Origin of the sequence: Thermomonas carbonis (genome assembly GCF_014396975.1) — a bacterium.
Lineage (GTDB): Bacteria > Pseudomonadota > Gammaproteobacteria > Xanthomonadales > Xanthomonadaceae > Thermomonas > Thermomonas carbonis.
In genome coordinates, this window is record NZ_CP060719.1 from 2,658,278 (window position 1) to 2,888,963 (window position 230,686).

Genomic DNA, 230,686 nt, shown 5'->3' on the forward strand with positions numbered 1-230,686 from the left:
CGGCCTTCCGGGTCTTCGCGGGTGGTGACTTCGCTTTCCGGCTTGTTGTAGATCAGCACCCGTGGCGCATCGACCAGCGCGCTGGCCACGAAGGTCTTGCCGTCCAGCTCGATCTTGTCGCCGCCGGTGATGCTCATGCCGGTGCGCGCGACTTCGCCGTTGACCTTGACCAGGCCATCGGCGATGCGCTGCTCCAGCGCGCGCCGCGAGCCCAGGCCGGCCTGCGCGAGCACCTTGTGCAGGCGTTCCTCGATGCGCGGGGCCTGGGCCTCAGTGGCTTCGGCTGCGCCTTTTGCTTTCAGGCTCAGCGGGCGGCGGGTGGATTCGTCTTTCTTGCTCATTGGTTCTGCTCCGACGATGCGGGATACGCGTCGTCTCCGTGGTGGTCAGTGTCGGTTTCGATGTCGTCGAGGGATTCGGCGGTATCGGTTTCGATATCGGGAATGGCGGAAATGGTGTCAGGGACAATTTCTGGTTGGTCTTCGCCAGCAACATCAATGTCATCAGGGGAAATTGTCCCTGACGCCATTTCCGAAGCCGCGCCGGCCGGGATCGCCGCCGCGAACGGCAGCTGCGGTTCCAGCTCGCCGATGTCGCGCAGTTCGGACAGCGGCGGCAGTTCGTCCAGCCGCTTCAGGCCGAAGTAGTCGAGGAAGGTCTTGGTCGTCGCCAGCAGTTCGGGTTTGCCGGGCACGTCGCGGTGGCCGACCACGCGGATCCATTCGCGTTCCTCCAGCGCCTTGATGATGCTGCTGTTGACCGCCACGCCGCGGACCTGTTCGATCTCGCCGCGGGTGATCGGCTGGCGATAGGCGATCAGCGCCAGCGTTTCCAGGGTCGCGCGGGTGTAGCGGGTCTGGCGCTCGGTCCACAGCCGCGCGACCCACGGATGCACGTCGGCCTTGACCTGGAAGCGCCAGCCGGACGCGACTTCGAGCAGTTCAACGCCGCGCTCGGCGCAGGCGTCCTGAAGCGACTGCAGGGCGGCGTCGATGCTGCCCTCCGGCGCGGGTTCGTCCAGCGGGAACAGGGCGTTCAGCTGGACTACGGTCAGTGGCTGGCTGGCCGCGAGCAGGGCGGCTTCGACGATGCGGGTGACGAGGGTTTGATCCATCGGTTCTTGAGGTCTTTGCCGTCATTCCTGCGAAGGCAGGAATCCAGCGGTTGAATGGGTCAGGAAAAACTGGATCCCGGCGTTCGCCGGGATGACGAGCAACGATGACGTCTCAATCGTCGTTTGCAGCATCCGGTTCGTCATCGAACTCGCTCGACAAGTCGGCGATCGCAGGGGCACCTTCGTCGGACGCCAGCGACTTCACGTAGATCGGTGCCAACGCGCCTTCCTGGACGATGTCGAGCAGTTGTTCCTTGGCCAGGGTCAGCAGGCCGAGGAAGGTCACCACCACGCCGAGCTTGCCTTCCTCGACGGTGAACAGCGATTCGAAGCGGTGGAACTGGCCGTCGGCGAGGCGTTCGAGCAATTCGCCCATGCGCTGGCGGACGCTGAGCGCATCGCGCTTGATCGCGTGCTGGGTGTACAGCTCGGCGCGCTTGAACACGTCGTGCAGGGCCAGCAGCATCTCGCGGATGTCCACCGGCGGCGGCAGGCGGATTTCCGCGCGGTCGGGCACGAAGGCGTGGACCGGTGTGGTGTCGCGTTCCTGGCGGGGCAGGGTGTCCAGGTCTTCGGCGGCCTTCTTGTAGCGCTCGTATTCCTGCAGGCGGCGGACCAGGTCGGCGCGTGGATCTTCCTCCACGCCTTCTTCGCTGGGCGGGCGCGGCAGCAACAGGCGCGACTTGATCTCGGCCAGGATCGCGGCCATCACCAGGTATTCGGCCGCCAATTCGAAGCGCAGTTCGTGCATGCCCTGGATGTAGTCGACGTACTGGCGGGTGATCGAGGCCACCGGGATGTCCAGGATGTCCAGGTTCTGGCGGCGGATCAGGTACAGCAACAGGTCCAGCGGGCCCTCAAAGGCGTCGAGGATGACTTCCAGCGCATCCGGCGGGATGTACAGGTCCTGCGGGATCTGCAACACCGGCTGGCCAAGCACCATCGCCAGCGGCATTTCCTGCTGCTGCGGACGGGCATTCGGAATGGCGGCAGGTACGTCGGCGCTGGCGCCGGCAGTCTGGTCGGATGTCATCGGTTGGCGGCCCCCTCCGGGCCACACCTTCGTCGCATGAGGCCGCAAGCGGCCGGGCAGTGCTGCGTGGAGCTGCGTCCCGCCATGCCCGTGCACGCCTGCGCCCTGCACAGGGCGGCATCGGGGACGGGTGGCGGGGTGGCCGGTTGGGCGGGCGCGGTGCGGCTGGGTGGAGCCGGATGTCGCGCGGGGCCGCAAGGTCGGACCGGAAACGTGGGCAGAGGGTAAGCGCTGGGCCGGGCCGTGTCCACTCGCCCCGCCTACAATGCCCCGACTGGTTCATGGAGTGTCTCGCCGATGTGGTACGCGATCGAAGGCTTTGATGGTGCCGATGTCCTGCCGAAGCGGCTCGCCGCCCGGCCCGAGCACCTGGCGCGGCTGACCGCGCTGCGCGACGAGGGACGCCTGTTGCTGGCGGGCCCATGCCCGGCGATCGACGCCGAGGATCCGGGCCCGGCCGGCTTCAGCGGCAGCATCGTCATCGCCGAATTCGCGTCGCTGGACGCGGCGCGTGCCTGGGCCGACGCCGATCCCTACGTCGCCGCAGGTGTGTACGCGCGGGTCGATGTCCGCCCGTTCCGCAAGGTATTGCCATGACCGAGGCCTTGACCGAGGCCGACATCCCCCGGCTGAATCCGCAGCGGGTCGAGCGGATCCGCGATTTGTTGGCGTCGGCGCTTGCGCCGCAGGCGTTGACCGTCACCGACGATAGCCACAAGCATGCCGGTCACGCCGGCGCCCGCGACGGGCAGGGGCATTTCGGCGTCGACATCGTCAGCAGTGCGTTCGCCGGCAAGTTGCCGCTGGCCCGCCATCGGCTGGTGTACGCGGCGCTGGGCGACATGATGCAGACCGACATCCATGCACTGTCGATCCGGGCGCGCACCCCGGACGAGGCGGCCTAGCCCCGCTATACTCCCTGATCGCGCTGCTTTTGCGGCCAAGCTCCGCCATGTAAATCAATTACTTGGCGGTAAAAGTTAATCTCTGATATCAGGCAGCGGCTGGCCGCTGTCCGTAGGTCGCCACTGCCGCATGCGCCTGTCCACCATCAAGCTGTCCGGCTTCAAGTCCTTCGTCGATCCGACCACGCTGCACCTGCCGACCAACATGACCGGCGTGGTCGGGCCGAATGGCTGCGGCAAGTCCAACATCATCGATGCGATCCGCTGGGTAATGGGCGAGTCCGCCGCCAGCCGCCTGCGCGGCGATTCGCTGACCGACGTGATCTTCTCCGGCAGCTCCGCGCGCAAGCCGGTCAGCCAGGCCACGGTCGAGATGATCTTCGACAACAGCGACCACACCATCACCGGCGAATACGCCGCCTTCAACGAAATCTCGGTCAAGCGCCAGGTCAGCCGCGACGGCCAGAGCAACTATTACCTCAACGGCACCAAGTGCCGGCGTCGCGACATCACCGAACTGTTCCTCGGCACCGGCCTGGGCCCGCGCAGCTACTCGATCATCGAGCAGGGGATGATTTCGCAGGTCATCGATGCCAAGCCCGAGGAACTGCGCGTCTACCTGGAAGAAGCCGCGGGCATCTCCAAGTACAAGGAGCGCCGCAAGGAGACCGAAACCCGGATCCGCCACACCCGCGAGAACCTGGACCGCCTCAACGACCTCCGCGAGGAAGTCGGCAAGCAGCTGCAGCATCTCGCGCGGCAGGCCAGGCAGGCCGAGCAGTACACCGCGATCCAGGCCGAGCGCCGGATCAAGGACGTCGAATGGAAGGCGCTGGAATTCCGCGCGCTGGACGCCAGGCTGCAGCGCCTGCGCGAGAAGCTGGCCAGCGAGGAAACCCGCCTCGAACAACTGATCGCCGAGCAGCGCGAGGCCGAGCGCGAACTGGAAACCGGCCGCGAGCGCCGCGAGGCCGCCAGCGATTCGTTGAACGCCGCGCAGGCCGCGGTCTATCGCGTCGGCGCCGACCTGGCCCGGGTCGAGCAGCAGATCGCCCACCAGCGCGAAATGGCCTCCCGCCTGCAGCGCGCCCGTGACGAGGCGCAGGCGACGCTCGCCGAACTCGGCAGCCACATCCATGACGACCAGCAGAAGCTGGATGCGCTGCGCGAAGCGGTGGCCGACGCCGAGCCGCGGCTGGAACTGCTGCAGGAAGGCGACCTCGCGCGGCAGGACGCCCTGCGCGACGCCGAGGCACAACTGGCCGACTGGCAGCAGCGCTGGGACACGCACGGTCGCGAACAGGCGGAGGCCGCGCGTGCCGGCGATGTCGAAAGCACCCGCATCGAACACCTCGACCGGCAGGTCCTCGACGCCGACCGTCGTCGCGAACACCTGATCAACGAACGCGCCGGGCTGGATCTCGACACCCTGGCCGACGCCTTCGCCGAGCTGCAGTTGCAGCACGAGACGCAGAAGGAATCGCTGGACACGCTGGGCGAGCAGGTAGAACTGCGCAAGCAGGCGACCGGCGAGGCCCAGGACCAGCAGCGCGCCCGCCAGGCCGAGCTTGCCGAACTGCGCAAGCAGGCGCAGGCCGCGCGCGGCCGCCTGTCCTCGCTGGAAACCCTGCAGGCTGCGGCACTGGGTCAGGAGCAGGGTGCCGCGACGCACTGGCTGAAGGCGCAGGGACTGGACGATGCCGCCCGCGTCGGCGAGCGCCTGCAGGTCGAGGCCGGCTGGGAAAACGCGGTCGAAGGCGCGCTGGGACAACTGATCGAAGCGGTGCTGGTCGACGCGCCGGAGGCGCTGGTCGACGCGCTGGGCGAACTCGGCGATGGCCGTTTGGCCCTGGTTGCGTCGGCTGAGGACAGCGGTAGTGAGTCGTATGCGCCGACCTCGCTGGCGGCGAAAGTGCAGGGCCCGCGCGCGATCCGTCGCCTGCTGGCGCGCCTGCACGGCGTCGACACGCTGGCCGAAGCGCGCGCTCTGCAGGCACGACTGGGCGATGGCGAATCGGTCATCACCCGCGCCGGCGAACGCCTGGGCGCCGGCTGGGTCCGCGTGGTGCGCTCCGGCGCGGCCAAGCAGGGCGCGCTGCTGCGCGAGAAGGAGATCCAGTCGCTGCGTGGCGAGATCGAAGGCCACGTCAACCGCGAGCGTGAACTGGAATCGTTGCTGACCCGCCTGCGCGACCAGTTGCTCGCCGCCGAGCAGCAGCGCGAGGACGCGCAGCGTGCCTTGTACCTTGCCCATCGCGGCGTCTCCGAACTCGCCGGCCAGCTGCAGAGCCAGCAGGGCAAGCTGGAGTCGGCGCGCAACCGCATCGAACGCATCGACGCCGAACTGGCGCAGCTGGCGAGCACTCTGGACACCGCGCAGGCGCAATCGCGCGAAGCGCGCCAGCGCGTCGAGCACGCAGTGTCGAAGATGGGCGACCTCGAAACCGCCCGCCAGGCGTTGGATGCCGAGCGCCGCCAGCTCGCCGAGGCCCGCGACAACGCGCGACTGGCCGCCCGCGAATCGCGCGACGCCGCGCATGCGCTGGCGCTGACCCTGGAATCGCAGCGCGTGCAGGTCGTCGCGTTGTCGCAGGCGCTGGAACGCATGGGCGGCCAGCGTGGGCAACTGGATTCGCGGCTGGGCGACCTGGCTGCGCAGCTGGCTGAAGGCGATGCGCCGGTGCTGACGCTGGAGAATGAACGGCAAGCTGCGCTTGGCGAGCGCGTACGCACCGAGCGCGAGCTCGCCGAAGCCCGCTCGACATTGGAAGGCATCGACAACGACCTGCGCGGTTTCGAGCAGGTTCGCCAGCAGCGCGATGCACAGTCGTTGACGCAGCGCGAGGCGATCGGCCAGCGCCGGCTCGACCAGCAGGCGCTGGTGATCAAGGCCGACCAGTTCGCTGCCGCCGTCGTCGAGGCCGGCTTCGTGATGGACGAAGTCATCAACACGCTCACCGAAGACGCCGATGCGTCATCGTGGGAAAAGGCCGTCACCGAATTCGACGCCAAGTTGCGCCGGCTGGAGCCGGTCAACCTGGCCGCCATCGCCGAACACGCCGAGGCCGCGCAGCGCAAGGAGTACCTGGACGCGCAGGACGCCGACCTGACCACCGCGCTGGACACTCTGGAAGAAGCGATCCGCAAGATCGACCGCGAGACCCGCGGCCGCTTCAAGGACACCTTCGACCGGGTCAATTCCGGCGTGCAGGAACTCTACCCGCGCCTGTTCGGTGGCGGCCATGCCTACCTGGAACTGACCGGGGACGACTTGCTGGATACGGGCGTGGCGATCATGGCGCGCCCACCCGGCAAGCGCGTGTCAAATATCTCGCTGCTGTCCGGCGGCGAGAAGGCGATGACCGCGGTCGCGCTGGTGTTCGCGATCTTCCGGCTCAACCCGGCACCGTTCTGCCTGCTCGACGAAGTGGACGCACCGCTGGACGAAGCCAACGTCGGCCGCTTCACTGCGATGGTCAGCGAAATGAGCGAGCAGGTACAGTTCCTGTTCGTCACCCACAACAAGGCGACCATGGAAGCCGCGCAGCAGTTGTCCGGCGTGACCATGCGCGAGCCGGGCGTGTCGCGCCTGGTCTCGGTGGATCTCGCCGAAGCCGCGCGCCTGGCCGGCGCTGCCTGAGGAGGTTGTCCCGATGTCCGACATGACCCTGCTGCGCATCGGCATCGCCGTGGCGATGTCGCTGCTGCTCGGCGCGATCATCTATTTCGGCCGTGGCCGCAAGAAGGGCCAGGGCCGGCGTGTGCCGCGCGAGGGAACGAGTGGTGAAGCGCGCAGCGAACCGTCGCTGGGCGACCAGTTCGCCGATGGCTGGAACTCCTCGCCCGCGCAGCAGGAAGAACTCGCCCTCGACGGCAGCCCGGCGCAAAGCGAGCTCGGCAAGCGCGTGTCGGAGCAATTCGACCGCATCGTATCGCTGTATGTGGCGGCCAAGGCCGGCAACAAATTGCGCGGGCAGGACATCGTGGTCGCCGCCGAGAAGGCCGGCCTGACCTTCGGCCACATGGACGTGTTCCACCGGCTGGTCGATGGCAAACCGGAGCTCGGCCCGATCTTCAGCGTCGCCAACATCATCAAGCCGGGCAGCTTCGAAATGGCGCGCATCGCCGAGATCGAAACCCCGGCGATTGCGTTCTTCCTGACCCTACCAGCGCCGGTCGGTGCGCTCGACGCGTGGGAAACCATGGAGCCGGCTGCCCAGCGCATGGCTGACCTGCTCGACGGCGTCGTGCTGGACGAAGAGCGCAATGCACTGGGCCGCCAGCGCGTGCAGCACATCCGCGACGAACTCCGCGCCTACGATCGCCAGCATTCCGCGCCGCCGCTGAGCAAGTCGAACCGCTGGTGATCTTTCGGCCCGTCATCCCGGCCTGCGCCGGGATGACGGCAAAATACGGTAATGGACACCGCCACCCGCATCGCCGAACTCCGCCTCCGCATCGAGGACGCCAACCGGCGCTACCACGGGCTGGACGCACCTCACATCACCGATGCGCACTACGACGCACTGGTGCGCGAACTCGAGGCGCTGGAACGCGCGCATCCGGAACTTGCCAGTACCGATTCGCCGACCCGCAAGGTCGGCGCTGCACCGTCCGGCCGTTTCGCCGAAGTCGTGCACGCGGTGCCGATGCTGTCGCTGGGCAATGCCTTCGAAGAGGGGGAAGTCGCCGACTTCGTGCGGCGCATCCGCGAACGGCTGGATCGCGACGAGCTGGCGTTTTCCGCAGAACCAAAACTCGACGGCCTGGCGATCAGCCTGCGCTACGAGAATGGTGTGTTCGTGCAGGGCGCGACCCGCGGCGACGGCGCCACCGGCGAGAACGTGACCGCGAACCTGCGCACGATTTCCGTCATCCCGGAGACGCTGGAGGGCGAAGGTTGGCCGAAGGTGCTGGAAGTGCGCGGCGAGGTCTACATGGCCCGCGCCGACTTCGAACGCTGGAACGAACACGCACGCCTGCATGGCGGCAAGGTGCTGGCCAACCCGCGCAACGGTGCCGCCGGCTCCCTGCGGCAGATCGACTCGACGCTCACCGCCAAGCGCCCGCTGAGTTTCTTCGCCTACGGCATCGGCCAGGTCGAGGGCGGTACGTTGCCGGCCACGCATTCCGCGACATTGGCCAAGCTGCGCGACTGGGGTTTTCCGGTCAGCGACCTTGCGACGGTGGTGGAGGGCGTCGATGGCTTGCTGGATTACTACCGCCGCATCGGCGACGCGCGAGATGGCTTGCCGTTCGACATCGACGGTGTGGTCTACAAGCTCGACGACATCGCCGGCCAGCGCGAGATGGGCTTCGTCTCGCGCGCGCCGCGCTGGGCGATCGCCCACAAGTTCCCGGCGCAGGAACAGGCCACGGTGCTGGAATCGATCGAGGTCAATGTCGGTCGCACCGGTGCGGTCACGCCGTGGGCGCTGATGCAGCCGGTGCAGGTGGGCGGCGTCACCGTCACCCGCGCCACCCTGCACAACGCCGACCACGTGGCCCGGCTCGACGTGCGCAACGGCGACACCGTGATCGTGCGCCGCGCCGGCGACGTGATCCCGGAAGTGGTCCAGGTCGTGCTGGGGCAACGCCCGCCCGGCACACAGCCGTGGTCGATGCCGACGGTCTGTCCGGTCTGCGGTTCCGAGGTGGTGCGCGAGGAAGGCGCGGCGGTCTGGCGTTGTTCGGGCGAGTTGAGTTGCCCGGCGCAACGGGTGCAGGCGGTGTTCCACTTCGCCTCGCGGCGGGCGATGGACATCGATGGCCTCGGCGAGCGCTACATCGAGTCGCTGGCCGAGTTCGGCCAACTGCAGGACGTGTCCGATCTCTATCGGCTCACGCTGGATGATCTGCTGGCGATGAAGCGCGATGCGGATCAGCGCGACGGTGTCACGCCCGATACGGTCAAGGCCGGCAAAATCGCAACGAAATGGGCCGACAACCTGATCGCCGCGATCGATCGCAGCCGCGACACCACGCTGGCGCGCTTCCTCTACGCGCTCGGCATCGAACATGTCGGCGAGAGCACGGCGAAGGCGCTGGCGCAGTGGTTCGGCGACCTCGTATTGATCCGCCGCCTGCCATGGCCGCTGTTCAAGCGGGTGCCGGATATCGGTGGCGAGGTGGCGCGGGCGATCGGCCACTTCCTCGATCAGCCGGGCAACCAGCAGGTGATCGATCGCCTGCTCGAGCGCGGCGTGCGCATCGGCGACGCGCACGCGCCGAATCCGAAGCTCGGTGAAGGACTCGACCTGGCGACGCTGCTGGTCGATCTCGAAATTCCGAAGGTCACCCCGGTGCGCGCCGCGCAACTCGCGACGGCATTTGCCGATGTCGAAGCGTTGATCGATGCACCCGCTTACTCCATGGTCGCTGCGGGTTTGCCCAACGATAGTGCGAACGCGTTGGTTGCTTGGCTCGAAGTCGAGGCGAACGCCGGGTTGCTGCTTCGCAGTGCGCAAGCAATGGCGACGCTGCGCGGTTTGTTGCCCGAGCGCAGCGAGCAGGTCGCCGGCCCGCTCGACGGCAAGACCGTGGTGCTGACCGGTACGCTGGTCGCGATGGGCCGTGACGAAGCCAAGGAAAAACTGGAAGCGCTGGGCGCGAAAACAGCCGGCAGCGTGTCGAAGAAAACCAGTTTCGTGGTTGCCGGCACGGAAGCGGGCTCGAAGCTTGCCAAGGCCGAGGAACTCGGCATCGAAGTCTGGGACGAAGCCGCGTTGCTCGCATTCCTGGCGCGGCACGCATGACCTTCACCGCGGGGGCGGGGTGGCGCGACGGCCTCGATCCCGATGCCGTGTGGATGCCATCGGCGACGCGCGACTCGCTTCGCCTGCGCGCCTGGTTGAACCGGCTGGTCCGCGAGTTCTTCCACGCGCGCAACGTGCTGGAAGTCGAAACGCCGGTGATGTCGCTGGCCGGCAACACCGATCCGAACATCGTCTCGTTCCAGGTGGAATTCTCGGGACGTACCGACGGCGCGCCGCGCACGCGGTGGTTGCGTACCTCCCCGGAGTTCGCGTTGAAGCGCTTGCTCGCGGCCGGTATCGGCGATTGCTACGAACTCGGTCGCGTCTTCCGCGATGGCGAAGCCGGCGGCCGCCACAATCCCGAATTCACCATGCTGGAGTGGTACCGCGTCGGCTGGGACCACCTGCGGCTGATCGAGGAAGCCGCCGAGTTGGTGCGCGCCGCACTGGCCCTGATCGGACGCGATGTCTCGCTGCGCGTCGTGCGTTATCGCGATATTTATCGCGAGGCACTCGGCATCGATCCGTTCACCGCCAGCGAGGGCGAGCTGCGCGCGGCCTTGGGCGATATCGTCATCGACGCTGCCGGCTTGAACCGTGACGACTGGCTCGACCTGCTGATGACCCATCGGCTGCAACCGTCTTTCGATCCGGATGGCCTGCTGGCGATCGTCGACTACCCGGCATCGCAATGCGCATTGGCGGGGTTGCGCGACGATGGCGATGGTTGTCCGGTGGCGGAGCGCTTCGAGCTGTATCTGGGATCCATCGAGCTGGCCAACGGCTACCACGAGTTGCGCGACCCGGCCGAACAGCGCGGTCGCTTCGTTCGCGATGGTGTGCTGCGGCAGGCGCGTGGCGATGTAGTGCCGCCGATGGACGAGCATCTTCTCTCTGCGCTGGAGGCGGGGTTGCCGGCCTGCGCGGGTGTGGCGCTGGGCGTGGATCGCCTGTTGATGGCGATGCTGGAGACAATGCGCATTGCCGACGTACTCGCCTTCGACTTCAACCGCGCCTGACTTGGCGGCTGAATGGAAGGCCGTTGTTCGGCTGGCGTTGCGATTCCCTTCTCTTTTTGTTAATCCGGAATCGCCAACAGTATTGGCCAGGACAACCACCGGAGGGGTCACCATGCGCCGCCTGATCTTCGCTACCGCCATGTTCGCCGCGGCGTCCGCCGCTCCCGCCATCGCCGCGCCGCAGTCCTGGCAGGAGTATGGCCCCGGCACCGGGGTGGTCCGTTGCGAATCCAACGACGGACGGATGAATCGCTGCACGCTGCCCGGTGGCGGCGGTCGCGTGGTGCTGGAGCGCCAGCACTCGCGCAACGCCTGCATCGAGGGTCGTACCTGGGGCCAGGATCGCGGTGGGGTGTGGGTGGATGACGGATGCCGCGCCGACTTCCGCGTGGCTGGCTATGGCGGTGGCTACAACGATGGCTATTACGGTGGCGGTTACAGCAACGGTGGCTATGGCCAGACCTTCCGTTGCGAGTCAGATGACGGCCGCACCCGCCAGTGCAACGGTAACGGCCGCGGGCGCGCGCAACTGGTGAAGCAGCTGTCGCGCGCGTCGTGCGTCGAGGGCCGCACCTGGGGATCCAATGGCAACGGCGTCTGGGTCTCGCAGGGATGCCGCGGTGAGTTCACGATGGGTGGCCGTGGCGGCGGCTACGGCGGGAATTACGGTGGCGGCTATGGCGGGCCGGGCTATGGCATGGGTCGCCTGTTCCGTTGCGAATCCGACGATGGTCGCACCCGCGAATGCGCGGCGAACACCCGCGCCGGCGTGCAACTGGTACGCCAGCTCTCGCGCGCAGCCTGCATCCAGGGACGCACCTGGGGTTATGGCCGCAACGGCATCTGGGTGTCGGACGGTTGCCGCGCCGAGTTCCGCACGCATTGACCGCATGCGCTGAGTCTTCCGGCACCGGCGCCCGCGTGGCGCCGGTTTCGCATGCGATGACGGATAATCCGCGCATGGACAAGCCCATCGATTTCGACCGTTACGACCGCATCCGCCCGATTCGCTGGACCGGCGAATCGCTGGAGTTGCTCGACCAGCGCAACCTGCCGTTCGCAGTGGCCTACGACACCAGCAGCAGCAGCGATGACGTCGCTGCCGCGATCCACGCGCTGACCGTGCGTGGCGCGCCGGCGATCGGGATCGCCGCAGCATGGGGCGTGGTGCTGGCGGCCCGCGACATCGTTGCCGCAAACGGCGTCGATGCCGCGCAAGCGCTGGAACCGGCGATGCAACGCCTCAATGCCGCGCGACCCACCGCGGTCAACCTGGCCTGGGCCATCGCGCGCATGCGCCGCGTGCTGCAGGCCGCCGGCAGCGACTGGCGCGAGGTGCTGGAGCGCGAAGCGCGCGCGATCGAGACCGAAGACCTCGCCGCGAATCGCCACATGGGCGCACTGGGTGCTGGCCTGATCGCGGCGGGCAGCGGCGTGCTCACCCATTGCAACACCGGATCGCTGGCGACCGCCGGCTTCGGCACCGCGCTCGGCGTGATCCGCGCGGGCGTGGCAGCCCACCGCATCGACAAGGTGTTCGCCGGCGAGACCCGCCCGTGGAACCAGGGCGCACGGCTGACCGTGTGGGAACTGCAGCAGGACGGCATCGACGCCACCCTGATCGCCGATGCGGCGGCCTCCCACCTGATGAAGAGCGGCCAGGTCCAGTGGGTGATCGTCGGCGCCGACCGCATCTGCGCCAACGGCGACACCGCCAACAAGATCGGCACTTACCAGCTGGCGATCGCGGCGCGCCACCACGGCGTCAAGTTCATGGTGGTGGCACCGTCCTCGACCGTGGACATGGAGACGGCGTCCGGCGAGCTGATCGAGATCGAGGAGCGCGACACCGCGGAGCTGCTGTCGTTCAAGGGTGCACGCACCGTGTCCGAAGGCGTGCGTGCATGGAACCCCGTGTTCGATGTCACCCCGCATGATCTGATCGATGCCATCGTGACCGAGCAGGGCGTGGTGGAACGGCCAGACGCGATGCGAATGCAGGCGCTGTTCAAGTCCTGATTTCGTGCGTTGGTTTTCCGGGGAAGAGTGGTCGCGGCATGGCGCCTACTCGACGCGTGCGAACGTCCTGTTCTACGCGTCGCCGCGGGCCCGCTCCGCGGCCCGGCCCGCCACTGCATGGCGGGCGTTCGCGTGTTCGCGCAGCATGCTGCGCGAGCAGGACACGCTCACCCATGGGCCCGCTCTGCGGCGCCACGCCACCCCCCACTCACTGGAGAATTTCGCTGTCGGAGTAAAAGGCAGTTGCGTGGTGGCGTTGGCCGCCAAAAAGCCCCGTAACCCCTTGATTCTTCGTCGGAATCGACGGCACGGAAGCGCCCCGGAAATGCTACAATTTCACGTTGCTGAAAACCCCCTTGGAATGCCTGCGCGGAATCGCTTCCGCAGGCGTCCCGCGGGCCGCGGAATTTGCTGACAACCGGACGCACGATGGCCGAGCTCGCCAAGGAAATCATCCCCGTCAACCTGGAAGACGAGATGCGTCGCAGCTACCTCGATTACGCGATGAGCGTGATCGTGGGGCGCGCACTCCCGGATGTCCGCGATGGCCTCAAGCCGGTCCACCGGCGCGTGCTGTTCGCGATGCACGAACTAGGCGCGCACAGCAACAAGCCGTACTACAAGTCCGCGCGCATCGTCGGTGACGTCATCGGTAAATATCACCCGCACGGCGACCAGTCGGTGTACGACACCCTGGTGCGCATGGCCCAGCCGTTCTCGCTGCGCTACCTGCTGGTGGACGGGCAGGGCAACTTCGGTTCCGTCGATGGCGACTCCGCCGCGGCGATGCGTTACACCGAAGCGCGCATGGCCAAGCTCACCCACGAGCTGATGGCCGACATCGACAAGGACACCGTCGATTTCCAGCCGAACTACGACGAGAAAGAACTGGAACCGAAGGTCATGCCGACCCGGTTCCCGAACCTGCTGGTGAACGGTTCCGCCGGCATCGCGGTGGGCATGGCCACCAACATCCCGCCGCACAACCTCAACGAGGTGGTGAACGCGCTGCTGGCGCTGATCGATGATCCGGAAATCGACATCGACGGCCTGATGGAACACATCCCGGGCCCGGACTTCCCCACCGCCGGCATCATCAACGGCGTCGGCGGCATCCACCTGGCCTACCGTACCGGCCGTGGCCGCGTGCGCATGCGTGCCAAGGCCGACATCGAAGTGGCCGACAACGGTCGCGAGGCGATCGCGGTCACCGAGATCCCGTACCAGGTCAACAAGGCGCGGCTGATCGAGAAGATCGCCGAGCTGGTCAAGGAAAAGAAGCTCGAGGGCATCAGCGAGCTGCGCGACGAGTCCGACAAGGACGGCATGCGCATCTACATCGAGGTCAAGCGCGGCGAGTCCGCCGAGGTCGTGCTCAACAACCTGTACTCGCAGACCCAGATGGAGTCGGTGTTCGGGATCAACATGGTGGCGCTGGTCGATGGCCGCCCGCAGTTGCTGAACCTCAAGCAGATCCTGCAGGCCTTCGTCCGCCATCGGCGAGAGGTGGTCACCCGTCGCACGATCTTCGAACTGCGGAAGGCTCGCGCCCGCGCGCACATCCTCGAAGGCCTGACCGTCGCGCTGGCCAACATCGACGAGATGATCGAATTGATCAAGACCTCGGCGAACCCGAATGAAGCGCGCGAGCGCATGCTGGCCAGGACCTGGGCCCCGGGCCTGGTCGGCGCGCTGCTGGCGGCCGCCGGCAGCGATGCCTCGCGCCCGGAAGACCTGCCGATGGGCGTGGGCCTGGTCGACGGTTCCTACCAGCTGACCGAGATCCAGGCGCAGCAGATCCTCGAGATGCGCCTGCATCGCCTCACCGGGCTGGAGCAGGAAAAGCTCACCGAGGAATACAAGCTGCTGCTGGAGACGATCCGCGGCCTGATCGAGATCCTCGAGAACCCGGACGTGCTGCTGCAGGTGATCCGCACCGAGCTGGAGAACGTCAAGGAAGAGTTCGGCGACGCCCGCCGCAGCGAGATTCGCGCCTCCGAGGAAGACCTCGACATCCTCGACCTGATCGCGCCGGAAGACGTGGTGGTCACCCTGTCGCACTCCGGCTACGCCAAGCGCCAACCGGTCAGCGCCTACCGTGCGCAGAAGCGCGGCGGGCGCGGGCGCAGCGCGGCGGCGACCAAGGACGAGGATTTCATCGACCAGTTGTGGCTGGTCAATACGCATGACACGTTGCTGACCTTCACCAGCAGCGGCAAGGTGTTCTGGCTGCCGGTGCACCAGTTGCCGGATGCGGGTCCGAACGCGCGCGGCCGCCCGATCATCAACTGGATTCCGCTGGAGGCCGGCGAGAAAGTCCAGGCGGTGCTGCCGGTACGCGAATACGCGGGCGGCCAGTTCGTGTTCTTCGCCACCCGCGACGGCACGGTCAAGAAAACCCCGCTGACCGAATTCGCGTATCGGCTGGCGCGCGGCAAGAAGGCGATCAATCTCGATGAGGGCGATGCCCTGATCGGCGTGGCCCTGACCGACGGCCAGCGCGACGTGCTGCTGTTCGCCAGCAACGGCAAGACCGTGCGCTTCGGCGAGGGCAAGGTGCGCTCCACCGGGCGCACGTCGACCGGCGTGCGCGGCATCCGCATGCCGAAGGGCGAGGAAGTGGTCAGCCTGATCGTCGCGGAGTCTGCCGGCGGCATCGAGCTGGACGATGAGATCGGCGACGACGTGGTCGATGATGCGATCGAAGCGAGTACTGATGCGGTGGAGGTCTTGGAGAGCGTGGTCGACGATGGCGCGTCCTCGTACATCCTGACCGCCACAGAGAACGGCTACGGCAAGCGCACACCGCTGGCCGAGTATCCGCGCAAGGGACGCGGCACCCAGGGCGTGATCGGCATCCAGACCACCGAGCGCAACGGCAAGCTGGTCGGCGCGGTGCTGCTGGGCGGCAACGATGAAGTGCTGCTGATTTCCGACGGCGGCACCCTGGTGCGCACGCGCAGCTCGGAAATCTCCCGCGTCGGCCGCAACACCCAGGGCGTGACCCTGATCCGCCTGTCGAAGGGCGAGAAGTTGCAGGCGGTGGAACGCCTCGACGGCTCGCTGGCCGAGGATGTGGACGTGATTGGAGAAGTGATTGCCGGGGATGCAGCGGACCAGCCCACGGCACCTTGATCCCAGCGTTTTGCGAGATGAAAGCCCGGCTGAACGCCGGGCTTTTTGTTTGCGCGAACGAGGGCCGCTTGGTGCGTCGCTCTGCGTCCTATACTCGAAACCGCCTGGCATGGATGGAACCGAGATGCGAACCGAACGGATGTCGATGGTGCGCGCCTTGCGCCCGGTGCTGATGGTGCTGCTGGGGGTCTCGCTGGCGGCGGGATTGCCAGCCTGCAAGCGCAACCCGTCCGGCGACCTGCCGGCGACCAGCGGCGAGGCGATCCAGGCCAAGCGCGAGGAAGTGAAGGGCTTTGCGGTGGTCCGCGCCTACCCGGACCAGGGCCGCGACACGCTTGCAGTGGCGGTGGAGTTCTCGCGGCCGCTGGTTGGTACCCAGGACTTCGACAAGCTGCTGACCTTCACCGAACGCGTCGGCGAGGACAGCAGTTGGGTCCTGTCCGACGACGGCAAAGTGCTGCGATATCCGCACGTACCGGCGAACAGCACCGTGACCCTGCGCATCTCCAGTGCGGTGACCGCCGCCGATGGCAGCAAGATCGGCCGCGATATCGAGATGAAGGTGTTCACCGGCGAACTGGAGCCCGCGGTCGGCTTTGCCTCGCAGGGCAGCGTGCTGCCGGCCAAGGATTCGCGAGGCCTGCCGGTGGTCTCGGTCAACGTGGCCGAGGTCGATGTCGAGTTCCTGCGCGTGCGCGAAGCGTCGCTGCCGCGTTTCTTCGCCGAATACCAGCGCGGCGGCCGTCGCGGCAGCTGGGAACTCGACCCGTCCTGGTACGACGAGGACGACAAGGACAGCCGCCCGCCGATCTCCAAGCTGGCCGAACCCGTGTACGTCAACCGCTTCGTGCTTGGCGGCGCACGCAACGAGCGCGTGCTGACCCACCTGCCGGTGCAGGACATCGCCGAGCTGCAGCAGCCCGGCCTGTACTTCGCGGTGATGAAGAAGGCCGGCGCGTTCAAGGACGACTACGACACTGCGTTCTTCACGGTCAGCGACATCGGCCTGCATGTGCGCGCGTACAAGGACAAGCTGTTCGTGCACACGGCCTCGCTGGCGGACGGCGCTGCGCTGGCCAATGCCGAGTTGCGGGTGCTGGACGCACGCGGCGAGCCGGTGTTCAAGGGCAAGACCGACGGCAACGGCAACGCACTGCTCGACTACACGCTGGACGCGGCGCATGTGCTCACTGCGGCGCGCGGCAAGGATGTATCGATGCTGCCGTTCAACCAACCAGCGCTGGATCTCTCCGAGTTCGCGGTCAGTGGCCGCGGGCAGGCGTGGTTCGACGTGTTCGCCTGGTCGGGCCGTGATCTCTATCGCCCCGGCGAGACCGTACGCGTGTCCGCGCTGCTGCGCGACAACGACGGCAAGCCGGTGGTGACCAAGAACGGCAAGGCGCAGTCGCTGTTCGTGAGACTCAAGCAGCCGGACGGCAAGACCTTCGTCGAGTCGCGGATCGAGCCGGGCGCACAGGGCTATTTCCGCTTCGAGAAAGCGATCCCGGTCGAAGCGCCGACCGGCAAGTGGCAGGTCGAATTCCGCACCGACCCGGCCAGCAAGGAAGCGGTGCAGGGCATGGCCCTGCGCATCGAGGAATTCCTGCCCGAACGCATGAAGCTGGACCTCGACAGCGCGGATCCGGTCCTGCATCCCGGCGAACCGTTGCGCCTGCGCGCCACCGGCGCCTATCTGTATGGCGCACCGGCATCTGGCAATCGCTTCACCGCGAAACTCGCGGTCATGGTCGACCAGCATCCGCTGGCGCAGGCCAAGGGCTACTTCTTCGGCGACGCCACGGTGGTGTTGCCGAAGGAAGCCAAGGATGTGGTCGAAGGCACCCTGGACGCCGAAGGCAAGCTGGCCCAGGACATCGCCTTGCCGGCTGAAGTGAAGGGCAACACCCCGGTGAAGGCGATCGTCTCCGGCAGCCTGTACGAATCCGGCGGGCGCAGCGTCAACCGCAGCGTGGAACGTGTGCTGTGGCCGGCCGATGCGCTGGTCGGGGTACGCCCGTTGTTCGACGACAAGGACGGCGCTGACGCCAACGCCAACGCCCGCTTTGAACTGATGCGCTTCGGCCCCGACGGCACGCCGCGGCCGCTCAAGGGATTGAAGGTCACCTTGGTGCGCGAGCATCGCGACTACCACTGGAGCCATGACGACGACACCGGCTGGGACTACGACTTCACCCGCCGCTTCGAGAACAAGCAGGTGCTCACGCTGGACGCGGGCGCGACTGCGGTGCGCTTCGATGTCCCGGTGGAGTGGGGTGAGTACCGCATCGACGTGCTCGATCCTGTCACCAAACTCACCATGCGTTATCCGTTCCATGCCGGCTGGGGTTGGGACGACGAGAACCGCGGCCTCGACGCGCGTCCCGACAAGGTCAAGCTGGCGCTGGACAAGACCGCGTACCGCGCCGGCGACACGCTGAAGGCGACCCTGACCCCGCCGCATCCGGGCAAGGGCCTGCTGCTGGTGGAAAGCGACCGCATGCTGTTCGTGCAGGCGATCGACGTGAAACCCGGCACGGTAGTCGAAATCCCGGTGACCAAGGATTGGGAACGCCACGACGTCTACGTCACCGCGCTGGTGTTCCGTGGCGGCAGCGCGACCAGCAAGATCACCCCGGCGCGCGCGGTCGGCGTGGCCCATGTGCCGATGGATCGTCGCGACCGCAAGATCGCGGTTGGCCTGGCGGTGAAGCCGCGGGTGCGCCCGGAGCAGCCGCTGCAGATGGTCGTCAGCGCGCCCGCACTGGCCGGAAAGCAGGCGTATGCAACGGTCTCCGCGGTCGATGTCGGCATCCTCAACATCACCCGCTTCCCGGTGCCCGATGCGAACGCGCATTTCTTCGCGCAACGCCGTCTCGGCGTGGATGCGTATGACATCTATGGCCGTGTCATCGAGAGCTTCGAGGGCGGTATCGCCAAGCTGCGTTTCGGTGGCGACATGCCGCTCGCTGCATTGCCGCAGGCGCGGCGACCGACCGCGCGGGTGCAGACCGTCGACCTGTTCGCAGGGCCGGTAAAACTCGATGCGAAGGGCAATGCGCGGGTCTCGCTGGCGGTGCCGGATTTCAACGGCACCTTGCGGGTCTCGGCGCTGGTGTACTCGGACACGCAGTACGGCAATCGCGATGCCGAAACCGTGGTGCGCGCGCCGATCGTCGCCGAGGCCAGCATGCCGCGGGTGATGGCGCCGGGCGACCGCGGCACGGTCACCCTCGACATCACCAACTTCACCGGAAAGCCGGGCGAGTTCAAGGTGCGGGTGGATGGCATCGGCCCGGCGTCGGTCGGTGAGGGCAGCCGCACGCTGCAACTCGCCGGCGAGGCCAAGTCCACGCTCAGCTTCCCGCTGGCCGCGCAGGAAGGTTTCAGCGTGGCGCAGGTGCGGGTGCGGGTGGATGGCAACGGCGCGAAAGTCGACCGCAAGTACGACCTGCCGGTGCGCCCGGCCTGGCCCTCGGTCGTGCGTTCGCGCACGCAGGTGCTGGGCGAGGGTGGCGCAGCGACGATGGATGCCGGCTTTGCCGAAGGGTTGATGCCGGGTTCGGTGAGCGCGCGGATGCTGGTGAGCGCGGTGCCGCCGATCCCGTTCGCGGCGGCGCTGAAGGGCGCGCTCGACTATCCCTACGGTTGCGCCGAGCAGACCACCAGCAAGGGCTACGCGGCGTTGCTGCTGGATGCCGCCAGCGCGAAGCAGTTCGGCATCGGCGGACTGGATGCGGCCAAGCGGCGCGCGCGCATGGAAGGCGCGTTCGGTCGGCTTGCCTCGATGCAGGTGTCGTCCGGGCATTTCTCGATGTGGGGCAGCGACGACTACGTCGATCCCGCGTTGACTCCGTACATCGTCGAGTTCCTGCTGGACGCGCGCGAGGGCGGCTTCGCGGTGCCGGAGGCGGTGCTGCAGAAGGCGCTGCAACGGCTGAGCGAGGACCTGCTGGCCGGTGGCCACGAGTTCTACGGTCGTGACCATCGCGAGTATCTGAAGTTCGCCTACCAGGCGCATGCGGGTTACGCGTTGGCGCGCGTCAATCGTGCGCCGTTGGGGACCTTGCGCGCGCTTTACGACAACGAGCGCAAGAAAGCCTTGAAGGGCCTGCCGCTGGTCCAGCTCGGACTGGCGCTGGCGATGCAGGGCGACAAGGTGCGCGGGCAGAAGGCGATCGCCGAGGGCTTCGCGTTCCAGGGCGATCGTGTGGGCTATCTGGGCGATTACGGCAGCCCGTTGCGCGACGGCGCGTTGATGATCGCGCTCACTCACGAGCGTGGTTATTCAAAGCCGGCCTTCGATGCCAAGGCGATCGACCTCGGCCGCGACCTGGATGCGCGCCGCAACGCGCCGTGGTTCTATCTCAGCACGCAGGAGCAGATCGCGCTGGCCCGGCTCGGCAAGGCGTTGCTGGCCGACCAGAAGAAGAACGTGGCCGGCACGCTGACCACTGCGACAGGCAACGAGACCATCGCCGCGACGAAAGCCTTCGGGCGCGATTTCGATTTCGCCGCGCTGGCCAAGGGCGTGCGTTTCGTGCCGCAAGGTGAGCCGCCGTTCTACGCCAGCCTGGACGTGGCCGGGGTGCCACGCAGCGCACCGGCGGCGGATGCCAGTGTGATCAACGTCGAGCGCAGCCTGTTCGGGACCGATGGCAAGCCGTGGACGCCGCGGCCACTGAAGGAAGGCGAGGCCCTGATCGTCCGCGTGAGCATCACTGCCGATCGCGACATGCCGGACGCGTTGCTTACCGATTTGCTGCCGGCCGGCCTTGAGATCGAGAACTTCAACCTCGGGGACGGCAAGCAATGGGCCGACGTGGTGGTCGACGGCATCGACATCACCTCACGCGGTGGCGAAGCCGAGATCCGCCATGAGGAGTTCCGCGACGACCGTTACATCGCCGCGCTGAAGCTTGGCGCGGGCAGCCGGGCGCGGTTGTTCTACCTGGTGCGCGCGGTCACCCCCGGCACCTACACCGCGCCGCCGTCGCTGGTCGAGGACATGTATCGCCCCGCTCTGCGCGGCGTGGGCAAGGCGGTGCCGGCGAGCATTACGGTGGTGCAGCCTTGATTGTGTCTCCCTCTCCCAAAGGCGGGAGAGGGGGCAAGGCGCGACGCGTGCTGCCCTGGTTGCGCTGGGGCACTGTCGCGTTGCTAGCAAGTCTGTTGCTGCTCGACTTGGTTTTCCCGCTGCCACTGCCAACCACGCGCGACACCAGCATCGTGGTTTCGGCACGCGACGGCAGCCCGTTGCGCGCGTTCGCCGATGCACAAGGCATCTGGCGCTATCCGACCACGCCGGAACGGGTCTCGCCGCTGTACGTGCAGGCGTTGCTGGCGTACGAGGATCGATGGTTCTGGAAGCACCCGGGCATCAATCCAGTCGCATTGCTGCGTGCTGGCGGTCAAGTGTTGGGCAACCGCAGGATCGTCTCGGGCGGATCGACGCTGACCATGCAGGTGGCGCGGATCCTGGATCCCGGCCTGCGCGGCGCGCGCACGCGCACGCCGCTGGGCAAGTTGCGGCAGGTGCTCCGCGCATTGCAGTTGGAAGCGCATCTCTCGAAGCGCGAAATCCTCACGCTATACCTGGAACGCGCGCCGTTTGGCGGCACCATCGAAGGCGTGGAAGCGGCGAGTTGGGCCTATCTCGGCAAACCCGCCGCGCGGTTGTCGCATGCGGAGGCCGCGCTGCTCGCGGTGCTGCCGCAGGCACCGAGCCGGCTGCGGCCCGACCGCTCGCCCGACGCTGCCCGCAACGCACGCGACAAGCTGCTGGCACGGATGGCGAGCAGCGGCACCTGGACGCAGGCGCAGGTCGAGGATGCGCGCATCGAGGGCGTCGTCTCGCGCCGGCTGCGTCCGCCGATGGATGCAGCCTTGCTCGCCCAGCGCCTGCGCACCGCGTATCCGAAGGCGGAGCGCATTGCTTCGACGCTGGATGCCTCGTTGCAGCGCACCTTGGAGGAACGCGTTTCCACGTACTTCTCCGACCTGCCGCCGCGCACGTCTGCCGCCTTGTTGGTGCTCGACAACGCCACGCTGGAAGCGCGCGCCTATGTCGGTTCGGTGGCGTTCGGCGACAAGCTGCGGCTGGGCCACGTCGACATGGTGCAGGCGTGGCGCTCGCCCGGTTCGACGCTCAAGCCGTTCCTCTACGGCATGGCGCTCGATGCCGGGATGATCCATTCCGAAAGCCTGCTGGTGGATGCGCCGCAGTCGTTCGGCGGCTATCGGCCCTCCAATTTCGATGCCGCGTTCAACGGTCCGGTGGGCGCTGCCACGGCGCTGCGGCTGTCGCTCAACGTACCGGCGGTGGACCTGCTGGAACGCGTCGGCCCGGCACGCTTTGCGGCGCGGCTGGAACATGCCGGCATCACCCTGAAATTCCCGCGTGGTGCGTCGCCGAACCTGTCGATGATCCTGGGCGGTACCGGTGCGCGGCTGGAGGATCTGGTCGGCGCGTTCGCGGCGTTGCATCGCGACGGCATCGCCGGCCGCGTGCGCTACTCGCCGGCCGATCCGCGCATCGAGCGTCGGCTGCTGTCGCCGGGGGCGGCATGGATCGTGCGCGAGGTAATGGCCGCCAACCCGCGTCCCGGCGAAGGTGAGGGCACCTTCGATACCGGCCGGCGTCCGCGCGTCGCATGGAAGACCGGCACCAGTTACGGCTATCGCGACGCGTGGGCGATCGGCGGCACGCCTCGTTACACGGTGGGCGTGTGGGTGGGTCGCCCGGATGGCACGCCGATGCCTGGTCAATACGGTGCAGTGACTGCGCTGCCGTTATTGTTTGAAGTCGTCGACAGCTTGCCGCGCCAACCGGGCGATGCCGGGCGCGTGCCCAGGCCGGCCAGCGTGGTCGAAACGGATATCTGCTGGCCGCTCGGCATCGCCGCCGATGCGCAGCCGGCCGCACTGTGCCAGAAGCGGATGCAGGCGTGGGTGCTGGATGGCGCGATTCCGCCGACTTTCGCCGAACGCGATGCGCGCTTGTGGAACGCCGGCATCGAACGCGTACAGGTAGATGCGCGCAGCGGCCGTCGGTTGTCTGCCGACTGCGCGTTTCCGCATGACGCACGCGCGATGGAGATCGCGCGCTGGCCGGCGCTGGCGTCACCGTGGTTGCCGGCCGCGTGGCGGGATGCATCGCGCTTGCCGCCACTCGCCGATGACTGCAGCGACGATGGCCGCGATGCCGGTACGGCACTGCGCATCGAAGGTCTCAACGATGGTGCGACGCTGGTGTCGCCACCCGGTGGCGACGGTGGTGTGCGCCTGTCATTGCGTGCGCTGGGCGGCGAGGGTCGCGTGCAGTGGTTGCTGGACGGCCGCTGGATCGGTGAAACCCATGGCGGCCGTTCGCTGGTGCATGTCTTCGACACGCCCGGCACGCATGAACTGACCGCGCTGGCGGATTCCGGCGCGTGGCACGGCATCCGCTTCAGCATGTTGGCGCCGGCGCGCTGACGCACCGGCGCGACCGATCACTCAAGCGGGCAGGTTGGCCAGCACGTGTTCCGCGGACGACACCCGGAACTCGCCCGGTGCCTCGACGTACAGCTCGCGCACCACGCCGTCTTCGGCATACAGCGCGAAGCGCTTGCTGCGGGTGCCCATCCCGAAACCGCTGGCATCCATTTCCAGGCCCAGCGCACGGGTGAAGTCGGCATTGCCGTCGGCGAGCATGCGCATCCCGGTGGGCACGTGCTGGCTCTCGCCCCAGGCCTGCATCACGAAGGGATCGTTGACCGCCATGCAGGCGACCTCGATGCCGCGTTCGCGGAACGCATCGAAGTGTTCGACGAAGCCGGGCAGGTGGCGTTCCGAGCAGGTCGGGGTGAACGCCCCGGGCACCGAGAACAGCACTAGCTTGCGGCCCTCGAACAGGGCCAGGGTGTCGATCTTGTGCACGCCGTCATCGACGTATTGCAGGATCGCCTCTGGAATGCGTTCGCCGGGCTGGATCGACATGCTGGAACCTCGTCACGTTGGGGTGCGCCAGTCTACCCGGGCGCCACGGCCGATCGGTTACCCTCGTCCGCCTGTCGCGGCATGGAGTCTCCATGGAGTTCAAGGATTACTACGGGGTGCTGGGCGTGGAGCCGAGCGCGGGCGACGCGGAGATCAAGACCGCGTACCGGCGGCTGGCGCGCAAGTTCCATCCCGACGTCAGCAAGGAGGCCGGCGCCGAGGACAAGTTCAAGGCGGTCAACGAGGCCTACGAGGCCCTGCGCGACCCCGAGAAGCGCAAGGCCTACGACCAGGTGCGCGCGGGTGGTTATCGGCCGGGCGACCAGGTGCGTCCGCCGCCAGGCGGCTTCCATCGGGGGCCGGGCGGACAACCGGATTTCGACGAGATCTTCGCGGGCGGTGGTGCGGGTGGCGGGTTTTCCGACTTCTTCGAAAGCGTGTTCGGTCGCGGGCGCGGCGGTCCCGGTGCCGGTCCGCGCGGCGCCCAGCCGGGTGGGGATACGCGGGCCAAGCTGGCCGTCCCGCTGGAGTCCGTGTACGGCGGAGGCAGCGTGCGCATCAGCGTCAACGGCCGCACCCTCGAGGTGCGCGTCCCCAAGGGCATCAAGCCGGGGCAGTCGATCCGGCTGGCGCGGCAGGGCAACGGCGGCGGCGACCTGCTGCTGGAGATCGAATACGCCGCGCATCCTCACTTCGAAGTCGATGGCCGCAACGTCATCCACGTGCTTGCGGTGGCGCCGTGGGAAGCGGCACTTGGCGCAACGATCAGCGTGCCGACGCTGGGCGGGCCGGTGGAATTGAAGATCCCCGCGGATTCCGAGGCCGGCCGCAAGCTGCGCCTGCGCGGACGTGGTCTTCCGGGTGGTGCACAAGGCGCGGATGGAGACCAGATCGTCGAGCTGGAGATCCTGGCACCGCGCGCGCATGACGACGCGCAGAGAGCGGCTTACGCGACGATGCGCGATGCCTTCGGCGACGACTGGCGTCGCGCCTGAGCGGGAGCAGGCTCATAGATCCGCGTACGCGAGAACGCCGGCATTGCGCCGGCGTTTTCGATGGTGCGAACGCTTCAGCCAGCCGCAGAAATACGGCTGTTTCCCGACTCAGGTCAGGTACTGGACAATCAGTTCCGACAATTCGGATTCGCTGAACGGCTTGGTGATGTAAGCCTTCGCACCCTGGCGCATGCCCCAGACCCGGTCGGTGTCCTGGTCCTTGGTGGTCACCAGGATCACCGGGATGTGCTTGGTGGTCGGCTCGCGGGTGATCGAGCGGGTCGCCTGGAAGCCGTTGAGGTTCGGCATCACCACGTCCATCAGGATCAGGTCGGGGATTTCGCGCTTGGCGGCTTCCACGCCGGCTGCGCCGTCCTCCGCGGTCAGTGCGTCGTGCCCCAGCTTTTCGACGATGCGGCGGATGCCCATCAATTGGGAGGGCGAGTCGTCGACGATCAGGATGCGTGCCATGAAGTTCCCCGTAGTTGCCGCCGATTGTAGCGGGCGTAACGATGCCCGCAAGCCATTCAGGTCGATTCCGCGAGGCGCACCACGGTCCGGCCCAGCGAACCGCCGGCAAGCATCGTGGCGAACACGCCGGGCAGGCCGTCCAGCGTGGTTTCGCGGGTGCAGATCGCGTCCAGACCAGCGGGCTTCCAGTCCGACGAAAGGCGCCGCCAGACCTCGTCGCGAATGTCGCGCGCGGTGCCGGCAGAGGCCACCCCGAGCAGGGACACGCCGCGGATGATGAAGGGCATCACAGTCGCATGCAGTTCATGGCTTGCCGCCAGGCCAGCGCTGGCCACGTTGCCGTAGGGTGCGGTCTGCGCCAGCAAAGCGGTCAGCATCGGCCCGCCGACGTTGTCCAGGCCGCCGCCAAAGCGTGCGTTGTCCATCGGGCGGGTGGTGGCGAGCGCATCGCGGCCGAGCACTTCGTTTGCGCCCAGAGATTTCAGGTAATCGACCTGGTCGGCCTTGCCGCTGATCGCGTGCACCTCGTAGCCGGCCTTGCGGAAGATCGCGATGGCCAGCGAGCCGACGCCGCCGGTGGCACCTGTAACCGCCAATGGACCGAGGCCGGGCACTTGCCGGTTGGCTTCCATGCGCAGCAGGGCGAGCGCAGCGGTGAAGCCGGCAGTGCCGAGGATCATCGATTCGCGCAGGTTCAATCCATCGGGCAGGGCGACAACCCACTTCGATTCCAGTCGCGCATATTCGGCGTAGCCGCCGTCGCGGGTTTCGGACAGGCCGCTGCCGGTGACCAGCACCGCATCGCCTTCCTTGAAGGCCGGGTCGGTCGATGCGATCACATGGCCGGCGACGTCGATGCCGCCGACCAGCGGGAACCTGCGCAGGATCTTGCCCTGGCCGGTGCCGGCCAGCGCGTCCTTGAAGTTGACCGAGGAGTACGCGGTCTTGATGACCACTTCGCCGGGATTGAGGTCATCAAGCGAAATCGTCTCGATGCCGCTGCGATAGCCGGCGGCATCGTCGCGGATGCGGAACGCGCGGAAATTCGCGGGAACGCTCATACATCCTCCGGCGTAAGCTTGAGCTGGCTGCGGCGCTTCTCGTCCAGCCATTTGTCCGCCTGCGCGGGCACGTAGTCGCGCATCCAGGCCAGCAATGCGTCGATGTCTTCTCCATGCCAGAGGTCGTCGCGTTGCTCGGCGTGCAGGAAGCGTTCGCGCACCATCGTGTCGAGCATCGCCATCAAGGGTTGCCAGAAGCCGTTGACGTCGAGGAAGGCACACGGTTTCTTGCCCAGCCCGAGCTGGCGCCAGGTCAGCATCTCGAACATCTCGTCCAGCGTGCCGAAACCGCCGGGCAGGGCAACGAACCCGTCCGACAGCTCGAACATCCGCGCCTTGCGCGTATGCATCGAGTCGACGACTTCCAGGCGGGTGACGCCGCGGTGCGCGACTTCCCAGTCGACCAGTTGCTGGGGGATCACGCCGATCACGTCGCCGCCATTGGCCAGCACGGCGTCGGCGACGATGCCCATCAGGCCGACGTTGCCGCCGCCGTAGACCAGCGCGATGTTGTCGGCCGCGAGGCGAGCGCCGAGGGCCTTGGCCTGTGACGCATACGCCGGGTCGTTGCCGGCGTTGGAACCGCAGTAGACGCAGATGGTTTTCATGCGTCGATTATCGCGCGCCACCAACGAAAACGGCGCACCGAAGTGCGCCGTCTGGGTCACATTGAAGCTGGACGAGGCGCCGGAGCGCTGCGGGGTTTTCGCAACTCTCGGCGGCACGGATGCCGCCGAGAAGCCTACATGGACGTACTTGCGGCGTGTTGCGAAAACTTCGCGCCTCGGCACGGCCTACCGGCGAAATCAGTTCGCCTTGTGGATCGCTCGCTTGTGCACCGCCATTGCCGCGTCGTGCACGGCTTCGGACAGCGACGGATGGGCGTGGCAGATGCGCGCCAGATCGTCGGCGCTGCCCTTGAACTCCATCGCCAGCACGCCTTCGTGGACCAGCTCGGAGACATTCACGCCGACCAGGTGCATGCCCAGGATGGTGTCGGTCTCGGCATGCGCCAACACCTTCACGAAGCCCGCCGGCTCGGCCATCGCCACCGCGCGACCGACCGCCGCGAACGGGAAGCTGCCGGCCTTGTACGGAATGCCCTCGGCCTTCAGCTGCTCCTCGGTCTTGCCGACCCACGCAATCTCCGGCTCGGTGTAGATCACCCACGGGATGGTGTCGAAGTTGACGTGGCCGGGCAGGCCGGCGATCAACTCCGCCACCGCGATGCCTTCCTCGAAACCCTTGTGCGCAAGCATCGGCCCGCGCACGCAGTCGCCGACCGCCCACACGCCATCGACGCCGGTGTGGCAGTGCTCATCGACCTCGACCAGACCGCGATCGGTGAGCTTCACGCCGGTGCCTTCGGCCAGCAGGCCCTTGGTCGCGGCGCGGCGACCCACGGCCACCAGCAACTTGTCGACCACGAGGGTTTGTTCGCCCTTGTCGTCGGTGTAGCTGATGTGCACGCCGTCAGCCTTCACTTCGGTGGCGGTGCACTTGCAGCCCAGCTTGATGTCCAGGCCCTGCTTCTTGAACTCGCGCGCGGCGACCTTGGCCACTTCGGCATCGGCGGCGGCGAGGAAATTCGGCAGGCCTTCGAGGATCGTCACCTGCGAGCCGAGGCGGTTCCATACGCTGCCCAGTTCCAGCCCGATCACGCCGGCGCCGATCACGCCCAGGCGCTTCGGCACCGCTTCGAGGTCGAGCGCACCGACGTTGTCGATGATGTGCTCGCCGAACTTCGCGAACGGCAGTTCGATCGAATCCGAACCGGCGGCGATGATGACGTTGGTGCCCTTGAGCTCGACTTCGGAACCGTCGTGTTGCTTCACCTTGACGATGTTGCCCGGCTGCAGCTGGCCGAAGCCGTAGAACGCGCTCACCTTGTTCGCCTTGAACAGCGCGGCGATGCCCCGGTGAACTGCTTCACGATGCCGTCCTTGCGGGCGACCATCTTGGCCACGTCGATCGCCGGCTTCTCGAAGCTGATGCCGTGCTGGTCGAAGAGGTGGCCCATGTTCCAGAACTGGCGGCTGGAATCCAGCAGCGCCTTGGACGGGATGCAGCCCACGCGCAGGCAGGTGCCGCCGAGCGCCGGCTTGCCGTCCTTGCCCAGCGCTGCGTCGATGCAGGCGGTCTTCAGGCCGAGCTGCGCGGCGCGGATCGCGGCGTGGTAGCCGGCCGGGCCGGCACCGATCACGACGACATCGAATTGCTGTTGTTCGCTCATTGCTTCGCTTCCGTTGGTTCAAACGAGAAGCCCCGCTTGCGCAGGGCTTCGTGCGATTACATGCCCAGCAGCATCCGGTGCGGATTCTCGAGCTGGTTCTTGATGTCGACCAGGAACAGCACCGCGTCCTTGCCGTCGATGATGCGGTGGTCGTAGCTCAGTGCGATGTACATCATCGGCGCTGCGATCACTTGGCCGTTCTCGACGATCGCGCGCTCCTTGATTGCGTGCATGCCCAGGATCGCGCTCTGCGGCGGGTTGACGATCGGCGTCGACATCAGCGAGCCGAAGGTGCCGCCGTTGGTGATGGTGAAGGTGCCGCCCTGCAGGTCGTCCAGGCCCAGCTTGCCGTCGCGGGCCTTCTTCGCGTAGTCGGCGATCGCGCTTTCGATGTCGGCGAAACCCATGCGCTCGACGTTGCGCAGCACCGGCGTGACCAGGCCCTTGTCGGTCGACACCGCGATGCTGATATCGGCGTAGCCGTGGTAGATCACGTCGCTGCCGTCGACCGAGGCGTTGACGATCGGATGGCGCTGCAGCGCATTCGCGGCGGCCTTGGCGAAGAAGCTCATGAAGCCGAGCTTGATGCCGTTGGCCTTCTCGAAGGACTCGCCGAGCTCCTTGCGCATCGCCATGACCTTGCCGAGATTGACCTCGTTGAACGAGGTCAGCATGGCGATCGAATTCTTCGACTGCATCAGGCGCTCGGCGATGCGGGTACGCATGCGGGTCATCGGCACGCGCTCTTCCGGGCGCGCGCCGCCACTCACGCCGGCGGTCTTGCCGCTGGCGTAGTTGACGATGTCTTCCTTGGTGACCATGCCGCGGCGGCCGGTGCCTTCCACTTGCGCGGGGTCCACGCCCGCCGTGGTCGCGGCGAAGCGCGCGCCCGGCGGCAGGTCGCCGGCAGCCGGTGCAGGCGTGGTGCTGGCCGGTGCAGCCGCGTGCGCGGCTGCGGCCTGGGCCTTCGGCTGGACCTCTTCGGCACCGGCGGCCGGGGCGGCCTTCGGCGCTTCGGCTGCGGCGGGAGCAGGTGCTGCGGCTGCGGCACCTTCCTCGATCACCGCGATCAGCTGCTGGCTGGTCACCGTGGCACCGGCTTCGAACTTGATTTCCTTGAGCACGCCATCCACCGGCGAGGGCACTTCCAGGACGACCTTGTCGGTTTCCAGGTCGAGCAGGTTCTCGTCGCGCTTGACCGCGTCGCCGGCCTTCTTGTGCCAGGCGGCGATGGTGGCGTCGGACACGGATTCGGGGAGAACCGGAACTTTGACTTCGGTGGCCATGCGGGCGTCCTGTCGGGTATGCGTTGGAATGTTGGTGCGAAGGGGTTTATTCGGCGGTGATCTCGGCGCCGACCGGGTTCACCAGCGCATCGGCGATGAGCTTGTTCTGCTCGGCGACGTGCTCGGCCAGGTGGCCGGCAGCGGGCGAGGGCGAGCGATGACGACCTGCATAGGTCAACGACTGCTTGCCCTGCAGGCAGGCCTGCAGGTGATGCTTGATCTGGTACCACGCGCCCTGGTTCTGCGGTTCCTCCTGGCACCAGACGACTTCGGTAGCCGAGCCGAAACGCTTGATCTCGGCGGCGAGTTCGGGACGCGGGAACGGATACAGCTGTTCGACGCGAACCAGCGCGACATCGGTGATTCCCTGCTTCTGCGCTTCATCGAGCAGGTCGTAATAGACCTTGCCGGAGCAGGCCACGATCCTGCGCACCTTTTTCGCGCTGGCGGTGGTGTCCGGGATCAGGCGCTGGAACTCGCCGTTGGCCAGTTCGTCCAGCGTGGACACCGCCAGCTTGTGGCGCAGCAGCGACTTCGGCGTCATCACCACCAGCGGTTTGCGCGTGCCCATGCGCATCTGTCGGCGGATCATGTGGAAATCCTGCGCCGGGGTGGTCGGCGCACAAACGATCATGTTCTCCATCGCGCACAGCTGCAGGAAGCGCTCCAGGCGCGCCGAGCTGTGTTCCGGTCCCTGGCCCTCGTAGCCATGCGGCAGGAACAGCGCCAGACCGCACAGGCGATCCCACTTCGCTTCGCCGGAAGACAGGAATTGGTCGATGACGACCTGGGCACCGTTGGCGAAATCGCCGAACTGGCCTTCCCAGATGTCGAGCGTCATCGGATCGGCGGTGGCGTAGCCGTATTCGAAGGCCATCACCGCTTCTTCGCTGAGCAGCGAGTCGATGATCGTCACGTGTTCCAGGCTGCGGTCCGGCGTGTCCTTCAACAGTTCGCGCAGCGGCAGGTAGTAATTGTCCGTGGCCTGGTCGTGCAGGATCGCATGGCGATGGAAGAAGGTACCGCGGCCGCAGTCCTGGCCGACCAAACGCAAGCGGTAGCCTTCCTGGATCAGGGTGGCGTAGGCCAGGTTCTCGGCGAAGCCCCAGTCGCCGGCCTGTTCGCCGGCGGCCATCTTGCGGCGGTCTTCGTAGATCTTGGCAACGCGCGGATGCAGCTTGACCGCGTCCGGGATCGCATTGATGCGAGTGGCGAGTTCGTCCAGCGTGGTCCTCTCGACGCGGGTGTCGACCGGGTCGGACAACTTCGCCGACAGGTACGGATGCCAGTCGATGGTGAATTCGTCGGCCTTGACCTGCACTACCTCGGTGGTGACATCGCCGGCGTCCAGCGTGTCGCGATAGCCATCGACCAGCGCCTGCGACGTGGCCGCGCTCACGCTGCCTTCGCCATCCAGCCGCGCGGCGTACAGCTCGCGGGTGGTCTTCATCGCGCGGATCTTCTGGTACATCAGCGGCTGGGTCGCGGCTGGCTCGTCGGCCTCGTTGTGGCCGTGGCGGCGATAGCAGACCAGGTCGATGACCACGTCCTTGCCGAAGCGCTGGCGAAAATCGAAAGCCATCTCCGAGACGAAGGCCACGGCTTCGGGATCGTCGCCGTTCACGTGCAGGATCGGCGCGCCGATCATCTTCGCAACATCGGTGCAGTACAGCGTGGAACGTGCGTCCTCGGCGGCACTGGTGGTGAAGCCGACCTGGTTATTGATGACGACATGGACGGTGCCGCCGACGCGGAAACCGCGCGCCTGCGACATCTGGAACAGTTCCATCACCACGCCCTGGCCGGCGAACGCGGCGTCGCCGTGCAGGACGATCGGCAGGACCTGCTTGCGTTCCCGGTCGTTGCGCCGGAGCTGGCGCGAACGCACGCTGCCGACGACCACCGGATCCACGATTTCCAGGTGCGAGGGATTGAACGCCAGCGCCAAGTGGACCGGACCGCCGGGAGTGGCGACATCGGCGGAGAAGCCCATGTGGTACTTCACGTCGCCGGTGTGCGCATGGTCGCCGGCGCGGCTGTGCTCGAACTTGCCTTCGAACTCGTCGAACAGCTTGCGCGGCGGCTTGCCCATCGTGTTGACCAGCACGTTGAGGCGGCCGCGATGGGCCATGCCGATCACGATGTCCTTGACCCCGTCGCCGCCGGCGCGCTGGATCATGACGTCCAGCAGCGGGATCAGGCTGTCGCCGCCTTCCAGCGAGAAACGCTTCTGGCCGACGTACTTGGTGTGCAGGTAGCGCTCCAGGCCTTCCGCTGCGGTCAGGCGCTCGAGGATGCGCTGCTTGTCGTCGGCAGTGCGACCGTAGTTGCCGGCGGCCTTCTCCAGGCGTTCGTACATCCAGCGGCGCTGTTCGGCGTCGGTGATGTGCATGAACTCGGCACCGACGCTGCCGGCGTAGGTCGCCTTGAGCAGGCCGAGCAACTCGCCCAGCTTCATGCGCTCGCGACCAGCCACGCCGCCGGTGCTGAACTCGCTGCCGGTGTCGCTTTCGGAGAGGCGATGGAAGCCCAGCGCCAGGTCCGGCGCTTCCGGGTTGATGGTCAGGCCCAGCGGATCGAGCTTGGCGGCCAAATGCCCGCGCGACCGATACGCGGTGATCAGCTTGCCGACCCCGCGTTCGCGCTCGTCGCCGGTCCCAGTCGCCGCGCTGACTACGCCGCGTGCGGCCATTCGGCCGGCCTGGGCGATCTGGTCGATCACCGCGGAGTGCGGGACGTCGCCGGCTTCGCGGCCCTTCAGGCCATCGAAATACTGCCGCCACTTGGCGTCGACGCGGTCCGGGGCGACCAGGTATTGCTCGTAGAGATCCTCCACATAGGCGCCATTGGCACCGAGTTGCGAGGTCTGGGCAAACTGCTTCAGGAGACTGTCCACCATGGCGTGGCTAGCGGCCTTGCGATAAGTGATTGATCCGGATGGATTTGCCATCCGGTGCGAGCCCGCTGAATGGGCGGGCGAAAGGAACGGAATTATAGCCGGAGCGGCTTGCGCACCGCATCACATCCCTTCGTCGAAGGGGCCGGGGTTCACAGTCCCAGCGCCCGGTATTCGCTGACCGGGCGCGAACGCTGCCAGCCATCATCGAAGCGCGCGGCCAGTTGCCGTACCCGTGCCGGGGCGTCCTGTTCGGCCTCGCCCTGCACGCGTTCGCCCAGGCTGCGCAGGTAGTAGCCGCCGCCATCGCCGGCGATCCACGCGGCCGGATCGTTTCGATCCACCGGATCCTGCAGCTCGCGGAACAGGAAGATGCTGGGCAGTCGCTGGGCCAGCGCGAGCATGGGCGAATGCGCCTGCTGCGGGCCGGCGGCATCGTGCAGCAGCCCCAAGACCTGTTGACCGCCGCCACGGGTGGCGAAGCTGCGCAGCGCCTGCAGCACGCCTGCGTCGTCGTACAGCCACGGATCCAGCGCAACGCTGCGGATCCACACGCTGCGGCGTGCACGTTCGATGATGCCGATGGCCGCTTCGATAGCGGCCTCGCGGCTGTCGATCCTTGTCGGGCCGGTAAACGCCAGCACCATCGACAGGTGCTCGATGCCAGCTTCCATGAAGCGCTTGCCTTCGGGCCGGAAGGCGTGGCGTGCGTAGAAGCCGATGGCGCTGGCTTGCGAATTCAACCGCACCTCCGGCCAGCCGCGCCTGCGCGCTTCGTCGAGGAGTGCGCGCAACAGCGCGTCGCCGATGCCGCGTCCGCGCCATGCTGCGCGCACGGCCATCCGCCCGATCTTGCGGTCCGGCGTGAGCCGCGCAGTGCCGACCGGGCTGCCGTCGAGCAGGCGGGCGAGCACATGCGTGCAGAGCGGATCCAGCGCGTCGTGCTCCAGGGTAATCGGCACGCCCTGTTCGCCGACGAAGACCTCGTCGCGCACGCTGCGCAGTTCGGCCAGCGCGGCCTCGAACCCGACCACGTCGACGCGGTACGGCTGCAGGCGCGGGTCGTCGGTCATTCGGCCTCGTCCGAGACGTCGAGGCGATAGTGGCCGCCGTCGAGCAGGGCGAACACCGCATCGCGGCCGGCCGTCGACAAGGCGTCGTAAAGGACGCCATCGATCTCGTTGGCGGCGGCCAGTCGCTGCGCGTCGCGCACCGGCATCGCATGCGCCTGCCCGCCCGCGTACAGGCGCGCGCCCTTCGAGGCCCGCCGCCAGGCCATCCGCGACCAAGGATGACGCTGCAGGCTCGCGCCTTGGCCCAGGTCCCATTCGACTTCGATCCGCGGTCGCGGGCTGTCGTCGGCGGCCGGCTGCACCGCGCTGCGATACGTCGTGATGAAGCCGCCGAACCAATCGCCGAAGCGATCCGGATCGTCCATCCGCAACTGGCGCAGTGCATCGGCCACGCGCTGCATCGCCGCGTCGTCGATTTCGTGCGCATCCTTCGGTGCTTGCAGGTCGGGATCGGTGTAACGCAGCGACTCCGGTGCCTCCGCGGACAGGGCATCGACGTAGTCGCCGAGCAGTTCCGTGGTCGCCGGCGCGCGCATGCCGATCGAGAACGTCAGGCACGGATCCTGGGCGATGCCGTGGTGGGGCACGCCCGGCGGCAGGTAGAGCATGTCGCCGGGGGCGAGCACCCAATCGTGGTCCGGCTGGAAGACGCGCAGCAGTTTCAATTCGACGTCATCGCGGAACGCGAGCGGCGGCTTGTCCGACGCATCGATCTGCCAGCGCCGATGCCCCTGCGCCTGCAGCAGGAACACGTCGTACTGATCGACATGCGCGCCAACCGACCCGCCGGTGGCGGCGAAGCTCACCATCACGTCGTCGATGCGCCAGCGCGGCAGGAAATCGAAGCGGTCGAGCAGGGCGCGCAGGTCGGCGTCCCACTTGTCCATGTCCTGCACCAGCAGGGTCCAGTCGTGGTCGGGCAGGCCGGGGAAGTCGTCTTCCGCGAAGGGCCCGTGGCGCACGCGCCAGCCGTCGGCGGCCGCATCGTGTTCGATCAGTCGCGCCAGCACGCCGTCTTCGCAGGCCAGTCCGGCCAGGTCCTCGGGTTGCAGCGGGGATTCGTAACCGGGGAAGGCGTTGCGGATCAGCAGCGGTTTTTTCTGCCAGTACTCGCGCAGGAACTCGGCGGCGGGCATGCCGAGGAAGTGCTTGTTGGTGGCGTGGACTTCGATCATGGCGCGGTTCCCGCGCGTTCGTCGGCAAGACGCTTGTCGAGGCCGGCCAGGCCGCGTTCGGCGTAGGCCTTGCATGCGCCGGCATCGACCAATGGCTGGCTACCGTCCAGTCGCGCCAGCAGGTCGCTGGAGTGGACGTGGGTGGTGATCAGGATGTCGCAGGGTTGCGCGGCGACCAGCGCCTGCCCGCGGCGGAATGCAGCAACGTGCTCCGGATGATCGCTGTAGCGGTAATGCTTGTCGGAGATCGCGCTGTTGCTGTCGGGGAAGACGATGTCGCGGCAGGTCGCGCGCTCGCAGCTGCGCCAGGCCCAGCCGGATCCGCCGGCGGTGTGGCCGGTGTTGGGCAGGTGCCTGAAACGCAACGAACCCAAGGTCACGTCTTTGCCATCGACCAGGGTGACAACGTTGGCTACAGGCGGGAACGCGCCGGTCTCTTCGAATTGCGGATCGCGACGGTCGCTGCGGCCCGCCTTGAGCGCCTCGGCCGCGACCGCGCGCGCCAGCACCCGCGCGCCGCTGGCCTGTTGCAGCCCGGCCACGCCGCCGACATGGTCGTTGTGCTCGTGGGTGACCAGGATGCTGCGGATGTCCTCGACCCGGAAACCCGCGGCACGGATGTTGGCGATGATCGCGGGCACCGCCTCGGCGGTCGCTGCATCGATCAGGACGTGGCCGTCGGCCGATGTCACCAGGATCGCGCTGATCGAACAGGTGCCGACGAACCAGGTGTTGCCGAACACATGCCGCGGCGTGGTCGGATCGCTCCAGCCGGCATCCTCGGCGCAAGCTGTCGGTGCGGGCAACGTGCGCACGGCGGGTTCGGATGTTGACGTCGCGGTCGCGATGGTCGGCGGTGCCTGGCAGCCGCTCACAAGAACGAACGCGAGCAAGGCGGCAAGGGCGAACTTCATCCTCATGCGTTCCTGGCGAGTTGCTCGGCCAGGCCGGTGTAACTGCCCGGGGTCATCTCGAGCAGGCGCTGCTTGTCTGCGGCGGGCAGGTCGAGGGTGGCAATGAACTCGCGCATCGAGGCCTCGCTGATGCCTTGGCCGCGGGTCAGCGCCTTGAGCTGCTCGTACGGGCTGGGCAGCCCGTGGCGACGCATCACCGTCTGCACGGCTTCGGCCAGCACTTCCCAGCTGGCATCGAGGTCGGCGGCCAGCCGGTCTGGGTTGACGCTCAGTTTGCCCAGGCCGCGCTGCAGGGCATCGAAGCCGATCAGCATGTGGCCGAAAGCGGTACCGAGTGCGCGCAGCACGGTGGAATCGGTGAGGTCGCGCTGCCAGCGGCTGATCGGCAGCTTGGCGGCGAAATGCTCGAACAGCGCGCTGGCGATGCCGAAGTTGCCTTCCGCGTTCTCGAAGTCGATCGGGTTGACCTTGTGCGGCATCGTGCTGCTGCCCACTTCGCCAGCCTTCACCGCCTGCTTGAAGTAGCCTTGGCCGATGTAGCCCCAGACATCGCGGCACAGGTCGATGGCGATGGTGTCGATGCGCTTGCAGGCGTCGCACAGTTCGGCGATGCCGTCGTGCGGCTCGATCTGGGTGGTGTACGGCTGCCAGTCCAGGCCGAGCGATTCGACGAAATGCTGCGAAAACACCGGCCAGTCGATGTCGGGATAGGCGACGACATGCGCGTTGTAGTTGCCGACCGCGCCATTGATCTTGCCGGGCATCGGCAGCGCGGCCAGTGCCTCTCCCTGGCGTTGCAGGCGGGCGACGACGTTGGCCAGTTCCTTGCCGACGGTGGTCGGCGAGGCGGTCTGGCCATGGGTGCGCGAGAGCATCGGCAGCGCCGCGTGTTCGTGGGCCATCGCGCGGAGTCTCGCGATCAGTGCGTCGAGCCTCGGCAGCAGCACGTGCTGGCGCGCCTTGCTCAGCAGCAGGGCGTAGGAGAGATTGTTGATGTCCTCGCTGGTGCAGGCGAAGTGCACGAATTCCAGCGCCGGGCCCAGCTCGGCATCGTCCTGCAGGCGTTCCTTGATGAGGTACTCGACCGCCTTGACGTCGTGGTTGGTGGTCGCCTCGATGGCCTTGACCCGCGCGGCATCTTCCACCGCGAAGTCCTGCGCCAGCGCGCGCAGGCGGGCGGTGGCGGCATCGGAAAACGGCACCAGTTCGGGGATGCCCGGCTCCGCGGCCAGGGCCAGCAGCCATTCCACCTCAACCTTGACCCGCGCGCGGATCAGACCGTACTCGGAAAAGATCGGGCGCAGGGCATCGACCTTGCCGGCATAGCGGCCATCGAGCGGGGACAGAGCGGTCAGGGCGTCGGACATGGAGGTTGGCGGCTGCGGGGATGCGTAATTCTAAACCGCCGCGGCGCTATGCTCGGCCGATTCCGCACAGGAGCAGGCAATGGCCATCCGCAAGGCAAGCGGCTTCCGCATCGAACACGACAGCATGGGCGAGTTGCGCGTGCCCGCGAAGGCGCTGTGGGGCGCGCAGACCCAGCGCGCGATCGACAATTTCGCGATCAGCGCCCGGCCGATGCCGCAGGCATTCATCCGTGCACTGGCCTTGACCAAGGCCGCCGCCGCCCTGGTCAACGGGCACCTGGGCTTGCTGGCACGCGCGCAGGCCGATGCCATCGTCGAGGCCGCCACCGCCATTGCCGGTGGCGCGCATGCCGACCAGTTCCCGGTCGATCGTTACCAGACCGGCTCCGGCACCTCCAGCAACATGAATGCCAACGAGGTCATTGCCCACCTGGCGACGAAGGCCTCGGGCTTGCCGATCCATCCCAACGACCACGTCAACCTGGGCCAGAGCAGCAACGACGTGATTCCGACCGCGTTGCGGGTGATGGCAGTGCAGGGCGCGAAACGGCAGTTGCTGCCGGCGCTGCAGCACCTGCGCAAGACCATCGACAAGCGCGCCAAGGCGCTCCGCAAGATCGTCAAGACCGGCCGCACCCACCTGATGGATGCGATGCCGTTGACGGTGGCGCAGGAGTTCGGCGCGTGGTCGGCCCAGCTGGATTCCGCGCAGGCGCGCATCGAGGACAGCCTGAAGCGGGTGCGCCGGTTGCCGATCGGCGGCACTGCGATCGGCACCGGCATCAATGCGCATCCGAAGTTCGGGAAGGGGGTGGCCAAGGCGTTGTCGGTCGCCACCGGAGCGAAATTCGAACAGGCCGCGAACACCTTCGAGGGGCTTGCCGCGCAGGACGACCTGGTCGAGTTGTCCGGCCAGCTCAATGCGCTTGCGGTGGCGTTGATGAAGATCGGCAACGACCTGCGCTGGATGAATTCAGGTCCGCTGGCCGGGTTGGGCGAGATCGAGTTGCCGGCGCTGCAGCCGGGCAGTTCGATCATGCCGGGCAAGGTCAATCCGGTGATCCCGGAAGCGCTGTGCATGGTCTGCGCGCAGGTGATGGGCTTGCACCAGGCGATTTCGATCGCCGGGCAAAGCGGCAATTTCCAGCTCAACGTGATGCTGCCGCTGATCGCCTGCGACCTCGACGAGTCGCTGCAGTTGTTGTCTGCCAGCATCACTGCGCTGGCCGACAAGGCGATCGGCGGGCTGCAGGTGCGCAAGGACAACGTGGCTGCCGCGCTGGATCGCAATCCGATCCTGGTCACCGCGCTGAACCCGGTGATCGGCTACGAGCTGGCCGCAAAGATCGCCAAGCGTGCGTATGCGGAGGGTCGTCCGGTGCTGGATGTCGCGCTGGAAGATTCTGGGCTGGATGAAAAATCGCTGCGCCGGTTGCTGGATCCCGCCGATCTTGCGAAGGGCGGCATCAAGGCCGGCGCAGTTGCCGGCGCGGGTTGAACGACGCGTCGATCAGTCTCGCGACGGCCATTCCCCAGGCACCTTCATGCCGCCGAGGAAGGCCAGCGCGCCCTGGCAGGTCTTCGCCTTCTGTTCCGGCGAGCCGGTGTCGAGCGCGCCGAGTCGCCTGGCGATCGTGCTTTCGCGATAGCCGCGCAAGGTTTCGTCCGGTCCCAGCTCGGCGAGGGTGAGCATCCGCCCCCGCTCGATCTGGTCTTGATGCGAATTGACGTAACGGAAGTACAGCGGCGCCGCCTTCTGCAGGTAGCCGCTGTCGGCCACGCCGCACTTCTCGATCAGCACCGGCATCGCGAAGGTGGCGACGTAGGCGACATGATCCTGGAAGGCCTGATTGAGCTTGGGATCATCCCCCGCCTGCGCGGCGGTTACCGGCAGTGCCAGGGCAAGTGCGAGCAGCAAAGGCGCAGGGAGAAGGCTCATCGTCGGTTTCCTCATGCGCCGCTGGTGACCGCGATGCCCTTGCCCTTGCCCACATCCTTGCCGCAGTCCTCGACATCGGCCTGGGTCATCCGTGCGTACGGCTTGAACTCCGGCAGCGAGGCTGCCAACGCCTGCTGGCCAGCCAGCAATGCCGGCAGACGCGTGCACAGCTTCATCGCCTCGGCCTCGATCTTGGCGGCTTCGGCCTCGATCTTCTTCTCGAAGGCTTCTTCGCCTTCCTTGCCGCCGAAGATCGCGCCGATCGCACCGGACACGGCATGCCCGGCGATGTTGGCGCCCTGCGCGCCGATCGCCATGCCGGCTTCGGCGATGCCGAGGATCTGCCCGCGATACGCCAGCAATTCGGCGCGTTGCGCCGCGGTGATGGTGACCGACTTGCCTTCGATCAACAGGTCGCCCTGCGGGGTGATCTCGGCCTTCGGCAGAGTGCCGTTACCGTCCGAATGGATCTGCCGACCGTTGATGTTGATGTGCATGCCATCGCCGATGCTGATGTTCTGCGTGGCCAGTTCCTTGCGCGCCTGCTCGATCGCGCCGCCCACGTGGCGACCGATGAAGCTGTCATTGGCGCTGGCGACCGGTGGGGCGGGTGCTGCCGGAGGCGCGGGCGGTGCGGGGGGCTCGCTGCAGGCGGCCAGCGCCAGGCAGGCGATCAGGGCGGCGGCAAGGGTATGGGCATGCTTCATCGCGGACTCCTTGGAAATCGGTGTGTGGGTTCAGCGCGACGCGAATTCATCGCGGATGTCGCGTTCGCAGTTGGCGACGTCGTCCGTTTCGAGGGTGGCATACGGCCGAAACTGCGGCAGGCTTGCCGACAACCGTTGCTGCGAGGCCATCATCGCCGGCAGTTGCCGGCAGATGCGGCGCACGCCGGGTTCGATTTCCTGCTTGACGACGCGTTCAACGCGGCGTTCCAGGCTACCGGTCATTGCACCGACCAGCAGGCCGACCCAGGAGCCGCTGCCGACGGCTTCCAACGCGGCGTCCGCACTGCGCTGGCCGATGTCGATCCCGGTCTTGGCGATCACGATCACCTGCCCGCGGTAGGCCAGCAGCTGTCGGCGCTGGCCGGCATCGATGGCCTGGAGCTTGCCGTCGATCAGCAGGTCGCCGCGCGGTGTGATCTCGGCGGGCGCAAGGTCCGCCTTGGCGCGTTTCGAGTTGCTGGTGTCGTGCGCGCCGAAACGGAAGCCGTTGTCAAGGCGCAGATTGCCGGTGTCCAGTTCCTGCTTGGCCTTGGCCAGCTCGATGCGCACTTCCTTGCGTGCATCGGCCAACTCCTGGCGGATCTCGCCAGCGATCCCGGTGTTCCCGTCCGCAGCCTGTGCGGTCAACAGCGGGGCCGCGGCCAGCAGGGCGATGGCGAGGAGGTTGCGGGTCTTCATCGTCGTTGTCCTGGAAAGAGGGAAGGGGATCAGTTGTCGTCGCGCCAGCGGCGCATGCGAACCGCGGCAAGCAGCATCGCGATGCCGGCGGCGGCACCGATCCACAGTTGCGGGCTGACCAGCACGCTGTAGGTCGAACGCAACACCATGGCGTGGCTGGGGGCGTTGCCCTTGGCGATCGCACCGAGATCCATCACGTCCACCCAGGTGCCGGGGAACACGCTCAGCAGGCTGCGGGCCACGATGTTCTTCCAGAACCAGCCGCTCTGCAGGTCGAACACGTTCATCACCTCGAACCAGCTGATGAAGATGCCGGCGAACACCGGGATCATGATCGCCCACAGGAACGGCATGCTCTTCGACCAGGACGAGCACAGCATCAGCCAGCCCACCGTGGGCAGTGCCCACAACGCATAGATCGGGATCGACGCCAGCAGCAGGCCGGCATTGGCCAGCGGGCTGCCGGGACCCCACAGCAAGGTGACCGGGTTGCCGTTGTGCAGAAGGACGACGGCACTGATCAGCAACATGAAGGCGAACATGCAGGCGATCGCGGCGCCCACCGCCAGGGTCGGGGCGACCAGCAGCGCGCTGGCGGCCTTGGAGAACACGGTGTCGCGATCCGACAGCGGCAGTGACTTCCAGAACAGCACGCTGCGATCCTTGCGCTCGTCGTACAGGCTGCCCAGGCAGTAGAAGAACACCACGAAGCCCAGCACCACCATGGGCCACATCGACGAGATCAGCATGCTCAGGTCGATGATCTCGGGCAGTTTGCCCAGGTTCTCGGGATCCATCTTCGAGGTCAGCGCACCCAGGTCGAGGCCGTTGATCGTGACGTCGCCGTCGATCTGCATCTTGCCGCTGGCGATCGCCTTGCGTGCCGTCACCTCGCCGACGATCACGGCCATCAGCGCCAGCAGCAGGGAGATTGCGCCGGCCCAGATCGGTGCCCAGAAGAAGCCGCCCTTGTGCTCCCAGAACTCGCGTTTCAGCAACAACTTGAACTTGTGCGTGGCGTGCGGTGCCGCGCGGGGCGCGCGTTGGGTCGCGACATCCATTTCCATCGCGTCGACGGGGGTGTTCATGCGTAGGTTCCCTTCATGGTGGCGACGAACAGGTCGGCCAGGCCCGGCGTGCGGGTTTCGCCCAATGCATCCAGGCGCGCGGGGTCTGCACCGGCGGACAGCGTGCTGTCGAAAAGCATGACGGTCTTGCCGAACGGCAGGGCGCGTTCATCGATCGGATTCAGCGCGCGTGCTTCGTCCTGCTTGCCGGCATCGACCAGCACTTCGGTGTAGCGGACGGCGAGGGTGTCCATCGGCGCATCCAGCACCACCTTGCCGTCGCGGATGAACATGACGTCGGTGAGGATGTGCTCGATCTCCTCCACCTGGTGGGTGGTGACGATGATCGTCTTGTCCTCGTCGAAGTAATCCTCCAGCAGGCGCTGGTAGAACTGCTTGCGATAGAGGATGTCCAGGCCCAGGGTGGGTTCGTCCAGCACCAGCAGCTTGGCGTCGATCGCCATCACCAGCGCCAGGTGCAGCTGCACGATCATGCCCTTGGACATCTCGCGCACCCGCAGGTTGTCGGTGAGCTGGGTGCCGTGCAGGAAACGGCGGCACTTGGCGGCATCGAAGCGCGGGTGCACGCCGGCCACGAACTCGATGGCGTCCTTCACCTTGATCCAGCGGGGCAGCACGGCCACGTCGGCGATGAAGCAGACCTCGTTCATCAGCTCGTCGCGCTGGGTGCGCGGATCCTTGCCCAGCACCTTCAGTTCGCCGTCGAACGGGACCAGGCCGAGGATCGCCTTGAGCGCGGTGGTCTTGCCGGCGCCGTTGGGGCCGATCAGGCCGACGATGCGCCCGGCGCGGATCTCGAAGTCGGTGCCGTTCAGCGCAGCCTTGTTCTTGTAGACCTTGCGCAGGCCGCGCGCGGTGATCACGGAACGATCCATGGCAGCGCTCATTTCGCCCCCCACTTGCCCTTCGGGTCGAGCAGTTCCTGCAGGTCCAGCCCAAGTCGCTGGATGCGTTCCAGCACCAGCGGCCATTCTTCATGGAGGAAGCGATCGCGTTCGCTGGTCTTCAACCGCGTCGGCGCGCCTTCGGTCACGTACATGCCCAGTCCCCTACGTTTTTCGACGAGTTGGTCGTCCGCGAGCTCCTGGTAGGCGCGCGAGACGGTGATCGGATTCAGCTGGTACTCGGCGGCGACCTGGCGCACCGACGGCAGGGCGTCGCCCGGCTTCAGCACCCCATCGAGCAACATGGCCACCACGCGTTCCTTCAGCTGGCGGTAGATCGGAGCTCCATCGCTCCATTCGACGGCGGCCACGGCTCAGCCCCGGGGAACGAAGGAGAAGAACGGCATCTGCACCGACTGGCCGCGGAAGCGGGCCTGGCGACGCGGGGCTTCGGTGGTGCTGTCGGCTTCGTCGACGCGGGGCGGGGCATCTGCCTGCGCCTCCTCGGCGATCGCGAGCGCAATCATCGGTTGCGGAACCAGTGACTGCTGGGCCGGTACCGCCGCCAGCAGGCCAACAACGAGCAGCGCGCTGCTCGCGACCACGGCCATCAGTGAGTTGTGGAGCTTGCGGTTCATGAGAACGTCCTGCTCTGGGTGTTCAGTGTTGTAGGCAACTATAACACTAGATTTTCTCTGGTCAAGTCCCTGCGTACCCAACTGAAGTCATGGTGGGTTGGGCCAGCGGGATTGCCCCGCCAGACGGCTGCAAGGACAATGGCGGGCTTGCCGCGTGGCGGCTGACCGGAGACCACCATGAGCTTTTCCTTGCGGGCGCTGGTTGCGCTGCTGATCGCGACATTGGTCGCCGGCCTGGTGCATGCGCAGGAGGCGGGATTGCAAAGCGACCGCGACAAGATCAGCTACATGGTCGGCATGGACGTTGCCAAATCGGTCGGGCCAGCACTGCCGGACATGGACATCAGCGCTTTCGAGCGGGCGATTGCGAACGGCATGGCCGGTGGCAAGCCCCTGCTCGACGAGGCGGCGACCAAGCAGACCTCGCAGGTGCTGATGACCAGCATCGATGCGCGCAAGAACGGCAAGCCGGCACCCACGATCGACAAGCAGAAGGCCGGTTTTCTGATCGGCGGCAACGTGGGGGGCTCGCTTGCCGGTATCAGCCGCGAAGTCGACCTGCCGATGCTGATGCGCGGCTTCAAGGACGCGACCACTCCCGGCGGCAAGACCCTGCTCACCACTGCCGAAGCCGACGCCCTGCGCGCGAGTTTCTCGGCAAGGGTCAGCGCCGCGAATGCCGCTCAGCGCATTGCCGTGGCGCAAGCCAGCTTGAAGGATGAAGAGGCGTTCCTCGCGAAAAACAAGACGGTCAAGGGCGTGTTTTCCACCCCGAGCGGCCTGCAGTACATGGTCCTGCGCCAGGGCAATGGCATGCGTCCGAAGCCCGGCCAGCGGGTCAAGGTGAACTACGAAGGCAAGCTGCTGGACGGCACCGTCTTCGACAGTTCCTACCAGCGCGGCCAGCCTGCGGAGTTCGGTCTGGACCAGGTCATCGCCGGCTGGACCGAGGGCGTCGGCCTGATGCCGATCGGTGGCAAGTACCGCTTCTGGATCCCGGCCAAGCTCGGTTACGGCGAAAAGGGCATGGGCCGGGACATCCCGCCGAACTCCACTCTTACCTTCGATGTCGAACTGCTCGGCGTCGAATAAACCTCAACGAACAAGCATCACCACATCTTGCAACGCCCAATCCTTCCGCCGCCGCATCGCGCCGGCCCAATCCATCGCATGTCCCGGAGTCCGTTCCTGATGAAGCCCTACGCCCGCATCACCCTGCTTGCCCTTGCCACCACCCTCGCGCTGGCCGCGTGCGACAAGTCCGCGCCGAAGCCGGCCGATGGCGCCCCCGACAAGACGGCGGAAGCCGGCAAGGATGCCGCCGCCAAGACCGGTTATCCGGGACTGCCGACCGAGAAGGAACAGGCCAGCTACATGATCGGCATGTCGATGGGCAAGCAGTTGATCGAGATCAAGGAAGAGGTCAATGTCGATACCCTGGTCAAAGGCCTGCGCGCCGCGATCGCCGAAGAGAAGCTGCTGCTGACCGAGGAGCAGGCCAAGGAGATCGGCGAAGCGTTCGGTCAGCGCATGCAGGCCAAGCAGATCGCCAAGTCGCTGGCGGAAGCCAAGGCCAACATGGAAAAGGGCCAGAAGGCGCTGGCCGAGAACGGCAAGAAGCCCGGCGTGGTCACCACCGCATCGGGCCTGCAGTACCAGATCATGACCGAAGGCAAGGGCGCGAAGCCGGGTGCCGCCGACGGCGTCAAGGTGCACTACAAGGGCACCCTGCTGGACGGCAAGACCTTCGACAGTTCCTACGATCGTGGCGAGCCGGCGGTGATGCCGCTGCAGGGCGTGATTCCGGGCTGGGCCGAGGGCCTGCAGCTGATGCCCGTCGGTTCCAAGTTCAAGTTCTGGATCCCGGCACAGCTGGCCTATGGCGAGCAGGCGCCACCGACGATCGGTCCGAACCAGCCGCTGGTGTTCGAAGTCGAGCTGATCGAAATCGTCAAGAGCCAGCCGGCCAAGTAAGTCATCCCGCACCGGATGCGCATCTGCGGGTGCGCATCTGGTGCTTCAAAACGGAAAATAATGCATGCGCGTCTGCATCTTCGGCACCGGCTATGTCGGCCTGGTGAGTGGTACCTGTCTGGCCGAGGTGGGCCATGACGTGGTCTGTGTCGATGTCGACGCGGCCAAGATAGATGGCCTGGAACACGGGATCATCCCGATCTACGAGCCGGGCCTGACCCCGATGGTCAAGGCCAACCATGCGGCCGGCCGGCTGCGCTTCACCACCGATGCCGCCGCAGGTGTAGCCCACGGCGAGGTGATCTTCATCGCCGTCGGCACGCCGCCGGACGAGGACGGCAGCGCCGACCTGCAGTACGTGCTGGCGGTAGCCAGGACGATCGGCCAGCACCTGCGCAAGCCGGTGGTCGTGGTGGACAAATCCACCGTGCCGGTGGGCACCGCCGACAAGGTGCGTACGACGATCGCGGCCGAACTCGCGGCACGCGGCGAAAGCATCGCCTTCGATGTCGTGTCCAACCCCGAATTCCTGAAAGAGGGCGCTGCGGTCGAGGACTGCATGCGCCCGGACCGCATCGTGATCGGTGCCGACAGCCCGGCGGCCGTGGCCACGCTCAAGCGTCTCTATGCACCGTTCAACCGCAACCACGACCGCATCGTGGCGATGGACGTGCGTTCCGCCGAGCTGACCAAGTACGCCGCCAACGCGATGCTGGCGACCAAGATCAGCTTCATGAACGAGATCGCCAACATCGCCGAACAGGTGGGTGCCGATATCGAACACGTCCGCAAGGGCATCGGTTCGGATCCGCGGATCGGCTGGCACTTCATCTATCCCGGTGCCGGCTATGGCGGTTCCTGTTTCCCCAAGGACGTACAGGCGCTCGCCCGCATCGCCGATCAGCACGGCGTGGAGCCGCGGCTGCTTGGCGCGGTGGAAGCCGTCAACGAAGCGCAGAAGGGCCATCTGTTCGAGTTGATGGTGCGCCACTACGGCGGTATCGATGCACTGCGCGGCAAGACCGTCGCGCTGTGGGGGCTGGCGTTCAAGCCGAACACCGACGACATGCGCGAAGCTTCCAGCCGCCGCCTGTTGCAGCAGTTGTGGGATGCCGGTGCGCGCGTGCGCGCCTACGATCCGGAAGCGATCGAGGAAACCCGTCGCATCTTCGGTGAACGCGATGATTTGACCTTGTGCGCATCGGCCAGCGACGCATTGGAGGGCACCGACGCACTGGTCGTGGTCACCGAATGGAAGCAGTTCCGCAGCCCGGATTTCGCGATGCTGGCGTCCACGCTGGCCGATCGCGCCGTGTTCGATGGCCGCAACCTGTACGAGCCGATTGAAGTCGAAGCTGCTGGCCTCGCGTACTACGGCATCGCCCGAGGGCGCTCGCTGCGCTCGCCCGCGTGATCTCCTTGCGATGAATGCAGACGCGAGCGAGCAGCGCTTCATCGATCTGGAAATGCGGCTCGCCTTCCAGGAGCGGGCCCTGCAGGACCTCAGCGATGCGCTGGCCGCCGCCCGCGATGAGGAATCGCGCAATGCGTTGCTGCTGCATCGTGCACTGGAGGAACTGCGTCACCTGCGCAGCGCGATGGCCGCCAGCCCGGTGGCCGGCGATGCCGCCAGCGAACCGCCACCGCCGCATTACTGAGCCGACGACCGCACCATGACCATTTCGCTACGCGACCAGTTGCTGGGGCTGGGTTACAAGCCAGCGCCAAAGCCCGAGCGCAAGCCGGAGCACAAACCCGCGCCCGGCAAGCCGCCGTTGGCCGAGCAGCGCCGCGGCGGCAAGCCCGCGCATGCGGAGAACCGGCCGCGCAATCAGGCACCGCACAAACCCGTGCCGCGTGCGAACGACGCACAGAAGCGTTCGCAGCAGAAGCCGCGCACGCGCGAAGACATCGACCTCGCCAAGGCCTACGCGATCCGCGCGCAACGCGAGAAGGACGAGCGCATCGAGGCCGAGCGCCTGAAGCAGGAAGAGGCGCGCAAGCGCCGCGAAGCGAAGGCGGCGCTGGCCGAACTGATCGCCGGCAAGGGCCTGAACGCCGCCGATGCCGAGCACGTCCGCCACTTCGAATACGGCGGCAAGATCAAGCGCATCCACGTCACCGCCGACCAGCTCAAAGCGCTCAATGCAGGCGAGCTGGGCGTGCTGCAGCAGGACGGGCGATACCTGCTGGTCAGCGCGGAACTGCTGGCGCAAGCCGAGGCGATCTTCGCGCCGGCAGTCGCCTTGAAGGTCGACCCGAACGCCACCGCCGAAGCGGATCCGTATGCCGATCCGCAGTACCAGGTGCCCGACGACCTGGTCTGGTAATCAGCCTGCGTCGTCGCGCGCATCGACCACGCGGCCGAGGCCGTCCGATTCGACTGCCTCGCGCAACGTCGCCAACGCCACCGGCAAGGTCTCCAGTCCGATGCGGAAATGCAGCTCGCCATCCGGCGTGCGCGAGGAATGGATCGACGCCAGGTTGATGCCCAGGCGTTCGAACACCGCCAGCAATGCGCGCAGCGAACCCGGCCGATCCTGCGGCAGGTACACACTGAGGTAGCGCGCACCCTGCAGGTCGGCCTGCAGGTAGCCCATGCGCTCGAAGCCGTGGCTGCGCGCAGCCAACGCGTCGTTGCCGAACCACGCAGCAGGCTGTTGCAGGAACCGTTCGCGCACCACCGTGCGCGCTCCGTCGCCACCCTCCGCGACCTGAGCGCGGAGCAGGGCGACGGCATCGGCCAGGCGTTCCAGCATCGGCAATACATGCGGGTTGCCGAACTGGATGTCTTCGTAGATCGCCGGGTTGCCCGAGAGAATGCGGCCAGTCACGGTCAGGTCGAGGTCGTGGCCGATGGTGCGCAAGGCATGCAGCGCCGGCAGCCCGCCGGCAGCGGGCGCGAGCTCGCGCAGCACCGCGGCCTGCGCCATGTGCGATGCATGCACCAGCCCTTGCACCAGTGCCATCGCCCGATCGTGCGCGAGTGGGTCGATGTCGACGCAGTCCGCCTGCAATTTCGCCAGCAAGTGCGCAAGCCATGGCGCCCAGCGATCAAGTCGTGCCCGGCACACCGCCATCGTGCGTCCCGCCAAGGTGTCGATCTTGGGCGGCGCGGTCATCGGGTGCAGGCCGGCGACCTCGGCGCGCGAGTGCAGCATCGCCGCGACCGGTTGCTGCTTGATCGAGGTGAGGTCCAGCCAGAGCTTGCCGGCCTCGTCGCCGGCGGCGGCCGCGACGTACTCATCGATGATCGCCACCGTGTGCCGGATCGGCGCGCTGAAGACCAGCACGTCGGCCTGCAGGACGAGTTCGCGAATCGACAGCGCGCTGTCGCCGGCGGGATCGTGGCCGATGACCTGCACCCCCATCTGCTCGCGGAAGAACCGCGCCATCCAGCGCCCGAACGCGCCCTGGCTGCCGACGATGCCGACCACCGGCGGCACGCCGGATGGGCCCGGGAACGCCGTCATTCCGGGTCGTAATCCAGGTTCGCCGCCAGCCAGCGCTCGGCCTGCTGCAGGCTGACGCCCTTGCGCCGCGCGTAGTCCTCGGCCTGTTCCTTCGAGACCCGGCCAACCACGAAATACTGGCTGCGCGGATGACTGAAGTAATAGCCGGACACCGCCGCGGTCGGCAGCATCGCGAAGCTTTCGGTCAGCTGCATGCCGGCATTTTCTTCGGCCTCCAGCAGCTGGAACAGCGTGGCTTTCTCGCTGTGCTCCGGGCAGGCCGGATAGCCGGGGGCGGGGCGGATGCCGCGATACGTTTCGTTGATCAGCGCATCGTTGTCGAGCGCCTCGTCCGCGGCGTAGCCCCAGGCATCGGTGCGCACGCGCTGGTGCAGGCGTTCGGCCAGGGCTTCCGCCAAACGATCGGCCAGCGCCTTCAGCAGGATCGCGTTGTAGTCGTCATGGTCGGCCTCGAAACGGGCGACATGCGCATCGATGCCGATGCCGGCAGTGACCGCGAACGCACCGATCCAGTCGCGCTTGCCGCTGTCCTTGGGCGCGATGAAATCGGCCAGGCAGAAATCCGGGCGCTCGACCGGCTTGTCGACCTGCTGGCGCAGGAAGTGCAGGGTGGTGGAAGCACCACCGCTATCGACGATCACATCGTCGCCGATGCTGTTCGCCGGCCACAGGCCGAACACCGCCTTCGCGGTGAGCCATCGTTCGCGGATGATCGTGTCCAGCATCGTGCGCGCATCGCGGAACAATTCGCTGGCCTGCGCACCCACCACCGGATCGGTGAGGATCGCCGGATATTTGCCGGCGAGTTCCCAGGCCTGGAAGAACGGCGTCCAGTCGATCACCTCCACGAGGTCGTCCAGCGGGTAGTCGCTGAAGACGTGCAGGCCGGGCATGTTCGGCGCGGGTGGGTCATAGTCTGCCCAACCGCCGTCGAAGCGTTGCCCGCGCGCCTTCTCCAGCGGCACCAGCCGCTTGGCATCGCCGCGATTGCGATGGCGCTGGCGGATGTCGGCGTAGTCGGCGTCGTTGGCGGCCATGAACGGGCCACGCAGGTCAGGAGACACCAGCGACTGCGCCACGCCGACCGCGCGCGAGGCGTCCTTCACCCACACCGTCGGCGACTTGTAGTGCGGGTCGATCTTCAACGCGGTATGCGCGCGCGAGGTGGTCGCGCCACCGATCATCAGCGGCACGGTGAAGCCCTGGCGCTGCATCTCGCGAGCCACGTGGCTCATCTCCTCGAGCGACGGCGTGATCAGCCCGGACAGGCCGATGATGTCGGCGTTCTCGGCGCGCGCGCGATCCAGGATCGCCTGCGCCGGCACCATCACGCCCATGTCGATCACTTCGAAGTTGTTGCAGGCCAGCACCACGCCGACGATGTTCTTGCCGATGTCGTGCACGTCGCCCTTGACCGTGGCCATCACGATCTTGCCGTTGTTCTTGCCGACGTCACCGGTGCGCAGCTTCTCGGCTTCGATGTAGGGCAGCAGGTGGGCGACCGCCTTCTTCATCACTCGCGCGGACTTAACGACCTGCGGCAGGAACATCTTGCCGGCGCCGAACAGGTCGCCGACCACGTTCATGCCGTCCATCAGCGGGCCTTCGATCACGTCCAGCGGGCGCGTCGACAGCATGCGCGCCTCTTCGGTGTCGGTCTCGATCCAGGCGTCGATGCCGTGCACCAGCGAATGGCTCAGGCGCTCGCGCACCGGGTTGTCGCGCCAGCGCAGGTCCTCGACCTTCTTTTCGCCTTTCTTGCCCTTGAAGCGGTCGGCGATCTCCAGCAGTCGCTCGGTGCCGTCGCTGCGGCGATTGAGCACCACGTCTTCCACGCGCTCGCGCAGGTCCGCATCGAGGTCGTCGTACAGGGGCAGGGCACCGGCGTTGACGATGCCCATGTCCATGCCGGCGCGGATCGCGTGGTACAGGAACACCACGTGGATCGCCTGCCGCACCAGTTCATTGCCGCGGAAGCTGAAGCTGACGTTGGAGACGCCGCCGGAGATGTGGCTCTGCGGGAAGCGTCGCTTGAGTTCGCGCGCGGCCTCGATGAAATCGACCGCGTAGTTGTCGTGTTCCTCGATGCCGGTGGCGATCGCGAACACATTGGGGTCGAAGATGATGTCCTCGGGCGGAAAGCCGATCTTCTCGGTCAGCAGCGTGTAGGCACGCGAGCAGATCTCGACCTTGCGCGCGATGCTGTCGGCCTGGCCGACTTCGTCGAACGCCATCACCACCACCGCCGCACCGTAGCGGCGGACGAGGCGCGCCTGGCGCAGGAATTCGGCCTCGCCTTCCTTCATCGAGATCGAGTTGACGATGCCCTTGCCCTGCAGGCACTTCAGCCCGGCCTCGATCACGCTCCACTTCGAGGAATCGACCATCACCGGGATGCGCGCGATGTCGGGCTCGGCAGCGATCAGGTTGAGGTACTCGACCATCGCCTTCTCGGAGTCGAGCATGCCCTCGTCCATGTTGACGTCGAGCACCTGCGCGCCGTTCTCCACCTGCTGCCGCGCGACCACCACCGCCTCGTCCAGCCGGCCTTCCAGGATCAGCTTCTTGAACTGCGCGCTGCCGGTGACGTTGGTGCGCTCGCCGACGTTGATGAAGTTCGATTCCGGGGTGATCTGCAGTGGCTCCAGGCCGCTCAGCCGGGTATTCCGTGCGAGCGTCATGCGGCGTCCGCCAGTCGCGGGATCGCGCGCGGCGGCAGGCCGGCCACGGCAGCTGCAATCGCGGCGATGTGATCCGGCGACGAGCCGCAGCAGCCACCGACCAGGTTGAGCATGCCGGCCTCGGCGAATTCGCGCAGCACGCCGGCCATGTCCTCAGGCGTTTCGTCGTAGCCGCCGAAGGCATTCGGCAAGCCGGCATTCGGGTGGCAACTGATATTGGTGTCGGCGACCTGGGCGAGCACGTCGATGTGCTGGCGCAGGTCCTTCGCCCCGAGCGCGCAGTTCAGGCCGATCGCCAGTGGGCGCGCATGCCGCAACGAATACCAGAAGGCCTCGGCGGTCTGGCCCGACAGGGTGCGTCCGGAGGCATCGGTGATCGTTCCGGAGATCATCACCGGCAGGCGCGCGCCGAGCGCCTCGAACACGTCGTCGATGGCGAACAGGGCGGCCTTGGCATTGAGGGTGTCGAAGATGGTTTCGACCATCAGCACGTCGGCACCGCCTTCGATGAGGCCACGCGCGGCCTCGCGATAGGCCTCGGCGAGTTCGTCGAATGAGGTCGCGCGGAAGCCGGGGCGGTTGACGTCGGGCGACAGCGAGGCGGTGCGGCTGGTCGGCCCGAGCACGCCGATCACGAAGCGTGGCTTGGCCGGGTTGGTCGCCTCGACGGCATCGCATTCCGTGCGTGCAAGGCGTGCGCCATCGCGATTGAGTTCGCGCACCAGGTGCTGCAGGCGGTAGTCGGCCAGCGAAATGCTGGTCGAGTTGAAGGTGTTGGTCTCGACCAGGTCGGCACCGGCGTCCAGGTACTGGCGATGGATATCCCCGATGATCTCGGGCCGGGTCAGGGTCAGCAGGTCGTTGTTGCCGCGCTGGTCGTGGGATTCGCAGCCGCAGCCGGCGCCGTGGGCGTGGCCCTCGGCGGAGAACAGACTGTCGTAGCCGTCCGCGAAGCGTTGGCCACGGTAGTCGGCTTCCTGCAACTCGTGGCGCTGGATCATCGTGCCCATCGCGCCATCGATGATCAGGATGCGCTCGCGCAGCGCGGCTTCGAGTTTCGCGACGCGCTCGGGGTGCAGCCAGGGCAGCGCGCTCACGGCTTTTCCCCGATCAGCGAAATCACCTCGAAATGCGGTGGCCGGCGTTCGCGGGTGACGGTTTCGCAACTGGCGATGCGGAGTCCGGCTTTCTCGGCGAACTTGCGCAGTTCCTTTTCGCTGAAGCCCAGGTTCTGGTGGCCATAGGCTTCGACCACGTTGCGGTGTTCGTGGCGGGCCAGGCTGGACAGCAACATGCGCCCCCCCTTGCGCAGCACGCGTGCGCTCTCGGCGACGGCCTGTGCTGGCTTGGCGGCGTAGGTCAGCGCATGCATCAGCACCACCAGATCGAAGCTGGCGTCCTTGAATGGCAACGCGTGCATGTCGCCCTCGCGCACTTCCACGTTCGCGTAGCGGCGCAGACGCTCGGTCGCGGCGGCGACCACGCGCTGGCTGGTGTCCACGCAGACGTAGCGATGCGCGTGCGGAGCCAGCAGCTCGGCCAGCACGCCGTCGCCGGAGGCGATGTCGAGCACGTCGCCCGGCGTGAGCAGCGGCAGCGCAGTGCGCGCCAGCGCCTCCCAGGTGCGGCCGGGCGAATAATGGCGTTCCATGTCGCCGGCCACGCTGTCGGCCCAGTTCTGGTCGGCCGCGCGCATCGCCAGCACCGCCGGCACGCGTTCGGCGTCCTGGCGCAGCAGGGGATCGTCGCTGCCGGCGCTGATCGACTGCCACAACGCGCGTTGCGCGGGATCGAGCGCGGCATGGTCGAAACGGTAGTAGGCGGACACGCCGGCGCGGCGGTCGCGGACGATCCCGGCCTCCTTGAGCTTGGCCAAGTGGGTGGACACGCGCGGCTGCGCCAGCTGGGTGATCGCCGAGAGTTCGGCCACGGTGAGTTCCTCGCCCTCGAGCAGGGCGAGCAGGCGTACGCGGGTGGCATCCGCGAACACTTTCAGACGTGACGACCAGCCTTCCAGATCCATTTATATCTTTCCATCGCGATTCGGAGATAAGTGTCGTGCGCCGCGGCGCGCGGGTCAAGCGATGTCCAGCGGTGGCCACTCGAAGGGTGGGGTTTTGCGATGTCCCGGCGGTACAATTGGTATCGATTGCAACAAATGCGGAGCGCGCCGTGGAGTTTGGTTTCAGCGAAGAACAACTGATGTTGCAGGACGTGGCCCGGCGCATCGCGCGGGAGAAGATCGCGCCCAGCGCCGAACACCACGACCGCACCGGCGAATTCCCGCTCGAGAACATCCGCACCCTGGGCGAAAACGGCTTGATGGGCATCGAGGTGCCGACCGAATACGGCGGCGCCGGAATGGATCCGATCAGCTACGTGCTGGCGATGATGGAGATCGCCGAGGCCGACTGCGCGCACTCGACGATCGTGTCGGTGAACAATTCGCTGTTCTGCAACGGCGTGCTGAAGTTCGGCACCGAGGCGCAGAAGCAGTTGTACGTGCGCGCCATCGCCGAAGGCCGCGAGATCGGCGCGTTCGCGCTGACCGAGCCGCAGTCCGGTTCCGACGCCACCGCGATGCGCTGCAAGGCGGTCAAGCAGGACGGCGGCAGCTACGTGATCAACGGCAAGAAGAGCTGGATCACCTCCGGCCCGGTCGCCAAATACATCATCCTGTTCGCGATCACCGATCCGACCAAGGGTGCCAAGGGCATCACTGCGTTCATGGTCGATACCGCCAAGCCCGGTTTCCACCGCGGCAAGACCGAACCCAAGCTCGGCATCCGCGCGTCCGCCACCTGCGAGATCGAGTTCACCGACTACGTGGCCAGCGCCGACGAGGTCATCGGCCAGGATGGCGAGGGCTTCAAGATCGCGATGGGCGTGCTGGATGCTGGCCGCATCGGCATCGCCTCGCAGGCGGTCGGCCTGTCCAAGGCCGCCTACAAGGCCGCCGTGGCCTACGTGAAAGAGCGCAAGAGTTTTGGCCAGCCGATCGGCTCGTTCCAGATGATCCAGGCCAAGATCGCCGACATGAAATGCCGGCTGGATGCTGCCGAATTGCTGACCTTGCGCGCCGCATGGGCCAAGGCCCTTGCCGACAAGACCGGTGGCCGTTTCAGCACCGAAGCCGCGGTGGCCAAGCTCACCGCCTCGGAGGCCGCGATGTTCATCACCCATCAGGCGCTGCAGATACATGGCGGCATGGGTTACTCGAAGGAAATGCCGCTCGAGCGCTATTTTCGCGATGCCAAGATCACCGAAATCTACGAGGGCACCAGCGAGATCCAGCGCCTGGTGATCGCCCGTCACGAAACCGGCCTGCGCTGACGCCCGGCCTTCCACACCGACATCGATCTTCTGGCCGCGCCTTGCGCGGCCTTCTGCCTTTGGAGCGATTGCGACCATGAGCAAGACACCGTCCAGCACCACCCGCGCGAGCAACGCCAACCACCTCGACCCGATCCTGGCCGCGCTGGTCGGGCGCATGCCCAAGGCGACCCTGGCGGAGGCGCGTGCCTTCGCCACCGCCTTCTACCAGCGGATGGATGCCGAGGAATTCGCCCAGCACGGCGCCGATGGATGGGCCGAACTGGCCGCCGACATGCTGGAATTCGTGCGCGCGCGCAAGCGCGGCAAGGCCAGCATCAAGTTGTTCAACCCGAGCCTGAAGGCCGAGGGCTGGGAGTCGTCGCATACGGTGGTGCAGGTGGCCAACGACGACATGCCGTTCCTGGTCGATTCGGTGACCATGGCCTTGGCCGAGATGGGCATCGGCGTGCACGTGCTGGGCCACCCGGTGATGCGCATCAAGCGCGATAAGTCCGGCAAGCTGCTGGCCATCGGCGAGGGCGAGCGCGAATCGCTGATGCACCTGGAGATCGACCGCCAGTCGCAGGCGGCGATGGCCACGATCAAGGCGCGCCTGGCGCAGGCGCTGGAAGACGTGCGCGCGATCGTCGCCGACTGGGAACCGATGCAGGACAAGATGCGCGCGGTCGCCGAGGAACTCGGCACCCGCCGCATGCCGCTGCCGGACGAAGGCAAGCGCGAGGCACAGGAGTTCCTGCGCTGGGCCGCCAACGACCATTTCACCTTCCTCGGCTACCGCGAATACAAGGTCGTCAAGCAGGGCAAGGACGAAGTGCTGGTCGCCGATGAAGACAGCGGCATGGGCCTGCTGCGCGGCAAGGACAGCGGCAAGCCGCGCCTGCTGAAGTCGCTGGCCGCGCACGGCATGCCGCAGAGCGGTGCCGTGGATGCGCTGATCCTGACCAAGACCAATGCGCGCGCCACCGTGCATCGCCCGGGTTACATGGACTACATCGGCGTGCTCGGCTTCGACGCCAAGGGCAAGCCGGTCAGCGAGCAGCGCTTCCTCGGCCTGTACACGTCGAGCGCGTACAACCGTCGCCCGTGGGACATCCCGGTGGTGCGCCAGCGCCACGAGTACGTGATGCAGCAATCCGGGCTGGATCCGAACAGCCACAGCGGCAAGGCGCTGCGCCACATCCTGGAAACCCTGCCGCGCGAGGAACTGTTCCAGTCCAGCGAGGAAGAACTGTTCCGCACCGGCATGGGCATCCTCGGCCTGCAGGAGCGCGTGCGCAGCAAGCTGTTCCTGCGCCGCGACCGCTATGGCCGCTATTTCTCCGCGCTCGCCTACATCCCGCGCGACCGCATGAGCACCCAGGTGCGCCACAAGATCGAGGCGATGCTCAAGCGCGCGCTCGATGGCGAGCAGGTCGACACCAACGTCAAGATCGGCGAGTCGCCGCTGGCGCAGCTGCACATCATCGTGCGGCCGAAGGGCAGCGACCACGTCGATGTCGACCTGCCGGCGCTGGAAAAGAAGCTTGCCTCGATCGTGCGCGACTGGCGCGATGAACTGCGCGAGCAATTGGTGACCCGCCACGGCGAGGAAGCCGGCCTGAAGTTGGCCGACTGCTATGGCCGTGCCTTGCCGGCCGGCTACATCGAGGAAGTCAGCCCCGCGATCGCCGCGACCGACGTCGAGCACCTGGCCGCGCTGACCGGCCCGGACGACCTGCGCCTGTCGCTGTACCGCTCGCGTCGCAAGGATGGCGGGCTGCGCTTCAAGCTGTATCGCCAGCTGGACGACATTCCGCTGTCGGATGCGCTGCCGATGATGGAGAACATGGGCCTGCGGGTGATCTCCGAGCATCCGTACAAGGTCGATGCCGCCGATGGCCTGGCCTACATCCAGGATTTCGAGGTCGAATCGCTGCAGGGCGAACTCGACATCGATGCGATCGACGAGGATTTCGAGGACGCCTTCGCCCGCGTGTGGCGCGGCGAGGCCGAGAACGACGGCTTCAACCGCCTGATCCTCACCGCCGGGCTGTCGTGGCGCCAGGTCGCGATGCTGCGCAGCTACTGCAAGTACCTGCTGCAGGTCGGCGTGCCGTTCTCGCAGAGCTACATGGAAGCCACGCTGGCGCGTTACCCGCTGCTGGCGCGCCTGCTGGTGGAACTGTTCGAGGCACGCTTCGATCCGCGCACCGGCAGCGAAAGCGATGCCGAGATCAAGCGTGGCATGAGCCGCTTCGGCGCGCAGTTGAAGTCGCTATCGGCCGATGACGAAGCCGCGATGAACGCGCTGAAGTCGGTGGTCGAAGCCCGTGCCAAGGGCCGCAATGCGCAGGTCGATGCAACGCGAAACGCGCTGCTCGGGCTGATGGATCGCGTGTCCAGCCTCGACGAGGACCGCATCCTGCGCAGCTTCATCGGGGTCATCGAGGCGACCCTGCGTACCAGTTACTACATCGACTACAAGGACGGCCTCCGCAAGGATGGCGGCCCGTCCGACTACGTCAGCTACAAGCTGGATTCGTCCAAGGTGCCGGACCTGCCGAAGCCGCGTCCGTATCGCGAGATCTGGGTCTGCGGCCCGCGCGTGGAGGGCATCCACTTGCGCTTCGGACCGGTCGCGCGTGGTGGCCTGCGCTGGTCCGACCGCCGCGAGGATTTCCGTACCGAGGTGCTGGGCCTGGTCAAGGCACAGATGGTGAAGAACACGGTGATCGTGCCGGTCGGCAGCAAGGGCGGCTTCTACTGCAAGCAGTCGCCGGATCCCTCTGTCAATCGCGATGCGTGGTTCGCGGAAGGCGTGGCTTGCTACAAGCGCTTCATCAACGGCCTGCTGGACGTCACCGACAACCTCGCGGCGGATGGCAAGGTACTGCCGCCGGCTGGTGTGGTCCGTCACGACGGCGACGATCCGTATCTGGTGGTCGCTGCCGACAAGGGCACCGCGACCTTCTCCGACACCGCCAACGGTATCGCCCAGGCGCATGGCTTCTGGCTGGACGATGCGTTCGCGTCCGGCGGCTCGGTCGGTTACGACCACAAGGGCATGGGCATCACCGCGCGTGGTGCCTGGGAATCGGTCAAGCGCCATTTCCGTGCGCTCGGACGCGACTGCCAGAAGCAGGATTTCACCTGTGTCGGCATCGGCGACATGTCCGGCGACGTGTTCGGAAACGGCATGCTGCTGAGCAAGCACATCCAACTGGTCGCCGCGTTCGACCACCGCCACATCTTCATCGACCCGGCTCCGGATGCCGCCGCGACCTTCAAGGAACGCGCGCGCCTGTTCAAGCTGCCGCGCTCGAGCTGGGAGGACTACGACAAGGCGCTGATCGGCAAGGGCGGTGGCGTGTTCCCGCGTTCCGCCAAGTCGATTCCGCTGTCGGTCGAAGCAAAGGCGGCGCTGGGCATCGAGTCCGACGCGACCGCGATGAGCCCGAACGAACTGATGAACGCGATCCTGCGTGCGCCAGTCGACCTGCTGTGGAACGGCGGCATCGGCACCTACGTGAAGTCGAGCCGGGAGAACAATGCGGACGTCGGCGATCGCGCCAACAACGGCTTGCGCGTGGACGGCGAACAGCTGCGCTGCAAGATGGTGGGCGAGGGCGGCAACCTCGGCCTGACCCAGCTTGGCCGCATCGAGGCCGCGTTGCATGGCGTGCTGCTCAACACCGACTTCATCGACAACTCCGCCGGCGTGGACACTTCCGATCACGAGGTGAACATCAAGATCCTGCTCAACGCGGAAGTGCAGAAGAAGAAGCTCAAACTGGCCGACCGCAACACCTTGCTGGCCTCGATGACCGACGAAGTCGCGCAGCTGGTGCTCAACGACAACTACCGGCAGAACCAGGCGATCAGCCTGATGGAGCGGATGAGCGTGTCGCGGCTGGGCTCCAAGCAGCACTTCATCCGCACGCTGGAATCGCAGGGCCTGCTGGATCGTCAGATCGAATTCCTGCCCAGCGATACCGAACTTGCCGAGCGCCGGACGCGTGGCCAGGGCCTGACCCGGCCGGAGCTGTCGGTGCTGCTGTCGTATTCCAAGCTGGTCGCATTCCAGCAGTTGCTGGATTCCGACGTGCCGGAAGACGCCTACCTGTCCAAGGAACTGGAGCGCTACTTCCCGCAACCGCTGCAGGCCAAGTACGCCAAGACCATGCAGCAGCATCGCCTGAAGCGCGAAATCATCGCCACCGCGGTGACCAATTCCACGATCAACCGGATGGGCGCGACCTTCCTGCTGCGCATGCAGGAAGACAGTGGCCGCTCGCCGGGCGAAGTGGCGAAAGCGTTCACCATCACCCGTGAAACCCTGGACGCACGCGAGCTGTGGGCGCAGATCGACGCGCTCGACGGCAAGGTCGCGGAATCGGTGCAGATCGATGCGTTGCAGGTGATCTGGGAAATCCAGCGCAGCTTCACCCGCTGGCTGCTGTCGCGTCCGGGCGCGATCCCCGACATCACCAGCGCGGTGGCGCGCTACCACGACGGCTTCCGCGACATCCGCGCGGGCGAGGGCATCCTGCCGGCCTCGCAGCGGCCCGCCTACGAGGCCAGCCGCAAGGCCTGGCGCGACGGTGGCGTGCCGACCGTTCTTGCGGATCAATTGGCTGCGCTGCCTTACCTGGAGGCCAGCCCGAACATCATCGAGCTGGCGCGCGAGCGCAAGCTGCGCGCGGTCGAAGTGGCGAAGGTGTATTTCCGCCTGGGCGACGCATTGCGCGAGCCGTGGTTGCAGGAGCAGATCGACGCATTGAAGGTCGACGGCCGCTGGCACGCGGTGGCGCGCGGGGTGTTGCGCGATGAACTGTCCACGCAGATGCGCACGCTCACCGACCAGGCCTTGGCGATGCCGGGCAAGGACGCCGAGGCCAAGGTCGCCGCATGGATGTCGCGCGACGACCAGACCCTGCGCTTCACCCTGGCCATGCTCAACGAACTGGCCGCGCAGAAATCGCTGGACTATCCGACCGCATCGGTCGCGGTGCAGCGCCTGGCGCAATTGGCCAGTCGCGGTTGAGTCGGCATTCCCTCTCCCGCCTGCGGGGGAGGGAATGATCCGGGTTAAGCTCGGCCCATGAGCACGCTACGCCTTACCCTGCTTGCCAGCCCCGCCGATGAGGCGCAGGCCGCGCTGGCAACCCTCACCGCGTTGCACCCGCAACATGCCCCGCAGGATGCGGATGTCATCGTCGCCCTCGGCGGCGATGGCTTCATGCTGCAAACGCTGCATCGGCATGGCGCGCTCGGCAAGCCGGTGTACGGGATGAAGCTGGGCACGGTCGGCTTCCTGATGAACCAGCATCGGCCTGAAGACCTGCACGAGCGCATCGCCGCGGCCGAACCCGCGGTCCTGCATCCGCTGGAAATGCTGGCGCAGACCGAATCCGGCACCACGGTGGGATCGCTGGCGTACAACGAAGTCTCGCTGCTGCGACAGACCCGGCAGGCCGCGCATGTGTCGATCGAACTCAATGGCGACGTGCGCCTCGACGAACTCATTTGCGACGGGGTGATGCTGGCCACACCGGCCGGCAGCACCGCCTACAACTTCTCCGCCAACGGGCCGATCCTGCCGCTCGGCGCAAACGTGATGGCGCTGACGCCGATCGCGCCGTTCCGCCCGCGGCGTTGGCGTGGTGCCGTTCTGAAGTCCGGTACCGAAGTGCGTTTCCGCGTGCTCGATCCGCACAAGCGGCCGGTCAGCGCCACCGCCGACTCGCACGAAGTCCGCGACGTCATCGAGGTGCTGGTACGCGAACAGCGCGAGCGCAGTGTGACCCTGCTGTTCGATCCCGAGCACAACCTCGAGGAACGCATCATGATCGAGCAGTTCACGGTTTGAGCCGCGGGAGTCCGCATGTCATTCGAGCAGACACAGCATCAGCAGGAAACGCGCAACGCCAGCGAGCGTCGGTGGTTACCTTGGGTGGCCGCGCTGACCGCGTTCGTGCTGGGAATGGCGCTGACCATCTGGCAGGCATTGGCAGACCATCGTTTCGCCCAGATCGAGCAGCGCCGCGAGTTCGTGGAAGCGGCCAGCGGCATCGTGGACGCCATCGAGTTGCAGCTGTCCGACTGCGAACGACTGATTCGCACCTTCCAGTCGGTATTCCTGGCCTCCCAGGAGGTGACGCCAGATGAATTCCGCTTGATATTCGACAACCTTCGGGACGACCGGGCCCGAGTCAACCTGCAAGCCCTCGCATTCGCGAAGCGCGTGGTCGGGGACGGTCGCGAGCGTTTCATCACCAGCATTTTCCTGCCGATCCGCGGCAATGAATCGATCCGCGGACTGGACGTCAACGAACAGCCCAGCAACCTGCTCTCTCTGCTCGAATCGCGCGACACCGATGAAGTCAGCATGTCGGCACCTTTCCCCTTGCGGCAAACGATGGGCAAGACGTCGGCGGTCGATGGGTTCATCCTGCGCCTGCCCGTCTTTGGCAAAGGCTCAGTCCCCACCACCGTGGAGGAGCGCCAGCGCGCATTCGTCGGTTCGCTGGGCGCGTCTTTCCGTCTCCCGAACCTCATCACCAGCGTCGTGCCATCGAACGGCATGATCGCCCAGGTCGTGGTGGACGACATGACCGACGGGTCGCCCCGGCGGTTGCACCAGCATGGGCTCGGGACGGCCGATGCCGCCGCCCACCACCATCGACAGCAGATCCGCTTCGGAGGACGCACATGGCGGGTCACGGTTCACGGATTGCGTAGCGCAGAGGTCAGCCCTTGGTCAGGCAGCATCCTCTGGCTGGGCACCTTGGTCAGTGCATTGCTGGCGGCACTCAGCTGGTCCCTGTTCAGTACGCGAGAGCGTGCGATTTCCCTTGCGGGCTCGATGAGCCAGCGCTTCAGGGCGAGCGAGGAGCGCTTCAGAAGGCTGACGGAACTGTTGCCCTCACTGGTGGTGGTCGCCCGGCGCCACGATGGCAAGCTGCTGTATCTCAATGCGGCCGCACGGGATCGCCTCGGCGAGGTGGCGGGCGCGCGCATGCTGGGCGATCTATTCGATGAGGAGGCGTTCGCGGCGCTGTCCTCGGCGTCCGAAGGCGCGTCCCTGAGTGCCGACCTGCAGATGATCCCTGCGCTCTCGGAACCTTTCTGGGCGAATGTCTGCGTGTCGAGCATCGAAATAGACAATGTTCCGACGTGGCTGATCGTCGCCAGCGATATCTCGCAACAGCGGCAGATGACCGAGCGTCTCAGTTACCAGGCCAGCCATGACTCCCTGACCAAGCAGCTCAACAGACGGGAATTCGAGGCGCGCGTCAGCAAGGCACTTGCCTCGCCAGGCGCCCAGGATTGCGCGCTGCTGTTCATCGATCTGGATCAGTTCAAGGTGATCAATGACACGTCCGGACATCGCGCAGGCGACGAGTTGCTTGTGCAACTGGCCTCAATGATGCGGGAAAAATTGCGTCCCACCGACACCTTGGGCCGCCTGGGCGGGGACGAGTTCGGGGTGCTGCTGGCGGGCGTGCGCAGCGCAGAAGGAGCAATCCAGGCCGCAGAGCGGTTGCGGCGCAGCCTGGAAAGCTACATTTTCAATTGGGAGCAGCGGACCTACACGATCAGCGCAAGCATCGGTGCGGTCATGCTGAGCAAAGCCGGCACCCTGAAGGAACTGTTCGCGCACGCCGATGCTGCGTGCTATCTGGCCAAGGAAGCCGGTCGCAATCGCATCCATTTCCACTCCGACGACGACACCGCAATCACGTCCCGCCTCACCGAAATGGAATGGGCGAGTCGCCTGCGCGATGCGCTGCGCGAGCAGAGGCTGCTCCTGGATTACCAGGAATTGCATCCGATCCAGCCCGGGGTCCAGGAACAGATGCATGTTGAAGTGCTGGTTCGCCTGCGTGCCGAGGACGGCCGCGAGGTGATGCCTGGCGCCTTCCTGCCGGCGGCGGAGCGCTACGGGTTGATGCCCGCCATCGATCGCTGGGTCGTCGAAACCGCCATCAGCAACATCGATCGGCTGCATCCGAGTGGCGATGGACTCGGCACCTGCGCGATCAACCTCTCAAGCTCCAGCCTGGAGGATGACAGCCTGTTTCAACTGGTTGCCGATCTTGTCAAATCGGAGGGCGTTGATCCGGGCAGGCTGCTTTTCGAGATCACCGAAACCGTGGCGATGCGCGATTTCACCGCTTCCAGTGCACTCATCTCCAAACTCCGGGCATTGGGGTGTCGGGTCGCGCTGGATGATTTCGGCGCGGGAATGTCCTCGTTCGGTTACTTGAAGAATCTCGAGCTGGACGTGGTGAAGATCGACGGGAGTTTCGTGCAGGAACTGGCCACCGACCGCATGTCGCAGTCGATTGTTCGCGCCGTGACCGAGATCGGGCACCAGCAAGGCCTGAAAGTGGTCGCGGAGTGGGTGTCCTCGACAGAGATGCTGGACTTGCTTCGTCAGGTGGGGGTCGACTATGCGCAGGGTTTCGCACTGCACAAGCCTGAACGGGTTGTGTTTCAGCGTTGAGCGCCGTGTGAGCTGACTGAGCCTCCGTTTGATCACCGCACCTGCGACGCGGATCGCCGACAATCCCCACATGCCTGAACCCGTCGCCATCCTGACCGTCGCCATCACTGCGCGGGCGTTGTTCCACATGGAGGACAGCCACGGTCTGTTCGAGGCCGAGGGGGTCAAGGCCTACGCCGAGTTCCAGCGGGAGCGCGAGGACGACGTGCTGGAGCCGGGCATCGCATTCCCGCTGGTACGCAAGCTGCTGGCCTTGAACCACGGTGCTCCCGTTGACGCGCCGAGGGTCGAAGTGATCCTGCTGTCGCGCAATTCGTCCGATACCGGCCTGCGCGTTTTCAACTCGATCCAGCATTACGGCCTGGACATCCGCCGCGCCACGTTCACTTCGGGCGCGCCGGTGTGGCCGTACATCGTGCCGTTCGGCGCGCAGCTGTTCCTCTCGGCGAATCCGGAATCCGTGCGCAGCGCGCTGGAAGCAGGGGTGGCGGCGGCCACGATTCTGCCGGCGCTGGCGCCCGAATCGCCGCACGACCAGTTGCGGATCGCCTTCGATGGCGATGCGGTGATCTTCGGCGACGAGAGCGAACGCGTCTCCCGCGAACACGGCGTCGAGGCCTTCGGCCGGCACGAGCGCGAACGTGCGCGCGAGCCGCTGACCGGCGGGCCATTCCGCGGTTTTCTGTCCGCGTTGCACGACCTGCAAGCCGCGTTCCCGGTCGGTGACGATGCGCCGATCCGCACCGCGTTGGTCACCGCGCGTTCTGCGCCGGCGCACGAACGCGTCATCCGCACCCTGCGCGACTGGGAGGTGCGGCTGGATGAGGCGCTGTTTCTCGGCGGTCGCGGCAAGGGGCCGTTCCTGCGCGCATTCGGTGCCGACATCTTCTTCGACGACTCGCCGCACAACATCGATTCGGCGCGGCTGCATGTCGCCGCCGGCCACGTACCGCATGGCGTGGCCAACGAGCCCGCCCCGTAGCGCCGGTCAATCCTCGGGCAGGTCGATCCCGGTCAGCTTCCAGCTCAGGCCGGTGCGACTGAACTCGAATACCACCGGCTTGCCGTCGTCGTTGTGCACGGTCGCGGTGAACAGCGATGCGGAGACGTAGCCGGTCTTCGCATCCTTCAGCGGATCGGCCGCACGCGCCTTGCCGTCGGGATCCTTGTCGCCTGTCACCTGCCTGGCCAGCGCGTTGCCGCGCAGCAGAGTGGCAACTCCGACCGGCGACACCATCGCGTCGATCGCCGGCTTGGAAATCAGTTCGGTGACGCCGGTCAGAGCGGTGCCCGTGTGGCCTGTGCCAGCCCGCTCAAGAATTCCGCGGGCGATGCGCTCCTGGATCTGCGGGCGCACGTTCTCGCGCAGGCGATCAAAGTCGACGAAACGCCACAGCTCGCCGTAGTTGCCACTGGCCACCACGTTGCGGATGCCGTTGATCGCCAGCCACGGGCCGGCCGCAACGAACGCCAGCAGGGCGAGCAGGAGCAGCGCCGCGATGGCGAGCAACCACTTGGTCTTCTTGTTCATCGGTGAGTCCGTTGCGGGTTGCCTGCATCCTGCGCAAACGACGACGGCCGGGCAAGCCCGGCCATCGTGCCCAGTCCACCGGTCAGAAGCGTGCGCCGCGCGTGCGCGACTCGATCGGGGCCATCCTGCCCTGATCGTTGAGCTCCAGTTGCCGCACTTCATACGGCGCGCCATAGCCGGCCGGCAGGTGCGCACGCGCGAACTGCAGGACCAGCATGCCGTCGCCGGCGCTCATCCACGCGGCGGCGTGCGCCTGCGACACCGGCCGCAGGCTGCCGTCCTTCGCTGTGGCGTAGAGCGTGCCGCGCGCCTCGTACCGGCCCGGCGAGGCGGCTTCCACCGGCAATGACACCCGCAGGTTGGCCGCATCCACGTCGAAGATCCCGCTGAAGCGCGCGGTCGGTTGTGCCACCGCGAATGCCGTGCGTGCATCGCGTGGCACGTCGCCGACATCGCTGAACACCTGCAGTTCCCACAAGCCCTTGGCATGGCTGGCGCTGGCGGGCACGGTGAACACCGCTTCCTGGCCACCGCCCGCGGCATTGCGCACCGCCACCGGCTGGCTGCTGCCATCCGGTGCGACCAGCAATGCCTGCGAGTCCACGTCGGTCTGGCGGCCCGCGTTGGTCGCACCGATCGCCACGCGCATGCGGCTGCCCGCAAGCGCCTGGTTGCGGTCGGCACGGGCGAACAGCACGCGGTCGCTGGCGGGTTCGAACACATGCACCACGTAGCGGCCACGTGCATTCGCCGCGCGCAGCACATGCCGTCCCGCGCCGCTGCCAGCGCCCAGCCGAATGATCTGGGTGCCCGCGCTCGCGTCCATGCCGGCCTTGCGCAGCGCATCGGCGTCGGCCGCCTGGGCGATGCCGATCTTGCGGCCTGCCACGTTCACGCTGAAGTCGCCGGCGCGCAGGCCAAGGCTGCCCTTGGCTGGACTGATACGCACCAGAGCGCCGGGCGCGGTCATCTGCAAGGGCACGCCGCGGGCGAGCTCGCTGCCTTCGACAGTCATCCAGTACTCGCGGCTTTCGGCCAGGAACGGCGCGCTGGCGGAGAGTTCGGCGTCGGGATCGAGCGCCCAGGAGAACGCAACCGGCTTGCGTTCGATGGCACCGGTGGGCGCCGGCAACACCGAGAGGCGCGTCGGCACTTGGTCGGACACACCGGCAGGCAGCAGCGGTTGCGCGGCATTCGCGATGCCGGCGGTGAACATGGTGGTGAATGCGGCCAACGCCGCGACACGGAGGATCGATGTGCGCATGGTCATGGCCCTCACTTCATGTCGTTGCGGAGGATGGTGTCCAGGCCGAAGCAGGCGCGCCGGCTCTGGTTGTGGCTCAGCGGCTCGCTGCCGGCCATGCGGGTCTTGTCCTGGAACCAGACGCTGCCCGCCGCCGACTGGCTGCTGCAGTTGAGGAAGCCGTCGGAGCAACTGTTGAGCCACCACTGGGTGGTTTCTAGGCCCACGTTCTCGGCGTAGCCGGCGCAGTAGCTGTCGGAATCCCAGATCGCCGAATCGACATCGGTGCCGACCACGCTGCGGAACAGTTTCGGCAGCGCCGGACGGCCGCTGGTGCCGTACAGGTTGTTGGCGTTGTAGCTCGCCATCCAGCTGACCTGCTGCATGCGCACGGCATCGGACTTGTAGCCCAGCAGCCAGCCCAGCGAGGTTTCGAACACGTTGCCGTTGGTCACCGCATCGGCCAGCGGGGTGCCCGCGGACGACGGGGCAAGCGCGTTCACGCGAACGATCTTGTTGATGATGTTCGGATAGCGGCTGTCGTAGGTGGGGTTGGACATGATCCAGCGGACCACGTTGCCGCCGTTGGAATGGGTGATCACGATCAGCTTGGTGATGCCCTTGGCATTGATGAAGCTGGTCAACTGGCCGGCCAGGCAGCCGGCGGCGCGGCTGTCCCACATGTACTGGTTGAAATCGCAGTTGATGACCACGTAGTTGGCCGGATTGACCAGGCCGTTGCGGACGTTGTTCACCATCTTCGGTTGCCAGTAGTCGTTGTAGGCATTGGTCTGGCTGCCGGTGCCGTGGACGAAGGCAACGCCGGTATTGGCGATGGCGGATGGTGCGGTGAAAACGGCGGCGCAGAACAACACCGCGCCGAATGCGTACTTGCGCATGGACTCTCCCCAGTCAGTAGCCGCGTCACCCGCGGCGGGTGCGATGCAAGCGCCCCCACGCCTGCATCGCGGTCGAGCATACGGATCGGTATGGGATTGTCATGACGCACTGCGACAGCGGTCACGTTTTCGCGGCGGGCGCGCTGCGGTCAGTCCAATGCGTGGGCGATGCCGTCGCCCCAGGCCTGCAACTGGTCGAGCAAGGCAAGCTTGCTGCCGTCGTCGGCATGGACATCGCGCAAGTGCGCGATGTCGAGATGGAACTGGTCGAAGTCGAGCTCGGACAGTCCGCTGTCGCACTGCAAACGCTGGCGCCGGTAGTCGTCCCAACGCGCGCGTTCGGCAGGCAACAAGGTCTCCGGCCAGTTGCGTGCGCGATAGCGGAACAGCAACTCCGGCAAGCGCGCGTCGCGGAAGGCGTACTGCGCCTTGGCCAGCAAATGCGGCGGCGTGCCGCGCACCTGCGCGAGCAGGCGTTTGTCGCCGTCGCCGATGAATCCGCCGTACAGCGCGGCATCCGCGTCGATGGTGTCGGCGGGACGATCGCGGGCGAACACGCGACGCACTTTCTCGGCAAGCATCGGTCCGACGTCACGGATGCGCGCGGCACGCGCCTGCACAAGATCGCGGTCGATGCCGAGCCTGTCGAAGTCGGCATGGCGCAGATGGTCCCAGGCGACCAGCGCCGGGCATTTGTTGAGATGCACGGTCTTCAGCGGCACGCGCCGCTCGCCTCCGGGCAGATCGGCCTGACGGATGTACAGGCGTTCGGCGATGGCCTCGGCATCGAGGTCGAGCAGGGCGTCGGGATCCTCGGCCAGGTCGAACACGATCACCTGTGAGTCGATCTGCGGATGCCGGGCCAACGGAATCACTGGCGCAGCGCACAGGCGCGAGGCCGGGAAGCGCTGCGAGACGTGCAGCACCGGGGTCATCGCGACCACGTCGAGCAGGGTGGCGGCGAAGCGCTTGTCGCGCAGGCGCAGGGTGTAATCCCACAGCCGCGGCTGCGCCTGCTTGAACAGCCGGGCCAAGCCGATCGTCGCGCGCACGTCGCTCAAGGCCTCGTGGGCGTCGCCGATGCGCAGGCCGTTGTCCTCGGCCAGGTGTTCCAGTTTGAAGCTGGTACCGCCGCCGTCCTCGCGCTGCCGCCAGGCGATGCCGTCTGGCCGCAATGCATGCATCAGCCGCAGCGCATCCAGCAGGTCCCAGCGCGAATTTCCGCCGCGCCATTCGCGTTCGTAGGGATCGAAGAAATTGCGATACAGCCCGTGGCGGACGAATTCGTCGTCGAAACGCAGGGAGTTGTAGCCAGCGCTGCAGGTTTCGGGTCGCGTCATCTCCTCGACGATGCGGGCGAAGGCTTCCCCTTCGTTGACGCCATCGCGCAGCGCGGCCTGCGGGGTGATGCCGGTGATCAGGGTCGCGACCGGCGAGGGCAGCAGGTCGTTGGCCGGCTGCACGAAGAAGCTGATCGGCTCGTCGATCTGGTTGAGGTCGGCGTCGGTGCGGATCGCGGCGAACTGGGCGATGCGGGTCCGGCGCGGATCGGCACCGAAGGTTTCGAGGTCGTAGAAAAGGAAGCTGGCGGTCATTGCCGGATTGTAAGAGCGGTTTGCCGGCTGCGCCTGCGCCTACCGGCAGCCGTTCGCTGCGCCGCTCGGAATGCGGCTACGCAAACGCCAGCCGGTCTCGCAGTCGCTGGTCAGCTTGATCAAAGCGGATCGAGTCGAGCGAGTATTGCTGCGTCGAGCACATCCCAGTCCACGGTGTCGAGCGAAGCAACGTCGCGTGTCGCGTCTTCCAGAATCACGCGTTGCACTTCGCTGCGATGCAGGGCGACGGAATACGGAATGCGCATGAAGCTGACCATCGCGTAATGCGGGACGAAGCGGCCGGGGTGACGCTCCTGCAATGCGAGTTCGAGCTGGCGTTGCAGCAGAAACGCGGCATCGTCCACCTTGTCGCGCATCTCGATGTAGTTCTCCAGCGCCATCTGCTGGATCGCTTCGGCGTCGGGCTTGCGCTGCGCCTCGAAGGCGGCGAAGGCATCGGACAGCGACGCATTGGCGTCGAGATGATCGGCCAATGCGACGCAATCTTCGAACGCGCAGTTCATGCCCTGGCCGTGGAACGGCACCATCGCGTGGGCGGCATCGCCGATCAGCACCGCGCGCCCGTCCAGGTGCCAGCGGTCAAGATACAGCGTGCCCAGGGTGCCGACCGGATTCGCTTCGTAATCGTCGCGCAGGTCGGGAATCAGCGGCAGCGTGTCGGGGAAGTCGTGCATGAAGAATGCTTGCGCTTCGTCGGCCGTGCGCACGGTTTCGAAGCTCGGGTGTTCGCCGGCATGCGGCATGAACAGGGTGACGGTGAAGGTGCATTCGTCATTGGGCAGGGCAATGCACATGTAATGCCCGCGCGGCCAGATGTGCAGCGCGTTCGCTTCGATGCGGAAACCACCATCGTTCGCGGGCGGAATCTCCAATTCCTTGTAGCCATGATCCAGCCATTCGGTGCGCTCGCCCAGCGGCAGCACCCTGGCGATCTCGCCGCGCAAACTGGAGCCTGCGCCGTCTGCACCGACCAGCGCCTGGAAGGGCTTGCGGGTCTCATGGCCGTCGCCCTTGAACACGGCAACCTTGTCGACGAAGTCCACCGATGCCAGCCCGTGCTCGAAGTGCAGGCGCGCGCCATGCGATTCGGCAATATCGAGCAGGACGATGTTGAGCTCGCCGCGGTTGATCGACCAGATCACCTCGGAATCGTCGCGGCCGTAGCGTTGCAGGCCGGGCTCGCCCTGCAGCGGGTGCACGTAGCGGCCACGCATCATCACCGCCTGCGCCATCACCGCGCCATCCGCGCCTGCCTGGCGCAGCGCATGCAGGCCGCGTTCTGCCAACGCGAGGTTGATCGAGCGCCCGCCGGCGTAACCATGCACGCGCGGGTCGCCGCGGCGTTCGTACACATCCACCGACCAGCCACGCTGGGCCAGCAGGATCGCGAGCAGGGCGCCAGCCAGGCCGCCACCGACGATGGTGATCCCGCGCGCGTCAGCGTTCATCGCGCCACTCCCGCACCGTATTGGCGAAGCGCAGGACATCGGCATAGGTGTTGTACAGCGGCACCGGCGAGATGCGGATCACGTCCGGTTCGCGCCAATCGCCGAGTACGCCGCGCGTGGCGAGGAACTCGAACAGGTCGCGACCACGCTCGCGACCGCCGATCACCCGGATCGACAGCTGGCAGCCGCGCCGTGAGGCTTCCCTCGGGGTGACGACCTGCAGCACATCGCGCAACTCGGCATCGATCAGTTGCTCAAGGTAACCGGTCAGCGCTTCCGACTTGGCGCGCAGCGCAGGCAAGGTCGCGCGGTCAAACTGGTCCAGCGAGGCGCGCAGCGGCGCAAGGCCGAGGATCGGCGGATTCGACAATTGCCAGCCATCCGCGCCGGGGGTGGGATCGAAGTGCGGGCCCATCTTGAAACGTACGCTTTGGTCGTTGCCCCACCAGCCGGCGAAACGCGGGCGTTCGGTGCGCGCATGACGCTCGTGCACGAAGCAGCCGGCGACCGCGCCCGGTCCCGAGTTCATGTATTTGTAATGGCACCACACTGCGAAGTCGGCGCCGCTGTCATGGAGTTGCAAGGGCAGGTTTCCGACAGCATGGGCGAGGTCGAAACCGACGGTCGCGCCCGCCGCATGCCCAAGCCGGGTGATTTCCTTGAGGTCGAAGGCCTGGCCGGTGCGGTACTGCACTCCCGGCCAGACGATTGCCGCCAGCCGCGGGCCGTGTTCGCCGATGGCGCGTTCGATCGTCGCCATCGAGAACGTGCCGTCGGGCTCGTCCGGCTCGACCTCGACCAGCGCGTCGGCCGGATCGAAGCCGTGGACGCGCAGTTGTGATTCCAGCGCGTAGCGGTCGGACGGGAATGCGCCCGCTTCCATCAGCAGCACCGGGCGTTCGTGGGTCGGGCGGTAAAAGCTCACCAGCATCAGGTGCAAGTTGGCGGTCAGCGAGTTCATCGCCACCACTTCCTGCGGCTGCGCGCCGACCACGCGCGCCAGTGGATCGCGCACCAGTTCGTGATAGGGCATCCACTGCGCCTGGCCGGTGAAGTGGCCTTCCACGGCTTGGGTTGCCCATTTGTCGAGCACTTCCTCGATATACGCGCGCGCGCCCTTCGGCTGCAGGCCCAGCGAGTTGCCGACGAAGTACGCCTGCGGCTTGCCGTCGTGCAACGGCAGGTGGAATTCGTCGCGGAAATGGCGCAGCGGATCGGCGGCGTCGCGGGATTGCGCGTACGCGTCGGTGTAAATCTCGGTCATGCAAACCTCGAGGCCGGCAGGCCTAGCCATTCCAGCGCTGTGCCGTGGTAGATGCGGGCACGTTGCGCTTCGTCCAGCGCGAGGCGTTCGATGCCTTCACCCGGCACCTGTTCTCCCAAGGGGAAGGGATAGTCGGTGCCCAGCATCACCCGCTCGATCCCGCAGGTCTCCAACAGGTAACGCAGTGCGGCATCATCGGCCACCCAGGAATCGAAATACAGTCGCTTCAGATACTCGCGCGGATTGCGGAAATTGTCGGTGGCGACCAGATCCGGGCGCATGTTGAAGCCATGCTCGATGCGGCCGATGGTGTACGGAAAACTGCCGCCTCCGTGGGCCATGCACACGCGCAGTTTCGGCAGCCGTTCCAGTACGCCACCAAACACCAGGCAGCAGGCCGCGCGCGACTGCTCCGCCGGCATCCCGACCAGCCACGGCAGCCAATACTTTGGCATGGTGTCGGTTCCCATCATGTCCCACGGGTGCACCAGGATCGCTGCGCCGAGGTCGCTGGCGCACTGGAAGAACTCGAACAGTTCGGGCGCGTCGAGATTCCAGTGCGCATCGTTGGGCCCGTTGAGGTGCGAGCCGACCTGCACGCCCTGCAGGCCGAGTTCGTCCATGCAGCGTTCCAGTTCACGGATCGCGAGCTGCGGACTCTGCAACGGCACCGTGCCGATACCCGCGTAATGCCGCGGGTAATCGCGACAGGTCTGCGCCATGTGGTCGTTGAGTGCCTTGTGCAGTTCCAGCGCCTGGTGTGGCTTGGCCCATTCGCTGAACATCACCGGCACCGTGCTCAGCACCTGCACCTGCACGCCGAAGCCCGCGTAGTCGTCGATGCGGATCTGCGGATCCCAGGTCTTCGGCCAGATCTCGCGGAAGAACTTGCCGTCCTTGTAGATGCGGTGGCGGCCATCATCGCCGTGGTGGATCACCGGAAAGCGGACGTCGCCGTACTTGGCCGCCAGATCCGGCCAGTCGCGCGGCAGGTAGTGGGCGTGGATATCGATCTTCAGCATGCGGGTCGCCCGGTCACGTGATGTCCGCCTGCGACTGCGCATCCAGATCAAAGCGCGTCGGTCGCGGGTTGAGGGTGCCGCATTGATCGCAGGTGCGCAGGTGTTCGTCGCGATAGAAGCGCTCGAACACGCGGAAGAAGTCCTGTTCGATGTCGACCAGGTGGAAGAATTCCTCGTACAACTTGTGATTGCAGCTGACGCAGAACCACATGAGAGCGTCGTCCTCGTGCGGCAAGCGTTTGCGTTCGATGACCAGACCGATGCTGCCCGCCATGCGTTGTGGCGAATGCGGCACGTGCGGCGGCAGGTAGAACATCTCGCCAGCCTTGATCGGGATGTCGCGGACCGCGCCGTCCTCTTGGATGCGCAGGACCATCTCGCCTTCCAACTGGTAGAACCACTCCGGACCGTCCTCGTAGTGATAGTCGGTGCGTGCGTTCGGGCCGCCGACGATCATCACGATGTAGTCGCCATCGACGATGCACTTGTTGCCGACCGGCGGTTTCAGCAGGTGGCGGTGCTCGTCGATCCAGGCCTGCAGGTTGATCGGATTCGGCAGCATGTCAGTCCTTCAGTGCAGCGATGCACTTCAGTTCGATCGCGATCGGCGTAGGCAGCGCGGTGATGCCCAGGGTGGTGCGGCAGGGCGCAGTCGCGGCATCGGGAAAGTGTTCCGCCCAGATCGCGTTGTAGGCCTTGAAGTCGCGGGCCATGTCGGTGAGGTAAACGGTGACATCGACCAGGTCGTCCCACGTTGCGCCGCTGGCCTCGAGCACTGCGCGAACATTGGCGAACACCGCACGCGCCTGCGCCTCGATGTCGTATTTTCGCAGTCGGCCGTCGGCGAAATAGTCATTGCCCGGGATCGTGTTGTCCGACGGCGTGCGTGGTCCGATCCCGGACAGGAACAGCAGGTCGCCGACCCGCCGCGCATGCGGATAACTTCCGACCGCTTTTGGCGCGGCATCGGCGTGGATCGAACGATCCTGATCCGCGCCCGACATCAGCGATCTTCCTTGTCGATGCTGATGGCGGCCAGCGCGGCGGCGTACTGCGGTTCCAACTGGTCTGACGCGGCGACGTTGAGGCCGAGGTCATGCACGCGGCCGTCGCGCAGCGTATAGACCCAGCCATGAACCGACAGCACTTGGCCACGTGCCCAGGCATCGCGGACGATGGTGGTCTGGCAGACGTTGGCCACCTGTTCGAGCGCGTTCAACTCGCACAGGCGGTCGTGCTGGAGGGGCTCGTCGCCGGCATCGAGCAGCAACTGTGCATGCTTGGTGGAGACGTCGCCGACATGGCGGATCCAGTTGTCGGCCAAACCCACCCGCGCATTGGTCAGCGCCGCATGCACGCCACCGCAGCCGTAATGGCCCACGACCAGAATGTGCTCCACCTTGAGCACGTCCACCGCGAACTGGATCACCGACAGGCAGTTGAGGTCGGTGTGCACGACGACATTGGCGATGTTGCGATGGACGAACACTTCGCCCGGTGCGAGGTCGACCACCTGGTTCGCCGGCACCCGCGAATCCGAACAGCCGATCCACAGGTATTTCGGTGCCTGCTGTCCGGACAACCGCTCGAAGAAACCCGGATCCTCGCGCGAGACGCGCTCGGCCCAAGCCCGGTTGTTGCGCAGCAGGTCGTCGAGTCGGTTCATGGCGTCCTTGCGGAAGGTGGGGTGGGGCGGGTGGCGACCTGCAACGACTGATCCGACAGCGTTGCGCCATCGGCGCCGAGGAGGCGTAACCGGTAGCGTCCAGGTGCCAGGTAGAGCGGCGTGGCGGCTTCGCCGGCTACGAGCATCAGGAATTGATCGGCCGGAATCGCGTCGTCGCCTTCATCGGCATGACGCGCTTCGGCCAGGCAGGGCAGGTGACCCAGACAACCTGTCAGGTCGATGGCGACCGCTTGTCGTTTGCCTTCCAGTGCAAGCCAATCGGGACGCAACACCTGCGTCGGTGTCGCCGGTAGCAGTACCGACGCGTCGTTGAGACCGGGTCGATTACTCCAGGCGTTGTCCCCTTCAATCGACACCAGCACGCTCGCCACGTCGACAGCGAATTGCGTTGCCAATCGCCGACCGACCGTATCGATGTCGCCGGCCTCGTGGCTGCGTGTCGAGGTCTGGTCGATCGTGAGCAGGGCCAGCCCGCTCATCGTTGCCAGCTCCATCGCCATGGGTCTGGCGTCATCGGGCAGGCCTTCCTGCGCCTCGCCGATATGCGCATAGCCGGCATGCACCAGCACTTTCGATGTCGGGTTTTCGGCGAGGACGGCAGCGATGGCACGGGCCTGGCCGGATTCGCGCTGCTGCTGGGTCTGTTCGCCTTGGTCGTTCGGCTCGTAGGGCAGCAGCGCATAGCCCAAACGCACGGCCTCACGCAGCAGTTCGGCGAATATCGGCTCACGCGTGTAGATGCCGCTCTTGCGCACCGGATAGCCGCCTGGCATCGGGTCGGTGCCGTCGTTGAGCAGGGCTTCGACCGCGAGATGGGTATAGCCCTTCGCACGCAGCCGTTGCAGCAGGGCGATCGTCAACACGCGAGTCTGCGGCGCGTGGTGCGCTTCGTTGACCATGATCACGCGGTACGCATCGGCTTGCACCGCAATCCAGTCGCTGGCTGGCACCGTCATCCAGTCGGACGGCACCGGCAGGTCGCTTTGCGGCGCGTTGCTGCCGCGGTACGGAAACGACTGCAGGGCGTCCACTGGCCGGCCGAGGAAGCTCAAGTGCGTCGCCAGCATTTGCGTCGACAGGTTGCGCGCGTATTCGTCTTGCTGCACGACCGGGCTGGTCAGGAAGCGGTACTCGGCGAAGGTGTCGGGTTGCGCGTTGAACGCCTTGAAGAAGTCGTCGGCTGGGTTCTTCGAGGCATCGCGCTGGGCCGGTGCCGCGTGGACGGCCAGCGCGCCGAAGCCAATGACGATGGCGATGGCGATTTTCTTCATGGCGGCAGGGCGATGCCCACGTTGCGCGGCTCGGTGAAGAATCGCATCGCGTCCAGCCCGCCTTCGCGGCCCATGCCGGACGCGCCGCTGCCGCCGAACGGCGTGCGCAGGTCGCGCATCAGCCAGGTGTTGATCCAGACCATGCCCACGCGCAGCTGCGCGGCCATGCGATGGGCGCGGGAGAGATCGTTGGTGAACACGGACGCCGACAACCCGTAGTCGCTGGCGTTGGCCAATGCGAGGGCTTCGTCATCGGAATCGAATGCCTGCAGCGTGACCACCGGGCCGAAGATTTCCTCGCGGTTGCTCGCGCATTCCGGGCCGAGTCCCTCGATCACCGTCGGCGCGATGAACCAGCCGGGACGATCGATGGCCTTGCCGCCGCACAGGACGTTGCCGCCTTCGTCGCGGGCGCGCTGGATGCAGGCCAGCACCTTGTCGAACTGCGCCTGCGACACCAGTGGCCCGAACTGCGCGCCGACCTGCATCGGATTCCCGATTTTCAACGCATGCACGCGATCGACGAAGGCGTCGCGGAAATCGTCGTAGATGCCGCGCTCGATGAGCAGGCGCGAGCCGCACAGGCAGATTTGCCCGCTGTTCTGGAAGGCGCTGCGAACCAGCGTGTCCAGGTGCTTGCGCCACTCGCTGTCGGCGAACACCAGCGTGGCGTTCTTGCCGCCCAGTTCCAGCGAGGTCTTCTTCAGCATCGGCCCGGTGATGCCGGCGATGCGGCGGCCGACGGCGCTGCTGCCGGTGAAGCTGATCGCCTTGATGTCGGGATGCCGGACGATCGCCTCGCCAACCTCGGAGCCGCGGCCATTGATCACGTTCAGCACGCCACGCGGAAAGCCGATCTCGGCGGCGATTTCGGCGAGCAGCGCGGCCGTGCGCGGGGTGACTTCGGACGGTTTGGCGACCACGGTGTTGCCGGCCGCCAATGCGGGCGCGATCTTCCAGGTGAACAGGTACAGAGGCAGGTTCCACGGGCTGATGCAGCCGACCACGCCCAGCGGCAGGCGCAAGGTGTAATTGAGGCCAGCCTCGCCGTGGTGGGACTCGCTGGAAAACTGGGTGGCCGCATGCGCGAAGAAGCGCAGGTTGCTGATCGCGCGCGGGATCTCGGCATCACGGGCGAGGGCGAGCGGCTTGCCGGCGTCTTCGGCCTCGATGCGTGCGAACTTGTCGGTGAATGCTTCGATGGCACCGGCGAGTTCCAGCAGCCAATGCGCTCGCTCGCTGTTGGATAGCGCCGACCATGCCGGAAAGGCCGCACGCGCCGCCGCGACCGCGGTATCGACATCGCCTGCATCGCCATCGGCGGTCTGCGCGGCAACCTTGCCAGTGGCAGGGTCGAAGACATCAAGCCAGCACTTGTTGGCCGGAGGGACGGGCTTGCCGTTGATCCAGTGCGGAATGCGTTGCATCCGCCTAGTTTAGAGCGAAAGCACAGCTCGTCATTCGGCGAAAGCCGGAATCCAGTTCTTCCTGTACTTGGCCAGCCCAGAAGCTGGCTGCCGGCTTTCGCCGGAATGACGGTATTGCGGTTCAGATCGACTGCATGCGCCCGCCATCGACCGCGATCGACTGGCCGTTGACGTAAGCCGCGGCCGGCGTGCACAGGAAGGCGATGACGCCGCCGATCTCCGCGGCATCGGCGAAGCGCCCGACCGGTACGCTGGCCAGCATCGCCTTGGCGATGTCGTCCTCCGACTTGCCGGAGGCGGCGCTGCGATCGGCCAGGATCTGGTCCAGGCGCTGGGTGCGCGTGTAGCCGGGCAGCACGTTGTTGACGGTGATGCCGTCGCCGGCGAGTTCGCGCGACAGGGTCTTGGCCCAACTGGCCACCGCGCCACGAATCGTGTTGGACACGCCGAGATTGGGGATCGGCTCGTACACAGACGTGGAGATCACATTGACGATACGGCCCCAGCCCGCGTCGCGCATGCCCGGCAGCACGGCCTGCAACAACGCGTGGTTGGCGATCAGATGCTTGTTGAAGGCGTCGAGGTAGGCGGCGATCTCGGCGCTGTGCGCGCCGCCGCCGGGTGGGCCGCCGGTGTTGTTGAGCAGGATATGCACGGGATTGGTCGCGACGAGTGCAGCGACCGCATCGGCCAGCGCCTGCGTTTGCGACACGTCGGCGATCAGGTAGCCATGGCGTTGCGTGCCATTGGTCGGCAACGCGGCCACGGCCTCGCGCAGCGCGTCCTCGCGGCGGGCGAGCAGGGTGACGTCGGCGCCCAGCGCGGCCAGTTCGATCGCCGCGGCACGACCGATGCCCTCGGAACCGCCGCAGACCAGGGCGTGCTTGCCGAACAGGTTCAGGTCCATCGTGTGCAGTTCCTCAGGGCAGGGTGGAGCGCATCAGCGCGGCGACGGCGCGAGTGTCATCAAACGCTTGCGACGACAGTGCGTCGATGACCGCCTGCCGGTTCGCCAGGGGATGGTTCTGGCTCAATTTCAACTTGATGTCGCTCCGATCCGGCACGAAGCGGAAGCCGACGATGCCGCGCAGCAGGGCTTGTTGACGCGCATCGGTGGCATCGAATTCCCAGTCGCTGCCGACCCTTGCCTCGAAATGCCGGCTCAGGCGTGCGACCAGGTCGGCGAGCGAGGACTCGTCGTCGAACGTCTCCAGGTGGCCGCGCAGGTGCGCCACCGCGTAGTTCCAGGTCGGCACGCGGCCCGCTTCGTGCTTGTCCGGATACCAGCCCGGCGACACGTAGGCATGCGGCCCATGCACGATCAGCAGGGCATCGCCCGCGTGCCGGGCCTGCGGGTTCGGTTTCGCCCAGTGGCCTTCGACAACGATCCGATCGCCGTCGCGGTGGTACAGCACCGGCAGGTGCGACGCGAACGGCGTACCGGCCTCGTCGTTGGTGAGCAGGGTGACGAACGGATCAGCGACGAACAAGGCGTCGAGTTGCGCCGCATCGGTGCCGACGAAGGCGCGGGGCTGGTACATCGCGCTCAGGCGCGGCGGCCAAGTTGCTGGATCATGCTTCCGCGCAAGGCTTCGTCGTCGCGCGCCTGCGGCGGCGACACCTCGTGCAACGAGAACCCGCGTTCCAGTGCGTCGTATTCGTCGAGGCCGTCGTATTCGACGAACTCGGCATCCATCAAGGCGGCGCGCGCGGTATCCAGGCTGTCGTAGGCCAATGTGTTGCCATCGCTGTCGAAGACCTCGGCGGTGCCGGCCTCGCGCTCGCGCAGACGTGCCCAGACGATGGTGAGTCCAAGCGTGGCGAGCCACCAGTTGTCTTGCGTCGTGCTGTTCATGACGATCTCGCTCACGCCAATGCCTGTCCGATGATCCATAGCGCGCCGCCCATCGCGATGCCCGCCAGGATCACCAGCAGCGAAATCCGCGAAGGCGTGGCCAGGCCACTCAGGTTGCGATCCGGTGTCGCGTAATAGTCGCCGCGCAGCAGCCACAACAACGCCTTCGGCTTGAGGAAGGCGCCTTCGCCGAGCCGCGCGGTGATCTGCGGGTGGCGGTCGCGGATGTGCACCAGCGCCAGCGGCCAGAAGATCACGAACGCGGTGGCACCGGCGATCGCGATGGCGAAGGCGGTGAGTGCGAGGAACAGGACGAAGTCGGCATCCACGCGATCAGAACTCCGCCGTGCCCGGCGCGCGCGGGTAGGCGATGGCATCGCGGATGTTGGCCAGCCCGCAGACGTAGACCACCAGTCGCTCGAAGCCCAGGCCGAAGCCGGCGTGCGGCACCGTGCCGTAGCGGCGGAAATCGCGGTACCAGTCGTAATGCGCCGGATCCAGGCCGAACTGGCCCATGCGCGCATCGAGGATGTCCAGGCGCTCCTCGCGCTGGCTGCCGCCGATGATCTCGCCGATGCCAGGCGCCAGCACGTCCATCGCGGCGACGGTGCGGCCGTCGTCGTTCAGGCGCATGTAGAAGGCCTTGATCTGCTCCGGGTAGTTCATCACCACGACCGGGCGGCCGACGTGTTCCTCGGTCAGCCAGCGCTCGTGCTCGGTCTGCAGGTCCAGGCCCCATTCGACCGGGAAGTCGAACTTCTTGCCGGACTGCTGCAGCAGGGTGATCGCGTCGCTGTAGTCGATGCGCTCGAACGGCGCATTGATGAAGCTTTCCAGGCGGGTGATCGCGGTCTTGTCGACGCGTTCGGCGATGAAGGCGAGGTCGTCGCCGCGTTCATCCAGCACTGCGCGGAACAGGTACTTGAGGAACTCTTCGGCCAGGTTGGCGTCGTCGTTGAGGTCGGCGAAGGCGATCTCCGGCTCGATCATCCAGAACTCGGCGAGATGCCGCGTGGTGTTGCTGTTCTCCGCGCGGAAGGTCGGGCCGAAGGTGTAGACCTTGCTCAGCGCCAGGCAGTAGGCCTCGACGTTGAGCTGGCCGCTCACGGTCAGGAAGGTTTCCTTGCCGAAGAAGTCGCGGCTGAAGTCCACATTGCCCTTGCCGTCGCGCGGCAGGTTGGCCACGTCGAGGGTGGACACGCGGAACATCTGGCCAGCGCCTTCGGCGTCCGAAGTGGTGATGATCGGCGTGCTGATCCAGTAGAACTGGCGCTCGTGGAAGAAGCGGTGCACCGCCATCGACAGGCAGTGGCGGATCCGGGTCACTGCGCCGAACAGGTTGGTGCGCGGGCGCAGGTGGGCGAACTCACGCAGGTATTCCAGCGAGTGCTGCTTGGGCTGCATCGGGTAGGTCAGCGGATCCTCGACCCAGCCGGTGACTTCGATGCCCGATGCCTGGATCTCGTAGCTCTGGCCTTGGCCCTGCGACTTCACCAACGTGCCCGTGCAGATCACCGCGCAGCTGGTGGTGAGGTGCTTCACTTCGGATTCGTAGTTGGGCAGGGTGTCCGGCGCGACCACCTGGATCGGCGCGAAGCAGGAGCCATCGCTGACGCTGACGAAACTCAGGCCAGCCTTGGAGTCGCGGCGGGTGCGAACCCAGCCGCGGACGGTCACCTGGCCGCCTTCCGGCACACGCCCGGCAAGCGCCTGGGCCACGGACATCGTGGTCATCTTGAAATCCTGCGTTCCGGCATCGAAATAGGTCGTGCAGTCTACCGGAGCTACAATCGCGCCATGGCCATCACCCTCACCGATTCCGCCCGCGCCCGCATCCGCGGCTACCTCGACGCCGACCCGGCCGCAGTCGGCCTGCGCTTCGGCGTGGCCCGCACCGGCTGTTCCGGCTGGGGCTACAAGGTCGACATGGCGCGCAGCATGGCCCCGGGCGACACCGTGTTCGACGCCGACGGCATCGGCATCCATGTGGATGCCGACAGCCTGGCGCTGGTGGATGGCACCGTGATCGACTTCATCAAGCAGGGCCTGAACGAGCAGTTCGTGTTCCGCAATCCCAACGTGGCCGGCGAGTGCGGCTGCGGGGAATCGTTCACCACGGACGCAGACAAAGCCGCCTGAGCGTCGCCGCAAGCGCAGGATTTGCGCGCAAGTCATTGATCCGACATACTATCGGGCTCCCGTTCGCGGGAGTTCTTGCCCGAACGCGCCGTACTCACGGTGGCCGAGGGCTTCGGCCGGCATCCCGCCATCCGATATCCACAAGGAAACGACCATGCGTCATTACGAAATCGTGTTCCTGGTCCACCCGGACCAGAGCGAGCAGGTGCCCGCCATGATCGAGCGCTACAAGAGCTCGATCGAAGCCGGCAACGGCACCATCCACCGCCTGGAAGACTGGGGTCGCCGCCAGTTGGCGTACCCGATCCAGAACCTGGTCAAGGCCCACTACGTGCTGATGAACGTGGAAACCGAGCAGGCCGTCCTCGACGAGCTGGTCACCGGCTTCCGCTTCAACGACGCAGTGCTGCGCCACCTGGTCATGCGTCGCGACGACGCGGTGACCGAACAGTCCCTGATCATGAAGAACAAGGACGAGAAGGCCGACAAGCCGGAGCGTGGCGATCGCCGCCGCCGTGACGACGAGAGCGACAGTGCCGTCGGCACTGGCGACACCGAATCCGCCGCCGAAGCCGCCTAAGGAATCATCGACATGTCCAAGTTCTTCCGCCGCCGCAAGTTCTGCAAGTTCACCGCCGAAGGCGTGACCGAGATCGACTACAAGGATCTCAACACCCTGCGCCAGTACCTGACCGAGACCGGCAAGATCGTGCCGAGCCGGATCACCGGCACCAAGTCGAAGTACCAGCGCCAGCTGCAGTCGGCCGTCAAGCGCGCGCGTTTCCTGGCGCTGATCCCGTACACCGACAACCACAACATCTGACGCTTCGCCTGATTGCTTCGCCAGCTCGCTCTGGCGTCGTTGCCGGGCCGGTTCGCAAATCCTCATTGACTTCAGTCAACTGCGGTTTGCTCACCGGCCCGCGCCTAGCCAGCCCATCGCTGGTTGTGCAATCCCAGTGCTTCATTCGATACAACCCCGTCCATTCGGACAGCACGCGTTGCAGGCCTTGGCCTGCTAACGAATACGGAGCAACAACATGCAACTGATCCTCCTGCAGAAAGTCGTGAACCTCGGCAACCTTGGCGACAAGGTCAGCGTGAAGCCGGGCTACGGCCGCAATTTCCTGGTCCCGCAGGGCAAGGCCGTGCCGGCCACCGCCGCCAACCTGGCCGAGTTCGAAGCCAAGCGCGCCGATTACGAAGCCAAGGCCCAGGCCAACCTGGACGGTGCGTCCGCGCGTCAGGCCAAGCTGGCCGACGCCAGCGTGACCATCAGCGCGAATGCCTCGACCGAAGGCAAGCTGTACGGCTCGGTCGGTCCGCGCGAGATCGCCGAAGCCGCCACCAAGCAGTTGGGCGTGACCGTCGGCAAGTCGGAAGTGGTGATGGGCGAAGGCCCGATCCGCCATACCGGCGAGTTCGAAGTGCTGGTGCACCTGCATGCCGACGTCGAGTCGAGCCTGAAGGTCATCGTGGTGCCGGACGCCGCGTAATCCCGTTCCATCGGGTTGTGTCGAGACGGGCGCCGCAAGGCGCCCGTTTTCGTTGGCCGGGCCGCGCATACGCCGTCGCGGGATCTGCGATCCGCGGCTGCTATTCCGCTTGGGTTATCCAGAACTATCCACAGGTTTATCTGCAAGGCATCGGCCGGGCAGCGACTACGATGATCGCTTCGCCGCAGTACCACCACTCGATGCGCGACGACGCGTCGCAGGGAGCAACATCTCGATGAGCGCACGACCGGGCTCCCGCCCCGACGCCAGTTTCCATACCCGCAACGACGCGATGATCGAGCACCTGCGGGTGCCGCCGCAGTCGGTCGAAGCCGAGCAGGCGGTGCTGGGCGGCTTGATGCTGGACCCGAACGCCTTCGACCGCGTGGCCGACCAACTGGTGGCGGACGATTTCTATCGTCGCGATCACCAACTGATCTATCGCGCGATCCGCGAGCTGGTGGAGAAGAACCAGCCCTGCGATGCGGTCACGGTCGGCGACTGGTTCGACTCGCAGGGCAAGGCCGAGCAAGTGGCCGGTGGCGCTTACCTGGTCGAGCTGGCCGCCAGCACGCCCAGCGCCGCGAACATCAAGGCGTATGCCGACATCGTCCGCGACAAGGCGATCCAGCGGAAGCTGATCGACGTCGGCACCGGCATCGTCAACGACGGCTTCCAGCCCGAAGGCCGTGATTCGGCCGAGCTGCTGGCCAAGGCGGAACAGGACGTGTTCGCCATCGCCGAGGGGCATTCGCGTGGCCGCCAGGATTTCACTCCGGTGCGCACTGCCTTGATCGAGGCCTTCGACGTGTTGCAGAAGCGCGCCGAGAACGGTGGCTCCGTCACCGGCCTGCCAACCGGTTACACCGAGTTCGACGAGATGACCGCGGGCCTGCAGCCCACCGACCTGTTGATCCTGGCCGCACGCCCTGCGATGGGCAAGACTACCTTCGCGCTGAACATCGCCGAGTACGGCGCGTTGAAGTCGAAAAAAGCGGTCGCGGTGTTCTCGATGGAAATGTCGGCCTCGCAGCTGGCGCTGCGCCTGATTTCCTCGCTTGGTCGGGTCAACGCCACCCGCCTGCGCACCGGCCAGTTGGAGGACGAGGACTGGAGCCGCGTGACCGGCGCGATCGCGCAGATGAACGGGGTCAAGATCTTCATCGACGACACGCCTGCGTTGTCGCCCGACGTGCTGCGCGCGAAGTCGCGCCGGCTCAAGCGCGAGCACGACCTCGGGCTGATCGTCATCGACTACCTGCAGCTGATGGCGGTACCCGGCAACAGCGAGAACCGCGCCACCGAGATCTCCGAGATCAGCCGTTCGCTCAAGGGTCTGGCGAAGGAGCTCAACGTGCCGGTGATCGCGCTGTCGCAGCTCAACCGCTCGCTGGAAACGCGCACCGACAAGCGGCCGGTGATGGCCGACCTGCGCGAATCCGGCGCGATCGAGCAGGACGCGGACGTGATCGTCTTCATCTACCGCGACGAGTACTACAACAAGGAAAACTCGCCGGACAAGGGCCTGGCCGAGATCATCATCGGCAAGCAGCGAAACGGCCCGACCGGTTCGTTCAAGCTCAAGTTCTTCGGCGAATACACCCGCTTCGACAACCTGGCCCACGATATGGTGGGGAGCTTCGAGTGATTCTGGTCGTGCGTTCCGGGGAGGAACCCTCGCGCCGGCTGGCGCGCTTCGCCGCCTAGGCTCCGCATCCGGCTCCGATGCGCGGCCGCGCGCCCGCTCCGCGGCCCGGCCCGCCACAGGGTGGCGGGCGTTCGCACGTTCGCGCAGCATGCTGCGCAAGCAGAACGTGCTCACCCATGGCGCGCTCGAAGCACGCCAGCCGGCGCAAGGGTTCCTCAGGCAGGCTCGCTGACCCCAGAAGATCAAGGGCCAAGTCCGATCCGACGTGTCGGATATGGTCGAATAGCCGCATGAGCGAAATCGCCAGCCAGCGCCCCAGCCGGATCGTCGTCGACCTCGACGCGATCGGCCACAACCTGCAGGCCATCCGCGCCCGCGTGGGCGTGCCGGTCATGGGCATCGTCAAGGCGAATGCCTACGGCCATGGGCTGGTGCCGGTGGCACGTCATCTGCAGGCGCAAGGCGTCGATCAACTAGGCGTGGCATTCGTCGAAGAGGGCATTGCGCTGCGCCGCGCCGGGATCACCACACCGATCCTGGTACTGGGCGGCATCTTCGGGCCACAGGTCGCGCAGTTCCTGGAGCACGACCTCGAAATCACCGTGTCGTCGCTGGACAAGCTGCGCCAGGTCGAAGCCACCGCGGAGGCAATGGGCCGCAAGGCGAGCATCCACCTGAAGATCGATACCGGGATGGAGCGAGTCGGCGTGCACAGCTATTCGGCCGGGCCGTTCATTGAGGCCGCGGCGGCATCGTGCTGGTGCACGCTCAAGGGCATCTATTCGCATCTTGCCTGCGCGGACGATCCGGGGTCGCCAATGACCGGATTGCAATTGGAACGCTTCTTCGAGGGCTGCGCGCATTTCGAGCGGATCGGCGCGCCGATGCCGCTGCGCCACCTGGCCAATTCCGGCGGCGTGCTGCATTTTCCCGACACTTGGCTGGACATCGTCCGTCCCGGCATCGTCCTGTACGGCGTGCTGCCGGATCCTGCGTCACAGGCGACCATTGCGATGCGCCCGGCGTTGTCGCTGGTCTCGCGGGTGGTGTTCTTCAAGGTGGTCAATGCCGGTAATCCGGTCAGCTATGGCGCCACCTGGCAACCTGCGGTCGATACGCGCATCGTCACCGTGCCGGTCGGATATGGCGATGGCTATCCGCGCGCGTTGTCGTCGCGCGGGCAGGTGCTGCTGCATGGACAAACGCATCCCCTGGTCGGCCGCGTGTGCATGGACCAGTTCATGGTCGACATCGGACCACAGGGCTCGGCCTACAACGAGGACGAGGTCGTGCTGATCGGTCGTCAGGGCGATGCCGGCATCAGCACCGAGGCCCTCGCGAAACGCGCTGGCACGATTCCCTACGAAATCCTGACCGGCCTCAACGAGCGCATCCCGCGCGAATACATCGGCGGCACCGACTCGCGTTGACCGTCCACCGCAGCGCGTGATTCACTCGGCCATGATCCCGGGGAGGACTTGATGGCCACGTCGAAAGCACGCACGGACAAGCCGGGCGAAGGGCAGGGCAAGCGATTGAAGCGCGAGCCGATGTCGCGGGTGGATACCGCCTGGCTGCGGATGGAGCGGCCGACCAATCCGATGATGATCACCGGCGTGATGATGTTCGCCGAGCCGATGACCCTCAAACAGCTGAAGCGGGTGATCGAGCAGCGTTTCCTGTCGTATGCGAGGTTCCGGCAGAAGCCGGTGGACGGTGCGACCGGCGCGCAATGGGTGGAGGATGCAGACTTCGACCTCGACTGGCATGTGCGTCTCTCCGGGCTTCCGGGCAAGAGCAATCCCGCCGCCGAGAAAAAAGCGCTGGAGCGCTTCGTCAGCCAGTTGGCGTCCAGCCCGCTGGATCCGACCAAGCCGCTCTGGCAGTTCCACCTGATCGAGCGCTACCAAGGCGGTTCCGCGATCGTCTCGCGCATCCACCATTGTTATGCCGATGGCATCGCGCTGGTGCAGGTGCTGCTGTCGTTGACCGATACCAGCCGCGAGTCCTCGCAGGCCAGCCGGCTCGACAAGGCTTGGCTGAAGCACGATGCAGCGCCGGTGGCGCGCCGGGTCGGTGCGGTCGACAAATACATGAAGCTCGGCGGCAAGGTGCTGGAGCAGGGGATGGCGATGTATCGCGATCCCACCCTCGCTGGCCTGATCGCGAAGGAAGGCGGCGAACTCGCCCGCGAACTGGTCACCGCACTGGCCTTGCCGGACGATCCGCCTTCGCTGCTGCGTGGTCGACTCGGGGTCAGCAAGCGTGTTGCCTGGGCCGAGCCGCTGGACCTGGAAGAAGTGAAGGCCGTGGGCCGCGCCTGCGATTGCACGGTCAACGACGTCTTGATGGCCGCCGCGGCCGGTGCCTTGCGCGGCTACATGCTGGATCGCGGGGAAAATCTCGATGGCATGACCCTGCGCGCTACCGTGCCAGTGAACCTGCGGCCGCTTGAACACGCGAAGAAGCTCGGCAACCATTTCGGCCTGGTATTCCTGGACTTGCCGGTTGGCGAAGACAACCCGCTGCGCCGGTTGGAGCGGGTTGCCGAGTGCATGAATCAGTTGAAGAGTTCAAGGCAAGCCATTGTTGCATATGGGCTTTTGGCTGCGCTTGGTTTGGCGCCACCGCAGTTGCAGGAGGTCGCGCTGGAGATGTTCAGCCGCAAGGCCAGCGCGGTGGCAACCAATGTGCCGGGCCCGCAACAGCCGCTCTACCTGGCCGGCTGCCTGCTCCGCGACATCATGTTCTGGGTGCCGCAGACCGGTTCGATCGGCCTCGGCCTGTCGATCCTCAGTTACCGCGGACAGGTGCATTTCGGACTGGTTACAGATGCCCGCCTGATCCCCGACCCGGATGCCGTGGTGCGTCGCTTCGGCGCGGAGTTCGAGAAGCTCCTGTACCTGTCGCTGATGGGCGGCTGGGAGCATCCATTGGATGCGGAGAGTGCAATGGCCTTGCTGGAAGAACCAACGCCGGCTTAACGGTGCCGGCCGCGTTCACCTGCCGGCTACGTTTCGCGGCCTAGCCTGTCGCCGCATTCAGGATTTGCCTGGACGACAACGCACCCACCGGAGCTCGACACGCATGAATACCCAGACTCTCAAAGTTGCTGCACTGGCCGCCACCCTGGCCGCCTTCACGTCCGGTTGCGCGACTTACACCGGGCAGACCAACGATCCGAACGATCCCAACCGCACCCGCAACGGCGCGTTGATCGGTGCGGCCATCGGTGCCGCCGCGGGTCTGCTCAGCGGAGGCAATGCCGTTGAACGCCGCCAACGTGCAATGGTCGGCGTCGGCATTGGCGCGTTGGCGGGTGGCGGCATCGGTGCCTATCAGGATCGCCAGGAAGCCGAGCTGCGCCGCGCCACCGCAGGCACCGGCGTCGATGTCACCCGCGATGGCGACGTCATCAAGCTCAACCTGCCGGATGGCGTGACCTTCGACTTCGCCAAGTACGACATCAAGCCGCAGTTCTATCCGGCTCTGAACACGATCGCCAATACGCTGCGCGAGTACAACCAGACCATCGTGGAAGTCAGCGGTCATACCGACAGCATCGGTTCAGATGCCGCCAACCAGACGCTTTCCGAGCGCCGTGCGAATGCGGTGTCGAATTATCTTACGGGCCAGGGCCTGCAGCGCGAGCGCTTCGAAGTGGTGGGCATGGGCAAGCGCTATCCGATCGCCAGCAACGAGACCGAGCAGGGCCGCGCCTTGAATCGCCGCGTGGAGATCCGCCTGCTGCCGCTGCAGGGCTGATCTCCCTGCTGGAAAAAAAAGGGGCGCGAACTTGTATCAACGGTTCGCGTCCCTATACTGACCTAGTCGGCGACATCGACGTTACCCGGGGTGCACTGGCTTCGACGGGGGCAGCGAAATCGCACGGCGCATGCCGAGGGGGTAGCTTTCCTCGTTAATCCAGCTGCAAAAACCCAGACGCCAACGACGACGTCTACGCTCTCGCCGCTTAAGGCGTAAGCCCCGAACCCACTTGTGCCCGTGCTCGTGGATGTAGGGTCATTATCACGGAACCGGCCCTGGCGGCGACCCGCCAACCAGTGGCTTAACTCTAGCGGGTGTGTCCTGCGGCGTGCTTCGCACACCGTGTTGTCGCAGGGCGAGACCAAACGGTGAGCTAAGCATGTAGTGCCGGGCATGGAGTTCCTTCGGACGGCGGTTCGATTCCGCCCACCTCCACCATCTTCACCACATCGGGCCGCGCAAGCGGCCCGATGTGTGTCTGGGTGACCGTGCGCCGCTGGCGACCCGTTATGCTGGGGCGATGGCAACGCCGCATCCTCCCCCACCCGCAGATGCGCCACGTTCGCTGCGCCGCATGCGCTACGGCTACCCGTTCGCGATCCTGGTGCTGGTCGTCTCGGTGTTGTTCGTGCTGGTGGCCTGGGACCATGCGCGCCAGCGCGAGCTGCGCTTGGCTTCCCAGCAGTTCCGCAGCATCGCCGGGCAGCAGGCGTCGTTGGTGCAAATGCACCTCAACAGTATCGAGGTCACCTTGCGCGGCGGTGCGTCGCTGTTCGCGGCGGTCGATCAACCCACGCCCGAGCAATGGCGCGGCTATGTGGATGGCTTGCGGGTGCCTTCGCGCTTCCCGTATGTACTTGGACTGGGCTACGCCGTCTACGTGGACGCTCGTGGATTGACCCGCCTGCAGGAGGCTTGGCGGGAACAAGGACGCGGGCTGCTCGAAGTTCGTCCGCGCGGCCATCGCGAACACTACGGCCCCATCCTGTACATGGAGCCCCAATCTACGCAGAACCAGACTGCGCAAGGCTTCGACATGTATTCGGAGCCGACCCGCCGCGCCGCGATGCATGCGGCCATGCATACCGGCCGATCGCAATTGAGCGGTCGCCTGGTGCTGATGCGCGATGTGGCGCATCCGGAGCATTCGCTGGTGCTATACATGCCGGTCTATGGCGGTGTGGAGGCGGCCGATTCCCCGCGGCTGCGGCGAGCGTCGATGCGCGGCTGGGTGTACGCGCCGTTCCGCATCGGCGCGATGTTGCGGGCCGCGTTGCCGCCGGCACAGACGCGGACGATGCTGCGTGTAGTCGATACCACCGACGGTGGCCACGTGGTGATGCACCAGGATGCGGGCATCGATGCCACTCGGCATGCCTTCACCCATAGCCTGACCATGCTGTTCTACGGACGCCGATGGCGTTTCGATTTTTTCTCCGGGCCGATCGCGAGCGCCGCGCCGCAACTGGCGGCTCTCGACAAGCTGCTGTTCGCCGGACTCGCTGCATCATTGCTGCTGTTCGCGATGACCTGGATGTTGGCCTCGACGGAGGCGCGGGCACGGCGCATCGCCGCTGACATGACCCAGAGCTACCGCCGCAGCGAACAGCGTTTCCGCAATGCCATGCAGTATTCGGCGATCGGCAAGGCATTGCTGGACTCCAACGGCGCGATCGTCGAGAACAATCCCGCGTTCGCGCGCATCTTCGGACGCAGCGATGGCATGTTGCAGGGACATTCGCTCAACGAATTCCTCGACGAGGGCGACACCCAGCCGCTGGTGACCTCGCAGATGGAAGCCTTCGACGAGTCGGGCGGGGTGATTCGCCTGACCCGCACCCTGCGTCGCGATGATGGGGAGGTGCGCCATGTGCACCTGACCTTCGCGCCGGTACCGACCGAGCCGGGCGTCGATGTCTCCCGCTTGGTGCAGGTCGAGGACGTGAGCGAGCGCGTGCGTGCCGAAGCGGCGGTGCTGGCACTCAATCGCACCCTGGAAGCGCGCGTCGCTGCGCGCACGCGCGAGCTCAGCGAAGCCAACCGCGAACTCGAATCCTTCGCCTACAGCGTGTCCCACGACCTGCGTGCGCCATTGCGCGGCATCGAAGGATTCAGCCGCTTGCTCAGCGAGCGCCATGCGCAGGCACTGGATGCCACGGGGCTCGACTACTTGGAACGCGTTCGCAGGGGCACCGCGCGGATGGGGGAATTGATCGATGCGCTGCTGAAGCTTGCGCGGATCGGTCGCGCCGAACCGGACGTGGCCGATGTCGACCTGAGTGCGCTCGCCGAGGATGTGGCGGCCGGGCTTGCCGATGCCGACCCGGGCCGCGCCATCGACCTGCGCATCGCGCCGGGCATGCATGCGCAAGGCGATCGCACCCTGCTGCAGAACCTGCTGGAAAATCTTCTGGGCAATGCCTGGAAATTCACCCGCGGCCGAGACAACGCACGCATCGAATTCCTTCGAGAGACGGATGTCGATGGCCGCGACTGGTTCGCGGTACGCGACAACGGGGCTGGCTTCGATCCCGACTACGCCAACAAGTTGTTCAAGCCATTCCAGCGTCTGCACAGCCAGGATGAATTCCCGGGCACGGCATCGGCCTGGCGTCGGTGAAGCGCATCGTCGAACGCCATGGCGGCGAGATCCAGGCCGAAGGCCGCCCGGGGCACGGCGCGAGCTTCCGCTTCAAGCTGGGCGAGGCGCTCATATCAGCAACCGATCCGGACTGATCGAACCGACTAGTACTCGATCACGCTGCTTGTGAGCCCCAACTTGGGGGCGGATTCGCGCCAAAGGCGCGAACGGGGGATGGAAGCACGCAGTGGGGCCCATGAGTCGCTTGCGCATCATGGGGATGCTTCCGGCGATGGCGGAAACATCACGCATCCTTGTTGTGCTGGCGCATCACCCGCTGCTTCTCGCGATTCCAGTCGCGCTCCTTGCTCACCTCGCGCTTGTCGTGGCTCTGCTTGCCGCGCGCCAGCGCCAGTTCCATCTTCACCTTGTTGCCCTTCCAGTACAGCGCGGTCGGGATCAAGGTGTAGCCGTCGCGTTGCACGCGACCGATCAGTTCGTCGATCTCGTGGCGATGCAACAGCAACTTGCGGCTGCGCCTGTCGTTGGCGACCACGTGCGTCGATGCCTGGATCAGTGGGGTGATCTGCGCACCGACCAGGAACAACTCGCCATGCAGCACCACCGCGTAGCCGTCGGTGAGGTTGGCGCGACCAGCACGGATCGACTTGAGTTCCCAGCCCTGCAGCGACAGGCCGGCCTCGAACTTCTGCTCGAAGTGGTATTCGTGGCGCGCGCGCTTGTTCAGCGCGATGGTGCCGCCGCCGTTTGGCTTATCCTTGTCCGTCTTCTTGCTCATTCCGTCATTCTCGCCGATCCGGCTGCATTTCGGCGTGTCTGGCCCCGTTGGAGTCGCGATGCCGGTCATCCTGCGCAGTGCCCTGGTCGAACATTCCGCCGCGCGCATGTTCGCGCTGGTCAACGACGTGGCGGCTTACCCTAAGCGTTTCGACTGGTGCCGCGAGGCGCAGGTGCTGGAGCAGGGCGAGGATCGACTGGTCGCGCGTCTGGATCTGGGCGTCGGTGGATTTCATACGTGGTTCACCACCGAAAACACGTTATCGCCACCGCACCACATCGACATGCTCTTGCGCGACGGCCCATTCCGCCGCCTTGATGGCCGCTGGCAGTTCCATTCCCTCGACGAATCCGCCTGCAAGGTCAGCCTGCGCCTGGAATTCGAGCCGCAAAACCGCCTGCTTGCGCCGGCGCTGTCGCTCGGCATGCAGAGCCTGGCTGATCGCATGGTCGACGACTTCGTGCGCGAGGCCGACAAGGGCGGCACCTGATGCGAGTCGAAGTGCTGCGCGCGTGGCCGCATCGGCACGAATCGCGGATGGTCGAGATCGGCGAAGATGCGACCGTCGCCACTGCATTGCAGGCGTGTGGTTGGTCCTTGGATAGCGAGTTCACCGCACTTGCGGTGTTCGGCGTGGGCGCAGCCATGGACAGCGTGCTGCACGATGGCGATCGCGTGGAATTGCTGCGTGCCCTGCAGATGGATCCCAAGCAGGCGCGACGCTTGCGGGCGGAACGGCGGCCTTTGAAAACCAGCCGCTGAAAGGAAAGGCCTTAGCGGCCGCCCTTCTTCTTGTCCTTCTGCAGGTTGGGCCCGAACGACTTAGTGGACGACTTGGCCAGTTCGGAGTCTTCTTCCGGGAAGTATTCGCCTTCCCACTTCGACAGATTGCCGTTCTCGAACCAGAGGGTCATGTTCTTGACTTCGGTCGGGCCGCTGCGGCCGGTACGGCGGCTGGCCACGTAATCCCAACGCTCCTGGTGGAACGGATCCTGCACGGATGGCGTGCCCAGCAGGGTCATGACCTGGCGCTTGTCCATGCCTTCCTGCAACTGATCCACCGCCGCCTTGTCAAGCAGGTTGCCCTGGTAGATCGGCTGCCGGTACAGCACGCCACAACCGCTGGCGAACAGGACCACGAGGAGGATAGCGAGCAGCTTGCGCATGGAGGGCGAGGGCGAGTGACAGAAGCGCCGATGATACACTCCAAGCCCGCTGCGACGGCGTTTGCGGCCACAGCGCCGGACAAGTGCCGGGTGCCGCATTCACCCGCCGTTGGCGATCGAAGAACCAGCCCGGAGGGCCGATGGAATCGCAGGACTTACGCAAGGCAGGCCTCAAGGTCACCCATCCGCGCATGCGGATACTGGAACTGCTGGAGCAGACCAAGCCGCGGCACATGACCGCCGAGGACATCTACCGGCAGCTGCTCGGGGACGGCGAAGAAATCGGCCTGGCCACGATCTACCGGGTGCTCACCCAGTTCGAGTCGGCCGGGTTGGTGCTCAAGCACAATTTCGAGGGCGGCCATGCCGTCTACGAACTCGATCGCGGCGAACACCACGACCATATGGTCGACGTGGATTCCGGCAAGGTGGTCGAGTTCCACAGCGACGAAATCGAGGAATTGCAGCGGCAGATCGCGGCAGCGCACGGCTACGAGATCGAGGACCACGCGCTGGTGCTGTACGTGCGCAAGAAGCGTTGACCTATTGCTTTGTTGCATCCGGGAGGTCCCGGGTGCGATGCGCTTGCCCGGGCTACGGGTTACTGGAACCCGTCAAGCAACTTCCTCGCCGCGGCGCGCGCTTCGTCGGTGACTTCGGCGCCACCCAGCATCCGCGCGATCTCATCGACACGGCCGTCGTTGTCGAGCACGACGACCGAAGACTGGGTCATCCCGTCCGCGGCGGCTTTGCTGACCCGGTAATGCGCATGCCCGGCCGCAGCGACCTGCGGCTGGTGGGTCACGCACAGGACCTGTCGCGGTGCGCCCAGCGCGCGCAGCTTCGCACCCACCGCCGCGGCAACGGCGCCGCCGATGCCCGAATCCACTTCGTCGAAGACCATGGTTGGCACCGCATCCAGGCCCAGCGTGGCGACTTCGATCGCCAGCGAGATGCGCGACAGCTCGCCGCCCGAGGCGACCTTTCGCAACGGTCGCGGCGGCTGGCCAGCGTTGGCCGACACCAGGAAATCCACGCGCTCGGCACCGCGCGGATCCGGCAGGTCGCTGTCGCCAGCATCCAGCTGCACCTCGAAACGGCCGCCTTCCATTCCCAGTTCCGCGATCAGTGCAGCCACCGACTGACCGAGCGCGTCGCCTGCCTTGCGCCGCGAGTTGGTGAGCTTCTTGGCTGCAATAGTCCATTCGGCAAGCGCTTGGGCGATGTCGCGTTCGATCCGCTGCAGGCGTTCATCGGCATCCGCGAGCGAGTCGAGTTCGCGTGCCAGCGACTCGCGATGCGCAGCCAATCCGTCGGGCGCGACCCGGTGCTTGCGCGCCAGGTCCTGCACGCGGCCCAGGCGGCGTTCCAGTGTTTCCAGTGCGGCCGGGTCGATGTCCAGGTCGTCGCGGATGCGTTCCAGCATGGCGAACGCTTCGTCGAGCTGGATTGCGGCCGAGTCCAGCAAGGCATCGACCTCGCCGAGCCGCGGTTCGTGCGCGGCTTCGCGCTGCAAGCTGCCGCGCAGATGATGCAATTGTGTGGCGATGGCACGGTCGCCGCCCAGTTGCTCCAATGCCTGTTCGCAGGCCGAAATCAATGAAGCCGCGTGCGCCTGCCGACGATGACTGGCGTCGAGTTCCGCCAAGGCTTCGGGCGCCAGGGTTTCGGCGTCCAGTTCCTGCAGCTGGTGTCGCAGCCACGACTGGCGCTCGCCGACATCGCCGCGGGCGAGCAAGGCAAGGCGTTCCTCATGCAGTGCTTTCCACTGCAGGGCAGTCGTGTGCACCGCATCGAGCAAGGCCGGATGACGTGCATGCGCATCGAGCAGGCGGGTCTGGTGCGGGCGCGACAGCAGGGCCTGCTGCTCGTGCTGGCCGTGGATCTCGACCAGCAACGCGGCCAGTTCCGCCAGTTGGGCCAACGGCACCGGGCGGCCATTGATCCATGCGCGCGATCCGCCATCCGCGCGCAGGGTGCGACGCAGCTGGCAGGCGTCTTCGTCGTCGAGTTCGGCGTCGCGCAACCAATCGGCGGCGGCCGGGCAATCGTCCAGGCTGAATTCCGCGGCCAGTTCGGCGCGTTGCGCGCCATGTCGAACCGCCCCGGCATCCGCACGCGCACCGCCGAGGAAGCCCAGCGCATCGACCAGCAACGACTTGCCGGCACCGGTTTCGCCGGAGACCACGGTCAAGCCGCGCCCGAAGGCCAGCTCGGCATGGGCGACCACGGCGAAATCGCGGATGGACAGGCGGCTCAGCATCGGCGCGCATTGTATGCGTCCCTGTCATCCTGAGCGAAGCGAAGGATCTGTTACTTGAAGCAGGTTCTTCACTGCGTTCAGAACGACAAGCCCGCACTTGCATGCCGGCCGCGCGGCGCATACAACCACCGCATGAGCCGACACCCCGCCGACATCGCCAGCGACCCGCGTGCGCGCCAGTTGCTTCGCACGCTGGTGGCCCGGCATGTCCGTGACGGCGAGCCGGTCGGCTCGCAGACGCTGGCCAGGCACTCGGGACTGGACGTCAGCCCGGCCACGATCCGGAATATTCTGGCGTCGATGGAAGAAGCCGGCTTGCTGGCCGCGCCGCACAGCTCCGCCGGGCGCATCCCGACCGCGCATGGCTATCGGCTGTTCGTGGATTCGCTGCTGCAGGTCAAGCCCTTGGGCGATGTCGAATTGCAGCGCCTGCGCAGCGAGCTGCCAGTCGGTGCCGGTACCCAGGCCCTGCTGGGCAATACCTCGGAATTGCTGTCGGCGATGACCCATTTCGCCGGCATGGTCAGCGTGCCGAAGCGGGAAGGATTCGCATTCCGCCAGATCGAGTTCGTCGCGCTGGATCCGCAGCGAGTGCTGGCGATCGTGGTGTTCGCCGATGGCGAGGTGCAGAACCGGGTGGTGCAGGTGCGGCGTGCGTTCGATCCGTCGGAGCTCGAACAGACCGCGAACTACCTGAATACCCATTTCGCCGGGCAGCCACTGGCGCAGATCCGCACCGCGCTGCTGCGCGACCTGCGCGACGCGCGCAGCGAGATGGAACGCTTGCTGGCGACGTCGCTTGACCTCGCCGAACAGGCGTTTGCGCCGGCCCGCGAAGAAGCCGCCTTCGACGGCATGCTGGTGGCCGGGCAGACCCGGTTGATGGGCTTGCAGGATCTCAACGACCTCGACCGCCTGCGCGCGCTGTTCGAGGCTTTCGCCGAGAAACGCGAGTTGCTGCAATTGTTGGAGCGCACCGCCAAGGCGCCGGGCATGCGCGTGTTCATCGGCGAGGAAACCGGCATCGCACCGCTGGAAGGAATGTCGCTGGTGACCGCGCCCTACGGCCGGGATGGCCGCGTATTGGGCGTGCTGGGCGTCATCGGCCCCAGCCGGATGGCCTACGAGCGGGTGATCCCGGTGGTGGAGGCGACCGCGGTGATCCTTGGCGCGGCGCTGGACGCACCGCCCTGAGCTGGCAGCACGATGCCACCGGCATCGCGCCTTGAATCCCTCTGGACGAAACCCCATCACCATGCCGGGCGCGGCGGATGGCCGCACATTCAAGTACGGGAACCAACATGCAGGATCCGATCCAGGACGTGAACGACGCGGCCGCCGACATGCCGCAGCACGATGAACTCGAAGCCTTGCGCGGCGAACTCGAGCAACTGAAGGCGCAATCGCTGATCGAGCGCGCCGACCTCGACAACCAGCGCAAGCGCATCGCGCGCGAGATCGACAACGCGCGCCGTTTCGCCAACGAGCGCCTGCTCGGCGACCTGCTGCCGGTGTTCGACAGTCTCGATGCAGGCCTGGTAGCGGCCGGTACCGACGCCAGCCCGCTGCGAGACGGCCTGGATCTCACCTACAAGCAGTTGCTGAAAGTCGCCGGCGAGAATGGCCTGACGGTGCTGGATCCGACCGGCGAGCCGTTCAATCCCGAGCATCACCAGGCGATCAGCCAGGTGCAGGCCCCGGGCGTGGCAGCGGACAGCGTCGCCCAGGTGTTCCAGAAGGGTTACCTGCTCAATGGCCGCCTGCTGCGACCCGCCCTGGTGGTGGTCGCGTCCTGAATCGCCACGCGCGCGGCCCTTGAAGCCGCCCGCTGCAACCCCACATCGCGGACATGGCGCAACGCGCCCCCGACATCCAGCATTTCGAGGAAAGACACATGGGCAAGATCATCGGCATCGACCTGGGCACCACCAACTCCTGCGTCGCCATCATGGAAGGCGGCAAGGCCAAGGTCATCGAGAACAGCGAGGGCGACCGCACCACTCCGTCGGTGGTGGCATGGTCGAAGGACAACGAGGTGCTGGTCGGCGCGTCCGCCAAGCGCCAGGCCGTCACCAACCCGAAGAACACCTTCTACGCGGTGAAGCGCCTGATCGGCCGCAAGTTCAGCGACGCCGAAGTGCAGAAGGACCTGGGTCTGGTGCCGTACGGCATCACCGCCCATGACAACGGCGATGCGTGGGTGTCGCTGATCGACGGCAAGAAGCTGGCACCGCAGGAAGTCTCCGCCAAGGTGCTGGAGAAGATGAAGAAGACCGCCGAAGCCTATCTGGGCGAGCCGGTCACCGAGGCCGTGATCACCGTGCCGGCCTACTTCAACGACAGCCAGCGCCAGGCGACCAAGGACGCTGGCCGCATCGCCGGCCTCGACGTCAAGCGCATCATCAACGAGCCGACCGCGGCCGCACTGGCCTATGGCATGGACAAGGGCGACAAGAGCGACCGCAAGATCGCGGTGTACGACCTCGGCGGTGGCACCTTCGACGTGTCGATCATCGAGATCGCGAATGTCGATGGCGAGAAGCAGTTCGAGGTGCTGGCCACCAACGGCGACACCTTCCTCGGCGGTGAAGACTTCGACAAGCGCGTCATCGACTATCTCGTGGAAGAGTTCCAGAAGGAGCAGGGCATCGACCTGCGCAAGGATCCCCTGGCCCTGCAGCGCCTCAAGGACGCCGCCGAACGCGCCAAGATCGAGCTGTCGTCTTCCCAGCAGACCGATGTCAACCTGCCGTACGTGACCGCCGATGCGACCGGCCCGAAGCACCTCAACATCAAACTGACCCGCTCCAAGCTGGAAGCGCTGGTCGACGACCTGGTGAAGAAGACCATCGAGCCTTGCCGCATCGCCCTGAACGATGCCGGCCTGCGCGCCAGCGATATCGGCGAGGTGATCCTGGTCGGTGGCCAGACCCGCATGCCGCGCGTGCAGCAGGCGGTCACCGAGTTCTTCGGCAAGGAGCCGAAGAAGGACGTCAACCCCGACGAGGCGGTGGCTATTGGTGCGGCGATCCAGGGCGGCGTGCTGCAGGGCGACGTCAAGGACGTGCTCCTGCTCGACGTGACCCCGTTGTCGCTGGGCATCGAGACCCTGGGTGGCGTGTTCACCAAGATCATCGAGAAGAACACCACCATCCCGACCAAGGCGTCGCAGACCTTCAGCACCGCCGAAGACAACCAATCCGCGGTGACCGTGCACGTGTTGCAGGGTGAGCGCGAACAGGCCCGCTACAACAAGTCGCTGGCCAAGTTCGACCTGACCGGCATCGACGCCGCGCCGCGCGGCATGCCGCAGGTGGAAGTGAGCTTCGACATCGACGCCAACGGCATCCTCCACGTCAATGCCAAGGACAAGAAGACCGGCAAGGAGCAGAAGGTCGAGATCAAGGCGGGCTCCGGCCTGTCCGACGACGAGATCCAGCGGATGGTCCAGGACGCCGAAGCCAACCGCGAGGAAGACAAGCGCTTCCACGAGCTGGTGACCGCACGCAACCAGGCCGATGGACTGATCCACGCCACCCGCACCGCCATCAAGGATAACGGCGACAAGGTACCGGGCGATGTGATCGGCCGCGCCGAGGGTGCCATCGCCGAGCTGGAAACCGCGATGAAGGGCGACGACAAGGGCCAGATCGACGCCAAGGCGAAGGCGCTGGAAGAGGCGGGCCAGGCGTTGTTTGCCGCGGCTGCCGCGTCCGCGCAGCCGAGTGCGGCGGGTGATGCGGCAGGCCAGGCTTCGGCGGCCGGCGACGACGTGGTCGACGCCGAGTTCACCGAGGTCAAGGACGACAACAAGGGCGCCTGATCGCAAACGCGATCGGTAACAAAGCGACGGGCAGGCCAGTGGTCTGCCCGTTGCCGTGAAGGATGCAGGCAAGGTCGATGAGCAAACGCGATTACTACGAAGTCTTGGGCGTGGCCCGCAACGCCTCCGACGAGGACTTGAAGAAGGCGTATCGCCGCAGCGCGATGAAGCACCATCCCGACCGCAACCCCGGCGACGCGAGCGCCGAGGCCGCGTTCAAGGAGTGCAAGGAAGCCTACGAAGTGCTGAGCGACGGCGGCAAGCGCCGCATGTACGACCAGCACGGGCATGCGGCGTTCGAGCATGGCATGGGCGGCGGCAACGCCGGGCCGGGCTTCGGTGGCGCCGACATGGGCGACATCTTCGGCGATATCTTCGGCAACATCTTCGGCGGCGGTGCCCGCCAGCAAGGCCCGCGTCGCGGTGCCGATGTCGGCTACATCATGGAACTCGACCTCGAGGAGGCCGTGGCCGGCGTCGAGAAACGCATCGAAATCCCCACCTTGGCGAATTGCGAGCCCTGCAAGGGCAGCGGTTCGGCCGATGGCAAGGTCGAAACCTGTGCGACCTGCCACGGTCGTGGCCAGGTGCGCATGCAACGCGGTCCGTTCGCGATGCAGGCGGCGTGCCCGCATTGCGCCGGCACCGGCAAGACCATCCCCAATCCCTGCCCGCAATGCGACGGCAATGGCCGTGTCGAGGAAGAAAAAGCGCTGTCGGTGAAGATCCCGGCCGGCGTGGACAACGGTGATCGCATCCGCCTGGCGGGCGAGGGCGAAGTCGGCCCGGCCGGTACGCCTCCGGGCGACCTGTATGTGGAAGTCCGGGTGCGCCCGCACGATATCTTCGCGCGTGATGGCGATGACCTGCATTGCGAGGTGCCGATTCGCATTTCGCAGGCGGCGCTCGGCGACAGCGTGCGCGTGCCCACCCTGGGCGGCGAAGTGGAGTTGCGGATTCCCGTCGAAACCCAGACCGGCAAGGTCTTCCGCCTGCGCGACAAGGGCGTCAAGTCGGTGCGCAGCCGGCACCCCGGCGATTTGTACTGCAAGGTCGTGGTCGAGACTCCGGTCAACCTCACCAACGAGCAACGCGAGCTCCTGGAGCAGTTCGAGGCGACGTTCGTCGGCGAGAACGCGCGCCGGCATTCGCCGAAATCCAGCACCTTCCTGGATGGCGTGAAGGGCTTCTGGGACCGCATGGTCTCCTGAAGCATGCCCATAGTCGGAAAAACTGTGCCGCAATCTGCAAAACCGCGGCACGGCGGCGACATGCCGCGCAAACGCGCGTAGCCTGCTCAATGGCTCAATCCCCTGTTCAGGGCCCCCATGTCTTTCCGTTCCCCCACGGATACTCCCCACCAGCCCCCCCAGATCGGGGCCGGCTTCTCGACAGCCTGCAAAAGCAGATGCTGGAGCGGGTGTTGCCGGCACTTGATCGTGCACTCGGCAAGGTCGACGACTACCTGTTCGATCGCAGCCAGCAGGGCGACGAAGAATTCGGCCTGATGGCGCTGCGCGACCTGCGTCGCCAGCGGGGCCAGATCTCGCGCCGCTACGACGACGTGGTCCAGACGGGTTTCCGCAACCTGCGCAATGCCAGCGAGTGGTTTCCGGTCGATGGTCGGAAATCCGACCTGAGTCTGTTGTCGGAGCAGGACTTGGAGGAACAACTGGCGGTGGAGCAGCTGGCCGACTCGCTGGTGCGGCTGCATGGTCCCAGCGTGGAAATGGCAAGCAAACGGATCGCCCATGTGGCCGGCCGCGAAGATCTGCAGGCCCAGGACAATCCGCTGGCACCTGCATTCCTTTCCGCGGCGCTGCGCGCGGCATTGGCCGAGTCCGAATTGGTTGCCGGCGTGCGCATCGTCGTGTTCAAGTTCTTCGAACGCGAACTCGGTGCCGTGCTGGGTGCCGCCTACGAACGCGCCAACACCCTGATGATCGCTGCCGGCGTGTTGCCGGAACTGCGCGCGACGGTCAAGGTGTCAGCACAAGCGCACGCTCCGGCAGGCCCGCAGGATCAGCAAGCGCCTACGCCGTCCCACGGCCAGGTACAGCTGCCGGCCCAGGTGAACGCGGTCGACCAGGCGATGTTCGGCAACCTGCTGGGCTTGCTGCAGGGATGGCGCACGGCCATGGGCGGCAACCAGGCCGATGCAGAAGGCGGGCAGGCGCAACCCGGTGCCCAACAAGCCCCGGTCACCAAGCTCGGTTCCAGCGAATTGATGTCGATCCTGTCGCTGATGCAGCAGGACATGCCGAATACCCCGTTGCCGCCGCGCGAGGCCGGTGGCAATCACCGCACGCTGGCCGATCAGTTGCGCCAGGAAGTCGCGCAGAACGCGCGCAAGCTCGGCGTGGCCGGCGACAACCTGCATCTCGACGGCTTGGACGAGGATGCGGTCGACCTGGTGGCGTTGCTGTTCGACGTGCTGCTCGACGGCCCGCAGTTCGACGCCAACATCCGCCGCAAGATCGGCCGCATGCTGGTGCCGTACGTGAAAGTCGCGGTCAAGGACCGGCGCATGTTCCTGTTCAAGGAACATCCGGCTCGCCGCCTGCTCAACACGGTGGCCGAAGCCTGCGAAGGCAACCATGGCGATGCGCCGCAGGAACAGGCGCTGCTCAATCGCGTCGACTACACCATCGATCGCCTGGTCGCCGAGTTCAACGAGGACGTGGCGATCTTCGAAACGCTGGAGCAGGAACTGCGCTCGTACATGGCGCAGCACCGCAAGCGTTTCGAGCTGGCCGAAAAGCGTGCGACCGAAGCCCAGCGCGGACGCGAGCGCCTGGATCTGGCGCGCAGCGCGGTGGCCGCCGAACTCATGCAGCATCGCGGCGAGCGCGAATTGCCGCCGGTCATGGACGAATTCATCGGTCGCCATGTGTCTCACCACCTGACCCAGGTGATGCTTCGCGACGGCCACGGTTCGCCAAGACACGAGCAGGCTATCCAGGCAGTCGACCGCCTGTTGCTGGCGTTCGACTACGCCGAAGTGCGCAGTCCGCTGGAGGAATTGCCCACCTTGCCGCGTGCGCAGTTCGAAGCCATCCTGTCCAGTTCAGGCTGCACCGGCGATACCGCGCAACTGGCGATCGACTCCCTGCAGGACGCACTCATTCGGCTGACCGCGGGCGAGCGCGCGGCCGACAACCCGAACCACATGCCGGAGCAGGTCATCCTGCCGGAACCGAAGGCCGTCGAGCCGGAGCCGCAGCTCGAGGTCGTGGCCGGCAACGATCACCTGGATTACGAAGGCACTATGCTGGACCGCATGCGGAAGCTGCAGGTCGGCAGTTGGCTGCAACTGGCAACTTCTGCTGACCGGGTCGAGCCGGCCAAGGTCTCGTGGATCAGCCCGATTTCCTCGCGTTTGCTGCTGGTCAACCGTCGCGGCATCCGCGTGCTGGTGGCCTCGGCGGAAGAACTGGCGGCGATGGCCAAGCTCGGCAAGGTCAGCCTGCGCGAGGGCGACAGTGTGTTCGACAACGCCATGCACCAGGTCGCTGATCGCCTCAAGAACGCGGCCAGCCAGCTCTAGGCAAACAGCCGCGCGGCTTGTCGCGGCCGGGCCTGCCCGCTAGCCTGCAGGCATGACCAATCCGATTCGATTGCTGGTCCATGGTGCCAACGGGCGCATGGGCCAGAGCCTGCAGCGCCTGTGCCGCGACGAAGACACCGGTTGCATCGTGGTTGCCGCGGTATCGCGCAAGGTCGGCGCGCGCGTGGTCGATGGCATTCCGCAGTTCGCCGCCAGCGAACTTTCCGGCGTACCTGCGTTCGATGTTGCGGTGGATTTCAGCCTGCCGGAGGGTTTCGACGCGCTCCTCGGCCTGTGCGTGGCGCGAGGCGCTGGATTCGTGTCCGGCACGACCGGATTGTCGGCGGCGCAGGAAGCGGCGTTGGCGGACGCCGCAACGCGCATCCCGCTCACCTGGGCCAGCAACTTCAGCCTCGGCGTTGCGGTGCTGCATGACCTGGTCGAACGCGCGGCACGTGCCTTGCCTGGATGGGATTGCGACATCGTCGAGTCCCACCACACCCGCAAGCTGGATGCGCCGTCGGGCACCGCGCTGACGCTCGGCGACGCCGCCGGGCAGGGCGGTGCCACGCCGCATTACGCCTCGATCCGCGCCGGCGACATCGTTGGCGAACACTTGGTGCAGTTCACGACCGCGGGCGAGCGCATCGAGTTGATCCACCGCGCGACCAACCGCGACATTTTCGCGCGTGGTGCCTTGCACGTCGCGGCGCGGCTCAAGGGCCGGTCTGCGGGCCGTTATCGGGTCGCCGACCTGCTCTGACGCGCGGCGTTCGGTCGACCGCTTGGGTGTGACTCGGGTTGCACCCGGGTGAATCGGAATGCTGGCGACCGCGGGCACATGCCCGTACAATTCTCGCTCGCCTGATCCCCTCCGCTCCGAACCGGTCGATACCGTTTCGGCGCTTTTCTGCAACCTCTCGCAGGGCGACATCTTGAACATACCCGCAATTCTCGTGCTTGAAGACGGAACCGTCTTCGAGGGCATTTCCGTGGGAGCCGCTGGCCTGTCCGTGGGCGAAGTGGTGTTCAACACCGCCATGACCGGTTACCAGGAAATTCTCACCGACCCGTCGTACGCGCGGCAGTTGGTGACGCTGACCTATCCGCACATCGGCAATACCGGCTGCACCGCGCAGGACGATGAAGCCGATCGCGTCTGGGCCTCCGGCCTGGTCGTGCGCGACGTGCCTCGCCGGGCCAGCAGCTGGCGCAGCGAGATCGCGCTGCCGGAATGGCTGCGCGCGCGCGGCATCGTCGCGATTTCCGGCATCGACACCCGCAAGCTCACCCGCATCCTGCGCGATCGCGGTTCGCAGAACGGCGCTCTGATGGCGGGGGGCGCTCCCGATGAGCAACTCGACGTGGACAAGGCCGTTGAAGCCGCGCGCAAGTTCCCCGGTCTGAAGGGCATGGACCTGGCCAAGGTGGTCAGCACTCAAACCACTTACACCTGGAGCGACGGGCAACTGGATCTCGACAGCAATGCCTTCGTGCAAGCCGAGTCGAAGTTCAATGTCGTGGCCTACGACTTCGGGGTCAAGCACAACATCCTGCGCATGCTCGCCGAGCGCGGTTGCGACGTCACCGTGGTGCCTGCGCAGACGCCCGCCGCCGCGGTGCTGGCGATGCAACCGGATGGCGTGTTCCTGTCCAACGGTCCCGGCGATCCGGCACCTTGCGATTACGCGATCGCCGCGATCCGCGAATTCATCGCAGTGAAGATCCCGACCTTCGGGATCTGCCTGGGCCACCAGTTGCTGGCGCTGGCGGCCGGCGCGCAAACGCTGAAGATGGCGCACGGCCACCATGGCGCCAACCATCCGGTGCAGGACCTCACCGGGGCAAGCGGCGGCAAGGTGATGATCACCTCGCAGAACCACGGCTTCGCTGTCGACGAAGAGAGCCTGCCTGCGAATGTGCGGGTCACCCACCGTTCGCTGTTCGACGGCAGCAACCAGGGCATCGAACTGACAGACGCGCCGGCCTTCAGTTTCCAGGGACATCCGGAGGCGTCGCCGGGTCCACACGATGTGTCCCCGCTGTTCGATCGATTCGTTGCGCTGATGTCGAACAAGCAAGCAGAGGTCAACTGACATGCCAAAACGTACAGACCTCAAGACCATCCTGATCATCGGCGCCGGCCCCATCGTCATCGGCCAGGCCTGCGAGTTCGACTACTCCGGCGCGCAGGCCTGCAAGGCGTTGCGCGACGAGGGCTACCGTGTCGTGCTGGTGAATTCCAATCCCGCCACGATCATGACCGACCCGGAGATGGCCGATGCCGTCTACATCGAGCCGATCAACTGGCAGATGGTCGAGAAGATCATCGCCAAGGAGCGCCCGGACGCGCTGCTGCCAACCATGGGCGGGCAGACCGCGCTGAACTGCGCGCTGGATCTCGCCGACAACGGCGTGCTGGAGAAATACAACGTCGAGCTGATCGGCGCCAAGCGCGAAGCGATCATGATGGCCGAGGATCGCGAATTGTTCCGGGTGGCGATGAAGGAAATCGGGCTGGAATGCCCGAAGGCCGAAGTCGCGCGCACGCTCGAGCAGGCGCTGGATATCCAGACCCGCGTCGGCTATCCCACGATCATCCGCCCCAGCTTCACCCTCGGCGGCAGCGGCGGCGGCATCGCCTACAACCGCGAGGAACTGATCGAGATCGTCAAGCGCGGGCTCGAGCTGTCGCCGACCAGCGAAGTGCTGGTCGAGGAATCGGTGCTGGGTTGGAAGGAATTCGAGATGGAAGTGGTCCGCGACACCGCGGACAACTGCATCATCGTCTGCAGCATCGAGAATCTGGACCCGATGGGCGTGCACACCGGCGACAGCATCACCGTCGCGCCGGCGCAGACCCTGACCGACAAGGAATACCAGCGCCTGCGTGACGCCTCGATCGCGGTGTTGCGCAAGATCGGCGTGGACACCGGCGGCAGCAACGTGCAGTTCGGCATCAACGCACAGACCGGCCGCGTGGTCGTCATCGAAATGAATCCGCGGGTGTCGCGCTCGTCGGCGCTGGCGTCGAAGGCGACCGGTTTCCCGATCGCCAAGGTCGCGGCCAAGCTGGCGGTCGGCTACACGCTGGACGAATTGAAGAACGAGATCACCGGCGGCCTGACCCCGGCCTCGTTCGAGCCGGCGATCGATTACGTGGTGACCAAGATCCCGCGCTTCGCCTTCGAGAAATTCCCGGCCGCCGATGCACGCCTGACCACCCAGATGAAGTCGGTAGGCGAGGTGATGGCGATCGGCCGCAGCTTCCAGGAATCGCTGCAGAAGGCCCTGCGCGGGTTGGAAACCGGCAAGGTCGGGCTCGACCCGACCGGCCTGGACCTGCTGGACGAGGACGACCTGGTCAAGCTCCGTCGCGAGCTCAAGGAGCCGGGCCCGGAACGGATCTTCCACCTGGCCGATGCCTTCCGCGCCGGCATGTCGGTGGAGGACGTGCACGCATTGTCGTTCGTCGATCCCTGGTTCCTTGATCAGATCGAGGAACTGATCGACGCCGAGGTCGATGTGGTCCATCGCGGCCTGGACGGCCTGGACAAGCGCCGCCTGCGCGCACTCAAGCGCATGGGCTTCTCCGATGCGCGCATCGCCCAGCTCGCACGCACCAGCGAATCCGCGGTGCGTGCCTTGCGCAAGGCATTCAACGTTCGCCCCGTTTATAAGCGCGTGGACAGCTGCGCCGCCGAGTTCGCGACGACCACTGCGTATCTGTATTCGACCTACGAGGACGAGTGCGAGGCCAACCCGAGCGACCGTCGCAAGATCATGGTCCTCGGTGGCGGCCCCAACCGCATCGGCCAGGGCATCGAGTTCGACTACTGCTGCGTGCACGCCGCATTGGCGCTGCGCGAGGACGGATTCGAGACCATCATGGTCAACTGCAATCCGGAAACCGTCTCCACCGACTACGACACCTCCGACCGCCTGTACTTCGAGCCGCTGACGCTGGAAGACGTGCTCGAGATCGTCGAGCTGGAAAAACCCTATGGCGTGATCGTGCAGTACGGCGGGCAGACCCCACTGAAGCTGGCGAAGGCGCTGGAGGCCAACGGCGTGCCGATCATCGGCACCTCGCCGGATTCGATCGACCTGGCCGAAGACCGCGAGCGCTTCCAGAAGCTGGTGGAGCAGTTGGGCCTGAAGCAGCCGCCGAACCGCACCGTGCGCAGCGCCGAAGAAGCGCTGGTCGGTGCGCGCGAGATCGGCTATCCGCTGGTGGTGCGCCCGAGCTACGTGCTGGGCGGCCGGGCGATGGAAGTGGTGCATGCCGATGCCGACCTCGCGCGCTACATGCGCGAGGCGGTGAAGGTGTCGCACGATTCGCCGGTGCTGCTGGACCGCTTCCTCGACAACGCGGTCGAAGTCGATATCGACGTGATCGCCGATCGCGAGGGCAACGTGCTGGTTGGCGGCGTCATGGAACACATCGAGGAGGCCGGCGTGCATTCCGGCGACTCGTCGTGCTCGCTGCCGCCTTATTCGCTTTCGGCGGAGACCCAGGCGCGGCTGCGCGAGCAGGTCGTTGCCTTGGCCAAGGCGCTCAACGTCATTGGCCTGATGAACACCCAGTTCGCGGTGCAGACCAGTGCCGATGGCGACGACATCATCTATCTGCTGGAAGTGAATCCGCGCGCCAGCCGCACGGTGCCGTTCGTGTCCAAGGCGATCGGCCAGCCGCTGGCCAAGATCGCGGCGCGCTGCATGGCCGGCAAGACCCTGGCGGAGCAGGGTGCGACCAGGGAAATCATCCCCGGCTATTACTCGGTCAAGGAAGCGGTCTTCCCGTTCGCCAAGTTCCAGAACGTGGATCCGATCCTCGGCCCGGAGATGCGCTCCACCGGCGAAGTGATGGGCGTGGGCCGCAGCTTCGAGGCCGCGTTCGCGCGCGCCGAGGAAGCCGCCAACATCAAGGCGCCACAGCCCGGCAAGGCGTTCATCTCGGTGCGCGATCCGGACAAGGCGCGGGTCGTGCCGGTCGCGCGCTACATGCTGGAGCGCGGCTTCAGCCTGGTCGCTACCCAGGGCACCGCCGACGTGCTGGCCGCCGCTGGCATCGACTGCGCGCGGGTGAACAAGGTGATCGAGGGCCGCCCGCACATCGTCGACCTGATCAAGAACGGCGAGATCTGCTACATCATCAACACGACCGAGGGCCGGCAGGCGATCGCCGACTCGTTCTCGATCCGGCGCGAGGCCCTGCAGCAGCGCGTCACCTATTCCACCACCGTGTCCGGTGCGAGCGCGTTGCTGCACTCGCTGGACCACCGCGGCGCGGGCGACGTGCTCTCGCTGCAGGAACTGCACAAGGAACTTGTTTGATGCATGCACCCATCACCGCGAAGGGCGCACTGCGCCTGCGCGCCGAACTGGAAGAACTGAAGTCGGTCAAGCGGCCGGAAGTGATCGCCGCGATCGCCGAAGCGCGTGCCCACGGCGACCTCAAGGAGAACGCCGAATACCACGCCGCGCGCGAGCAGCAGGGCTTCATCGAAGGCCGCATCAAGCATCTCGAAGGCGAGCTCTCGCATGCGCAGGTGATCGACATCGCCAACCTGTCGGTCGGCGACAAGGTGGTGTTCGGCGCCACCGTGGAACTGGCCGACGCCGACAGCGGCGAAGAGCGCACCTACCAGATCGTGGGCGACCTCGAAGCCGACATCAAGCAGGGCCTGATCGCGATTTCCTCGCCGGTCGCGCGCGCGATCATCGGCAAGCACGAGGGCGACGTGATCACCATCGAAGCGCCGGGCGGGATCCGCGAATACGAGATCGTCTCGGTCAAGTACCTGGGCTGAGCGATGCCGCGGCTGACCCTGCTGCTGCCGGCAACGTCACGGTTCGCCGGCGTGGCGCTGCCGCAGCTGCTTGCACGCGCACTCGGGCGTGCAGATCGCTTCGCACATGAGCCGGGCGATGACGCGCAACTCGCGCGGCATTTCACCTTGTTGCCGAATCGCTGGGCGCACGCGGCGTTGACCCGCGTGGTCGATGGTGGCCTCGAGGATGCACGGCTGTCCGGCTGGCTGCGCGCGGATCCGGCCTACATTCGCCCGGACATCAACGGCGCGCGGCTGCTCGCCACCGGCGACCCCCTGGGCATCGATGCCGATGATGTCGATGCGCTGCTTCCTGCGTTGCGCCCGTTGTTCGGCGATGTCGGCTTCCCGCTGGATGCGCCGCATCCCGGTCGCTGGTATTTGCGCTTGCCGACGGAGTCGAAATTGCCCGCGTTCGCATCGCCCGTGCAGGTGCTGGGCGATGACGTGTTCGAACATATTCCGGCGGCTCCCGAAGCGCGCCGCTGGCGGGTGCTTTCCAGCGAGGCGCAGGTCGTGTTGCACAACCATCCGCACAACGCCCTGCGTGCCGCCGCCGGCAAGCCACCGATCAATTCTCTGTGGTTCTGGGGAGGCGGGGTGTTGCCCGACCACGTGGCGTGCGCATTCCCGACCGTGTATTCCGACGATCCCCTGCTGCAGGGACTGGCGCAGGTCGGCACGCTGTCTGCCATGCCACTGGATGCCGCCAAGGGATGCGATGCCGATGCGCTGATCGATCTGCGTGCGCAGCGCGATCCTCGCGCGTTGGTGAGCGACTGGCTGCTGCCTGCCGCACGCCATGCAGCACGTGGCGAAGTGTCGTTCGATTTCGCGGATGGACCGACGTTCCTGCTCCAACTTGGCCAATCCTGGCGGTTCTGGCGCCGGAACATGCCACTCGTCCTCTGAGATCCAGGCGAGTCGGGTATGCAGGAGCCACGGTGATCGTTCAGAATTGCCGGCAGTTTCGACCAAACGCAGAGTGGGGATCGTCCATTTGTGATCAGTCTTGCGCAGTGGAAGGTCACGCCGGGTGCGGGCTTCGGTTTTTTCCAGCCCGTGCTCACTGCGGTCGTGCAGGCGGATGGCGTGCCCGAGACGCTTCCCGCATGGCAACAGGAGGCCTTGGCAACGCTGTGCCATCGCCTTGATATCGATGCGTTGCCCCCGATTCCTGCCGATGCGGTGTTCGATGCAGGGCGCTGGGTAGCGGCGATATCACATGGCCTGCAGCGCAACGCGCGGCTCGCGGTGTTTCAGTCTGCCCGCCTTGCGATCCCGACTCCGGCGGCCACTGGCCTGCGGCCAGGCGGGGCGCTGATAGCGCCCTATGCGAACCACCGGGCAACGATCGATTCGTTGCAGTACGCGGCCTCTGTGGTTTCGTCGATCCTGCAGGCGCGCAACGCCGGTGATGCAGAAACCGCCATCCAGCGGGCCGTGGCAGATGCCGAGCCGTTGCGGATGCAACTGGGCGCCTCTGGCGATGCGGGCGTGAATACCTATCGGATCCTCGCCGCGGCCGCCAAGGCACGCATTCCGTGCCTCCATCTGGTGGGCGGCACCTATCTGGTCGGTCAGGGACATCGGTCGCGCTGGCTGCTCAGCACGTTCACCGACAGGACCTCGCGAATCGGCTCGCAGATCGCCGGGAACAAGGCGGCGACTTCCACCCTGTTGGCCGCGAATGGACTGCCGGTCGCGAGGCACCTGCATGCCTCGAGCGTCATCGAAGCGGTCAAGGCTGCCGAGACTCTGGGCTATCCGGTCGTGGTCAAGCCGCTCGATCGCGAGAACGGGGTTGGCGTGCACGCTGGCCTCACCACTGCGGAGCAGGTCGAGCGGCTGGCCGCGGAGGCGCTCGTGCATAGCAACGCGCTGCTGGTTGAGCGTTTTCAGGCTGGCCGCGATTACCGGTTGACGGTCATGGGCGGCGAGACGATCAAGATGATCGAACGCGTGCCGGGTTCGGTCGTCGGCAATGGGCGTGACGACATCAGCGCACTTGTCGCCCAGGCCGGCAGGGACGATGCCGCGAAGCGACGCTCGCGCGAGCGTCGCCGCGAGCGATTGGCGCTCGATGGCGAAGCGCTGGAGCTGCTTGCCTTGGCGAACCTCGATGCCGGCAGCGTCCTCGCCGACGGCGAGCGCATCGTCCTGCGCCGTCGCTCGAACGTCTCCACTGGCGGCACCACCCGGCTGGTCGAGCGGCTGCATCCGGACAACCGTCGCCTCGCCGAAGACGCGGCGCGTGCGCTGCGGCTGGATGTGGCTGGCGTGGATCTGATCCTGCCCGACATCGAACGATCGTGGCGGGAGACCGGTGGCATCATCTGCGAGGTCAACAGCCAGCCGCAGTTGGGTGAACAGGACACGCCGGGGCTGTACCAATTGTTCCTCACCCGCTTGCTTGGCGGGAACGGCCGGATCCCGGCCACGCTGGTCATCTCGTCCTATCCCGACGCGGGCCGCGATCCGGAGTCGGTACGCCGCTTCGGACCCGATGCAGGCACGGCCATCGTGTACGGCGGTACTTTGACCGTCGCAGGGGCCATCCACGCCACTTTCGGTGACAACCTGTTCTCCGCGGTGCGCGCGGCGCTGATGTCGGAACGAGTACACGCCCTGGTCGTCCTTGCATCCCCGCAGCGCCTGTTGCAATCGGGCTTGCCGCTGGATCTGTTCGACAACGTGCAGGTCTACTCGATCGCTGCCGACAATGCGAGCGAACCCGCCGAAGAGGAAGCGCGCAGGCTGTACCGCATGCTGCGTCCACACGCACCCGGTCGCTGGGAGTTCCATGGCGATGGCCGGTTCGGCCGTGCGCTGGCGTCGCATGTGCAGATGGATGCAAACACAGGCAGGGCAGGCGCGCCATGACGGATCACGCACGTAGCGGAGCAAGCGCCGGGATGCCGGACCTGATGCAACGCAGCGCGATGCTGGCGACGCGCTGGGCTCCCACGCGGTGTACATCGCAAGGCAACAAGGACGATTGCAGTTGGTATCACGGTGCGTGGCCCATGTTGCGTGGCCTCGGCGTGCTGCAGGGCGTCGATGGCGATGCCGATTTCTTCCATGCGTCGATCGCCGAGTTCGCATGCGACGGCCAGCGGGTGCTGATCACCGCTGCGGCCGATCAGGCCATCCTGTCGCTGGTGCTCGAGGCATTCCGTTCGCGCGGCGCGGAGCCACGGGTCACGGTTGTCGATCGTTGCCCGACCGCGCTCGCACTCAATCGCTGGTACGGACGCTGGCAGGGTGCGCGCGTCGCGACCGAACATGCCGACATCACCGATTACGTCTCGTCGGTGGAATTCGATGTCATCACGACCCATTCGATCCTGAGTTTCATTCCCGAGTCTCTGCGTCCGCGCCTGTATGCGAATTGGCGGAGGTTGCTCGCCAGCGGCGGCCGCCTGGTCATCGCCCAGGCAGTTCGACCGCATGCGGACGAGGGTGCGGTGCGCGCGTTCGATGCCGACGAAGTGGATCGTTTCGTTGCGCGCGCGGAGGCGCGAGCCGAGTTGCGCGACATCGGCCTGACCCTCGACCAGATACGCTCGCTAGCGCGGCGTTTCGCCACGCACAAGACCGCGCTCAGCGTGGGCTCGGCCGACGCCATCGTGTCCGGGTTGGAACACGCCGGCTTCGAGATCGTCAGCCTCCAGCAGCAACGTCGCGCAGCCGATTACGCGTCGGCCAGCCCGGAGCGGCCGGACGCGATCCTCAACACCCGCATCGTGGCCCGCGCGCCATGACGCGCCATCCGCAAACCAGCACGGAATCGACGACATGACCGAACGCGCACGCATCGCCGGTTTCCGCCTTTGGCATGTCCGTCTCCCGTTCCGCTCACGCATGCGCTCGTCGCGCGGCGCTGCCGATGCAGGCGAGAAGGTCATCCTCGAACTGATCGACGCCGATGGTGCCACCGGTCTCGGCGAGGCATCGGTGATCTTCCCCAGCCGCAGCGGCGAGACCGCGGGCACCATCTTCGTCGCGCTGCGCGATCTGTATGGCCCACGCCTGATCGGCATGGATGCGATGGCCCTGGCGCGGGTGCTCGATTCGCTGGAATCTTCGACGTCCGAGCAATTCGCATTCCTGGCGTCGAAATGCGCAATCGACATCGCCTTGCATGATCTGAAGGCGCGCCGGCTCGGGCTTCCGGTCTGCGAACTGCTGGGTGGCGGATCGCGTTCGTCGTTCGCGTTGTCGCGCAGCATGTCGATCATGCCCACGCCGGCCTTGCTGGACACCGCAGCCAGGCTCGCCGCCGACGGCTATCGCCTGCTCACGATGAAAGGAACGAATGCGTGGCGCGAGGACCTCGCCGCATTCGAGGCGCTGCGTGCTTCGCTGCCGAGGGAGGTCATGATCGAGATCGATCCCAATCAGGCCTGGCAGCCGAAGGATGCGATCGCGTTCGACCGCGTCGCGCAGCCGCTGGGCCTGGAGTGCATCGAGCAGCCTTGTGCGTGGTGGGACTTGAACGGCATGCGTCTGGTCACCGCGTCGACCGTGTCGCGGATCGCCGCCGACGAATCCGTGTTGAGCGCAGCCGATGTATTCCGCGTCGCGCAGGCGGGTGCCGCGGACATGGTCACGATCAAATTGGCCAAGTCAGGCGGCTTCCGAGCATCCGGCCAGATCGTCGACCTGGCCTTGAATGCCGGGTTGACCTGCAACATGGGCTCCAAGCATCCACTGGGCGTCGGTACTGCGGCGCTCCTGCATTTTGCCGCCGCCTACCCGGGCGTAGGTGAGTTTCTGGGCTATGGCTCGGCGCTGGAGCGCTTCACCTCCGACGTGATCGAACAGGTAATCGAGGTGCGCGACGGCCAGGCGTTCCTGCCCGAAGGCGACGGACTGGGTGTGACCCTGGATCGCGAGGCGCTTGCACGCCATGCGCTTGGCACGTTCGATTCCTTCGCGGAAGCGCATTGATCTTGATGAATCCGGTGATTCGTGCGGGTCGCGGACGGCTGCAGGCAACTTTGAATTGCCCGGCGCCATGACGGCAAACCGTCGCATCGTCCGTCGCGACGCCGTCGAAGCGCGCGGCGACTGGCCGGCGTCATGGCCTCCGCTGCTGCGCCGCGTGCATGCCGCGCGCGGCAGCGATGCGCGCAGCGCGATGCCACGGCTCGTGGATCTGTTGCCGTTCGCCGAGATGCGTGGGATCGATGCTGCCGTCGACTTGCTGCGCGATGCGATCAACCGCGATGCACGCATCCTCGTTGTCGGCGATTTCGATTGCGATGGCGCGACCGCCTGCGCAGTCGGTGTGCGCGGGCTGCGCATGCTCGGTGCGAAACACGTGATGCATGCAGTGCCGAACCGGATCGTCCACGGCTACGGGATGACCCCGGGGCTGGTGGAGGAGCTCGCGGCGCTGCAGCCCGAGCTGGTGGTCACCGTGGACCACGGCATTGCCTGCCATGCCGGCATCAACGCTGCCAAGGCGCGCGGTTGGCAGGTGCTGGTCACCGATCACCATTTGCCCGGCCCGACGCTGCCGGCGGCCGACGCCATCGTCAATCCGAACCAGCCGGGCGACAGCTTCGCCAGCAAGGCGATGGCCGGCGTCGGGGTAATCTTCTACCTGTTGCTGGCGCTGCGGGCGCGGCTCGGTGCCACCGCGGATCTGACGTCGCTGCTGGACCTGGTCGCGGTCGGCACGGTGGCGGACATGGTGCCGCTGGATGCGAACAATCGGGCCCTGATCGGTGCCGGGCTGCGACGCCTGCGTGCGGGGCAGGGCTGCGCCGGCTTGCGCGCCCTGATCGATGTTTCCGGCCGACGCGAGACCACCCTCAGCCCCAATGACATCGGCTTCGCGATCGGGCCGCGGATCAATGCGGCGGGCCGGTTGGAGGACATGGGCATCGGCATCGAATGCCTGCTCACCGATGACGTGGGCCACGCCCGTCAACTCGCCGCGGTCCTGCACGGGATCAACGAGGAACGTCGCGCGGTGCAGGGCGACATGCAGGAAGTGGCGGATTCGCGGGTGGATGGCGTGGGATCGGACGCGCCCGCTGCCTGCCTGTTCGACGAAGCCTGGCATCCAGGCGTGGTCGGACTGGTCGCCTCGAAGCTGAAAGAGCGCCTGCATCGACCGGCTATCGCCTTTGCACCGGTCGAGTCGGGCGGCACGGCATTGCGCGGTTCGGCGCGCTCGATCCCCGGCTTCCATATCCGTGATGCGCTGGCCCTGGTCGATGCGCGCCATCCGGGCCTGATCGACCGTTTCGGCGGTCATGCGATGGCGGCGGGGTTGAGCCTGCAAGCGGAGGCCTTCCCCGCGTTCCGCGATGCCTTCCTGCAGGTCGCCCGGGACTGGCTCACCGATGATCTGTTGACCGATGTATTGCGCAGCGATGGCGAATTGAGCAGCCATGATTTCCACATCGATACCGCACTGGCCCTGCGCGATGGTGGCCATTGGGGCCAAGGCTACGCCGAGCCGCTGTTCGATGGCGAGTTCGAGGTGCTGGCATGGCGCATCGTCGGCGAGCGCCATCTGAAGCTGGAGCTGGGCATGGGCCACCAACGCCTGAATGCCATCCACTTCGGCGGCTGGGACGGCGATGCACCGCCATCGCGGCTGCGCATCGCTTATCGGCTCGCACCGGATGATTACCGCGGCGGTGGCGCTATCCAGTTGCTGGTGGTGCACCGGGAACCGGCCTCGGCGTCGCTTCCCGCTTGAGCCCGAACAACGGTCGCAACAACGGGACGCGACGGATGACCTCGTAGCCCAGCAGGCACAACGCGAACGTGACGCCGATCAGCAGCGGACCCTCCTGCACGGGCGCGATATGCAGCGGCTTCAGTGAATGCGCCAGGACCACGATGACGGTCTGATGGAGGATGTAGAAGGGGAAGACCGCTGCGGTCAGGTAACGCAACAACGGGCTGTCCTTGGGGTTCCAGCTGCGGGCATACCCCAGGATCGCGCTCATCGCAGCCCACTCCATCATTCCCCAGAACGTCCAGATCAGGCTCATCCAGCGCGACGGAATGGGGTCGACGCCGTCGAACGCGAAGAACAGCGCCAGCATCAGCACATAGCTGGCGATCGCCAGCAGCAGCATCCTGTGCCGGTATCGGCGCAACGTCTCCCAGACGCCATCCGCCGATGCCAGCAGGTATCCGATCGCGAACACCAGCCCGTACTGCAGGTGGTTGTAGGCATCTTCGACCAGGTCATGGCTCGACGGCGCATGCGGATACACCAACACGCGCGTCGCGACCAGCACCAGCATCGGCCACCACAAGATGCCCTGGCCGCTGCATGCCTTGCGTACGACTCCCGCAATATTGTCCCGCCATGCCAGCGGCAACAGGCGCGCGCCCCACAGAACCGCCGTGTACAACCACAGGTAGGCGATGAACCACAGGTGGTTCCACGTCGGTGCGTCCACGCAGTCGCCCGGTGCCATGCAATGGAGGTCGCCACCCTTCAGGTAGTCGGCCATGAAACCCAAGTAGCTGGCGCTGTAGCCGCCCGGGACTTTCTCGACCAGCTCGAAATAGGCTTGGGGCGGCACCACGACGTACATGCCGAACAGCAGCGGCAGCAGCAGCCGCCACGAGCGCTGTGGCAGGAAACCTTGCGGACGTTTCGCCAGCAGATGCGCGGTGGCAACGCCCGACACCAGGAACAGCAGTGCGAGCCGCCAGGGCGCGCTGAGGACCATCAGCGGCTCCAGCGCGGGAACCAGCTCCGCGCTTTTGACGTGGAAGTCCCAGCTCACGTAGTACATGCCCACGTGGTAGGGGACCAGCAGGGCGAAGGCAAGGATGCGGACCCAGTCGAGATCATGTCGGCGCTGCACGGTGGTGGTTCCGGTTCGAGGCAGCGGCCAGCGTCGAGTCCGCCTGCGCGTACCCACAGCATGAGGTGACGGCAGGACGCCGTTCGGGGGCGAGTCGCGGGTCGCAGGGACGGGCCGGGGCGACCAACCGGGATGCCACTCCTACAATGCGCGAATGGATTCCGTCAGCCAGACCCCATTCGAGCGCTACCAACCGTGGCGACGCAGTGTCGAAGTCGGGTTCTGGGTCGTCACCTACCTGGTCAGTGCGATCGGCAACAGCCTGACCGCCAACATGGACGTGAGCCGGCTGGCGCTCGACTTCGCCAGCTGGCAGCCGGTGGCCTGGGAAGCCAGCAGCGCCATCGCCTCGCTCGCGTTGATTCCCGCGGTGGTCTGGTTCACCCGCCGCTGGCCGCTGCACCTCGACAACTGGCGACAGATGCTGCCCGCGCACTTGCTGGCCAGCGTCGCCTGGTCGGCGCTGCACGTGATCGGCATGGTGGCGATCCGCAAGGCGGTCTACGCCACCCAGGGACAGCACTACGACTTCGGCAACTGGTGGTGGGAGTTCGGCTACGAATACCTGAAGGACATCCGCTCCTATGCCGGGGTGGTGGCCACCATCGAGGTCTACCGCTTCGTGCTCCGCCGCTGGCAGGGCGAGGCGAGCCTGCTCGACGTGCCGGACGATGGCCCGCCGATGGAGTCGGTGGAGCGCCCCGAGCGCTTCCTGGTGCGCAAGCTCGGCCGCGAATTCCTGGTCGGCGCCAACGACATCGAATGGATGCAGGCCTCCGGCAACTACGTCAACCTGCGCATGCGCGGGCACGACTACCCGCTGCGCAGCACCATCGGCGGGATCGAGGGCAAGCTGGACCCGGATCGCTTCGTCCGCGTCCATCGCAGCTACATCGTCAACCTCGACCAGGTGGGTTCTATCGAACCACTGGACACCGGCGACGCCCGCGTCCACATGAAGGACGGCAGTAACCTGCCATGCAGCCGGACCTATCGTGGCGGCTTGCGGCAGCGGGTCGGGCAGGATGGCTGACTCGTGCAACCCCGTTGCCCGTGGCGGTTCGTTGCATGATGGCCACCATCAAGGAGCCCACCTCATGAAACGCCTGCTGATGATCCTCGCCGCCGGGGTTGCCGCGCTCGGCATCGTCGTCGACAGTCCCGCGCAGCACGTGCGGCCGGAACCGGCGCGAACAATCCCGGCATGGATCGAGGCACCGGGCGCGGAAACGCCGGTGGCCCTGGAGCGGGCGGAGGTCGAGGTCGCGACGGTGGGCGGCCTGGCCCGCACGACCTTGCTGCTCACCCTGCGCAACCCGAACGCCAGGATCCTGGAAGGCACCCTGCAATTCCCGTTGCAGCCGGGCCAGCAGGTCACCGCATTCGCGCTGGATATCGACGGCGCGATGCGCGATGCGGTGCCGGTGCCGAAGCAGCAGGGCCGGCAGGTGTTCGAGAGCATCGAGCGCCGCAACGTCGACCCGGCCCTGCTCGAGCAGACCGCCGGCAATCATTTCCGCCTGCGGGTGTATCCGTTGCCGGCGCGTGGCACGCGGCAGGTGCGACTGGTGCTCGACGAACCGATGCGTCGCGATGGCGAGCACTGGCGACTGGCATTGCCGGCCGGATTGCTGTCGGCGGCATCCGCGGTGTCCTTGCGTGTTCACGGCGCGACACAAGCCCCGATCCTCGATGGCGCGTTCAACGCGCCGCAATGGCAACGCGATGGCGATGGCCAGCGCACCGCATTGCAGCGCGGCGATGCCGGCTCTGCGGCCGGCCTTTCCGTGCATTTCCCGGCATCTGCATCGGTGCGCGCCCATGTGGGCCAGCATGGCGATGTGCATTACGTGCTCGCCGAGTTGCCGGTTGCTGCGACATCGAAGCCCCGCGTCATCCCCAGGCATGTCGGGCTGCTATGGGACGCCTCGGCCTCGGGCCGCAAGCGCGACCATGCGGGCGAGTTCGCACTGCTGGACCGCTATTTCAAGGCAATGGGCGACGGCCGCGTCCAGCTCCGGCTGCTGCGCGATCGCGGCATGGATGGTGGGTCGTTCCAGGTGCGTGGCGGCGACTGGAGCGAGCTTCGCAAGGCTTTGTCCACGACGGTTTATGACGGTGCCACCGACCTCGCGGATTGGACGCCTGCACAAGATATCGGCGAGTACCTGCTGGTCAGCGACGGCCTGCGGAACTACGGCATGCAGTCAGTGCCGTCGCTCGCTGCAGGCCAGCGCCTGTACGCCCTCGCCAGTACCACGGCCGATGCCTCGCGGCTGGCCGCGCTGGCCGAAGCGCGAGGCGGCCGGATGGTGGCGTGGCAGGGGCGTGCCGGGCTGGACGCCGCCGCGCAGGCGCTGCTCTCGGACGGCTCGCATGTGGTCGCACTGGAAGGCGAGGGTGTCGACCAGCTGGTGGCACAGTCGCGCTGGGTCGATGAGGGCATCCTGCGCGTGGCCGGGCGTCTGCGCGAACCTGCCGGCACTATCATCGTGACGATCCAGGATGCCAGTGGCGGTCGCCGCATCAAGCTGCCGGTGACCAGCACCGGAATCGCGTATCCGCAGGTGCCGCAGGCGTGGGCGACGTGGTCGGTCGCGCAGTTGTCCGCCGAGCCCGAGCGCAATCGCGCGGCAATCGCACGATTGGGCAGCGAATTTTCGCTGGTGACGGCAGGCACGTCGCTGCTGGTGCTGGATGATCCGGCCGACTACGTCCGCTACGACATTCCTGCGCCGCCGGAATTGCAAGCACAGGTAGCCAGCCTGCGCGCGACGCAAACGCAGTCACGCGAGGCCTCGCGCACTCAACGTCTCGACGCCCTGTCGATGGATTTCGCTGGCCGCATCGCTTGGTGGGAACGCGAGTTCCCGAAGGGTGCACGGCCCATCGTTGAAGCAAGGAAGGCCGCGGCCGGTGCTGGTGCGCTGTACAGCGTGGCGGCTCCGGCTTCAAGTGCGAATGAGCGCGCTGCGGCGGCATCGGTGGCCCCGCCGCCCGCACCAGTCGCGGAAGCGCCAGCTGCGGATGCGGCGACGCTGGATACGGTGGCGGTCGTCGGGTCGGGCAGCGCGCGCGAGCGTGATGAAGATGGCGCAAGCGGGCAATCCACCGGTGCCCGTGCTGCCACCATCCGCCTGCAATCGTGGGAACCGGATTCGCCGTATGCCCGCCGCTTGCGTGCCGCGCCCACCGACCAGCTCTACGCGCTGTACCTCGACGAGCGCGACAGTCGCGCCGCCAGCACTGCGTTCTATCTGGACGTGGCCGGCATGCTGCTGCAGCGCGATCGCCGTGACGAGGCCCTGCGCGTGCTGTCCAACCTCGCCGAGCTGGAACTGGAGAATCGCCACGTCCTGCGCGTGCTGGGCTACCGGCTGATGCAGGCCAAGGCGTATCCGCTCGCGGTGCAGGTATTCCGTCAGGTATCGGAGATGGCCGACGAGGAACCGCAGAGCCATCGCGACCTCGCCCTGGCACTGGCCGCGGACGGTGCGCGGCAGGAAGCGATTCGTCACCTCTACGACGTGGCCACCCGGCAGTGGGACGGCCGCTTCGCCGAGATCGAACTGGTCGCGTTGAACGAACTCAACCAGATCGTTGCCACTTCACCCGCACAGCTGGATACGGGCTTCATCGACCCGCGCTTGCTGAAGAACATGCCGCTGGATCTGCGGGTCGCGCTGTCGTGGGACAGCGACAACAGCGACATGGACTTGTGGGTCACCGATCCGAACGGCGAGAAGTGCTACTACTCGAACACGCTGACCTATCAGGGCGGGCTGATCTCGGACGACTTCACCGGCGGCTACGGTCCGGAGGAATTCGTCCTTCGCGATGCCAAGCCGGGCAAGTACCGGATCGAGGCGCATTACTTCGGCGACCGCCAGCAGGTGGTCACCGGGGCGACGACGCTTTCGCTCCGGTTGAGCACGGCCTGGGGCACGCGCAAGCAGCGCGACCAGACCGTGACCTTGCGCCTGTCGGGCAAGAACGAGTCCGTGCTCGTCGGCGAATTCGAGGTCGAATGAGCATGGCAGCAGCCGGGCCAAGCCGCCCGGCTGCTATCATTCACGGCCGTTTTCAGTGACCTGCGCCAGCAGGGAATGCCCCATGATCGAGCTCAATCCCGTCCGCAACCGCATCGCCGACCTGATCGGTCGCCTCGATTCGCTTCGGGGGTTTCTTTGACTACGATGCCAAGCGCGAGCGCCTGGAAGAAGTAGAACGCGAACTCGAGAACCCCGACGTCTGGAACGATCCGGAGCGTGCGCAAGCGCTGGGCCGGGAACGTTCTATGCTGGACAAGACCGTCAACGGCATCCGCGAGCTCACCGAGGGCTTGGCCGGCGGCAACGAACTGCTCGAACTGGCCGAAATGGAAGACGACGAGGAAACCGCGCTTGCGGTGGTCGCGGACGTCGACCAGTTCGAGAAGCGCGTCGAGGCCATCGAGTTCCAGCGCATGTTCTCCGGCAAGATGGATTCGGCGAGTGCGTTCGTCGATATCCAGGCCGGCGCCGGCGGCACCGAGGCGCAGGACTGGGCCGAGATCCTGCTGCGCATGTACCTGCGCTGGGCCGAGTCCCGCGGCTGGAAGACCGAACTGATGGAAGTCAGCGGCGGCGACGTGGCCGGGATCAAGTCCGCCACGTTCCGCGTGGAAGGCGAGTACGCCTACGGCTGGCTGAAGACCGAGATCGGCGTGCACCGGCTGGTGCGCAAGTCGCCGTTCGATTCCGACAACCGCCGCCACACCAGCTTCACCAGTGTGTTCGTGTCGCCGGAAGTCGACGACGACATCGAGATCGACATCAATCCGGCCGACCTGCGCACCGATGTGTACCGCTCGTCCGGTGCCGGTGGCCAGCACGTCAACAAGACGGAGTCGGCGGTGCGCATCACCCACATCCCGACCAATACCGTGGTGGCCTGCCAGAACGGCCGTAGCCAGCACCAGAACCGCGACACCGCGATGAAGATGCTGGCTGCGAAGCTGTACGAGCTGGAGATCCAGAAGCGCAACGCGGAGAAAGACGCGCTGGAAGCCACCAAGTCCGACATCGGCTGGGGCAGCCAGATCCGCAACTACGTGCTGGACCAGTCACGCATCAAGGACCTCCGCACCGGCATCGAGCGCAGCGATACGCAGAAGGTGCTGGACGGCGACCTCGACGAATTCGTGGAAGCGAGCCTGAAGTCGGGGCTGGAGGCCGGGTCGAAACGGAGCGATGCGGTCTGACCGCATCGACGTTCCGAATCGCCCTTCAACCCCACATGACACGACGCCCATGACCGACGAAACGCAGTCCCCGCACACCGACGAAAACCACCTGATTGCCGAGCGTCGCGCCAAGCTCGCAGCCATGCGCGGGCAGGGCATCGCGTTCCCGAACGACGCGCGTCGCGCCGATTTCGCCGGCGACTTGCAGGCCGATTACGCCGACGGGGAGCAATGGACTGCCGAAGCGCTGGAAGCGGCCGGTCGCCGCGTCGCCATCGCCGGGCGCCTGCTGGCCAAGCGGGTCATGGGCAAGGCCGCGTTCGCGACCGTGCAGGACATGAGTGGCCGCATCCAGCTGTTCCTGCAATCGACCGCGCTGGGCGACACCTACGACGCGTTCAAGGGCTGGGACATCGGCGACATCGTGGCCGTCGAAGGCGCTGTCACGCGCACCCGCACCGGCGAGCTGTCGGTCAAGGTCGATGCGCTGCGCCTGCTGGTGAAGTCGCTGCGGCCGTTGCCGGACAAGTTCCATGGCCTGGCCGATGTCGAGCAGCGCTATCGCCAGCGCTACGTCGACCTGATCGTCAATCCGGAAGCACGCGACGTGTTCATCGCGCGCTCGCGGATCGTGTCGGCGATGCGCCGCTGGCTGGACGCGCGCCGCTTCCTGGAAGTGGAGACGCCGATGATGCATTACATCGTCGGCGGGGCCACCGCCAAGCCGTTCACCACCCACCACAACGCACTCGACCTCGACCTGTTCCTGCGCGTCGCGCCCGAGCTCTATCTCAAGCGGTTGACCGTGGGCGGCCTGGAGCGCGTCTACGAGATCAACCGCAACTTCCGCAACGAAGGCGTGAGCACCCGGCACAACCCGGAATTCACCATGCTCGAGTTGTACGAAGCCTATGCCTCGTACATCGAAGTCATGGATCTCACCGAAGGCATGATCCGCGACGTCGGCCTCGAGGCGATGGGCAAGACCGTGTTCGAGTGGGATGGCAACAACATCGATGTCGCACCCGCGTTCCGTCGCTGGAAGCTGGAAGAAGCGGTTCGCGAATTGAACCCGGAAATTTCCGTCGCCGACTGTCGCGACCGCGACGCACTTGCCGCGCATTGCGCGCGCCTGGGCGTGCATGTGAAGCCGGGCTACGGCTGGGGCAAGCTGCTGCTGGAAATCTTCGAGAAGACCGTCGAGACCGGCCTGATCCAGCCGACCTTCATCACCCATTACCCGGTGGAAGTCAGCCCGCTGGCGCGCGAGTCCGATGTCGAGCCCGGCATCACCGACCGCTTCGAGTTGTTCATCGGCGGCAAGGAGCTGGCAAACGGCTTCTCCGAGCTCAATGACCCCGAGGACCAAGCCGCGCGCTTCCGCGCACAGGTCGAGGCCAAGGACCGCGGCGATGACGAAGCCATGCATTTCGATGCCGACTACATCCGCGCGCTCGAAGTCGGCCTGCCGCCGACCGGGGGGCTGGGCGTCGGCATCGACCGGTTGGTGATGCTGCTGACCGGATCGTCCTCGATCCGCGATGTGCTGCTGTTCCCGTACATGCGTCCGGAGCACGCGGCAGGGTGAAGCGGGTGGATGGCCTGCGCCATCCGCTGGCCGCGTTGTCAGTTGAGCGAGGATGAAGTGACGCTGTGCGTCACCCGTGACGACATCCCCTTGCCAAGTGCCCTGCATTGCGCAGACGATGCAGAGACGCGAAGGCCTGCATTCCCCCGAAGTGCGAAGGAGCCGCGCATGGACATAGTCATCGTCGACGACCAGCCTTCCGCGCGCACCATGTTGCGGCACATCGTGCAGGACATCGGGCCGCAGCTCGACGTGCACGATTTCGGCGAGCCTGACGTGGCGCTGGAGTGGTGCAACGAAAACCGCCCGGACCTGCTGCTGCTGGATTACCGCATGCCCGGCATGGATGGCCTGGAACTGGCCAAGGCCTTCCGCCGCCCGTTGCGCAACCGCGACGTGCCGATCGTGCTGGTGACCGTGGTCGGCGACGAACCGGTCCGCCAGGCCGCGCTGGATGCCGGGGTGATCGATTTCCTGGTCAAGCCGATCCGCCCGCGCGAGCTGCGGGCGCGCTGCCGCAACCTGCTGCAGCTGCGCCAGCAGTCGGAGTCGGTCAAGCAGCGCGCGTTGTCGCTGGAGCAACGGCTGCTGGCCAGCATGCATGAGGTCGAGGAGCGCGAGCGGGAAACATTGTCCCGATTGGCCCGCGCGATCGAATTGCGCGACAGCGGCACCAGCGCCTACCTGGAGCGCATGGCGCGCATTGCCGGTCTCATCGCGGAGTCGATGGGGCTGCCGGAAGACCAGGTTCGCATCATCGAACTCGCCGCGCCCCTGCATGACATCGGCAAGATCGCGATTCCCGATTCGCTGCTGATGAAACCCGGCGCACTCGATGACGACGAGCGCCGCAGGATGCAGACACATCCCAGGATCGGCTACGAGCTCCTGCAGGACAGCCAGAACCGGTTCATCCAGGCGGGGGCGAAGATCGCCTTGCATCATCACGAACGCTATGACGGCACCGGGTATCCCGATGGCTTGGCGGGCAACGAGATCCCGATCGAAGCGAGGGTGGTGACCACCGCCGATGTCTTCGACGCACTGATCTCTCCGCGCCCTTACAAGAAGGCCTGGAGCATCGAGTCCGCGCTCGACTACCTGCGGGAGCAATCCGGTCGCCTGTTCGATCCTGCCTGTGTCGACGCATTGATCCGCGAGGAGCGCCGCTTGCGCGAGATCTGCGCAGCCACCGCCTTGCCGGCCAGGACGCCCTGGCTGCAATAGCGAATCCTCAAACTGCAGACGAGGCAGCAACGGCGACCTCGACAAATCCACTATCCTGCGGTTGATGGGGCATTGCCATCGATCCTGATGCGATGGGTGCCCCGGGCCGGGTCAATACCGGTGCATGCCGGACGGCAGCAGGCTCGCCGATGCGGCAGCGCCCTCGCAACCGTTCGGGAGTTGCCATGCAGCAACAAGTCGCGATCACCGGTCTTGGCGTGATTTCGCCGATCGGTCTTGATGTCCAGTCCGTTGCCATGTCCCTGCGCGATGCGCGATCCGGCATCAGCACCATCCGCGTGTCGCCACTCGAGCGGGAGGTCGCCGCAGGTGTGATCGAGGCATCGTTCGAGGCGGCTTTCACGCGATTGGAGTTGCCGTTCCTGGATCGCTGCCAGCAAATGGCGATTCTGGCGGCGCGGCAGGCCGTGAATGACGCGGGTTTCGATCTTTTCGATGCCTTCGGCCAGCGTGCGGGCCTGTACTACGGCAACGTCAATGGCGGAGTGGCATCCGCGCAGGCCTGGTACCAACAGATGCTACTGGAGGGCAAGCAGGCCTCGCGTCCGTATTCTGCGATGGCGATCATGGGCAACGCCGGTGCTGCCCAGGTGGCATTGCGCCACAAGGTGCTCGGACCCGTCATCAGTAACGCCACGGCCTGTGGTTCGTCGGGGGTTGCGATCAGCGATGCCGCGCGTGCGATTCGCGATGGCTACCTGGATGTGGCGATTGCCGGTGGGGCCGAAGCGCCGCTGGTTGCCAGCCTGGTCGGTGTCTTCCAAGGCACGCGTGCGATGTCTCCGCCGGATGCGACAGACCCGGCACAGACCTGCAAACCATTCGCCCGCGATCGGTCCGGACTGGTGTTGGGGGAGGGCGCGGCGTTCCTGGTGCTCGAATCCGCGGCGCACGCGCATGCGCGCGGTGCCCGGTGCTACGGGTATGTGTCGGGATCCGGCATTTCCAACGATGCCCACCACATCGGCATGCCGGCGAGCGAAGGGCAGGTGCGCGCGCTGCGTGCGGCCCTGTCCGATGCCTCCCTGGATGCGCGCGATGTCGGTTACGTGAATGCACACGCCACGGCGACCGAGGGTGGCGACGTGATCGAGGCGGCGGCGCTGCGGGAAGTCTTCGGTGCGGGGCCGGAGGGTGCACGGGTCTCTTCCACCAAGTCGGTGCATGGTCACCTGCTGGGTGCGACCAGTGCGCTTGAGCTGCTGCTCACGATCGTCGCCATGGAAGGTGATTTGTTACCCGCCAGCGCGCATCTGCAGCATGTGGATCCGCGTTGCGAACTCAACCATGTCGGCGCGCGACCCATCACCGGTCACGCGATCGAGCACGCGCTGTCTTTTTCCTGCGGTTTCGGCGGCACCAATGTCGCGCTGGTGGTTTCCCGCAGGCCGCCCGACCCATCCACCTGACCCCCTAGGAGCACGCCATGAACGCAGTCGTTGTCCAGCATCCGAATTCCCTGGCTTTCCGCGCCAGCCCGCGCATCACCACGGAAATACGTCGCCTGCACGCCGACGCCCTCTGGATCACGCTCCACAAGGACACCGCCACCGGTCTGCAGAACTTCACCCCCGACCTGGTGGGCGAGTTCCACGACCTGGTGGAAGACCTGCAGTACGGGCGGTCGGCCTTCGCCGGTTATGCGGTGGTGCAATCGGCCGATTCCAACTACTTCAGCATGGGGGGCGACCTTCGTTTTTTCCGGGATTGCATCCAGCGTCGCGACGCACTCCGCTTGCGCGATTATTCGATGCGCTGCCTCGATCTGTTGCTGTCCTGGAGCGGCAAGATGAAAGACACCAGCACGTCGATCGCCCTCGTCCAGGGCCGTGCATTGGGCGGCGGCTTCGAGATGGCGCTGAGCACGGATTACCTGATCGCGGAGGAGCACAGTTCGTTCGGCTTCCCGGAAATCATGTTCGGCCTGTTCCCCTGCACGGGCGCGATGGGGCTGCTGTCGGCACGCATCGGTGCGCGTCAGGCGGAACGAATGATGACCAACAAGAAGATCTATTCGGCGATCGAGTTGTACGACATGGGCCTGGTGGATGAACTTTGCGCTCGCGGCGAAGGCGAGCTGGCGGTCGGGCGGTTCATCGCCAATCACGCCTCGCGCCAGAAGGCGCGGCTGAAAGTGCAGCAGAGCCGCTACCGCCACAGTTCGCTGGACCGCGCGGAAGGCAGGCGGGTCGTGGAGGACTGGGTGGAGACCGCGATGCAGTTGTCGCCGGAGGAACTCCGCGCCATGGAGATGCTGATCCTGATGCAGCAACGCGAAGCTGCCCCGCCTGCACGACGGGCTGCCGTTGCCTGAGCCGAAGCTCAGCCTGCGTGGGCCGTACCCTGCGTGCGGATTGAATCCGCGAGCGCCTGCAAAGCCGCCAGGCTCAGGTCCACGCTCTTGCGCAGGTCGGCGACCCGGTCGTCGATCGTGTCTTCAAGCTCGCGCTGGCCGATCTTCATCAACCGATCCGCCAGCGCGGCCACGCGCACTGCGCCCAGACTCAGGCTGACGCCGCGCAGTGCATGCGCCTGGCGGTGAACGGCCGTCACGTCGCAAGCCAGCAGCGCAATGGACAACGCCTGGTCGATGCGTTCGATGTCTGCGGTGCCTTCTGCGATCATCTTCCCGAGGAACTCGGGCGTGTCGCGTACCTCGCGCAGGGTTTCGATCGCGCTGGGATCCAGGTACTCCACGGGGATCGGGCGTAAACAAGGCGCCGGACGCTGGCTTGCAGCCTCGACGCGTGCAGCAGCGTCCTCGCCGAACTGTCCAGAGACCGCGCCGCGCAGCTTGTCGAAGGTCACCGGCTTGTAGATGACGCCCGCTGCACCGAGCGACGCCAGCCGCCTGGCGGTAAGTGCCGATGTGTCTGCAGTGACGAAATAGGTCGGTGCCGCGTTCAGCCGCCCGAATCGATAGGTTTCATAGACGCTCGCCCCATCGATGTCGTGCATGTTGAAGTCGAGGAACACCAGGTCGAAATCCGCCGACGCCAGCGCTTCCAGCGCAGCCTCCCGGAGTCCACCGCGACCACCGAATGCCCGTCGCTTTCCAGCATCTGCGCGATGAGCAGCAGATTGGTCCGGTTGTCGTCCGCCACCAGGATCCATTTGCCCCTCACGATCCTGGATGCGGCGCTGGCTGTTGCGGCTTCCGGCATCGTGGTCGTCTGCAGGCGCAGTTCGAACCAGAACCGGCTGCCGTCGCCGGGCCTGCTGTCCACCTGCAGTTCCCCGCCCATCCGGCGCACGTGGGCCATCGCGATGGACATGCCTAGCCCGGTGCCGCCGTACTTGCGGACACTGCCGGTTTCGACCTGGAAGAACGGTTCGAAAACCCTCGGCACGAATTCCGGCGCGATGCCGATGCCCGTGTCTTCCACGCTGAAACGGATCCTGTATGCCTCCGGATCCTGTTCGAGCAGGTCCATGCGCAGGCGGACCGATCCTGCATCGGTGAACTTGACCGCGTTGCCCGCCAGGTTCAGGAGCACGCTGTTGAGCGCCTGCAGGTCGCCCAGCATGGGAGTCGAGATCTCGGGGTCGGTGATGACCTGCAAGGTCAACGACTTGGCCGCGGCCACCGGGGACAGTGTCCGCAGGATGTGTTCGGCGAGCTGGCTGGCTTCGAACGCGACATCCTGCTGGCGGTCGCGACCGGCCTCGATGCGCGAGAGATCCAGCAACTGCTTGATCTCGAGGTCCAGTCCCATGGCCAGTTCGATGATCGATCGCGCGCGCTCGATGCTTTCCGGATCGGACGACTTCGCCTCGATCAGCGATGCCGTCGACACGATTCCGGTCAACGGGGTGCGCAGTTCATGGCTGACCTTGGCAAGCAGTTGCGATTTGGCCTGGTTGGCGCGTTCGGCCAGTTCGAGGGCATGCTGGAGCTTGCCGATCAGGACGCCCGCATACAGCGGCACCACGGTGAGCAAGACGAGGTGCGAAAAAGCGAACAGGGGTTGGATGCGCCAGTCCGGCGAAAGCATCGCCACCAGACCGAATCCCAGCATGGAAATCGTCTGGCAGAGATGCATCGCATTGCGGCCGATGCGAAACCCGAAGCCGAGGATGGTGAACAGGTAGAAGCCGACGAACAACGGCGATGCCTGGCCCACGATGAACAACCACGCCGAGAGCATCAGCGGATCGAGGACAGCCGTGACCACGATCAGGTCGCGCGGCGCGAGCAGATGGCTGCGGTGCGCAAGCCAGTAGGCGGCCAGGTTGTAAGCCAGGTAGAACGCTGCGATCCCGCCGACTTCCCAGGCCTGGTTCTCTGGCCTGGAGGCCCCCCACCATCCCACCGCCGCCAACATCAGCACGACGACGACCAGGCCGAACTTCAGGCGCAAGGTGGCCTGCGCACGCACGCTCTGCAACAGTTCAGGGGACGACAAGTGGTCCATGCCTCGAACCTCCGGTTACGATACGGCGACCTGCCGAGGCGCAATGGCGGCAGGGTACCCCGATCCGGTCCCCCACACGCAACCCGGATCGACGAAACAGGAGCAACCAACGATGGAACGAAACGAGATCCTCACGTATCTCAAGGCGATGCTGCACGAGCGATTCGGCATCGATCCCGCCACGATGTCGGGTAGCACGACCCAGGAACAACTGGGCATCGACTCGCTGCTGATGGTCGACATGATGCTGGATCTCGAAACCGGCCTGGGCTTCAGCTTCGAGTCCATGGACTTGCCGCGCAATCCGGATCTGGACGCCATCGTCGATCTGGTCGAACGCAACATGCGAAGCAAGCCGGCCGGCTAGGCCGGCCGTCCCGATCCGGGTGCCTGCAGGCTCAGGCCTGCGCTGGCGACCGCAGTTCCTTGCGCAGGATCTTGCCGACGTTGCTCTTGGGCAGTTCGTCGCGGAATTCGACGAAGCGCGGCTGTTTGTAACCGGTCAGGTTCTCGCGGCAGAACGCCTTGACTGCGTCGGCGGTGAGCGCAGGATCCTTCTTCACCACGAACACCTTCACCGCTTCGCCGGACTTGTCGTCGGGCACGCCGATCGCGGCGACTTCCAGCACGGCCGGCATCATCGCGATCACGTCCTCGACTTCGTTCGGATACACGTTGAAGCCGGACACCAGGATCATGTCCTTCTTACGGTCGACGATGTAGAAATAGCCCTGTTCGTCCATCCGGGCCATGTCGCCGGTTTTCAGCCAGCCTTCGGCATCCATCACCTTGTCGGTCTCTTCCGGGCGCTGCCAGTAGCCCTTCATCACCTGCGGGCCCTTGACGCAGAGTTCGCCCACTTCGCCCATCGGCAGCAGGTTGCCGTCGTCGTCCTTGATGCAGACCTGGGTCGAGGGCACCGGCAGACCGATCGAGCCGTTGTAGGCGCGCAGGTCGAGCGGGTTGATGCAGACCGCTGGCGAGGTCTCGGTGAGGCCGTAGGCCTCGGCCAGGGTCACACCGGTGACCTGCTTCCACTTGTCCGCCACCGCGCGTTGCACGGCCATGCCGCCGCCCAGCGTCAGGTGCAGACGGGAGAAATCCACCTGGTCGAAGCCCGGCGTATTGAGCAGGCCGTTGAACAGGGTGTTGACGCCGGTGATCGCGGTGAACCGCACCGACTTGATCTCCTTGACGAAGCCGGGCATGTCGCGCGGGTTGGTGATCAGCAGGTTGGCCGCGCCGAATTTCATGAACACCAGGCAGTTCGAGGTCAACGCGAAGATGTGGTAAAGCGGCAAGGCGGTGACGATGAGTTCCTCGCCCAGCTTGACGTTGGTGCCCACCCACGATGCCGCCTGCTGCATGTTGGCGACCAGGTTGCGATGGGTCAGCATCGCGCCCTTGGACACGCCGGTGGTGCCGCCGGTGTACTGCAGGAACGCCAGGTCTTCGGGGGTGTTGCGGATCTCCGGCAACTGATGCATCCGGCCCAGGGTGAGGGTGTCGCGGAAACGCACGGCACCGGGGATGTCGAAGTCCGGCACCATCTTCTTCACGTGCTTGAGCACGAAGTTGACGATCAGGCCCTTCGGGAAGCCGAGCATGTCGCCCAGCCCGGTAGTGACCGCGCGCACGCCGGGAACCTGGGACAACACCTCCTGCGCCACGTTGCCGAAGTTGTCCAGGACCACCAGCACGCTGGCACCGGAATCCACCAACTGGTGCTTGAGCTCGCGCGCGGTGTACATCGGGTTGGTGTTGACCACGGTCAGCCCGGCACGCAGCACGCCAAGGATCGCGATCGGGTACTGCAGGCAGTTGGGCATCATGATCGCCACGCGATCGCCCTTCTTGAGCTTCAGCTCGCCCAGCAGGTAGCCGGCGAAATCGCGGCTCAGGCGTTCGAGTTCGCCATAGGTGATCGATTTGCCCATGCTGATGAACGCGGTCTTGTCGCGATACTTCTGCACGGCGGAATCGAAGATGTCATTGATCGACGCGAACTCGTCCAGGTCGATTTCGGCGGGCACGCCAGCGGGGTAGTGGGCCAACCAAGGACGTTCGGAACTCATGCACGATTCCCCTGCGAGTGAACGCCGTCATATTCGCCGGCGTATGGATTGCAGTCGATTCCAGCATAGGCTCCAATCATTGACAAGGCGATTCGATTACACGGGAGCAATGCCGCAATGCAGCAATTCCGCAGGTTCCAGCGCATCGCCACCGGCATCGCCATCTCGGCCTGCCTGCTGCTCTCCGCATGCGCAAAGGACGACCCCGAGCAGGCCGTGCGCCTGCAGGTGCAGGCCATGCAGGCCGCCATCGACGCGCGCAACGCTGGCGATGTCGAGGACCTTCTCGCGCAGGACTTCGTGGGCAATGACGGCATGGATCGCCGCGCCATCCGCCGACTGGCGGCGGGCGTGTTCCTGCGCCACAAGGACGTGGCCGCCAAGCTCGGGCCGGTCAGCGTTGAACTGCGCGGCGATCGCGATGCCATCGCCCACTTCAGCGTGCTCGCCACCGGCGGCTCCGGTGGCTTCCTCCCGGAAAGCGGGCAGGTCTATCAGGTCGAATCCGGCTGGCGCCTGGTCGATGGTGAATGGCACCTGCTCAATGCGACCTGGACGCCCAATCTGTAAGTTCGGCTTGCGCGTGCGCGCCGGTATGCGATGAAAGCGTCGGACCATATCCACCCCAGCCACCTGCAACTGCCACCCGGCCCGTGGGCGACGTTGCTCGACGGGATGTGTGCGCGCTTTCCGCGGATCGACCGCGAAGTCTGGATCCGGCGATTCGCGCGTGGACGCGTGCAGGACGCGAACGGACAAGTACTCGCGACCGCTCTGCCGTATCGCGCAGGCATGGAGGTGCGTTACTTCCGCGAGGTCGACGACGAGCCGCGGATTCCGTTCGAAGTGCAGATCCTCTTCGCCGATGCAGACCTGGTGGTCGCGGACAAACCGCATTTCCTGCCGGTGACGCCGGCAGGACGATTCGTGACCGAGACGCTGCTGGCACGACTGCGGATGCAACTGGACAACCCCGCATTGGTGCCGTTGCACCGCATCGACCGCGAAACTGCAGGACTGGTGCTGTTCTCGGCGAATCCCGCGACGCGCGCCGCCTATCAGTCATTGTTCCCGCAACGCGCGATCGACAAGACTTACGAAGCGATCGCGCCGCCGCTGCCAGCGTTGCCCATGCCGCATGTGCATCGTTCGCAGCTGCGCGCCGGTGAGCCGTTCTTCCGGATGTGCGAGGCCGATGGCGCACCCAACAGCGAAACCCGCATCGAGGTGATCGAGCGCGGCTCGCAGTCGTGGCGCTACCGCCTGCAGCCCGTCACTGGACGAAAGCATCAGTTGCGGGTGCACATGGCGGCACTGGGCGCGCCCATCCTCGACGACAGTCTCTATCCGGCGCTGGCGGTACAGGCGGCCGATGATTTCAGCAGGCCGTTGCAACTGCTGGCCAAGGCGCTGCACTTCATCGATCCGTTGAACCGGATGCCTCGGGTGTTCGAGAGCAGGCAGTGGCTTTCGCTCGCGCAAGCGTGATGGGCGCGGGGAATGCGACAGGCGGGGTTGTGGCGGATGATGCGCGGAAATAAAATCAGGCACTACGCTGCGCCGGCCGGTTGCATGACCCCGCCCTGACCCTTCCCGATGATCGTTGCGTCGCCATTGGCGACTGAAGGGTGTTGCATCCATTTCGTTCGATTCCCGCATGCGTCCCGCTGATCGCGGCGCGCAGGAGTGCATTCCATGTCCGTGTCCTATCGCCTGCGCGAGCAGTGGTTCGGCAATGTCCGCGGCGACCTGCTGTCCGGCTTGCTGGTGGCGTTGGCCCTGATCCCCGAGGCCATCGCGTTTTCGATCATCGCCGGCGTTGATCCGAAGGTCGGCCTGTACGCCTCGTTCTGCATCGCGGTGATTACCGCCATTGCCGGCGGACGGCCGGGCATGATTTCCGCCGCGACCGGTGCGATGGCGCTGGTGATGGTGGACCTGGTGCGCGACCACGGCCTGCAATACCTGTTCGCGGCCACCATCCTGGCCGGCCTGCTGCAAATCCTGGCCGCCGCGTTGAGCTTGAACAGCCTGATGCGCTTCGTGTCGCGTTCGGTGGTGGTGGGCTTCGTCAACGCACTCGCCATCCTGATCTTCATGGCGCAGTTGCCGGAGCTGATCGGCATGCCATGGACGGTGTTCGCGGTGTGCGCGGCGGGCCTTGCGATCATCTACCTGCTGCCGCTGGTGACCAAGGTCGTGCCGTCGCCGCTGGTGGCGATCGTGGTGCTGACGATCGTCGTCGCATGGCTGGGCTTGGACATCCGCACCGTCGGCGACATGGGCAAGTTGCCAGACAGCCTGCCGGTGTTCCTGTTCCCGGATATCCCGTGGACCCTGCAGACGTTGCAGATACTGCTGCCGGTCTCGGTGACGCTGGCGGTGGTGGGCCTGCTGGAATCGCTGATGACCGCACAGATCGTCGAGGACCTGACCGACACCCCGACCGACCGTCGCCGCGAAAGCGCAGGGCAGGGGCTGGCCAACATCGTCACCGGGTTCTTCGGCGGCATGGCTGGCTGCGCGATGATCGGGCAGTCGGTGATCAACGTGAAATCAGGCGGACGCGGGCGCTTGTCCTGCATGGTCGCTGGCGTGGCGCTGCTGTTGCTGGTGGTGTACGCCTCGGACTGGGTGTCGATGATCCCGATGGCCGCGCTGGTGGCGGTGATGATCATGGTCAGCATCGGCACCTTCCACTGGAAGAGCCTGCGCGAGTTCGAGACCCACCCCAAGTCGGCGAACCTGATCATGCTCGGCACCGTCATCGTGACCGTCGCCACCCACGACCTGGCCAAGGGCGTGCTGACCGGTGTGTTGCTGACGGCGCTGTCGTTCACCCGCCGGGTGAGTGCGCTGCTGAAGGTGGACGATCACACGGACGTGGATGGCACGCGTGTGTATGTGGTGCGCGGCCAGGTGTTCTTCGCCTCCGCCGTGCAGTTCGCCAACAACTTCGACTACCTGCACGCACCGGCGAGGGTGGTGATCGACCTGCGCCATGCGCATTTCTGGGACACCAGTGCGGTGGCCGCGCTGGACCGGGTGGTGCTGAAGTTCCGCAAGCATGGCGCGGAGGTGGACGTGATCGGCTTGAACGAGGCCAGCGAACTGCTGGTCGACAAGTTGGGCACGCATCGCGATGAGGGCGCGAACCTGGCGACCGGCCACTGACGGCACTGCCTAAAACGCATCCCTGCCGTTCGTTGCGCTCCGGGTAATGACGACGAGCAAACGCGCACGCAGGGCATCACCCGTTGATGACGTCCTCGGTTGACAATAACGTTCGGCCTGTGGGGGTCCATCAACAGCCCCGGCCCTGCATGCGAGGTATTCCCGGGTGTCCGACCAACAAACCACAGTAGCGCCCTGCCGGGCCTGCCAGCCAGGCGAGGAACTGCCGTTCGAAATCACGATGGCCTTCCAGCCGATCATCGACGTGCGCACGCGGGAGATATTCGCCTACGAGGCGCTGGTTCGGGGCAAGGGTGGCCAGGGAGCGGGCGTGATCCTGTCGCAGGTCACCCAGGAGAATCGTTACATCTTCGACCAGACGTGCAGGGTCACCGCGGTCGCGCTGGCCTCACGCTTGCAGATGCCTTGCTTCGTGAGCATCAATTTCCTGCCGAACGCCGTGTACCAGGCGGCAACCTGCATCCGCGCCACGCTCGAGGCGGCGCGGGCGCACGGATTCCCGACCTCGCGGCTGATCTTCGAGATCACCGAGAACGAAAAGCTGGTGGACAAGGAGCACCTCAAGAGCATCATTCGCGAGTACCGCCGGCAGGGCTTCAAAACCGCGATCGACGATTTCGGCGCGGGCTATGCCGGCTTGAACCTGCTCGCCGAGTTCCAGCCTGACATCATCAAGCTCGACATGGAGATGGTGCGCGCGATCGATACCGATCCGGTGCGCCAGGCAATCGTTCGCGGCATCCTCGGTGTGTGTGCCGCGCTCGGCATCGAATCCATCGCCGAGGGCGTGGAAACGTCGGGAGAGTTCGAAACCCTGCTAGGCATGGGGGTTGGCCTGTTCCAGGGCTACCTGTTCGCCAAGCCCGGCTTCGAAGTGCTCCCAGAGGTGACGTGGCCGGAACTGCCGGGGTGATTGCGCGTCGACGACACGCACGCTGACCGATGTCCAGTTTCCACCGAGCGAATACCAGAAAGGCGGCCTCGGCCGCCTTTCTGGCATCCCGCACCGCTTCCGCGTCAAACGGCCTGGCGCGTTGCCAACTGCCGCAGCACGTACTGCAGCAGACCACCGTGGCGGAAGTATTCGACTTCCTTCGGCGTCAGCAACAAGACTTTGGCCTGGAACGTCAACGTGCTGCCGCTGGCTTTCGTCGCAGCCACAGTGGCGGCCTTCGATGCGCCATCGGCCAATCCGGTGATGGAAAAAGTCTCCGAACCGTCCAGGCCCAGTTCCAGCGCGTTGTCGCCATCGACGAACTGCAGCGGCAGCACGCCCATGCCGACCAGGTTGGCGCGATGGATGCGCTCGAACGACTCGGCGATCACTGCCTTGACGCCGAGCAGGTTGGTGCCCTTGGCCGCCCAGTCGCGCGATGAACCGGTGCCGTATTCCTTGCCGGCCAGCACCACCAGCGGCACGCCGTTGGCCTTGTACTTCATCGCCGCGTCGTAGATCGCGAGCTTCTCGGGCTTGGCGTTGTCGCTGAAATACAGTGTATTGCCGCCTTCCTCGCCGCCGAACATCAGGTTCTTGATGCGGATGTTGGCGAAGGTGCCGCGAACCATCACGTCGTCGTTGCCGCGGCGCGAGCCGTAGCTGTTGAAATCCGCCGGCAGCACGCCGCGCTCCTGCAGGAAGCGACCCGCAGGCGAGCTGCCCTTGATGTTGCCGGCCGGCGAGATGTGGTCGGTGGTGATCGAATCGCCGAACAGGCCGAGCACGCGTGCACCATGAATGTCGTCGATGGTGCCGACCTCCATGGTCATGCCATCGAAGTAGGGTGGATTCTTGATGTAGGTCGAGCCCGCATCCCACTCGAAGGATTCGCCCTCCGGCGAGGCGATCGAATTCCAGCGCGAATCGCCCTTGAACACGTCGGCGTAGTTCTGCGCAAACAACTCGGGGCCAACGGTGGCGGCGATGCTGTCGCCGATTTCCTTGTTGCTCGGCCAGATGTCGCGCAGGTAGACATCGTTGCCATCGCCATCCTTGCCGAGCGGATCGCGGGTCAGGTCGATGTCGACGGTGCCGGCGATCGCATAGGCCACCACGAGCGGCGGCGAGGCGAGGTAGTTCGCTTTCACCTCGGGATGCACGCGGCCTTCGAAATTGCGGTTACCGGACAACACCGAAGCAACGACCAGTTCGTTCTCTGCGATGCCCTTGCTCACTTCGTCCGGCAGAGGGCCGGAATTGCCGATGCAGGTCGTGCAGCCGTAACCGACCACGAAGAAACCCAGTTGCTCCAGGTCGTCCAGCACGCCGGCCTTGCGAAGGTAGTCGGTCACCACAAGAGAACCCGGGCCCAGCGATGTCTTCACCCACGGCGCGGCCTTCAAGCCCTTCGCCACCGCATTGCGCGCCAGCAGGCCGGCACCGAGCATGACGGCCGGGTTGGAGGTGTTGGTGCATGACGTGATCGCCGCGATCACCACCGAGCCATCGGCGAGTTCGGCATCGACATCGCGGATGCGGATCTTCGAGCGCGGCCTGACCGCCAAGTGCTCGGCCTGCGGCTGCGCGCCACCTTCGTCCTTGAAGTCCTGGACCACCTCGTTGCGCGCCTTGCGGTTGGCGGTCAGCGGCCCGAGGTTGTCGGCGAAATTGGCCTGCATGTCCTCCAGCAGCACGCGGTCCTGCGGGCGCTTGGGGCCAGCCAGCGACGGACGCACCGTGGCCATGTCCAGCGACAGCGTGGCGGAGTAAGTCGCGTGTGGCGACTCGGCGTCGTGCCACAAGCCCTGCGCTTTCGCGTAGGCCTCGACCAGGGCGATCTGCGCCTCGCTGCGACCTGACAGGCGCAGGTAGGTGATGGATTCCGCATCGATCGGGAAAATGCCGCAGGTCGCGCCGTATTCCGGCGCCATGTTGGCGATGGTCGCGCGGTCGGCCAGCGGCAGATGCTGCAGTCCGTCGCCGAAGAACTCCACGAACTTGCCGACCACGCCGTGCTTGCGCAGCATCTGGGTGACGGTCAGCACCAGATCGGTGGCGGTGGCGCCCTCGGGCAACTTGCCGGTCAGCCGGAAGCCGACCACCTGCGGAATGAGCATCGACGAAGGCTGGCCGAGCATTGCGGCTTCGGCCTCGATCCCGCCGACGCCCCAGCCCAGCACGCCCAGCCCGTTGATCATGGTTGTGTGCGAGTCGGTGCCGAACACGGTATCGGGGAAGGCCCAAGTCGTGCCGTCGATGTCGCGTTCCATCACCACGCGCGCCAAGTGTTCAAGATTTACTTGGTGGACGATGCCGGTATTCGGTGGGACCACCTTGAAGTTGCCGAACGCCTTCTGGCCCCAGCGCAGGAAGCTGTAGCGCTCCGCGTTACGCTGGAATTCGATCTTGCCGTTGAGGTCCAGCGCATCCGCGCGGCCGAACACGTCGACCTGCACCGAATGGTCGATGACCAGTTCCGACGGGATCAGCGGATTGATCTGGCTGGCCTTGCCGCCAAGCCTGGTCACCGCATCGCGCATCGCCGCGAGGTCGACCACGCAGGGCACGCCGGTGAAGTCCTGCAACACCACCCGCGCGGGCATGAAGGCGATTTCGGTATCGGGTTCGGCGCTCGCATCCCAGCGCGCGAGCGCCTCGATGTGGTCGCGGCCGACAGTGATGCCACCGTCCTCGTGGCGCAGCAGGTTCTCCAGCAGGATCTTGAGCGAGTAGGGCAGGCGGGCGATGTCGAAGCGCTCGCCCAGCTTCGCCAGGCTGGCGTAGGCGTACGACGTGCCGTTGATGTCGAGGCGGGCGCGGGTGGAGAAGGAGTCGGCCATGTCGAGGCTCCGTGGCTGATGGGGGATCGGGCCAGTGTACGTGCCGGGCGGTGACCACGGCGTTGTACCCGCGCAATGCAGCTGCCGACATGCGGTGATCGGTACGTGGCGCGAAGTATGTATAATTCGCGCATACTTTTTCGTCCATGGAGCTCCCGATGGAAGCCACCGTTGCCGAACGCGGCCAGATCACCTTGCCCAAGGCCGTCCGTGACGCGCTGGGCCTGACCAAGGGCAGCGTGCTGAAAGTGGAGATGGACGGCAGCCGCATCGTGCTGAGCAAGCACGTGGACGATGCGATCTCGCGGGTGCGCGGCAAGTTCGCGCTGGACGTCTCGGCTGGCGACAAGGGTCGAGCCGATGATCGCGGTTGATGCCCCGGTACTGATCGAACTGCTCACCGACGGTGCACGCGCCGACGCCGCTGAAGTCTCGTTGCGGCAAGCGTTGGGTAGCGGTCGTGTGGTGGTCTGCGATGCCGCGTTGGCCTGTGTGTGCGCGTCCTTGCGCAATGGTGCCGACGCGTTGGCCGCAATCGAGGAAATGGGCGTGCACTACAACGCGGTCGAATCCAAGTCCGCGCTGCGTGCCGGCGAGATGCAGCGGCGTCAGCGCCAGCGCAGCGGCGAGGCTCGCCCGATCGCCGATTTCCTCATCGGCGCGCACGCACTGCTGCAATGCGACGCGCTGATCACCTACGACACCGCCTTTCATCGCGATTACTTCAAGGGCCTGAAGTTGATCGCGCCCAAAGCCTGACATCCCGATACCTCTAGCAACTTTCCCCGGAGACACCCCATGCTGGAAGCCTACCGCCACCACGCTGCCGAACGCGCCGCCCTCGGCATCCCGCCGCTGCCGCTGAGCGCGCAACAGACCGCCGAGGTCATCGAGCTCTTGAAGGCTCCCCCCGCTGGCGAAGACGCGTTCCTCGTCGACCTCATCACCAATCGCGTCCCGGCCGGCGTGGACGATGCCGCCAAGGTCAAGGCCAGCTACCTCGCCGCGCTGGCTTTCGGGACCGAAAACAATCCACTGATCCCGCGCGCGCGCGCTACCGAGCTGCTGGGCACGATGCTCGGCGGTTACAACGTGCAGCCGCTGGTCGAACTGCTGGACGATGCCGAGGTCGGCACGATCGCCGCGGACGCGCTGAAGCACACCCTGCTGGTGTTCGATGCCTTCCATGACGTGCAGGAAAAAGCCAACGCCGGCAATGCCAACGCGCAGTCGGTCCTGCAAAGCTGGGCGAATGCCGAATGGTTCACCAGCAAGCCGGAAGTACCGGCATCGCTGACCATCACCGTGTTCAAGGTGCCCGGCGAGACCAACACCGACGACCTGTCGCCGGCACCCGACGCGACCACCCGCCCGGACATCCCGCTGCATGCGCTGGCGATGCTCAAGAATGCGCGCCCCGATACGCCGTTCACGCCCGAGGAAGACGGCAAGCGCGGCCCGATCGCGCAAATCCTGGCGCTGAAGGAGAAGGGCCACCTGGTCGCGTACGTCGGCGACGTGGTCGGCACCGGCTCGTCGCGCAAGTCGGCGACCAACAGCGTGCTCTGGTTCACCGGTGAGGACATTCCGTTCATCCCGAACAAGCGTTTCGGCGGCGTCTGCCTCGGCAGCAAGATCGCACCGATCTTCTACAACACCATGGAAGATGCCGGCGCACTGCCGATCGAACTCGACGTGTCGCGGATGCACCACGGCGACGTGGTCGAGTTGCGTCCCTACGATGGCCAGGCAATCAAGAACGGCGAGGTGATCGCCGAGTTCCAGGTCAAGTCCGAAGTGCTGTTCGACGAGGTGCGCGCCGGTGGCCGCATCCCGCTGATCATCGGCCGCGGCCTCACCGCGAAGGCGCGCGAAGCGCTGGGCCTGCCGGCATCGACCCTGTTCCGCCTGCCGCAGCAACCGGCCGATACCGGCAAGGGTTTCACCCTGGCACAGAAGATGGTCGGTCGCGCCTGCGGTCTGCCGGAAGGCCAGGGCGTGCGTCCGGGCACCTACTGCGAGCCGAAGATGACCTCGGTGGGCTCGCAGGACACGACTGGCCCGATGACCCGCGACGAGCTGAAGGATCTGGCCTGCCTCGGCTTCAGCGCCGACCTGGTGATGCAGTCGTTCTGCCACACCGCGGCCTATCCGAAGCCGGTCGACGTGAAGACGCACCACACGCTGCCGGACTTCATCTCGACCCGCGGCGGCATCGCCTTGCGTCCCGGCGACGGCATCATCCACAGCTGGCTCAACCGCATGCTGCTGCCGGACACGGTCGGCACCGGTGGCGACTCGCATACCCGCTTCCCGATCGGCATTTCGTTCCCGGCCGGCTCCGGCCTGGTCGCGTTCGCAGCCGCCACCGGTGTGATGCCGCTGGACATGCCGGAGTCGGTGCTGGTGCGCTTCAAGGGCCAGTTGCAGCCGGGCGTGACCCTGCGCGACCTGGTCCATGCGATCCCGCTGTATGCGATCAAGGCCGGCTTGCTGACGGTGGAGAAAAAGGGCAAGAAGAACATCTTCTCCGGCCGCATCCTGGAGATCGAAGGCCTGCCGGACCTGAAGATCGAGCAGGCATTCGAGTTGGCTGATGCCTCGGCGGAACGTTCCGCCGCCGGCTGCACGGTGCGCCTGGACAAGGCACCGATCGTCGAATACCTGACCAGCAACATCACCCTGCTGAAGTGGATGATCGCCGAAGGCTATGCCGACCCGCGCTCGCTGGCCCGCCGCATCGCCAAGATGGAAGCCTGGCTGGCCGACCCGCAGTTGCTGGAGCCGGATGCCGACGCCGAGTACGCCGCGGTCATCGAGATCGACCTCAAGGAAGTGGTCGAGCCGATCGTGTGCTGCCCGAACGATCCGGACGATGCCAAGACCCTGTCCGACGTGGCCGGCGCGACCATCGATGAAGTCTTCATCGGCTCGTGCATGACCAACATCGGCCACTTCCGCGCCGCTGCGAAATTGCTCGAAGGCAAGCGCGACATTCCGACGCGCCTGTGGGTGGCACCGCCGACCAAGATGGATGCGGCCGAGCTGACCAAGGAGGGCCATTACGGCACCTTCGGCGCGGCTGGCGCGCGCATGGAGATGCCCGGCTGCTCGCTGTGCATGGGCAACCAGGCGCAGATCCGCGAAGGCGCCACCGCGATGTCGACATCGACCCGCAACTTCCCGAACCGGCTGGGCCGCAACACCAATGTCTACCTGGGCTCGGCGGAACTGGCGGCGATCTGCTCGCGCCTGGGCCGCATCCCGACCCGCGAGGAGTACATGGCGGACATCGGCGTGGTCAACGCGAACGGCGAGAAGATCTATCGCTACATGAACTTCGACCGGATCGAGGAATACCGGGACGTAGCGGACACGGTCTCGGCCTGACCGAAGCCTTGGCTGCACAGGAAACGCCCGGCAATCCCGGGCGTTTTATTTGGCTGGTCGTCACGGTCCGTTGCGGGTTGCCCGACGGCCGGCCTGTTGCCGCGAAATGTCCTCCGGCAGCGAAAGAGCCGCTGCCTCCCCATTGATTTCGCGGCAACAGGCCGGCTATCAGGCAACCTCGGCTTCGTCGGATACGTGAGGTAACAGCTCTTGAGTGTCCGTCCCTGGTAAGCGTGTGGGTCTCTGGTCGGCAACGCTTTCGGCGAAATCAAGGAGGAGGCAATGGCTCCTTCATTGCCGGGGGCATTCGCGGAAAGCATTGCCGACCAGAGACCCTGGCGACGCCGCCGGAACAAACCTCAGCGCAGCATCGCGTCGATCGCCGCCGCCATTTGCCGACGCTGGAAGGCGAAGTCCCACAAGCTGCCGCCGTTCTGCCGCCACAGCACGGCGGAGCGGAGCGCGGCCAGCAGCAAGGCGCGCACTTCCGCGACCACGCCGGCTTGCCCCAGGTAATGCGGGTTGCCTTGCACCATCACCCGCGGACGCAGCGTGCTCACCGTGTCCGCGTAGAGGCTGCCGAGACCGGCGATCACGTCCGGATGCGTACTGCCCAGTCGCTCGGAGGGCGCCGACAACGCGCCGATCCCGGTTTGTACCTTGTGGACGATGCCGGCATCGCCCTGGAACCGGCGTTCCAGCTGCAGCACCGAGAGCCCCAACTTCGCCAGAGCTTCATCGCGCTCGTTGTTGGCCAGGTAATTGCGCAGCAGGCGAAGGCCGGCGTTGACTGCGCCGGCATCGCCATAGACCGCCTGCGTCGTGGCGGCATCGATGCGGAACACGCTCTCCAGCGCGACACGCGCCGGTGCGGTTTCCGACTGTCCGGTCTCGGCGATCCGGCGCACCTGCGCCAGCGCCTGCAACACACCGGCCAGTGCCAGTACGCGGTCTTCCATGTCGCTCATGCAGCGTCGTTCCTTGTGAATTGATGCGTGACCGCGGGCGCGTCGGTGTGCAGGATGACAGCGCCACCCAGGCACGTGTCGCCGTCGTAGAGCACCAGCGATTGCCCAGGCGTAACCGCGCGTTGCGGGCGGGCGAACCGCACGCTGACACTGCCGTCGTCGTGCAGCTCGACTTCGCAGTCTTCGTCCGGTTGCCGGTAGCGGGTCTGTGCGGTGCAGGCAAAGCGCGTGGCCGGTGCGTGGCTGGCGATCCAGTGCATCGTTTCGCTGCGCAGGGAGCGCGACTGCAGCCACGGACTGTCATGGCCCTGGTCGACGTAGAGCAGGTTGCGCTCGACATCCTTGCCGACCACGAACCACGGCGCCTGCGCACGGCCGCGCACGCCGCCGATATGCAGGCCTTCGCGCTGGCCGAGGGTGTAATGGAAGACGCCGGGATGTTCGCCTACGCAGTTGCCGGAAGGGTCACGAATCTCGCCAGTCCTGGCTGGGAGGTACTGACCCAGGAACTCGCGAAAATCGCGTTCGCCGATGAAGCAGATGCCCGTGGAATCCTTCTTCGCGGCGGTCGGCAACTGGTGTTGCGCGGCGATCCGGCGCACATCGTCCTTGTGCAGTTCGCCCAGCGGGAAGCGCGTAGCCGCCAATTGCCGCTGGCCGAGCTGATGCAGGAAATAGCTCTGATCCTTGCCGCGATCCTTTGCCCGCAACAAGCGGTATTCGCCGCGAACGCAATCGACGCGGGAGTAATGACCGGTGGCAATGCCCTCCGCACCGAGTTCATGCGCGGCATCCAGGAAATGCTTGAACTTGATCTCGCGGTTGCACAGCACGTCCGGATTGGGCGTACGACCAACGGCGTATTCGGCAAGAAAATGCTGGAACACACCATCCCAGTATTCGCGCGAGAAATCGCGGAAGCGGATCGGCAGGCCCAGCTTCCCGCTCACCGCGACGGCATCGCGACGATCATCCTCGGCACGACAATCGCCTGAGCCATCCTCCACCCAGTTCTGCATGAACAAGCCTGTGACGTCGAAGCCGGCATCGCGCAACAGCAGGGCGGCGACGGACGAATCCACCCCCCCCGACATGCCCACGACAATGCGTCCCGCGTTCATGCCAGTTGCCGCACCAGGTCCAGCGGATGGCGACTGCCGCCGAGATGGTCGGCCACGCAGCGCCAGACCAGCGGACTGCGATGGCGCGATGCCAGCGCCTGCAGCTCGGCCGGTGCCAGCCACAGCGCTCGCACGATGCCCTCGTCCAGCTTGGCATCGGGGATTTCATCGACCGGTTCGGCGGCGAAGGCAAAGCGCAGGTAGTGACGGCCGCTGCTTTCGCCATGCGATGGCGCTTTCCACTGGTAGGCACCGACCAGATGGGTCACGCGCACGTTCCAGCCGGTCTCCTCGCGGGTTTCGCGCACTGCGGCTTCAACCAGGCTTTCGTCCGGTTCCAGATGCCCGGCCGGCTGGTTGATTACCAATTGCCCATTGGCGCGCTCCTCCACGCACAGCAGGCGGCCATCGCGTACGACCAGCGTGGCCACGGTCACGTCCGGCTGCCAGAAGCGGCCCTCGCGGTAGCTCATGACGGTTGGATTTGAAGATGCATGCCCGCATTGTCCCTGTTGCCAGCAATGCCGTCCACGCACGCCGCCTCCGTATAATTGGCCCATGCCCCATAAGCCCGACAACCCCCATCACGAGCACGACCACGGCGTCGTGGTCGCTCCCGCCAAACCGGAAACGGCGCGCCCGCCGCTGTATTCGGTGTTCCTGCTGAACGACGACTACACCCCGATGGATTTCGTGGTCGACGTGCTGACGCGCTTCTTCGGCCTCGACCTGGAACGCGCCACCCAAGTGATGTTGCACGTGCATACGCGCGGCCGCGGGGTGTGCGGGGTGTTCACCCGCGAGATCGCGGAATCCAAGGTTTCACAGGTGAATGAATACGCCAGGATGAACCAGCATCCGCTGTTGTGCACGATGGAGCGCGCCTAGGCGCGGCTGGCACTTGTACCGCGGGCGAATGCACCCTACATAGGAAGCAGTCGTTCCGGAGGGTTTCGCCCCCATGTTCAGCAAGGACCTCGAGCACAGCATTGGCCAGTGCTACAAGCGGGCACGCGATGCGCGCCACGAATTCATGACCGTCGAGCACCTGGTGCTGGCACTGCTCGACAATCCGTCGGCGGAGGCCGTGCTCAAGGCGGTCAATGCCGACATCGCGCGCCTGCGCCACGAACTGGAAGAGGCCATCGAGGTCTCGGTCAACCGGTTGGCGGAAGACGATGGTCGCGATACGCAGCCCACGCTGGGCTTCCAGCGCGTGCTGCAGCGCGCCGTGTACCACGTGCAGTCGTCCGGCAAGAAGGAAGTCACCGGCGCCAACGTGCTGGTCGCGGTGTTCGGCGAGAAGGATTCGCATGCCGTGTATTTCCTCAACCAGCAGGACGTGCACCGGCTCGATGTCGTCAATTACATCTCGCATGGCGTGGCCCGACAGGGCGACGAGCCGACATCGCAGTCGCAGGACGGCGAGGGCAAGGCCGAGGGCGGCGAAGGCGAATCCAAGAGCGATCCGCTGGCCGAATTCACCAGCAACCTCAACGATCTGGCGCTGGCCGGCAAGATCGATCCGCTGGTCGGTCGTGCCGAGGAAGTGGAGCGCACCATCCAGGTGCTCTGCCGTCGCCGCAAGAACAATCCGCTCTACGTCGGCGAAGCCGGCGTGGGCAAGACCGCGTTGGCGGAAGGCCTGGCCAAGCGCATTGTCGAGGGCGACGTGCCCGAAGTGCTGGTCGAGGCGGTGATCTATTCGCTCGACCTCGGCGCGCTGGTCGCCGGCACCAAGTATCGCGGCGACTTCGAGAAGCGCCTGAAGGGCGTGCTGGCGGCACTGAAGAAACTGCCGCACGCGATCCTTTTCATCGACGAGATCCACACCATCATCGGTGCCGGTTCGGCATCGGGCGGGACGATGGATGCGTCCAACCTAATCAAGCCGGTGCTGGCCAACGGCGAGCTGCGTTGCATCGGTTCGACCACGTTCCAGGAATACCGCGGCATCTTCGAGAAGGATCGCGCGTTGGCGCGGCGCTTCCAGAAGATCGACATCGTCGAGCCCACGGTGGGCGAGGCGATCGAGATCCTCAAGGGCCTGAAGCCCAAGTACGAAGCGCATCACGGTGTCAGTTATGCCGATGACGCGATCAAGGCGGCGGTGGATCTGTCGGTGAAGCACATCGGCGACCGCCTGCTGCCGGACAAGGCGATCGACGTGATCGACGAGGCCGGTGCGCGCCAGCGCTTGCTGCCGGTCGATGTGCGCAAGAGCCTGATCGACGTCGAGGAGATCGAGACCATCGTTGCCAAGATGGCGCGGATCCCGGCCAAGCAGGTCAGCAGCTCCGACAAGGACGTGCTGCAGCATCTGGACCGCAACCTGAAGATGGTGATCTTCGGCCAGGATCCGGCGATCACCAGCCTGACCTCGGCGATCAAGCTCGCGCGCAGTGGCCTGGGCAATCCCGACAAGCCGATCGGCAATTTCCTGTTCGCCGGCCCGACCGGCGTGGGCAAGACCGAAGTCACCAAGCAGCTGGCGATGCAGCTTGGCATCGAACTGGTGCGCTTCGACATGTCCGAGTACATGGAATCGCATTCGGTCAGCCGCCTGATCGGCGCGCCACCGGGCTATGTCGGTTTCGACCAGGGCGGGCTGCTGACCGAGAAGATCGTCAAGACGCCGCACTGCGTGCTGCTGCTCGACGAGATCGAAAAGGCGCATCCGGACATCTTCAACATCCTGCTGCAGGTCATGGACCGCGGCGTGCTGACCGATACCAATGGCCGCGAGGCGAACTTCCGCAACGTGGTGCTGGTGATGACCACCAACGCCGGCGCCACCCAGGCGGCACGGCGCAGCATCGGCTTCACCAAGCAGGATCACAGCACCGATGCGATGGAAGTGATCCGTCGTGGGTTTACCCCGGAATTCCGCAACCGCCTCGACGCGGTGGTGCAGTTCCAGGCGCTCGGCTTCGACCATATCCTGCGGGTGGTGGACAAGTTCCTCATCGAGCTGGAGATGCTGCTGCACGAGAAGCAGGTCAGCCTGTCGGCCACCCCGGCCGCGCGCGACTGGCTGGCCCAGCACGGCTTCGACCCGCTGATGGGCGCGCGCCCGATGGCGCGGCTGATCCAGGACCGGATCAAGCGGCCGCTGGCGGACGAATTGCTGTTCGGCAAGTTGGTCGCGGGTGGCCGCGTCTCGCTGGACGCGGTCGATGGCGACCTGTCGCTGGTCGTGCAGGCCGAGCCGGAGAAGTTGTTGCCGGCGGTGGTGGAATAAGGCCGTCCATTCCAGGCAACAAAAAAAGCGGCCATTGGCCGCTTTTTTTGTGACTACCGCCGATCAGCGATGGCCTGCTTCAACGATGGCGATACGTGATGCGTCCCTTGGTCAGGTCGTATGGAGTCATCTCCACCTTGACCCGGTCGCCCGTGAGGATGCGGATGTAGTTCTTGCGCATGCGTCCGGAGATATGCGCGATGATCTCGTGGCCGTTCTCCAGCTTGACCCGGAACATGGTGTTCGGAAGGGTCTCTGAGATCGTGCCTTCAAATTCGATGACGTCGTCTTTTGCCACTGTGGGTGGTATTCCTGCGTTTGGAGCGTGAGGTTGCTGGCTCGGAGACGGGCGCGAGACCGCGACCCGAAAGCGCGGCATTCTGACACGTGACGCCGGGGCTTGCAAAAATCCCGTTAAGCCGCTGATGGCGTGGCAAGCGATGCGGCGGGGATTTCGCCGAAGCACTGGGCCCAATTCCCCGCCAGCCCCTCGCTACCGAGCAATGACTCGAGCGCCTGCAGGTAAGCAGTCCTTGGCCAGGTTTCGACGCCCAACATTCGTGTGTGATCGTTCGGAACCTGAGCGTCGATCAACGGCCAGCCCCATGCATGCAACCGTTGGGCGAGGGCGGCCAAGGCAATGGTGGATGCACCGGATTGCGCGGAGAACATGCTTTCGCCGCAGAACATCCGCCCGATCGCCAGCCCGTACAGCCCGCCGACCAGGGCATTGCCATCGAAGACTTCGATGCTGTGCGCATGGCCGAGCCGATGCAGTTGCACATAGGCTTCAACGATCGCGCCGGTGATCCACGTTCCGCCACCCTGACTGGGGCGGGGCAGGTGCGCGCAGGCTTCGATCACCGTCCGGAAACAGGTATCGGCACGGACGACCAGCGTCGACGTGCGCAACGCCCGTCGCCGTCGCGATGACAGTCGGATGCGCTCCGTGCGGAACACCGCCCGCTGCGACGGGCTCCACCACAGCGGCGGCTCGTCCTCCGAGAACCACGGGAAGATGCCGTGGCGATAGGCATTGAGAAGACGTATCGGCGACAAGTCGCCGCCGAATGCAAGCAGACCATCGGGTTCCGCCAGGGCATGCGCGATGGACGGAAAGGGTGACTCCGGGTCGTCATCCAACTGGACGATTCGCAGGCTCATTCCAGTGCAGCCCGGAACGGCGAGTGCGCCTGCAAATGCCGCAGATGCTCGCGGGTCGACATGCGTTCCTCCGCGCACCATGCACCGATCGCGTCTGCAAAGCGCGGATCGGCGATGCGGTGTCGGCTGCGCACGAGGGTCGGCAGGAACCCGCGCGCGATCTTGTGACGGCCCTGCGCGCCGGGCTCGAAGCGGGTAAGGCCTTCGCGCAGGCAGTACTCGATGCCCTGGTAGTAGCAGGCCTCGAAATGCAGGCCCGCATGCAGTTCTGCAGCGCCCCAGTAGCGACCGTAAAGGGTGTCGCCACCGCGCAGGCACAGCGCCCCGGCAATGGAGCGGCCTTCGCGTTCGGCCAGCACGATGACCAGTTGTCGTGGCATCGCGTGGGCGAGATGACGGATGAAGTCCAGCGTCAGCGCCGGTGAATTGCCGTACTCGGCGAAGGTCTGCAGGTAGAACCGGTGCATCGCGGCCAGATCTTCGTCGTAGGCTTCATCGCCATGCATGACGCGAAACGTGATGCCGGCATCGTGCACCTTGCGGCGCTCCTGGCGGATGTTCTTGCGATGCTTGTGGTCCATCGCTGCGAGGAAATCCTCGAAATTCGCCCAGCCAGCGTTGTTGTGCCAGTGATACTGGATGTCCTCGCGCAGCAGCCAGTCGGCGCCGAAGAGCGCCTCGTCCGCGGCATCGTGGAAATTCACGTGCACCGACGACAGCCCGGACTGCTGCAGGAACCCGGCGATCGCGTCCAGCAAAGCGCGCCTTGAAGCCTCGTCGCGTGCGAGCAATCGCGGTCCGGTCACGGGCGAGTAGGGCGCCGCAACCAGCCACTTCGGGAAGTAATCCAGTCCATGCTGCGCATAGGCATGCGCCCATGCGTGGTCGAACACGAATTCGCCATGCGAATTGGATTTGAGATAACCGGGTGCCGCGGCCACCAACAGATCGCTGTCCCACAGGCCGAGGTGGCACGGTGTCCAGCCCCAGTCCTCGCGCAGGCAACCGGTGGTTTCCAGCCCGGACAGGAAAGCATGGGTGACGAAGGGATTGCACCCGTCGTGCAGCGCATCCCAGTCGGCAGCGGGGATGTCCGAGAGGGCACGGTGGATACGGGTAACAGCCATCTTCCAGTTGTCATTCCGGCGTAAGCCGGAATCCAGTTCTAATCCTTCGACGAAAAAACTGGATCCCGGCGTTCGCCGGGATGACGAGAGAGTCCGGTGTCCTCAATGTCCCTCATCGAGGAACTTCTCCGCATCCAGCGCGGCCATGCAGCCGAAGCCGGCGGAGGTGATCGCCTGGCGATACACCTGGTCGGCGACGTCGCCGGCGGCGAACACGCCCGGCACGCTGGTCTGGGTGGCATTGCCTTCCAGGCCGGTGTGGATGCTGAGGTAGCCGTTCTTCATCGCCAGCTGGCCGTCGAACAGCGACGTGTTGGGCGAATGACCGATGGCGACGAAGAAGCCGTGCACCGCGATCTCGCGGGTGCTGCCATCGAGCATCGACTTGACCCGCATGCCGGTGACGCCGGCATCGTTGCCCAGCACTTCATCGACGGTGTGGTGCCAGACCGGCTCGATCTTGCCGGCCTCGATCTTGGCGAACAGCTTGTCCTGCATGATCTTCTCCGCGCGCAGGGTGTCGCGGCGATGCACCAGGTAGACCTTGCGGGCGATGTTGGACAGGTACAGCGCTTCCTCCACCGCGGTGTTGCCGCCGCCGATCACCGCCACGTCCTGGTCCTTGTAGAAGAAACCGTCGCAGGTGGCGCAGGCGGAGACGCCACGACCCTTGAACGCTTCCTCCGACGGGATGCCGAGGTACTTGGCAGTGGCGCCCGTCGCGATGATCAGCGCATCGGCGGTGTAGTCGCCCGAATCGCCCTTGAGCCGGAACGGCCGCTGCGAGAGGTCGGCGGTGTGGATGTGGTCGAACACGGTCTCGGTGTCGAAGCGCTCGGCATGCGCCTGCATCCGCGCCATCAGGTCCGGACCCATCAGGCCGTGGGCGTCGCCCGGCCAGTTGTCGACCTCGGTGGTGGTCATCAGCTGGCCGCCCATGGCCATGCCGGTGACCACGACCGGCTTGAGGTTGGCGCGCGCGGCATACACCGCGGCGGTCCAGCCGGCGGGGCCGGAGCCGAGGATGAGCAGGCGGGTGTGCTTGGTCGGGGTCATGGGGTTCGCTAGGGCACCAGGTCATTCCGTGGATCGAGGGATCCGCAGCCGATGCATAGCTTGGAGGCGGGGTCGCCGCGGCACAAGGCACGCAGGGCGCAACGCTGTCATCCGCCATCGGAGATTTGCTGCAGGCAGCGTCGTTGTTGTCAGCGCAGCGGCATCGCAACCGGTTCTTCAATGTCACCGCTTCTCTGGCGCTGGCACGCAGACCTGCATTCACATGAAACTTTGACGTATTATCAAAGGCCTAGGGAAACTTCCTGAGGTCTGATCACAGGTGGCACGCACGGCGTCCGAGACCGGGAAAAGCAGTCGCAAACCGGCAACGAAATCCGCAACTCCGCGTGCGGCGGCAAGCCCGCGTCGTCAGCGCTTGTGGCGCGACCTAGCGTTGATCGCGATTGCGCCCTTGCTGCTGTTCCTGCTGGCCAGTCTGGTCACGTACTCGCCCACTGATCCGGGCTGGTCCAGTTCGGGTGCAGTGACGGCACCGCTGCAAAATGCGTGCGGGCGCGTGGGCGCGTGGATCGCCGACGTGTTGCTGGTGCTGACCGGTTATGTGGCGTTCCTGCTGCCGCTGGTCCTTGGCGCGATCGCCTGGATCGCGTTGTTCGGCATGGACACCGATGGTGATGGCGATGCCGACCTGGGCCCTGCGCTGCGACTGGTCGGGATTGTCGGCTTCCTGGTCGCCGCGTGCGGGCTACTGACCCTGCGCATCCAGGGTTCCAACGATCTCTCGTTCGGTAGTGGTGGCGTGCTCGGCCAGCTGACCGGTCGCTCGCTGTTGCGTGGTTTCGGCCCGGTCGGTGCCAACCTGTTCCTGGTCAGCCTGTTCCTGATTTCGGTCACGCTAGCGACCGGTTTGTCGTGGCTGGCGGTGATGGACCGGATCGGCGCGTTCGCGCTGTCCTTGCCGGGACTGCTGACCCGCGGTGCGCGCAAGGGCGCGCAACAAGCCAACGACTGGAGCGAAGCGCGTGCGTTCCGCGAGGAGCGCGTGGAAGCCCGCAAGGTCGACAGCGAATTGCGCGCCAGGCGCGAGAAGGTCCGCATCGAGCCGCCACCTGCGCCGGTGGTCGAAAAGAGCGAGCGTGCCAAGCGCGAGCAGCAGATCCCGCTGTTCCACGTGGCCGACGGCTCCGGCATTCCGCCGTTGGCGTTGCTGGACGATCCCAAGCCGCAGCCCAAGGGGTACAGCGAGGAAACGCTGGAAACGCTGTCGCGGCAGATCGAATTCAAGCTCAAGGACTTCCGCATCGATGCCGAAGTCGTGGGTGCCTATCCCGGTCCGGTGATCACCCGCTTCGAAGTGCAGCCGGCGGCCGGCGTCAAAGTCAGCCAGATCAGCTCGCTGGACAAGGACATCGCCCGCGGTCTCAGCGTGAAATCCGTGCGCGTGGTCGATGTGATCCCGGGCAAGTCGGTGATCGGCCTGGAAACGCCGAACACCCATCGCGAGATGATCTATCTCAGCGAATTGCTGCGCTCCAAGGAATACGACAAGTCCACCAGCCCGCTCACGCTGGCGCTGGGCAAGGACATCGCAGGGCGGCCAACGGTCGCCGACCTCGCACGAATGCCGCACCTGCTGGTCGCGGGCACCACCGGCTCAGGCAAGTCGGTTGCGGTCAATGCCATGGTGTTGAGCCTGCTTTACAAGGCGTCCGCCAAGGATGTGCGGATGCTGATGATCGACCCGAAGATGCTGGAGCTCTCGGTTTACCAGGGCATCCCGCATCTGCTCGCACCGGTCGTGACCGACATGAAAGAGGCCGCCAACGGCCTGCGCTGGTGCGTGGCGGAGATGGAACGCCGCTACAAGCTCATGAGTGCGGTCGGCGTTCGCAACCTGGCGGGCTTCAACAAGAAAGTGCGTGATGCGATCGAGGCCGGCCAGCCGATGATGGATCCGTTGTTCAAGCCGAATCCCGAGCTTGACGAAGCGCCGCGTCCGTTGGAACCGTTGCCGTTCATCGTCATCTTCATCGATGAATTCGCCGACATGATGGTGGTCGTCGGCAAGAAGGTCGAGGAACTGATCGCCAGACTGGCGCAGAAATCGCGCGCCGCCGGCATGCATCTGATCCTGGCCACCCAACGGCCATCGGTCGATGTGATCACCGGGCTGATCAAGGCGAACATCCCGACCCGCATCGCGTTCCAGGTCAGCAGCAAGATCGACAGCCGCACCATCCTGGACCAGTCGGGTGCCGAAACCCTGCTGGGACACGGCGACATGCTGTACATGCCGCCCGGCACCGCCATGCCTGAGCGCGTGCATGGGGCCTTCGTCAGCGACGAGGAAGTGCATCGGGTGGTCGAACACCTCAAGCAGAGCGGTGGTCCGGATTACGTCGAAGGCGTGCTGGAAGAGTCGCAGACGATGTATGACGGCAGCAGCGTGGGCGCGACCGGCTTGCCGGAATCCAGCAGCGGAGGAGGGGACGAATCCGACCCGCTGTACGACGAGGCGGTGAAGATCGTCACCGAGACTAGGCGGGCCTCGATTTCCGGGGTGCAGCGCCGGCTGAAGATCGGCTACAACCGCGCCGCGCGCCTGGTCGAGGCGATGGAGGCCGCCGGCGTGGTCAGTACGCCCGAGCACAACGGCGACCGCACCGTGATCGCGCCGCCGCCGCCTCGCAACTGAGCTGCTCGCCGGATCGTGTCGTCGCATTCAGCTTGGCTCGGACACACTCCCGGCAACGTTGCAGGAGAGAGCACATGAACGCATTTGGCATGAAGCCCGCCACCGCCATGCTGTCCACCGCGCTGTTGCTGGCCGCCAACATCGCCAATGCCGGCGCACGTGATGAGCTCAACGCGTTCAGCAAGGGCCTGAAGGGCCTGGACGGACAGTTCACCCAACAGGTCTTCGATGCGCGTGGCAAGCAGAAGGAAACCTCCAGCGGCCGCGTTGCGGTCTCGGTGCCGCGGCTGTTCCGCTGGGAATACGTGAAGCCGTATCCGCAATTGATCGTCGCCGATGGCAATACGGTGTGGGTGCATGACCCCGACCTTCAACAGGTCAGCCGCCGCGCCCAGGGTGTGGAGGAAGCCAACAGCCCGCTGGCGATCCTGCTGGATCCGTCGAAGCTCGACCGCGATTTCGTGGTCAAGGACGCGGGCAAGGCAGGCGGCGTGGAATGGCTGGAGCTGACGCCGAAACAGGCCGAAGCGCCGTTCAAGTCGGCACGCCTGGGCTTCGCCGACAAGGGTCTGGCGCAGATGGAGTACGTGGATGCGCTCGGCCAGCGCACGCGCATCAGCTTCAGTGGCTGGAAGCGCAACCCGTCGTTCGCGCGCGGCACGTTCGTCTATGTCCCGCAGAAGGGCGTGGACGTGATCGGCGGCTGATCGGCGGCGCTGCGTTCTCGATCGGTTCAGGCAGCGGGCCTCCACCTCACGCTGGCTCCACGCAGGCATGCGCACATTGACGCAACGCCACGCAAGGGATGCCTCGCCATGGATCGCAAGGGAATCAACCGCACTGCCATCGCCGCCATGTTGGCCCTCGTTCTGGTGGGCGCGGTTGCCGCGCAGGCCAGCACGCCGGCGGGGATCCAGCCGACCGTGGTCGAAGGTCACAGCCATGATCGTGCGGCGGCGGCGAATGGCATCGATTCGCGCATCCTCGCGTCGATGGATGCCGCTACGGCCGCAGCCCTGATCGGCGCGCTGGAAACCCGATTCGAAGGCCGCGAAATCGCCTTGCGCATGGGCGAGGTGCAGGGCGAACGCGCCAGCCTGCGCGATATCGCCTTGCATGGCACAGGCCAGATCCGCCTGGGTGCGGACGCAGCATGGTTGCCGATCCGATTCGAGGCGCTGTACGACACCGATACCCAAGCCGTGCTGAGTCCTTCGATCGTGCTGGAAGGCAAGGGCGTCGCCGCCAGCAGTCCCACGCTGCCGTTGCCGGGACTGCAGGCGCAGGTCAATGCCGCGATGGGCGATGAATTCGCTTCACAGCAGGTAGATGTCTCGCTGCAGCAAGCGCGCGTGATCGGCAGCGACGGCCAACGCCTTGTAGTGCGCGCGCAAGGCGTGGCCCGCTTCGACGGCAACGAGACTGCACCGGTCACCGTGCGTGCCCTCTACGAACAGGGCAGCGGACGCTGGCTGGATGCGCAATACGATTTCGACGTGGTCGGCAGCTGAGGCTGCATCAGCAGTCGCCGCCGGCGAGACCGCGCCGGGTAGAATCGAGGCGTGGCCAGATCCGCGAAAAACAGCAGCGCCGATGAGTTGAGCTTGCTGCCTGCACAGCCGGGCAGTTCGGCATCGTCGCGAATAAATGCCGAAGGCTCGGCTGATCTCGTGGCGATGCGGCCGCTGGCCGAACGCATGCGGCCACGTACCCTCGACGACATGGTCGGGCAGCGCCGCTTGCTCGCGCCGGGCTCCGCGCTGCGGCGCGCGGTAGAAGCCGGACGCGTGCATTCCATGATCCTGTGGGGGCCGCCGGGCTGTGGGAAGACCACGCTCGCATTGCTGTTGGCGCGCTATGCCGACGCCGAGTTCGTGGCGATCTCCGCCGTGCTATCCGGCCTGCCGCAGGTACGCGAGGTGCTCGCCGAGGCGCAGGCGCGTTTCGAGGATGGTCGCCGCACCGTGCTGTTCGTGGACGAGGTGCATCGCTTCAACAAGGCGCAGCAGGACGCGTTCCTCCCGCACATCGAGCGCGGCAGCATCCTGTTCGTCGGTGCCACCACCGAGAATCCGTCCTTCGAGTTGAACTCGGCGCTGTTGTCGCGCTGCCGCGTGCATGTGCTCGAAGCGGTATCGACCGACGACATCGTCATCGCATTGCGGCATGCCCTGGCCGATGGCGAACGCGGCCTGGGTGCACGCATGCTGGAGGTGGCCGATGCGTCCCTGGCCGAGATCGCCGGTGCCGCCGATGGCGATGTGCGACGTGCGCTGACCCTGCTCGAAATCGCCGCCGACATTGCAGAAGGCGAGGGCGGCACGATCAGCGAGTTCACCCTGCATCAGGTACTGGCCGACCGCACCCGGCGCTTCGACAAGGGCGGCGACCAGTTCTACGACCAGATCTCGGCATTGCACAAATGCGTGCGCAGCTCCAATCCGGATGCCGCGCTGTACTGGCTTGCGCGGATGCTGGACGGCGGTGCCGACCCGGCCTACCTGGCGCGACGGCTGACGCGGATGGCGGTGGAAGACATCGGGCTGGCCGATCCACGCGCCATGCAGATGGCGATCGAGGCCTGGGATGCCTACGACCGTCTGGGCTCGCCGGAAGGCGAACTCGCGCTGGCGCAGCTGACGATCTATCTGGCCAGCACCGCCAAGTCGAATGCCGGCTACCGCGCGTATAAGGCGGCACGTGCGGATGTCGATGCGCTCGGCACGCAGGATGTGCCGCTGCACTTCCGCAACGCACCGACCAAGCTGATGAAGTCGCTCGGCCATGGCAAGGATTATCAGTACGACCACGATGCGGATGGTGGCATCGCGCTGGACCAGACCGGCTTCCCGGATGCGATGGGCGAGCGCGTGTACTACGCACCGACCACCCGCGGCATGGAAGGCAAGCTCAAGGAAAAACTCGATGCCCTGCGCGCCGCGCGAGAGCAGGCGCGAGCCGCAAAGAGCGGGTCGTCGTGAGCCTGTGGTGGCAGCAGCTCATGCTGGTGATGCTGGGCGGCGCGCTCGGCGCGGCGGGGCGCTTCTGGCTGGGCGGGGCGATGCTGCGGCAGTTCGGTTCCGGCATGCCTTGGGGAACGCTGGCGGCAAACCTGATCGGCTCGTTCGCGGTCGGGTACATCGCGGTGTGGCTGGAGGGCAGGGGGCAGGCGGCGCTCTACTGGCGCGCGTTCCTCATTGTCGGCTTGCTGGGCGGGCTGACGACGTTTTCGGCGCTGATGCTTGAAGCCTTGCTGTTCGCACGCACGCATCGGAACGACCTGTTGCTGGCCTATCTCGGCGGCACGCTGGTCGCGGGCTTGTTGCTGGTCTGGGCGGGTGCGCGGCTGGCCGAGGCGATGCGCGCCGCGACGCCCTGATCCGACGCGCCAGTTCTATTGGCGAACGGCGTAGGGCCCGAACGTATTGCCGATGAAGCCACCGGCGCGGTCGACGCTGAGCACACTTGTATCCAGCCCGCTTGCAAGCGATTTCCACTCGCCAGTCTGCGTGCGCCATGACACATCCAAAGTCGGTCCGTCGAGCTTGAAGCGCAGCGACACCGCTTCGTGCGTCGATGCCAGCGGCACCCGCTTGAGCTCACGTCCCAACAGCGGATCGTCCTTGCCTGCGCGCAGCCGCAAGACCAACGCTGCGCCATTCCTATCGCGTTCGACCATTGCCAGGAGGTGGTGGGTTTCGTTCTGCAGCAGCGCCAGTCCGGCCTGCTCGCCGGCCTCCAGTCCCGCAGGTTCGAGCATGACCTCGATGCGCGCGCGATGGTGTTGCAAGCGATGCGCCAGGTAGGTCGGTTGGCCGTTGCCGGCCCTGCCATGCGCGCCCAACGCAGTCGCACCGGGCACGATTCGCAAACCGCCATCGCCGGTGCGGAACCACGGTTGTTGCGGGGCGTGCAGGGTCAGCCATTGCGGGCCGGGCTTCTCGGTGAAGCCTTCGCTCCACGTGATCGGCCCGGACATCGGTGCCGTCTGCGGATCGCGCGGCAGCGCGGGACGCGTGGCGATCGCCGGCGCGCGTGCGCCACGCGGCAGCACCATCGGCCAGCCATCGCTTGTCCAGCTGACCGGCAGCAGGAAGGTCTCGCGGCCGAGGTTGTACTGGTTGCCGCGATACGGACGCGTGGCCAGGAACACGGTCCACCATGAGCCGTCTTTCAGCTCGATGAACTGCGCATGCCCGGTGGAGGTGATTGGCGATGGCCGGTTCGGATCGAGGTCGCGCTGGGTCAGCGACGGATTGCCGGCCCACGCCACGTATGGCCCTTCGACATCGCGACTGCGCCAGACCATCTGCGCATGCTGTTCGCCGGTGCCGCCCTCGGCGGCGGTCAGGTAGTACCAGTCGCCGCGGCGGAAAATGTGCGGGCCCTCGACGTGCTCCGGCTTGCTGGCCGGATCCACGCCGCCGTCGACCAGCACCTTGCGTTCGCCGACCAGTTGCATCGTGGCGATGTCGTAGCGCTGCAGCCAGATCGCGCGGTGGCCGTCGTAGCGCATCGGCACCTGCGGGATGCCGTTGCTGACCAGCCAGGCGCTGCCGTCGTGGTCGAAGAACAGCGAGGGATCGATGCCGTCGAACGACAGGAAGTGCGGATCCGACCACGGGCCGGCCGGATCCTTCGCGCTGATCACGAAATTGCCCATGCCTTTGCCGGGGCAATAGAAGCAGGTATTGGCGATGTAGTAGGTGCCGTCGTGGTGACTGATGGTGGCGGCGAACAGGCCACGGGTGAGTTCCTCGGCGTCGCCGTAGGGCATCTGTCCCGGTCGATCGATGGCATTGCCGATCTGCCGCCAGGACACCAGGTCCTTGCTGTGGAACACCGGCAGGCCGGGGAAATAGCCGAAGGTCGAGGTGACCAGGTAGAAATCGTCGCCGACCCGAATCGCGGACGGATCCGGATAGAAGCCGGCGAGCACCGGGTTTCGGTATTGGTCGGCGTTGGGTGCAGCGCCGCCGTCATCGCCGCTGTAGTCGATGCGGGTGAAGCGCGCCTCGCCGGCGATTGCGCCCAAGCTGCAGGCGAGCACGCCGATCGCGAGGCAGCAACGAAGCGTCTTCATCACACGCTCTCCGGGATTGAACGCGTCGCGGTGCGCCGCGACCACAATGCATACAGGCCGTGCGCAGCCAGGTCTTCGGGATGGCGCTGCACGCCGATGCCGAGCGAGGTCAGCGCATGCGCATACGAGGCAAGCAATCGGTCGTTGCCGACCAGATGCACTTGGGCCGGCCGCGGCTTCTGCGAAAACGCACCGGACGCGCGCAGTTCGTGGCCGATCAGCAGGCCGGACAGGTACGAGGGCAACGCTGCTTCCGCGACCTGCTGGAACAGGCCTGCGGTGCGCACGCCAAACAGATGGTGGAGCATGCCGCCGGCCTGCTCGCTGCGGCGCAGGCCGGTGTCGAAGGCGAAGGCATCGAAGCGGCCGTCTTCGACCGGCATCAGCCGCCCGAGGATGCTGTGCTGGCGCAGCACGGCATACAGCTCGCCGGTCATCGCGGTGGCGATGCGCTGGATCCGTCCGTCGCGCACGCCGACCCATTTGCTGTGCGTGCCTGGCAGGCAGACCAGGTGGCTGCCGACCGCGAGGTTGCCGAGCAGTGCGGCCAGTTGGGTTTCCTCGCCGCGCATCACGTCGGGCACGCTGTCGGACATCAAGTCGCGCAGGCCGGGCATGAGCCAGAGCGCGCGGCCGTCGAAGCCGGGCGGGTGGATGCGCTGCATGCCATCGGCGAGTTCGGCGATGCCGGCCGGACAGTCGAGGTAGGGCACTTCCTGCCAGCCGCCGCGCCCGCCGACCATCCCGCACAGGATGATCACGGCGTCGTCCCAGCCGTCGATGCCGCGCGCCAGCACCTCGCCGAAGCGGCCAACGCTGGCGAGCACGCCATCGTCGCTGCGTCGCCGCTCGAGCACCATGCCGGCCACGTCGAGGCGGTACAGGCGCAGGCTGCTGGTGCCCCAGTCGACTGCGATCATGTCAGTCGCACCCGGTCTTCGCTGCGCGAAAGCACGCGGCCGACGTGATGGAAAAAGATCCCGCCGGATGCCGGTTGCGCGGCCAGCACGCGCGGTGGCAGGCCGACCCGCGCACTGGTGATGAAGAGGGTGTCGCCACGCAGGGCCACGCAACTGGGCTGCGCTGCATCGATGCGGATGATGCGATCGACCTGGCCGTCCGGCAGGTAACGAACGACCTGACCGGCGCCCCATTGCGCGTTCCAGAGCGCACCTTCGGCATCGATGATGGAGCCGTCGGGTTCGGCACCCGGCGTGTCCAGGGTGACGAAGACGCGCACGTTCGAGATCGAGGCCTTCGCCGCGTCGTAGTCGCAGCAGAGGATGCGCGGCTCCACCGAATCGCAGAAATACATCCGCGTGCCGGCCTTGTCGAAGCAGATCGAATTGGGGATCGCCGCGGCGGGCAGGCCAAGATCGCGCAGGCCGTGCGCCGCGGTGTACTGGTAGAAACGGCCGGCCTTGCGGTTGTCGGCGTGTTCGCTCTTGGTGCCGAACACGAAGCCGCCGTTGCGATCCGCGCGGCCATCGTTGACGCGGGTCATCGGGTCGTCGGCTTCCACGTCGGCCAGTTTGCGCAGCGGCAGCGTGGTGGCGTCCGCGTGCGCATCCACGTCCGCGGCATAGAGGCCATCCGCCAGGCCCAGCAGGAGCCGGCCATCTTCTCCCAGGCCGATGCAGGCCAGCGGCTGCTGCATGGTCCAAGTGTGGGTATGGCCGCTGGCCGGCTCGTAGCACCACAGCTTGCAGGCGAGGATATCGACCCAGTACAGCCGTTGCCGGCGCTCGCACCACAGGATGCCTTCGCCGAGTTCGCAGCGGCTGTCGAGCAGGAGCCTGGCGGGCGTTGCGGTCATCCGCTCACCATTCCGCCACGCTGCCGTCGGCATGCCGCCACAGCGGGTTGCGCCAGCGCGGAGGATTGCGACTGGCGGCGATCAGGCGTTCCTCGTCGATCTCCACCCCCAGGCCGGGTTTCGGCAACGCGGCGATGCTGCCGGTCGCGTCGCAGCGGAAGTCCTCCTTGTTCAACACGTAGTCGAGCAGGTCGGCGCCCTCGTTGTAGTGGATGCCGATGCTCTGTTCCTGCAGCATCGCGTTCCATGAAACGAAGTCGACCTGCAGGCAGGCGGCGAGTGCGACCGGGCCGAGTGGGCAGTGCGGTGCCAGCGCGACGTCGTGCGCTTCCGCCATCGCCGCGATCTTCACGCATTCGCTGATGCCACCGGCATGCGAGAGGTCGGGTTGCAAGATCGAAAGGCCACCGGCGCACAGCACCGGCTTGAACTCGGCGCGCGAGTACATGCGTTCGCCCGCGGCGAGCGGGATGGACGTCGCATCCGAGAGCGGCCGGTAGTACTCCCAGTGTTCGGGCAGCACCGGTTCCTCGACGAACAGCGGCTTGAACGGTGCCAGTTCGCGCAACAGCACGCGCGCCATCGGCGTGCTCACCCGGCCATGGAAGTCGATGCCGAAATCCACCGCATCGCCCATCGCCTCGCGGATCGCCGCCACCTTTGCCACCGCGGCGTCGATCGCGCGCGGGCTGTCGATCAGCTTGAGTTCCTCGGTGCCGTTGAACTTGAACGTGTCGAATCCCTGCGCCTGATAGGCGCGCATCTGCGCGACGATGTCGGCGGGACGGTCGCCGCCGACCCAGCGATACGTCTTCATGCGCTCGCGTACAAGACCGCCCAGCAATTGGTACACCGGCACGCCGAGCGCCTTGCCCTTGATGTCCCACAAGGCCTGGTCGATGCCGGCGATCGCGCTCATCAGGATCGCGCCGCCGCGATAGAAACCACCGCGATTCAATACCTGCCACAGATCGTTGATGCGCGCCGGATCCTGGCCGATCAGATAGTCGCCGAGTTCGTGCACGGCCACTTCGACGGTCGCGGCGCGGCCTTCGATGACCGGCTCACCCCAGCCGCTGATGCCCTCGTCGGTTTCGATCTTGAGGAACAGCCAGCGCGGCGCGGCCTGGTAGGTGGTGAGGCGCACGATCTTCATGCCGCGTGGTCCAGCCAGGCCTGGCGGAACGCGCGTGCATGCGTGCGCGTCGCGTCGACCGATTGGCCGGGCTTGTAAAGTTCGCCGCCGATGCCGGCGCCCGCGCAGCCGGCGGAGAGGTAGCCGGGGAGCGTGTCGGGCGTGACGCCACCGACGGCGAATAGAGGGACAGGCGGCAGCACGCTGCGCAGGGCACGCGCCATGGCCGGGCCGTGAATGGAGGCAGGGAACAGCTTCAGCAGTTGTGCGCCTGCATCGAGCGCGGCGAACGCTTCGGTCGCGGTCGCGCAACCGGCGGCGACCAGCAGGCCGCGATCCACCGCGTGGCGGATCACCGCCGGGTTTGTGTTGGGCGTGACTGCCAGCGTGCCGCCGGCATCGACCAACGCATCGACATGCGCCAGGGTCAGCACCGTGCCGGCACCGATCCGCGCGTCGACGCTGAACTCGCGGGCCGCAATCGCAACGCTGTCCTGCCAGTCCGGCGAGTTGGTCGGGATCTCGATCGCGTCGAAGCCTTCCTCGACCAGCGCACGCACGTGTGCCGAAGTCTCGTCAGGGGTGATGCCGCGCAGGATCGCGATCAGCGGCAGGCGGAAGGGCGTGGTGAGTGCGTCCATGCGGATCAGTCGTGGTAGACCTGCGTGCGGCCGCCATCGATCAGGATGTCGGTGGCGTTGATGAAGCGTGCTTCGTCGCTGGCCAGGAACAGCGCGGTGTAGGCGACTTCCTCGGGACTGCCGATGCGTCGGGGCGGCAGCAGCTCGGTCTGGCGCTCACGCGCGCCGGGTTCGCGCTCGAACCAGGCCTCGATGCGCGGCACCAGGATCAGGCCGGGCGAAATCGAATTGACCCGCACGCCGCGTGCCGCGTACTCGATGCCGAGCGAACGGGTCATGCCGATGAGCGCGTGCTTGGCGATCGGGTAGGGAAACGCGCCGGGGATGATCTTGTGCCCGTGCACCGAGGCGATGTTGACGATGCTGCCCGCGCCCTGCGCCAGCATCGCCGGCAGCACCGCGCGGCAGAGGTGCCAGGCACCTTTCAGGTTCAGCGACAGGCAGCGCTCCCAGTCGGCATCGCTGAGAGACAACGGCTCGGAGAACACGTCCGCGCCGGCGTTGTTAACCAGCACATCGATGCGGCCATGCGTGGCGAGTACATCGGCGATTGCTGCGTCGACCGCCGTGGGATCGGTGATGTCGCACAACTGGTGGGTGATGACATCGTCGGTCGTCGTCGCGACGTTCCGATCCAGGCCGACCACCAACGCGCCCTCGCTGGCGAACAATCGTGCGGTGGCGGCGCCAATGCCGCTGGCAGCCCCGGTGACCACGGCGACCTTGCCCTGCAGGCGGCTACTCATCGCTCGATGCTCCTGTGCCAGCCATCGAGGCCGGTCGGGACGGCATTGGCGATGCTGTCGAGTTGCGAGTGCGCCATCGGTGGTCCTCCCTGCAGTGAATCCCGCTGCCGCGGCATCCGGCCTGTCATGGCCAATGCCCCCCGCGACACGGGAATGGGCCATGTCCGGCCCGTTCATCGAAGCGTGGCATAGCCTCGCGTGACGATGTATGTACGACAAATGAAATTTTAGGCATATCCTATTCGTTCACCGAATAGCTTAGTTGCAGGAGTTCCCGATGGTGCAGCCTTCCACCAGCTGGTTCGGCGCGACCCGCCTGAAAACCCGGCACCTCTTGCTGCTGGTCCACCTTTACGAGCAGCGCTCGGTGCTGCGTGCCGCCGAGGCCGCCAACATGACCCAGCCGGCGGCCTCCAAGCTGCTGGCGGAGATGGAGCACCTGCTCGGCGTGCCGCTGTTCGACCGGCATGCGCGCGGGGTGGAACCGACCTGGTACGGCCAGGTGCTGATCCGACGCGCCCGCGCGGCGCTCTCGGAGATCGGCCGCGCCCACGACGAGATCGCTGCGCTGGCCAGCGGGCGGATGGGGCAGGCCTCGATCGGCACGGTGGTGAACCCCGGCACGACTCTGGTTCCGCAGGCCATCGCCGAGGTCAAGCGCGACTTCCCGGACATCCTGATCAAGGTCGAGATGGACTATAGCCGGCCGCTGGTGGCCAAGCTCCTGGATGGCCAGCTGGACATCGTGATCGGCCGCATCATGGGCCCGGAAGGCGCGGCCGAGCTGGATTTCGAGCCACTCGCCGACGAGCCGCACTCGGTGATCGTGCGCGCCGGCCATCCGCTGGCGCTTCGCGGCAAGATCAGCCACGCCGACCTGGCCGAGCACGGCTGGATCATGCCGCCCGAAGCCAGCGTGCTGCGCTCGCGGCTGGATGCGGTGTTCCTCGAGCATGGCCTGCCGCTGCCGCAGAACATCGTCGAAACCGCCTCGCTGCCGGTGATCATCCACTTGCTGCGGCATAGCGACATGTTGACCGCCTTGCCGGTCGAATCGGTCGGCCCCTACCTGCAGACCGGGCAGATGCTGGTGCTGCCGATCGAGCTAGGGGTGCGGATGGAGTACTTCGGCATCGTCCGCCGCCGCGACCACCTGCTGTCGCCGGGTGCCGATCGCGTCCTGCAGGCGCTGCGGGCGACCGCGCGCCGGATCTATCCCGAACTCGGCCACGGGCGCGGCAGGCAGGGATAGCCTTTTTCCATACCTAGTTTGTTATGGAATAGCTCTGACCGAAGTTTTCATTGGTATGGCATTCCCCGTGGCGGCATGCTGCGACTCGAGCCCCGTCCGCCCATCCGGAAAGACACCGGTTCACCGCGAGCGCATAGCGCGCGGCCACAACTCGAATCTTCACGCTGTCATGTCTCCTGGGAGGGAAAGACCATGTCAATGCGTTACAGCCGCACCACGGCCAGCCGGGGCGCGCATCGCCACCACATCCACGGTTTCAGGCGTTCGGCGCTGGCGCTGGGCATTGCGCTGCTGATCGCCGCGCCTGCCATGGCTCAGGACGCTGGCGCGGACGACAAGAAGGCGACGGACCTCGACAAGGTGACGGTCACCGGCATCCGTGGTTCGGTGCAGAAAGCGCAGGACATCAAGCGCGAGTCCGACACCTTCGTCGACTCGGTGACCGCCCTCGACATCGGCGCGTTGCCCGACCGCAGCGTCACCGAAACCCTGTCGCGCATCCCCGGCGTGACCATCGACCGCTTCCTGTCGGTCGGCGATCCGGAGCACTTCTCGGCCGAAGGCGGCGGTGTGCAGGTGCGTGGCCTGACCCAGGTGCGTTCCGAACTCAACGGCCGCGACAGCTTCTCGGCGTCCGGCGGGCGCAGCCTGAGCTTCGGCGACGTGCCGTCCGAGCTGATGGCCGGCGTGGACGTGTTCAAGAACCAGAAAGCCGACATGATCGAAGGCGGCCTGGGCGGCACGGTCAACCTGCGCACCTTCATGCCCTTCGACTTCGAGGGCCAGAAGATCGGTGCCAGCATGAGCGGCAACTACGGCGACTTCATCAAGGAATGGAAGCCTTCGATCTCCGGCCTCTACAGCAATCGCTGGAAGACCGAGGGCGGCGGCGAATTTGGCATCCTGGTCGATATCGCGCATTCGGAGCTGGCGACGCGCACCGATGGCCTGTTCGTGCGGCCGTTCTTCCGCAATTCCAACAATGACCTGGACGGCAACGGCAGCAACGAAGCCCTGTGGCTGCCGCGCGGTGCGGACTGGCGCACGCTGGAATACGAGCGCAAGCGCGATGGTGCCTACGTGGCCCTGCAGTGGCGTCCCAACGCCGATCTCGAGCTCTTCGCCACCGCCTTCCAGAGCAAGTACGACGAGCTCTGGTACGAGGACGCGATCTTCGTCTCCAACGACCCGCTGCAAGTGAGCATCGATGCGAGCCAGCCGTATGAACTCGAAGGCGATGTCTTCAAGTCCGGTCGCCTCACCCAGAGCGGCGGCGTGCCGATGGGTACCGACATCCGCGCCTCGCACCGCAAGTCCAAGACCACCGATTTCTCGTTCGGCCTCAAGTGGCTGCTGACCGACGCCACCGAATTCTCCACCGAACTGCAGTACATCAAGGCGAACACCAACAGCCTGGATTCCACGGTCTCGCTGGGCGTCAACGTGCCCTACATCGATGTCGACGTCAGCGGCGGCGTGCCTTCGATCGGTGTCAGCGAGGAGTTCACCGCGAATCCCGACAATTACTACTGGGGGTTCACCATGGACCACCAGGACGACAACGTCGCCAAGGAACTGGCGTTCCGCGCCGACCTCAAGCACAGCTTCGACAGCGGGGTGTTCCGCTCGATCAAGTTCGGCGTGCGCATGACCGACCGCGATGCGACCAGCATCGACACCGGCTACAACTGGAAGCCGGTGTTCCAGACCTGGATGCAGGGATGGGCGATACCGGGCGGGGCAATGCCGCCGCTGGACTTGAACGGTACGATCAACCAGAGCCAGGTCAACCTCAACACGTTCCAGAACTTCTACCGCGGAGGCGCCAACACGCCAGGTGCGTTCTTCGCCCCGAACCTTGCCTTGGCGCTCGGCTTCCCGGGCAGCTATGAGGCCATCCACGATGCCGCCATCCCGTACTTCATCAACGATTGCGGTTATGGCCAATACTGCAATTACACCACGACACCGATGGACGCCTCGCGCACCAACCTGCAGGGCGAGAAGACCAAGGCCGCCTACGCGATGCTCAACTTCGGCTTCGATGAGGCCTTCATCGAAGGCAACATCGGCGTGCGCGTGGTCCGTACCGAGAACAACGCCAGTGGTTTCCTGATCTATCCGAATCTCGCGCTGGCGCCATACCTCGGCGCGGGCCAGACCGAAGCGATCAGCGCCAGCAATTCCTACACCGACGTGCTTCCCAGCGTGAATGTGAAGTGGGAACCGAGCAAGAACATCATCCTGCGCTTCGCCGCGTCCAAGGCCATCGCACGGCCGGCCTTCAGCGACATGCAGGCGTACCAGATCCTGAATGCCGCCGTGAAATCGGGCTACACGCCGCCGGAGGGCACAACCTCTGTCCCGATCGAACAACTCGACCTGACCGGCAGCTCGTTCGACAACCCGTACCTGACCCCGATGAAGGCCAACCAGTTCGACCTGTCGCTGGAGTGGTACTTCGATCCGGACAAGGGCGGCATGGCCTGGGTCAACCTGTTCCACAAGGGCGTCAGCGACTACTTCCGTCGCCAGTCATCGCTGGTCACGTACCCGGGCGTGGACGGCAACGACTACGACTACCTGATCACCCGTCCGGTGAATGTCGGCACGGCGAAGATCCAGGGTGCGGAAATCGGCTGGAACCAGTTCTTCGATTTCCTGCCGGCGCCGTTCGACGGTTTCGGCATGTCGGCGAACTACACCTACATCAAGAGCTCGACCAGCGTGCCGAACAACCTGGACACGCAGCCGCTCGATACCGACGCCTCGACCTTCGGCGTCCTGCCGGCGGATGGCCTGTCGAAGAACTCGTACAACCTCGCCGGGTTCTACGAAAAGGGTCCGTGGCAGATCCGCCTGGCCTACAACTGGCGCAGCGAATACCTGCTGTCGATCGGCCCGAACGGCTACAACGGCGGCGACGGCGGCATCGCCTGGAAACTGCCGGTGTACAGCGACAGCTACGGCCAGCTGGACGGCTCGATCTTCTACAAGATCACCGACAACATCCAGGTCGGCCTGGAGATGAACAACCTCAACAATGCCGAACAGCGCACGATCATGGACCAGAACGGCGCGGGTCGTCGCACGACGTCGTGGTACGTCAATGACCGTCGTTACGCGGCCACGCTGCGGTTGACGTTCTGATCGGTGAAGGCGGGGAGGGGCGTGCCCCCTTCCTGCCAGACGATTTCCCCCGCCCCCCCCCACGGCGGACGCAGCCCCCAAGGGCCAAGCCTTCCTTGCCACACGGGTGCTCCTGCATGGCGCACCCACCCTGCAACCGAACGGGAGCATGCGATGCACGAATTCCGCCCCGCGTTCTCCATCTCCCGCCCGTCATTCGCGCGCCGCGAATGCTGGCGATGACGATGATGCGCCCGCGGATGCAGGGGCTTGCCGCCCTGCTGCTCGGGTCGCTGCTCGCGAACGTCTTCGTCGCCGATGTGTTGGCAGCCGATCCACCGGCCTATCGCTGGAAGAATGTCGCCATCGGTGGCGGCGGCTTCATCACCGGGCTGGTATTCCATCCCGCGCAGGAAGACGTGCTCTTCGCACGCACCGACATCGGCGGTGCCTACCGCTGGAATTCCGGTGAAAAGCGCTGGCAACCGTTGCTGGACTGGATGCCGGAAGCGGACAAGGGCCGCTTCGGCGTGGAGAGCATCGCGGTCGATCCTGCCGATGCCTCGAAGCTCTACATCGCGGCGGGTACCTATCTCAATGAGCGCGGCAGCGACGGGGTGATCCTGCGTTCGTCCGATGGCGGCGACACCTTCGAACGAGCAACCCTGCCGTTCAAGCTCGGCGGCAACGAGCAGGGACGCGGCAACGGCGAGCGCCTCGCAGTGGATCCGAACGATGGCCGCGTCTTGTTGTTCGGCACACGCGCGAACGGCCTGTGGCGCAGCGGCGACGACGGCGCGACGTGGCGCGAGATGACGATGTTCCCGGCGGTCGCGAAATCCGATTCCGCGGCAGTCACGTCGTGGAACGGGCTGCGGCCGGTGGGCATCGCGTTCGTCGCCTTCGATCCGGCAAGCGGCAACAAGGACAAGGCCTCGCGCACCCTGTATGCAGGCGTCTCTACCCGCGAAACCAGCCTGTTCCGCTCGCTCGACGCTGGCGCGAATTGGCAGGCGATCCCTGGCCAGCCGACTGGCTTGCGTCCCAACCACATGATCCGCGACGCGCGCGGTCGCTGGCTGCTGAGCTACGGCGACGAGCCCGGCCCCAACACCATGAACAATGGCGCGCTCTGGCGCTTCGATCCTGCCGATGGATCATGGACCGACATCAGTCCGCTGGCGCAATCGACCGACCGGCAAGGCGACGGCTTTGGCTGGGGGGCGGTGTCGGTGGATGCGAACAATGCCGATGTGATCGTGGCGACGACGTTCAATCGCTTTTCGCCCGGCGACGAGGTCATGCGCAGCGTCGATGGCGGCAAGACCTGGAAGCCGATGCTCGCGGGATCGCAGTACGACCGCAGCAACGCGCCATGGACCGCGGACAGCTCCCCGCACTGGATGGGCGATGTCGAGATCGATCCGCACGATCCGGATCGGGTCTGGTTCGTCACCGGCTATGGCGCGTGGGCATCGCGCAATGCGCGGGCGTTCGACGGCGGCGCAGCGGTGCAATGGGAATTCCCGATGCGCGGCCTGGAAGAAACCGTACCGCTGGCATTGCTCAGCCCACCGCAGGGCCCGCATCTGGTCAGCGGTCTGGGCGATATCGACGGCTTCGTTCACGATGACCTGGACATCGGCCAGCCGCGCTTCGCCGGCGTCCGTTTCTCCAATACCGAAAGCCTGGCGATGGCCGGCCAGCAGCCATCGACGATGGTGCGCGCGGGCCACTTCCATGACCGCCCCGCAGGCGCAGTCCGCGCCGCGTGGTCGCGCGATGGCGGCCACAGCTGGACCGCATTCGCCAGCGAACCGCCGGACGGCGAGGGCGCAGGGAAGATCACCATCGCTGCCGATGGCGCGCGGGTGATCTGGCATCCGCGCAAGGGCGGGCACTGGATCAGTGCCGATTTCGGCGGCCGCTGGCAGGCCGTGCAGGGATTGCCGAAGACCGCGGTGGTCGAAGCCGATGGCGTGCAGCCCGCCCTCTACTACGCTTACGACGCGAGCACCGGCAAGCTCTACATCAGCGGCGACGGCGGCACCGAATTCACCGAAGCGCGCGGAACCACCGGCGCAGTGGGCGACTGGATCCGCGCCGAACTGCGACCGGACCCGCGCGGTGGCGTGTGGATCGCGGCCGCCTGGCGCGGCCTGTTGCACTGGTCGCCGGGCAAGCTGACGCGCATTGCCGGCGTGGACAACGCGACGTCGCTTGGCTTGGGCGCATCGGCGAAGGCGGGCGATCCGCCGGTGCTGTTCGTGTACGGCAAGGTCGGCGGCACCCAGGGCCTGCATCGCTCCGATGACGGCGGCAAGCGCTGGCGGCGCATCGATGACGATGCGCATCGTTTCGCCGGCATGATCCGCCACGTCACCGGCGATCCGCGCGTGCACGGGCGGGTGTACTTCGGCACCGAAGGTCGTGGCATCTGGTACGGAGATCCGCAATGACACGCACGTTCGTACTCGCGATGTTGCTGGCCGGCACGCCCTCCGCACACGCGGTCGAATTGCCCCGCATGTTCAGCGATGGCATGGTCCTGCAGCGCGACCAGCCGATCCCGGTCTGGGGTCGTGCCACGCCGGGCGCGAAGGTCGTAGTGACCTTCGGCGGCAAGCCTGTGTCTGCGGTCGCCGACGCGAAGGGCAATTGGCGCGTGACGCTGTCGGCGCACGCTGCGGGCGGCCCATTGAAGATGCGTATCGACGACGGCAGCGCACCGGTCGAGTTGGATGACGTGCTGGTCGGCGACGTCTGGCTGGCCAGCGGGCAATCCAACATGGAATGGCCGCTGTCGCAGACCGATGATGCGGACGCCGCCATCGCTGCCGCCAACGATCCGCTGATCCGCCATTTCAAGATCCCGAAATCCTGGTCCAGCACGCCGCAATGGCAGTTGCAGGGTGGGGAATGGGTGTCGGCATCTCCGGCATCGGTCGGCCAGTTCTCCGCCGCCGCGTACTACATGGCGGTCGAACTGCGCAAGGCGACCGACGTGCCGATCGGCATCATCGACAGCACCTGGGGCGGCAGCCGCATCGAGGCCTGGATGGATGCGCCCACGCAGGGGCTGAATCCGGCGGATTCGTTCGAAGCCGAGCGCAAGGCACGCGCCGACGACGAACGCGCCACCGCCGAGGCACGACGCCGACTGGCGCAATGGCCGGAAAGTCGCGCCGACGACAGCGGCTGGCAGGCACCGGGCCTGGACACATCGACGTGGGCCTCGATCAAGGTGCCGGGCATCTGGGAATCGCAGGGCTGGGCGATCATCGATGGCGTCGCCTGGTATCGCACCGCCTTCAACCTCAGCGCGGCCGAAGCGAAGGCGGGGGTGACGCTGGCCGTCGGCCGCATCGACGATTCCGACACGACGTGGGTCAACGGCGTGCAGGTCGGCCAGACCACGCTGCAATACAACCTGCCGCGCGCGTATGCGGTGCCGGCGTCGGCATTGCATGCCGGCCGCAACGAGGTCGCGGTGAAGGTCACCGACCTCGGCGGCGGTGGCGGCGTGCATGGCGTCGCGTCCGAACTCCACGTGCAACTGGCCGACGGCTCGCGTCGCCCGCTCGACGGCGAATGGCGCTTCCGCATCGCCGATGCGCGGCTGGTCCCGGCCGACGACAACAAGAACCAGTTCCCGACGCTGCTGTACAACGCGATGATCCATCCGCTGCAGCCGTATGCGTTGCGCGGCGCGATCTGGTACCAGGGCGAATCCAATGCGTACGCGGTGGCCGAATCGCTGCGCTACCGCACGCTGTTTCCGGCGATGATCCAGCAGTGGCGCACGCAGTGGCAGGCACCGTCGATGCCGTTCCTGTGGGTGCAACTGGCCAGCTTCGGTTCCGGCGCAGACACGCCCGGCGAAAGTCCGTGGTCGGTGTTGCGCGAATCGCAGTCCGCCACGCTGGCATTGCCGGCCACCGCGCAAGTGGTAACGATCGACATCGGCGACCGCAAGGACATCCATCCGCGCAACAAGCGCGATGTCGGCGAGCGGCTGGCACTGGCCGCACGGGCGGTCGCCTATGGCGAATCGCTGGTGCATCGCGGGCCGATGCGGCGTGGCCTGCGGTTCGCCGACCATGCGGCGATCGTCGACTTCGACACAGGCGGCGCGGTACTGGTGGCACGCGGCGGTGGCCATGATGTGCGCGGATTCCAAATGGCAGGCGCGGATCGCGTGTTCCATCCGGCGCGTGCGCGAATCGACGGAGATCGCGTCGTGGTGCACAGCGATTCCGTCGTGACGCCGGTCGCCGTGCGCTACGGTTGGCGCGACGATGCCGGCGATGCCGATCTGGTGAACAGCGCGGGCCTGCCGGCATCGCCTTTCCGCAGCGACGACTGGTGAGGAACCACGCATGAAGACTGCAAGCCGAATTTTCCACGCCAGCCTGCTCGCATGCGCGATGGCGTTGGCGTTGCCTGCGAATGCGCAGACCGCGCCGATCCCGAAGGTGGTCACGAAGGACGGCCGTCATGCCTTGTTGGTGGATGGTGCGCCGTTCCTGGTGCTGGGTGCGCAGGTCAACAATTCCAGCAACTACCCGGCTGCACTCGACGATGTCTGGCCGGCCATCGACATGCTCAAGCCGAATACGGTGATGGTGCCGATCGCATGGGAGCAGGTCGAAGCGGAGGAGGGCAGGTTCGACTTTTCCTTCGTCGACACCTTGCTGGCGCAGGCGCGCGCGAACAAGGTGCGACTGGTGCTGCTGTGGTTCGCGACATGGAAGAACAACGGCCCCAACTATGCGCCGGCATGGGTGAAGCTGGACAACACCCGCTTCCCGCGCGTGATCACCGCCGACGGCCGCACGCTCAATTCGATGTCGCCGCACGCACAGGCGACGCTGGATGCCGACCGCAAGGCCTTCGCCCGGTTGATGCGGCACCTGAAGCAGGTCGACCTACAGCGCACCGTGATCATGGTGCAGCCGCAGAACGAGCCCGGCACCTACGGCGGCGTGCGGGACTTCTCGCCGCTCGCGCAGAAGCAGTTCGACTCCGCGGTACCGCAGGCATTGCTGGCGAAACTCGGCAAGCGACCGGGCACGTGGAAGCAGGTGTTCGGCGCCGATGCCGATGAGTTCTTCCATGCCTGGCACATCGCGCGCTTCATCGACCAGGTCGCCGAAGCCGGCAAGGCGGAATATCCGCTGCCGATGTACATCAACGCTGCCCTGCGCGGGCCGTTCAACCCGGGCCAGCCCGGTCAGTACGCCAGCGGCGGCCCGACCGACAACGTGCTGGACATCTACAAGGCCGCGGCCCCGCACATCGATGCGCTGACGCCGGACATCTACATGCCGGAGTACACGCACTACACCACGGTGCTGGAGCGCTACTCGCGCCCGGACAATGCGCTGTTCGTGTCCGAAACCGGCAACCGCGAAGAGTACGCACGCTATTTCTTCTCCGCGCTGGGCGAACAGGCGATCGGCTGGTCGCCGTTCGGCATCGATTTCTCGAAGTATTCGAACTGGCCGCTCGGTGCCAAGGCGATGACCCCGGAGACGCTGGAAGACTTCGCGCTGAACTATCGGTTGGTCGCACCGGCCGCTCGGCTGATCGCGCAGGCGAGTTTCGACGGCAAGGTGCGTGGCACCGCGGAACAGCCGGGCAAGCCGGTGCAGACGCTGAAGATCGACGAGCGCTGGAACATGGTGGTGACCTACGGCGTGCCGCAGTTCTGGTTCACCGGCGAGCCGCCGGGCAACCCGCAGCCGATCGGCCGTGCGCTTGTCGTGCAGATCGGTCCGGACGAATTCCTGGTCACCGGCGCGCATGCGCGGATCAACATCAACGCGTCGGAACCGAAGCGCGGCGACCGGCAGATCTACGAGTACGTGGACGAAGGCACCTACGACGTCGATGGCAAGTGGGTGTTCCGGCGCCGCTGGAACGGCGACCAGACCGACTACGGATTGAATTTTTCCAGCGCCACCCAGTTGTTGCGGGTGAAGCTGGCCAGCTATTGAGCGAGGAGCGAACGTGAAGCGAGTCATGCGATTGAACGTGCTGGCACTGGCCCTGTTGCCGGCGATGGCGATGGCACAGACCATCGAGAAGCAAGCAGATGGCGTGATCGTGCGGCCGGCCGATGCCAGCGCCGCCGACGTCCGCCTGCAGCTGGTCAACGACCGCATCGTCCGCGTCAGTGCGGACCTGGATGGCGACTTCGCCCGCAGTGCCAGCCTGATGCGCGTGCCGGTCAGTGGCACGCCTGCGTTCAAGCTGGTCGAGGGCAAGGAAAGCGTGCGCCTGCAGGCAAGCGGAATCGCCGCCGAGGTCTCGCTGCGCGATGGCCAGGTGCGCTTCTTCGACAAGGCCGGCAAGCCGCTGCTGTCCGAAGTCGATGGCGCGCGCGAGTTCATCGCAACCGAGTTCGAAGGCACGCCGTACTACAGCGTGCGCCAGCGCTTCGAATCGCAGGACGGCGAAGGGCAATACGGCACCGGCCTGCACCAGCAGGGCTGGATGAACCTCAAGGGCCGCGACGTCGAACTGCTCCAGCACAACATCGACAACGCGATCCCGTACCTGCTGTCCACGCGGGGCTACGGCATCCTCTGGGACAACAATTCGATCACCCGCTACGGCGATCCACGCGGCCTGCAGCCGCTGGGCACCACGCTCGACCTGTTCGATGCCGACGGCAACAAGGGCGCGCTGACCGCGCGCTACGGGGTCGGCGGCAAGCAGACGGTCGAGCGCCGCGAATCCGCGATCAACTACCAGTACATCAATGACCTCACGGCCTTCCCCGAGGCCGGCAAGAGCCTGGCCCAGGGCGGGCGCAGCGATGTGACCTGGGTCGGCAAGGTCGCCGCGCGCAGCGATGGCCGCCACACGTTCTCGCTGTACAACAGCGAATACGCGAAGGTGTACATCGACGGCAAGCTGGTCATCGACCGCTGGCGGCAGAACTGGAACCCGTGGCACCACGAGTTCGCGCTGGAAATGAAGGCCGGCGAACAGCACGACATCCGCGTCGAGTGGGATCGCATCGAGCCTGCCTACATCGCGCTGCTGCATCGCGATCCGCTGCCGAAGGCCGAGGCGACGGATCTGTCGATCTGGTCCGAAGCCGCGCAGATGATCGATTACTACGTGGTCGCCGGCGAGGATGGCGACGACGTGATCGCCGGCTATCGCCAGCTCACGGGCAAGGCGACCCTGCTGCCGAAGTGGTCGTATGGGTTCTGGCAGAGCCGCGAACGCTACAAGACCCAGGGCGAACTGACCGGCGCGCTGGACGAATACCGCCGCCGCAAGCTGCCGATCGACGCCATCGTGCTGGACTGGTCGTACTGGCCGGAGAACGCCTGGGGTTCGCACGATTTCGACGCGAAGAATTTCCCCGATCCGGAGGGCATGGTGAAGCACGTGCACGACCGCAACGCGCAGATCATGATTTCGGTATGGCCGAAGTTCTACCCGACCACGGAAAACTACAAGGAACTCGACGCCGCCGGCTTCATGTACAAGCGCAACATCGAGGTGGGCGAGGTCGACTGGATCGGCAAGGGTTACCTCAATTCGTTCTACGACCCGTACGCGAAGAAAGCCCAGGACATCTTCTGGCGGCAGATGAACGAGAAGCTCAACAGCAAGGGCTTCGATGCCTGGTGGCTGGATGCCAGCGAGCCCGACCTGCACAGCAACCTCGACATCGGCGAGCGCAAGGCGCGCACCACGCCGACCGCGCTCGGTTCCTCGGTCGAATACTTCAACAGCTATCCGCTGGCGCATTCGGAGGGCGTGTATCGCGGCTCGCGCGAGGTCGATCCGGACAAGCGCGTGTTCATCCTGTCGCGTGCGTTCTTCGCCGGCCAGCAGCGCGCCGGCGCAGCGTTCTGGAGCGGCGACATCGTGCCGCGCTGGGACGACCTGCGCGAGCAGATCTCCGGCCTGGTCAATGCCTCGATGGCGGGCGCGCCGAACGTGAGCTTCGACATCGGCGGCTTTTCGCCGGAGCAGCGCTACGTCGACAAGGACCCGGCGCATGTGCCGGAGTGGCGCGAGCTCAGCCTGCGCTGGTTCCAGCACGGCGCGTTCGTGCCGGTGTTCCGCCTGCATGGCCAGTATCCGTACCGGGAGATCTGGGAACTCGCGCCGGACGGCACCCCGGAACAGGACAGCTTCGTGCATTACCTGAAGCTGCGTTACTCGCTGCTGCCGTACATCTACACCCTGGCCGGCGACACCTGGCACAAGGACGGCACCATCCTGCGCACGCTGGCGCTGGATTTCCCGGACGATCCCAAGGTCCGCGACATCGCCGACCAGTACCTGTTCGGCCCGGCCTTCCTGGTCGCGCCGGTGACCACGTTCAAGGCGACGAGCCGACCGGTGTACCTGCCGGCCGGCAGCAGCTGGTTCGATTTCGAGACCGGCAAGCGCTTCGACGGCGGCCAGACCATCGAGGCCGCCGCGCCACTCGCGCGCATGCCGCTGTTCGTGCGTGCCGGCGCCATCGTGCCGCGCACCGTGGTCCAGCAGTACGTGGACGAACAACCGAACGCGCCGCTGACGATAGACGTCTACACCGGCGCCGACGGCAGCTTCTCGCTGTACGAGGATGCCGGCCGCGACTACGGCTACGAGCGTGGCGAGTTCAGTCGCATCCCGCTCACCTGGAACCAGCGCAGCGGCGAGCTGGCCATCGGCGCGCGCGAAGGCGGGTATCCCGGCATGCAGGCCGGTCGCGAGATCCACGTGCGCTTCATCGATGGCCCGCGTGCGGATGCCGGCGCGGTCGAACCCAAGGCCGATACCAGCGTCCGCTACGACGGCAAGCCGCTCGTGGTGAAGAAGCGCTGAGGTACCAGGTGTCACTGAGCCGGCGCACATTGCTCAAGGCCACCGCGGCGCTTGCCGCGATCGGCGGCAGTGGCGTGTCGTTGGCTGAGGCCATTCCGGCCGGTCATGGCACGACTCCATCGGCGAATCCTGATGTCGATGCAGCCGTGGCGGCTGCGCTGCGGCTTTGGTACCGCCGACCAGCAACACAGTGGGTCGAGGCCTTGCCGCTCGGCAACGGCCGCCTCGGCGCGATGGTCTGGGGCGGCGCGAAGCACGAGCGGATCCAGCTCAACGAAGACACGCTGTACGCCGGCGGTCCCTACGATCCGACGCCGCCCGGCGCGCTGGCCGCATTGCCGGAAGTGCGCCGCCTGCTGTTCTCGGGCCAGTACGCCGAAGCGGAGGCGCTGGCCAACGCCACGATGATGGCCACGCCGAAGAAGCAGATGCCGTACCAGCCGCTCGGCGACCTGGTGCTCGATTTCTTCGAAGTCTCCGAGACCAATGGCTACCGTCGCGAGCTCGACCTCGATACGGGGGTGGCGCTGTCCGCCTTCGAGGCACGCGGCCTGCAGCATCGTCGCGAAGTGCTCGTCTCGCCGGTCGACCAATGCATCGCAGTGCGGCTGTCGGGCGACAAGGCTAGGCGCATCTCGCTGCGCATCGGCCTCGACAGCGACCAGCCGGACGCGACTGTCGTTGCCGATGGCGACGCGGGCCTGCTCCTGCACGGCCGCAACCAGGCCGCGTTCGGCATCGATGGCAAGTTGCGCTTTGCGTTGCGCCTGCGCGTGCTGGCGACCGGCGGCCGCCTGCGTCATCACGGCGACCGCATCGAAGTGCGCGATGCCGACGAGGTCGTGCTGCTGCTGACTGCGGCGACCAGCTACAAACGCTTCGACGATGTCTCGGGCGATCCGGAATCGATCACCCGCGCGCAACTCGACAAGGCCGCAGGCAAGTCCTGGGCTTCATTGCGCGTTGCTCACGTTGCAGCACACCAGTCAATGTTCCGGCGCGTAGCGATCGACCTCGGCGGCAGCGATCCCGTCATCGCGGCACTGCCCACCGACGAGCGCGTGGCGCGCTTCGGCGAGGGCAAGGACCCGCAGCTCGCCGCGCTCTACCACCAGTTCGGCCGGTATCTCTTGATCGCCAGTTCCTTGCCGGGGAGCCAGCCGGCGAACCTGCAGGGGATCTGGAACGACCTGCTCGCGCCGCCGTGGGAGAGCAAGTACACGATCAACATCAACACCGAGATGAACTACTGGCCGAGCGAGGCCAATGCGCTGTACGAATGCGTGGAGCCGCTGGAACGCATGTTGTTCGAGCTGGCAGGGCAGGGCGCGCGCACGGCCAAGGCGATGTACGGCGCGCCCGGCTGGGTGGCCCACCACAACACCGACCTCTGGCGACAGACCGCGCCGATCGATGGAGCGGAGTGGGGCATGTGGCCGCTGGGTGGCGCGTGGTTGTTGCAGCAGTTGTGGGATCGTTGGGACTACGGCCGCGATCCCGCCTACCTGCGCAAGGTGTATCCGCTGTTCAAGGGCGCCGCCGAATTCTTCGCGGCGACACTGATGGAAGATCCGAACACCAACGCGATGGTCACCGCGCCGTCGATCTCACCGGAGAACCGCCATCCGTTCGGCGCCGCACTGTGCGCCGGACCGTCGATGGATGCGCAACTGCTGCGCGACCTGTTCGGGCAGTGCATCGAAGCGAGCGCGTTGCTCGGTGTCGATGCCGGCTTCGCAAAACAACTCGCCGACCTGCGCGAGCGCCTGCCGCCGCATCGCATCGGCAAGGCCGGGCAGTTGCAGGAATGGCAGCAGGACTGGGACATGCAGGCCCCGGAAATGCAGCATCGGCACGTCTCGCACCTGTATGCGCTGCATCCCTCGAGTCAGATCAACATGCGCGACACCCCTCAACTCGCGGCGGCGGCGAAGCGCTCACTGGAAATCCGCGGCGACGAGGCCACGGGTTGGGGCACCGCGTGGCGGTTGAACCTGTGGGCGCGCCTGCGCGATGGCGAGCATGCGTACAAGGTGCTGCAGATGCTGCTGTCGCCGCAGCGCACGTATCCGAATCTGTTCGATGCGCATCCACCGTTCCAGATCGATGGGAATTTCGGTGGCACCGCCGGCATCACCGAGATGCTGCTGCAGAGCTGGGGCGGCACGGTCTTCCTGCTGCCGGCACTGCCGAAGGCGTGGGCCACCGGATCGGTTCGCGGCTTGCGCGTGCGCAATGCGGCCGGCGTCGACCTGGCGTGGAAGGACGGTCGCCTCGCACGCGCCGTGCTGCGCAGCGACAAGGGCGGCGATTACGAGATCGCCTGCGGTGACGCGACATTGAAACTTCGACTGGCGGCCAACGAAGCCGCTGTTCTCCTTCTTCGCAACAACCAACTGGTACGCGCATGAGTCTTTACGCCGGCATCGATGCGGGCACCCAGAGCCTGAAGGTCGTGGTCTACGACCCAGCCACCAAGCAGGCCGTCGCCTGCGCCAGCGAAGCGCTGGCGCTCGACAGCCGCGACGACGGCAGCCGCGAGCAGGAACCCTCCGCTTGGGCGGACGCGATGCGCACCTGCTTCGGTCGCATCGACGCCGCCGTGCGTCGGCGCATCGTCGCGTTGTCGGTGTCCGGGCAGCAACATGGTTTCGTCGCGCTGGATGCCGATGGCAACGTACTCGCGCCGGCCAAGCTGTGGTGCGACACCAGCACCGCCGCGGAATGCGGGCAGATCATGGACGCGGTCGGTGGGCCGGGTGCGTGCATCACTAGTGCCGGCAATCCGATCCTCGCTGGCTACACCGCGTCCAAGTTGCCGTGGACACGCAAACATCGGCCCGAGGCATACGCACGGCTGGCGTCGATCCTGCTGCCGCACGATTACCTCAATTACATCCTCACCGGTCGCCGCTTCTGCGAGCACGGCGATGCCTCCGGCACCGGCTGGCTCGATGTGCGCAAGCGCGAGTGGTCGCCTGCGATGCTCGAGGCCACCGATCCGCGTCGCGACCTCGGCGAATGCCTGCCGACACTGGTCGCCGCCGATGCGTTGTTCGCCATCGACCCCGCCGAAGCGGCGGCGCTCGGCGTGCCGGAAACGGTGCGCGTCGCCGCCGGTGGTGGAGACAACATGATGGCGGCCTGGGGCACCGGCGCGGTCTCGGCCGGGCGACTGGTGATGAGTCTTGGCACGTCGGGCACGTTGTTCGCGTATTCCGACACGCCGGTCGTCAGCGATGCCGGCGAGTGGGCCGCGTTCTGTTCCTCGTCCGGCGGCTGGCTGCCGCTGATCTGCACGATGAACTGCACCGTCGCCACCGAGGCCGTGGCCAGGCTCGCCGGCTTCTCCACCCGCGACGGCGATGCGCACATCGCGGCGACGATACCCGGCGCGGACGGACTCACGTTGCTGCCGTTCTTCAACGGCGAACGCACGCCGAACCTGCCGCATGCGCGCGCGTCGTGGCATGGCATGGATGTCGCCAACACCACGCCCGCACACATGTATCGCGCGGCGATGGAAGGCGCGACCTTCAGCCTCAAGTACGGCTTCGATGCCTTCGTGCGCGCGGGCATGGCCTTCGAGGGCATCGTCCTGACCGGTGGCGGCGCCAACAGCGCGCAGTGGCGGCAACTGGTCGCCGATGTGTTCGGCCTGCCGGTGCAGGTGCCGTGGCAGGTCGAAGGCGCGGCGTTCGGCGCGGCCCTGCAGGCGCTGTGGGCAGTGCGGCGGGCGGCGGGCGAGGGCGTCACCCCCGCAAGCGTCTGCGCCGAACACGTCGGCATGGATCCCGCGCGTGCGGCACGTCCCGACAGGCGCAATGGCGATGCCTACGCGGCCGCGTACCAGCGCTTCCTCCATTACCTCGATGCGGTGCGCGCTGACGCCGCCGCGTCGTCTTCCATCGAGCCAGCCCCCGCAAGGATCGCAGCATGAGCAACCTCTTCATCGGCAACCGCGAATATTTCCCCGGCATCGGCCGGATCCCGTTCGAAGGGAAGGGCTCGGACAATCCGCTCGCGTTCAAGGCCTACGACGCCAACAAGGTGATCGGCGGCAAGACCATGCGCGAGCACCTGCGCTTCGCGGTCTGCTACTGGCACACCTTCTGCAATGCCGGCGCGGATCCCTTCGGGCCGGGCACGCGGCACTTCCCGTGGGACACCGGCACCGCCATGTCCACCGCCGAGGCCAAGGTCGATGCCGCGTTCGAGTTCTTCACCAAGCTCGGCGTGCCGTACTACTGCTTCCACGACATCGACCTGGCCCCGACGCCGACGACATCGGCCAGTACGAGAAGAACCTCAAGCACATGGTTGCCTTGGCGAAAGAGCGCCAGCAGGCGACCGGGGTCAAGCTGCTGTGGGGCACCGCGAACCTGTTCTCGCATCCGCGCTACATGAACGGTGCATCGACCAACCCGGACTTCAACGTGGTCGCCCGCGCGGCGGTGCAGGTCAAGAACGCCATCGACGCCACTGTCGAGCTCGGCGGCGAGCATTACGTGTTCTGGGGCGGCCGCGAAGGTTATGCCAGCCTGCACAACACGATGATGAAGCGCGAGCTCGATCATTTCGCGCGCTTCCTGACCATGGCCCGCGACTACGGCCGCAGCATCGGCTTCACCGGCAGCTTCTTCATCGAACCCAAGCCGATGGAACCGATGAAGCACCAGTACGACTTCGATTCCGCCACCGTTGCCGGCTTCCTCAAGGACCACGGCCTGCAGGACGACTTCAAGCTCAACATCGAAGCGAACCACGCCACCTTGAGCGGCCACACCTTCGAACACGACCTGCAGGTCGCCAGCGACCACGGCCTGCTTGGCAGCATCGACGCCAACCGCGGCAACGCGCAGAACGGTTGGGACACCGACCAGTTCCCGACCGACCTGTACGACACCGTCGGCGCGATGCTGGTGGTGTTGCGCCAGGGCGGGCTGGTCGGTGGTTTGAACTTCGATGCCAAGCCGCGCCGCGAGTCCACCGACATGGAAGACCTGTTCATCGCCCACGTCGGCGGCATGGACGCGTTCGCACGCGGGCTGGAAGTCGCCCATGGCCTGCTCAACGACTCTCCGTGGGAAAGCTGGCGCACACAACGCTATGCCAGCTTCGATGCAGGAAAGGGCAAGGCGTTCGAGGACGGCACGCTCTCGCTGGCCGACCTGCATGCGCTGGCACTCCGCAACGGCGAACCGACCCAGGCCAGCGGCAAGCAGGAACGCTACGAGAACCTGCTCAACCAATACCTGCTGCGCTGACCGCGGCCAACCATTCCTGGGAGGGAAGACCCATGTCCAGCGCCACGCTTGAACGCTCCATCGGCGGCGAGAACACCCGCCTCATCATCCTCATCAGTTGCGTGGCGACGATCGGCGGTTTCCTGTTCGGCTTCGACAGCGGCGTGATCAACGGCACCGTCGACGGACTGAAGGCGGCTTTCGGCTCCGATGCGGCGGTGACCGGCTTCAACGTCGCCTCGATGCTGCTCGGTTGCGCGGTCGGTGCGTGGTTCGCTGGCACCCTGGCGGATCGCTATGGCCGCCGCACGATGATGCTGTGGGCGGCGGTGTTCTTCATCGTCTCGGCCTGGGGCTCGGGCATCGCGACCTCGTCGATGGAGTTCGTGGTCTACCGGATCATCGGTGGGTTCGCGGTGGGCGCGGCCAGCGTGATGTCGCCGGCCTACATCGCCGAGGTCGCACCGGCGCGCTATCGCGGCCGGCTGGCGACGGTGCAGCAGATCGCGATCATCTCCGGCCTGTTCGCCGCGTTCCTCAGCAACTACCTGCTGGCGAAGGTCGCCACGTCGTCGCTGGCACCGTTGTGGCTGGGCTACGAGGCCTGGCGCTGGATGTTCTGGATCGAGCTCGCGCCGGCCGCCTTGTTCCTCATCGCACTGTGCTTCATCCCGGAAAGCCCGCGCTACCTCGTGGCGCGCGGGCTGCGCGAGCGCGCCGGTACGGTACTGGCGCGCCTGTACGGTACGGACCAGGGCGCGCGCAAGCTGGTGGAGATCGAAGCCTCGCTGGCCGAGGATCATCATCGGCCGCGCCTGTCGGACCTCCTCAGCAAGAGCACGGGAAAGATCCGCCCGATCGTCTGGGTCGGCGTTGGTCTTGCGACGTTCCAGCAGCTGGTCGGCATCAACGTGGTGTTCTATTACGGCGCGGTGCTGTGGCAGGCCGTCGGCTTCTCCGAACAGGATGCGCTGTTGATCAACGTGCTGTCCGGCGCACTCAGCATCGGTGCCTGCATCGTCACCGTGCTGCTGATCGACAAGGTCGGTCGCAAGCCGCTGTTGTGGGTCGGCTCCGCCGGCATGGCGGTGAGCCTGGCGCTGGTCGCGTTCGCGTTCGCCAACGGTTCGCTGGATGCGGCCGGCAAGCTGCAGTTGAGCGGCAACATGGGCGTGCTGGCGCTGGTGGCGGCCAACGTCTACGTGATCTTCTTCAACGTTTCCTGGGGCCCGGTGATGTGGGTGATGCTGGGCGAGATGTTCCCCAACCAGATCCGCGGTTCCGGACTTGCGGTGGCCGGCCTGGCGCAATGGGGCTCCAACTTCCTGATCACCTGGACATTCCCGATGCTGCTGGCCGGGATCGGCCTGGCCGCTGCCTATGGGTTGTACGCCGCGGCCGCACTCATCTCGGTGTTCTTCGTGCTGAAGTTCGTGCACGAAACCAAAGGCAGGGAACTGGAGCAGATGGAGGGATGAGCACAATGCATTCGATGATGTTCCGACGTGTCGCTCTGACCGCAGCAATTGCCTTCGCGATCACCGGTTGTGGCGGGGCACGGGAGAAGCCCACTGCATCGCAGCCTGCAGCCGCGGCCTCGCCGTGGCCGGACGTGAGCTGGCCGCTGACCGCCGATCCCGCGCTTGAAAAGCGCATCGACGAACTGCTCGCCACCATGACGGTGGAAGAGAAGGTCGGCCAGCTGGTGCAGGGCGACATCGCCAGCATCACCCCGGAGGACGTGCGCAAGTACCGGCTCGGTTCGGTGCTCGCCGGCGGCAATTCCGATCCCGGCGGCAAGTACGACGCCACGCCCGCGCAATGGCTCGCGCAGGCCGATGCGTTCTACGAGGCGTCGATGGATGTCTCGCAGGGCGGCAAGGCCATCCCGATTTTGTATGGCATCGATGCCGTGCACGGGCAAAGCAACATCGTGGGCGCGACGCTGTTCCCGCACAACATCGGCCTGGGCGCGATGCGCAACCCGGAGCTGATGCGCAGGATCGGCGAAGTCACCGCCATCGAGACCCGCACCACCGGCATGGAGTGGGCGTTCGGCCCGACCGTCGCGGTACCGCAGGATGACCGCTGGGGCCGCACCTACGAGGGCTATTCGGAATCGCCTGAGGTTGTTGCGAGCTACGCGGGCGTGATGGTCGAAGGCCTGCAGGGCAAGGTCGGATCCCAGGAATTCCTCGACGGCACCAGGGTGATCGCGTCGGCCAAGCACTTCCTCGGCGATGGCGGCACCACCGGCGGCAAGGACCAGGGCGATACCGCGGTTGACGAAGCCACGCTGGTGCGCATCCACGCCGCTGGTTATCCGACCGCCATTGCGGCGGGCGCGCAGACGGTGATGGCCTCGTTCAACAGCGTCAACGGTGTGCGCATGCACGGCAACAAGCCGTTCCTCACCGATGCGTTGAAGGGTCGGATGCAGTTCGGCGGCTTCGTGGTCGGCGACTGGAACGGCCACGGCCAGATTCCCGGCTGCAAGAACGACGACTGCCCGGCCACGATCAATGCCGGCCTGGACATGGCGATGGCGCCGGATTCGTGGAAGGGGTTCTACGAGACCACCCTGGCCGCGGCGAAGGCCGGCACGATCAGCAAGGAACGCCTGGACGATGCGGTGCGCCGGATCCTGCGGGTGAAGTTCCGGCTCGGCCTGTTCGAGGCCGGCAAGCCCTCGCAACGCACGGTCGGCGGCAAGTTCGAATTGCTCGGCGCGCCCGAGCATCGCGCGATCGCACGGCAGGCCGTGCGCGAATCGCTGGTGCTGCTGAAGAACAACGGCGGCGTGCTGCCGCTGCAGCCGAAGCAGCGCATCCTCGTCGCCGGCGACGGTGCCAACGATGTCGGCAAGCAGTCCGGTGGCTGGACGCTGAACTGGCAGGGCACCGGCACCAAGCGCAGCGATTTCCCGAATGCGGATTCGATCTATGAAGGCATCGCCGCGCAGGCCAAGGCCGCGGGCGGCAATGCCGAACTGTCGATCGAAGGCAAATACACGGCGAAGCCCGATGTGGCCATCGTGGTGTTCGGCGAGAACCCCTATGCCGAGTTCCAGGGCGACCTGCCGAACCTGCTGTACAAGCCTGGCAACGACGTCGACCTCGAACTGATCAAGCGGTTGAAGGCCGAGGGCATTCCGGTGGTCGCGGTGTTCCTGAGCGGGCGTCCGTTGTGGATGAATCGCGAGATCAATGCCGCCGACGCGTTCGTGGCCGCATGGTTGCCGGGCTCGGAAGGCGCGGGCATCGCCGATGTGCTGCTGCGCAAGGCCGACGGCAGCGTGCAGCACGACTTCAAGGGCAAGCTGAGTTTCAGCTGGCCGCGCACCGCGACGCAGTACGCCAACAACGTCGGGCAGAAGGACTACGACCCGCTGTTCGCATTCGGTTTCGGCCTGACCTATGCGGACAAGGGCACGCTGGCCGCATTGCCGGAAGTCTCCGGCATCGAGGGCGAGCAATCCGCCGGCGGCGTGTACTTCGCCAAGGGCAAGCCGTCGCTGGGCCTGGCCATGCAGTTGTCGAATGCGGGGCAGGCGGGCATGCCGGCGACCACGGTGCCGGTCGCACTTGCCGACGGCAGCCTCTCGCTGGCCGCAGTCGACCACAAGGCGCAGGAAGACGGGCGTCGCTTGACATGGACCGGCAGCAAGCCGGCCAGCTGGTTGCTGGTATCGGGCAAGCCGCTCGATGTCACCCGCGAGAGCAATGGCGACGTGCAGTTGCAGCTCACCGTTCGCCGCGACAGTGCAGTGACCGCACCAGTCTGGCTGGGCGTGGGCTGTGGCGATGGCTGCTCGGGCCGCGTCGACCTGCAGAAGACACTGGCTGCGATTCCGCAAGGCGAATGGAAGGTCGTCGGCGTGCCCTTGAAGTGTTTCGTGGCCGCTGGTGCCGACGTGTCCAAGCTGGTGCAGGTGCCGGTGCTGGAAAGCGGCGCGGCGCTGCAGTTGTCGGTCTCGCGGATCGCGCTGGGCGCCTTGAACGAAGCCGAAGCCACGGTCGCCTGTCCGGCGAAGTAGCAGGGCATGATGCGGGCGGCGGCGCAAGCCGCCCCCGGATGCGCGGGCAGGGAGGGCCAGCGCATCGTCGAATCATCGCGGGCCGCAGCGTGCGGTTCGCCTGCCGATGGGCGCGAGGGGATTCGCGCCGGCCGGTCCAACTGCAGGAGTGGGGCCGTGGGTCTTGGGACATTGGACATCGCCATCGTGCTGGCCTATCTGGCCGGCATCTTCATCCTGGCGCAGTGGGTCTCGCGCGAGAAAGCCGGCCACCAGAAAGACGCGCAGGATTACTTCCTGGCCGGCAGGTCGCTGCCGTGGTGGGCCATCGGCGCGTCGCTGATCGCGGCGAACATCTCGGCCGAACAGATCATCGGCATGTCCGGCTCGGGCTATGCCATCGGCCTGGCCATCGCGTCCTACGAATGGATGGCGGCGGCGACGCTGCTGATCGTCGGCAAGTGGTTCCTGCCGGTGTTCCTGCGCAACGGCATCTACACCATGCCGCAGTTCCTGGAACAACGTTACGGCAGCCGCATCCGCACGCTGATGGCGGTGTTCTGGCTGGGCCTGTACGTGTTCGTCAACGTCACCTCGATCCTGTGGCTCGGCGCGATCGCGGTCTCGCAGGTCACCGGCATGGACCAGATGCTGGCGGTAGTGCTGATCGGCGTGTTCGCGCTGCTGTACCAGTTGTACGGCGGCCTGAAGGCGGTCGCGCTGACCGACATCGTGCAGGTCACGCTGCTGGTGCTGGGCGGCCTGCTGGTCGCAGGCCTGACCCTCAACCAGCTGGGCGAGGGCGCCGGCATCCTCGCCGGCTTCCACAGATTGCGGGAGGCGCAACCTGGCCACTTCGAGATGATCCTCGACAAGGACAACCCGTTCTACAAGGACCTGCCGGGCATCGGCGTGCTGGTCGGCGGCATGTGGATCATGAACATCAGCTACTGGGGCTTCAACCAGTACATCATCCAGCGCGCACTCGCGGCCAAGGACATCGCCGAGGCGCAGAAGGGCGTGTTGTTCGCGGCCTTCCTCAAGCTGCTGATGCCGGTGATCGTGGTGCTGCCGGGCATCGCCGCGGTGATGCTGGCGCCCGGCCTGGACAAGCCCGACCAGGCCTATCCGACGATGATGCGCCTGCTGCCCACCGGCATCCTCGGCCTGGTGTTCGCCGCGCTGGTCGCCGCGATCGTGGCGTCGCTGGCGTCGAAGATCAATTCGATCGCGACGATCTTCACCCTGGATTTCTACGCCAAGATGAAGCCGCTGGCGGACCAGCAGAAGCTGGTGCGCGTTGGCCGCATCACCGCGATCGTCGCCGTGCTGCTGGGCATCCTCGCCGCCAAGCCGCTGCTGGGCAGCTTCGACCAGGCCTTCCAGTACATCCAGGAATACACCGGCTTCTTCACCCCGGGCATCGTGGTGATCTTCGTGCTGGGCCTGTTCTGGAAGCGCGCCAACGAAGCCGGCGCACTCGCGGCCGCGATCGGTTCGTTCGTGCTGTCGATCGTGCTGAAACTGGCGTGGCCGGAGCTGCCTTTCATCGATCGCGTCGGCCTGGTGTTCCTGCTCGCGCTGGCGCTGGCCGTCGTGGTGTCGTTGCTGACCCGGCACGCGCCGGAGAAGGACATCATCGACACCCGCAACGTCGACTACAGCACCGGCACGGTCTTCAATATTGGCGGCATCGCGGTGCTCGCGATCCTGGCCGCGCTGTACGCCTTGTTCTGGTAACGCCAACCCGCTATCCACCGCACGCAGGAGGACGCATGCACACGAATCACTCGAATCGCTGGCGCGTCGCAATGACGGCGCTGGTCATGGCGATGGGGTGGGGCAGCGCCATCGCGCAGGATGCCCCCGCACAACCTGCCGCCAAGCCGATGCCGATCTACGCCAATGCACTGGCACCAGGCTGGCAGAACTGGAGCTGGGCGAAGACACGGCTCTCGGTCGGTGCCGAAGGTGCCGCACGCAAGCCGATCGCGGTGGATGCCGAGCCCTATGCGTCGCTTTATCTCCACCACGAGCCTTTCAGTACTGCCGGCTATCGCACCTTGAACCTGCTGGTGCAGAGCAAGGCGACCGACGCGGAAGTGAGGCTGTTCCTGCTCGCGCCCGATGGCAAGCCGATCGGTGCAGGCAAGCTGGTCAAGATCAGCAATACCGGATGGACCAAGGTCGAGGTGCCGCTGGAGACGCTCGGCGCAAACGACACGAACGTGTCCGGGCTGTGGATCCAGAATCCGACGGGCGAGACCTTGCCTACGTTTTATGTGGCGGATGTTGGGTTGCAGTAGGCGATCCGCAGCCGTAGTCGATGTGAGAAATTCACGGTCTAGACGCAAGTGTGATCGTTGGTACGATGCAGGGCAGGGGGAATGCCATGCGATTCGTGCTGCTCATCTTGCTGTCTGTGCTCGCGCCCTCCCTGTGCGCGCAAACGATCTACAAGTGCCGCGACCACAAGGGTCAGCCGCTCTATCAATCCTTTCCGTGCGGGGGCACCAAGCCGCCTGAGAAGGTTTGGTCTGGTGACTATCGGCAACCTACGAACGCAGAGTTGTGGGAACGGTACAACCGCGATCAGGAATGGCGCAGACGCCAGGCGCGCGAAAATCAACCGCAATATCGATACGTGGCTCCCAGTCGCGGAAACTCAGCTGCAGCATCACGACGTGCGTCTTGCGCAATTGCTCGGCAGGAGTACAACCGGGTGCAGGCGGATTTCAAGTTGAATCGAAATATTGATTTGCTAAGAAGACTTGAGTCCGAGATTCGAAGACATTGCGAAGTGAATCCGTAGCTTCGATGTGCATTCACAAGAGCTAGCAACCCTGCAGGGCGTATATGGACTCGAATCCGGCAAGTGGCGCACCCTTTCCATTTGATCTCAAGATGCCGCTGCGTCGCTCACTCATCGCATACGATGGGTTTTTCGAGATTTACACGGAGAATCAAACTTATCGGCTACAGCACCCAACAGGAGATATGTCACGTAAGGATTTCAGCCCGGAATCCACTTTCGTTACCACGCTGGTTGCCGATGCAGGGTCGCGGAATCTGACAATTGCACGCCTCATTTTGCAGACACATGAGTGCATGCAGTCGGCGCCACTCAGTGCAGCCGAGAGGCAACGCGCCTTGACAGTGCTTCATGCCTGCAAAGACGCGCTGTTATCGTGTGAAGACATTGCGAATCAATTGAAGACAGATGTCGACAGCATAATTGAAGGAATCAAGCAGAGCGGGTTTTGGCAGGAAGGGCAGAGCATGAAATTGCCTCAGCACCCTTCGCTGCAGACGCAAGCCTCGACCTACCTTGTCCATCTGAATCGATCAATTCGCAAGATCTGCGAGTTCGCGTTTGCCTTGCTGGAACTCGACAGGAAGGACAATAATTTCAAGGATTTGGCGAAGCGAGTCGGTGCCAAGCTTGGCGTTGATTCAATGATGTACAAGTATGTGCATGCCAATGTCGAGAGAATCGAGAACTTAATCTTGCTGCGTAATTTCGATGAACATCCAGGTGATACCACGACAGTGCTGCGCAATTTCCACCTTGCTGGCCCAAGAGCCATAAGTGCGCCGACGTGGGAGTTGACGGGCGCAAAAGCGACGGCACCAAAGTTCATCGCGGAAGACGCTATTGAACAGACCGCGTACGTCCGTGGAATTGCTGAAAATGTGGTGATGTTCGCCCTGAACGAGCTGATCCAGCCACCGCTGATGATTATGCAAATCAACGAGGACCACATTGATCCGGCTTGGCCGGTACGGTTCAGGGTGCATCTCGACACTTCGCGAATGACGTTTGTTAGCCCTAATAGTCGCGACCCGACCTAATGGGCTGGGAATGGACTGTGTTGCAGCCGCCTGATGGCGGGACCTCGGACCTGTGTCTATCAGCCTCCATGTTTGCCGGTGCCGGCAAGCGTCCGCGGTCTAGGCACCAACGCAGCCAAAACCAGAGCAGGGACAACCCCGTCGCAAACTTCGCATAATGCCTATTATGTAAAAGTACAAGAGAGTCAGAACCCGCGACAGGCCTTCCTCACCGGCGCATCCAGCCGGCTCAAGTCGTCGAACGTGCGCTTCAAGCCGAGCCGCTCGAGTTGCTTCTCCCTGTTCGCCTTGGCTTGCCTGCACGGATCCTCCGACTTGCGAGCGCCGGATGCGCTACTTCGACGATAGCCCGATCGACTGCGGGCGCGGCTCGAGGCCGACGCGCTACGACGGGACTCTGCAACGGCGGGCTGCGTATCCGGAACCGGCACGAATTCGATGACGCGGTCCATGCGCTGGCCCTGCGCACACGCCGAGGCCTGGTAGCTGGCTTGCCCAGCTGCATTCACGCATTTGTAGAGCGTTCCGGACGACGCAAGCCCTGGGAACAGGCACAGCACGAGGCAGAGATGTCGCATGTCCGGCTCCGGATGGGTTTCATTCTATCCTGCGCGCCAGCTCGGCACCTGTCCGTCGGAGAACGCCGCATCGGCGCATCCGGAATCTCGGCTACTCCATCGGCAAGGGCATGTCCCGCTGCAGCAGCGCGGTGATGGTCTCGGCCGGGACCGGCCGGCAGAACAGGTAACCCTGGGCCTCGTCGCAACGCAGCAGGTGCAGCAGGCGCGCCTGTTCTTCGGTCTCGACGCCTTCCGCCACGACCTTCAGCTTGAGCGCATGCGCCAGGGCGATGATGCTGGAAACGATGGCCATGCCTTCGGGACCCGAGGACATGCCGACGATGAATGCGCGGTCGATCTTCAGCGACGTCACCGGCAGCTTGGCGATGTACGACAGCGAGCAATAGCCGGTGCCGAAGTCATCCACCGCCACGCTGACGCCTGCGGCGCGCACCATGCCCAACGCATCGATGTTGCGCTCGACGTTGTCCATGATCACCGACTCGGTGATCTCCAGTTCCAGTTCGTTGCTGGAGGAGCGCGCGACCAGCGCAACGATGTCGTCGGCGAAGTCGGGGCGTCGCAGTTGCAGCGGCGACACGTTCACTGCGACGCGCGGCGCGTGGAGTCCGGCGTTGCGCCATTCCGACTGGTCGTGCAGGGCCTTCTTCAGGGCCCACTGCCCCACTTCGCCGATCAAGCCGCACTCCTCGAGGACGGGGATGAACTGCCCGGGTGGCACCATGCCCTGCCCCGGCTCCATCCAGCGCATCAGCGCCTCGACACCGCAAATACGCCGGTCGGCCAGGGTGACCTTGGGCTGGTAATACAGCACGAATTCCTGCTGGTCGATCGCGCGCCGGAGCCGCGACTCCAGTGCCATCGCGTCGGCCGCGCGCGCATTCAGCTCGGGGGCATAGAAGACCAGCGACTCGCCGGCGGTGCGGGCGCGGCGGAGCGCTGCTTCTGCGTTGCGCAGCAACGTTTCCGCGTGATCGCCATCGGTGGGGAACACGGCCACGCCGGCACGGCAACCGATCCGGATCGACTCGCCAGCGAGGACGCAGGGAGGACCGCAGCACGCATCACGCAGGCGCTTGAACTCGTGCACGATGTCGCTCGCGGAATCCACGCCGCCCAGCTTCACCGCGAACACATCCATGCCCAGCCGGGCGGCTGTTTCGTTGTGCGCATGCATGCGGTTGCCGAACTCGCGCAGCAGCGCGTCGCCGGCGTCGCGCCCCAGGGTCTCGTTGACGCGGCGGAAACGCTCGAGGTCCACCAGCATCACCACCAACATCTCGCCGGTGGTGTTCCGCCCGCGCAGCGCACGGGTCAGGTAATCGGAAAACTGGGCGCGATTGGGCAATCCCGTCAGCGCGTCGTAATTCGCCAGGAACCGCAACTGCTCCGAGCGCCCGAGGTTCTCGAGCGCATACGCGATGTCGCGCGCCATCTCGGACAACTGCTTCATCTCGTCTTCGTCGAAGAACCCGGCCTCGGCGGCGTGCAGCACCATGACGCCGATGGTCCGGCCGTTATTCGCCAGCGGCAGCAAGGCCACCGACTTGGTGCCTGCGGACATCGCCGCGGCCAACAGAGGGTGGTCGGCCGACATATGGTTGAACACCACCGGCCTGGCGTCGCGAATCGACTGCGCCCATTCGCCGCTCATCAGTTCCGGTGCGTCGATCTGGCGCTGGAGATCCTTCAGAGACTCTTCGTCGGCGCCGACGCCCGCACCTGCGGTCAACACAAGCCCGCCGGCAGGATCGTCCAGCAGCCCGATCCACGCCTTCGGGAACTGGCCCGCGTCCACTGCGATCCGGCACGATTGCTGGAGCAACTCGTCCCTGTTGGCCGCACGCACGATCAATGCGTTGATGCCGCTTCGCACAGACAGCACGCGGTTCACGCGGCGCAGGCCGGTTTCGCTGCGGGCCAGCGCCTGCTCGGTCCGATAGCGTTCGGTGATGTCGCGCAGGAAGACGGTATAGAGCCAGCCACGGGACGTGCCCTGGCGGGAGATCGATGCCTCGACCGGGAACTCGACGCCGTCGTGGCGCTGCGCCCAGACCATGCGACTGCCCATGGTACGGGCCGCTTCATCACCCCCGCCGAAGGCACCGACCTGGTGGCGGTGATCCTCGCGATAACGCGGAGGGATGAAGGTTTCCAGTTGCATCCCGATCGCCGCCTCGCGCGTGCAACCGAACATGCGTTCGGCCGCCGCGTTGAACAGCACGATGGCCTGGGATTCGTCGAGCGCGATGATCGCGTCGAGTGCCGATTCGACCAGGCCCGAAAGCCGTGCCTCGGTCTGCGCCAGCCCCGCGTAGGCTTCGCCCAGTTGCGAACTCTTCTCCTCGAGTTTGCGGATCAGCGATTCGCTGTACTGCTTCAGGACCGGGTCCTCGAGTTCCGCGACCGATACCGGCGCGGGACGGATGCGTTCCTTCGCCTCGCGCAGGGCGCCCAGCAGTTGATGCACCGGCGCGGGTTTCGCGATGTAGGCATCGGCTCCGGCCGAGCGCGCCAGCGTGCGATCCGCGGGCGAGTTGTAGGTGCTCGTGTAGAGGATCAGGGGCAGGTCCGCGAACTGCGGATTGCGACGGATCTCCAGGCACAGGCGGTAGCCGTCCATGCGGGGCATGAGGATGTCGGAGATGACCCCGCATACCTCCGTCGACGCGAGGCGCTGCAGCGCTTCTTCGCCGTGGCAGGCCTCGATGACGGTCACGCCTTCCGCTTCCAGTTGGGCGCGAAGCAGCCGCAGGTTGGTGGGATTGTCGTCCACGATCAGGATCGTGCCGAAGGACTCCGGCGGCAGGAACGCCGCGACCTGGCCGGCGAATCGGCGGGTGTCGATCGGCTTGGTCAGGTAGCCGATGCAGCCGGCGTCGCGGGCCTTCTCTTCATCTCCCTTCATCGCGAATGCGGTCAGCGCGACCACCGGGATGTAGCGCAGCCGCGGGTCCGCCTTGAGCAGGCGGGTGAGGGTCAACCCGTCCATGCCCGGCAAGGCGATGTCCATCAGCACCAGGTCAGGCAATGCCTTCGCCAGGCACGCCAGCGCTTCCGTCGCATCCGCTGCCTGCTCGACCTCATGGCCTTCCAGCGACAACACGCTCGCCGCCAGCCTCAGGTTGGTCGGATTGTCGTCCACGATGAGGATGCGCCTGCTCACCCCGCTGCCTCGCGCATCGGCAGGGTCACGACGAATTCGCTGCCGATGCCGAGCTGGCTTTCCACCCGGATGTGCCCGCCCTGCAGTTCGACCAGCCGCCGGGTCAGGGCCAGGCCCAGCCCGGTGCCGGGGCGACGCTCGGCATTGGTGGGGTCGAGCCGCTCGAATTCCACGAACAGGCGCGCACGATCTCCTTCCGCGATCCCGATGCCGGAATCGCGAACGGACAGGAGCAGGTCGCTGCCGACCCGGCGGGCGGTGACGCGTACGCTGCCGCCGGTGTCGGTGAACTTGACCGCGTTGGATGCGAGGTTCAGCAGGACCTGCTTGAACTTCTGGCGGTCCAGCCGTACGTGGACCAGCCCATCCTCCAGCGCCCACGACAGCTCGAGCTGCTTGCTCGCGACCATCGTCGCCAGCACGGCGCATGCCTCCTCGATGGCGGTGGCGAGGTCGAACATCTCCTCGTGCAACTCCATGCGGCCGGCCTCGATCTTGGAGATATCCAGCAGGTCGTTCACCAGGTGAAGCAGGTGGTTGCCGCTGCTGGCGATGTCGAGCAGGAAGCTGTGCTGGCGGTCGGTCAATGCGCCGGCCTTGCCGTCGACCAGCAGCTCCGAGAAACCGATGATGCCGTTGAGCGGGGTGCGCAATTCGTGCGACATGTTGGCCAGGAACTGGCTCTTGAGCCGGCTGGCCTGCAGCAGCGAGGCCTCCACGCGCTTGCGCTCGGTGACGTCGCGAATCGCGCTCAGGACCATGGGCCCGGCTGCGGTCTGGACCGGGCTCAGGCTGATTTCCACCGGGAACTCCTCGCCATCCCCCCGTCGGCCGTACAGGTCCAGGCCTTCGCCCATCCCGCGCGCGCGCGGATGGGCGAAGAAGCCGTTGCGATGCGCCGCATGGTTGACGCGAAAGCGCTCCGGCAGCAGGTATTCGATCGGTCTTCCGAGGATCTCCGCGCGTTCGTAGCGGAACAGGCCCTGGGCCTGGCTGTTGGCCAGCGCGATGCGGCCGTCGCCGTCCACCATCACGATGGCATCCGGCATCGCTTCGAGCAGGTCGTGTAGATTCTGATCGACCTTGCCAGGCATTTCGATTCGTCCTCGACAATCTGCCAACCGGAACGCCATCTTGCTGGCGCCGGCAAAGGGCTTGTCGAGCCTACGCCCCCCGCCTGCGCGCGACCAGTGGCAATATTCACGCAGGGCGACCGAGCACTGCTGCTTTCGGGTCACATGCGAGGGATAGCGTGAATGATCGAACCCGAGGCGGGCACCCGCTCCCGGGTTACCCTGTCGCCCCCCCCGCGATGCAGGCAAGGCGGTTCACCTGTCGAACAGCATTCGCCTGCTTCCTGAAGCACGATGAACGACGAGACCAGTCGCTTCCCCGATACGACGAGACGCAGGCTGCTGCGCGGAATGGCCCTCGGAAGCGCAGCGGCAGGCCTGGGCCTGTGGCGCGAACCGGTGTGGGCCTTGGCGACGCCGAACCAGTCAGGCGTGCTCGCCGGCAAGGACTTCGATCTCAGCATCGGTCGCACGCCGGTCAACATCACCGGTCGCGCGGCGTCGGCGATCACCGTCAATGGGTCCCTGCCCGGCCCGATCCTGCGCTGGCGCGAAGGCGACGAGGTGACGCTGCGCGTGCGCAACACGCTCGCCGAAACCAGCGCGATCCATTGGCACGGCATCCTGCTGCCGGCCAACATGGACGGCGTGCCGGGCCTGAGCTTCCACGGTATCGAACCCGGCGGCGACTATCTGTACCGCTTCAGGGTGCGGCAGTCCGGCACTTACTGGTACCACAGCCATTCCAGCCTGCAGGAACAGGCAGGTGTGTACGGCGCGCTGATCGTCGACCCGCTCGAGCCCGAGCCCTTCGCCTTCGACCGCGACTACGTGGTGATGCTGTCCGACTGGACCGACATGGATCCGCATCGGCTGTTCGCGCGGCTGAAGAAGCGCAGCGACTACGACAACCTCTACAAGCGCACCGTCGGCGATTTCCTGCGCGATGCACGCGAAGATGGAATCACCGCTGCAGTCGCCGATCGCAAGGCCTGGGGGGCGATGCGGATGAGCCCCACCGACCTCGCCGACGTCAACGGCAATACCTATACCTACCTCGCCAACGGCCGCCGTGCCGACGACGACTGGACCGGCCTGTTCACGCCCGGCGAGCGCGTGCGCCTGCGCTTCGTCAACGGCGCGGCGATGACCTTCTTCGATGTGCGCATTCCCGGCCTGAAGCTCACCGTCGTTGCCGCCGACGGACAGAACATCCAGCCGGTCGAGGTCGACGAATTCCGCATCGCGCCGGCGGAAACCTTCGACGTGATCGTGCAACCCGAGCGCGACGAGGCCCATGTGGTGTTCGCGCAGGCGATGGATCGCAGCGGCCACGCACGCATCACCCTCGCTCCGCGGATGGGCATGCGCGCGCCCTCCCCCGCCCTCGACAAGCGCGCCTTGCTGACGATGGACGACATGGGCCACGGCAGTCATGCGATGTCGACTGCAGAGATGAGCTGCGGCGCGAACATGGATCACTCGAAGATGTCGATGCCGATGTCGACACCGATGCAGGCGCATCCGGCCAGCGAGACCGGCAATCCGTTCGTCGACATGCAGACGATGTCGCCGACGCCGCGGCTGGACGATCCCGGCATCGGCCTGCGCGACAACGGCCGCCGCGTGTTGCGTTACGCCGACCTGCACAGCCTGCAGGTGCCCGATGACGACCGCGAACCATCGCGCGAGATCGAGCTGCACCTGACCGGGCACATGGAGCGCTTCGTCTGGGGCTTCGATGGCATCAAGTTCTCGGATGCCGAACCGGTGCGGCTGAAATACGGCGAACGCGTGCGCTTCACCCTGGTCAACGACACCATGATGGAACACCCGGTGCACCTGCACGGGATGTGGAGCGACCTGGAGGATGCCGACGGAAAGTTCCTGGTGCGCAAGCACAGCGTCAGTATCCCGCCGGGCACGAAACGGAGCTTCCGCGTCACTGCGGATGCACTCGGTCGTTGGGCGTTCCACTGCCACATGCTGATGCACATGGAAGCCGGGATGATGCGCGAAGTGCGGGTGGAGGAATGATGCGCGGCGCACTCGCCATCGGCCTGCTGCTGTGCATGCAATCCGCATTCGCCCAGGATCACTCGCAGCACGCGATGCCGCCATCGTCGCCGACCACGACGGACGAACACGCGCAACATCGCGAACACACGACTGGCGATGACGCACCCGGCGACTATCGCTCCCCTGTCCTCACCGATGCCGACCGCGCCGCCGCGTTCCCCGACCTGCACGGCCACGACATGTCCGCGCACATGGACGACGATCCCTTCGTGTGGATGGTGATGGCGGATCGATTCGAGTGGCAGCAAGGCGACGCAGTCGCCTGGGAAGGCACTGCATGGTTCGGCCATGACCGCGGGCGTCTCTGGCTGCGCAGCGAAGGCGAGCGCGAGCGTAACCACGGCACCGAGGCCAACATCGAAGCGCTGTGGGGCGAGCCGGTGAATGCGTGGTGGGACGTGCTGGCGGGTGTGCGCCACGACATCTCGAACGAACGCTTGGGCCACCACGGACAGGACTGGCTTGCCATCGGCGTGCAAGGCCTGGCGCCTTACAAGTTCGAGGTGCAGGCCACCGTCTATATCGGCGAGGGTGGGCAATCGATGCTGCAGGCGGAAGTCGAATACGAACTGCTGCTCACCAACAAGCTGATCCTCCAGCCGCGCATCGAGGCGACAGCGCTTGGTCGCAACGATGCAGTGCGCGGGATCGGCTCGGGGCTGGGTGAAGTGGATGCCGGCCTGCGCTTGCGCTACGAAGTGCGCCGCGAAGTCGCGCCCTACATCGGCATCGAGCGCGCGGTTCGCTTCGGCAAGACCGCGGACTTTGCACGTGCCCCTGGTGATGACGCGCACGAGACGCGATGGGTGGCGGGCGTGCGATTCTGGTTCTGAGAGGCGCTGCTCACGCCCTTGTAGCCCGGATAAGCGCAGCGCATCCGCGGCTCTTCCCCGATTCTCCGACGCAATCCCGCCCGGACTCACACGTCCTTGCGATACCGCCAGTGCGCAGGCGTGTGAAGCCCTTCCCCGCCATCGATCTCGATCTGCATGCCCGGCGCGATCGCCACCGACAGCGCGCCATCGCCCAGGATCCAGCTGGTGGCTTCGGCATCGTCGACATTGCTCGGCAACGACGTCACGCGTCGTGATTCGCCGGGCAACAGGCCGGTGCCACTGCGCTTGCCGCGCGCTTCCTTCAAGGTCCACAGCCGATGGAATGCGAGGCTGTAGTCGGTATCGTCCAGCCGATCGAGGCCGGCGGCTTCCTCCGGTGAAAACGTGAATCGTGCAAGTGCGCGCAGGTCACGCGTACGTCGCGGCAATTCGACATCGACACCCACCGGCACCGTCGCGAGTGCAATCGCCAGCCAGTCGCCGCTGTGGCTGATCGACAACGACAGCAGCGACGGCTGCCCATCGACGCGTAGTTGCGGACGCCCATCATCGTACCGATACAGCGCGATCCTCCGCGAATCGATCAGCAGCAAGTCCGCCGCAAGCACGCGTGCCTGCCAGTGACCCGCCAGGAAACTGCGCCGGCGCACGTCGGCGGTCATCGCCTGCAGGCGCTTGGCTTCGTCGTCGCTCAGCCAGTCCTCGCCCAGGTGATCGCTTAACGCATCGAGCCGGCCGAGCCACACTCGCGCGGCCGGCATCGTTGCCATGTCACTTGACCTTGGCGTATACGCCCTTCAGGGCCACGCCGGCCATCAGTCCGCCTGCGCCGCATTCGTACTGCGTCGCGCTGCTGAACACCTGGTTCTTGTAGTTGCTTTCGATGTCGATCACCGCGTTGGCACCGCGCTCCTTCGCGGCTGCCTGCAGCGCTTTCATCGCGCCCAGGAACACCCACTGGCAGGCGGTGGCGTCGCTCTTGCCGAAGGCATTGGTCTTGCGGTTGGTATTGGCTGCGCCGAGTCGATCGGTCACCGCTGGCGCACGCGCACCCTTGAAGTGGAACTGCACCGAACCATCCAGGGTGCCATCGGCCTTGCCGGCGGCAATCGCGGTGGCGATGTCGAACTGGTGGCGTGTGTCGCGGGCATCGGCAGCGGGAGCCGCGGCCAGGGTCAGCACGGTGGCAAGGGCAAGGGTCAGTCGGCGCATGCGTGGATTCCTCTGTTGAGTCAGGACCAGCGGCGCAACACCAGCGAGGTGTTGATGCCGCCGAAGGCGAAATTGTTGCTCATGGCGTATTCGCCGTCGATCAGGCGGCCGCCACCCGGTTCGCTGGGCAGGATGTAATCGAGCGCGCCGCAGCGCGGATCGACATCGCGCAGGTTGGCGGTGGGATGGAACCAGCCCTCGCGCAGCATCTCAAGCGTCACCCAGGCCTCCATCGCGCCACAGGCGCCGAGGGTGTGGCCGGTGTAGCTCTTCAGCGAACTGATCGGCATGCGTTCGCCAAAGACGGCGTGGGTGGCGGTGGTTTCGGCGATGTCGCCGTGTTCGGTGGCGGTGCCATGCGCATTGACGTAGGCGATCGCGTCAGGCGACAAGCCAGCATCCTCCAGCGACAACCGCATTGCCTGCGCCATGGTCGCGGCATTCGGCTGGGTCACGTGCTGGCCATCGCTGTTGGTGCCGAAACCGACGATCTCCGCGTGGATCGTCGCACCGCGCGCGAGTGCATGTTCCAGGTCTTCCAGCACCAGGGTGCAGCCGCCCTCGCCGATCACCAGGCCACTGCGTGACACATCGAAGGGCCGCGGCGTGGTCTCCGGCGCATCGTTGTCGCTGCTGGTCGCGAACAACGTGTCGAATACGGTGGTCGCGGTGACATCCAGTTCTTCCGAGCCACCGGCGAGCATCGCCACCTGCTTGCCCGCCTTGATCGCTTCGTAGGCGTAGCCGATGCCCTGGCTGCCCGAGGTGCACGCGCTCGAGGTAGTGACGATGCGACCGGTGATGCCGAAGAACACGCCCATGTTCACCGGCGCGGTGTGCGCCATCATCCGGATGTAGGTGGTCGCGTTGATGTACTGGGTGTTGAACTCGGCGAGCATGCGGCCGAAGTCGCTCATCGACGACGGCGTGCCCGCAGAGGATCCATAGGAAATGCCGACCTTGCCGCTCTTCAGCAACGGATCGCCAAGCAGGCCGGCATCGATCAGGGCGAGCTCGCTTGCGCGCGTGGCCAGCAAGGCGACCCGGCCCATCGAGCGCGTCGCCTTGCGGTTGTAATGGTCCGGCAGCTCGAACGGCTGCGCGGGCACCCCGAGTCGCGAGTTGAGGCCTTTGTATTCGCCCCACTCGGGGAAGTGGCGCACCGCGTTGCGACCGGTCTTCAACCAGGCCTGCACCGTCGGCCAGTCATGACCGAGCGGGCCCAGCACGCCACGGCCCGTCACGACCACACGGCGATTTCCATTCGCAGCACTCACAACATGCCTCCGTTGACCGAGATCACCTGGCGAGTGACGTACGACGCATCGTCCGACATCAGATAGGCGACCGCTGCGGCCACGTCGTCCGGCTTGCCAACACGCCGCAGCGGGATCATCTTCATCGCCTCATCGATGATTTCGGGCGGCAGCATCTCGGTCTCGATCAGACCGGGCGCGACGCAATTGACGGTGATCTCGCGCTTCGCCAGTTCCAGCGCCAGCGCCTTGGTCGCGCCGATGATGCCCGCCTTGGACGCGCTGTAGTTGGTCTGCCCACGATTGCCGGCGAGGCCGGACACCGACGACAACGTCACGATGCGACCGGGTTTGCGACGCCGCACCATCGGCATCACGCAGGGCTGCAGCACGTTGTAGAAACCGTCCAGGTTGGTGTGGATGACCGTGTCCCACTCTTCGCCGGTCATCGCCGGGAAGGCGTTGTCGCGGGCGATGCCGGCATTGCAGACCACGCCGTGGTACGCGCCATGCGCGGCGATGTCGGCGTCGATCGCGGTGGCGCAGCCGGCGCGGTCGGCGACGTCGAATTCGAGTACCCGGGCGTTGCGGCCCAGCGCCTCGATCTCGGCGACGACGGCTTCGGCAAGGTCGCGGCGGCTGCGGCAATGCACGGCGATATCGAAACCGTCGCGGGCGAGTCGCAACGCGATCGCGCGGCCGATGCCGCGGCTGGCGCCAGTGACGAGGATGCAGCGGTCGGTCATGAGCGTGGGTCGTTGAGGTAGAGGTCGGGATCTGGCGGTTCGAACACGGAGACATTGGCGCTGGCGATTTCGCGCTCGCCATCGAGCAGGCGGCAGGCGAACATCCCCAGGCCATTGTCGCCCATCAGCTCGCGGTGGCATTCGATGCGCAGGCGCAGGCCGAACGGCAGCCACGGCTGGTGGCAATGGTAGCGACGGGTGCCGAGCAGGAAGCCGGGCTTGACCGGCTCACCACGCGACAGGGCGCGCCCGCCGGCCCAGGCGGCGATGCCCTGCGCCATGTATTCGATGCCGAGCCAGGCCGGCAGGCCGGGATCGTGTTCGTCGGCCAGCAGGTGATGCGCATGCACGGTGGCCTCGGCAATGACCCCGTCCGCATCGCAATGGATGACACGGTCGATCCACAGCATGCCGCCGCGATGCGGCACCAGGCGTTCGACGGCGGCGTCATGCGCTTCCATCAAGCGGCACTCAGGATCAGTGCGGCATTGCTGCCGCCGAACGCGAACGACTGGCTCAACACATGCCGCAACGGACGCTCGCTGCGTTCGCCCGGCATTGCCAGGCGGATCGGCGCCAGCGCGGGATCGGCGACGCCATCCCACCAGTGCGGCGGCAAACAATGCGCCGGATTGCGCGCGATTGCGATCCAGCAAAGCGCGGCCTCGATCGCCCCAGCCGCGCCGAGCGCATGACCGGTCAACGGCTTGGTGGAACTGCAGGGCACCTCGATCCCCAGCGTGCGTTGCACCGCGCCGGCTTCCATCGCATCGTTCTGCGGGGTCGCGGTGCCGTGCAGGTTCACGTAATTGATGTCCGATGCGTCGATGCCGGCACGCGCCAGCGCCTCGCGGATCGCGTGCTCCGCGCCCTTGCCTGCTGGATCCGGCGCGGACATGTGGTGGGCATCGGCGGTCTCGCCCCAGCCCGCGAGCCGCACCGGGCCGGATTCGCGGGTCATCAAAAACAGTGCCGCGCCTTCGCCGATGTTGATGCCGTTGCGATTCGCCGAGAACGGGTTGCAGCGTTGCGTCGACACTGCCCCGAGCGCAGCGAAACCCGCCACGGTGAACCGGCACAGCGAATCCGCGCCACCGGTGACCACGGCATCGGCCATGCCTGCCTTCAACAGCCGAGCGGCCGAGGCCATCGCCTTCGCGCTGGACGAACACGCAGTGGAGATCACGTGCGCCGGGCCGCGCAGGCCGAGTTCCGCGGCCACGAACATCGCCGGCGTGCCCATTTCCTGCTGCCGGTAATGGAACGAGTCCGGCCACGTGCCATGGGCGAGGAAATGTCGATGCGCGTCCTCGCTTTCGCCGACGCCCGAGGTGCTCGATCCCAGCACCACGGCGACGCGATCGGCACCGTATCGCGCAATCGCAGTTGCAACCGATGCGCGAAGCGGTGCAAGCGCAAGACGCAGCAACTGGTTGTTGCGACCACGCAGCTCGACCGGCACATCGTCGAGCGACGGCAACTCGCCCGGCACCAGCCCGAGCGCGGTCGGCGCGCCGGTAAACGCATCGCTTGACGCCACGCCACGTGGTGCGTCATCGGCGAACAGCGCAGCAGCGACGTCATCGACATCGCGGCCGAGCGCGCAGGCGATGCCGAGTTCGTTGAGGTAGAACGCGCTCAAGGCGTGTCCTCCATCGATTCGATTTCGCTGGAACTGATCTCCAGCATGTAGCCCAGTGCGCGTTGGTCGAGTCGCGCTTGCATCGGTTGCGGATACTCGACCGTGGCGATGATGGTCTCGCGCTGGCGCAACACGCGTTGCCCCTGGTCGTCGCGCAACGACCAACCTTCCGGCAACGCCGACGCGATCGCATCGACCGGCCAGAACACCAGTTGCAGGTCGGACAGCACGCGCTCGCCATCCAGTTCGCTCGGCAACCATGGCGCACGCGTCTGCGTCAGTTGCTTGCCGTCCCACTCAAGCCGCAAGGCGACCTGGCCCTGCGCATGGATGACCAGCCGTGTGCTGCCGGTGTCGTTCTCGACCAGGGCGTCGACGGTCTCGCGGCGGTCGCCGTGACGGAACGCAAGCCGTTGCTGCAAGGCCAGCGTGCCCGGCAATGCCGACGGAGGCAACCGCAGCATCGGCATCGACGCCGCCAATGCCTTGCGTTCGGCCACGGCCGCTTGCTGCGCGACGCAGCCGGCCAGCAGCAGCGCCGACAGCAACAGGCCGATCAGCCGCCGCACACTTCCTCCAGGATCTTCAGGCGGCGTGCTTCGGCGACATACGGATTGCTGCGATCCCATGCATAGCCGGCCAGGATCGAGCAGATCATCCGGCGGATTTCGGCATTCGGCTTTTCGTGGAAGATGATCTTCTGGAAACCGCCGGCGTACCACGCATCAACGAAGCGGCGGAACGCATCCACGCCGCCACGCAACGGCTTGCCGTACTCGGCTTCCCAATCGACGACCTCGCCTGCCGTCCGTCGCGCCAGGCAATCGGCGGCGAGGCTCGCCGACGTGAACGCGATGGTGACGCCGGAAGAGAACACCGGGTCGAGGAATTCGCCGGCGTTGCCGAGCAGCGCGTAATTGCGGCCCCACAGCGATTCGACATTCGCCGAATACCCTACGATCTGCCGTGCAGGCGTATCCCATTCCGCATCCGCAAGTACGGCAGACAACCCCGGATCCTGGCCGACGATGGCGCGCAGGCGTTCGCTCTCGCTGCCTTCGTAGCGGGCCAGGAACGACTGCTCTGCGACCACGCCCAGCGAGCAGCGCCCGTTAGAGAACGGAATCGTCCAGTACCAGACATCCTGGTGCTGCGGATGCACGGTGATCAGGATCTTGTTGCGGTCGAACGCAGCGCTACCCGGCGCAATGTTGTCGCGCACATGGGTGAAGATCGCGCCGCGTACCGGGAAGCCCGAGGGCTTCTCCAGTTTCAACAGGCGCGGCAGGATGCGCGCGAAGCCGCTGGCATCGAGCAGGAAGCCGGCTTCGACTGTGTATTCCTCGCCGTCTGGTGCGCGCACCTGCACGCGCGGACGCTCGCCTTCGACATCGACCGCCAGTACTTCATGGCGATAGCGCACCGTCGCGCCCATCCGCTCGGCTTCGTCGGCCAGCACCTTGTCGAAGTCGGCGCGCTGCACCTGGTACGTGGTGCCCCAGCCCGGCGAGGACTTGTCGCGGAAATCGAATTGCGTGCGCTTCTCCCCATGCGCGAACGCGGCTCCGTTCTTGTACTGGAAGCCGGCTTCGACCACCGCGCGCAGCATGCCGGCCTTCTCGATGTAGGCCATGCTCTGCGGCAGCAGGCTCTCGCCGATCGAGAAGCGCGGGAACTGTTCCTTCTCCAGCACCAGCACGTCCCTGCCCTGTTGGCGCAACAAGGCCGCAGCCACGCTGCCGGCCGGGCCGGCGCCGATGATGAGGATGTCGGCGGTTTCGATGCGTGGACTCATGGCGTCTCGATGATGGATGCCTTCGCAATCGCGGGCGCGGATGCGGGCGGGCGGGCATGCGGGCGGAAAAAGGGCGACAGCAGCCAGACCAGGCCGATGCCGAACAACAGGGTCAATCCGAAGCCGTGCAGCGCCGGCGTGGCCGACAGCGACAACAGGCCGAACGCGAGCAAGGTACTGGCGGCACCGAGGCAGACCGCAAGCCAGCTCGCGCCGTCGCCTTCGTGTTCCAGCAGGAAGATGCCGTAGTCCACGCCCAGGCCCAGCAGCAGCAATTGCGCGAGCACGCCGAACAGTTGCAGCGGCACGCCCAGCCAGCCAAGTGCAGCCAGACTCAACAGCGCGGCAAGCACGGTGGGCACCCACGCGCGCCAGGCGTTGCGGCGAAAGCGCGCCAACAACGCAAGACCCACGGCGATGTAGCCCGCCAGCAACAGCCAGCCCATCTGCAGGCGATAGTGATGCAGCAACGTCGAAAACGTGGAGGTGCGATCGATCCAGCGCACGCCCTCGATCCCGTTCGCAGCCACCGCTACTGCGACAAGATGCGCAGGCTTGAGTCCCTGCAGCATCACGATGCTGGCATGGCGACCATCGACGTCGCCCAGCCACAGCGGACGCAGTGGCGCGGATAGAGGCTGGCGCAGTCCTTCCTCCACTTGCAACGACGCGACTGCGGCGGCGGTCGCCGCGGGCGATGGCTCACCGAGCATCGCGGCCACACGCGTGCGCGCCAGCGCCTCCGCCGGGATCACGAGATCGCGATCGGCCTGTTGCCGTTGCAACGACGGCAGCGAATCCGACACCGCGCGCCAGCCCTGCAGGCGGCCGGCATCGACCTGTTGCTGCAAGGCAGTGGTGAGGCGTTCTTCGGCACGCAGCACAACCTGCGCGTCCTCGCCTTCGACCAGGAAATACTGCGCCGGGCTGGGCAATCCCAACAACTTGCCGATGGCGATTTCGTCGCGCAGCAGTTCGGGCGGCGATGCCTGCAATCCGCGCAGGTCGTCGCTGGTCTGCAGGCGTTGCAGACCGCCGCCGATGAAGCACACGACCACCAGCGCGAGCGCGCCGCCCACCAGATTCGGCCGCAAGCGCGGCCAGTGCGCCAGGCTGCCGGCGATGCATGCGGCGAAGCGGCTGTGCCGCGGTGTCCCGGTATCCAGCCACGGGAACCACAACACCGCGGTGATGAAGGTCGCAGTCAATGCCGTCGTCGCGAACACCGCCATCTGTCGCAAGCCGGGGAATGGCGCGATGCCGAGCGCCATGTAGGCCAGCACGCTGGTCAGCAGGGCCAGCGCCAACGCCGGCAACAGGCGTCGCATCATCGAACGCGGCGGCACTTCGGGGTGGCCCTGCCGGCAGGCGAAGTAATGGATGCCGTAGTCCTCTGCCACACCCGCCAGGCTGGCGCCGAACACCAGGGTGATCAGATGCACTTGGCCGAAGGTCCAACTGGTCACCGCGATCGCCGCGGCCAGGCCGACCAGCAGCGAGGCACCAACGAGCGCGATCGGTCGCAGGCTGCGGAACGCCAACCAGACCAGCAGCAGCACGGCGAACAGCGAGCCGAGGCCAATCGTGTTGACCTCGAATGCGGCGCGCGATGCGGCCGCCTCCGCATGCAGGGGCACGCCACCACGCAGCACTTCGAGACTGCCACCGGCGGCCTTGCGTGCATCTCGACTGGCGGCATCGAGTGTCGTCTGCAGCGGTGCGTCGCCATCGAGCCGGAACGCCGGTTGCGCGCTTTGGAAGCGCAACAGCGCCCAATCGCGACCGGAAGCATCGCGCACGGCGACGACGCCATCGCGAAGTTGCATGCCCTGCCCGGCGCGTGCCTGCCACCACGCCGGCCACAGCCCGAGCGGATCGTCCTGCCAGCGTCCCAGCCCACCACCGACCGGCGAGTACAGGCGCGCCATCGCCATGTCGGTGATCGCATCCGGCGTCGCGGATCGCAGCCACTCACGCTGCGTCGGTGTCAGCAGGCCCTGGCGATGCGGTGCATGGAACGCGACTGCCTTGGAGAGCGCATCGGCATCATCCGCGCCCACCACGCGTAGCGTCTTGCTGGCGATGACGACGGTGGAGAAAGCTTTCGCTGCGGCGTGAGTCGATGGCCAGTCGCGCGCATACAGCAGCACGACCACGTCGCCGGTGACCGCTTCGGCGAGGCGCTGGTTCGCTGCAGCCAGCCGTGCGTCTTCGGTTGCGCCGGGTAACAACGCCATGATGTCGGTATCGATCGCCGGGGCACGCCAGAACACGACCTGTTGCAGGCCCAGCGCCAGCACGACCAGCAGCCACGCCCAGGCCAGCCAGCGCCACGCGCGGCTGCCTGCAGAAGCCGGCGATGCCGCCGCTTCAGTCAAGCTGCGCCGCCTCTTGCTTGGTTGCGGGCGGTGCTTCACGCAGGCCGCTGAAACGGATGCGGGTGCGATCTCCCGCCGGCTCCACGATCTCGACGCCGCGCACGTAGCGGTCGCCATCCAGCACGATGCGGTTGAAAGCCTGTTTCAGCGCGGCATCGCGCGGCTGCAAGGCGAGCGACCAGCCGCCATCGGCGCGCAGGGTTTCCTTGAGGCTGAAACTCGTGGCCAGTGCGTCGAGGTCGCCGGCCACCAGCGCCATCAACAGCGCGTTGACCGCGGCCATGCCGGGCGATGCGCCAGCGTCGATCAGTACCTGGGTGCTGCCATCCGGCATCGTCGCCAGCAGGCGCTTGCGGGTCAGCCGGGTCGAGGACGCGAACGGTTTTCGCGTGTTCCAGGCGATGCCGCGATCGCGCAGCAACAGGAAATCGCCGCTCGACTTCAGCGGATTGCGGAAGCCCTGCAACTGCTTCTGCTGCTCGAACTGGCCGCGCAGCACCGCCGGTTTCGCCAACCGCGCACGCACGCCGTCGCCATCGGCTGCGTGCGCTGGCACTGCCATCGCGAACAGCATCACGATCAACCAAAAAAATGCGCGCCGCATGTTCATGCGATCAAACCAAGTCGACGCCGGAACACCTCGGGCGTGGCGTAGCACATCTCGCCGCTGGCGATCTCCACCGCGACCTGCAAGGTATGCGCGCGGGTGATGACCTCGTCGGTCCCGGCATCGCGGATCACGTAGTCGATGCGCATGCGCATGTCCCATTCGGTGAGTTCGGCGCGCACGCGCAGGCGCTGGCCGTAGCGCGCCGAGCGCACGTACTTGCAGCGCAGGTCGACGATCGGCCAGACGTAGCCGGACGCGCGCATCTGCGGGTAGTCGTAGTCGAAGCTCTGCAAAAGCGCACAACGCGCCAGCTCCAGATACTTGAGCGTGTGGCCGTGCCAGACCACGTCCATCGGGTCGAGGTCGTGGAATGCCGGGCTCAGTTCGATCTCGGCGACGAGCGCAACCGTGGGCTCGATGACGTGCTCAACCGGCATACAGCCTCCAGGCCTCGTCGCGGATCGCGGCAAGCAAGCCATGCAAGTCGCGGTCGAGCGCACGGTCTTCTTCCACCAGCGGGATGCGCGCCTCCAGATCGAGGAACATCGCCTCCGCGTCGTCGGACAGTTTGGCGCTGCCCTCATGCGCACGACGCAGGGCCATTCCCTGGCGCGCGGTGACCAGCAGCGCGGCCACGACCTGCTCGGTCAGCTCGATCACCCGCAGGCAGTCGCGTGCGGCGATGGTGCCCATGCTGACCTTGTCCTGGTTGTGGCATTCCGTGCTGCGCGAGAACACCGAGGCCGGCATCGTCAACTTCAGCGCTTCCGCGGTCCACGCCGACGCGCTGATCTGCAGCGCCTTCAACCCGTGGTTCAACGCCGCGCGTTCGCCTCGTGCTGCGGACAGGTTCGCCGGCAAGCCGTGGTTGTAGCGCGCGTCCACCAGCAACGCCATCTGCCGGTCCAGCAGGTCGGCGAGGTTCGCCACCAGGTTCTTCAGCGAGTCCATCGCGAAGGCGATGTGGCCGCCGTAGAAATGCCCGCCATGCAGGACCATGCCGGCCTCGCCGTCGATGATCGGATTGTCGTTGGCGCTATTGAGTTCGTTCTCGATGTTCGTGCGCAGCCACGGCAGCGCGTCTTCCAGCACGCCGATGACATGCGGCGCGCAGCGCAGCGAGTAGCGATCCTGCAGGCGCTGTTCGTTGCGCGACGGGCGCGCGGTGGCGAGGTCGGCACGCAGGCGCGCGGCAACACGCTGCTGCCCCGGATGCGGCTTCACCGCGAACAGCGCTTCATCGAAGTGGTGCGCATTGCCGGCGCTGGCGACCACGTTGAACGCGGTGATCCGCGTCGCCAGCCGGCCCAGATAGTCGGCGCGCTGCCACGCCAGGCAGGCGAGCGCGGTCATCACCGCGGTGCCGTTCATGATCGCCAGGCCTTCCTTGGGACGCAGGCGCAACGGCTGCAGACCGTGCGCGGCGAGCGCCTCGGCGGCCGGCTTCACCGCGCCTTCGTGCAGCACTTCGCGCTCGCCGCAGAGCACGGCGGCGACGTAAGACAGTGGGGTGAGGTCACCGCTTGCACCGACGGAACCTTCCGCCGGAATGCGCGGCAGGATGTCGTGCCGCAGCAGCGCCTGCAGCTGCCGCAGCAGCGCCACGCTGACGCCCGAGGAGCCTTGCGCCAGCGACACCAGCCGCGCCAGCAAGACCGCACGGGTTTCGTCGGCATCAAGGAAACGCCCCAGGCCGACACCGTGATAGGCATACAGATGATGCGGAAGTTCGTGGATCAGCGCCGGCGGGATCGCCACCGTGCAGGAATCGCCGTAACCGGTGCTGACGCCGTAGACCACGCCGTCCTCGGCGATCAGCCGGTCGACCAGGTCGGCACCGCGACCGATACGAGCGAGGAAGTCGCCGGCCTCGGACAACTGCGCAACAGCCGTGCCGCGGGCAACCGCGACGACGTCCTCGATCATCAATGGATGGCGGCCATCGACGACGATGGAAACGGAGTCAGTGGTGTCTGCGGGCATCGGCGTGCGGCATCCAGAAATCATAGAAGTTGAACCAGTCGTACGGCGATTGTCGCAGGCAGCCGGCCAGCCAACCTGAAAACCGGAGGGCACAGGCATCCAGCGCGCCCTGGCGGTCGCTGCGTGGCAAGGTGATCTGTTCAGCCAGCAGCTCGATGCGAGCTGCGTAGCCGTCCCCATCGTGCAGGCAGGACAGGCCCCAGACCGGGCAACGCAGCAGCGATGCGATCAGCCAAGGGCCGGCGGGGAAATCGGCCTGCGCACCGAGGAATGGCGCGTGGCAGGTGCGGTCGCCCTGCACCGGCACGCGGTCTGCGGCGATCGCGATGAATTCGCCGGCGGCGACGCGGTCGGCCAGCGCCATCGCCATCGCCGGCGAGAAATCGGTGACCTGCAGCAGTCTTACCGTCGCTTGCGGATTCAGCCGCGCAAGGATGCGATTGAACTGCTGCGCATGCGCGGTATGCACCAGGATGGTCACGCGCAGGCCCTCGCGCCAGCGCGCCGCCATCTGCATCAGTTCCAGGCAGCCCATGTGCGCGGTGGCGATGATCCCGCCCTGCCCCGCCTGCGAAGCCTCGAGCATCGGTTGCTGCCCGCTGAAACGGATGCGTTCGCGCGGGAAACGTCCGCCGATCGCCAGCATCTTGTCGAGCAGGGTTTCGCCGAACAGGAAGAAGTGCCGCAGGCTTTCGCGCATGCCGGGGCGATGCGGAAACACGCCCTCCGCGACATGCAGGCGGCGCAGGTAATCCAGCGAGGCACGACGTGCCGGCCCACTGCCCAGCCACCAGCACAGCACCACCGGATACAGGCACAGGCGGAACGGCAGCCGCCCGAGCAATCGATACACCGCGTACAGGAACCAGGTGCCGCCGACGAACGTGGTCTCGCCGAGATCCGCCCAATGTCCGCGGCTCATGGCATGCCCCGACGCAGGTGGCGCAGCAACAGGCGCGGCGCGCGCCGCAGCATCCCGAAGAACAGCCGCGTATGCATCGCCGAGATGCGCGCGTTGTCGCGCCACAGGCGGAAATGCGAGACGCCATCCATTGGATAGGTCACCCGCGTCGGCACGGTGCGAATGGGAATGCCGGCCCAGTGCAGGCGGACGATGATTTCGATGTCGAAATCCATGCGCGTGCCGACCGACTCGCGATCCAGCAACGCGAGCGTGGCCGCCAGCGGATAAACGCGAAACCCGCACATCGAATCGGCGATGTCGAGCGACAGGGTATTGATCCACACCCAGACATGCGTGGCATAGCGACCGACCAGCCGGCCCAGCGGCACACTCTCGTCGTAGATCGGCCGGCCATTGATCACCGCATGCGAATGCGCCGCGGATTCGGCGAGGAAACGCGGCACGTCGGCGGTGTCGTGCTGGCCGTCGGCATCGATCTGCAGAACATGGCTCGCACCGAGCGTGGCCGCGTGGCGCATGCCGGCGATCACCGCCGCGCCCTTGCCACCGTTGCGGTCGAGTCGCAGCAGCGACACCCGCCCGGCATGGCGGACGGCGAGTCCGCGCAATACCGCAGCACACGCGTCACCGGAGCCGTCATCCACCAGCAACACCGGAACGCCATGCGGGAGCAAGTGGTCGACGGTATGGCCGATCGCCTGTTCGTGCTCGTACACCGGAACCACGATCCACGGCTCGAAGATTGGCCTCATGGCGCATCCCCGAAGCGCAGTCGTCCACTGGCATGCGCGCCGCGGGCGGAGGTGAAGCGGAAGCCGAGTTGCCCCGGACGCCAATCGAGTTCAGCGGTCAGCAGCGTGTCCGGACGCACCAGTTGCTGGAATTTCAGGGCCTCCATGCACTGTATCTCACCGACAAAGCCGAAGGCCTCGCGACCGAGTCGTACTGCCCAGTCCACCAGCACCACGCCGGGCAGCACGGATACTTGCGGGAAATGGCCTTCGAAGGCCGCGAGTTCAGCCGTTGCGAGCAACGACGCGGTGGCCTTGTCGTCTTCGCGCAACTGCCAGTCGGGTGTCGGCATCAGTGGCCGGAACAGCGCGGCGAGGTCGCGCTCGCGGGTCTTGCCGCGTGCGTCCGCCGGCCACGCGTCAAGAAATCGCCAGCGCCGCGGCAGCGCGATGGGATCGCAATGGCCCGCCAGCCATGCGCGCAGGCGTTCGACCAGTGCGGGTCGGCCCTCGGCATCGAGCAGTGATTGCCCGTTCTCGCTGGGCACAGCGGCGACCGCCAACAGGATGCGATGACCGGGGAGAGCGAGCACGCGGACCTCGTCCAGCAAGTCGCTGCCCTGCAATCGTGTCTGGATTGCGTCCAGCGAAATGCGGCGTTCTTCCAGCTTGACGATGCGATCGGCGCGGCCGAGCAACTCGAAGCGGCCATCGCCGGCATCGTGCGCACGGTCACTGGTCGACCACCATTCGTTCGACGGCAAGTGCGGCGAACGCACATCGAGCAAACCGTCCTGCACGCGCCATTCCACCCCCGGCAATGGCTGCCATGGCGCACGGCTGCCGTCGCCGCGCCGCCAGGCGATGCCGCCGGTTTCGGTGCTGCCGAACACTTCGATCGCAGCCTGTCTCCACAAACGTTGCACGGTCAGCGCCGCATCCAACGGCAACGGCCCGCCGGACGAAAATACTGCGCGCAAATTGCTCGCCAATGGCTGCCAATCCTGGGTGTCGGGCAACCGCTTGAGATGTGCCGGACTGGCAACCAGCACGATTGGTGACGCTCCGAGTGTTGTCAGCTGTTCGTTGTAGGCGATGCGCGCCGGCGCGAACGTGCGGCCGGACGACAGCGGCCACAGGATCCGGAACAACAGGCCGTAGATGTGCTGGTGCGAAACGGTGGCGTGGACCACCGCATCGGCATCCAGCAACGGTCCGAACACGGATTCGAGCGCGTCGACTTCCGCATCGAGCTGGCGCAAGGACTTGCGGATTGCCGCGGGCTCGCCGGTCGAGCCGGAGGTGAACAGCACCAACTTGCAGGAATCCGCATCGAGTGCCGGCATGCCGGAATCGGTTGACGCGATGGATTCGCTTGCGCGGATGCCATCTGGCAAGTCGCCCGCGAAGAGCAGACCGCGCTCGTGCAACTGGCCGAGCGTCGCGGGCAATGCATCGCCAGGCAGCCACGGCGTGACGCCGGCTTGCCATCCGCCGAACAATGCGGCGGAAAATTCGAGGGCGTCGTCGCAGGCCAGTGCGATGTCGCGGGACGCCAACGTTGAGAAAGCATCGCGCCATGCAGCGACGCGTGCCAGCCAGTGGCTGCGTTCGATACCGGGCGACACCAGCACATCGGTATCGACCGCATCGGCCATCGCCAGTCGCGACAACGGAATGCGCACGCGATCAGCCGGCATGGCGTGGCCGCAGCAGCCATTCGCCACCGAGCATCGCGCCGATGAGCACGTACGCAATCGCGCCGTTGTATAGCGCCCAGGTGGCGTCGGAGGCGGCCAGCGCGGTCCACAGCGCGATGCCGCCGTTGAGCACGAAGAACACGCACCAGGCCTTGGTCACGTTCGCGACCCAACGCACGCCTTCCGGCGGCAGGTCGGGATGGCGCAACCGCGCCAGGCGTTCGATGACGGTCGGCGGTCGCCACAGACTCAGCGCGAATACGCCGAGCAGTGCGGCATTGACCAGCACCGGGTAAAGCTTGAGCGGCAACCCGTCGTTGAAGACGAACGTCGCGATGACCAGCACGAGCGCACCGGCGGCTGCGAGGAGCCAGACCGGCTCGCGCGACACCGCGGCACGCAACAGCGCGACCGCCAACAACACGCAGCCCAGCCAGCGCGGCTCGAAACGCGCCAGGCCCAGCCAGATCGCCAACGGATACAACAGGGTCGCCAGCCACGCCAGGGCCGTCGCGACGCGCACGCTTACTTGACCGGGGCGACGTTGCCCGCGTGCAGCATCGTGTGCACGGTGTCGACCACGTCCTGCACGCTGCGCACGGCCTTGAACGCCTCGGGACGCAGGTTGCCGCCGAGCATCGGCTTGAGCTGCACGATCAGGTCGACCGCGTCGATGCTGTCGATGTCCAGGTCGCCCGCGAGCATGGCTTCCGGGCGGATGTTCTCCCGCGCGATCCCGAAGGTGTCGTGCAGGATGCCGGCGATGCGCTGGAAAATCTCGTCCTTGTCCATCGTGCTGTCCGTTGTTCGCCGGGAATCAATGCGCGCGCGCGGTCGCGACGAACGCGGCCAGGCTGCGCACGCTGGCGAAATGCCGGCGGGTTTCCTCGGAATCGGCGGCCAGGGTCACGCCATAACGCTTCTGCAGGGCCAGCCCGAGTTCCAGTGCGTCGATCGAATCCAGGCCCAGGCCTTCGTTGAACAACGGCGCATCGGCGTCGATGTCGTCGGCGACAACGTCTTCCAGCGACATCGTGGCGATGATCAGCGCCTTGATGTCCTGTTCCAGCGAATTAGTGTCCAGCGCCTGCACGCAGCAGTCCTCCCGTGAAGATATCCCCGAGCGCAGCGGTCAGGCGGCGTGCCGCCAATGGTTCGGTGACGCCGTCTTCGAGAAACGGAGAGACCGGCAGGTCTGGCAGGACGTCCATGCACAGATGGAAGCGCCGGGGCGGCACACGATACCATTTCTCCCCCTTCCCCAGCGTGCGCGGCTCGCAGCGGATCACCACCGGCGTCACGTCCAGGCGCCCGCGCACCGCGATGTTCGCGGCCCCCCGTTGCAACGGCCCCAAGAGTTCATTTGCCGGTGTGCGCGTGCCTTCCGGGAAAATCAGCAGGTTGCGTCCCGAGCGCACCGAGGCGATGCAGTCGTCGACCAGTCCGGCACCGTTGTCGTTGCAGATGTAGCCGGTCGCTCGCACCGGCCCGCGGGTGAACGGATTGTTGGCCAGGCGCGACTTCACCACGCAGTCGGCATCCGGCAGGCGCGAGACCAGCAGGACCACATCGACCAGGGTCGGATGGTTGGCCAACACCAGCAGGCCGCGGCGTTGCAGGCGCTCGAGTCCGCGGATCTCGTAGGTCATCACCCCCAGCCGATGCATGATCCGCACATGCCCGGCAAAGCTGGCGCGGATCAGGGCGCGCGCACGCCGCTCCAGCGTCGCGCGATCGCGACTGAACACGCGCACCAGCGGAAATACCAGCACCCGCAACAACAGTCCGCCAATCCCGAAGGCGATGAAGGACAGCGCGCTGCCGAACGTGCGCCAGGCGCGGTCGATGGCGTCAAGCATGCCGCCGCCATCCGCAGCCATCCGTTCCCGGCAAGGCAGCGTCGCCCGACAGGAAAAAACGCAGCACCTCCAGTGAATGCGGAAGCACAAGCGATTCCGCCGGCTCGCCCGCGTGGAGCGAGAAGCGCGGCAAGCCGTCCCGCGGCGCGGCGATGCGCCAGGCCCATGCGTGCAGCGCGTCGGGCTCATCGAGGAACTGGTGATAGTCGCCGGGGATCGCATCGTCGTAGACCACCACCAACACTGCCGGCGCGCCATCGGCCAGCAAGCCAAGCGCCTCGGTGACCGCGGCTTCCGGCGTGGCGCGGACCGCAGACACCGCCAGGTAATTGCCCTGCAGCACGCGGGCGATGCTGTACTGCGCGGCGATCGCGTTGTGCGTCGACAGACCGAACTGGGTCGGCGACAACGGCTCGTCGCGCGCAAGCTCGGCGAGCATCCTGTGCGTGCGATCCAGATCGCCATGCCGGCTCGCGAAGACCATTGGCAGGTTGCGATCATCGTCATGCTGGCAACGCCAGGCCACCTGCAGCGCGGCGCGACCCAGGCGTTCGACGCGCCGCCGTTGCATCGGTGCCATTTCCGTCAACGCCGGCATCGCCTCGCCGCTCGGCAGCGATGGTGCATTCGCCCATTCACGCCATGCGGCCTCATCCTCCAGCCCGGCGGCGAAGGCCGACCATGCTTCGACACTGAAAGCGGCATCCATGTCGATTACGTGCTCCGAAGTGCGTGTTGCCGGCGCGCCGTGCGTCTCCCGCATATTCCGCGCTGGAGGCACAAAGAAAAAGCCCGGCGTGAGCCGGGCTTCTGAAACTTGCTGCATCAATGTTGCAACAACGCTGGATGGCGTCCCCACGGGGATTCGAACCCCGGTGTCCACCGTGAAAGGGTGGTGTCCTAGGCCTCTAGACGATGGGGACATTTGAAACTTGATTCACGTGCCGACGAGGCGTGTCGGTTCGCGAATTGGTGGAGCCAGACGGGATCGAACCGTCGACCTCCTGCATGCCATGCAGGCGCTCTCCCAGCTGAGCTATGGCCCCACTTGTCTGGTGAGCTGACAAGTCTAGCGGGCAGAAAACCGAAGCGTCAAGCACGAGTTTCGATTTCCTGCTGCGAGGCCTGCCTAAGCGTGGCCACGCCATGTCCCTGCTCGGCCAGGTATTGCACCCACTTGCCGAGGAAGGTGTTCATGCGAAGGCGATGGTCGAGGATCTGCTCGGGCGGCGGGTACATGCCGATCACGTCCTGCCAGCGTCGCCCCGCGTAGCAATGGGTGGCCTCGACCTGGCGCGCATCGCTGTACAGGCGCAGGCTGGCCGATGGATCCGACAGGCCGGTCTGCGGATCGACCAGGCCGTAGCTCATTCGCAACTCGGTGGTGTAGGCGTGCTGCTCCAGCACATCGAGGCGTACGTCGAGACCGTCGCCGATCGAGGACACATACATGCCGCAACCGAGTTGTGCCGGCTCGAACAAGCGTTGCAGGCGTGCGTGGTTTTCGCTGTACAGCCCCATCAGCCAGCCGAAACGGCTGATCTTCGGAAGCGCGACGCGGCGGGAAAGCACTCGACTCATTGCCCGATCCTACACGCGCGAATCGCAGCGCGGCAGCATTGACGCATGCCGATATCCAGCCTAACTTCAGGGTCTCTGCGCGCGCGCTTTCAGTGCATCGTGCCTCTTCATTCAGTACATCTCGCGATTGATGCCGAGGTGTTCCAGCACCCGGCTGGAGATCTCCTCGATCGAGGCATGCGTGGTGCTCAGCATCTCGATGCCTTCCCGCCGCAGCATCGCCTCCGCCTGCGCGACTTCGCGCTTGCAGGTGTCCAGTTGCGCGTAACGCGAGTTCGCCCGTCGCTCCTGGCGGATCTGGTGCAACCGCAGCGGGTCGATGGTCAGGCCGAACAGCTTCCTGCGGTATTGCCGCAGCTTGCCCGGCAGGCGCTCCTCGTCGAGGTCGTCCGGCGTCAACGGATAGTTGGCCGCGCGCACGCCGTGATGCAGGGCCAGGTAGACGCAGGTGGGCGTCTTGCCCGCACGCGACACCCCGACCAGGATCAGGTCGGCTTCGTCGTAGTCCAGGCGCGCGCCATCGTCGTGGGTGAGCGCGTAGTTCATGGCATTGATGCGGCGGTGGTAGGCCTCGAAATCGACCATGCCATGCGCCTGCCCCACCCGCGCCTGCCTCGATTGGCCGAGTTCGCGCTCCAGCGGCTCGATGAAGGGGGCGAACACGTCCAGCATCAGCGCGCCGCTTTCCGCCAGCACGGTCGACAAGCCGGCATCGACACAGGAATTGACCACGATCGGGCGCAAGCCGCTGGCCTGGCCGGCCAAGCGGATCCGCGAGGCCGCATAGCGGGCCTTTTCGGGGGTGTCGACGAACGGCAACCGATCGGTCTGGAAGCGTATGCCGTGGAACTGGGTCAGCATGCTGTGGCCGATGGTTTCGGCGGTGATACCGGTGCCATCGGAGACATAAAACACGGGACGTGCGTTATCCATCGGGATTGTTGGCCAGCGCGCGGGACGAGGACTGTAAAATAACGGCTTCGGCGCGCTCGCGCCGCCCTCCCCCGCACTGGAGTCCGTCTTGAGCGCCCCCGCTTCGATCAACAACGTCCTGTGGCTGAACGACCTGCGCCTGAGCGACCTCGCCCAGGTGGGCGGCAAGAATTCCTCGCTCGGCGAGATGATCGGGGAGCTTTCGGGCCTCGGGGTCTCGGTGCCGGGCGGCTTCGCCACCACCGCCGATGCATTCAAGGCCTTCATCGCCCACAACGACCTGCATGCGCGCATCTACGACAAGCTGGCCACGGTCGATGTCGAGGACGTGCCCGCGCTCACCGCCGCCGGTGCCGAGATCCGCGGCTGGGTGATCGATGCGCCGCTCCAGCAGGAACTGGATGCCGACATCCGCACGGCGTACGCCCAGTTGTGCGCCGATGCCGGCGCGGATGACATCGCGGTGGCCGTGCGTTCGTCCGCGACTGCCGAAGATCTGCCGGATGCGAGTTTCGCCGGCCAGCAGGAAACCTTCCTCAACGTGACCGGTGCCGACGACGTGGTGCGCAAGGTCAAGGAAGTGTTCGCCAGCCTGTACAACGACCGCGCCATCGCCTATCGCGTGCACCACGGCTTTGCCCACGAGGACGTGTTCCTGTCCGCCGGCGTGCAACTGATGGTGCGTTCCGATGTCGGCGCGTCCGGCGTGCTGTTCACCCTCGACACCGAATCCGGTTTCCGCGACGTGGTCTTCGTCACCGCCAGCTACGGTCTCGGCGAGATGGTCGTGCAAGGCGCGGTGAATCCGGACGAGTTCTACGTCTACAAGCCCACCCTGCGCCAGGGCAAGCCGGCGATCCTGCGTCGTTCGCTGGGCAGCAAGCAACTGCGCATGGTGTATTCCGACGCGCCCGGCGAGCGCGTGCGCATCGAGGACACGCCAGCAGATTTGCGCTCGAAGTTCTCCATCTCCGATGCCGACGTGCAGGAACTGTCGCGGCAGGCGCTGACCATCGAGCAGCATTACGGCCGGCCGATGGACATCGAATGGGGCAAGGACGGCAACACCGGCAAGCTCTACATCCTGCAGGCGCGCCCGGAGACGGTGAAGTCGCGCGCGCATGCGACCCAGATCGAGCGCTACACGCTGGGCGAACGCGGCGATGTGTTGTGCGAAGGGCGCGCCATCGGCAGCCGGATCGGCAGCGGCACCGCACGCGTGGTGCGTTCGCTGGCCGACATGGAGCGCGTGCAGCCCGGCGACGTGCTGGTCGCCGACATGACCGATCCCGATTGGGAGCCGGTGATGAAGCGTTCCGCCGCCATCGTCACCAACCGCGGTGGCCGCACCTGCCATGCGGCGATCATCGCGCGCGAACTGGGCGTGCCGGCGGTCGTGGGCACCGGCAATGCATTGGAGTCGATCAAGGACGGCGACCCGATCACCGTCAGCTGCGCCGAAGGCGACACCGGCTTCATCTACGCCGGCGCGCTGCCCTTCGAGCGGGTGACCACCGACCTCGGCAACATGCCGCCGGCACCCCTGAAGATCATGATGAACGTGGCCAACCCGGACCGTGCCTTCGACTTCGGGATGTTGCCGAATGCGGGCATCGGTCTGGCGCGTCTGGAAATGATCATCGCCAGCCACATCGGCGTGCATCCGAAGGCGCTGCTGGAGTATGCGATTCAGGACGCGGCGACGAAGGCGAAGATCGACGCACGCACCGCTGGTTATGCCGGCCCGGTCGAGTTCTACGTGGATCGCCTGGCCGAAGGCATCGCCACGATCACCGCATCGGTCTCACCGAATCCGGTGATCGTGCGCCTGTCCGACTTCAAGTCGAACGAATACGCCAACCTGATCGGCGGCGGCAAGTACGAGCCGCACGAAGAGAACCCCATGATCGGGTTCCGCGGCGCATCGCGCTACATCGACCCGAGCTTCAAGGACGCCTTCGCGCTGGAGTGCACGGCGGTCAAGCGCGTGCGCGAGGAGATGGGCCTGGACAACCTGTGGGTGATGATCCCGTTCGTGCGCACGCTGGACGAAGGCCGCAAGGTCATCGAGGTACTGCGCGAGAATGGCCTGGTGCAAGGCGACAAGGGGCTCAAGATCATCATGATGTGCGAGGTGCCGTCGAACGCACTGATGGCCGATGAATTCCTGGACATCTTCGATGGCTTCAGCATCGGCTCCAACGACATGACCCAGCTGACGCTTGGCCTGGATCGCGACAGCGCCATCGTCGCCGGCCTGTTCGACGAACGCGACCCCGCGGTCAAGAAGATGCTGTCGATGGCGATCACCGCCGCGAAGAAGAAAGGCAAGTACATCGGCATCTGCGGCCAAGGACCCAGCGATCACCCGGACCTGGCGCTGTGGCTGATGGAACAGGGGATCGAGTCGGTGTCGCTGAATCCCGACACCGTGGTCGATACCTGGTTGCAACTGGCCAAGGCCAAGGGCTGATCCACACCAGCCTCACGATGCGCCCGCTCATCGGGCGCATCGGCTTGATCAGCCGCAGATGCGGTTGCGCCCTGCCCGCTTCGCTTCATACAGCAGGGCATCGGCGCGACTGACCAGTTTCTCGTGGTGCGACAACCCGGTGCGTTCGGTCACGCCGGCGCTGATCGTCATCGTCCAGCCGGGTGCGAACTCGCTGCAATCGATTGCCTGCACGCGCTCGCGCAACTGTTCGCATAGCTGGCGTGCCTCGTCCAGCGGCATGCCTTCGAACAGCACGGCGAATTCCTCGCCGCCCCAACGCGCGATGCTGCCGCGCCCGTCGATGCCTTGCTGCAAGGCATGCGCCACCGCCACCAGGGCGTGGTCGCCGGCGGCGTGCGAGTACTGGTCGTTGATGCGCTTGAATTCGTCCACGTCGAACAGCGCGAAACTCAAGGGCTGCCGGGTGTCCACCGCACGATCAAAGGCCTTGGCGAGGCGATCATCGAAGTTGCGGCGGTTGCCGATACCGGTCAGCGCGTCCTCCAGCGCCATGCGCTCGAAGGCCTCGGACTGTTCCTTCAAGCGCGCAAGCAGGATCGACTTCTCGCGATCGGCGTCCAGCAAGCGGTCGGTCTGCTCACGCAATGCGCTGGTGCGCTGATCGATGACCTCCTCCAGCTCCGTAGCGCGCCTGCGCAGGCTGCCCAGTCGCCAGCGGTAGATGGCGAACAGCAACAGCCCGAGCAACGCAGTCGCCAAGGCAAGGAACCAGGCCTGCTGCCACGGCTGCGGTTCGATCTCGATGTCGACGGCGGTGGGGCTGCCGCTCCAGTCGCGACCCAGGGTGGGCGCCGATACATCGACCAGGAAGCGGTAGCGCCCCGGACGCAGGTTGGTGTACTGGGCCACGCGCTGGTTGCCGCGTTCGATCCAGCCGGCATCCACGCCTTCCAGTCGATACCGGTAACGCAGGAAGCGCGGCATCAGGAAACTCAGTGCCGCGTAACGGAATTCGAGCTTCTGCGTCCCCGCCGGCAGGCGCAGCAGGTTGTTTTCGGCCGAAACGGGCTTGTCGTTGGCATAGGCCTGTTCGATCACGACCTGCGGCAATTGGTGACGGTATGCCTGCAGGCGGCCGGGGCTGGTCATCGCTGCGCCGCGCGAGGTCGCCATCCAGATGTTGCCGCGGCTATCGCGCAGTGCGGCGGGCCCCGAGCCGCCGTTGCACTGTGCGCTGACCAGGCCATCGGCCTCGCCGAAATGGTCGTACGGCAGTTGCGCGAGGCGGCCATCGAGCACGGCCTCGGCATCACTGCGCTTGATCCGCAGCACGCCGCGGTTGGAGGTCATCCACAGGTGGCCGAGTTCGTCATCGACCACGGTGAACAAGGTATCGACCGGGAGGCCTTCCTTCAACGCGAGCCCGCGCAGCATGCCGTTGCGATAGCGCAGCAGGCCGCGGTCGGTGGCCAGCCACAGGGTACCGTCCGCGTCCTCGTGGAAATCGAACACATCCTGGGCACCGTTGACCGGACGCATGTCCAGCGTGCGCACCTTGCCGCCGACGATGTTGGCGGCCCCATTGGAGGTGCCCACCCAAAGGCTGCCGTCGCGGGCGATGTGCAGCGAGATGATGAATTCGCGTGGCAGCCCATCGGCCAGGCCATAGGCCTTGAACTTGCCATCACGCAGCCGCGCCAGTCCGCGCGAGGTGCCGATCCACAAGGTGCCGTCCGCCTCTTCGGCAAGCGCGCGCACCTGATTGCTGCCCGGCATGCCGTGCGCATTGTCGTAGTGGCCGACGACCTTGCCGTTGCGCATGCGCAGCACGCCATCGGTGTAGCTGCCGACCAGCAGCGAGCCATCGCGCGATTCCAGCAGGCTGAGCACAGAGTCGCTGGGCAGGCCATCGGCAGCGCTGTAGGTCGCCTCGACGCGGCCGTCGCGCCAAAGGTTGAGGCCGCGGCTGGTGCCGATCCACATGCCGCCGCGCGGTGCCTCGTACAGCGCGCGGACGTAGTCGTCGCTCAAGCCCTGGTCGCCGTTCCAGGTGCTGAACGAGGCATCGCTCAGGCGCAGCAGACCGGCATTGGTGCCTGCCCAGATGCTGCCCTCGCGATCGACCAGCAACCCGGCGACGCGGTTGTTGGGTAGGCCGCGCACGCTGGTGAAGCGCTCCGCACCGGACGCACCCAGGCGTACCAGGCCGTTGTTGACGGTCCCCACCCAGAGGTTCCCTGCATTGTCCTTGGCCATGCTGGGCACGCCATCTTCCGGCAGCAAGGGCGATTCGCTGACGAAGCGTTGGCCCTGCATTCGGTAGACGCCGCGTTCGGTGCCCACGAAGATCGCGCCGGTGGCGTCCTGCATGATCCGGAAGATCGGTGCGGCGGGCAGCCCGGCATCGGCACGATAGACCTGGATGCGGTCGTCGGTGAAATGCGCCACGCCGTTTGCAGTCGCCGCCCACACGCTGCCATCGCGATCCAGCAGCAGGCCGTAAACCACGTCGCTGGGCAGGCCATTGCGTTCGTTGAACTGGGTCGGCGTCTTGTCGTGCATGCGAGTGATGCCGGCGCTCTCGGTCGCCACCCACAACCTGCCCTGGCGATCCAGGAGGGCGTCCATCACCTCTTCCTGGGCCAGCCCGTCCTTTTCCATCCACGTGCGCCAGCGATCGCCGCGCTTCACCGTGACCCCGCCGCGCGAGGTGCCGATGACCACCGCGCCGTCATCGCTTGCGCGCACTGAACGGATGCCGTTGTCCTTCAGCTCCGGCGTGTTGGCGCGGTCGAAGACATGGAATTCCAGGCCGTTGTAACGGACCAATCCTTCCCAGGTGCCCAGCCACAGATAGCCGTCGGGCGATTGCGCGATCGCATTGACCTGGTTGTGCGGCAAGCCTTGGCGGGTGGTCCAGGTCTCGCGGTAGAAGGCCGACAGCGGCTTGTCCTGCGCGCCGACCACCGATGGCAACAGGCAAAGCAATACCAACAGGCCCGCCAGCGCCTTGCCCCACAGCCCGTGCACAGACGCCATCGGCATCCGCCCCATCCCTACCCCGCTTTACGCCGCCGGCAACCCGGACAGCGCCCCCATGTAGCGACGATAGTGCCGCAATTCCTCGATCGAGTCGCGTACGTCACTGAGCGCGGTATGCGCCGATGCCTTGCGCACGCCGGCCAGTATCTCGGGCGACCAGCGCCGGGCGAGTTCCTTGATGGTGCTGACATCCAGGTTGCGGTAGTGGAAGTGGCGCTCCAGCGCGGGCATCAGCCGGTGCAGGAAGCGCCGGTCCTGGCAGATCGAGTTGCCGCACATCGGCGATGCACCAGCGGGCACCCATTCGCGCAGGAAGTCCAATGTGCGCGCTTCCGCCTCGGCCAGCGCCACGCCCTCCTCCAGCACCCGCCGCCACAAGCCGGACTTGCCGTGCTGGGTGCGATTCCAGTCGTCCATCGCCTCCAGCGCGGACAGCGGATGGGCGATGGCGAATTCCGGACCATCCGCCAGCACGTTGAGGTCGCCGTCGGTAACGACGGTGGCAATCTCCAGGATGCCGTCGCGGTCGGTATCCAGCCCGGTCATCTCGAGGTCGATCCAGATCAGGCGATCAGCGTGGGAATCCGCGTTCATGCGCTCGCAAGCGTGGTGGGCTGCGGGCATCATACCGGCTCGACCCCGGAGAACCTGCATGCTCCAGAACACTGGCGCGTTGAGCCACTACGCGATCCTGACCGCCATGCTGGCCCCGGCGTTTTTCCTGACTGCCACCGCTGCGCTGCTGGCGTCGGCCAACACGCGGCTGGCGCGCGTGGTGGATCGTTTGCGCGGCCTGATCGTGGCGTGGGAGCTGGATGCGCCGGACCGTGCCGAACGCGACGAGCAGATCCTGCGCCATCGGCAACGTGCGCATTTGGTCCTGCGCGCCTGTCGCCTGCTGTATGGCGCGGTGGCCAGCTTCGTCGGCACCAGCCTGTCGCTGGCGATGGATGCGTTTCTCGGTTTCCGGCTGGGCGTGGTTCCAACCCTGCTGGCGGTGTTCGGCGTGCTGTTCCTGCTGGGTGCAAGCTTCGCGATGTGGCGCGAAGTCAGCCTGGCGGTTGTCAGCTTCGATGCCGAGCTCGACCAGGAACTGGCGCGACGGCGCAATTAGATCGGAGCCTTCAGGCGCTTCGCTCTGAAGTAATTCGTCAGCATCGCACTGGCCTGCTCGCCCAACACGCCACCCACAACTTCGACGCGATGGTTGTGGCGCGGATCGGCAAGCAGGTCGAACACGCTGCCCGCTGCCCCGGTCTTTGGATCGCTGGCACCGAACACCACCCGCGCAATCCGCGCATGCACGATTGCCATGGCGCACATCGCGCACGGCTCCAGGGTGGTGTACAGCGTGCAACCGAGCAGCCGGTGGTTGCCGATGGCAGCACCGGCCCGCCGCATCGCCACGATCTCCGCATGCGCGGACGGATCGTGCTCGGCGATGTTGCGGTTCCAGCCATCGCCGACGAGATTCCCGTCGGCATCGACCACCAACGCACCGACCGGGATCTCGTCGTCCTCGTCGCGCGCACGTTCGGCGAGGTCCAACGCGTGGCGCATCCAGCGTTCGTCGGTAGAACCCGTCATTCCCACTCGATCGTCGCAGGCGGCTTCCCGGAAATGTCATAGACCACGCGCGAGACCCCACGCAGTTCATTGATGATCCGGTTGGAGACCGTGCCGAGGAAGTCATACGGCAGGTGCGCCCAGTGCGCGGTCATGAAGTCGATGGTCTCGACCGCGCGCAACGCGATCACCCATTCGTAGGCGCGGGCGTCGCCGACCACGCCGACCGACTTGACCGGCAGGAACACCGCGAAGGCCTGGCTGGTGCGGTCGTACAGGCCGGCATTGCGCAGTTCGTCGATGAAGATGTGGTCAGCCTGCGCAAGCAGCTCGGCGTACTCGCGCTTCACCTCACCGAGGATGCGCACGCCGAGCCCGGGACCGGGGAACGGATGGCGGAAGACCATGTCGCGCGGCAGGCCAAGCGCCAGGCCCAGCCGGCGCACTTCGTCCTTGAACAGTTCGCGCAGCGGCTCGACCAGTCCGAGCTTCATGTGTTCCGGCAGGCCACCGACGTTGTGATGGCTCTTGATCACGTGCGCCTTGCCGGTCTTGCTGCCGGCCGACTCGATCACGTCCGGGTAGATCGTGCCCTGCGCAAGCCATTTCGCGTTGGCGAGCTTCTGCGATTCCTCGTCGAATATCTCGACGAACAGGTTGCCGATGACCTTGCGCTTGGCTTCCGGGTCCTGGACACCTTCCAGCCTGTCGAAGTAGCGGTCGGCGGCATTCACGCGCAGCACCTTGACGCCCATGTTCTGCGCGAACATCGCCATCACCTGGTCGCCTTCCTGCCAGCGCAGCAGGCCGGTATCGACGAACACGCAAGTGAGCTTGTCGCCGATCGCGCGATGCAGCAGCGCGGCGACCACCGAGGAATCGACGCCGCCGGACAGCCCGAGGATGACCTCGTCGTCGCCGACCAACGCACGCACGCGGGCGATCTGGTCTTCGATGATGTTGGCGGCGGTCCAAAGCGTGCGGCAGCCGCAGACATCCACCACGAAGCGACGCAGCATCAATTCCCCTGAGGTCGTGTGGGTCACCTCCGGGTGGAACTGCACGCCGTACCAGCGACGCGCCTCGTCGGCCATCGCGATGATCGGCACGCCAGCGGTGCGGGCGATCACGCTGAAGCCTTCCGGCACGGCGGTGACGCGGTCGCCGTGGCTCATCCACACGTCCAGCCTCGCGGGCGTGCCCGGCTTGTCCTTCAGTCCGTCGAGCAAGGCGCTGGCCGCGGTGACTTCCACTTCCGCGTAACCGAACTCGCGATGGTGGCCACCCTCGACCATGCCGCCGTGCTGCATCGCCATGGTCTGCATGCCGTAGCAGATGCCGAGCAGCGGCACGCCGGCATCGAACACCTGCTGCGGTGCGCGCGGGCTTCCAGCTTCAGTGGTCGACTCCGGGCCGCCGGAGAGGATGATGCCCTTGGCGCCGAACGCGGCGATCTCCGCCGGGTCGTGGTCCCAGGCCCAGATCTCGCAGTAGACGCCGATCTCGCGGATGCGGCGGGCGATCAGCTGGGTGTACTGGGCGCCGAAATCCAGGATCAGGATCTTGTCGCCGTGAATGTCCGGGGTGCTGGGCTGGGTCATCGGAATTCCGTTTGCGGAAACGAAGAAGGGAAACTCGCGTCTCCCTTCGTGGATGGCATCAGGACGCGCGGTAGTTCGGCGGTTCCTTGGTGATCTGCACGTCGTGCACGTGGCTTTCGCGCTGGCCGGCGCCGGTCACCTGCACGAAGGACGGTTTCGTGCGCATCTCCTCGATGGTGGCGCAACCGACGTACCCCATCGTGGCGCGCAGGCCGCCAACCAGTTGATGGACCACGCCGCTGAGCGGACCGCGATACGGCACACGCCCCTCGATGCCTTCCGGCACGAGCTTGTCGGCGTCGCTCGCATCCTGGAAATAGCGATCCTTGCTGCCCTTCTCCATCGCGCCCAGCGAACCCATGCCGCGGTAGCTCTTGTAGCTGCGGCCCTGGAACAGTTCGGTCTCGCCCGGGCTTTCCTCGGTGCCCGCGAACAAGCCACCAATCATCACGCTGGACGCGCCGGCGACGATCGCCTTGCCGATGTCGCCGGAATAGCGGATGCCGCCGTCGGCGATCAGCGGGATGCGATCCTGCAGCGCCTCGGCGACCATCGACACCGCGGTGACCTGCGGCACGCCGACACCGGCCACGATGCGCGTTGTGCAGATCGACCCTGGGCCGACGCCGACCTTGACCGCATCCGCGCCGGCATCCATCAATGCCAGCGAGGCATCGCCGGTGACGATGTTGCCGCCAACGACCTGCAACGACGGGAAGCGCTTCTTGGTCCAGGCCACGCGGTCGATCACGCCCTGCGAGTGGCCGTGCGCGGTATCCACGATCACCACGTCCACGCCGGCTGCAACCAGCGCTTCGATGCGCTCTTCGGTATCGCCACCCACGCCGACTGCGGCACCGACCAGCAGGCGTTCGCGGCTGTCGTAGGCGGCATTCGGGTTGTCGGATTTTTTCTGGATGTCCTTGACCGTGATCAGGCCGCGCAGGGCGAACTCGTCGCTCACCACCAGCACTTTCTCGATGCGGTGCTTGTGCAGCAGACCGATCACTTCATCGTCGGACGCGCCTTCCTTGACCGTGACCAGGCGATCCTTCTTGGTCATGATGTGGTGGACCGGGTCGTCGAGTTTCTTCTCGAAGCGCATGTCGCGGCCGGTGACGATGCCGACCAGTTGCCCCGCGGCGTCGACCACCGGCACGCCGGAGATATTGCGCGCGCGGGTGAGGCGCAGGACTTCGCCGATGGTGGTGTCGGGTCCGACGGTGAACGGGTCGCGGATCACCCCGGCCTCGAAGTTCTTCACCCGCGAAACCTGCGCGGCCTGCGCTTCGGCGCTCATGTTCTTGTGGATGATGCTGATGCCGCCGAGCTGGGCCAGGGCGATGGCCAGGCGCGCCTCGCTGACGGTGTCCATCGCCGCCGACACGATCGGCAGGCGCAGCGAGAGGCCTTTGGTCAGGCGGCTGGTCAGGGTGACGTCCTTGGGCAGGATCGTCGAATGCGCGGGGACGAGCGAGACGTCGTCGTAGGTGAGCGCTTCAGCCTGGATGCGGAGCATGCGGGGTCCGGTGGCTTGTGAAGCGCGCCATTCTAACCGGTTTGGGTCGTGGCACGCTGGCCGCCTGGCTCGGCGCTGGTTGCTTTTGATCGTCATTCCCGCGAAGGCGGGAATCCAGTGACTTTGCTATCAGCCGTGTCGCATCTCACGAAAGACGCTGGATTCCCGCCTTCGCGGGAATGACGAGCCTAGGAATCAGCCAGTTCCGCCGCTTCCAGCGTGTTCTGCATCAACGTGGCCACGGTCATCGGCCCCACGCCGCCGGGCACCGGAGTGATCCAGCTGGCACGGCTGGCGGCTTCGGTGAATCCGACATCGCCGACCAGTCGGCCATCGTCCAACCGGTTGATGCCGACATCGATCACCACCGCGCCCGGCTTGACCCAGTCGCCGGGGATCAAGCCAGGACGGCCGACGGCCACCACCAGGATGTCGGCCTCGCCGACGTGGCGCTTGAGCACGTCCAGCGGGGTGAACTTGTGGCAGCTGGTCACCGTGCAGCCGGCGATCAGCAGTTCCATCGCCATCGGCCGACCGACGTGGTTGGACACGCCCACGATCGTCGCGCTCTGTCCGCGCACCGGCCGGTCCGTATAGGCCAGCAGTGTGGTGATGCCGCGTGGCGTGCACGGGCGCAGGCCAAACTGTCGCAGCGCGAGATGCCCCACGTTCTGCGGGTGGAAGCCGTCGACATCCTTGTCCGGATGGATGCGCTCGATCAGCGCCGTCGCGTCGCGGATGCCGGGCAACGGCAACTGCACCAGGATCCCATGCACGCCGGGATCCGCATTGAGCCGATCGATCAGGGTGAGCAATTCCGCTTCGGTGGTGCCTGCCGGCAGGTCGAAATCGAGCGCCTCGATGCCTACTTTCTCGGCGGCACGGCGCTTGTTGCGCACGTAGGACTGGCTGGCGGGATCCTGGCCGACCAGTACCACCGCCAGCCCGGGCCGCGACTTGCCTGCGGCCACGCGCGCATCCACCTGCGCCTTCAGTGTGTGCAGGAGGTCGTCGGCGATGCGCTTTCCGTCGAGGATCTTGGCGGGCATGCGGTGGCGTTGCGCTACAGTCGGGCGCGCATTATCGCCCACGCAGGCACCACCATGACCGACACCGACACCACCGCACTCGAAGCCGCCGCGTTCCGCCGTCTGCGCGACCACCTGATGGTGCAGCGCCCGGACGTGCAGAACATCGACCTGATGATCCTGGCCGGGTTCTGCCGCAACTGCCTGGCCGACTGGTACCGTGACGCAGCACAGGAACGCGGCCTGTCGATGACCCGCGACGAAGCGCGGGAAGCGGTGTACGGTATGCCATTCGCTGAATTCAAGGCGCGGCACCAGGCCGAAGCCACGCCGGAGCAGCTGGCCGCCTTCGAGGCGCGCACGCGCTCATCCTGAGACCGCCGTCGGCCGGCAGCGACCCAGCAGGGGGCCACATGGCGATGATCCACGGCGAATGTCCCAAGTGCGGCAAGCGCGTCTTGCACGTCAACATCGAGAACGTGGTCGGCGTGGCCGATGGCAGCAGCAATGCGCGCTGCCTGAGCTACAGCTGCATCCACTGCCACGTGGTACTGGGCGTGCAGGTCGACCATCGCGCCAAGCCGCGGTCGCGCGCCAAGCCGGCCGCGACCGCGTCCTGACCGGTCACTCGGAACCCTGCAGCTGTCCCTCCAGCGGTGGCTGCAGGGGCAGCTGGCCGGGTGCCGGGCAACGCGGCACGCCGGAACCGACCACGCAGTTCACGCAGCACTGCTGTGGCACCACCTGGTTGGGCAGGTAGCTCGGCGGCTGCACCGGGCCAATCAGCGCGAGTTCCGCCTGCGACTTCAGCTTGAGCAGCACTGCCCAGTCCTGGCGGTTGAAATTGCAGGCACCCTGCGTGTCCGGCGAACATTCCACATCGCCCTCGGTGCGCTGCGGGACGCCCCACAACTGGCCACTGGCATTGAGGTTGAACTGGCGCATGGTGACCGCCTGCTGCACGTTGCCGCCGACCGCATAGGCCTTGCCATCACCGCCCGGGTTGGCCGCGACCACCGCATCGCAATGCATCGCCAGCCCGCTGGCACCACCATCGATGGTGTCCGACAAGCCACGGAAGCCATACACGCGGTTGGTGCGGACGTAGCACAGCAGATCGCCGACGGCCGGGGCGGCGGCCATCGGATCCAGGAAACGGTAGGGGCTGCGCTCGGGATCGACGCGCGCGGCGCGCACGTAGTCGAAATGGCTGGCGGAGCTGCGGAAGCCCGGCACGCCGGCGCGCTGCATCACCCACGAGATGAAGGCCGCCGACCACGGGTTGTCGACCACGAAGCCGCGGCAGCCCAGGCCCGGGTAGGTGCTGTTGATCGCGTAGTTGCAGTCGGTTGCGCCGGACTTGGCGGCCATCGGCGACAACAGGCCCGCGGATTGCCAATAGAACGCGACGCGACGCCACGGCGAGCCGCCATCCTGCAGCCCGCGGCTTTCGGCCTCGTATACGGCGCTGCTGGCCAGCCGGCCATCGGTGTCGATGAAGGGCCGGTTCCAGCGCAGGTGTTCGTCGCAGGCGATCGCGGCGATGCGGGTGGCGACTTCGGCATCACCTTGCCGGCCGCGCAAGGCGGGGCACTGGTCGGCGGACATCGCCCATCCGGAACAGAGCAGCAGGCCGAGCCCGGCCAACCGCATCGACCAGGGCGACCGCTTGCCTGCCCGCTTCGTCTCCACCGCCATCAAACCTCGCCTCCGGCGCAGAACGCCGCGTAATCGACATAACCAGGGAAAGCGCGATCCGGCGCGCAGACCGGACATTGCGGGTCCGGCGACAGGCGCGTCTCGCGAAACCGCATCGCCAATGCATCGAACTGCAGCAGGCGACCACGCAAGGGTCCGCCGATGCCGAGCAGCAACTTGATCGCCTCGGTGGCCTGCAGCAGCCCTATCACGCCCGGCAGCACGCCAAGTACGCCGGCTTCGGCACAGTTGGGTGCGGATTCCGGCGGCGGCGGCTCCGGAAACAGGCAGCGATAGCAAGGTGCCACGCCCCGATGGCGACCGGCATCGAACACGCTGACCTGCCCTTCGAAACGATGCACCGCGCCGTAGACCAGCGGCTTGCCCAGCTTCACGCAGGCATCGTTCAGCAGGTAGCGCGCGGGAAAATTGTCGGCACCATCGACTACCACGTCGATGCCGTCGAGCAGGCGTTCCACGTTGTCCGACGTGATGCGCTCGCGGATAGCTTCGATGGTCGTGCGCGGGTTCAACGCGGCCAGCGCGATCGCGGCAGATTCCACTTTTGGTGTGCCGATGCGTGCCTCGGTGTGCAGGATCTGCCGTTGCAGGTTGCTGCGGTCGACCACGTCGTCGTCGGCGATGCGCAGGGTGCCGATGCCGGCCGCGGCCAGGTAATACGCCGCCGGCGAGCCCAATCCTCCCGCGCCGACCAGCAGCACGCGCGCAGCTTCGAGCGCCTTCTGACCTTGCAGTCCGACATCGGGCAGGCGCAAGTGGCGCGAATAGCGCTCGCTGAAATCGGCATCGACATCGGCGCGTTGCATCGGCAGGCCGGCCGCGTCCCAGGCATCGGTGCCGCCTTCAACGGACGACAGGTTGCGATAGCCGCGTGCTTCAAGGAACAGCGCGACTTGCAGCGAACGCGCGCCACGCTGGCAAACCAGCAGCACCTCGGTGTCGAGATCGGCGATATGCGTGGCGGGATCCGTCTGCAGGTCTTCGCGGACGATACCCCGTGCGCCTTCGACCATGCCCAACGCGCGCTCGTGCGGGGCGCGCACATCGACGAGCAATGCGCCCGCCTGTTGGCGTGCATGTGCTTCGTCGGGACTCAGGATGCGGATAGACATCCCGCGATTATCGCCGATCAATACGTGAGCACTTCGACGACATCGCCCTGTGCGAGCGATATAGCGCCTTCCGCCAGCACCAGCAGGGCATCGGCATCCGCTGCGGCACGCAGGCGATGGGAACCTGTCGCCGCGTTCGGCGTGACCCATAGCGTACCGGTGTCGTCGACCTGCAGCGTCCCGCGCACGAATTCGCGGCGCGCATGCGGCTTTTCGATGGCTATCTGCAGGCGCGCGAATCGACGCGGCCCTTCCGCCCTGCCCTGCAGACCATGGATCAACACACGGCCCAAGGTCAGGAAGGTCGCCAGCACCGAGACCGGATTACCCGGCAGGCCCAGGAACTGCGCTTGCCCCAGCTTGCCTGCCAGCAGCGGCATGCCCGGTTTCATCCGCACTTTCCAGAAATGCACGCGGCCATGTGCTTGCAGCATGGCCGGGATATGGTCCTTTTCTCCCGCCGACACCGCGCCGCATGTGATCACCACGTCGAAACTCGATGCGGCGTCCTGCATCATCGACGCGATGCGCTCCGGATCGTCGGGAAGCGTCGGCCACGCGACCGGTTCCAGTCCTTCCGCGCGCAACAGGCCCATCAGCAATTCGCGGTTGCTGTTGTAGATCTCGCCGGGCTGCAAGGGCATGCCCGCCTCGACCAGCTCGTCGCCGGTGGTGAAAACTGCCACCGTGGGTTTGGCCGAGACCGGCAAACGCTCGATGCCGAGCGACGCCGCCAGCGACACCTGCACGGCATTGAGCCGGGTCCCGGCCCGCAACACCGGATCACCGGCTTGTGCGTCCTCGCCGGCAATGCGCACGTTGACGCCTGCACGCACGCCGGGCGGCATGGTCACTGCATCGCCATCGACCTGCGTGTCCTCGCGCATCACCACGGTATCCGCACTGATCGGCATCGGTGCGCCGGTGGTGATGCGCACGCATTCGCCGGCACCGACATGCAGGCCAAGCGCGCGACCGGCGAACTGCTCGCCGACCAGCGCCAGCGATACAGACTCGTGTTTGCGCAAATCCGCATGGCGGCAGGCGTAGCCATCCATCGCACTGTTGTCGAACGGCTGCAGGGCGATTGGCGCAACGATGTCCTCCGCCAGCACGCGGCCATGCGTGCGCGCCAAAGCGACATGCTCGATCGGCAAGCGATGCGCCGCCGCGACTTTGCACAGGATCTCGCGCGCTTCTTCGAACAGGATCGAGGTGGGGAATTCAGTCATCGGCATAGCCTGCCAGATGCAGGTCCTCCGGCGTGTTGAGGTTGCCGAAGCGCAGGCCGGCAAAGCGCACGCGCGGCAACGGGATCCGCGCCTGCATCGCCTCGATGGAAAACGCGTTTGCCGCGATGGCGGCACGCGCTGCATCGCGCAGTCGCTGCACGCGATACAACGCGACCAGCGGCTGCAGGCCGTCGTCGTCCTCAGCCGCGGCGCCCTCACCACCCGCGCTTGCCAGCGTGCGCAGCAGGCAATCGTTGGTGTTCACCACGTCCACCGGGATCGTCAGCAGCCATGACGTCGTGCAGGCCGATGCCAGCGCATCGATCCCGCCGAGCGGGCCGATGTCGATGACGCGATCCTCGATCGTTGCCAGGCCTTCCGTGCCGTAGCGATGCAAGTCGCGGTTCGCACTGACCAGCGTCGCGCCGCATTCGTTGTTGAAACGCCGTGCGATGCGCAGCACCTGCGCAATCCCGTCGCGTTGCAGCCAGGCCTTGTCGCGACCGCCGAGCCGGCTGCCGCGGCCGCCAGCCAGGATGCCCAGCGTGAGGTCGCCGCGCAGCATCATCAACTGGCTACTTGGCGCGTTTCACACGGCGGATCAGGCGCTGTTTCTTCGCGACCTGACTCTTGGTCAGCACGTTCTTCTTGTCCTTGTACGGGTTCTCGCCTTCGCGGAACAGGAAGCGGATCGGCGTGCCGACCAGCTTGAAGCGCTTGCGGAAGAAGTTCTCCAGATAGCGCTGGTAAGTGTTCGACAGCGACTTCAGGCGCGTGCCGTGGACGATGAAGGTCGGCGGGCTTTCCGCG

At 66.1% G+C, this 230,686-nt stretch carries 187 protein-coding genes, 2 tRNA genes, 1 other RNA gene and 5 pseudogenes (2 of these 195 cut by a window edge); 93 read left to right on the plus strand and 102 right to left on the minus strand.

Annotated elements, in window-relative coordinates; translation table 11 throughout:
* The 3 genes and pseudogenes from H9L16_RS12470 to H9L16_RS12480 form a co-directional block, all read right to left on the minus strand.
* Positions 1 to 341 carry the 5' end (the start) of a pseudouridine synthase gene (locus tag H9L16_RS12470; protein ID WP_187551999.1) on the minus strand. 1,339 nt of this gene lie to the left of the window's left edge, so the window shows 341 of its 1,680 coding nt (coding positions 1-341); the start codon lies at positions 339 to 341; the stop codon falls past the left edge of the window.
* A gap of 137 nt (positions 342 to 478) precedes the next feature.
* Positions 479 to 1,114: pseudogene (gene scpB, locus H9L16_RS12475) on the minus strand (SMC-Scp complex subunit ScpB); the annotation flags it as partial.
* Positions 1,115 to 1,226: 112 nt separating this feature from the next.
* Positions 1,227 to 2,147 (minus strand): segregation and condensation protein A, encoded by a 921-nt coding sequence (locus H9L16_RS12480; RefSeq protein WP_187552000.1) that lies wholly within the window; start codon positions 2,145 to 2,147, stop codon positions 1,227 to 1,229.
* Between the two features lie 297 nt (positions 2,148 to 2,444).
* Here H9L16_RS12480 and H9L16_RS12485 point away from each other — a divergent pair, with 297 nt between their 5' ends.
* The 11 genes from H9L16_RS12485 to pbpC all read left to right on the plus strand — a co-directional run bounded on the left by H9L16_RS12485 (position 2,445) and on the right by pbpC (position 23,453).
* On the plus strand, positions 2,445 to 2,744 hold the full coding sequence (locus H9L16_RS12485) for a YciI family protein (protein ID WP_187552001.1): 300 nt from the start codon (positions 2,445 to 2,447) through the stop codon (positions 2,742 to 2,744).
* Positions 2,741 to 3,052 (plus strand): BolA family protein, encoded by a 312-nt coding sequence (locus tag H9L16_RS12490; RefSeq protein WP_187552002.1) that lies wholly within the window; start codon positions 2,741 to 2,743, stop codon positions 3,050 to 3,052. Before H9L16_RS12485 ends, H9L16_RS12490 begins: the two co-directional genes overlap by 4 nt.
* Positions 3,053 to 3,182: 130 nt before the next feature.
* Positions 3,183 to 6,692 (plus strand): chromosome segregation protein SMC, encoded by a 3,510-nt coding sequence (smc, locus tag H9L16_RS12495; protein WP_187552003.1) that lies wholly within the window; start codon positions 3,183 to 3,185, stop codon positions 6,690 to 6,692.
* A gap of 13 nt (positions 6,693 to 6,705) precedes the next feature.
* Complete coding sequence (gene zipA / locus H9L16_RS12500; protein WP_187552004.1) at positions 6,706 to 7,419, plus strand: cell division protein ZipA; 714 nt, start codon at positions 6,706 to 6,708, stop codon at positions 7,417 to 7,419.
* A 51-nt stretch (positions 7,420 to 7,470) separates the two neighbouring features.
* Positions 7,471 to 9,807, plus strand: coding sequence for an NAD-dependent DNA ligase LigA (ligA, locus tag H9L16_RS12505; RefSeq protein WP_187552005.1), 2,337 nt, complete (start codon positions 7,471 to 7,473; stop codon positions 9,805 to 9,807).
* Between the two features lie 53 nt (positions 9,808 to 9,860).
* A complete protein-coding gene (gene epmA / locus H9L16_RS12510) occupies positions 9,861 to 10,826 on the plus strand; it encodes an EF-P lysine aminoacylase EpmA (protein WP_187554176.1) in 966 nt (321 codons plus the stop codon).
* A gap of 112 nt (positions 10,827 to 10,938) precedes the next feature.
* Positions 10,939 to 11,712 carry a DUF3011 domain-containing protein gene (locus tag H9L16_RS12515; protein ID WP_187552006.1) on the plus strand — a complete coding sequence of 258 codons (774 nt, stop codon included), beginning with the start codon at positions 10,939 to 10,941 and terminating at the stop codon, positions 11,710 to 11,712.
* A 74-nt stretch (positions 11,713 to 11,786) separates the two neighbouring features.
* Positions 11,787 to 12,845 carry an S-methyl-5-thioribose-1-phosphate isomerase gene (mtnA, locus tag H9L16_RS12520; RefSeq protein ID WP_187552007.1) on the plus strand — a complete coding sequence of 353 codons (1,059 nt, stop codon included), beginning with the start codon at positions 11,787 to 11,789 and terminating at the stop codon, positions 12,843 to 12,845.
* Positions 12,846 to 13,274: 429 nt separating this feature from the next.
* Entirely contained in the window at positions 13,275 to 15,980 is a 2,706-nt protein-coding gene (gene gyrA / locus H9L16_RS12525; RefSeq protein WP_187552008.1) for a DNA gyrase subunit A, read from the plus strand.
* A 145-nt stretch (positions 15,981 to 16,125) separates the two neighbouring features.
* Positions 16,126 to 21,054, plus strand: coding sequence for an alpha-2-macroglobulin family protein (locus H9L16_RS12530; protein WP_187554177.1), 4,929 nt, complete (start codon positions 16,126 to 16,128; stop codon positions 21,052 to 21,054).
* Positions 21,051 to 23,453: a penicillin-binding protein 1C gene (gene pbpC, locus H9L16_RS12535; RefSeq protein WP_187552009.1), complete on the plus strand. Its 2,403-nt coding sequence runs from the start codon at positions 21,051 to 21,053 to the stop codon at positions 23,451 to 23,453. Before H9L16_RS12530 ends, pbpC begins: the two co-directional genes overlap by 4 nt.
* A gap of 21 nt (positions 23,454 to 23,474) precedes the next feature.
* Here the strand turns inward: pbpC and H9L16_RS12540 are convergent, their stop codons facing one another.
* Entirely contained in the window at positions 23,475 to 23,957 is a 483-nt protein-coding gene (locus H9L16_RS12540) for a peroxiredoxin (protein WP_187552010.1), read from the minus strand.
* Between the two features lie 92 nt (positions 23,958 to 24,049).
* On the opposite strand from H9L16_RS12540, the gene H9L16_RS12545 reads away from it, so the two are divergent.
* Positions 24,050 to 24,952 carry a DnaJ C-terminal domain-containing protein gene (locus H9L16_RS12545; RefSeq protein WP_187552011.1) on the plus strand — a complete coding sequence of 301 codons (903 nt, stop codon included), beginning with the start codon at positions 24,050 to 24,052 and terminating at the stop codon, positions 24,950 to 24,952.
* Positions 24,953 to 25,060: 108 nt separating this feature from the next.
* On the opposite strand, the gene H9L16_RS12550 is transcribed toward H9L16_RS12545, so the two are convergent.
* The 10 genes and pseudogenes from H9L16_RS12550 to purB all read right to left on the minus strand — a co-directional run bounded on the left by H9L16_RS12550 (position 25,061) and on the right by purB (position 37,428).
* Positions 25,061 to 25,423: a response regulator gene (locus H9L16_RS12550; protein WP_187552012.1), complete on the minus strand. Its 363-nt coding sequence runs from the start codon at positions 25,421 to 25,423 to the stop codon at positions 25,061 to 25,063.
* Positions 25,424 to 25,479: 56 nt separating this feature from the next.
* Positions 25,480 to 26,484 carry a YhdH/YhfP family quinone oxidoreductase gene (locus H9L16_RS12555; protein WP_187552013.1) on the minus strand — a complete coding sequence of 335 codons (1,005 nt, stop codon included), beginning with the start codon at positions 26,482 to 26,484 and terminating at the stop codon, positions 25,480 to 25,482.
* Positions 26,481 to 27,092, minus strand: coding sequence for an LOG family protein (locus tag H9L16_RS12560; RefSeq protein ID WP_187552014.1), 612 nt, complete (start codon positions 27,090 to 27,092; stop codon positions 26,481 to 26,483). The genes H9L16_RS12555 and H9L16_RS12560 overlap by 4 nt, the downstream gene beginning before the upstream one ends.
* 198 nt (positions 27,093 to 27,290) lie before the next feature.
* A pseudogene (lpdA, locus tag H9L16_RS12565) lies at positions 27,291 to 28,717 on the minus strand (dihydrolipoyl dehydrogenase).
* A 56-nt stretch (positions 28,718 to 28,773) separates the two neighbouring features.
* Positions 28,774 to 30,003, minus strand: a complete 1,230-nt coding sequence (gene sucB / locus H9L16_RS12570; protein WP_187552015.1) for a dihydrolipoyllysine-residue succinyltransferase — start codon at positions 30,001 to 30,003, stop codon at positions 28,774 to 28,776.
* Positions 30,004 to 30,049: 46 nt separating this feature from the next.
* The gene (locus H9L16_RS12575) at positions 30,050 to 32,899 is read right to left on the minus strand and encodes a 2-oxoglutarate dehydrogenase E1 component (RefSeq protein WP_229796560.1); all 2,850 of its coding nucleotides are present in this window, start codon (positions 32,897 to 32,899) and stop codon (positions 30,050 to 30,052) included.
* Between the two features lie 152 nt (positions 32,900 to 33,051).
* Entirely contained in the window at positions 33,052 to 33,972 is a 921-nt protein-coding gene (locus H9L16_RS12580) for a GNAT family N-acetyltransferase (protein WP_187552017.1), read from the minus strand.
* Positions 33,969 to 35,147 carry a cupin domain-containing protein gene (locus H9L16_RS12585; protein WP_187552018.1) on the minus strand — a complete coding sequence of 393 codons (1,179 nt, stop codon included), beginning with the start codon at positions 35,145 to 35,147 and terminating at the stop codon, positions 33,969 to 33,971. Before H9L16_RS12585 ends, H9L16_RS12580 begins: the two co-directional genes overlap by 4 nt.
* Positions 35,144 to 36,061 carry a subclass B3 metallo-beta-lactamase gene (bla, locus tag H9L16_RS12590; protein WP_187552019.1) on the minus strand — a complete coding sequence of 306 codons (918 nt, stop codon included), beginning with the start codon at positions 36,059 to 36,061 and terminating at the stop codon, positions 35,144 to 35,146. The genes H9L16_RS12585 and bla overlap by 4 nt, the downstream gene beginning before the upstream one ends.
* 2 nt (positions 36,062 to 36,063) lie before the next feature.
* The gene (gene purB / locus H9L16_RS12595; RefSeq protein WP_187552020.1) at positions 36,064 to 37,428 is read right to left on the minus strand and encodes an adenylosuccinate lyase; all 1,365 of its coding nucleotides are present in this window, start codon (positions 37,426 to 37,428) and stop codon (positions 36,064 to 36,066) included.
* Between the two features lie 79 nt (positions 37,429 to 37,507).
* Here purB and H9L16_RS12600 point away from each other — a divergent pair, with 79 nt between their 5' ends.
* Complete coding sequence (locus H9L16_RS12600; RefSeq protein ID WP_187552021.1) at positions 37,508 to 38,926, plus strand: class II fumarate hydratase; 1,419 nt, start codon at positions 37,508 to 37,510, stop codon at positions 38,924 to 38,926.
* Between the two features lie 12 nt (positions 38,927 to 38,938).
* Here H9L16_RS12600 and H9L16_RS12605 read toward each other — a convergent pair whose 3' ends face one another.
* Genes H9L16_RS12605 through H9L16_RS12635 form a run of 7 tightly spaced genes read right to left on the minus strand, consistent with a single transcriptional unit; the run spans position 38,939 to position 43,383 of the window.
* Complete coding sequence (locus tag H9L16_RS12605; RefSeq protein WP_187552022.1) at positions 38,939 to 39,367, minus strand: hypothetical protein; 429 nt, start codon at positions 39,365 to 39,367, stop codon at positions 38,939 to 38,941.
* 11 nt (positions 39,368 to 39,378) lie between these two features.
* The gene (locus H9L16_RS12610; RefSeq protein ID WP_187552023.1) at positions 39,379 to 40,074 is read right to left on the minus strand and encodes a YggN family protein; all 696 of its coding nucleotides are present in this window, start codon (positions 40,072 to 40,074) and stop codon (positions 39,379 to 39,381) included.
* Positions 40,075 to 40,104: 30 nt separating this feature from the next.
* Positions 40,105 to 40,773, minus strand: coding sequence for a hypothetical protein (locus H9L16_RS12615; RefSeq protein ID WP_187552024.1), 669 nt, complete (start codon positions 40,771 to 40,773; stop codon positions 40,105 to 40,107).
* Between the two features lie 29 nt (positions 40,774 to 40,802).
* Entirely contained in the window at positions 40,803 to 41,861 is a 1,059-nt protein-coding gene (locus H9L16_RS12620; protein ID WP_308427020.1) for a hypothetical protein, read from the minus strand.
* Positions 41,858 to 42,748: an ABC transporter ATP-binding protein gene (locus H9L16_RS12625; RefSeq protein WP_187552025.1), complete on the minus strand. Its 891-nt coding sequence runs from the start codon at positions 42,746 to 42,748 to the stop codon at positions 41,858 to 41,860. The genes H9L16_RS12620 and H9L16_RS12625 overlap by 4 nt, the downstream gene beginning before the upstream one ends.
* Positions 42,745 to 43,116 carry a GntR family transcriptional regulator gene (locus H9L16_RS12630; RefSeq protein ID WP_187552026.1) on the minus strand — a complete coding sequence of 124 codons (372 nt, stop codon included), beginning with the start codon at positions 43,114 to 43,116 and terminating at the stop codon, positions 42,745 to 42,747. The genes H9L16_RS12625 and H9L16_RS12630 overlap by 4 nt, the downstream gene beginning before the upstream one ends.
* A 3-nt stretch (positions 43,117 to 43,119) precedes the next feature.
* Complete coding sequence (locus H9L16_RS12635; RefSeq protein WP_187552027.1) at positions 43,120 to 43,383, minus strand: hypothetical protein; 264 nt, start codon at positions 43,381 to 43,383, stop codon at positions 43,120 to 43,122.
* A 177-nt stretch (positions 43,384 to 43,560) separates the two neighbouring features.
* Here H9L16_RS12635 and H9L16_RS12640 point away from each other — a divergent pair, with 177 nt between their 5' ends.
* The 5 genes from H9L16_RS12640 (at position 43,561) to H9L16_RS12660 (ending at position 47,687) form a co-directional block, all read left to right on the plus strand.
* On the plus strand, positions 43,561 to 44,475 hold the full coding sequence (locus H9L16_RS12640) for an FKBP-type peptidyl-prolyl cis-trans isomerase (protein WP_187552028.1): 915 nt from the start codon (positions 43,561 to 43,563) through the stop codon (positions 44,473 to 44,475).
* 78 nt (positions 44,476 to 44,553) lie between these two features.
* Complete coding sequence (locus H9L16_RS12645; RefSeq protein WP_187552029.1) at positions 44,554 to 45,357, plus strand: FKBP-type peptidyl-prolyl cis-trans isomerase; 804 nt, start codon at positions 44,554 to 44,556, stop codon at positions 45,355 to 45,357.
* A gap of 64 nt (positions 45,358 to 45,421) precedes the next feature.
* Positions 45,422 to 46,771: a UDP-glucose dehydrogenase family protein gene (locus tag H9L16_RS12650; RefSeq protein WP_187552030.1), complete on the plus strand. Its 1,350-nt coding sequence runs from the start codon at positions 45,422 to 45,424 to the stop codon at positions 46,769 to 46,771.
* A gap of 10 nt (positions 46,772 to 46,781) precedes the next feature.
* The gene (locus H9L16_RS12655; RefSeq protein WP_187552031.1) at positions 46,782 to 47,015 is read left to right on the plus strand and encodes a SlyX family protein; all 234 of its coding nucleotides are present in this window, start codon (positions 46,782 to 46,784) and stop codon (positions 47,013 to 47,015) included.
* Positions 47,016 to 47,030: 15 nt separating this feature from the next.
* Positions 47,031 to 47,687, plus strand: a complete 657-nt coding sequence (locus tag H9L16_RS12660) for a DUF2058 domain-containing protein (RefSeq protein WP_187552032.1) — start codon at positions 47,031 to 47,033, stop codon at positions 47,685 to 47,687.
* On the opposite strand, the gene H9L16_RS12665 is transcribed toward H9L16_RS12660, so the two are convergent.
* Genes H9L16_RS12665 through H9L16_RS12680 form a run of 4 tightly spaced genes read right to left on the minus strand, consistent with a single transcriptional unit; the run spans position 47,688 to position 53,534 of the window.
* On the minus strand, positions 47,688 to 48,830 hold the full coding sequence (locus tag H9L16_RS12665) for a prephenate dehydrogenase (protein WP_187552033.1): 1,143 nt from the start codon (positions 48,828 to 48,830) through the stop codon (positions 47,688 to 47,690). It lies immediately after the preceding gene.
* Positions 48,827 to 51,511: a methionine synthase gene (gene metH / locus H9L16_RS12670; protein WP_187552034.1), complete on the minus strand. Its 2,685-nt coding sequence runs from the start codon at positions 51,509 to 51,511 to the stop codon at positions 48,827 to 48,829. The genes H9L16_RS12665 and metH overlap by 4 nt, the downstream gene beginning before the upstream one ends.
* A complete protein-coding gene (locus tag H9L16_RS12675) occupies positions 51,508 to 52,608 on the minus strand; it encodes a homocysteine S-methyltransferase family protein (protein WP_229796457.1) in 1,101 nt (366 codons plus the stop codon). The genes metH and H9L16_RS12675 overlap by 4 nt, the downstream gene beginning before the upstream one ends.
* On the minus strand, positions 52,605 to 53,534 hold the full coding sequence (locus H9L16_RS12680; RefSeq protein ID WP_187552035.1) for an ArsR/SmtB family transcription factor: 930 nt from the start codon (positions 53,532 to 53,534) through the stop codon (positions 52,605 to 52,607). Before H9L16_RS12680 ends, H9L16_RS12675 begins: the two co-directional genes overlap by 4 nt.
* A 149-nt stretch (positions 53,535 to 53,683) precedes the next feature.
* Between H9L16_RS12680 and H9L16_RS12685 the strand changes: the two genes are divergently transcribed.
* The 5 genes from H9L16_RS12685 to H9L16_RS12705 all read left to right on the plus strand — a co-directional run bounded on the left by H9L16_RS12685 (position 53,684) and on the right by H9L16_RS12705 (position 64,317).
* Entirely contained in the window at positions 53,684 to 54,844 is a 1,161-nt protein-coding gene (locus tag H9L16_RS12685) for an acyl-CoA dehydrogenase family protein (RefSeq protein WP_187552036.1), read from the plus strand.
* A 76-nt stretch (positions 54,845 to 54,920) separates the two neighbouring features.
* Positions 54,921 to 59,870: an NAD-glutamate dehydrogenase gene (locus tag H9L16_RS12690; protein ID WP_187552037.1), complete on the plus strand. Its 4,950-nt coding sequence runs from the start codon at positions 54,921 to 54,923 to the stop codon at positions 59,868 to 59,870.
* 57 nt (positions 59,871 to 59,927) lie between these two features.
* A complete protein-coding gene (locus H9L16_RS12695) occupies positions 59,928 to 60,695 on the plus strand; it encodes an NAD kinase (protein WP_187552038.1) in 768 nt (255 codons plus the stop codon).
* A 15-nt stretch (positions 60,696 to 60,710) separates the two neighbouring features.
* Positions 60,711 to 63,335, plus strand: coding sequence for a bifunctional diguanylate cyclase/phosphodiesterase (locus tag H9L16_RS12700; protein ID WP_187552039.1), 2,625 nt, complete (start codon positions 60,711 to 60,713; stop codon positions 63,333 to 63,335).
* 70 nt (positions 63,336 to 63,405) lie between these two features.
* Complete coding sequence (locus H9L16_RS12705) at positions 63,406 to 64,317, plus strand: 5'-nucleotidase (RefSeq protein WP_187552040.1); 912 nt, start codon at positions 63,406 to 63,408, stop codon at positions 64,315 to 64,317.
* 6 nt (positions 64,318 to 64,323) lie between these two features.
* Here the strand turns inward: H9L16_RS12705 and H9L16_RS12710 are convergent, their stop codons facing one another.
* The 17 genes from H9L16_RS12710 to asnS form a co-directional block, all read right to left on the minus strand.
* Complete coding sequence (locus H9L16_RS12710; RefSeq protein WP_187552041.1) at positions 64,324 to 64,866, minus strand: DUF2939 domain-containing protein; 543 nt, start codon at positions 64,864 to 64,866, stop codon at positions 64,324 to 64,326.
* 82 nt (positions 64,867 to 64,948) lie between these two features.
* A complete protein-coding gene (locus H9L16_RS12715) occupies positions 64,949 to 66,136 on the minus strand; it encodes a DUF4785 domain-containing protein (RefSeq protein WP_187552042.1) in 1,188 nt (395 codons plus the stop codon).
* 5 nt (positions 66,137 to 66,141) lie between these two features.
* A complete protein-coding gene (locus H9L16_RS12720; protein WP_187552043.1) occupies positions 66,142 to 67,008 on the minus strand; it encodes an alpha/beta hydrolase family protein in 867 nt (288 codons plus the stop codon).
* A gap of 149 nt (positions 67,009 to 67,157) precedes the next feature.
* Positions 67,158 to 68,603: an exodeoxyribonuclease I gene (sbcB, locus tag H9L16_RS12725; RefSeq protein WP_187552044.1), complete on the minus strand. Its 1,446-nt coding sequence runs from the start codon at positions 68,601 to 68,603 to the stop codon at positions 67,158 to 67,160.
* Positions 68,604 to 68,722: 119 nt separating this feature from the next.
* Positions 68,723 to 70,072 carry an FAD-dependent oxidoreductase gene (locus H9L16_RS12730; RefSeq protein WP_187552045.1) on the minus strand — a complete coding sequence of 450 codons (1,350 nt, stop codon included), beginning with the start codon at positions 70,070 to 70,072 and terminating at the stop codon, positions 68,723 to 68,725.
* Positions 70,062 to 71,336, minus strand: a complete 1,275-nt coding sequence (gene kynU / locus H9L16_RS12735; protein WP_187552046.1) for a kynureninase — start codon at positions 71,334 to 71,336, stop codon at positions 70,062 to 70,064. Before kynU ends, H9L16_RS12730 begins: the two co-directional genes overlap by 11 nt.
* Entirely contained in the window at positions 71,333 to 72,358 is a 1,026-nt protein-coding gene (locus H9L16_RS12740) for an amidohydrolase family protein (protein ID WP_187552047.1), read from the minus strand. Before H9L16_RS12740 ends, kynU begins: the two co-directional genes overlap by 4 nt.
* A gap of 13 nt (positions 72,359 to 72,371) precedes the next feature.
* Complete coding sequence (locus H9L16_RS12745; RefSeq protein WP_187552048.1) at positions 72,372 to 72,920, minus strand: 3-hydroxyanthranilate 3,4-dioxygenase; 549 nt, start codon at positions 72,918 to 72,920, stop codon at positions 72,372 to 72,374.
* 1 nt (position 72,921) lies between these two features.
* Positions 72,922 to 73,362 (minus strand): RidA family protein, encoded by a 441-nt coding sequence (locus H9L16_RS12750; protein ID WP_187552049.1) that lies wholly within the window; start codon positions 73,360 to 73,362, stop codon positions 72,922 to 72,924.
* Positions 73,362 to 74,024, minus strand: a complete 663-nt coding sequence (can, locus tag H9L16_RS12755; RefSeq protein WP_187552050.1) for a carbonate dehydratase — start codon at positions 74,022 to 74,024, stop codon at positions 73,362 to 73,364. Before can ends, H9L16_RS12750 begins: the two co-directional genes overlap by 1 nt.
* Positions 74,021 to 75,316, minus strand: coding sequence for a hypothetical protein (locus H9L16_RS12760; protein WP_187552051.1), 1,296 nt, complete (start codon positions 75,314 to 75,316; stop codon positions 74,021 to 74,023). Before H9L16_RS12760 ends, can begins: the two co-directional genes overlap by 4 nt.
* Positions 75,313 to 76,743, minus strand: coding sequence for an aldehyde dehydrogenase (locus H9L16_RS12765; protein WP_187552052.1), 1,431 nt, complete (start codon positions 76,741 to 76,743; stop codon positions 75,313 to 75,315). The genes H9L16_RS12760 and H9L16_RS12765 overlap by 4 nt, the downstream gene beginning before the upstream one ends.
* A gap of 121 nt (positions 76,744 to 76,864) precedes the next feature.
* Positions 76,865 to 77,650 carry an SDR family oxidoreductase gene (locus tag H9L16_RS12770; RefSeq protein WP_187552053.1) on the minus strand — a complete coding sequence of 262 codons (786 nt, stop codon included), beginning with the start codon at positions 77,648 to 77,650 and terminating at the stop codon, positions 76,865 to 76,867.
* A 13-nt stretch (positions 77,651 to 77,663) separates the two neighbouring features.
* Positions 77,664 to 78,284, minus strand: coding sequence for an FMN-binding negative transcriptional regulator (locus H9L16_RS12775; RefSeq protein WP_187552054.1), 621 nt, complete (start codon positions 78,282 to 78,284; stop codon positions 77,664 to 77,666).
* 5 nt (positions 78,285 to 78,289) lie between these two features.
* Positions 78,290 to 78,598, minus strand: a complete 309-nt coding sequence (locus tag H9L16_RS12780; RefSeq protein WP_187554180.1) for a hypothetical protein — start codon at positions 78,596 to 78,598, stop codon at positions 78,290 to 78,292.
* Between the two features lie 11 nt (positions 78,599 to 78,609).
* Positions 78,610 to 78,927, minus strand: coding sequence for a hypothetical protein (locus tag H9L16_RS12785; RefSeq protein WP_229796458.1), 318 nt, complete (start codon positions 78,925 to 78,927; stop codon positions 78,610 to 78,612).
* A gap of 4 nt (positions 78,928 to 78,931) precedes the next feature.
* Complete coding sequence (gene asnS, locus H9L16_RS12790) at positions 78,932 to 80,332, minus strand: asparagine--tRNA ligase (protein ID WP_187552055.1); 1,401 nt, start codon at positions 80,330 to 80,332, stop codon at positions 78,932 to 78,934.
* 63 nt (positions 80,333 to 80,395) lie between these two features.
* On the opposite strand from asnS, the gene H9L16_RS12795 reads away from it, so the two are divergent.
* The 10 genes and pseudogenes from H9L16_RS12795 (at position 80,396) to H9L16_RS12840 (ending at position 90,385) form a co-directional block, all read left to right on the plus strand.
* Complete coding sequence (locus H9L16_RS12795) at positions 80,396 to 80,737, plus strand: HesB/IscA family protein (RefSeq protein ID WP_187552056.1); 342 nt, start codon at positions 80,396 to 80,398, stop codon at positions 80,735 to 80,737.
* Between the two features lie 154 nt (positions 80,738 to 80,891).
* On the plus strand, positions 80,892 to 81,317 hold the full coding sequence (rpsF, locus tag H9L16_RS12800) for a 30S ribosomal protein S6 (protein ID WP_187552057.1): 426 nt from the start codon (positions 80,892 to 80,894) through the stop codon (positions 81,315 to 81,317).
* 12 nt (positions 81,318 to 81,329) lie between these two features.
* Positions 81,330 to 81,560, plus strand: coding sequence for a 30S ribosomal protein S18 (gene rpsR, locus H9L16_RS12805; protein ID WP_187552058.1), 231 nt, complete (start codon positions 81,330 to 81,332; stop codon positions 81,558 to 81,560).
* A gap of 217 nt (positions 81,561 to 81,777) precedes the next feature.
* The gene (gene rplI, locus H9L16_RS12810) at positions 81,778 to 82,233 is read left to right on the plus strand and encodes a 50S ribosomal protein L9 (protein WP_187552059.1); all 456 of its coding nucleotides are present in this window, start codon (positions 81,778 to 81,780) and stop codon (positions 82,231 to 82,233) included.
* Between the two features lie 235 nt (positions 82,234 to 82,468).
* On the plus strand, positions 82,469 to 83,881 hold the full coding sequence (locus H9L16_RS12815) for a replicative DNA helicase (protein WP_187552060.1): 1,413 nt from the start codon (positions 82,469 to 82,471) through the stop codon (positions 83,879 to 83,881).
* Between the two features lie 290 nt (positions 83,882 to 84,171).
* Positions 84,172 to 85,311: an alanine racemase gene (gene alr, locus H9L16_RS12820; protein ID WP_187552061.1), complete on the plus strand. Its 1,140-nt coding sequence runs from the start codon at positions 84,172 to 84,174 to the stop codon at positions 85,309 to 85,311.
* Between the two features lie 51 nt (positions 85,312 to 85,362).
* Positions 85,363 to 86,865, plus strand: a complete 1,503-nt coding sequence (locus tag H9L16_RS12825; RefSeq protein WP_187552062.1) for a WS/DGAT/MGAT family O-acyltransferase — start codon at positions 85,363 to 85,365, stop codon at positions 86,863 to 86,865.
* Between the two features lie 103 nt (positions 86,866 to 86,968).
* Complete coding sequence (locus H9L16_RS12830; RefSeq protein WP_187552063.1) at positions 86,969 to 87,646, plus strand: YiaD family glycine zipper/OmpA-like lipoprotein; 678 nt, start codon at positions 86,969 to 86,971, stop codon at positions 87,644 to 87,646.
* An 86-nt stretch (positions 87,647 to 87,732) separates the two neighbouring features.
* Positions 87,733 to 88,087: a transfer-messenger RNA gene (gene ssrA / locus H9L16_RS12835) on the plus strand.
* A gap of 286 nt (positions 88,088 to 88,373) precedes the next feature.
* A pseudogene (locus tag H9L16_RS12840) lies at positions 88,374 to 90,385 on the plus strand (CHASE domain-containing protein).
* Positions 90,386 to 90,534: 149 nt separating this feature from the next.
* On the opposite strand, the gene smpB reads toward H9L16_RS12840, so the two are convergent.
* The gene (gene smpB, locus H9L16_RS12850) at positions 90,535 to 91,029 is read right to left on the minus strand and encodes an SsrA-binding protein SmpB (protein WP_187552066.1); all 495 of its coding nucleotides are present in this window, start codon (positions 91,027 to 91,029) and stop codon (positions 90,535 to 90,537) included.
* A gap of 58 nt (positions 91,030 to 91,087) precedes the next feature.
* Between smpB and H9L16_RS12855 the strand changes: the two genes are divergently transcribed.
* Both H9L16_RS12855 and H9L16_RS12860 read left to right on the plus strand, forming a co-directional pair.
* Complete coding sequence (locus H9L16_RS12855; RefSeq protein WP_187552067.1) at positions 91,088 to 91,519, plus strand: type II toxin-antitoxin system RatA family toxin; 432 nt, start codon at positions 91,088 to 91,090, stop codon at positions 91,517 to 91,519.
* A complete protein-coding gene (locus H9L16_RS12860; protein ID WP_187552068.1) occupies positions 91,519 to 91,791 on the plus strand; it encodes an RnfH family protein in 273 nt (90 codons plus the stop codon). The genes H9L16_RS12855 and H9L16_RS12860 overlap by 1 nt, the downstream gene beginning before the upstream one ends.
* Positions 91,792 to 91,802: 11 nt before the next feature.
* Here H9L16_RS12860 and H9L16_RS12865 read toward each other — a convergent pair whose 3' ends face one another.
* On the minus strand, positions 91,803 to 92,195 hold the full coding sequence (locus H9L16_RS12865; RefSeq protein WP_187552069.1) for an outer membrane protein assembly factor BamE: 393 nt from the start codon (positions 92,193 to 92,195) through the stop codon (positions 91,803 to 91,805).
* A 140-nt stretch (positions 92,196 to 92,335) separates the two neighbouring features.
* Between H9L16_RS12865 and fur the strand changes: the two genes are divergently transcribed.
* Positions 92,336 to 92,737, plus strand: coding sequence for a ferric iron uptake transcriptional regulator (fur, locus tag H9L16_RS12870; protein ID WP_187552070.1), 402 nt, complete (start codon positions 92,336 to 92,338; stop codon positions 92,735 to 92,737).
* A 59-nt stretch (positions 92,738 to 92,796) separates the two neighbouring features.
* Here the strand turns inward: fur and recN are convergent, their stop codons facing one another.
* Positions 92,797 to 94,458: a DNA repair protein RecN gene (gene recN / locus H9L16_RS12875; protein ID WP_187552071.1), complete on the minus strand. Its 1,662-nt coding sequence runs from the start codon at positions 94,456 to 94,458 to the stop codon at positions 92,797 to 92,799.
* A 132-nt stretch (positions 94,459 to 94,590) separates the two neighbouring features.
* Between recN and hrcA the strand changes: the two genes are divergently transcribed.
* From hrcA to recJ, 14 genes are all read left to right on the plus strand, one after another.
* Positions 94,591 to 95,652: a heat-inducible transcriptional repressor HrcA gene (hrcA, locus tag H9L16_RS12880; protein ID WP_187552072.1), complete on the plus strand. Its 1,062-nt coding sequence runs from the start codon at positions 94,591 to 94,593 to the stop codon at positions 95,650 to 95,652.
* A gap of 77 nt (positions 95,653 to 95,729) precedes the next feature.
* Entirely contained in the window at positions 95,730 to 96,254 is a 525-nt protein-coding gene (grpE, locus tag H9L16_RS12885; RefSeq protein ID WP_425507201.1) for a nucleotide exchange factor GrpE, read from the plus strand.
* A gap of 98 nt (positions 96,255 to 96,352) precedes the next feature.
* Positions 96,353 to 98,281, plus strand: coding sequence for a molecular chaperone DnaK (dnaK, locus tag H9L16_RS12890; RefSeq protein WP_187554182.1), 1,929 nt, complete (start codon positions 96,353 to 96,355; stop codon positions 98,279 to 98,281).
* A gap of 77 nt (positions 98,282 to 98,358) precedes the next feature.
* Positions 98,359 to 99,492: a molecular chaperone DnaJ gene (gene dnaJ / locus H9L16_RS12895; RefSeq protein WP_187552074.1), complete on the plus strand. Its 1,134-nt coding sequence runs from the start codon at positions 98,359 to 98,361 to the stop codon at positions 99,490 to 99,492.
* 212 nt (positions 99,493 to 99,704) lie between these two features.
* Positions 99,705 to 101,828, plus strand: coding sequence for a DUF1631 family protein (locus H9L16_RS12900; RefSeq protein ID WP_229796459.1), 2,124 nt, complete (start codon positions 99,705 to 99,707; stop codon positions 101,826 to 101,828).
* A 52-nt stretch (positions 101,829 to 101,880) separates the two neighbouring features.
* A complete protein-coding gene (locus H9L16_RS12905) occupies positions 101,881 to 102,591 on the plus strand; it encodes a 4-hydroxy-tetrahydrodipicolinate reductase (protein WP_187552076.1) in 711 nt (236 codons plus the stop codon).
* Between the two features lie 172 nt (positions 102,592 to 102,763).
* A complete protein-coding gene (gene carA / locus H9L16_RS12910; RefSeq protein WP_187552077.1) occupies positions 102,764 to 103,924 on the plus strand; it encodes a glutamine-hydrolyzing carbamoyl-phosphate synthase small subunit in 1,161 nt (386 codons plus the stop codon).
* Between the two features lies 1 nt (position 103,925).
* A complete protein-coding gene (gene carB, locus H9L16_RS12915) occupies positions 103,926 to 107,165 on the plus strand; it encodes a carbamoyl-phosphate synthase large subunit (RefSeq protein WP_187552078.1) in 3,240 nt (1,079 codons plus the stop codon).
* Complete coding sequence (gene greA / locus H9L16_RS12920; RefSeq protein ID WP_187552079.1) at positions 107,165 to 107,641, plus strand: transcription elongation factor GreA; 477 nt, start codon at positions 107,165 to 107,167, stop codon at positions 107,639 to 107,641. Before carB ends, greA begins: the two co-directional genes overlap by 1 nt.
* A 3-nt stretch (positions 107,642 to 107,644) precedes the next feature.
* The gene (locus H9L16_RS12925; protein ID WP_187552080.1) at positions 107,645 to 108,574 is read left to right on the plus strand and encodes a phosphoglycerate mutase; all 930 of its coding nucleotides are present in this window, start codon (positions 107,645 to 107,647) and stop codon (positions 108,572 to 108,574) included.
* A 90-nt stretch (positions 108,575 to 108,664) separates the two neighbouring features.
* Positions 108,665 to 110,545, plus strand: coding sequence for an acetate--CoA ligase family protein (locus H9L16_RS12930; protein WP_187552081.1), 1,881 nt, complete (start codon positions 108,665 to 108,667; stop codon positions 110,543 to 110,545).
* A 32-nt stretch (positions 110,546 to 110,577) separates the two neighbouring features.
* Positions 110,578 to 111,426: a class I SAM-dependent methyltransferase gene (locus H9L16_RS12935; protein ID WP_187552082.1), complete on the plus strand. Its 849-nt coding sequence runs from the start codon at positions 110,578 to 110,580 to the stop codon at positions 111,424 to 111,426.
* 34 nt (positions 111,427 to 111,460) lie between these two features.
* Entirely contained in the window at positions 111,461 to 112,615 is a 1,155-nt protein-coding gene (locus H9L16_RS12940) for a mandelate racemase/muconate lactonizing enzyme family protein (protein ID WP_187552083.1), read from the plus strand.
* Between the two features lie 67 nt (positions 112,616 to 112,682).
* A complete protein-coding gene (recJ, locus tag H9L16_RS12945; RefSeq protein ID WP_187552084.1) occupies positions 112,683 to 114,383 on the plus strand; it encodes a single-stranded-DNA-specific exonuclease RecJ in 1,701 nt (566 codons plus the stop codon).
* Here recJ and H9L16_RS12950 read toward each other — a convergent pair.
* Entirely contained in the window at positions 114,328 to 115,512 is a 1,185-nt protein-coding gene (locus H9L16_RS12950) for an acyltransferase family protein (protein ID WP_187552085.1), read from the minus strand. The two genes, recJ and H9L16_RS12950, sit on opposite strands and share 56 nt — an antisense overlap.
* 154 nt (positions 115,513 to 115,666) lie before the next feature.
* Here H9L16_RS12950 and H9L16_RS12955 point away from each other — a divergent pair, with 154 nt between their 5' ends.
* The 7 genes from H9L16_RS12955 to H9L16_RS12985 all read left to right on the plus strand — a co-directional run bounded on the left by H9L16_RS12955 (position 115,667) and on the right by H9L16_RS12985 (position 125,886).
* Entirely contained in the window at positions 115,667 to 116,545 is an 879-nt protein-coding gene (locus H9L16_RS12955; RefSeq protein ID WP_187552086.1) for a LytTR family DNA-binding domain-containing protein, read from the plus strand.
* Between the two features lie 64 nt (positions 116,546 to 116,609).
* Positions 116,610 to 119,543 carry a VIT domain-containing protein gene (locus H9L16_RS12960; protein ID WP_229796460.1) on the plus strand — a complete coding sequence of 978 codons (2,934 nt, stop codon included), beginning with the start codon at positions 116,610 to 116,612 and terminating at the stop codon, positions 119,541 to 119,543.
* A gap of 82 nt (positions 119,544 to 119,625) precedes the next feature.
* Positions 119,626 to 120,754 (plus strand): peptide chain release factor 2 gene (gene prfB, locus H9L16_RS12965; RefSeq protein WP_187552087.1). Its coding sequence is split into 2 segments (ribosomal slippage): positions 119,626 to 119,700 and positions 119,702 to 120,754, totalling 1,128 coding nucleotides; the frame shifts between segments, so codons are not numbered across the junction.
* A 49-nt stretch (positions 120,755 to 120,803) separates the two neighbouring features.
* The gene (gene lysS, locus H9L16_RS12970; RefSeq protein ID WP_187552088.1) at positions 120,804 to 122,324 is read left to right on the plus strand and encodes a lysine--tRNA ligase; all 1,521 of its coding nucleotides are present in this window, start codon (positions 120,804 to 120,806) and stop codon (positions 122,322 to 122,324) included.
* Between the two features lie 168 nt (positions 122,325 to 122,492).
* Positions 122,493 to 123,551 (plus strand): response regulator, encoded by a 1,059-nt coding sequence (locus H9L16_RS12975; RefSeq protein WP_187552089.1) that lies wholly within the window; start codon positions 122,493 to 122,495, stop codon positions 123,549 to 123,551.
* A gap of 185 nt (positions 123,552 to 123,736) precedes the next feature.
* On the plus strand, positions 123,737 to 124,981 hold the full coding sequence (locus H9L16_RS12980) for a beta-ketoacyl-[acyl-carrier-protein] synthase family protein (protein ID WP_187552090.1): 1,245 nt from the start codon (positions 123,737 to 123,739) through the stop codon (positions 124,979 to 124,981).
* 17 nt (positions 124,982 to 124,998) lie between these two features.
* Complete coding sequence (locus H9L16_RS12985) at positions 124,999 to 125,886, plus strand: crotonase/enoyl-CoA hydratase family protein (RefSeq protein WP_187552091.1); 888 nt, start codon at positions 124,999 to 125,001, stop codon at positions 125,884 to 125,886.
* 8 nt (positions 125,887 to 125,894) lie between these two features.
* Here H9L16_RS12985 and H9L16_RS16265 read toward each other — a convergent pair whose 3' ends face one another.
* Both H9L16_RS16265 and H9L16_RS12995 read right to left on the minus strand, forming a co-directional pair.
* Complete coding sequence (locus tag H9L16_RS16265) at positions 125,895 to 126,530, minus strand: Hpt domain-containing protein (RefSeq protein ID WP_233449391.1); 636 nt, start codon at positions 126,528 to 126,530, stop codon at positions 125,895 to 125,897.
* The gene (locus H9L16_RS12995; RefSeq protein ID WP_187552092.1) at positions 126,476 to 127,987 is read right to left on the minus strand and encodes a hybrid sensor histidine kinase/response regulator; all 1,512 of its coding nucleotides are present in this window, start codon (positions 127,985 to 127,987) and stop codon (positions 126,476 to 126,478) included. Before H9L16_RS12995 ends, H9L16_RS16265 begins: the two co-directional genes overlap by 55 nt.
* A 112-nt stretch (positions 127,988 to 128,099) precedes the next feature.
* Here H9L16_RS12995 and H9L16_RS13000 point away from each other — a divergent pair, with 112 nt between their 5' ends.
* Positions 128,100 to 128,354, plus strand: coding sequence for an acyl carrier protein (locus tag H9L16_RS13000; protein WP_187552093.1), 255 nt, complete (start codon positions 128,100 to 128,102; stop codon positions 128,352 to 128,354).
* A gap of 31 nt (positions 128,355 to 128,385) precedes the next feature.
* Here H9L16_RS13000 and H9L16_RS13005 read toward each other — a convergent pair whose 3' ends face one another.
* Positions 128,386 to 130,062 (minus strand): AMP-binding protein, encoded by a 1,677-nt coding sequence (locus H9L16_RS13005; RefSeq protein WP_187552094.1) that lies wholly within the window; start codon positions 130,060 to 130,062, stop codon positions 128,386 to 128,388.
* A gap of 117 nt (positions 130,063 to 130,179) precedes the next feature.
* Between H9L16_RS13005 and H9L16_RS13010 the strand changes: the two genes are divergently transcribed.
* From H9L16_RS13010 to H9L16_RS13025, 4 genes are all read left to right on the plus strand, one after another.
* The gene (locus H9L16_RS13010) at positions 130,180 to 130,632 is read left to right on the plus strand and encodes a nuclear transport factor 2 family protein (protein WP_187552095.1); all 453 of its coding nucleotides are present in this window, start codon (positions 130,180 to 130,182) and stop codon (positions 130,630 to 130,632) included.
* A gap of 30 nt (positions 130,633 to 130,662) precedes the next feature.
* Entirely contained in the window at positions 130,663 to 131,550 is an 888-nt protein-coding gene (locus H9L16_RS13015; RefSeq protein ID WP_187552096.1) for a pseudouridine synthase, read from the plus strand.
* A gap of 207 nt (positions 131,551 to 131,757) precedes the next feature.
* The gene (locus H9L16_RS13020; RefSeq protein ID WP_223158145.1) at positions 131,758 to 133,236 is read left to right on the plus strand and encodes a SulP family inorganic anion transporter; all 1,479 of its coding nucleotides are present in this window, start codon (positions 131,758 to 131,760) and stop codon (positions 133,234 to 133,236) included.
* A 241-nt stretch (positions 133,237 to 133,477) separates the two neighbouring features.
* Complete coding sequence (locus H9L16_RS13025; RefSeq protein WP_187554186.1) at positions 133,478 to 134,170, plus strand: EAL domain-containing protein; 693 nt, start codon at positions 133,478 to 133,480, stop codon at positions 134,168 to 134,170.
* Positions 134,171 to 134,274: 104 nt separating this feature from the next.
* Here H9L16_RS13025 and acnA read toward each other — a convergent pair whose 3' ends face one another.
* The gene (gene acnA / locus H9L16_RS13030; RefSeq protein WP_187552097.1) at positions 134,275 to 137,034 is read right to left on the minus strand and encodes an aconitate hydratase AcnA; all 2,760 of its coding nucleotides are present in this window, start codon (positions 137,032 to 137,034) and stop codon (positions 134,275 to 134,277) included.
* Positions 137,035 to 137,192: 158 nt separating this feature from the next.
* Between acnA and H9L16_RS13035 the strand changes: the two genes are divergently transcribed.
* Genes H9L16_RS13035 through acnB form a run of 3 tightly spaced genes read left to right on the plus strand, consistent with a single transcriptional unit; the run spans position 137,193 to position 140,424 of the window.
* Positions 137,193 to 137,408 carry an AbrB/MazE/SpoVT family DNA-binding domain-containing protein gene (locus H9L16_RS13035; RefSeq protein WP_187552098.1) on the plus strand — a complete coding sequence of 72 codons (216 nt, stop codon included), beginning with the start codon at positions 137,193 to 137,195 and terminating at the stop codon, positions 137,406 to 137,408.
* Positions 137,395 to 137,793, plus strand: coding sequence for a type II toxin-antitoxin system VapC family toxin (locus tag H9L16_RS13040; protein WP_187552099.1), 399 nt, complete (start codon positions 137,395 to 137,397; stop codon positions 137,791 to 137,793). The genes H9L16_RS13035 and H9L16_RS13040 overlap by 14 nt, the downstream gene beginning before the upstream one ends.
* A gap of 39 nt (positions 137,794 to 137,832) precedes the next feature.
* Positions 137,833 to 140,424, plus strand: a complete 2,592-nt coding sequence (gene acnB / locus H9L16_RS13045) for a bifunctional aconitate hydratase 2/2-methylisocitrate dehydratase (protein ID WP_187552100.1) — start codon at positions 137,833 to 137,835, stop codon at positions 140,422 to 140,424.
* Positions 140,425 to 140,783: 359 nt separating this feature from the next.
* On the opposite strand, the gene hflD is transcribed toward acnB, so the two are convergent.
* The 3 genes from hflD to H9L16_RS13060 are packed head-to-tail and all read right to left on the minus strand — an operon-like array spanning position 140,784 to position 142,986.
* Entirely contained in the window at positions 140,784 to 141,383 is a 600-nt protein-coding gene (gene hflD, locus H9L16_RS13050; RefSeq protein WP_425507272.1) for a high frequency lysogenization protein HflD, read from the minus strand.
* Positions 141,384 to 141,388: 5 nt separating this feature from the next.
* Positions 141,389 to 142,513, minus strand: a complete 1,125-nt coding sequence (mnmA, locus tag H9L16_RS13055) for a tRNA 2-thiouridine(34) synthase MnmA (protein ID WP_187552102.1) — start codon at positions 142,511 to 142,513, stop codon at positions 141,389 to 141,391.
* Positions 142,510 to 142,986 carry an NUDIX hydrolase gene (locus tag H9L16_RS13060; protein WP_187552103.1) on the minus strand — a complete coding sequence of 159 codons (477 nt, stop codon included), beginning with the start codon at positions 142,984 to 142,986 and terminating at the stop codon, positions 142,510 to 142,512. The genes mnmA and H9L16_RS13060 overlap by 4 nt, the downstream gene beginning before the upstream one ends.
* An 85-nt stretch (positions 142,987 to 143,071) precedes the next feature.
* Between H9L16_RS13060 and clpS the strand changes: the two genes are divergently transcribed.
* Both clpS and clpA read left to right on the plus strand, forming a co-directional pair.
* Entirely contained in the window at positions 143,072 to 143,401 is a 330-nt protein-coding gene (clpS, locus tag H9L16_RS13065; protein ID WP_187552104.1) for an ATP-dependent Clp protease adapter ClpS, read from the plus strand.
* 73 nt (positions 143,402 to 143,474) lie between these two features.
* On the plus strand, positions 143,475 to 145,754 hold the full coding sequence (clpA, locus tag H9L16_RS13070; RefSeq protein ID WP_187552105.1) for an ATP-dependent Clp protease ATP-binding subunit ClpA: 2,280 nt from the start codon (positions 143,475 to 143,477) through the stop codon (positions 145,752 to 145,754).
* A gap of 79 nt (positions 145,755 to 145,833) precedes the next feature.
* Here the strand turns inward: clpA and infA are convergent, their stop codons facing one another.
* From infA to trxB, 4 genes are all read right to left on the minus strand, one after another.
* Entirely contained in the window at positions 145,834 to 146,052 is a 219-nt protein-coding gene (gene infA, locus H9L16_RS13075; RefSeq protein ID WP_028839405.1) for a translation initiation factor IF-1, read from the minus strand.
* 116 nt (positions 146,053 to 146,168) lie between these two features.
* A complete protein-coding gene (gene aat, locus H9L16_RS13080) occupies positions 146,169 to 146,918 on the minus strand; it encodes a leucyl/phenylalanyl-tRNA--protein transferase (RefSeq protein WP_187552107.1) in 750 nt (249 codons plus the stop codon).
* Positions 146,915 to 148,045 carry a GNAT family N-acetyltransferase gene (locus H9L16_RS13085; RefSeq protein WP_187552108.1) on the minus strand — a complete coding sequence of 377 codons (1,131 nt, stop codon included), beginning with the start codon at positions 148,043 to 148,045 and terminating at the stop codon, positions 146,915 to 146,917. Before H9L16_RS13085 ends, aat begins: the two co-directional genes overlap by 4 nt.
* A gap of 102 nt (positions 148,046 to 148,147) precedes the next feature.
* Positions 148,148 to 149,101 (minus strand): thioredoxin-disulfide reductase, encoded by a 954-nt coding sequence (gene trxB, locus H9L16_RS13090; RefSeq protein WP_187552109.1) that lies wholly within the window; start codon positions 149,099 to 149,101, stop codon positions 148,148 to 148,150.
* 280 nt (positions 149,102 to 149,381) lie between these two features.
* On the opposite strand from trxB, the gene H9L16_RS13095 reads away from it, so the two are divergent.
* The 5 genes from H9L16_RS13095 (at position 149,382) to H9L16_RS13115 (ending at position 155,136) form a co-directional block, all read left to right on the plus strand.
* On the plus strand, positions 149,382 to 151,757 hold the full coding sequence (locus H9L16_RS13095) for a DNA translocase FtsK (RefSeq protein WP_187552110.1): 2,376 nt from the start codon (positions 149,382 to 149,384) through the stop codon (positions 151,755 to 151,757).
* 74 nt (positions 151,758 to 151,831) lie between these two features.
* Complete coding sequence (gene lolA / locus H9L16_RS13100) at positions 151,832 to 152,464, plus strand: outer membrane lipoprotein periplasmic chaperone LolA (protein WP_425507202.1); 633 nt, start codon at positions 151,832 to 151,834, stop codon at positions 152,462 to 152,464.
* A 108-nt stretch (positions 152,465 to 152,572) separates the two neighbouring features.
* Positions 152,573 to 153,268 (plus strand): hypothetical protein, encoded by a 696-nt coding sequence (locus H9L16_RS13105; protein WP_187552111.1) that lies wholly within the window; start codon positions 152,573 to 152,575, stop codon positions 153,266 to 153,268.
* A 165-nt stretch (positions 153,269 to 153,433) separates the two neighbouring features.
* The gene (locus tag H9L16_RS13110; protein WP_187554188.1) at positions 153,434 to 154,738 is read left to right on the plus strand and encodes a replication-associated recombination protein A; all 1,305 of its coding nucleotides are present in this window, start codon (positions 153,434 to 153,436) and stop codon (positions 154,736 to 154,738) included.
* Positions 154,739 to 154,758: 20 nt separating this feature from the next.
* Positions 154,759 to 155,136: a CrcB family protein gene (locus tag H9L16_RS13115; protein WP_187552112.1), complete on the plus strand. Its 378-nt coding sequence runs from the start codon at positions 154,759 to 154,761 to the stop codon at positions 155,134 to 155,136.
* A 15-nt stretch (positions 155,137 to 155,151) separates the two neighbouring features.
* Here H9L16_RS13115 and H9L16_RS13120 read toward each other — a convergent pair whose 3' ends face one another.
* The 6 genes from H9L16_RS13120 to H9L16_RS13145 are packed head-to-tail and all read right to left on the minus strand — an operon-like array spanning position 155,152 to position 161,178.
* Positions 155,152 to 156,840: a glycoside hydrolase family 43 protein gene (locus tag H9L16_RS13120; RefSeq protein ID WP_187552113.1), complete on the minus strand. Its 1,689-nt coding sequence runs from the start codon at positions 156,838 to 156,840 to the stop codon at positions 155,152 to 155,154.
* Positions 156,840 to 157,760: a 2-dehydro-3-deoxygalactonokinase gene (locus H9L16_RS13125; RefSeq protein WP_187552114.1), complete on the minus strand. Its 921-nt coding sequence runs from the start codon at positions 157,758 to 157,760 to the stop codon at positions 156,840 to 156,842. The genes H9L16_RS13120 and H9L16_RS13125 overlap by 1 nt, the downstream gene beginning before the upstream one ends.
* Entirely contained in the window at positions 157,757 to 158,656 is a 900-nt protein-coding gene (locus H9L16_RS13130) for an SMP-30/gluconolactonase/LRE family protein (RefSeq protein ID WP_187552115.1), read from the minus strand. Before H9L16_RS13130 ends, H9L16_RS13125 begins: the two co-directional genes overlap by 4 nt.
* A gap of 4 nt (positions 158,657 to 158,660) precedes the next feature.
* Positions 158,661 to 159,812 carry a galactonate dehydratase gene (dgoD, locus tag H9L16_RS13135; protein WP_187552116.1) on the minus strand — a complete coding sequence of 384 codons (1,152 nt, stop codon included), beginning with the start codon at positions 159,810 to 159,812 and terminating at the stop codon, positions 158,661 to 158,663.
* Entirely contained in the window at positions 159,809 to 160,432 is a 624-nt protein-coding gene (locus H9L16_RS13140) for a 2-dehydro-3-deoxy-6-phosphogalactonate aldolase (protein ID WP_187552117.1), read from the minus strand. The genes dgoD and H9L16_RS13140 overlap by 4 nt, the downstream gene beginning before the upstream one ends.
* 5 nt (positions 160,433 to 160,437) lie before the next feature.
* Positions 160,438 to 161,178: an SDR family oxidoreductase gene (locus H9L16_RS13145; protein WP_187552118.1), complete on the minus strand. Its 741-nt coding sequence runs from the start codon at positions 161,176 to 161,178 to the stop codon at positions 160,438 to 160,440.
* 277 nt (positions 161,179 to 161,455) lie between these two features.
* Here H9L16_RS13145 and H9L16_RS13150 point away from each other — a divergent pair, with 277 nt between their 5' ends.
* From H9L16_RS13150 to H9L16_RS13220, 15 genes and pseudogenes are all read left to right on the plus strand, one after another.
* Positions 161,456 to 162,430 (plus strand): LysR substrate-binding domain-containing protein, encoded by a 975-nt coding sequence (locus tag H9L16_RS13150; protein ID WP_187552119.1) that lies wholly within the window; start codon positions 161,456 to 161,458, stop codon positions 162,428 to 162,430.
* 192 nt (positions 162,431 to 162,622) lie between these two features.
* On the plus strand, positions 162,623 to 165,580 hold the full coding sequence (locus H9L16_RS13155) for a TonB-dependent receptor (RefSeq protein ID WP_229796461.1): 2,958 nt from the start codon (positions 162,623 to 162,625) through the stop codon (positions 165,578 to 165,580).
* 218 nt (positions 165,581 to 165,798) lie between these two features.
* Positions 165,799 to 168,018 carry a beta propeller repeat protein gene (locus H9L16_RS13160; protein WP_229796462.1) on the plus strand — a complete coding sequence of 740 codons (2,220 nt, stop codon included), beginning with the start codon at positions 165,799 to 165,801 and terminating at the stop codon, positions 168,016 to 168,018.
* A complete protein-coding gene (locus tag H9L16_RS13165; RefSeq protein ID WP_187552120.1) occupies positions 168,015 to 169,928 on the plus strand; it encodes a sialate O-acetylesterase in 1,914 nt (637 codons plus the stop codon). The genes H9L16_RS13160 and H9L16_RS13165 overlap by 4 nt, the downstream gene beginning before the upstream one ends.
* Positions 169,929 to 169,938: 10 nt before the next feature.
* Complete coding sequence (locus tag H9L16_RS13170; protein WP_187552121.1) at positions 169,939 to 171,558, plus strand: DUF5597 domain-containing protein; 1,620 nt, start codon at positions 169,939 to 169,941, stop codon at positions 171,556 to 171,558.
* Positions 171,559 to 171,583: 25 nt separating this feature from the next.
* Positions 171,584 to 174,403, plus strand: coding sequence for a TIM-barrel domain-containing protein (locus H9L16_RS13175; protein WP_187554191.1), 2,820 nt, complete (start codon positions 171,584 to 171,586; stop codon positions 174,401 to 174,403).
* An 8-nt stretch (positions 174,404 to 174,411) separates the two neighbouring features.
* Positions 174,412 to 176,814 (plus strand): glycoside hydrolase family 95 protein, encoded by a 2,403-nt coding sequence (locus H9L16_RS13180; RefSeq protein WP_187552122.1) that lies wholly within the window; start codon positions 174,412 to 174,414, stop codon positions 176,812 to 176,814.
* On the plus strand, positions 176,811 to 178,343 hold the full coding sequence (gene xylB, locus H9L16_RS13185; protein WP_187552123.1) for a xylulokinase: 1,533 nt from the start codon (positions 176,811 to 176,813) through the stop codon (positions 178,341 to 178,343). Before H9L16_RS13180 ends, xylB begins: the two co-directional genes overlap by 4 nt.
* A pseudogene (gene xylA / locus H9L16_RS13190) lies at positions 178,340 to 179,670 on the plus strand (xylose isomerase). The gene xylB and the pseudogene xylA overlap by 4 nt, the downstream one beginning before the upstream one ends.
* Before the next feature lie 32 nt (positions 179,671 to 179,702).
* On the plus strand, positions 179,703 to 181,127 hold the full coding sequence (locus H9L16_RS13195) for a sugar porter family MFS transporter (RefSeq protein WP_187552124.1): 1,425 nt from the start codon (positions 179,703 to 179,705) through the stop codon (positions 181,125 to 181,127).
* Positions 181,128 to 181,141: 14 nt separating this feature from the next.
* Positions 181,142 to 183,685, plus strand: a complete 2,544-nt coding sequence (locus H9L16_RS13200) for a glycoside hydrolase family 3 protein (RefSeq protein WP_229796463.1) — start codon at positions 181,142 to 181,144, stop codon at positions 183,683 to 183,685.
* A gap of 156 nt (positions 183,686 to 183,841) precedes the next feature.
* Entirely contained in the window at positions 183,842 to 185,404 is a 1,563-nt protein-coding gene (locus H9L16_RS13205) for a sodium/sugar symporter (RefSeq protein WP_187552126.1), read from the plus strand.
* Between the two features lie 35 nt (positions 185,405 to 185,439).
* Positions 185,440 to 185,970: a hypothetical protein gene (locus H9L16_RS13210; protein ID WP_187552127.1), complete on the plus strand. Its 531-nt coding sequence runs from the start codon at positions 185,440 to 185,442 to the stop codon at positions 185,968 to 185,970.
* An 86-nt stretch (positions 185,971 to 186,056) separates the two neighbouring features.
* Positions 186,057 to 186,476 carry a DUF4124 domain-containing protein gene (locus H9L16_RS16585; RefSeq protein ID WP_187552128.1) on the plus strand — a complete coding sequence of 140 codons (420 nt, stop codon included), beginning with the start codon at positions 186,057 to 186,059 and terminating at the stop codon, positions 186,474 to 186,476.
* Positions 186,477 to 186,520: 44 nt separating this feature from the next.
* A complete protein-coding gene (locus H9L16_RS13220) occupies positions 186,521 to 187,516 on the plus strand; it encodes a hypothetical protein (protein WP_187552129.1) in 996 nt (331 codons plus the stop codon).
* A 185-nt stretch (positions 187,517 to 187,701) separates the two neighbouring features.
* On the opposite strand, the gene H9L16_RS13225 is transcribed toward H9L16_RS13220, so the two are convergent.
* From H9L16_RS13225 to H9L16_RS13235, 4 genes and pseudogenes are all read right to left on the minus strand, one after another.
* Positions 187,702 to 187,968, minus strand: coding sequence for a hypothetical protein (locus H9L16_RS13225; protein ID WP_233449392.1), 267 nt, complete (start codon positions 187,966 to 187,968; stop codon positions 187,702 to 187,704).
* Positions 187,969 to 188,010: 42 nt separating this feature from the next.
* A pseudogene (locus H9L16_RS16590) lies at positions 188,011 to 188,094 on the minus strand (hypothetical protein); the annotation flags it as partial.
* A 91-nt stretch (positions 188,095 to 188,185) separates the two neighbouring features.
* Positions 188,186 to 191,263, minus strand: coding sequence for an EAL domain-containing protein (locus H9L16_RS13230; RefSeq protein ID WP_187552131.1), 3,078 nt, complete (start codon positions 191,261 to 191,263; stop codon positions 188,186 to 188,188).
* On the minus strand, positions 191,260 to 192,357 hold the full coding sequence (locus H9L16_RS13235; RefSeq protein WP_187552132.1) for a sensor histidine kinase: 1,098 nt from the start codon (positions 192,355 to 192,357) through the stop codon (positions 191,260 to 191,262). Before H9L16_RS13235 ends, H9L16_RS13230 begins: the two co-directional genes overlap by 4 nt.
* A gap of 273 nt (positions 192,358 to 192,630) precedes the next feature.
* Here H9L16_RS13235 and H9L16_RS13240 point away from each other — a divergent pair, with 273 nt between their 5' ends.
* Complete coding sequence (locus H9L16_RS13240) at positions 192,631 to 194,373, plus strand: copper resistance system multicopper oxidase (protein WP_187552133.1); 1,743 nt, start codon at positions 192,631 to 192,633, stop codon at positions 194,371 to 194,373.
* Complete coding sequence (locus H9L16_RS13245; protein WP_187552134.1) at positions 194,373 to 195,248, plus strand: copper resistance protein B; 876 nt, start codon at positions 194,373 to 194,375, stop codon at positions 195,246 to 195,248. The genes H9L16_RS13240 and H9L16_RS13245 overlap by 1 nt, the downstream gene beginning before the upstream one ends.
* Positions 195,249 to 195,334: 86 nt before the next feature.
* Here H9L16_RS13245 and H9L16_RS13250 read toward each other — a convergent pair whose 3' ends face one another.
* From H9L16_RS13250 to ppsR, 24 genes are all read right to left on the minus strand, one after another.
* Positions 195,335 to 196,021: a 4'-phosphopantetheinyl transferase family protein gene (locus H9L16_RS13250; protein WP_187552135.1), complete on the minus strand. Its 687-nt coding sequence runs from the start codon at positions 196,019 to 196,021 to the stop codon at positions 195,335 to 195,337.
* A gap of 1 nt (position 196,022) precedes the next feature.
* Entirely contained in the window at positions 196,023 to 196,463 is a 441-nt protein-coding gene (locus H9L16_RS13255) for an excinuclease ATPase subunit (RefSeq protein WP_187552136.1), read from the minus strand.
* Between the two features lie 20 nt (positions 196,464 to 196,483).
* Entirely contained in the window at positions 196,484 to 197,713 is a 1,230-nt protein-coding gene (locus H9L16_RS13260; protein WP_229796464.1) for a beta-ketoacyl-ACP synthase, read from the minus strand.
* A 23-nt stretch (positions 197,714 to 197,736) separates the two neighbouring features.
* Entirely contained in the window at positions 197,737 to 198,465 is a 729-nt protein-coding gene (locus H9L16_RS13265) for a 3-ketoacyl-ACP reductase FabG2 (protein ID WP_187552138.1), read from the minus strand.
* Positions 198,462 to 198,926 carry a hotdog family protein gene (locus tag H9L16_RS13270; RefSeq protein WP_187552139.1) on the minus strand — a complete coding sequence of 155 codons (465 nt, stop codon included), beginning with the start codon at positions 198,924 to 198,926 and terminating at the stop codon, positions 198,462 to 198,464. The genes H9L16_RS13265 and H9L16_RS13270 overlap by 4 nt, the downstream gene beginning before the upstream one ends.
* Positions 198,926 to 200,107, minus strand: a complete 1,182-nt coding sequence (locus H9L16_RS13275; RefSeq protein WP_187552140.1) for a beta-ketoacyl-ACP synthase — start codon at positions 200,105 to 200,107, stop codon at positions 198,926 to 198,928. The genes H9L16_RS13270 and H9L16_RS13275 overlap by 1 nt, the downstream gene beginning before the upstream one ends.
* Entirely contained in the window at positions 200,104 to 200,676 is a 573-nt protein-coding gene (locus H9L16_RS13280) for a DUF3261 domain-containing protein (RefSeq protein WP_187552141.1), read from the minus strand. Before H9L16_RS13280 ends, H9L16_RS13275 begins: the two co-directional genes overlap by 4 nt.
* Positions 200,664 to 201,902 (minus strand): NAD(P)/FAD-dependent oxidoreductase, encoded by a 1,239-nt coding sequence (locus tag H9L16_RS13285; protein WP_187552142.1) that lies wholly within the window; start codon positions 201,900 to 201,902, stop codon positions 200,664 to 200,666. Before H9L16_RS13285 ends, H9L16_RS13280 begins: the two co-directional genes overlap by 13 nt.
* Positions 201,899 to 204,280: an MMPL family transporter gene (locus H9L16_RS13290; protein ID WP_187552143.1), complete on the minus strand. Its 2,382-nt coding sequence runs from the start codon at positions 204,278 to 204,280 to the stop codon at positions 201,899 to 201,901. The genes H9L16_RS13285 and H9L16_RS13290 overlap by 4 nt, the downstream gene beginning before the upstream one ends.
* Positions 204,273 to 204,884 (minus strand): LolA family protein, encoded by a 612-nt coding sequence (locus tag H9L16_RS13295; RefSeq protein ID WP_187552144.1) that lies wholly within the window; start codon positions 204,882 to 204,884, stop codon positions 204,273 to 204,275. Before H9L16_RS13295 ends, H9L16_RS13290 begins: the two co-directional genes overlap by 8 nt.
* Before the next feature lie 2 nt (positions 204,885 to 204,886).
* Positions 204,887 to 205,327 (minus strand): acyl-CoA thioesterase, encoded by a 441-nt coding sequence (locus H9L16_RS13300; RefSeq protein WP_187552145.1) that lies wholly within the window; start codon positions 205,325 to 205,327, stop codon positions 204,887 to 204,889.
* Positions 205,317 to 206,873 carry an HAL/PAL/TAL family ammonia-lyase gene (locus tag H9L16_RS13305; RefSeq protein ID WP_187552146.1) on the minus strand — a complete coding sequence of 519 codons (1,557 nt, stop codon included), beginning with the start codon at positions 206,871 to 206,873 and terminating at the stop codon, positions 205,317 to 205,319. Before H9L16_RS13305 ends, H9L16_RS13300 begins: the two co-directional genes overlap by 11 nt.
* The gene (locus H9L16_RS13310; protein ID WP_187552147.1) at positions 206,854 to 207,795 is read right to left on the minus strand and encodes a lysophospholipid acyltransferase family protein; all 942 of its coding nucleotides are present in this window, start codon (positions 207,793 to 207,795) and stop codon (positions 206,854 to 206,856) included. Before H9L16_RS13310 ends, H9L16_RS13305 begins: the two co-directional genes overlap by 20 nt.
* On the minus strand, positions 207,792 to 208,550 hold the full coding sequence (locus H9L16_RS13315) for a glycosyltransferase family 2 protein (RefSeq protein ID WP_187552148.1): 759 nt from the start codon (positions 208,548 to 208,550) through the stop codon (positions 207,792 to 207,794). Before H9L16_RS13315 ends, H9L16_RS13310 begins: the two co-directional genes overlap by 4 nt.
* Positions 208,547 to 210,229 carry an ApeI family dehydratase gene (locus tag H9L16_RS13320; protein WP_229796465.1) on the minus strand — a complete coding sequence of 561 codons (1,683 nt, stop codon included), beginning with the start codon at positions 210,227 to 210,229 and terminating at the stop codon, positions 208,547 to 208,549. Before H9L16_RS13320 ends, H9L16_RS13315 begins: the two co-directional genes overlap by 4 nt.
* Complete coding sequence (locus tag H9L16_RS13325; RefSeq protein ID WP_187552149.1) at positions 210,219 to 210,752, minus strand: COG4648 family protein; 534 nt, start codon at positions 210,750 to 210,752, stop codon at positions 210,219 to 210,221. The genes H9L16_RS13320 and H9L16_RS13325 overlap by 11 nt, the downstream gene beginning before the upstream one ends.
* A 2-nt stretch (positions 210,753 to 210,754) precedes the next feature.
* Positions 210,755 to 211,021 carry an acyl carrier protein gene (locus H9L16_RS13330; RefSeq protein ID WP_187552150.1) on the minus strand — a complete coding sequence of 89 codons (267 nt, stop codon included), beginning with the start codon at positions 211,019 to 211,021 and terminating at the stop codon, positions 210,755 to 210,757.
* 25 nt (positions 211,022 to 211,046) lie between these two features.
* Entirely contained in the window at positions 211,047 to 211,262 is a 216-nt protein-coding gene (locus tag H9L16_RS13335; RefSeq protein WP_229796562.1) for a phosphopantetheine-binding protein, read from the minus strand.
* A 40-nt stretch (positions 211,263 to 211,302) separates the two neighbouring features.
* Positions 211,303 to 212,088: a lysophospholipid acyltransferase family protein gene (locus H9L16_RS13340; protein WP_187552151.1), complete on the minus strand. Its 786-nt coding sequence runs from the start codon at positions 212,086 to 212,088 to the stop codon at positions 211,303 to 211,305.
* Entirely contained in the window at positions 212,081 to 212,797 is a 717-nt protein-coding gene (locus H9L16_RS13345; protein ID WP_187552152.1) for a beta-ketoacyl synthase chain length factor, read from the minus strand. The genes H9L16_RS13340 and H9L16_RS13345 overlap by 8 nt, the downstream gene beginning before the upstream one ends.
* A gap of 138 nt (positions 212,798 to 212,935) precedes the next feature.
* Positions 212,936 to 213,011 (minus strand) — tRNA-Glu (locus H9L16_RS13350).
* A gap of 47 nt (positions 213,012 to 213,058) precedes the next feature.
* Positions 213,059 to 213,134: transfer RNA gene (locus H9L16_RS13355), tRNA-Ala, on the minus strand.
* Positions 213,135 to 213,180: 46 nt separating this feature from the next.
* Positions 213,181 to 213,669 carry a DUF1249 domain-containing protein gene (locus H9L16_RS13360; RefSeq protein ID WP_187552153.1) on the minus strand — a complete coding sequence of 163 codons (489 nt, stop codon included), beginning with the start codon at positions 213,667 to 213,669 and terminating at the stop codon, positions 213,181 to 213,183.
* Between the two features lie 111 nt (positions 213,670 to 213,780).
* On the minus strand, positions 213,781 to 214,602 hold the full coding sequence (gene ppsR / locus H9L16_RS13365) for a posphoenolpyruvate synthetase regulatory kinase/phosphorylase PpsR (RefSeq protein ID WP_187552154.1): 822 nt from the start codon (positions 214,600 to 214,602) through the stop codon (positions 213,781 to 213,783).
* Between the two features lie 106 nt (positions 214,603 to 214,708).
* Here ppsR and ppsA point away from each other — a divergent pair, with 106 nt between their 5' ends.
* Complete coding sequence (ppsA, locus tag H9L16_RS13370) at positions 214,709 to 217,075, plus strand: phosphoenolpyruvate synthase (protein ID WP_187554194.1); 2,367 nt, start codon at positions 214,709 to 214,711, stop codon at positions 217,073 to 217,075.
* A 48-nt stretch (positions 217,076 to 217,123) separates the two neighbouring features.
* Here the strand turns inward: ppsA and H9L16_RS13375 are convergent, their stop codons facing one another.
* Together H9L16_RS13375 and orn are read right to left on the minus strand one after the other, a co-directional pair.
* Positions 217,124 to 220,096 carry a ligand-binding sensor domain-containing diguanylate cyclase gene (locus tag H9L16_RS13375; RefSeq protein ID WP_187552155.1) on the minus strand — a complete coding sequence of 991 codons (2,973 nt, stop codon included), beginning with the start codon at positions 220,094 to 220,096 and terminating at the stop codon, positions 217,124 to 217,126.
* A gap of 27 nt (positions 220,097 to 220,123) precedes the next feature.
* On the minus strand, positions 220,124 to 220,693 hold the full coding sequence (gene orn, locus H9L16_RS13380) for an oligoribonuclease (protein WP_187552156.1): 570 nt from the start codon (positions 220,691 to 220,693) through the stop codon (positions 220,124 to 220,126).
* Between the two features lie 58 nt (positions 220,694 to 220,751).
* On the opposite strand from orn, the gene H9L16_RS13385 reads away from it, so the two are divergent.
* Positions 220,752 to 221,213: a DUF2721 domain-containing protein gene (locus H9L16_RS13385; RefSeq protein WP_187552157.1), complete on the plus strand. Its 462-nt coding sequence runs from the start codon at positions 220,752 to 220,754 to the stop codon at positions 221,211 to 221,213.
* Here H9L16_RS13385 and tadA read toward each other — a convergent pair.
* From tadA to folD, 4 genes are all read right to left on the minus strand, one after another.
* Complete coding sequence (gene tadA / locus H9L16_RS13390) at positions 221,210 to 221,686, minus strand: tRNA adenosine(34) deaminase TadA (protein ID WP_187552158.1); 477 nt, start codon at positions 221,684 to 221,686, stop codon at positions 221,210 to 221,212. The two genes, H9L16_RS13385 and tadA, sit on opposite strands and share 4 nt — an antisense overlap.
* On the minus strand, positions 221,683 to 223,266 hold the full coding sequence (guaA, locus tag H9L16_RS13395; RefSeq protein ID WP_187552159.1) for a glutamine-hydrolyzing GMP synthase: 1,584 nt from the start codon (positions 223,264 to 223,266) through the stop codon (positions 221,683 to 221,685). The genes tadA and guaA overlap by 4 nt, the downstream gene beginning before the upstream one ends.
* Before the next feature lie 58 nt (positions 223,267 to 223,324).
* On the minus strand, positions 223,325 to 224,785 hold the full coding sequence (gene guaB / locus H9L16_RS13400; protein ID WP_187552160.1) for an IMP dehydrogenase: 1,461 nt from the start codon (positions 224,783 to 224,785) through the stop codon (positions 223,325 to 223,327).
* A gap of 188 nt (positions 224,786 to 224,973) precedes the next feature.
* The gene (gene folD / locus H9L16_RS13405) at positions 224,974 to 225,834 is read right to left on the minus strand and encodes a bifunctional methylenetetrahydrofolate dehydrogenase/methenyltetrahydrofolate cyclohydrolase FolD (protein WP_187552161.1); all 861 of its coding nucleotides are present in this window, start codon (positions 225,832 to 225,834) and stop codon (positions 224,974 to 224,976) included.
* 54 nt (positions 225,835 to 225,888) lie between these two features.
* On the opposite strand from folD, the gene H9L16_RS13410 reads away from it, so the two are divergent.
* Both H9L16_RS13410 and H9L16_RS13415 read left to right on the plus strand, forming a co-directional pair.
* Positions 225,889 to 226,188 (plus strand): DUF1244 domain-containing protein, encoded by a 300-nt coding sequence (locus H9L16_RS13410; protein ID WP_187552162.1) that lies wholly within the window; start codon positions 225,889 to 225,891, stop codon positions 226,186 to 226,188.
* Positions 226,189 to 226,226: 38 nt separating this feature from the next.
* Positions 226,227 to 226,433, plus strand: a complete 207-nt coding sequence (locus H9L16_RS13415) for a hypothetical protein (protein WP_187552163.1) — start codon at positions 226,227 to 226,229, stop codon at positions 226,431 to 226,433.
* 4 nt (positions 226,434 to 226,437) lie between these two features.
* Here H9L16_RS13415 and H9L16_RS13420 read toward each other — a convergent pair whose 3' ends face one another.
* The 5 genes in view from H9L16_RS13420 to der are tightly spaced (at most 17 nt apart) and all read right to left on the minus strand, a layout consistent with a single transcriptional unit that may run on beyond the window.
* On the minus strand, positions 226,438 to 227,511 hold the full coding sequence (locus tag H9L16_RS13420; protein ID WP_187552164.1) for a DUF2272 domain-containing protein: 1,074 nt from the start codon (positions 227,509 to 227,511) through the stop codon (positions 226,438 to 226,440).
* Entirely contained in the window at positions 227,511 to 228,644 is a 1,134-nt protein-coding gene (gene moeB / locus H9L16_RS13425; RefSeq protein ID WP_187552165.1) for a molybdopterin-synthase adenylyltransferase MoeB, read from the minus strand. Before moeB ends, H9L16_RS13420 begins: the two co-directional genes overlap by 1 nt.
* A 17-nt stretch (positions 228,645 to 228,661) precedes the next feature.
* Positions 228,662 to 229,876 (minus strand): molybdopterin molybdotransferase MoeA, encoded by a 1,215-nt coding sequence (locus H9L16_RS13430; RefSeq protein ID WP_187552166.1) that lies wholly within the window; start codon positions 229,874 to 229,876, stop codon positions 228,662 to 228,664.
* Complete coding sequence (gene mobA, locus H9L16_RS13435; RefSeq protein ID WP_187552167.1) at positions 229,869 to 230,444, minus strand: molybdenum cofactor guanylyltransferase; 576 nt, start codon at positions 230,442 to 230,444, stop codon at positions 229,869 to 229,871. The genes H9L16_RS13430 and mobA overlap by 8 nt, the downstream gene beginning before the upstream one ends.
* A gap of 7 nt (positions 230,445 to 230,451) precedes the next feature.
* A protein-coding gene (gene der / locus H9L16_RS13440) for a ribosome biogenesis GTPase Der (protein ID WP_187552168.1) crosses the window boundary here: on the minus strand, positions 230,452 to 230,686 show its end. The gene runs 1,166 nt beyond the window's last position; only the last 235 of its 1,401 coding nucleotides appear in the window; its start codon lies beyond the right edge, outside the window; the stop codon is at positions 230,452 to 230,454.

Excerpts from the sequence above, each read along its gene's own strand:
- H9L16_RS12480 (WP_187552000.1), bottom strand. The coding sequence starts at position 2,147 with ATGACATCCGACCAGACTGCCGGCGCCAGCGCCGACGTACCTGCCGCC.
- H9L16_RS12485 (WP_187552001.1), top strand. The coding sequence starts at position 2,445 with ATGTGGTACGCGATCGAAGGCTTTGATGGTGCCGATGTCCTGCCGAAG.
- H9L16_RS12490 (WP_187552002.1), top strand. The coding sequence starts at position 2,741 with ATGACCGAGGCCTTGACCGAGGCCGACATCCCCCGGCTGAATCCGCAG.
- smc (WP_187552003.1), top strand. The coding sequence starts at position 3,183 with ATGCGCCTGTCCACCATCAAGCTGTCCGGCTTCAAGTCCTTCGTCGAT.
- zipA (WP_187552004.1), top strand. The coding sequence starts at position 6,706 with ATGTCCGACATGACCCTGCTGCGCATCGGCATCGCCGTGGCGATGTCG.
- ligA (WP_187552005.1), top strand. The coding sequence starts at position 7,471 with ATGGACACCGCCACCCGCATCGCCGAACTCCGCCTCCGCATCGAGGAC.
- epmA (WP_187554176.1), top strand. The coding sequence starts at position 9,861 with ATGCCATCGGCGACGCGCGACTCGCTTCGCCTGCGCGCCTGGTTGAAC.
- H9L16_RS12515 (WP_187552006.1), top strand. The coding sequence starts at position 10,939 with ATGCGCCGCCTGATCTTCGCTACCGCCATGTTCGCCGCGGCGTCCGCC.
- mtnA (WP_187552007.1), top strand. The coding sequence starts at position 11,787 with ATGGACAAGCCCATCGATTTCGACCGTTACGACCGCATCCGCCCGATT.
- gyrA (WP_187552008.1), top strand. The coding sequence starts at position 13,275 with ATGGCCGAGCTCGCCAAGGAAATCATCCCCGTCAACCTGGAAGACGAG.
- H9L16_RS12530 (WP_187554177.1), top strand. The coding sequence starts at position 16,126 with ATGGTGCGCGCCTTGCGCCCGGTGCTGATGGTGCTGCTGGGGGTCTCG.
- H9L16_RS12540 (WP_187552010.1), bottom strand. The coding sequence starts at position 23,957 with ATGTCGATCCAGCCCGGCGAACGCATTCCAGAGGCGATCCTGCAATAC.
- H9L16_RS12545 (WP_187552011.1), top strand. The coding sequence starts at position 24,050 with ATGGAGTTCAAGGATTACTACGGGGTGCTGGGCGTGGAGCCGAGCGCG.
- H9L16_RS12550 (WP_187552012.1), bottom strand. The coding sequence starts at position 25,423 with ATGGCACGCATCCTGATCGTCGACGACTCGCCCTCCCAATTGATGGGC.
- H9L16_RS12555 (WP_187552013.1), bottom strand. The coding sequence starts at position 26,484 with ATGAGCGTTCCCGCGAATTTCCGCGCGTTCCGCATCCGCGACGATGCC.
- H9L16_RS12560 (WP_187552014.1), bottom strand. The coding sequence starts at position 27,092 with ATGAAAACCATCTGCGTCTACTGCGGTTCCAACGCCGGCAACGACCCG.
- sucB (WP_187552015.1), bottom strand. The coding sequence starts at position 30,003 with ATGGCCACCGAAGTCAAAGTTCCGGTTCTCCCCGAATCCGTGTCCGAC.
- H9L16_RS12580 (WP_187552017.1), bottom strand. The coding sequence starts at position 33,972 with ATGACCGACGACCCGCGCCTGCAGCCGTACCGCGTCGACGTGGTCGGG.
- H9L16_RS12585 (WP_187552018.1), bottom strand. The coding sequence starts at position 35,147 with ATGATCGAAGTCCACGCCACCAACAAGCACTTCCTCGGCATGCCCGCC.
- bla (WP_187552019.1), bottom strand. The coding sequence starts at position 36,061 with ATGAAGTTCGCCCTTGCCGCCTTGCTCGCGTTCGTTCTTGTGAGCGGC.
- purB (WP_187552020.1), bottom strand. The coding sequence starts at position 37,428 with ATGTCCGACGCCCTGACCGCTCTGTCCCCGCTCGATGGCCGCTATGCC.
- H9L16_RS12600 (WP_187552021.1), top strand. The coding sequence starts at position 37,508 with ATGGCCATCCGCAAGGCAAGCGGCTTCCGCATCGAACACGACAGCATG.
- H9L16_RS12605 (WP_187552022.1), bottom strand. The coding sequence starts at position 39,367 with ATGAGCCTTCTCCCTGCGCCTTTGCTGCTCGCACTTGCCCTGGCACTG.
- H9L16_RS12610 (WP_187552023.1), bottom strand. The coding sequence starts at position 40,074 with ATGAAGCATGCCCATACCCTTGCCGCCGCCCTGATCGCCTGCCTGGCG.
- H9L16_RS12615 (WP_187552024.1), bottom strand. The coding sequence starts at position 40,773 with ATGAAGACCCGCAACCTCCTCGCCATCGCCCTGCTGGCCGCGGCCCCG.
- H9L16_RS12620 (WP_308427020.1), bottom strand. The coding sequence starts at position 41,861 with ATGAACACCCCCGTCGACGCGATGGAAATGGATGTCGCGACCCAACGC.
- H9L16_RS12625 (WP_187552025.1), bottom strand. The coding sequence starts at position 42,748 with ATGAGCGCTGCCATGGATCGTTCCGTGATCACCGCGCGCGGCCTGCGC.
- H9L16_RS12635 (WP_187552027.1), bottom strand. The coding sequence starts at position 43,383 with ATGAACCGCAAGCTCCACAACTCACTGATGGCCGTGGTCGCGAGCAGC.
- H9L16_RS12640 (WP_187552028.1), top strand. The coding sequence starts at position 43,561 with ATGAGCTTTTCCTTGCGGGCGCTGGTTGCGCTGCTGATCGCGACATTG.
- H9L16_RS12645 (WP_187552029.1), top strand. The coding sequence starts at position 44,554 with ATGTCCCGGAGTCCGTTCCTGATGAAGCCCTACGCCCGCATCACCCTG.
- H9L16_RS12650 (WP_187552030.1), top strand. The coding sequence starts at position 45,422 with ATGCGCGTCTGCATCTTCGGCACCGGCTATGTCGGCCTGGTGAGTGGT.
- H9L16_RS12655 (WP_187552031.1), top strand. The coding sequence starts at position 46,782 with ATGAATGCAGACGCGAGCGAGCAGCGCTTCATCGATCTGGAAATGCGG.
- H9L16_RS12660 (WP_187552032.1), top strand. The coding sequence starts at position 47,031 with ATGACCATTTCGCTACGCGACCAGTTGCTGGGGCTGGGTTACAAGCCA.
- H9L16_RS12665 (WP_187552033.1), bottom strand. The coding sequence starts at position 48,830 with ATGACGGCGTTCCCGGGCCCATCCGGCGTGCCGCCGGTGGTCGGCATC.
- metH (WP_187552034.1), bottom strand. The coding sequence starts at position 51,511 with ATGACGCTCGCACGGAATACCCGGCTGAGCGGCCTGGAGCCACTGCAG.
- H9L16_RS12680 (WP_187552035.1), bottom strand. The coding sequence starts at position 53,534 with ATGGATCTGGAAGGCTGGTCGTCACGTCTGAAAGTGTTCGCGGATGCC.
- H9L16_RS12690 (WP_187552037.1), top strand. The coding sequence starts at position 54,921 with ATGAGCAAGACACCGTCCAGCACCACCCGCGCGAGCAACGCCAACCAC.
- H9L16_RS12695 (WP_187552038.1), top strand. The coding sequence starts at position 59,928 with ATGAGCACGCTACGCCTTACCCTGCTTGCCAGCCCCGCCGATGAGGCG.
- H9L16_RS12700 (WP_187552039.1), top strand. The coding sequence starts at position 60,711 with ATGTCATTCGAGCAGACACAGCATCAGCAGGAAACGCGCAACGCCAGC.
- H9L16_RS12705 (WP_187552040.1), top strand. The coding sequence starts at position 63,406 with ATGCCTGAACCCGTCGCCATCCTGACCGTCGCCATCACTGCGCGGGCG.
- H9L16_RS12710 (WP_187552041.1), bottom strand. The coding sequence starts at position 64,866 with ATGAACAAGAAGACCAAGTGGTTGCTCGCCATCGCGGCGCTGCTCCTG.
- H9L16_RS12715 (WP_187552042.1), bottom strand. The coding sequence starts at position 66,136 with ATGACCATGCGCACATCGATCCTCCGTGTCGCGGCGTTGGCCGCATTC.
- H9L16_RS12720 (WP_187552043.1), bottom strand. The coding sequence starts at position 67,008 with ATGCGCAAGTACGCATTCGGCGCGGTGTTGTTCTGCGCCGCCGTTTTC.
- sbcB (WP_187552044.1), bottom strand. The coding sequence starts at position 68,603 with ATGACCGCCAGCTTCCTTTTCTACGACCTCGAAACCTTCGGTGCCGAT.
- H9L16_RS12730 (WP_187552045.1), bottom strand. The coding sequence starts at position 70,072 with ATGAACGCTGACGCGCGCGGGATCACCATCGTCGGTGGCGGCCTGGCT.
- kynU (WP_187552046.1), bottom strand. The coding sequence starts at position 71,336 with ATGACCGAGATTTACACCGACGCGTACGCGCAATCCCGCGACGCCGCC.
- H9L16_RS12740 (WP_187552047.1), bottom strand. The coding sequence starts at position 72,358 with ATGCTGAAGATCGATATCCACGCCCACTACCTGCCGCGCGACTGGCCG.
- H9L16_RS12745 (WP_187552048.1), bottom strand. The coding sequence starts at position 72,920 with ATGCTGCCGAATCCGATCAACCTGCAGGCCTGGATCGACGAGCACCGC.
- H9L16_RS12750 (WP_187552049.1), bottom strand. The coding sequence starts at position 73,362 with ATGTCGGGCGCGGATCAGGATCGTTCGATCCACGCCGATGCCGCGCCA.
- can (WP_187552050.1), bottom strand. The coding sequence starts at position 74,024 with ATGAACCGACTCGACGACCTGCTGCGCAACAACCGGGCTTGGGCCGAG.
- H9L16_RS12760 (WP_187552051.1), bottom strand. The coding sequence starts at position 75,316 with ATGAAGAAAATCGCCATCGCCATCGTCATTGGCTTCGGCGCGCTGGCC.
- H9L16_RS12765 (WP_187552052.1), bottom strand. The coding sequence starts at position 76,743 with ATGCAACGCATTCCGCACTGGATCAACGGCAAGCCCGTCCCTCCGGCC.
- H9L16_RS12770 (WP_187552053.1), bottom strand. The coding sequence starts at position 77,650 with ATGGACCTGAACCTGTTCGGCAAGCACGCCCTGGTCTGCGGCGGTTCC.
- H9L16_RS12775 (WP_187552054.1), bottom strand. The coding sequence starts at position 78,284 with ATGTACCAGCCCCGCGCCTTCGTCGGCACCGATGCGGCGCAACTCGAC.
- H9L16_RS12780 (WP_187554180.1), bottom strand. The coding sequence starts at position 78,598 with ATGAACAGCACGACGCAAGACAACTGGTGGCTCGCCACGCTTGGACTC.
- asnS (WP_187552055.1), bottom strand. The coding sequence starts at position 80,332 with ATGACCACGATGTCCGTGGCCCAGGCGCTTGCCGGGCGTGTGCCGGAA.
- H9L16_RS12795 (WP_187552056.1), top strand. The coding sequence starts at position 80,396 with ATGGCCATCACCCTCACCGATTCCGCCCGCGCCCGCATCCGCGGCTAC.
- rpsF (WP_187552057.1), top strand. The coding sequence starts at position 80,892 with ATGCGTCATTACGAAATCGTGTTCCTGGTCCACCCGGACCAGAGCGAG.
- rpsR (WP_187552058.1), top strand. The coding sequence starts at position 81,330 with ATGTCCAAGTTCTTCCGCCGCCGCAAGTTCTGCAAGTTCACCGCCGAA.
- rplI (WP_187552059.1), top strand. The coding sequence starts at position 81,778 with ATGCAACTGATCCTCCTGCAGAAAGTCGTGAACCTCGGCAACCTTGGC.
- H9L16_RS12815 (WP_187552060.1), top strand. The coding sequence starts at position 82,469 with ATGAGCGCACGACCGGGCTCCCGCCCCGACGCCAGTTTCCATACCCGC.
- alr (WP_187552061.1), top strand. The coding sequence starts at position 84,172 with ATGAGCGAAATCGCCAGCCAGCGCCCCAGCCGGATCGTCGTCGACCTC.
- H9L16_RS12825 (WP_187552062.1), top strand. The coding sequence starts at position 85,363 with ATGGCCACGTCGAAAGCACGCACGGACAAGCCGGGCGAAGGGCAGGGC.
- H9L16_RS12830 (WP_187552063.1), top strand. The coding sequence starts at position 86,969 with ATGAATACCCAGACTCTCAAAGTTGCTGCACTGGCCGCCACCCTGGCC.
- smpB (WP_187552066.1), bottom strand. The coding sequence starts at position 91,029 with ATGAGCAAGAAGACGGACAAGGATAAGCCAAACGGCGGCGGCACCATC.
- H9L16_RS12855 (WP_187552067.1), top strand. The coding sequence starts at position 91,088 with ATGCCGGTCATCCTGCGCAGTGCCCTGGTCGAACATTCCGCCGCGCGC.
- H9L16_RS12860 (WP_187552068.1), top strand. The coding sequence starts at position 91,519 with ATGCGAGTCGAAGTGCTGCGCGCGTGGCCGCATCGGCACGAATCGCGG.
- H9L16_RS12865 (WP_187552069.1), bottom strand. The coding sequence starts at position 92,195 with ATGCGCAAGCTGCTCGCTATCCTCCTCGTGGTCCTGTTCGCCAGCGGT.
- fur (WP_187552070.1), top strand. The coding sequence starts at position 92,336 with ATGGAATCGCAGGACTTACGCAAGGCAGGCCTCAAGGTCACCCATCCG.
- recN (WP_187552071.1), bottom strand. The coding sequence starts at position 94,458 with ATGCTGAGCCGCCTGTCCATCCGCGATTTCGCCGTGGTCGCCCATGCC.
- hrcA (WP_187552072.1), top strand. The coding sequence starts at position 94,591 with ATGAGCCGACACCCCGCCGACATCGCCAGCGACCCGCGTGCGCGCCAG.
- grpE (WP_425507201.1), top strand. The coding sequence starts at position 95,730 with ATGGCCGCACATTCAAGTACGGGAACCAACATGCAGGATCCGATCCAG.
- dnaK (WP_187554182.1), top strand. The coding sequence starts at position 96,353 with ATGGGCAAGATCATCGGCATCGACCTGGGCACCACCAACTCCTGCGTC.
- dnaJ (WP_187552074.1), top strand. The coding sequence starts at position 98,359 with ATGAGCAAACGCGATTACTACGAAGTCTTGGGCGTGGCCCGCAACGCC.
- H9L16_RS12905 (WP_187552076.1), top strand. The coding sequence starts at position 101,881 with ATGACCAATCCGATTCGATTGCTGGTCCATGGTGCCAACGGGCGCATG.
- carB (WP_187552078.1), top strand. The coding sequence starts at position 103,926 with ATGCCAAAACGTACAGACCTCAAGACCATCCTGATCATCGGCGCCGGC.
- greA (WP_187552079.1), top strand. The coding sequence starts at position 107,165 with ATGCATGCACCCATCACCGCGAAGGGCGCACTGCGCCTGCGCGCCGAA.
- H9L16_RS12925 (WP_187552080.1), top strand. The coding sequence starts at position 107,645 with ATGCCGCGGCTGACCCTGCTGCTGCCGGCAACGTCACGGTTCGCCGGC.
- H9L16_RS12935 (WP_187552082.1), top strand. The coding sequence starts at position 110,578 with ATGCCGGACCTGATGCAACGCAGCGCGATGCTGGCGACGCGCTGGGCT.
- H9L16_RS12940 (WP_187552083.1), top strand. The coding sequence starts at position 111,461 with ATGACCGAACGCGCACGCATCGCCGGTTTCCGCCTTTGGCATGTCCGT.
- recJ (WP_187552084.1), top strand. The coding sequence starts at position 112,683 with ATGACGGCAAACCGTCGCATCGTCCGTCGCGACGCCGTCGAAGCGCGC.
- H9L16_RS12955 (WP_187552086.1), top strand. The coding sequence starts at position 115,667 with ATGGATTCCGTCAGCCAGACCCCATTCGAGCGCTACCAACCGTGGCGA.
- H9L16_RS12960 (WP_229796460.1), top strand. The coding sequence starts at position 116,610 with ATGAAACGCCTGCTGATGATCCTCGCCGCCGGGGTTGCCGCGCTCGGC.
- lysS (WP_187552088.1), top strand. The coding sequence starts at position 120,804 with ATGACCGACGAAACGCAGTCCCCGCACACCGACGAAAACCACCTGATT.
- H9L16_RS12975 (WP_187552089.1), top strand. The coding sequence starts at position 122,493 with ATGGACATAGTCATCGTCGACGACCAGCCTTCCGCGCGCACCATGTTG.
- H9L16_RS12980 (WP_187552090.1), top strand. The coding sequence starts at position 123,737 with ATGCAGCAACAAGTCGCGATCACCGGTCTTGGCGTGATTTCGCCGATC.
- H9L16_RS12985 (WP_187552091.1), top strand. The coding sequence starts at position 124,999 with ATGAACGCAGTCGTTGTCCAGCATCCGAATTCCCTGGCTTTCCGCGCC.
- H9L16_RS16265 (WP_233449391.1), bottom strand. The coding sequence starts at position 126,530 with ATGCACGACATCGATGGGGCGAGCGTCTATGAAACCTATCGATTCGGG.
- H9L16_RS12995 (WP_187552092.1), bottom strand. The coding sequence starts at position 127,987 with ATGGACCACTTGTCGTCCCCTGAACTGTTGCAGAGCGTGCGTGCGCAG.
- H9L16_RS13000 (WP_187552093.1), top strand. The coding sequence starts at position 128,100 with ATGGAACGAAACGAGATCCTCACGTATCTCAAGGCGATGCTGCACGAG.
- H9L16_RS13005 (WP_187552094.1), bottom strand. The coding sequence starts at position 130,062 with ATGAGTTCCGAACGTCCTTGGTTGGCCCACTACCCCGCTGGCGTGCCC.
- H9L16_RS13010 (WP_187552095.1), top strand. The coding sequence starts at position 130,180 with ATGCAGCAATTCCGCAGGTTCCAGCGCATCGCCACCGGCATCGCCATC.
- H9L16_RS13015 (WP_187552096.1), top strand. The coding sequence starts at position 130,663 with ATGAAAGCGTCGGACCATATCCACCCCAGCCACCTGCAACTGCCACCC.
- H9L16_RS13020 (WP_223158145.1), top strand. The coding sequence starts at position 131,758 with ATGTCCGTGTCCTATCGCCTGCGCGAGCAGTGGTTCGGCAATGTCCGC.
- H9L16_RS13025 (WP_187554186.1), top strand. The coding sequence starts at position 133,478 with ATGGCCTTCCAGCCGATCATCGACGTGCGCACGCGGGAGATATTCGCC.
- acnA (WP_187552097.1), bottom strand. The coding sequence starts at position 137,034 with ATGGCCGACTCCTTCTCCACCCGCGCCCGCCTCGACATCAACGGCACG.
- H9L16_RS13035 (WP_187552098.1), top strand. The coding sequence starts at position 137,193 with ATGGAAGCCACCGTTGCCGAACGCGGCCAGATCACCTTGCCCAAGGCC.
- H9L16_RS13040 (WP_187552099.1), top strand. The coding sequence starts at position 137,395 with ATGATCGCGGTTGATGCCCCGGTACTGATCGAACTGCTCACCGACGGT.
- acnB (WP_187552100.1), top strand. The coding sequence starts at position 137,833 with ATGCTGGAAGCCTACCGCCACCACGCTGCCGAACGCGCCGCCCTCGGC.
- hflD (WP_425507272.1), bottom strand. The coding sequence starts at position 141,383 with ATGGAAGACCGCGTACTGGCACTGGCCGGTGTGTTGCAGGCGCTGGCG.
- mnmA (WP_187552102.1), bottom strand. The coding sequence starts at position 142,513 with ATGAACGCGGGACGCATTGTCGTGGGCATGTCGGGGGGGGTGGATTCG.
- H9L16_RS13060 (WP_187552103.1), bottom strand. The coding sequence starts at position 142,986 with ATGAGCTACCGCGAGGGCCGCTTCTGGCAGCCGGACGTGACCGTGGCC.
- clpS (WP_187552104.1), top strand. The coding sequence starts at position 143,072 with ATGCCCCATAAGCCCGACAACCCCCATCACGAGCACGACCACGGCGTC.
- clpA (WP_187552105.1), top strand. The coding sequence starts at position 143,475 with ATGTTCAGCAAGGACCTCGAGCACAGCATTGGCCAGTGCTACAAGCGG.
- aat (WP_187552107.1), bottom strand. The coding sequence starts at position 146,918 with ATGAGCCTGCGAATCGTCCAGTTGGATGACGACCCGGAGTCACCCTTT.
- H9L16_RS13085 (WP_187552108.1), bottom strand. The coding sequence starts at position 148,045 with ATGGCTGTTACCCGTATCCACCGTGCCCTCTCGGACATCCCCGCTGCC.
- trxB (WP_187552109.1), bottom strand. The coding sequence starts at position 149,101 with ATGACCCCGACCAAGCACACCCGCCTGCTCATCCTCGGCTCCGGCCCC.
- lolA (WP_425507202.1), top strand. The coding sequence starts at position 151,832 with ATGAACGCATTTGGCATGAAGCCCGCCACCGCCATGCTGTCCACCGCG.
- H9L16_RS13105 (WP_187552111.1), top strand. The coding sequence starts at position 152,573 with ATGGATCGCAAGGGAATCAACCGCACTGCCATCGCCGCCATGTTGGCC.
- H9L16_RS13110 (WP_187554188.1), top strand. The coding sequence starts at position 153,434 with ATGCGGCCGCTGGCCGAACGCATGCGGCCACGTACCCTCGACGACATG.
- H9L16_RS13115 (WP_187552112.1), top strand. The coding sequence starts at position 154,759 with ATGCTGGTGATGCTGGGCGGCGCGCTCGGCGCGGCGGGGCGCTTCTGG.
- H9L16_RS13120 (WP_187552113.1), bottom strand. The coding sequence starts at position 156,840 with ATGAAGACGCTTCGTTGCTGCCTCGCGATCGGCGTGCTCGCCTGCAGC.
- H9L16_RS13125 (WP_187552114.1), bottom strand. The coding sequence starts at position 157,760 with ATGATCGCAGTCGACTGGGGCACCAGCAGCCTGCGCCTGTACCGCCTC.
- H9L16_RS13130 (WP_187552115.1), bottom strand. The coding sequence starts at position 158,656 with ATGACCGCAACGCCCGCCAGGCTCCTGCTCGACAGCCGCTGCGAACTC.
- dgoD (WP_187552116.1), bottom strand. The coding sequence starts at position 159,812 with ATGAAGATCGTGCGCCTCACCACCTACCAGGCCGCGCCGCGCTGGCTG.
- H9L16_RS13140 (WP_187552117.1), bottom strand. The coding sequence starts at position 160,432 with ATGGACGCACTCACCACGCCCTTCCGCCTGCCGCTGATCGCGATCCTG.
- H9L16_RS13145 (WP_187552118.1), bottom strand. The coding sequence starts at position 161,178 with ATGAGTAGCCGCCTGCAGGGCAAGGTCGCCGTGGTCACCGGGGCTGCC.
- H9L16_RS13150 (WP_187552119.1), top strand. The coding sequence starts at position 161,456 with ATGGTGCAGCCTTCCACCAGCTGGTTCGGCGCGACCCGCCTGAAAACC.
- H9L16_RS13155 (WP_229796461.1), top strand. The coding sequence starts at position 162,623 with ATGTCAATGCGTTACAGCCGCACCACGGCCAGCCGGGGCGCGCATCGC.
- H9L16_RS13160 (WP_229796462.1), top strand. The coding sequence starts at position 165,799 with ATGACGATGATGCGCCCGCGGATGCAGGGGCTTGCCGCCCTGCTGCTC.
- H9L16_RS13165 (WP_187552120.1), top strand. The coding sequence starts at position 168,015 with ATGACACGCACGTTCGTACTCGCGATGTTGCTGGCCGGCACGCCCTCC.
- H9L16_RS13170 (WP_187552121.1), top strand. The coding sequence starts at position 169,939 with ATGAAGACTGCAAGCCGAATTTTCCACGCCAGCCTGCTCGCATGCGCG.
- H9L16_RS13175 (WP_187554191.1), top strand. The coding sequence starts at position 171,584 with ATGCGATTGAACGTGCTGGCACTGGCCCTGTTGCCGGCGATGGCGATG.
- xylB (WP_187552123.1), top strand. The coding sequence starts at position 176,811 with ATGAGTCTTTACGCCGGCATCGATGCGGGCACCCAGAGCCTGAAGGTC.
- H9L16_RS13195 (WP_187552124.1), top strand. The coding sequence starts at position 179,703 with ATGTCCAGCGCCACGCTTGAACGCTCCATCGGCGGCGAGAACACCCGC.
- H9L16_RS13200 (WP_229796463.1), top strand. The coding sequence starts at position 181,142 with ATGATGTTCCGACGTGTCGCTCTGACCGCAGCAATTGCCTTCGCGATC.
- H9L16_RS13210 (WP_187552127.1), top strand. The coding sequence starts at position 185,440 with ATGCACACGAATCACTCGAATCGCTGGCGCGTCGCAATGACGGCGCTG.
- H9L16_RS16585 (WP_187552128.1), top strand. The coding sequence starts at position 186,057 with ATGCGATTCGTGCTGCTCATCTTGCTGTCTGTGCTCGCGCCCTCCCTG.
- H9L16_RS13220 (WP_187552129.1), top strand. The coding sequence starts at position 186,521 with ATGGACTCGAATCCGGCAAGTGGCGCACCCTTTCCATTTGATCTCAAG.
- H9L16_RS13225 (WP_233449392.1), bottom strand. The coding sequence starts at position 187,968 with ATGGACCGCGTCATCGAATTCGTGCCGGTTCCGGATACGCAGCCCGCC.
- H9L16_RS13235 (WP_187552132.1), bottom strand. The coding sequence starts at position 192,357 with ATGCCTGGCAAGGTCGATCAGAATCTACACGACCTGCTCGAAGCGATG.
- H9L16_RS13240 (WP_187552133.1), top strand. The coding sequence starts at position 192,631 with ATGAACGACGAGACCAGTCGCTTCCCCGATACGACGAGACGCAGGCTG.
- H9L16_RS13245 (WP_187552134.1), top strand. The coding sequence starts at position 194,373 with ATGCGCGGCGCACTCGCCATCGGCCTGCTGCTGTGCATGCAATCCGCA.
- H9L16_RS13250 (WP_187552135.1), bottom strand. The coding sequence starts at position 196,021 with ATGGCAACGATGCCGGCCGCGCGAGTGTGGCTCGGCCGGCTCGATGCG.
- H9L16_RS13255 (WP_187552136.1), bottom strand. The coding sequence starts at position 196,463 with ATGCGCCGACTGACCCTTGCCCTTGCCACCGTGCTGACCCTGGCCGCG.
- H9L16_RS13265 (WP_187552138.1), bottom strand. The coding sequence starts at position 198,465 with ATGACCGACCGCTGCATCCTCGTCACTGGCGCCAGCCGCGGCATCGGC.
- H9L16_RS13270 (WP_187552139.1), bottom strand. The coding sequence starts at position 198,926 with ATGGAAGCGCATGACGCCGCCGTCGAACGCCTGGTGCCGCATCGCGGC.
- H9L16_RS13285 (WP_187552142.1), bottom strand. The coding sequence starts at position 201,902 with ATGAGTCCACGCATCGAAACCGCCGACATCCTCATCATCGGCGCCGGC.
- H9L16_RS13295 (WP_187552144.1), bottom strand. The coding sequence starts at position 204,884 with ATGCGGCGCGCATTTTTTTGGTTGATCGTGATGCTGTTCGCGATGGCA.
- H9L16_RS13300 (WP_187552145.1), bottom strand. The coding sequence starts at position 205,327 with ATGCCGGTTGAGCACGTCATCGAGCCCACGGTTGCGCTCGTCGCCGAG.
- H9L16_RS13305 (WP_187552146.1), bottom strand. The coding sequence starts at position 206,873 with ATGCCCGCAGACACCACTGACTCCGTTTCCATCGTCGTCGATGGCCGC.
- H9L16_RS13310 (WP_187552147.1), bottom strand. The coding sequence starts at position 207,795 with ATGAGCCGCGGACATTGGGCGGATCTCGGCGAGACCACGTTCGTCGGC.
- H9L16_RS13315 (WP_187552148.1), bottom strand. The coding sequence starts at position 208,550 with ATGAGGCCAATCTTCGAGCCGTGGATCGTGGTTCCGGTGTACGAGCAC.
- H9L16_RS13320 (WP_229796465.1), bottom strand. The coding sequence starts at position 210,229 with ATGCCGGCTGATCGCGTGCGCATTCCGTTGTCGCGACTGGCGATGGCC.
- H9L16_RS13330 (WP_187552150.1), bottom strand. The coding sequence starts at position 211,021 with ATGGACAAGGACGAGATTTTCCAGCGCATCGCCGGCATCCTGCACGAC.
- H9L16_RS13335 (WP_229796562.1), bottom strand. The coding sequence starts at position 211,262 with ATGTCGCTGGAAGACGTTGTCGCCGACGACATCGACGCCGATGCGCCG.
- H9L16_RS13340 (WP_187552151.1), bottom strand. The coding sequence starts at position 212,088 with ATGCTTGACGCCATCGACCGCGCCTGGCGCACGTTCGGCAGCGCGCTG.
- H9L16_RS13345 (WP_187552152.1), bottom strand. The coding sequence starts at position 212,797 with ATGGATGCCGCTTTCAGTGTCGAAGCATGGTCGGCCTTCGCCGCCGGG.
- H9L16_RS13360 (WP_187552153.1), bottom strand. The coding sequence starts at position 213,669 with ATGAGTCGAGTGCTTTCCCGCCGCGTCGCGCTTCCGAAGATCAGCCGT.
- ppsR (WP_187552154.1), bottom strand. The coding sequence starts at position 214,602 with ATGGATAACGCACGTCCCGTGTTTTATGTCTCCGATGGCACCGGTATC.
- H9L16_RS13375 (WP_187552155.1), bottom strand. The coding sequence starts at position 220,096 with ATGGCGTCTGTGCACGGGCTGTGGGGCAAGGCGCTGGCGGGCCTGTTG.
- orn (WP_187552156.1), bottom strand. The coding sequence starts at position 220,693 with ATGAACGCGGATTCCCACGCTGATCGCCTGATCTGGATCGACCTCGAG.
- H9L16_RS13385 (WP_187552157.1), top strand. The coding sequence starts at position 220,752 with ATGCTCCAGAACACTGGCGCGTTGAGCCACTACGCGATCCTGACCGCC.
- tadA (WP_187552158.1), bottom strand. The coding sequence starts at position 221,686 with ATGACGGGTTCTACCGACGAACGCTGGATGCGCCACGCGTTGGACCTC.
- guaA (WP_187552159.1), bottom strand. The coding sequence starts at position 223,266 with ATGACCCAGCCCAGCACCCCGGACATTCACGGCGACAAGATCCTGATC.
- guaB (WP_187552160.1), bottom strand. The coding sequence starts at position 224,785 with ATGCTCCGCATCCAGGCTGAAGCGCTCACCTACGACGACGTCTCGCTC.
- folD (WP_187552161.1), bottom strand. The coding sequence starts at position 225,834 with ATGCCCGCCAAGATCCTCGACGGAAAGCGCATCGCCGACGACCTCCTG.
- H9L16_RS13410 (WP_187552162.1), top strand. The coding sequence starts at position 225,889 with ATGACCGACACCGACACCACCGCACTCGAAGCCGCCGCGTTCCGCCGT.
- H9L16_RS13415 (WP_187552163.1), top strand. The coding sequence starts at position 226,227 with ATGGCGATGATCCACGGCGAATGTCCCAAGTGCGGCAAGCGCGTCTTG.
- H9L16_RS13420 (WP_187552164.1), bottom strand. The coding sequence starts at position 227,511 with ATGGCGGTGGAGACGAAGCGGGCAGGCAAGCGGTCGCCCTGGTCGATG.
- moeB (WP_187552165.1), bottom strand. The coding sequence starts at position 228,644 with ATGTCTATCCGCATCCTGAGTCCCGACGAAGCACATGCACGCCAACAG.
- H9L16_RS13430 (WP_187552166.1), bottom strand. The coding sequence starts at position 229,876 with ATGACTGAATTCCCCACCTCGATCCTGTTCGAAGAAGCGCGCGAGATC.
- mobA (WP_187552167.1), bottom strand. The coding sequence starts at position 230,444 with ATGATGCTGCGCGGCGACCTCACGCTGGGCATCCTGGCTGGCGGCCGC.